This window comes from Algoriphagus litoralis, assembly GCF_003259255.1.
Lineage (GTDB): Bacteria > Bacteroidota > Bacteroidia > Cytophagales > Cyclobacteriaceae > Algoriphagus > Algoriphagus litoralis.
Genome location: NZ_QGOL01000002.1, coordinates 1 through 230,686 on the forward strand (window position 1 = coordinate 1; position 230,686 = coordinate 230,686).

178 protein-coding genes and 2 tRNA genes are annotated in these 230,686 nt (G+C 43.6%); 116 read left to right on the forward strand and 64 right to left on the reverse strand.

The features are described 5' to 3' along the window. From DK188_RS00010 to DK188_RS00020, 3 genes are all read right to left on the reverse strand, one after another. The coding region (locus DK188_RS00010; RefSeq protein WP_198672940.1) for a DUF7507 domain-containing protein at positions 1-15,478 on the reverse strand (15,478 nt) is incomplete at its 3' end. A 618-nt stretch (positions 15,479-16,096) separates the two neighbouring features. Next, positions 16,097-16,681 (reverse strand): hypothetical protein, encoded by a 585-nt coding sequence (locus DK188_RS00015; RefSeq protein ID WP_111668733.1) that lies wholly within the window; start codon positions 16,679-16,681, stop codon positions 16,097-16,099. A gap of 88 nt (positions 16,682-16,769) precedes the next feature. Next, positions 16,770-17,339 carry an outer membrane beta-barrel protein gene (locus tag DK188_RS00020; RefSeq protein WP_111668734.1) on the reverse strand — a complete coding sequence of 190 codons (570 nt, stop codon included), beginning with the start codon at positions 17,337-17,339 and terminating at the stop codon, positions 16,770-16,772. A 137-nt stretch (positions 17,340-17,476) separates the two neighbouring features. On the opposite strand from DK188_RS00020, the gene DK188_RS00025 reads away from it, so the two are divergent. After that, positions 17,477-19,090, forward strand: coding sequence for a helix-turn-helix domain-containing protein (locus DK188_RS00025; protein WP_111668735.1), 1,614 nt, complete (start codon positions 17,477-17,479; stop codon positions 19,088-19,090). Between the two features lie 9 nt (positions 19,091-19,099). On the opposite strand, the gene DK188_RS00030 is transcribed toward DK188_RS00025, so the two are convergent. Continuing rightward, on the reverse strand, positions 19,100-20,152 hold the full coding sequence (locus tag DK188_RS00030) for a DUF481 domain-containing protein (protein WP_111668736.1): 1,053 nt from the start codon (positions 20,150-20,152) through the stop codon (positions 19,100-19,102). A gap of 220 nt (positions 20,153-20,372) precedes the next feature. On the opposite strand from DK188_RS00030, the gene DK188_RS00035 reads away from it, so the two are divergent. Beyond that, the gene (locus tag DK188_RS00035) at positions 20,373-22,778 is read left to right on the forward strand and encodes a S9 family peptidase (protein ID WP_394335833.1); all 2,406 of its coding nucleotides are present in this window, start codon (positions 20,373-20,375) and stop codon (positions 22,776-22,778) included. Between the two features lie 51 nt (positions 22,779-22,829). On the opposite strand, the gene DK188_RS00040 is transcribed toward DK188_RS00035, so the two are convergent. Next, a complete protein-coding gene (locus tag DK188_RS00040) occupies positions 22,830-24,023 on the reverse strand; it encodes an ATP-binding protein (protein ID WP_111668738.1) in 1,194 nt (397 codons plus the stop codon). An 87-nt stretch (positions 24,024-24,110) separates the two neighbouring features. Beyond that, entirely contained in the window at positions 24,111-24,893 is a 783-nt protein-coding gene (locus DK188_RS00045; protein WP_111668739.1) for an undecaprenyl-diphosphate phosphatase, read from the reverse strand. Between the two features lie 139 nt (positions 24,894-25,032). On the opposite strand from DK188_RS00045, the gene DK188_RS00050 reads away from it, so the two are divergent. Beyond that, the gene (locus DK188_RS00050) at positions 25,033-26,907 is read left to right on the forward strand and encodes a mucoidy inhibitor MuiA family protein (RefSeq protein ID WP_157963129.1); all 1,875 of its coding nucleotides are present in this window, start codon (positions 25,033-25,035) and stop codon (positions 26,905-26,907) included. Positions 26,908-26,960: 53 nt separating this feature from the next. On the opposite strand, the gene DK188_RS00055 is transcribed toward DK188_RS00050, so the two are convergent. From DK188_RS00055 to DK188_RS00065, 3 genes are read right to left on the reverse strand one after another with little or no spacing between them, the layout of a single operon-like run. Beyond that, a complete protein-coding gene (locus tag DK188_RS00055) occupies positions 26,961-27,686 on the reverse strand; it encodes a tetratricopeptide repeat protein (protein WP_111668741.1) in 726 nt (241 codons plus the stop codon). Between the two features lie 43 nt (positions 27,687-27,729). Then, the gene (locus tag DK188_RS00060; protein ID WP_198672941.1) at positions 27,730-28,017 is read right to left on the reverse strand and encodes a winged helix-turn-helix domain-containing protein; all 288 of its coding nucleotides are present in this window, start codon (positions 28,015-28,017) and stop codon (positions 27,730-27,732) included. Next, on the reverse strand, positions 28,014-28,580 hold the full coding sequence (locus DK188_RS00065) for a hypothetical protein (protein WP_111668742.1): 567 nt from the start codon (positions 28,578-28,580) through the stop codon (positions 28,014-28,016). Before DK188_RS00065 ends, DK188_RS00060 begins: the two co-directional genes overlap by 4 nt. 128 nt (positions 28,581-28,708) lie before the next feature. On the opposite strand from DK188_RS00065, the gene DK188_RS00070 reads away from it, so the two are divergent. The 4 genes from DK188_RS00070 (at position 28,709) to DK188_RS00085 (ending at position 31,029) form a co-directional block, all read left to right on the forward strand. Beyond that, positions 28,709-29,161: a DUF1569 domain-containing protein gene (locus DK188_RS00070; protein WP_111668743.1), complete on the forward strand. Its 453-nt coding sequence runs from the start codon at positions 28,709-28,711 to the stop codon at positions 29,159-29,161. 82 nt (positions 29,162-29,243) lie between these two features. Then, positions 29,244-29,891: an energy transducer TonB gene (locus DK188_RS00075; RefSeq protein ID WP_157963130.1), complete on the forward strand. Its 648-nt coding sequence runs from the start codon at positions 29,244-29,246 to the stop codon at positions 29,889-29,891. Between the two features lie 48 nt (positions 29,892-29,939). Then, positions 29,940-30,407, forward strand: coding sequence for a copper resistance protein NlpE (locus DK188_RS00080; RefSeq protein WP_111668745.1), 468 nt, complete (start codon positions 29,940-29,942; stop codon positions 30,405-30,407). Continuing rightward, positions 30,376-31,029: an energy transducer TonB gene (locus DK188_RS00085; protein WP_198672942.1), complete on the forward strand. Its 654-nt coding sequence runs from the start codon at positions 30,376-30,378 to the stop codon at positions 31,027-31,029. Before DK188_RS00080 ends, DK188_RS00085 begins: the two co-directional genes overlap by 32 nt. Here DK188_RS00085 and DK188_RS00090 read toward each other — a convergent pair whose 3' ends face one another. Continuing rightward, entirely contained in the window at positions 31,030-31,962 is a 933-nt protein-coding gene (locus tag DK188_RS00090) for a hydrogen peroxide-inducible genes activator (RefSeq protein ID WP_111668747.1), read from the reverse strand. A 199-nt stretch (positions 31,963-32,161) separates the two neighbouring features. On the opposite strand from DK188_RS00090, the gene DK188_RS00095 reads away from it, so the two are divergent. The 16 genes from DK188_RS00095 (at position 32,162) to DK188_RS00170 (ending at position 56,874) form a co-directional block, all read left to right on the forward strand. Next, on the forward strand, positions 32,162-33,472 hold the full coding sequence (locus DK188_RS00095) for a Gfo/Idh/MocA family protein (protein WP_111668748.1): 1,311 nt from the start codon (positions 32,162-32,164) through the stop codon (positions 33,470-33,472). Positions 33,473-33,495: 23 nt separating this feature from the next. Further along, the gene (locus DK188_RS00100) at positions 33,496-34,707 is read left to right on the forward strand and encodes a redoxin domain-containing protein (protein ID WP_111668749.1); all 1,212 of its coding nucleotides are present in this window, start codon (positions 33,496-33,498) and stop codon (positions 34,705-34,707) included. 149 nt (positions 34,708-34,856) lie between these two features. Then, complete coding sequence (locus DK188_RS00105; protein WP_111668750.1) at positions 34,857-35,288, forward strand: MarR family winged helix-turn-helix transcriptional regulator; 432 nt, start codon at positions 34,857-34,859, stop codon at positions 35,286-35,288. A 7-nt stretch (positions 35,289-35,295) separates the two neighbouring features. Then, a complete protein-coding gene (locus DK188_RS00110) occupies positions 35,296-35,718 on the forward strand; it encodes an organic hydroperoxide resistance protein (RefSeq protein WP_111668751.1) in 423 nt (140 codons plus the stop codon). Between the two features lie 146 nt (positions 35,719-35,864). Beyond that, positions 35,865-36,473, forward strand: a complete 609-nt coding sequence (locus tag DK188_RS00115; RefSeq protein WP_157963132.1) for an inorganic diphosphatase — start codon at positions 35,865-35,867, stop codon at positions 36,471-36,473. Between the two features lie 80 nt (positions 36,474-36,553). Next, positions 36,554-39,088, forward strand: a complete 2,535-nt coding sequence (locus DK188_RS00120) for a M14 family metallopeptidase (RefSeq protein WP_111668753.1) — start codon at positions 36,554-36,556, stop codon at positions 39,086-39,088. A 195-nt stretch (positions 39,089-39,283) separates the two neighbouring features. Next, on the forward strand, positions 39,284-42,973 hold the full coding sequence (locus DK188_RS00125; protein WP_198672943.1) for a sensor histidine kinase: 3,690 nt from the start codon (positions 39,284-39,286) through the stop codon (positions 42,971-42,973). 309 nt (positions 42,974-43,282) lie between these two features. Continuing rightward, on the forward strand, positions 43,283-47,020 hold the full coding sequence (locus tag DK188_RS00130; RefSeq protein WP_198672944.1) for an ATP-binding protein: 3,738 nt from the start codon (positions 43,283-43,285) through the stop codon (positions 47,018-47,020). 253 nt (positions 47,021-47,273) lie between these two features. Then, positions 47,274-47,657, forward strand: a complete 384-nt coding sequence (locus DK188_RS00135) for a response regulator (protein WP_111668756.1) — start codon at positions 47,274-47,276, stop codon at positions 47,655-47,657. A 64-nt stretch (positions 47,658-47,721) separates the two neighbouring features. Beyond that, complete coding sequence (locus DK188_RS00140) at positions 47,722-49,095, forward strand: sensor histidine kinase (RefSeq protein ID WP_111668757.1); 1,374 nt, start codon at positions 47,722-47,724, stop codon at positions 49,093-49,095. 85 nt (positions 49,096-49,180) lie between these two features. Continuing rightward, the gene (locus DK188_RS00145; RefSeq protein ID WP_111668758.1) at positions 49,181-49,561 is read left to right on the forward strand and encodes a response regulator; all 381 of its coding nucleotides are present in this window, start codon (positions 49,181-49,183) and stop codon (positions 49,559-49,561) included. Between the two features lie 32 nt (positions 49,562-49,593). Further along, on the forward strand, positions 49,594-50,925 hold the full coding sequence (locus tag DK188_RS00150; protein ID WP_111668759.1) for a sensor histidine kinase: 1,332 nt from the start codon (positions 49,594-49,596) through the stop codon (positions 50,923-50,925). A 10-nt stretch (positions 50,926-50,935) separates the two neighbouring features. Continuing rightward, complete coding sequence (locus DK188_RS00155; protein WP_111668760.1) at positions 50,936-51,316, forward strand: response regulator; 381 nt, start codon at positions 50,936-50,938, stop codon at positions 51,314-51,316. A 1-nt stretch (position 51,317) separates the two neighbouring features. Beyond that, positions 51,318-52,358 (forward strand): adenylate/guanylate cyclase domain-containing protein, encoded by a 1,041-nt coding sequence (locus DK188_RS00160; protein WP_111668761.1) that lies wholly within the window; start codon positions 51,318-51,320, stop codon positions 52,356-52,358. A gap of 15 nt (positions 52,359-52,373) precedes the next feature. Further along, entirely contained in the window at positions 52,374-53,111 is a 738-nt protein-coding gene (locus DK188_RS00165; RefSeq protein ID WP_111668762.1) for a DUF6090 family protein, read from the forward strand. A 133-nt stretch (positions 53,112-53,244) separates the two neighbouring features. Next, entirely contained in the window at positions 53,245-56,874 is a 3,630-nt protein-coding gene (locus DK188_RS00170) for an amidohydrolase family protein (protein ID WP_111668763.1), read from the forward strand. Between the two features lie 55 nt (positions 56,875-56,929). Here the strand turns inward: DK188_RS00170 and DK188_RS00175 are convergent, their stop codons facing one another. Next, positions 56,930-57,394 (reverse strand): TspO/MBR family protein, encoded by a 465-nt coding sequence (locus DK188_RS00175; RefSeq protein ID WP_111668764.1) that lies wholly within the window; start codon positions 57,392-57,394, stop codon positions 56,930-56,932. Position 57,395: 1 nt separating this feature from the next. After that, positions 57,396-57,698 (reverse strand): DUF4286 family protein, encoded by a 303-nt coding sequence (locus DK188_RS00180; RefSeq protein WP_111668765.1) that lies wholly within the window; start codon positions 57,696-57,698, stop codon positions 57,396-57,398. 96 nt (positions 57,699-57,794) lie between these two features. On the opposite strand from DK188_RS00180, the gene DK188_RS00185 reads away from it, so the two are divergent. The 10 genes from DK188_RS00185 to DK188_RS00230 all read left to right on the forward strand — a co-directional run bounded on the left by DK188_RS00185 (position 57,795) and on the right by DK188_RS00230 (position 67,729). Then, a complete protein-coding gene (locus tag DK188_RS00185) occupies positions 57,795-58,460 on the forward strand; it encodes a carotenoid biosynthesis protein (RefSeq protein ID WP_111668766.1) in 666 nt (221 codons plus the stop codon). Between the two features lie 98 nt (positions 58,461-58,558). Next, on the forward strand, positions 58,559-59,005 hold the full coding sequence (locus DK188_RS00190; protein WP_111668767.1) for a sterol desaturase family protein: 447 nt from the start codon (positions 58,559-58,561) through the stop codon (positions 59,003-59,005). Continuing rightward, positions 59,002-59,898 carry a MerR family transcriptional regulator gene (locus tag DK188_RS00195; protein WP_111668768.1) on the forward strand — a complete coding sequence of 299 codons (897 nt, stop codon included), beginning with the start codon at positions 59,002-59,004 and terminating at the stop codon, positions 59,896-59,898. Before DK188_RS00190 ends, DK188_RS00195 begins: the two co-directional genes overlap by 4 nt. A 192-nt stretch (positions 59,899-60,090) precedes the next feature. After that, positions 60,091-60,603: an RNA polymerase sigma factor gene (locus DK188_RS00200; RefSeq protein ID WP_111668769.1), complete on the forward strand. Its 513-nt coding sequence runs from the start codon at positions 60,091-60,093 to the stop codon at positions 60,601-60,603. 4 nt (positions 60,604-60,607) lie between these two features. Next, positions 60,608-62,092 (forward strand): phytoene desaturase family protein, encoded by a 1,485-nt coding sequence (locus tag DK188_RS00205; protein ID WP_111668770.1) that lies wholly within the window; start codon positions 60,608-60,610, stop codon positions 62,090-62,092. 21 nt (positions 62,093-62,113) lie between these two features. Further along, positions 62,114-62,956 (forward strand): phytoene/squalene synthase family protein, encoded by an 843-nt coding sequence (locus DK188_RS00210; RefSeq protein ID WP_111668771.1) that lies wholly within the window; start codon positions 62,114-62,116, stop codon positions 62,954-62,956. Next, positions 62,956-63,675 carry a lycopene cyclase domain-containing protein gene (locus DK188_RS00215; RefSeq protein WP_111668772.1) on the forward strand — a complete coding sequence of 240 codons (720 nt, stop codon included), beginning with the start codon at positions 62,956-62,958 and terminating at the stop codon, positions 63,673-63,675. Before DK188_RS00210 ends, DK188_RS00215 begins: the two co-directional genes overlap by 1 nt. Continuing rightward, complete coding sequence (locus tag DK188_RS00220) at positions 63,672-64,517, forward strand: 4-hydroxy-3-methylbut-2-enyl diphosphate reductase (RefSeq protein ID WP_111668773.1); 846 nt, start codon at positions 63,672-63,674, stop codon at positions 64,515-64,517. The genes DK188_RS00215 and DK188_RS00220 overlap by 4 nt, the downstream gene beginning before the upstream one ends. Before the next feature lie 17 nt (positions 64,518-64,534). After that, positions 64,535-65,245, forward strand: a complete 711-nt coding sequence (locus DK188_RS00225) for a fatty acid desaturase (RefSeq protein WP_111668774.1) — start codon at positions 64,535-64,537, stop codon at positions 65,243-65,245. 81 nt (positions 65,246-65,326) lie between these two features. Further along, positions 65,327-67,729, forward strand: coding sequence for a TonB-dependent receptor (locus DK188_RS00230; protein WP_111668775.1), 2,403 nt, complete (start codon positions 65,327-65,329; stop codon positions 67,727-67,729). On the opposite strand, the gene DK188_RS00235 is transcribed toward DK188_RS00230, so the two are convergent. The 12 genes from DK188_RS00235 to polA all read right to left on the reverse strand — a co-directional run bounded on the left by DK188_RS00235 (position 67,726) and on the right by polA (position 81,842). Continuing rightward, on the reverse strand, positions 67,726-68,187 hold the full coding sequence (locus DK188_RS00235; protein WP_111668776.1) for a YdeI/OmpD-associated family protein: 462 nt from the start codon (positions 68,185-68,187) through the stop codon (positions 67,726-67,728). The genes DK188_RS00230 and DK188_RS00235 overlap by 4 nt on opposite strands. A gap of 42 nt (positions 68,188-68,229) precedes the next feature. Next, positions 68,230-68,676 carry an outer membrane insertion C- signal gene (locus DK188_RS00240; protein WP_111668777.1) on the reverse strand — a complete coding sequence of 149 codons (447 nt, stop codon included), beginning with the start codon at positions 68,674-68,676 and terminating at the stop codon, positions 68,230-68,232. Positions 68,677-68,731: 55 nt separating this feature from the next. Then, complete coding sequence (locus tag DK188_RS00245; RefSeq protein WP_111668778.1) at positions 68,732-69,721, reverse strand: TolB family protein; 990 nt, start codon at positions 69,719-69,721, stop codon at positions 68,732-68,734. 38 nt (positions 69,722-69,759) lie between these two features. Then, positions 69,760-71,223, reverse strand: a complete 1,464-nt coding sequence (locus DK188_RS00250) for a pyridoxal phosphate-dependent decarboxylase family protein (protein WP_111668779.1) — start codon at positions 71,221-71,223, stop codon at positions 69,760-69,762. 4 nt (positions 71,224-71,227) lie between these two features. Continuing rightward, a complete protein-coding gene (locus DK188_RS00255; RefSeq protein ID WP_111668780.1) occupies positions 71,228-72,994 on the reverse strand; it encodes an arylsulfatase in 1,767 nt (588 codons plus the stop codon). Positions 72,995-73,004: 10 nt separating this feature from the next. Further along, the gene (locus tag DK188_RS00260; RefSeq protein WP_111668781.1) at positions 73,005-73,373 is read right to left on the reverse strand and encodes a DMT family protein; all 369 of its coding nucleotides are present in this window, start codon (positions 73,371-73,373) and stop codon (positions 73,005-73,007) included. Between the two features lie 11 nt (positions 73,374-73,384). After that, positions 73,385-74,125: a TMEM175 family protein gene (locus tag DK188_RS00265; RefSeq protein ID WP_111668782.1), complete on the reverse strand. Its 741-nt coding sequence runs from the start codon at positions 74,123-74,125 to the stop codon at positions 73,385-73,387. A 108-nt stretch (positions 74,126-74,233) separates the two neighbouring features. Beyond that, positions 74,234-75,013, reverse strand: a complete 780-nt coding sequence (locus DK188_RS00270; RefSeq protein ID WP_111668783.1) for a hypothetical protein — start codon at positions 75,011-75,013, stop codon at positions 74,234-74,236. A gap of 136 nt (positions 75,014-75,149) precedes the next feature. Then, entirely contained in the window at positions 75,150-76,085 is a 936-nt protein-coding gene (locus tag DK188_RS00275) for a glycosyltransferase family 2 protein (protein ID WP_111668784.1), read from the reverse strand. Positions 76,086-76,092: 7 nt separating this feature from the next. Further along, positions 76,093-77,322 carry an FAD-dependent oxidoreductase gene (locus DK188_RS00280; protein ID WP_157963133.1) on the reverse strand — a complete coding sequence of 410 codons (1,230 nt, stop codon included), beginning with the start codon at positions 77,320-77,322 and terminating at the stop codon, positions 76,093-76,095. Positions 77,323-77,363: 41 nt separating this feature from the next. Beyond that, positions 77,364-78,737, reverse strand: a complete 1,374-nt coding sequence (gene radA, locus DK188_RS00285; protein ID WP_111668786.1) for a DNA repair protein RadA — start codon at positions 78,735-78,737, stop codon at positions 77,364-77,366. Between the two features lie 270 nt (positions 78,738-79,007). After that, positions 79,008-81,842: a DNA polymerase I gene (polA, locus tag DK188_RS00290; RefSeq protein WP_111668787.1), complete on the reverse strand. Its 2,835-nt coding sequence runs from the start codon at positions 81,840-81,842 to the stop codon at positions 79,008-79,010. Positions 81,843-82,005: 163 nt separating this feature from the next. On the opposite strand from polA, the gene DK188_RS00295 reads away from it, so the two are divergent. Continuing rightward, complete coding sequence (locus DK188_RS00295) at positions 82,006-82,305, forward strand: hypothetical protein (protein WP_111668788.1); 300 nt, start codon at positions 82,006-82,008, stop codon at positions 82,303-82,305. Positions 82,306-82,373: 68 nt separating this feature from the next. On the opposite strand, the gene DK188_RS00300 is transcribed toward DK188_RS00295, so the two are convergent. Continuing rightward, the gene (locus tag DK188_RS00300; RefSeq protein ID WP_232825625.1) at positions 82,374-82,793 is read right to left on the reverse strand and encodes a hypothetical protein; all 420 of its coding nucleotides are present in this window, start codon (positions 82,791-82,793) and stop codon (positions 82,374-82,376) included. Positions 82,794-82,900: 107 nt separating this feature from the next. Between DK188_RS00300 and DK188_RS00305 the strand changes: the two genes are divergently transcribed. Beyond that, positions 82,901-84,577 (forward strand): amidase, encoded by a 1,677-nt coding sequence (locus DK188_RS00305; protein ID WP_111668790.1) that lies wholly within the window; start codon positions 82,901-82,903, stop codon positions 84,575-84,577. An 80-nt stretch (positions 84,578-84,657) separates the two neighbouring features. Here the strand turns inward: DK188_RS00305 and DK188_RS00310 are convergent, their stop codons facing one another. Next, complete coding sequence (locus DK188_RS00310) at positions 84,658-85,215, reverse strand: hypothetical protein (RefSeq protein WP_111668791.1); 558 nt, start codon at positions 85,213-85,215, stop codon at positions 84,658-84,660. Beyond that, the gene (gene gpmI, locus DK188_RS00315; protein WP_111668792.1) at positions 85,215-86,738 is read right to left on the reverse strand and encodes a 2,3-bisphosphoglycerate-independent phosphoglycerate mutase; all 1,524 of its coding nucleotides are present in this window, start codon (positions 86,736-86,738) and stop codon (positions 85,215-85,217) included. Before gpmI ends, DK188_RS00310 begins: the two co-directional genes overlap by 1 nt. Before the next feature lie 136 nt (positions 86,739-86,874). Between gpmI and DK188_RS00320 the strand changes: the two genes are divergently transcribed. The 3 genes from DK188_RS00320 (at position 86,875) to DK188_RS00330 (ending at position 88,663) form a co-directional block, all read left to right on the forward strand. Continuing rightward, positions 86,875-87,270 (forward strand): DUF4783 domain-containing protein, encoded by a 396-nt coding sequence (locus DK188_RS00320; protein ID WP_111668793.1) that lies wholly within the window; start codon positions 86,875-86,877, stop codon positions 87,268-87,270. A 42-nt stretch (positions 87,271-87,312) separates the two neighbouring features. Then, positions 87,313-88,170 carry a carboxylating nicotinate-nucleotide diphosphorylase gene (nadC, locus tag DK188_RS00325; RefSeq protein WP_111668794.1) on the forward strand — a complete coding sequence of 286 codons (858 nt, stop codon included), beginning with the start codon at positions 87,313-87,315 and terminating at the stop codon, positions 88,168-88,170. Positions 88,171-88,249: 79 nt separating this feature from the next. Next, positions 88,250-88,663 carry an META domain-containing protein gene (locus DK188_RS00330; protein WP_111668795.1) on the forward strand — a complete coding sequence of 138 codons (414 nt, stop codon included), beginning with the start codon at positions 88,250-88,252 and terminating at the stop codon, positions 88,661-88,663. Positions 88,664-88,697: 34 nt separating this feature from the next. On the opposite strand, the gene queG is transcribed toward DK188_RS00330, so the two are convergent. Then, entirely contained in the window at positions 88,698-89,642 is a 945-nt protein-coding gene (queG, locus tag DK188_RS00335) for a tRNA epoxyqueuosine(34) reductase QueG (RefSeq protein WP_111668796.1), read from the reverse strand. A gap of 16 nt (positions 89,643-89,658) precedes the next feature. Further along, a complete protein-coding gene (locus tag DK188_RS00340; protein ID WP_111669355.1) occupies positions 89,659-89,886 on the reverse strand; it encodes a hypothetical protein in 228 nt (75 codons plus the stop codon). 150 nt (positions 89,887-90,036) lie between these two features. Here DK188_RS00340 and DK188_RS00345 point away from each other — a divergent pair, with 150 nt between their 5' ends. Both DK188_RS00345 and DK188_RS00350 read left to right on the forward strand, forming a co-directional pair. After that, on the forward strand, positions 90,037-91,137 hold the full coding sequence (locus tag DK188_RS00345) for a vWA domain-containing protein (protein WP_111668797.1): 1,101 nt from the start codon (positions 90,037-90,039) through the stop codon (positions 91,135-91,137). A 2-nt stretch (positions 91,138-91,139) separates the two neighbouring features. Continuing rightward, positions 91,140-92,660 carry a P-loop NTPase family protein gene (locus DK188_RS00350; RefSeq protein ID WP_111668798.1) on the forward strand — a complete coding sequence of 507 codons (1,521 nt, stop codon included), beginning with the start codon at positions 91,140-91,142 and terminating at the stop codon, positions 92,658-92,660. A 208-nt stretch (positions 92,661-92,868) separates the two neighbouring features. Here the strand turns inward: DK188_RS00350 and DK188_RS00355 are convergent, their stop codons facing one another. After that, positions 92,869-93,228 carry a DUF1304 domain-containing protein gene (locus DK188_RS00355; protein ID WP_111668799.1) on the reverse strand — a complete coding sequence of 120 codons (360 nt, stop codon included), beginning with the start codon at positions 93,226-93,228 and terminating at the stop codon, positions 92,869-92,871. 166 nt (positions 93,229-93,394) lie between these two features. On the opposite strand from DK188_RS00355, the gene DK188_RS00360 reads away from it, so the two are divergent. Then, on the forward strand, positions 93,395-94,771 hold the full coding sequence (locus DK188_RS00360; protein ID WP_111668800.1) for a methyltransferase RsmF C-terminal domain-like protein: 1,377 nt from the start codon (positions 93,395-93,397) through the stop codon (positions 94,769-94,771). A 6-nt stretch (positions 94,772-94,777) separates the two neighbouring features. Here DK188_RS00360 and DK188_RS00365 read toward each other — a convergent pair whose 3' ends face one another. Beyond that, positions 94,778-95,992, reverse strand: a complete 1,215-nt coding sequence (locus DK188_RS00365) for a hypothetical protein (protein WP_111668801.1) — start codon at positions 95,990-95,992, stop codon at positions 94,778-94,780. 112 nt (positions 95,993-96,104) lie between these two features. Here DK188_RS00365 and DK188_RS00370 point away from each other — a divergent pair, with 112 nt between their 5' ends. Then, positions 96,105-96,524 carry a YidH family protein gene (locus tag DK188_RS00370; protein WP_111668802.1) on the forward strand — a complete coding sequence of 140 codons (420 nt, stop codon included), beginning with the start codon at positions 96,105-96,107 and terminating at the stop codon, positions 96,522-96,524. A gap of 1 nt (position 96,525) precedes the next feature. Here the strand turns inward: DK188_RS00370 and DK188_RS00375 are convergent, their stop codons facing one another. Next, on the reverse strand, positions 96,526-97,644 hold the full coding sequence (locus tag DK188_RS00375) for a DmpA family aminopeptidase (protein WP_111668803.1): 1,119 nt from the start codon (positions 97,642-97,644) through the stop codon (positions 96,526-96,528). A gap of 107 nt (positions 97,645-97,751) precedes the next feature. Here DK188_RS00375 and nth point away from each other — a divergent pair, with 107 nt between their 5' ends. The 3 genes from nth to DK188_RS00390 are packed head-to-tail and all read left to right on the forward strand — an operon-like array spanning position 97,752 to position 101,415. Next, positions 97,752-98,420 carry an endonuclease III gene (gene nth / locus DK188_RS00380; protein ID WP_111668804.1) on the forward strand — a complete coding sequence of 223 codons (669 nt, stop codon included), beginning with the start codon at positions 97,752-97,754 and terminating at the stop codon, positions 98,418-98,420. Positions 98,421-98,422: 2 nt separating this feature from the next. Further along, the gene (gene asnB / locus DK188_RS00385; protein ID WP_111668805.1) at positions 98,423-100,198 is read left to right on the forward strand and encodes an asparagine synthase (glutamine-hydrolyzing); all 1,776 of its coding nucleotides are present in this window, start codon (positions 98,423-98,425) and stop codon (positions 100,196-100,198) included. Further along, positions 100,195-101,415 (forward strand): glycosyltransferase family 4 protein, encoded by a 1,221-nt coding sequence (locus tag DK188_RS00390; RefSeq protein WP_111668806.1) that lies wholly within the window; start codon positions 100,195-100,197, stop codon positions 101,413-101,415. Before asnB ends, DK188_RS00390 begins: the two co-directional genes overlap by 4 nt. On the opposite strand, the gene gldB is transcribed toward DK188_RS00390, so the two are convergent. Beyond that, positions 101,378-102,394 (reverse strand): gliding motility lipoprotein GldB, encoded by a 1,017-nt coding sequence (gldB, locus tag DK188_RS00395; protein ID WP_111669356.1) that lies wholly within the window; start codon positions 102,392-102,394, stop codon positions 101,378-101,380. The two genes, DK188_RS00390 and gldB, sit on opposite strands and share 38 nt — an antisense overlap. 317 nt (positions 102,395-102,711) lie before the next feature. Between gldB and DK188_RS00400 the strand changes: the two genes are divergently transcribed. The 12 genes from DK188_RS00400 (at position 102,712) to DK188_RS00455 (ending at position 117,494) form a co-directional block, all read left to right on the forward strand. Further along, a complete protein-coding gene (locus tag DK188_RS00400; RefSeq protein ID WP_111668807.1) occupies positions 102,712-103,671 on the forward strand; it encodes a fasciclin domain-containing protein in 960 nt (319 codons plus the stop codon). Positions 103,672-103,758: 87 nt separating this feature from the next. Further along, on the forward strand, positions 103,759-104,763 hold the full coding sequence (locus tag DK188_RS00405) for a radical SAM/SPASM domain-containing protein (protein ID WP_111668808.1): 1,005 nt from the start codon (positions 103,759-103,761) through the stop codon (positions 104,761-104,763). Between the two features lie 119 nt (positions 104,764-104,882). Next, entirely contained in the window at positions 104,883-107,468 is a 2,586-nt protein-coding gene (locus DK188_RS00410; protein WP_111668809.1) for an SLBB domain-containing protein, read from the forward strand. After that, on the forward strand, positions 107,468-108,535 hold the full coding sequence (locus DK188_RS00415) for a GumC domain-containing protein (RefSeq protein ID WP_111668810.1): 1,068 nt from the start codon (positions 107,468-107,470) through the stop codon (positions 108,533-108,535). The genes DK188_RS00410 and DK188_RS00415 overlap by 1 nt, the downstream gene beginning before the upstream one ends. A gap of 12 nt (positions 108,536-108,547) precedes the next feature. Further along, on the forward strand, positions 108,548-109,840 hold the full coding sequence (locus tag DK188_RS00420) for an oligosaccharide flippase family protein (protein ID WP_111668811.1): 1,293 nt from the start codon (positions 108,548-108,550) through the stop codon (positions 109,838-109,840). Further along, a complete protein-coding gene (locus DK188_RS00425) occupies positions 109,824-110,747 on the forward strand; it encodes a glycosyltransferase family 2 protein (protein WP_111668812.1) in 924 nt (307 codons plus the stop codon). Before DK188_RS00420 ends, DK188_RS00425 begins: the two co-directional genes overlap by 17 nt. Continuing rightward, entirely contained in the window at positions 110,738-112,147 is a 1,410-nt protein-coding gene (locus DK188_RS00430; protein WP_111668813.1) for an O-antigen ligase family protein, read from the forward strand. The genes DK188_RS00425 and DK188_RS00430 overlap by 10 nt, the downstream gene beginning before the upstream one ends. Positions 112,148-112,176: 29 nt before the next feature. Further along, positions 112,177-112,986 (forward strand): class I SAM-dependent methyltransferase, encoded by an 810-nt coding sequence (locus tag DK188_RS00435; RefSeq protein WP_111668814.1) that lies wholly within the window; start codon positions 112,177-112,179, stop codon positions 112,984-112,986. A gap of 234 nt (positions 112,987-113,220) precedes the next feature. Next, a complete protein-coding gene (locus DK188_RS00440) occupies positions 113,221-114,351 on the forward strand; it encodes a glycosyltransferase family 4 protein (RefSeq protein ID WP_111668815.1) in 1,131 nt (376 codons plus the stop codon). After that, positions 114,348-115,250, forward strand: a complete 903-nt coding sequence (locus tag DK188_RS00445; RefSeq protein WP_111668816.1) for a class I SAM-dependent methyltransferase — start codon at positions 114,348-114,350, stop codon at positions 115,248-115,250. The genes DK188_RS00440 and DK188_RS00445 overlap by 4 nt, the downstream gene beginning before the upstream one ends. A gap of 13 nt (positions 115,251-115,263) precedes the next feature. Further along, positions 115,264-116,397 carry a glycosyltransferase family 4 protein gene (locus DK188_RS00450; RefSeq protein WP_232825627.1) on the forward strand — a complete coding sequence of 378 codons (1,134 nt, stop codon included), beginning with the start codon at positions 115,264-115,266 and terminating at the stop codon, positions 116,395-116,397. Beyond that, positions 116,373-117,494, forward strand: coding sequence for a glycosyltransferase (locus DK188_RS00455; protein ID WP_111668818.1), 1,122 nt, complete (start codon positions 116,373-116,375; stop codon positions 117,492-117,494). The genes DK188_RS00450 and DK188_RS00455 overlap by 25 nt, the downstream gene beginning before the upstream one ends. A 325-nt stretch (positions 117,495-117,819) precedes the next feature. Here the strand turns inward: DK188_RS00455 and DK188_RS00460 are convergent, their stop codons facing one another. Beyond that, positions 117,820-118,200 (reverse strand): GxxExxY protein, encoded by a 381-nt coding sequence (locus DK188_RS00460; RefSeq protein ID WP_111668819.1) that lies wholly within the window; start codon positions 118,198-118,200, stop codon positions 117,820-117,822. A gap of 211 nt (positions 118,201-118,411) precedes the next feature. On the opposite strand from DK188_RS00460, the gene DK188_RS00465 reads away from it, so the two are divergent. Beyond that, positions 118,412-118,825 carry an OsmC family protein gene (locus DK188_RS00465; protein WP_111668820.1) on the forward strand — a complete coding sequence of 138 codons (414 nt, stop codon included), beginning with the start codon at positions 118,412-118,414 and terminating at the stop codon, positions 118,823-118,825. A gap of 113 nt (positions 118,826-118,938) precedes the next feature. On the opposite strand, the gene rlmF is transcribed toward DK188_RS00465, so the two are convergent. Beyond that, positions 118,939-119,883: a 23S rRNA (adenine(1618)-N(6))-methyltransferase RlmF gene (gene rlmF, locus DK188_RS00470; protein WP_111668821.1), complete on the reverse strand. Its 945-nt coding sequence runs from the start codon at positions 119,881-119,883 to the stop codon at positions 118,939-118,941. Positions 119,884-119,987: 104 nt separating this feature from the next. On the opposite strand from rlmF, the gene DK188_RS00475 reads away from it, so the two are divergent. Next, entirely contained in the window at positions 119,988-121,592 is a 1,605-nt protein-coding gene (locus DK188_RS00475; RefSeq protein WP_111668822.1) for a hypothetical protein, read from the forward strand. 156 nt (positions 121,593-121,748) lie between these two features. On the opposite strand, the gene DK188_RS00480 is transcribed toward DK188_RS00475, so the two are convergent. Then, positions 121,749-123,221: a M14 family zinc carboxypeptidase gene (locus DK188_RS00480; RefSeq protein ID WP_111668823.1), complete on the reverse strand. Its 1,473-nt coding sequence runs from the start codon at positions 123,219-123,221 to the stop codon at positions 121,749-121,751. 90 nt (positions 123,222-123,311) lie between these two features. On the opposite strand from DK188_RS00480, the gene DK188_RS00485 reads away from it, so the two are divergent. Next, positions 123,312-124,322 carry a dipeptide epimerase gene (locus DK188_RS00485; RefSeq protein WP_111668824.1) on the forward strand — a complete coding sequence of 337 codons (1,011 nt, stop codon included), beginning with the start codon at positions 123,312-123,314 and terminating at the stop codon, positions 124,320-124,322. 130 nt (positions 124,323-124,452) lie between these two features. On the opposite strand, the gene DK188_RS00490 is transcribed toward DK188_RS00485, so the two are convergent. Next, positions 124,453-125,148 (reverse strand): response regulator transcription factor, encoded by a 696-nt coding sequence (locus DK188_RS00490; protein ID WP_111668825.1) that lies wholly within the window; start codon positions 125,146-125,148, stop codon positions 124,453-124,455. Continuing rightward, complete coding sequence (locus tag DK188_RS00495; protein ID WP_198672945.1) at positions 125,145-126,851, reverse strand: sensor histidine kinase; 1,707 nt, start codon at positions 126,849-126,851, stop codon at positions 125,145-125,147. The genes DK188_RS00490 and DK188_RS00495 overlap by 4 nt, the downstream gene beginning before the upstream one ends. A 219-nt stretch (positions 126,852-127,070) precedes the next feature. Here DK188_RS00495 and lysA point away from each other — a divergent pair, with 219 nt between their 5' ends. The 6 genes from lysA to DK188_RS00525 all read left to right on the forward strand — a co-directional run bounded on the left by lysA (position 127,071) and on the right by DK188_RS00525 (position 142,409). After that, positions 127,071-128,294, forward strand: coding sequence for a diaminopimelate decarboxylase (gene lysA, locus DK188_RS00500; protein WP_111668826.1), 1,224 nt, complete (start codon positions 127,071-127,073; stop codon positions 128,292-128,294). A gap of 225 nt (positions 128,295-128,519) precedes the next feature. Beyond that, the gene (locus tag DK188_RS21800; protein WP_111668827.1) at positions 128,520-136,286 is read left to right on the forward strand and encodes a PKD domain-containing protein; all 7,767 of its coding nucleotides are present in this window, start codon (positions 128,520-128,522) and stop codon (positions 136,284-136,286) included. Continuing rightward, positions 136,287-137,321: a PorP/SprF family type IX secretion system membrane protein gene (locus DK188_RS00510; RefSeq protein ID WP_111668828.1), complete on the forward strand. Its 1,035-nt coding sequence runs from the start codon at positions 136,287-136,289 to the stop codon at positions 137,319-137,321. It abuts the gene before it with no gap. Positions 137,322-137,747: 426 nt separating this feature from the next. Continuing rightward, positions 137,748-139,778, forward strand: coding sequence for a T9SS type B sorting domain-containing protein (locus DK188_RS00515; RefSeq protein ID WP_198672946.1), 2,031 nt, complete (start codon positions 137,748-137,750; stop codon positions 139,776-139,778). A 3-nt stretch (positions 139,779-139,781) separates the two neighbouring features. Beyond that, positions 139,782-140,822 carry a PorP/SprF family type IX secretion system membrane protein gene (locus DK188_RS00520; protein ID WP_111668830.1) on the forward strand — a complete coding sequence of 347 codons (1,041 nt, stop codon included), beginning with the start codon at positions 139,782-139,784 and terminating at the stop codon, positions 140,820-140,822. Between the two features lie 57 nt (positions 140,823-140,879). Beyond that, a complete protein-coding gene (locus DK188_RS00525) occupies positions 140,880-142,409 on the forward strand; it encodes a cryptochrome/photolyase family protein (protein WP_111668831.1) in 1,530 nt (509 codons plus the stop codon). A gap of 62 nt (positions 142,410-142,471) precedes the next feature. On the opposite strand, the gene DK188_RS00530 is transcribed toward DK188_RS00525, so the two are convergent. The 3 genes from DK188_RS00530 to DK188_RS00540 all read right to left on the reverse strand — a co-directional run bounded on the left by DK188_RS00530 (position 142,472) and on the right by DK188_RS00540 (position 145,082). Continuing rightward, on the reverse strand, positions 142,472-142,870 hold the full coding sequence (locus DK188_RS00530; RefSeq protein WP_111668832.1) for a DUF5655 domain-containing protein: 399 nt from the start codon (positions 142,868-142,870) through the stop codon (positions 142,472-142,474). Positions 142,871-142,953: 83 nt separating this feature from the next. After that, entirely contained in the window at positions 142,954-143,874 is a 921-nt protein-coding gene (locus tag DK188_RS00535) for a mechanosensitive ion channel family protein (RefSeq protein ID WP_111668833.1), read from the reverse strand. A 104-nt stretch (positions 143,875-143,978) separates the two neighbouring features. Continuing rightward, entirely contained in the window at positions 143,979-145,082 is a 1,104-nt protein-coding gene (locus DK188_RS00540; protein ID WP_111668834.1) for a TolB family protein, read from the reverse strand. 75 nt (positions 145,083-145,157) lie between these two features. Between DK188_RS00540 and DK188_RS00545 the strand changes: the two genes are divergently transcribed. Both DK188_RS00545 and DK188_RS00550 read left to right on the forward strand, forming a co-directional pair. Then, a complete protein-coding gene (locus DK188_RS00545; RefSeq protein WP_111668835.1) occupies positions 145,158-146,402 on the forward strand; it encodes a M20/M25/M40 family metallo-hydrolase in 1,245 nt (414 codons plus the stop codon). A 111-nt stretch (positions 146,403-146,513) separates the two neighbouring features. Continuing rightward, entirely contained in the window at positions 146,514-147,026 is a 513-nt protein-coding gene (locus DK188_RS00550; protein WP_111668836.1) for a hypothetical protein, read from the forward strand. A gap of 65 nt (positions 147,027-147,091) precedes the next feature. On the opposite strand, the gene DK188_RS00555 is transcribed toward DK188_RS00550, so the two are convergent. Together DK188_RS00555 and DK188_RS00560 are read right to left on the reverse strand one after the other, a co-directional pair. Then, positions 147,092-147,433 (reverse strand): hypothetical protein, encoded by a 342-nt coding sequence (locus DK188_RS00555; protein ID WP_111668837.1) that lies wholly within the window; start codon positions 147,431-147,433, stop codon positions 147,092-147,094. A 74-nt stretch (positions 147,434-147,507) separates the two neighbouring features. Beyond that, on the reverse strand, positions 147,508-148,530 hold the full coding sequence (locus DK188_RS00560; protein WP_111668838.1) for a glycoside hydrolase family 43 protein: 1,023 nt from the start codon (positions 148,528-148,530) through the stop codon (positions 147,508-147,510). 201 nt (positions 148,531-148,731) lie between these two features. Here DK188_RS00560 and DK188_RS00565 point away from each other — a divergent pair, with 201 nt between their 5' ends. The 6 genes from DK188_RS00565 to DK188_RS00590 all read left to right on the forward strand — a co-directional run bounded on the left by DK188_RS00565 (position 148,732) and on the right by DK188_RS00590 (position 155,986). Then, positions 148,732-150,891 (forward strand): TonB-dependent receptor, encoded by a 2,160-nt coding sequence (locus tag DK188_RS00565; RefSeq protein ID WP_111668839.1) that lies wholly within the window; start codon positions 148,732-148,734, stop codon positions 150,889-150,891. 12 nt (positions 150,892-150,903) lie between these two features. Beyond that, complete coding sequence (locus tag DK188_RS00570; RefSeq protein WP_111668840.1) at positions 150,904-151,548, forward strand: hypothetical protein; 645 nt, start codon at positions 150,904-150,906, stop codon at positions 151,546-151,548. Between the two features lie 113 nt (positions 151,549-151,661). Then, complete coding sequence (locus DK188_RS00575; protein ID WP_111668841.1) at positions 151,662-152,744, forward strand: sensor histidine kinase; 1,083 nt, start codon at positions 151,662-151,664, stop codon at positions 152,742-152,744. After that, on the forward strand, positions 152,741-153,493 hold the full coding sequence (locus DK188_RS00580; protein WP_111668842.1) for a LytR/AlgR family response regulator transcription factor: 753 nt from the start codon (positions 152,741-152,743) through the stop codon (positions 153,491-153,493). Before DK188_RS00575 ends, DK188_RS00580 begins: the two co-directional genes overlap by 4 nt. Before the next feature lie 85 nt (positions 153,494-153,578). Continuing rightward, the gene (locus DK188_RS00585; protein WP_157963134.1) at positions 153,579-154,379 is read left to right on the forward strand and encodes a DUF4349 domain-containing protein; all 801 of its coding nucleotides are present in this window, start codon (positions 153,579-153,581) and stop codon (positions 154,377-154,379) included. Positions 154,380-154,459: 80 nt separating this feature from the next. Next, positions 154,460-155,986 (forward strand): amidase family protein, encoded by a 1,527-nt coding sequence (locus DK188_RS00590; RefSeq protein WP_111668844.1) that lies wholly within the window; start codon positions 154,460-154,462, stop codon positions 155,984-155,986. A 23-nt stretch (positions 155,987-156,009) separates the two neighbouring features. Here DK188_RS00590 and DK188_RS00595 read toward each other — a convergent pair whose 3' ends face one another. Beyond that, positions 156,010-156,294, reverse strand: coding sequence for a hypothetical protein (locus DK188_RS00595; protein WP_111668845.1), 285 nt, complete (start codon positions 156,292-156,294; stop codon positions 156,010-156,012). A gap of 114 nt (positions 156,295-156,408) precedes the next feature. Here DK188_RS00595 and DK188_RS00600 point away from each other — a divergent pair, with 114 nt between their 5' ends. Beyond that, positions 156,409-158,583, forward strand: coding sequence for a tetratricopeptide repeat protein (locus DK188_RS00600; RefSeq protein WP_198672947.1), 2,175 nt, complete (start codon positions 156,409-156,411; stop codon positions 158,581-158,583). Here the strand turns inward: DK188_RS00600 and DK188_RS00605 are convergent. Next, the gene (locus tag DK188_RS00605) at positions 158,580-159,044 is read right to left on the reverse strand and encodes a DUF4251 domain-containing protein (RefSeq protein WP_157963135.1); all 465 of its coding nucleotides are present in this window, start codon (positions 159,042-159,044) and stop codon (positions 158,580-158,582) included. The two genes, DK188_RS00600 and DK188_RS00605, sit on opposite strands and share 4 nt — an antisense overlap. Positions 159,045-159,335: 291 nt before the next feature. Here DK188_RS00605 and DK188_RS00610 point away from each other — a divergent pair, with 291 nt between their 5' ends. The 12 genes from DK188_RS00610 (at position 159,336) to DK188_RS00660 (ending at position 172,863) form a co-directional block, all read left to right on the forward strand. Further along, positions 159,336-160,406 carry a DUF3500 domain-containing protein gene (locus DK188_RS00610; RefSeq protein ID WP_111668848.1) on the forward strand — a complete coding sequence of 357 codons (1,071 nt, stop codon included), beginning with the start codon at positions 159,336-159,338 and terminating at the stop codon, positions 160,404-160,406. A gap of 1 nt (position 160,407) precedes the next feature. Further along, positions 160,408-161,463 (forward strand): sulfatase family protein, encoded by a 1,056-nt coding sequence (locus DK188_RS00615; RefSeq protein ID WP_232825629.1) that lies wholly within the window; start codon positions 160,408-160,410, stop codon positions 161,461-161,463. Between the two features lie 21 nt (positions 161,464-161,484). Then, positions 161,485-161,793, forward strand: coding sequence for a hypothetical protein (locus tag DK188_RS21665; RefSeq protein WP_232825630.1), 309 nt, complete (start codon positions 161,485-161,487; stop codon positions 161,791-161,793). A gap of 44 nt (positions 161,794-161,837) precedes the next feature. Continuing rightward, positions 161,838-163,013 carry a DmpA family aminopeptidase gene (locus DK188_RS00620; protein ID WP_111668849.1) on the forward strand — a complete coding sequence of 392 codons (1,176 nt, stop codon included), beginning with the start codon at positions 161,838-161,840 and terminating at the stop codon, positions 163,011-163,013. 116 nt (positions 163,014-163,129) lie between these two features. Then, complete coding sequence (gene ggt / locus DK188_RS00625; protein ID WP_111668850.1) at positions 163,130-164,827, forward strand: gamma-glutamyltransferase; 1,698 nt, start codon at positions 163,130-163,132, stop codon at positions 164,825-164,827. A 187-nt stretch (positions 164,828-165,014) separates the two neighbouring features. Then, positions 165,015-167,054: an alpha/beta hydrolase family protein gene (locus tag DK188_RS00630; RefSeq protein WP_111668851.1), complete on the forward strand. Its 2,040-nt coding sequence runs from the start codon at positions 165,015-165,017 to the stop codon at positions 167,052-167,054. Then, positions 167,051-167,509, forward strand: a complete 459-nt coding sequence (locus DK188_RS00635) for a nuclear transport factor 2 family protein (RefSeq protein WP_111668852.1) — start codon at positions 167,051-167,053, stop codon at positions 167,507-167,509. Before DK188_RS00630 ends, DK188_RS00635 begins: the two co-directional genes overlap by 4 nt. A 32-nt stretch (positions 167,510-167,541) precedes the next feature. Beyond that, a complete protein-coding gene (locus DK188_RS00640; RefSeq protein WP_111669358.1) occupies positions 167,542-168,960 on the forward strand; it encodes an amidohydrolase family protein in 1,419 nt (472 codons plus the stop codon). 3 nt (positions 168,961-168,963) lie between these two features. After that, complete coding sequence (locus DK188_RS00645) at positions 168,964-169,731, forward strand: hypothetical protein (protein ID WP_111668853.1); 768 nt, start codon at positions 168,964-168,966, stop codon at positions 169,729-169,731. 174 nt (positions 169,732-169,905) lie between these two features. Further along, positions 169,906-170,394, forward strand: a complete 489-nt coding sequence (locus DK188_RS00650; protein ID WP_111668854.1) for a (2Fe-2S)-binding protein — start codon at positions 169,906-169,908, stop codon at positions 170,392-170,394. Continuing rightward, positions 170,391-172,613 (forward strand): xanthine dehydrogenase family protein molybdopterin-binding subunit, encoded by a 2,223-nt coding sequence (locus tag DK188_RS00655; RefSeq protein ID WP_111668855.1) that lies wholly within the window; start codon positions 170,391-170,393, stop codon positions 172,611-172,613. The genes DK188_RS00650 and DK188_RS00655 overlap by 4 nt, the downstream gene beginning before the upstream one ends. A gap of 58 nt (positions 172,614-172,671) precedes the next feature. Then, positions 172,672-172,863, forward strand: a complete 192-nt coding sequence (locus DK188_RS00660; RefSeq protein ID WP_111668856.1) for a hypothetical protein — start codon at positions 172,672-172,674, stop codon at positions 172,861-172,863. 98 nt (positions 172,864-172,961) lie between these two features. On the opposite strand, the gene DK188_RS00665 is transcribed toward DK188_RS00660, so the two are convergent. After that, a complete protein-coding gene (locus DK188_RS00665; protein WP_111668857.1) occupies positions 172,962-176,249 on the reverse strand; it encodes a S41 family peptidase in 3,288 nt (1,095 codons plus the stop codon). Positions 176,250-176,376: 127 nt separating this feature from the next. Here DK188_RS00665 and DK188_RS00670 point away from each other — a divergent pair, with 127 nt between their 5' ends. The 3 genes from DK188_RS00670 to glgP all read left to right on the forward strand — a co-directional run bounded on the left by DK188_RS00670 (position 176,377) and on the right by glgP (position 180,236). Continuing rightward, complete coding sequence (locus DK188_RS00670; RefSeq protein ID WP_111668858.1) at positions 176,377-178,035, forward strand: carboxylesterase/lipase family protein; 1,659 nt, start codon at positions 176,377-176,379, stop codon at positions 178,033-178,035. Positions 178,036-178,133: 98 nt separating this feature from the next. Next, positions 178,134-178,508 carry a hypothetical protein gene (locus tag DK188_RS00675; protein ID WP_111668859.1) on the forward strand — a complete coding sequence of 125 codons (375 nt, stop codon included), beginning with the start codon at positions 178,134-178,136 and terminating at the stop codon, positions 178,506-178,508. Between the two features lie 69 nt (positions 178,509-178,577). Then, entirely contained in the window at positions 178,578-180,236 is a 1,659-nt protein-coding gene (gene glgP, locus DK188_RS00680) for an alpha-glucan family phosphorylase (protein WP_111669359.1), read from the forward strand. Positions 180,237-180,329: 93 nt separating this feature from the next. Here glgP and DK188_RS00685 read toward each other — a convergent pair whose 3' ends face one another. From DK188_RS00685 to DK188_RS00760, 15 genes are all read right to left on the reverse strand, one after another. Further along, positions 180,330-181,994 carry a PQQ-dependent sugar dehydrogenase gene (locus tag DK188_RS00685; protein WP_111668860.1) on the reverse strand — a complete coding sequence of 555 codons (1,665 nt, stop codon included), beginning with the start codon at positions 181,992-181,994 and terminating at the stop codon, positions 180,330-180,332. A gap of 157 nt (positions 181,995-182,151) precedes the next feature. Then, entirely contained in the window at positions 182,152-183,945 is a 1,794-nt protein-coding gene (locus DK188_RS00690; protein WP_111668861.1) for an acyl-CoA dehydrogenase family protein, read from the reverse strand. 96 nt (positions 183,946-184,041) lie between these two features. Further along, positions 184,042-185,217 carry a thiolase family protein gene (locus tag DK188_RS00695; protein WP_111668862.1) on the reverse strand — a complete coding sequence of 392 codons (1,176 nt, stop codon included), beginning with the start codon at positions 185,215-185,217 and terminating at the stop codon, positions 184,042-184,044. 61 nt (positions 185,218-185,278) lie between these two features. Beyond that, a complete protein-coding gene (locus DK188_RS00700) occupies positions 185,279-185,638 on the reverse strand; it encodes a four helix bundle protein (RefSeq protein ID WP_111668863.1) in 360 nt (119 codons plus the stop codon). Positions 185,639-185,690: 52 nt separating this feature from the next. Then, positions 185,691-188,096: a 3-hydroxyacyl-CoA dehydrogenase/enoyl-CoA hydratase family protein gene (locus DK188_RS00705; protein ID WP_111668864.1), complete on the reverse strand. Its 2,406-nt coding sequence runs from the start codon at positions 188,094-188,096 to the stop codon at positions 185,691-185,693. A gap of 45 nt (positions 188,097-188,141) precedes the next feature. Then, on the reverse strand, positions 188,142-188,603 hold the full coding sequence (locus DK188_RS00710; RefSeq protein WP_111668865.1) for a MarR family winged helix-turn-helix transcriptional regulator: 462 nt from the start codon (positions 188,601-188,603) through the stop codon (positions 188,142-188,144). 349 nt (positions 188,604-188,952) lie between these two features. Further along, positions 188,953-190,701 (reverse strand): AMP-dependent synthetase/ligase, encoded by a 1,749-nt coding sequence (locus DK188_RS00715; protein WP_111668866.1) that lies wholly within the window; start codon positions 190,699-190,701, stop codon positions 188,953-188,955. 438 nt (positions 190,702-191,139) lie between these two features. Next, positions 191,140-192,756: an Ig-like domain-containing domain gene (locus DK188_RS00725; RefSeq protein ID WP_111668868.1), complete on the reverse strand. Its 1,617-nt coding sequence runs from the start codon at positions 192,754-192,756 to the stop codon at positions 191,140-191,142. Positions 192,757-192,827: 71 nt separating this feature from the next. After that, a complete protein-coding gene (locus DK188_RS00730; protein WP_232825631.1) occupies positions 192,828-193,733 on the reverse strand; it encodes a class I SAM-dependent methyltransferase in 906 nt (301 codons plus the stop codon). Further along, on the reverse strand, positions 193,723-195,588 hold the full coding sequence (gene mnmG / locus DK188_RS00735) for a tRNA uridine-5-carboxymethylaminomethyl(34) synthesis enzyme MnmG (protein ID WP_111669360.1): 1,866 nt from the start codon (positions 195,586-195,588) through the stop codon (positions 193,723-193,725). Before mnmG ends, DK188_RS00730 begins: the two co-directional genes overlap by 11 nt. Before the next feature lie 70 nt (positions 195,589-195,658). Then, complete coding sequence (ybeY, locus tag DK188_RS00740) at positions 195,659-196,084, reverse strand: rRNA maturation RNase YbeY (RefSeq protein ID WP_111668870.1); 426 nt, start codon at positions 196,082-196,084, stop codon at positions 195,659-195,661. Between the two features lie 3 nt (positions 196,085-196,087). Beyond that, complete coding sequence (locus DK188_RS00745; RefSeq protein WP_111668871.1) at positions 196,088-196,489, reverse strand: ATP-binding protein; 402 nt, start codon at positions 196,487-196,489, stop codon at positions 196,088-196,090. A gap of 128 nt (positions 196,490-196,617) precedes the next feature. Further along, positions 196,618-197,379 carry an exodeoxyribonuclease III gene (locus tag DK188_RS00750; protein ID WP_111668872.1) on the reverse strand — a complete coding sequence of 254 codons (762 nt, stop codon included), beginning with the start codon at positions 197,377-197,379 and terminating at the stop codon, positions 196,618-196,620. Beyond that, positions 197,380-197,739, reverse strand: coding sequence for a hypothetical protein (locus tag DK188_RS00755; RefSeq protein WP_111668873.1), 360 nt, complete (start codon positions 197,737-197,739; stop codon positions 197,380-197,382). Between the two features lie 7 nt (positions 197,740-197,746). Then, positions 197,747-198,088, reverse strand: a complete 342-nt coding sequence (locus tag DK188_RS00760) for a carboxymuconolactone decarboxylase family protein (protein WP_111668874.1) — start codon at positions 198,086-198,088, stop codon at positions 197,747-197,749. 264 nt (positions 198,089-198,352) lie between these two features. On the opposite strand from DK188_RS00760, the gene DK188_RS00765 reads away from it, so the two are divergent. The 6 genes from DK188_RS00765 to DK188_RS00790 all read left to right on the forward strand — a co-directional run bounded on the left by DK188_RS00765 (position 198,353) and on the right by DK188_RS00790 (position 201,732). Further along, positions 198,353-198,865, forward strand: a complete 513-nt coding sequence (locus DK188_RS00765; RefSeq protein ID WP_317046858.1) for a ComF family protein — start codon at positions 198,353-198,355, stop codon at positions 198,863-198,865. A gap of 4 nt (positions 198,866-198,869) precedes the next feature. Further along, a complete protein-coding gene (locus DK188_RS00770) occupies positions 198,870-199,406 on the forward strand; it encodes a YfiT family bacillithiol transferase (RefSeq protein ID WP_111668876.1) in 537 nt (178 codons plus the stop codon). Between the two features lie 14 nt (positions 199,407-199,420). Further along, a complete protein-coding gene (locus DK188_RS00775) occupies positions 199,421-200,179 on the forward strand; it encodes an SDR family NAD(P)-dependent oxidoreductase (protein WP_111668877.1) in 759 nt (252 codons plus the stop codon). A gap of 72 nt (positions 200,180-200,251) precedes the next feature. After that, complete coding sequence (locus tag DK188_RS00780; RefSeq protein WP_111668878.1) at positions 200,252-200,836, forward strand: hypothetical protein; 585 nt, start codon at positions 200,252-200,254, stop codon at positions 200,834-200,836. Positions 200,837-200,838: 2 nt separating this feature from the next. Further along, complete coding sequence (locus DK188_RS00785; protein WP_111668879.1) at positions 200,839-201,297, forward strand: PaaI family thioesterase; 459 nt, start codon at positions 200,839-200,841, stop codon at positions 201,295-201,297. A 27-nt stretch (positions 201,298-201,324) separates the two neighbouring features. Beyond that, positions 201,325-201,732 (forward strand): hypothetical protein, encoded by a 408-nt coding sequence (locus tag DK188_RS00790; RefSeq protein WP_111668880.1) that lies wholly within the window; start codon positions 201,325-201,327, stop codon positions 201,730-201,732. Between the two features lie 54 nt (positions 201,733-201,786). On the opposite strand, the gene DK188_RS00795 is transcribed toward DK188_RS00790, so the two are convergent. Further along, positions 201,787-202,320, reverse strand: a complete 534-nt coding sequence (locus tag DK188_RS00795) for an RNA methyltransferase (protein ID WP_111668881.1) — start codon at positions 202,318-202,320, stop codon at positions 201,787-201,789. Positions 202,321-202,401: 81 nt separating this feature from the next. Here DK188_RS00795 and mutS point away from each other — a divergent pair, with 81 nt between their 5' ends. From mutS to DK188_RS00870, 15 genes are all read left to right on the forward strand, one after another. Continuing rightward, a complete protein-coding gene (gene mutS / locus DK188_RS00800) occupies positions 202,402-205,005 on the forward strand; it encodes a DNA mismatch repair protein MutS (protein WP_111668882.1) in 2,604 nt (867 codons plus the stop codon). Between the two features lie 52 nt (positions 205,006-205,057). Further along, positions 205,058-205,855, forward strand: a complete 798-nt coding sequence (locus tag DK188_RS00805) for a LuxR C-terminal-related transcriptional regulator (RefSeq protein ID WP_111668883.1) — start codon at positions 205,058-205,060, stop codon at positions 205,853-205,855. Between the two features lie 136 nt (positions 205,856-205,991). Further along, positions 205,992-206,067 (forward strand) — tRNA-Gly (locus DK188_RS00810). Positions 206,068-206,152: 85 nt separating this feature from the next. After that, positions 206,153-206,236: transfer RNA gene (locus tag DK188_RS00815), tRNA-Leu, on the forward strand. 48 nt (positions 206,237-206,284) lie between these two features. Then, positions 206,285-206,524, forward strand: a complete 240-nt coding sequence (locus tag DK188_RS00820; protein ID WP_111668884.1) for a GIY-YIG nuclease family protein — start codon at positions 206,285-206,287, stop codon at positions 206,522-206,524. Positions 206,525-206,652: 128 nt separating this feature from the next. Continuing rightward, positions 206,653-207,513: a mechanosensitive ion channel family protein gene (locus DK188_RS00825; protein ID WP_111668885.1), complete on the forward strand. Its 861-nt coding sequence runs from the start codon at positions 206,653-206,655 to the stop codon at positions 207,511-207,513. A gap of 329 nt (positions 207,514-207,842) precedes the next feature. After that, entirely contained in the window at positions 207,843-210,977 is a 3,135-nt protein-coding gene (locus DK188_RS00830; protein ID WP_198672948.1) for a CHAT domain-containing protein, read from the forward strand. A gap of 137 nt (positions 210,978-211,114) precedes the next feature. Further along, entirely contained in the window at positions 211,115-211,672 is a 558-nt protein-coding gene (locus DK188_RS00835; protein ID WP_111668887.1) for an RNA polymerase sigma factor, read from the forward strand. Further along, on the forward strand, positions 211,669-212,415 hold the full coding sequence (locus DK188_RS00840) for a tetratricopeptide repeat protein (RefSeq protein WP_111668888.1): 747 nt from the start codon (positions 211,669-211,671) through the stop codon (positions 212,413-212,415). Before DK188_RS00835 ends, DK188_RS00840 begins: the two co-directional genes overlap by 4 nt. A gap of 521 nt (positions 212,416-212,936) precedes the next feature. After that, entirely contained in the window at positions 212,937-216,023 is a 3,087-nt protein-coding gene (locus tag DK188_RS00845; RefSeq protein WP_198672949.1) for a CHAT domain-containing protein, read from the forward strand. A gap of 54 nt (positions 216,024-216,077) precedes the next feature. Continuing rightward, positions 216,078-217,259 (forward strand): serine hydrolase domain-containing protein, encoded by a 1,182-nt coding sequence (locus DK188_RS00850; RefSeq protein WP_111668890.1) that lies wholly within the window; start codon positions 216,078-216,080, stop codon positions 217,257-217,259. 67 nt (positions 217,260-217,326) lie between these two features. Then, a complete protein-coding gene (locus DK188_RS00855) occupies positions 217,327-217,884 on the forward strand; it encodes an RNA polymerase sigma factor (RefSeq protein ID WP_111668891.1) in 558 nt (185 codons plus the stop codon). Further along, positions 217,884-218,612: a tetratricopeptide repeat protein gene (locus DK188_RS00860; RefSeq protein ID WP_111668892.1), complete on the forward strand. Its 729-nt coding sequence runs from the start codon at positions 217,884-217,886 to the stop codon at positions 218,610-218,612. Before DK188_RS00855 ends, DK188_RS00860 begins: the two co-directional genes overlap by 1 nt. Before the next feature lie 64 nt (positions 218,613-218,676). Next, the gene (locus DK188_RS00865; RefSeq protein ID WP_111668893.1) at positions 218,677-219,855 is read left to right on the forward strand and encodes a PorV/PorQ family protein; all 1,179 of its coding nucleotides are present in this window, start codon (positions 218,677-218,679) and stop codon (positions 219,853-219,855) included. Positions 219,856-219,882: 27 nt separating this feature from the next. Further along, on the forward strand, positions 219,883-222,063 hold the full coding sequence (locus tag DK188_RS00870; RefSeq protein WP_157963136.1) for a hypothetical protein: 2,181 nt from the start codon (positions 219,883-219,885) through the stop codon (positions 222,061-222,063). A 130-nt stretch (positions 222,064-222,193) separates the two neighbouring features. Here DK188_RS00870 and DK188_RS00875 read toward each other — a convergent pair whose 3' ends face one another. Both DK188_RS00875 and DK188_RS00880 read right to left on the reverse strand, forming a co-directional pair. After that, positions 222,194-222,661, reverse strand: coding sequence for a pyrophosphohydrolase domain-containing protein (locus DK188_RS00875; protein ID WP_111668895.1), 468 nt, complete (start codon positions 222,659-222,661; stop codon positions 222,194-222,196). 86 nt (positions 222,662-222,747) lie between these two features. After that, positions 222,748-223,503: a superoxide dismutase gene (locus DK188_RS00880; protein ID WP_111668896.1), complete on the reverse strand. Its 756-nt coding sequence runs from the start codon at positions 223,501-223,503 to the stop codon at positions 222,748-222,750. A 368-nt stretch (positions 223,504-223,871) separates the two neighbouring features. On the opposite strand from DK188_RS00880, the gene dapF reads away from it, so the two are divergent. The 5 genes from dapF (at position 223,872) to DK188_RS00905 (ending at position 230,677) form a co-directional block, all read left to right on the forward strand. Further along, positions 223,872-224,645: a diaminopimelate epimerase gene (gene dapF, locus DK188_RS00885; RefSeq protein WP_111668897.1), complete on the forward strand. Its 774-nt coding sequence runs from the start codon at positions 223,872-223,874 to the stop codon at positions 224,643-224,645. Positions 224,646-224,743: 98 nt separating this feature from the next. Further along, the gene (gene secA / locus DK188_RS00890) at positions 224,744-228,124 is read left to right on the forward strand and encodes a preprotein translocase subunit SecA (protein WP_111668898.1); all 3,381 of its coding nucleotides are present in this window, start codon (positions 224,744-224,746) and stop codon (positions 228,122-228,124) included. A 6-nt stretch (positions 228,125-228,130) separates the two neighbouring features. Continuing rightward, positions 228,131-228,673, forward strand: a complete 543-nt coding sequence (locus DK188_RS00895; RefSeq protein WP_111668899.1) for a hypothetical protein — start codon at positions 228,131-228,133, stop codon at positions 228,671-228,673. Continuing rightward, on the forward strand, positions 228,654-229,844 hold the full coding sequence (locus tag DK188_RS00900; RefSeq protein WP_111668900.1) for a M20 metallopeptidase family protein: 1,191 nt from the start codon (positions 228,654-228,656) through the stop codon (positions 229,842-229,844). The genes DK188_RS00895 and DK188_RS00900 overlap by 20 nt, the downstream gene beginning before the upstream one ends. A gap of 59 nt (positions 229,845-229,903) precedes the next feature. Continuing rightward, positions 229,904-230,677 (forward strand): S1/P1 nuclease, encoded by a 774-nt coding sequence (locus DK188_RS00905; RefSeq protein ID WP_111668901.1) that lies wholly within the window; start codon positions 229,904-229,906, stop codon positions 230,675-230,677. Positions 230,678-230,686 lie beyond the last annotated feature (9 nt).

Below are 230,686 nucleotides of genomic sequence, written 5' to 3' on the forward strand. Positions count from 1 at the left end.
CTAACTGGATTACCGTGTAGACGGCTCCAACTGTTGCACTCTGGCCCGGTGCCAACGTGCCCACCTGCGGATTGCCCAACGTCGTGCCCGCATCGCTTACCGTCACATTGTCCAAGGTCACGTTGCCTGTATTGGTCACTACCAGACTGTAGCTGATCTGATCCCCTTCCTGTGAATAGGTAGCCGGATTAGCTGTTTTTGTCAAACTGATGCCTGGGGTCTGAATTGCAGTGACTGACTCAGAATCAAAATCTCTAACTGTTAATTGAGAAGGAGATGTTCCTGAAGCGGTAGCTGTATTGTTTATTATACCATTGTCCACATCGGACTGCTTCACAGTATAAACTGCAGTGATTGTTTGGACTGCTCCAGGAGCCAAGTTACCCACACTTTGTCCAGAATTAGCCAAAGGATCACTAAGTGAAACATTGGTCAAGGTGACATTGCCAGTATTGGTCACTACAAGTGTATAAGTGATAGGTTCACCAGCCACACTACAAGTAGCCTTATCTGCTGATTTACTTAGCTCTATATTTGGTCTTCTGACGCTGTTGAGCCTCACATCATCGTAATCTGTTACAGATATTGCATTTGGATCCAATCCCTGAACGGTCGCCGTATTCAAGAAGCTTCCTTGATCTACATTTGCCTGAGTTATGGTATAAGAAGTAGTTCGTACCGCAACTTGGCCCGGATTTAGGTCCCCTACATTCACGTTCAAAGACGTCAACGGATCAGTAATTGTAACCGCAGTTAATGTGACATTTCCAGTATTGGTCACTGTCAAAGTAAAGTTGGCTACCTGATTTGCAGCATTGTAGGTGGATATATCGGATTGTTTCTCAATTGTTAAATCCGGAGTCTGTACACTTGTCACTGTAACTGCATCAGTATCGCCCACTGCTCGAAGACTAGGATCTTGACCAACCACCGTGGCAGTATTCAGGATAGAGCCGGCATCGATATCTGCCTGGGAAACTTGGTAAGATTCAGTATTTGTCGCTACCTGCCCAGGAAGAAGAGTGCCTATAGCCACAGATAAATTGGTCAAAGGATCAGTCAATACGACATTGCTAAGAGTCACATTACCTGTGTTTTTAACAATTAAACTGTAATTGATAACATCTCCAGCCAAGTCAACCTGGTTGACATCAGCAGTTTTAAGCAATTGGATTCCGGATTGTTGATTTGCTCTAATCGTTACGGATGCCAAACCATTCACTGAAGTGCCTTGAGGGGAATTAGCCGTAACAGTTGCCGTGTTCGTCAAAGACCCTGCATCAATATCTGCTTGGGTAATGGTATGTGTTCCTGTCTGAGTCCAAACTTCACCCGGCACCATTCCAGTTTTCACCTGAAGAATAGGAATTTGTTTATCCACCAAATTGACACCAAGTAGGGATGTGTTTCCAGTGTTTGTAATTACCATGGTGTATTGCACTTGATCTCCAACATTTTGGTAGTTGGAGACATTCGCAGTCTTAGTAATACCTATACCAGGATTACTGGTAGCAGTGATTCTCTCAGTATCTGTATTTCTAAAATCCTTGCCTTTAGGTCCGGTACCGACTGCAGTCGCTTCATTGAAAATGTAACCTCGATTCAGATCCAGCAAGGTGACAGAATATGTCGCTGTACTAGTAACGGACTGGCCTGGAGCTAGACTTGCAAAATTTTGAGTTAAGGAAAGTGATGCATCTGATAGAACTACCGGAGCCAGGGTAACATTACCTGTGTTTTCAATTACAAATGAATATGTGATGACTTCGCCTGGCACCGCATAAGTTTGTGGATTGGCGGTTTTGGTAAGTGAAATGGATCCGTTTTGAACCACATTTACAACGGCATCATCTGTATCGACTCTGGATACTCCATAGTCAGTCACTCCCTCAGCTGTCGCTACATTTCGAATGCTTCCTGCGTCAATGTCAACTTGAGTCACAGTATAAGTAGTGCTGTACGTAATCGAAGCATTTGGAGCCAACTCAACTTCGTACTCACTTAATCCAGTCAAAGGATCATCCGTAGTCACATCGTTCAGCGTCAAATTACCGACATTGGTTACGATCAAGGTATAGTTTACAACTTCACCAGCAGTTGTAACTGTGGACAAATCAGCTGTTTTCTGAATAGCTATTGCACCATTTCTCTGAACAGTTACTAAAGCATTATCAATATCAGAAACGGAAGTTCCATTTGGATCCTCTGCTTTTGCTCTAGCAAAATTCAAAATGAATCCTCTATCAATATCCTCTTGGGTGCTTTGATACACATAGGAGAATGTCGCAGATTCTGATGGAATCAAATCAAATGGAGGAGGGCTGAATCCTGGCAACATGGTATCTACCAATTCAGCATTTGAAAGGCTCACATTACCTGTGTTGGTCACAACAAACGTGTAGGTTAAATCAACACCAGCGCTCGCAATTACAGTAGGATTTACACTCTTAGTCAAAACAATCATTGGATTCTGGGATGCATTGACCACTGCATCATCAGTATCTAATTGTGATTTATTATCAGAATCTGTGGCAGTCACAGTCGCAGAATTCAAAATAGAACCAGCATCCAAATCAGCTTGAGTCACAGAATAGCTAGCCGTAAATACTTCAGTCTGACCTGGACTCAGTGTAGCGATTGATTGCGAATAGGCAAGTCTTGAATCATCCAGCTGCACATTATCCAAGGTGAGCGTACCAATATTAGTGATGGTAAACTCATATTCAATGACTTCATTAACCTGAGTATAGGTATTTGCAAGTGCAGTTTTAGTCAGTTCAATACCGCCTTTTCCATTCGAAATTGCAATGGCATCATCCTGTCCAGTTACCTTAATTCCGTCAGGTTTATTAGCAACTGACTGAACAATATTTCTAAACAATCCATTGTCCACATCCTGCTGAGTCACGGTGTAAGTCGTGGTGTATGTCAAGGTTGCACCTGGTGCCAAAGTAGGTTCAGACGCCACAAATCCGGTTTTTGGATCTTCAGTCTTAACAAGACTCAATGTCACGTTCCCGTTGTTTACGACTTGAATATTATATGTCAGTACTTCACCGGCAGCATTAAATATTACCGGACTCACTGACTTATTAACCACTAAATTACTGAACTGAACAGCAGTAGCAGTCCATGAATCTGTTGCAGATAAAACAGGTCCAGATGGCTGGGTAGCTTTTACTGAGGCAGTATTGACGAATCTTCCTCTGTCCAAATCTGCCTGAGTGGTCGTATGAACTCCTGTATAGGTGAATGAGTCACCTGGGGCCAAGGTACCGGTTTCAGAAATTCCGAGTTGAGTATCTACTGTATTGACATCAGTCAAGGTAACATTACCCGTATTTTCTACTACAATGGTATAATTTATCGGAGTTCCAACGGCAGTGAAGAAGGATTTATCACCTGATTTTGTCAGTTCAATTCTTGCAGTTTGATCCACAGCTACTGTCACTTGATCAGTGTCAGAGGTTTTCTGTCCATTTGGAGCATCTCCAATCACAGTTACACTATTGTCAATAGATCCACTGTCAATATCCGCCTGAGTAACTGAGTAAACCGTAGAATAGGTTTCGGATTGACCTGGCAATAGTGTACCCACAACTTGGTTGTAAGGAATTCTTTGATCATCGATTTCTACATTGATCAGGGTCTGGTTACCGATGTTTTCCACTACAAAGGTGTAGGTGATCACTTCTCCAGCATTTCTTACCAAACTAACATCAGCAGATTTTTGAATGTCAATTTGTGGATCCTGAACTCCGATAGATTCTTCTCTATCGGTATCTGTAACTGTCATCGTGTTTGGATCCACTCCGGTAACCGTAGCAATGTTTGGAACCGATCCGGTATCCAGGTCACTTTGAGTGATGGTGTAGGAAGCCGTAGTTGTGTAAGTCTGTCCAGGAATTAATGTGCCGATGTTGTCATTTACCGAGGTGAGATTATCTATTAGATTCACCTGTTCCAAAGTTACATTTCCAGTATTTTCCACCACCAAGGTATAGTTGAGAACCTCATCAAGGAAATCATACGATAATGGATTGACAGTTTTAGTTACCTGAATTTCTGGGTCTTGTACAGCCGTGACTGTAACTGAATTGGTGATTGCTCCTATAGGATCAGCGTTTACATCCTCTCCATTGACAGAGGCTATATTAATGATTCTTCCTGCATCGATGTCTGCTTGAGTCACTTGATAGGAAGCAGAAACATTTAAGGTCTGACCAGGTTTTAAGCTTGCAATTGGGCTACCTCCATTGACTGTCGCCTTCGCATCTGTCGTTACCAAATTTGATAAAGTGACATTTCCAGTATTGGTCACAGCAATCAAATATTGAATTGTCTCTCCAACTTGACTATAGGTCTGAACAGAGGAGGATTTGACAGCTTGAAGTCCAGGTGATTGAACTGCCGTAATAGTCACCACATTGGAAATGGCAGAAGCTTGGGCATTTTTAGGGTCTTTTGCCTGAACTGTCGCTACATTGATAATCTGGCCAGCATCCAAGTCTGCCTGGGTGACTGTGTGAGTTGCGGTCACAGTTCTTACTGCCGCAGGACTGAGTACAAAAGCATTTCCTGCTACTACTGTATTGTTATCCACCACTTTGGTATCTGTGAGTGTCACATTACCTGTATTGGTGATTACAAATTGATAATTGATTACTTCATTCAAGGTTGAATAAGTAGACTGCGCAGAACTTTTCACGATGTCCAAACTTGGAGACTGGACAGCTGGAACAGTTACCTGGTTGGAATTTCGCTTGATGTCTTTATTATTTGTATCCTTCGCAGTACCCGAACCGGTATTTTGGTATTGGCCAGCATCCAAATCAGCTTGTGTTACTGTATGCACAGCAGTGATTGTGGCTGTAGCACTTGGTGCCAAAGTAGAAATAGGATTACCTGCTGTAATCTGTGCTTTCGAATCTGATAGGGTCAGATCTTTCAAGGTCACATTTCCAGTATTCTCAACTACAAAAGTATAATTGATCACATCTCCCACAGCATCATAATTGGCTGTAGAACTTGATTTCGTGATCTGATAATCCGGGCTCTGGATAGCTGGAACTCTTATCTGATTTGTCTGCTGGCTAATTACCGTGCCGTCTGGCTCAGTGGCAGAAACTGTGGCTGTGTTAGAATAGCTTCCAGCATCAATATCTGCCTGAGTAACCACATGTTGCGCATCTACCACAACAGTCTGACCCGGCGGAATGGATGCTATTGGCATTGGAGTGATGATATCCGCTTTAGGATCTGTCACGGTCACATCCAGCAAGGTCAAATTACCTGTATTTTCAACAGAAATATGATATTCTATTACATCTCCTTGTTGGGCATAATTTGATGTTGGGGTGGACTTTCGAACAACCATTTTTGGATCAGGAGTACCGATCAAGATTTTTGAATCGGTAGCCGTCAGGATATTTCCATTAAAATCCCTACCCAAAGCAGAAGCGACGTTTGTAATGGAGCCCAAATCAACATCCACTTGGGTAACTGTATAATCAACATCAAATCGGACAAGCTCGGAAGGTGCAAGTACCGCTAATGTGGTATCCAAGCCTACCTTATTGTCTACTACATTTAAACTGAAAATATTGATGTTTCCAGGATTTTGGACATAAATGCTATAGTTGATGATTTCGCCAGGTAGGTAATAGCCGCTTTGCTGAACGTCTTTGAATAGATTCAACCCTGGAGTTTGTGCACCATTGATTATCTCAGTCGCTGTGTCAGAAATAGTGCTAAGGTTAGGCAATGTTCCAGTAGCCGTAGCGATATTTTCGATTTTACCCCGGTCAATATCTGTCTGGGTCACTACATAGGTTTCCTGGTAAGTTTTACTATCGCCAGGATTCATGGTTGCAATGGTTTCAGAAAGCCCCGTATTAGGATCTTCTACCAGCACATTTGTTAATGTAACGTTACCGGTATTTCTGACTACCAGGGTATAATTCAAGACCTCACCGATCTGGTTGTATCCATTTTGGGCGACAGTCTTGGTGATATCGATAGTTGTCGTCTGAACGGCAGGTACAATCTCAGTATCTGTAGCATTTGGCAATGTGCCTCCAGCAGGAGTTCCTGTAGCTGTAGCGGTGTTTTCATACTGGCCAGCATCTATGTCAGATTGCTTGGTTGTGTAGCTTGCCGAATAAGTCCAAGACTCGGACACTTCGAGAATCTGGTTATTATTTAAGTCCCCTGATCTATAGGTAGGACCTGAAGTTGCTCCAGGATCGGCAACAGAGACAGAACTGATGCTGACATTTCCGGTGTTTTCCACAATAATATTGTAGGAAAGTCCCTGTCCAGGATTTCTGAATGAATTCGGCTGGGTGGTGCTGACCTTTGTCAATGTCCAGGATGGGTTCTGCTGACCAGTAACTGTTTCAGAATCTGTCACATTTGGAATCGTTCCACTAGTGAGTTTCCCAGAAGCAGTCGCAGTATTCGTGAAAGTCCCTAAATCCAAATCCGCTTGGGTGGCGGTATGCTCTGCTGTATAAGTCCAAGATTCTGTCAAATCCAGTTTAGAATCATTGTTTGTATCACCAGAAACATAAACAGGGCTACTATCTGCTTTAGGATCCGCCACAGAAACATTATTGATTCTTACGTTTCCTGTATTGGTAACAACAATCTGATATGCTAAAACTTCTCCTACCGCCTGATAAGTAGCTGGGTTGGTACTTATTGTTTTGGCAATAGTCCAACTTGGCTGCACATCAGATGGCACGTTCACATTGGTATTGTCAGTTACTGGTCCTGCAGTAGAGGTAGTACCTGAGGCATTTGCGTCATTTCTAAATCCTCCACTATCCACATCATCCTGAGTAACCGTATAGCTAGTGGTATAAACCCATATTTCACCTGGAGACATAAGTCCATCCACACCAGTATCTCCTGAAACGTAAGTTGGTGCATTGGTTTTTGGATCAGTTACCTGCAGATTTTCAACAGTAATATTTCCGGTGTTTTCAACCTCAATAGTATAATTGATGATATCACCTGCTGTATCAAATGAGCTTACATCAGCAACTTTGGAAATTGAGATATTCGCATTTTGATCTACATCAGTCACTGTAGATGAGTTTCTGTTGTAGTTGTTACCTAAGGCATCAGAGCCTACAAGAGTAGCCGCATTTGTGATACTTCCTGCATCCAGATCGGCCTGGGTCACGGTATAGGTGGTGGTATAGGCTTGAGTTTGATTTGGATCCAATCTTGCGATTGTTTCATCCAAAGAAACCAGAGGATCTTCCACCTTGATATTGAACAAGGAAATATTTCCTGTATTAGCTACTCTAATGATGTACGTAATTACCTCACCAACTGCATCTACCACTTTAGGTGTAGAGGTTTTCACAAATACCAACCCAGGATTTTGCGCTGCATTGACAAGTTCTTTATCGCTGGAAAATACCCGCTGACCTTTTGGTCCTGTTGCTTCTGCTTGTGCAGTATTTGTCACTGATCCAGAATTGATATCATCCTGTGTGACCGTATAAGCCACTATTCTTGATAGCGAGGCGCCAACTTGCAGATCCGGAATGATTAATGGAGATGAACTGATTAAGGGATCTGAAATTCGAACATTGCTTAGGGTAACATTTCCTGTATTTCTGATTGTAAATTCATATTCAATAATATCACCTGCGGTATCATATCCATTAGTTAAGGCCTCCTTTTTTAAGCTGATTTTTGGAGTTTGGCTTCCCAATAAATTCGCAGCATCTACATCTGATACAGTTATACCCAACCCTGTTTCTTCACCAGAAACAGATGCAATATTTAGGATTTCTCCTAAATCCAAATCTTGTTGCGTGACGACATAGATTGGGTTAAATGTTCGTTTTTCACCCGGCAACAAGGTTCCAATGGAATTTTGGAAACCTAATTTGGAATCCTCCACATTCACATTATCCAATGTAGTATTTCCATTATTGGTCACTACAAGGGTATATCCAATCACCTCGCCGGCAAATGAATACCCAAATGCATTTGAGCTTTTCTCAATTTCTATTCTAGGCGTAGGATTACTGTCAATCCAGTTTGTATCCTGATCAGTGACGTCTACTCCATTAGGATCTTGACCAGTCGCAATCGCCGTATTGGTGATTTGGCCACTATCTATATCATTTTGTGTGACAGTATAGTAAGCAGTGACTGTAGCCGACTCCCCTGGGTCCAGATCCCCAATTGTTATCGTTGAAGGCGTCGTGAGGCTATCTGTGATTTCAACATCAGAAATCGTGACATTACCCGTATTGGTGACTACAAATTGGTATTCTACCACTTCTCCCGCAGCAGCTACTGTATTGACATTTTGCTTATCCAATGTCAAAGCGGGATTTTGGGAACCATCCAAAATATCATCATCCGTATCAGTTACATCTCCACCTTTCGGATCAGTTCCATCCACAGTTACGGTGTTTGTAATCGAGCCATTATTCACATCAGCTTGAGTGACTGTATATTGGATGGTGTAAGACACTATCTGTCCAGGTGCCATTGCTCCAACAATAATATCATCTCCGGTCAAAGGATCTGTGATCTCAACTCCTGTCAAATCAACATTTCCAGTATTTTCTACCACGACTACATAATCCAAAATTTCACCTGCCTGATCAAATCCTGTATTGACCACCTGCTTCGAAATTTCTAAATCAGGAGTAAATGCTCCATTGATGGTAATATCATCTGTTCCTGAAATTGTAGAACCATTTGGATCCATTGCATCAATGGATGCCACATTGGTAATGGAGCCGTTATCCACATCAGCCTGAGTGACTGTATAGCTTGTATTGACTGTATAGGATTGCCCAGGAGCCAAAGTAGGTCTAGAAACATCAAGACCAGTCAATGGATCGGTGACATTTGGATCGGTGAGCGTTACATTTCCTGAATTGGAGATGATAATCGTAAAAGCAATGACATCACCAGCATTGGTATAGCCTGAAGCATTGGTGGTTTTTAGGATTACCAAATCAGGATTTTGAATGGCTGTTGCATCTACCTGAGTATTGTCAGTCACGGAATTGTTATCCGGGTCAGTGCCTGTTGCCGTCAAAGAATTGGAAAGTGTACCACGATCAATATCTGCTTGGGTCACCGTATAAGTACCAGTCAGAGACTTACTTTGACTTGGAGCAAGCGTTGGAATGGTCTGGGTCAAATTGATTTCAGGATCGGATACCTGAATACCAGAAAGAGTCACATTACCAGAATTGGTCACCTGCAAGGTATAAGTGATTACCTGACCAGGGGTATCGTAAGTGGATGGAGTTACTGTTTTATTGACAGAAATGTCTGGATTTTTAACAGCATTGATTGTTTCAGAATCTGTCACAGAACCTAAAGTGCCCTGAGATGGAGTGCCTGTTGCCGTTGCAGTATTGGTAAATGTCCCCCCATCAATGTCCGCCTGCGTAATTTGATAAGTGGCCGTGTAGGTCCATGTTTCAGATGGCTCTAGTTTGTTATTGCTATTCGTATCACCACTTTGCAAAGTAGGGCCCGAAGTCACATTTGGATCATCCAATACTACATTAGAGATCGTTACATTTCCCGTATTATCCAGGACAAAAGTATAGGTTATTGTCTGGTTGGCTTGATCATAAGTAGGTTGAGAGGCAGATTTGCTCAGTGTCCAATCCGGAGAACCTACAGCTGAAACAGTTTCATTATCAGTTTTTTCAGGTAAAGGTCCAATTACCGAGGCACCATCAATAGTTGCTGAATTAGAGAAAGACCCTGCATCAATATCAGCCTGAGTGACTGTATAAGAGGCTGAATAAGTCCAAGATTCACCTACATCCAATATACCCGTATTAGCTAGATCTCCTGAAACATAGGTAGGTCCTGTGCTTGCCTTTGGATCATAGACATTGATACTGGAAATGGAAATATTACCTGTATTGGACACAACAATATCATAGGTCAATACTTCACCTGCATTGGTAAACTCACTTGGGATGTTGGTGTTATTTTTCTCAACTGACCAATCCGGGCTTTGGTCTCCCGGAGTAGTGACCGTAGAAGTTTCCGGAGTTAATGTGCCAGCCACTGGAGTACCGCTTGCTGTGGCTGTGTTGGTAAAGGTACCCGCATCCATATCGGCTTGAGTCACGGTATGGGTTGCTTGATAGGTCCATACTTCCCCTACATCTAATACACCTGTATTTGCAAGATCACCAGAAACATACGTTGGTCCAGAATCAGCATTTGGATCAGTGACCACCGGATTATTGATGGTGATATTACCTGTATTTTCAACAACAATAGTGTAGGTGATTATTTCACCCGCCATGGTAAACTGTGTGGTCGTCGTAGACTTGCTTATATCCAGTCTTGGGGTTTGAGAAGCATTGATGGTAAGGTCATCTCCTCTTGCTAAAGGTGCTCCATTCGGGTCTGTTCCTGAAACGCTGGCCACATTATCAATGCTGCCTGAATCAATATCCGCTTGAGTCACCGTATAAGTGACGGTATAAGTCTGGGTTTGGCCAGGAGAAATACTTGCAACATTATAGGTATCTCCAGTATTGACATCTTCTACCGTAAATCCATTGAGGGTGACATTACCGGAGTTGTTGATATTGATATAGTAATCTATAGTTTCTCCTGCTTGGCTATAGCCCGTTTTATTAGCTGTCTTAATGATGTTAATGTTCGGATTGGTAACCGCATTGATGGTTGTGCTACCTGTAGCAGGAGTGAGTGTACCCTGAGCAGGTGTTCCAGTAGCTGTTGCAGTATTTACAATAGAACCCGCATCAAGATCAGCTTGTGTCACCTGATGGGTCAAAGTATAAACCCATGTCTCTCCAGGAGACATGACATCGTCAGCACCTGTGTCTCCGGACACATAGGTAGGACCTGTGGTGGCCAATGGATCGGTGATGACAATATTGGAAATTGAAACATTCCCTATATTCTCAACTTCAATTGTATAAGAAATTGAACTACCCACCTGGCTGTAATTCAGGGCAGAGGTAGATTTAGTTACTGTTAACTCAGGGTTGACTACCGCATTAACCGTCACGGTATTGGAAACTCCTGGAGTCAATGTTCCTCCCGCAGGAGAACCGCTTGCAGTGGCAGTGTTGGAGTAAGTTCCCGCATCAATATCTGCCTGAGTGACTGTATGAGTCGCAGTGTAAGTCCAAGTTTCACCGACATCAAGCGTACCTGAAGGAGCATTGTCTCCCTGGATAGTTGCAGAAATTGTCGTGTTCGGGTCAGATAGGCTTACATTGCTGATACTGACGTTCCCGGTGTTTTGAATTTGGATTTCATAATTTATGACATCCCCGACTTGGTCGTAATCTACTGTAGAATTGGATTTGGTAACTGTCCAAGATGGATTCTGGACTGCATTTACCGTTACGGTATTGGAAATTCCTGGAGTCAATGTCCCTCCCGCAGGAGAACCGCTTGCAGTGGCAGTGTTGGAATAATTTCCCGCATCGATATCCGCCTGGGTTACCGTGTGGGTAGCAGAATAAGTCCAAGTTTCACCGACATCAAGCGTACCTGAAGGAGCATTGTCTCCCTGGATAGTTGCAGAAATTGTCGTGTTCGGGTCAGATAGGCTTACATTGCTGATACTGACGTTCCCGGTGTTTTGAATTTGGATTTCATAATTTATGACATCCCCGACTTGGTCGTAATCTACTGTAGAATTGGATTTGGTAACTGTCCAAGATGGATTCTGGACTGCATTTACCGTTACGGTATTGGAAATTCCTGGAGTCAATGTCCCTCCCGCAGGAGAACCGCTTGCAGTGGCAGTGTTGGAATAATTTCCCGCATCGATATCCGCCTGGGTTACCGTGTGGGTAGCAGAATAAGTCCAAGTTTCACCGACATCAAGCGTACCTGAAGGAGCATTGTCTCCCTGGATAGTTGCAGAAATTGTCGTGTTCGGGTCAGATAGGCTTACATTGCTGATACTGACGTTCCCGGTGTTTTGAATTTGGATTTCATAATTTATTACATCCCCGACTTGGTCGTAATCTGCTGTGGAAGTGGATTTGGTAACTGTCCAAGATGGATTCTGGACTGCATTGACAGTTACGGTATTGGAAGTAGCATCTGCTAAGGTACCACCTGCTGGTGTCCCAGAAATCGTCGCAGTGTTTTCCACAAATCCCCGGTCTAAATCCGCCTGATTTGTCGTATAAGGTCCTATAAATCTCCACGTTTCTCCCGGACTCATGATGCCATCATTTCCAATGTCAGTCCCCTGAATTGGAGTTTGTAACAAGTTTGGAATCAGTGGGTCATTGATTGAAATTCCTGAAATACTGACATTTCCAGTATTAGTGGCAAAAAATTGGTACACCAATCCCGCACCAACGGCATCAAAAGATGATGAGGAACTTTGTTTGGTTAATGTCCAAGATAGATTCTGAAGACCCGTGGCAAAAGCCAAAACAGCCCCATTCGGTAAATTGACTCCATTAAAAATCAATTTTGGACTTCCGAAAGCATTAGGAGTTATCTGCTCTACAGTACCTGTGGTGAAATCTCCATCCCCGTCCGAATCTATTAGTAGACGATAATTGTTGACATCGGTGGTACCACCGGAAGTGGTTATTCCATTAAAATCAAATTCCAGATCCACCGTACCAGGATCCCCCGTTCGTTGTACTTTCCATTCTCTACCCAAACGGAACATATTGAGTCCAGGAGGAACATCGGTATCTTGCTCAGCTAGTGCCCCATTGTCATGCCCTATAATTAAAAACTCTCCATCTCCTAGTAAAGATGGATTCCTGAGCACAATATTTCCCTTACCGCTTTGCCCAGTTCCATCACCTGAACCGGTGTTGATGCTGTTGGATTGAGTCTGGTTCAATCCACTGGCATCGTCTTTACCGATTCCGAAAATATCATAATTATAGGTGGTACTGGCAGACCAAACTGTTGTCCCTGAAGATGACAAATAATCAACAGCAGCAATTGGAGCAACATTTTGCCCCAGACTTATGCCATATTTAATGGCTAGGTATGATTCTATTTTTTGTTTATCTGCTAGAGGAATTGATGCTGGAAAAACAACGAGCTCTGCCAAAAGCCCATCTCCTTTCATATGGCCAAAGTTATTGTTGTTACCGTTATTGGTTCCACCAATCATAGGCTTGAAAGTGATCTTACTAAAATCAGGTGTCGCTCCTAGAACTGGCTGATCAGTCCCATTTACCCTACCTGTACCGAATGGACTACTGCTCAGAGTAGCGTCTAGGTTGACTATATTCAGCTTCCTGTTATCAAAATTGGTACTTTGAATCCGGAATTCTTCCACTGTGGAACTCTCATTTCCGGGCCGCATCCAAGAATTGTTTGTCCCACTGCCTCCAAAAATAACCACCCCTCTCCTTGGAAAAGATGGAGGATCAACCCCACCTAAAAAATTGGCTTGACCAAAAGATCCATCTGAAAATTTATATACGGCAAATCCCTCAGTAAAATCAATAGCGGTATTTCCGGACAGGTAATTTGTGGGTAATGAACTGCTTAGACCATCATTATTAAAACTTACAGCCTGGTTGAAATTGACGGCATTGGTTGTAACGGTTGGAGAACCTGTTACTGTGAATGTATTTACACCTGTCTGATCCGCCCAACCTGTTAGAGTGGTACCTGTGTTGGTGATCCCCTGATTTCCTTTTAGCCAAAGGTTGGTACCAGATACTCCACCAGGATTTCCTACAGGACCCGAAGTTGGTAAGATAGTCAGAGATATTGCATAACTGCTGATACAAACTCCTGTACCAATGGAAATGACCCCAGAATAAGTTCCAGGAGGGATATTCGCAGGAATCACAATATCTACATTGCCTGGTCCCGAGTTAAAGGTCTCTGAAGGATTGGCTTGATCTATGAGCCCTGCGGCTGTAGCTTCTACATTCCAGTCAATTCGGTATCCAAGCGGGTTACCCGTTGAAGCTGAATATGGCAAAATAACTGTGGTGGTAGATAAGGAATTAAAGTTTGCCGGATCTATCACTCCAGAGGTTGTCAAAGTCGGCACCACACAGGAATCCGGAACTAAACTTCCCCTAAATTCAAAGGAATTGATACCGTACCGCCCATCAGACAAGGGCCCCCCCCAAGCGTATATCCTAAACCGAATTGCAGAAACATTCTGAAAAGAAGGATCGGTTAAAAGTATAGTATTGGAATCATCCTGTAGCGTCCCAATGTTGGACGAGAAATTATCAAGACTGGAACGTAAAGCAAAATTTGTTGGGGCATTTATTCCCGCCGTTTGACCGTCAAAAATGAAACTGTTCAAGTTTAACTTAAAGCCAACATCCGGTAACAAAACGAATTCAAAATAGTCATTTGGATCAAGAGAGGGACTGTTCCATCCTGTGGCATCAAAACGCATGGATGTTGTCCTTGGGAAAATCCCACTTCCTCTTGTAATGCCAGACACGGTGAGATTGGGAACGACTACATCCCCTAGGGTGAATGGATTTAGTGCACTGGGGTCAGACCCAATGATGGGATTGGACCAAAGTGAAGCATCTTCTTCAGTATCTACTTCAACAATTCCATTGAATGCAAATGAATTAATTCCATATCTACCACTCGAGGTGATTCCTCCCCATGCATAAATTCTGAATGTAATCGGACCAGTAATATTTTGGTAAATGGCATTACTAAGATCAATACTATTTAAGTCCTCGACGACCGTCAATTCACTGCTAAAATTATCAAGACTAGATCGGATGGAAAATGAACTGGGAGCATCGGCACTCGAAGTTTGCCCATCAAATACAAAACTTTCCAAGCTGAGCTTGTAGCTGGAGTTAGGTGTAAGTGTAAACTCAAAGTAATCATTTGGGTCAAAGCTGCCGCTGTTCCACCCGGTGGCATCATAGCGGTTTGCCACCGAAAATCCACTTACACCACTTGATCTCCTAATCCCCGACACAGTGATATTTGGATCGACCACCTGCCCATTGATAAATGGATTGGAAGCACTGGGATTTGGATCGGTTATGGCATTAGACCATATACTTTGGTTAGCGGTATTGTCCACTATAACGTCTCCGACAAAAGAAAAATCAGCGATTCCAAAAGTTCCTCCAAAGATAGGAGCTCCCCATGCATAGAGTCTGAAAGTGACAGTACCGGTAAGGTTCTGAAAATCCTTACCTGTTAAGGAAACCAAATTGGCGCCAGAGGTAACCGTTCCAATTACTGAACTGAAGCCATCTTGACTTGATTGCAAAGCAAAATTGACCGGGCCAGATCCACTTGTCACCCCAGTAAAAGAAAAACTAGCTAAATTAACCTGATATCCAGATTGAGGCGTTAGGGTAAATTCATAATACTTAGACCCATTAATATTAGTGCTATTCCATCCTGAAGCATCATATTGGTCCGGAACACTTACAGCGTCTACTCCTGGGCCTCTCCGAATTCCAGATACAGTTATATTCGGATTGACCACATCCCCGTTTATATAGGGATTGGATCCGCTTGGATTCGTTCCTGTGATCGAATTGCTCCAAATCTGTGAAGCAAAAAGAGGAGAAGTTGGAACGGAGTGGATTAAAGTAACCTCAGACTTAGTATTATACCCAGCAAATCTATTCGCGTTACTATTTGGTCTACTAATTTTATTTCCATCGCTTAGCGAGTTGGCAACTTTTGAGGGTTCCCTATCTTCACCATCCTTTTTTACTGTACCACTTTCAAATAGAATTTCAGAAGTTATTACATCGGAATCAAATTGATTTATAATAGATGATTCCGCATCATTTACCGAAAATTGATCTTGATATATTTTATATTCATTTTGAATTTCTTCAACCTGACTTGAATATAAGTGAGCATTCTCTTTACTTATACCTATGACTGGGGAAGACAAAAAAAACATCATAAGATGCACAATTGCAAAAGCTCCCCTTCTAAAAGGAAAAAGGATACTTAAACCTAATTTCCCAAGATAAAAGTCCACCATATAATTTCAGTCTAAAACAAAATGAAAATAAAATATTTTATTGATTTTCAAGTGAAAATCAATTGAATAATTTGTTAAGTTATTAAATCAAAGAAGATGGCTTGGTCAAAAGGAAAACATCTCCTGACTCTCCCAATCCAGTAATTTTTCCAAAAGACTTATATCCCCCGAATACGCCGCCAAGACCGAAGGATTTGATGGATAGGATTGCCCATCAAACTTTACCAATCGATTTTTATCTCCGCTGTATAAAATCAGATCTTGCCATCCATTGGAGGACTCTTTTGCGACATAGACCGGATAATCGACCACAGAAAACTGGGTAATCACATCTCCTTGGTGAGAAGTTAAAATCAGGGTACATCCTCCGGAACCGCAGAAATAGGGTCCTGTCAACCCAATAAGTATTTCCTTTTTGCCGTCCTGATTCAGGTCTACTTGGGAGTATTTAAACTGCCTGCTTAACGTATCGATCCAGTCCTTTTCTAGATCTTCCTTGTATATATCCCGAAGGGTCATCTGGATCAATCGAATGTTATTTTCTTGATCATCTTGAGTATAGGAACCCTCCGTTGATTGTGAGGTAGAGACTTCTTCTGCAAGCTCCCTTGACTCAGTAGTAGTCGTTGGCTGATTTTGGCAAGCGGCAGTTAGTAAAAGTAAGACTGCCCAAAGTGCTGGATTTTTCATAGCTGATTTGTTTTTCGTAAAAACACCCAAAGCCTGATAATTCAGGCTTTGGGATGGGGTTGGTGGATTATGTGAAATTTTAATAGCATTAAAATCTAATACCTGCCGTGAGGAAAAACCCTTTGGTTTTTCCCAGGTCTATTTGATTGATATCAGTCTGTATATTACTCAGTGACCATTGATAGGAAGCATCGAGGTAAAAAATCGCAATATCTAGCCCTGCCCCAGCATGTACGCCCCATTGAGGGGATTCTACATCGTCTTTGTCCAGAAAATCACTGTTGGTACCCGTCACAAAATAGCCAGAACCTCCTCCGAAAACCCGGAGTCCAAAAGCTGAATCGGCATTACCCAATATCACCAATCCCAAATTTAAGGGCACTCTTACGCCGCTGTAGGTAGCATCACTGGCAAGGGTTCCATTTGGACCTGTGAATTCGAATGAGTTGGTTTGATAGAATACGCCAGGTTCGAAGTAAAACTTCTCACCAAAAGCCACACTCCCTCCGACTTGCCATCCAATTTGCCCAGAGGCATCTGCTCCTTTTCCGGTGACATTGGTTGAGTTAATTCCGATACCCGGTTTGATTTGAGTTTGGGCTTGGAGCCCAAAAGTCGCCATTCCGAGTAACGCGATTAGAGCAAATATTTTTTTCATGATGAGTGAAGTTTTCTATTTCCCACTCAAAATTTCGTCAATCCGATTTCAACAAAATTATTTTTAAGTTTTTATTCATAACAAGGCCTGTTTTTTTTATAAAATCTGTAATTTCCAATTGTAATTTTTAAAAATATATGCGAATTCTGATCCTAATTTGCACTTTGTTATCCCTGTCTACTTCCATCTTTGGACAGGACACACTGTTTATCAACAAACATTCTTTCGGCAGTCCAGTACAGAATGTTTTCAAAGGAAATGAGCAGGTTTATGTAAAAACAAGTAAGGCTGTTTATCTTTTGGAGGATCAAGATTGGAAGATTTTAGAAATGAAATTTTCCAAGCCCTATGTTTTCTATGATGGAAATTTTTATGAATCAGATTTCATCCCTGATGCCAAACTTTTTGATGTCGGACCGATGTCTGATCTAGTTCCCCAGCGGGGAAAATTCATCGCAACCGCCGTAAGGCAGGGTTCACGATTCTTTCTGGCGAGTGGCAGTGATTTATTTGAATATGAGATTCGGGATCACTACTCCAGAACCTATCCCAATCATTCGATAAGAGATATTTACATCGAAGACGGACTAAAATTCATCGCTACCTATTCAGGTATATATGTTAACGATTCAATAAAATTAGAGCAGCCAAATTATTCCAATGGACCTCTGACCAAAATAGACTCTATATACTATCTACCTTGGGATGAGGTAAGTCAATTTTTTCCACCTGACTCCATGAGCTTGATTCCCAATCGGAGCAATTCATTTACCGGAAAAGCACGAAAAATAATCCAGTTTAAGGGAGAACCCTATGCCATCTACACCAAATCATTATGCAGGATACTACCGGGATTTGAACTTCAATCCCTACACCAAGGGCTAGAGTACCTCGATTTGGAAGTTTTTGGAAATGCATTGGTTTTTTCTACTGTGGAAGGCCTAGTCCTCTCCCTTACTGAAAAATCACTGGACACACTAGCTCAAATTCCCTCTAAGATCAAAGATGTATATCCTGCTGGAGACTTCCTCTATTTAGCATCAGATGTGGGAGTATATCGGCTGAAAGGGTTGGATCCTTCTAGTCTAACCTTAATTGCCGAAATCCCTAAAAGCGTGATGGTAGGCGTAGACGATTTTGACAATCTTTGGATCGCTTCAGAAAATGGCCTTTTTGTTTGTTCAGATAAAATAAAAGAGCCGCTGAGCATTATTCCCAATGTGGAATTCAATCGAGAGGCCCTGCTTTTTTACGGGGAAAATCTATATGTAGGTGGAGTAAACGGCCTCTACACGCTCAACACTTACGAAATTACCAAATCCTATATTCCTCAGTTGCTCAATCAACTAGAAGCTCCAAAGAAAAATTCCGCGTTTTGGGTTTGGACCGCAGGTGTGATACTTCTTCTAGTCCTTGGTTTGGGCTGGTATCTACGTGGCAAGCCAAATATTTCTGAAACCATTTCGCAATTTCCCTCCAATAAAAAAGTGTGGGATTTGGATCAACTACAAAAACAAATTTTGTCCAATAAAATCCTGACTGTGGAGGCTTTAGCAGAATACCTGGGGACAAATCCCGTCCAACTCAATCGGAACTTCAAAAAGTTGGGCTCAACTCCGGGAAAATTTCTCAAAAAAGCCAAACTTCAGCAAGCCAAAAACCTACTGAAAGAAGGACAATCCCTGGAGGAAGTGGCCAAGTCTATCGGGTATTCAAGTAAATTCCTGAAAGACGAATTGGGCATCGCCTAAATGCAGGTATTAATATTTTTTCAAAGACCAGCCAAACTTCACAGAAAACACATAGTCTGTCTTGGCAGCTTCCACCTGAGGCTGGTTGTCGGTATTTAGGGTATATCGCAGCCCTAGGTAAAAATGGTTCAGGAATTTATACTTGATATCAAGGCCAAGATTACTTCGGATCCTTCCTGTCTCGCTTAAGCTTGGAAATAGGTTGGCATCCAAAATTGACTCCCAGCGGTCGGAGAATTTCCCATTGTAATGAGCCGAAACAAAGGATTCCGAACTACTAAAAACACTGGATGAAGTAGTGTAGATCTCCCTATTGGTCACCACCCCCCCACTCAGGGAAAGCGACTCATCCGATCGGTGTATGAAAATCTTGCCTACACCCAGGAATACGTTTCTTCTGAGATCCAGACTCTGTTCTGTGGAGGTGTAAAGGTTAAGCTTACTGGTAACAAACCACTCTTTGGGAAAAACATAAGTGCCTGCCAAAATTCCATTTCTCCAATAGTTGGACACTGAATCTACCGCACTGGAAAACGCGGAATAATCCCCCTGAAATACCCAGCGTCTGGTTTTATAAATTGCATTCACTCCAAGATTGGCAGAGATGGAATTATCTGCCTTTATCCTGTTGATCCCAAAGTCCAGTCCTAGATTCAGATGGTCGGTGAGCTTGTTTTTCTTTATTTCTGATACTCCAAAGACTTCCTTCGTTTTGAAAAACAAAATCGTATCCGAAGTTTGAATACCATATTGGCCCCGATGCAGGGAATCAAAGACTAAGCTTCCTTTCCAATCCCGATTTTTTACATCATTGACCAAAAACTGCTTGGAAGATTTGATCTGCACAAGTTCTGCAATTTTGATTTCTATGGCATCTTTTCTATACCGCACCTTCAATTTAAGTGATTCCAGATCTAGCCTATCGATCTTTCCTATCAATACGTCACCATATTTGGTGATCAACGTGTCCCCTTGGGCAAAAGACTGAGCCTGAATAAACATGCCAAAAATCAGGAGAAAAAGTCCCACTCTGGATAAAATTCCCATCTTAAATAGTATCATAAGGAATGAAATCTTTCTTATTATCCGAATTGCTCAAAAGCCAAAATAATCTGCAAACAAAACCATCTTACTTTTCTGCTTTCAATCTGAGATTCAAAATAAATAGTTTTATCAACCGCTCATTAATTTTTTTTTTCAACAACCTATCAATTGGTCATACATTGACCTCGAATAAAAAACGTACACCAACATGAAAAAATTAGTTCTAATCCATGTCCTGATGTTAATTTGGATGGGATGGCTAAGAAGCGAATCCTATTCGCAGACTACCTACCAAACTCCCCCTGCTTCGATAGCAGACCTTTTCAATGCGCCTGCCACGCCTTCGGTCTCGTTTAGCAAAGACGGATCAACGATGCTGATCCTCGAGCGCTCAGATGCACCGTCCATTGAAGATCTCGCCCAGCCAGAACTCAGAATCGGAGGTATTCGGATCAATCCTGCGACTTCTGGCCCGAGCCGATCTGGGAGTTTTTTCAATGTGAAAATCAAAAACACCCGAAGTGGTGAAGAAAACCAAGTGACCGGACTTCCGGATAATCCCAAAATGAGTGGATTTTCACTTTCGCGGGATGAAAAATTCCTGGCCTTCACTCAAACTGAATCCACCGGTAGTAGTCTTTGGGTGGTGGACATGGAAACGCTTGAAGCCAAAAAAATCACAGAGCCCATTCTAAATCAGGTCTTTGGAAATGCCGTATCCTGGATGCCTGACAACAGCATCCTCATCAAAGCTGTCAACCCCAAAAGAGGACAGATGCCCAAAGCACCAGCTGCACCGGCTGGGCCGATCATTCAGGAAACTTCCGGCAATGCTGCCCCGAGCAGAACATATCAAGATCTTCTAAGCAATCCACATGATGAGGCTGTTTTTGCCTATTTCATGGATTCACAGTTGATGAAAATTTCGTTGGATGGCACCAAAACCCCTATTGGGGCACCTGCGATGATCAAGTCCATGGACCTCAGCCCGGATGGCAATTATATCCTAGTCGAGACGATTAAAAAGCCCTTTTCCTACCTAGTTCCTGCCTCTAGATTTCCATACGATGTGGAGATCTGGGACAAAAGCGGGAAGAAAGTTAAATCCCTTGCACAGATTCCTTTGGATGAAAACCGCCCGACTGGTTTTGATGCGACCGTGGCCGGTCCACGAAATATCAGTTGGAGAGCAGACCAACCTGCCACCTTATACTGGGTAGAAGCCCAGGACGGTGGCGACGCCAAAGTGGACATTGAAGTGCGAGAAATCGTCTACACGCTCAAAGCACCATTTAGCGGTGAAAAACAAAAGCTGGCGAGTACAGCCTACCGCTTTGGAGGAATTGCCTGGTCAGATGAGACCTTTGCGATATTTTCAGAAAGATGGTCAAGAACCCGAATGGATCGAAAATCGGTGATCAATCCATCCGATCCAGCTCAGGCACCAAGGGTATTTATTGACCGATCCTCAGATGACATCTACAATGATCCCGGAGATCATGTTTTCACAACAAACGAACTCGGACAGCGGGTTTTGCTTCGCAAAGGTGATGTGGTTTTTATGACCAGTGAAGGAGGCTCGCCTGAAGGAAGTATGCCTTATTTGTCCACTTTTGACACGAAAACCAAAGAAGAAACGATCCTTTGGAGATCCCAAGCCCCGTACTACGAGCGTGTGGTCAAAGTGCTCGATGGAGAGGCAACTGAATTTATCACCCTAAAGGAAAGCACGGATATTCAGCCAAACTATTGGCTAGTCAATACCCGCAAAAGGATTGCACCCTTACAAGTGACCGATTTTGCACATCCGTATGAATCGATCAAAGGCATTCAGAAGGAATTGGTCACCTACAAACGAAAAGACGGCCTTAACCTTTCGGCCGTAGTCTATACGCCGGCAGGATACGATCGCACCAAAGACGGAACTTTGCCTGTGCTGATGTGGGCCTATCCCCGGGAATACAAATCAGCAGAAATTGCCGCTCAGGTAAGAGGATCCAAATATTCCTTTACGCGGATCAGCTGGGGTTCACCGATCTATTGGGTCACACGAGGGTATGCTATCATGGACCAGACTGAGATGCCGATCGTTGGTGAGGGCGATGAAGAACCCAACGACTATTTTATCGAGCAATTGGTCGCCAATGCTGAAGCAGCTATCGATCAAATCGTGGGAATGGGCATCGGAGATCGCAACCGAATCGGAGTGGGAGGGCATTCCTATGGGGCATTTATGACAGCAAATTTGCTTTCGCACACCAACCTATTCGCCGCTGGAATCGCACGAAGTGGAGCCTATAACCGGACTTTGACTCCATTTGGCTTCCAATATGAGCAGCGCACCTATTGGGAAGCGCCAGAGGTTTACTTCAACATGTCTCCGTTCTCTTATGCACATAAAGTGAAAACCCCGATCCTTTTGATTCATGGAGAAGCGGATAACAATTCTGGCACATTTCCGATCCAATCTGAGCGGTACTACAATGCACTCAAAGGTCATGGAGCTACGACCAGACTCGTTTTCCTTCCTCACGAAAGCCATGGATATGCTGCGAAAGAATCCGTCCTCCATACCCTTTGGGAAATGGATACTTGGCTGGAAAAGTATGTGAAAAATGCCAACAAACTAGAGGAAAAGAAGTAACGAATAAATTTGAAAAGCCCTGTCTGAAAACCGAAATCAGGCAGGGCTTTTTTAATACAAAAAGCCAAATACCCAAAGAGGAATTATATTCTTCACACCTATTTCAATATCATCTTTGACCAAAAAAGAATCGGGTAGGTATTTGATCTGAGAAGTGGTTTTGTTTTTTCCTCCAACCTCAAAAATCCATTTTTCATCGACAAGGAAATCACCCTTTTCTGCCAAATTAACGGTTGAGATGACCTTCATCTGATTGGAAAAGAATGTCTCCCGAATTGTTCCAACACTGACGTTTTCCTCTCCTAAAACATACAATAAATTTGAATTACTTAGGTAAAGCTTTTCAGGCTTTGTAAGTGCTCCAACCCCAGTATTCGACTTGTGCAGGATCTGCAAAATTCTGGCACGATCAAGCAATTCCAAAGCCCGGATCAAACTTGGTCTGGAAATTCCCGTCTTTTGACTAAGCTCTGATACATTAGGAGTAAATGGAACCGAAGTCGCTATGAGACGAATCAACTTCTTCAATTTGAAAATCATCTCGTAGTCCATATTCTCAACCGCCATCAGATCAACTTCCAGAGTCAACTGAACTGTCTTTCTTAATTTTTCGGGATAGATTTCTTTTCCTTCTTTGAAGAAAGGGTACACTCCCCATTTGGCATATTTTTGAAAAAGCGCCACTGGTTGAATGATTGGCATCAATTGGGCGCATATTCCTACATGGTCTTTGAGGAGTAGATCAATGGAAATAGCTGGAAAAGATATTCCGGTCTCCAATTCGATAAACTCCCGAAATGAAAGTTCCGGTAAAAGATAGCTCACTGCCCGACGGCTGAGGTCTGACTCGCCTTTGTAGATTTCCAGAATGGAAGAGGAAGTAAATACCACTTTCAACTCAGGAAAATCATCATAAATCAACTTAATTTCTCTGGACCAATTGGGATACTTATGGATTTCGTCCAAGAGCAAAACTCTTCCCCCACTTAGATAAAACTCTTCTGCCAGATCAAGAATCGAATTGCTTGTGAAATAAAGGTCATCTAGAGAAATATAAAGACTTGTCCCGTCTGCGCTCAAATGCTTTTTTGCATACTGGAGCAGTAGGGTTGTCTTACCTGCACCGCGCGCACCATTGATCGCAATCAGTCGTTGTGTCCAATCGATCTTTGTCAACAAGAAGCGACTAAAATCGAGAGAAACAGCCTGAATCTTAGCTTGGGAATTGGTGAGAAGCTTTTCCATTATGTAAATTACATTTTACACAAAGCTAATCATTTTGTAAATTGCATTTTACATTTTGTAATTATTTTTGTAAAATCAATTTCACAATTACCCCAAATCAGTACCCCACATAAAGATCAGAAACAAAATTCCTAAAGCGATTCGATACCAGCCAAATGCCGTAAATCCATGATTGGAGACGTACTTTAGGAATAACTTCACCGCAATCCAGGCAGAAATAAAGGCTACAAAAAAACCAACACCCAGCATCGTAATTTGCGCATTGGTGAACACCAACTCTGACTTGAGCAAGTCATAACCGCCTGCCGCCATCATCGTCGGCACGGCCAAAAGAAAAGAAAACTCCGTCGCCTGCTTCTTATCCAAGCCATTGAATACTCCACCGATGATCGTCGCAGCAGCTCGGGATGTGCCAGGAACCATTGAAAGACACTGGAAAAGCCCTATGAAGAACGCACTCTTGTACGTCATATCCTCTACTTCGGCCAAGTCGGATTTTTGATTGATCACCTTCTTGTCGATCAAAATCAGGATAACTCCTCCCAAGATCAGAGACACCGAAACCACAATCGGATTAAACAGGTATCCCTTAATGTAATCATACGCCAAAAGTCCCACGATCGCAGTGGGCACAAATGCCGCTAAGAGTTTCAGGTAGATGTCGATACTTTTGAAAAAGCGCTTGATGTACATCAGCGCAATCGCCAAAATCGCCCCTAGCTGAATGAAAACCTCAAACGTTTTGACAAATTCATCTTCATGAATGCCCATCGCCGCAGAGGCCAATATCATATGACCAGTAGAAGAAATCGGTAAAAATTCGGTCAAGCCTTCAATAATGGCAATGATGATGCTTTGAAAAAGAGTCATGCTGTAGTTTTTTCTCCCGCAAAACTAGCAATCCAAATTGGATGGGCGACCATGAATTCAGTTTTTGGTTCGATTTTTTTAGAACCCCTGTTGCCTTTTGATGAAAAAATTCGTTCTTTCTTCAACTAAACTTACAACTATGAAAAATGCGCTCATCCCATTTCTGATGTTGTTTTTTGTAGCTCAGGCATTCGGCCAAGAGCTCAAAGAAACTGCCCTCACTAGCAAAATTCAGGACGTCACGCTTTTCTTATCCGGAGCTCAGGTATTTGAAAATGCTACGGGTCAAATCCCTTCCGGAGAATCTGTGATTCTGCTCAAAGGACTTTCGCCCTATCTGGATGAAAAAAGCATTCAAGTCAAAGGTCAAGGAAATTTCACGATTCAGGCGGTAAACAAGCGGCTGGATTACCTCAGTGAAAAAGAAGTCGGAGAAAAAGTGAAGGCTTTGGAAGACCAAATTGAAGGGATCAGCAAAAGCCAAACGTTGGCACAAAACAGACTTCAGGTTTTGGCGACCAAATCGAGTTTGCTGACTTCCAACAAAGATCTCGGCGGGAGCCAAAGTGGACCAACCATGGCGGAATTGCGGGCGGCACTGGATTTTTTCGATGCCGAACTCACCAAAATCACTGCTGAAGAGCTGAAAATTAAAGCAGAAATCGGCGAGGGAGAGCGAAAGATGCAGCAACTCCGAAATCAAATCAGCGCAATGCAGGAGAGCCAAAACAAGTCCACTGCCGAGATTCGGATTCGTGTAAAAGCGCCTGCAGCAGGCACCGCCACTTTTCAGGTCAATTACCTCGTGGCCAATGCCGGCTGGTATCCCAAATACGATGTCCGGGTAAAAAATATCAACGAACCGCTCCAACTCACCTATAAAGCCGAAGTCTACCAAAACACAGGCGTGGACTGGAAAAACGTCAAGCTGAGATTCTCCAATGCCAATCCCAATCAAAGCGGTCAATCCCCAAATCTGGATAAATGGGAGCTGAACTATGCCCGCTACACTACGGTCAATAAGTTTGCGGTTCCTCAGACACCGGGTACCGTAAGTGGAGTGGTCATGGATGAATTTGGAGATCCTTTATCTGGAACCACCGTCTTGGTCAAGGGAACTACATTGGGCACGGTCACTGATACGGAAGGACGATATTCATTGACGCTGCCTGCAAATGCTCAAAGTTTGTTGTTTTCTTTTATCGGATATGCTAGTCAGGAAGTTCAAATCCAAGGCAGATCAAATCTGAGTGTCAGTTTAATTGAAGATACTCAGATGCTTCAGGAAGTTGTTGTGACAGGTTATGCATCATCTCCAAAAAGAGAACTTACAGGTTCTGCTACTACAGTGAGAGGTAGAAATTCAATGGAAGCAGCGCCGCTGATCACATCATTTATTGAAAATCAAACCACCGTAGAAATCGAAGTAGCGGAACCCTACTCGATCAAAACCAACGGAGAGCGGACTTTGGTGGATCTGAAGGGGTACGACATTCCGGCGACCTACCGCTATACTGCCATTCCCAAACTGGACAAAGACGCCTTCCTGATCGCAGAAATCGCCGAATGGAATCAATACAGCCTGCTCGAGGGCGAAAGCAATTTGTATTTCGAAGATGGATTTGTAGGCCGATCAATCCTGAATGCTGCGGCACTTCAGGATACCCTCCAAGTATCCATGGGTCGCGATCGATCTATTGTAATGAATCGTGAAAAAGTGGACCAGTTCTCCAAAAAACGAACCATCGGCTCCAATATCACCGAAAGTCGAGGCTATGAAATCACACTGAAAAACAACAAATCCCAGGCGGTGACTTTGCTCGTCAAAGACCAAATCCCAGTCTCTGTCAACTCCAGCATCACCGTCACTTCTGGAGAATTGAGTGGGGGGAAGCTTGATCCACAGACAGGAATCTTGACATGGGAGATCACCCTAGCTCCCGGGGCACAGCAGAAGCTATCGCTTCAATATGAGGTCAAGTATCCGAAATCTGAGCGGATTATCCTCGACTAAAAAGAAAAGCAGCGGCCACAGACCGCTGCTTTTCACTTATACAACCTCTTAAATTAATTCAAATCGGCAAGAAGGCCCTTACTCACCCAATGGAAATTAGGCTCTAGCTCCAGTGCCTTTTCCCAAACTTCTCTGGCCTCAGCCTTCATTCCTTTTTCCTGATAAATGATGCCAGTCCAGGCCAGATTGTCGAGATACATCCAGTTATCGGTGTCCTGTTTTTGCTCGAATAGTTTATTGGATTGAAGGAAAGCGGCAAGAGCCTTATCCTGATCTCCTCCCCACATCTCAGGGGTGAAGTATTGGTTCCCGGCATACATCTTTTGGACAAGGGCTGAACTAGGGGCACCTTCCAAAGCCTCCTCCATCAAATCTGAGATTTTGCCACCAAGAAGCATTCCCCGCCAAGGACTGTATGCGATCTTGAATCCATAGACCGAAGCAAGCATCGCCTTGGCCTCAGCGCTGTATTTTCTGTCTTTGGCCAATTCCTCCAAGCGAGATTCCAAGTCATCGTAGTATGCGTCGAACAGCTTTTCATCCTGATCTTTCATCGTGGCATTGAGCAGACCATATTCCGTCAGGGCAAGCTCAAATAAGTTTTCTGCACTGGGATTGGCTTGGTAGGTTTTGGTAGCCAAGGCCACATTGGACTTCCAGCTGCTCTTGTTTTGTTCCAAATAGGCCTGATAACTGAGCCGCTTGAGATCCTGAGGAAATCTCATCGCGGTAAGGCTAAACATGATCAATAATGCAAAGATTTTTGAATTGGTTTTCATGACGTAAATTGGTTTATATTATAAACTAAATGGACAAAATTTTTTATGAAATGTAGTTTTTAAGATTTTCCACGTAATCTTCAAAGGCTTTCACGCCCAGCGAGGTAATACTACAAGTGGTCAGTGGACGCTTATCCCGAAAGGACTTCTCGATTTTGATATAGCCGGCCTTTTCCAGCTTATCCAACTGTACACTCAAATTCCCCGCAGTGGATTCGGTTTTTTCTTTGAGAAAGGTAAATTCAGCCTCATCCAATCCGATCAGCAATGACATGACTGCCAGTCTGAGCTGAGAGTGAAGTAGCGGATCGAGTGGTTTGAATGTGCTCACGACTTTTGATTTTTCAAGTAATAACCCGGGATTAAATATCCTAGAACCATGGAAATACCTGCAACCAAATATTGATCGTCAATAGGCAAAGTAAATCCAATGATAGCGCCGATTGCCAAAATAATTCCCCCAGCTTTGACGACTTTGACCCGAATAATCGACCCAGTTGCAAAAACTCCAATGGCACCCAAAAGGAGAATGATCGGATTATGGCGAAACTCCAAGACGGGCATAAAAGTAAGGACGATGCACATCGCTACAAAAATCCCGATCCACAATTGCGCAAGAAACTCATCCAGATGGGTTTTTATGCGTGATTTTCTCCTTTTTTTCCATTCATGCCCAAAACTCCAAATGATGGCAGGAATGATCAGCAACCAAACTATATGAGGCTGATCAAATCCCAGCTTTATCAGCACATAGTGACCAATATTACACAGCGCCACCACCCAGCCCCAAAGGAGCAACTGAAAGCTGCCATCCCCTGCAGCCTCTTTTTTGGCCTGCCGAATCATCGAAGTGATCAGGGCCAGGGATTCTTTACTGTTGAGTTCTTTTTCCATTGATTCGTATTTGTAACTGTTCAACGATACAAATATAAATAGGTTTATTTTATAAACTACTTTACATGAAAATTTTTCCAAAATTTTTTTCTTCTTTCTTACCTTACCTAATATAACCCCCACTTGCGATGAAAAACATATTTGATCCTCTCATCACTTCAGAGCTGATCTCTAGAATTAACCAACTACAGCCAGAGTCTCCTGCCCTTTGGGGAAAAATGGCAGTAGACCAAATGCTTGCTCACTGCTGTATAGCCTATGAAATGGCCTTTACCAATAAACATCCAAAGCCAAATACACTAATGCGTTTTTTGCTGAAAGCATTTGTGAAAAAAGGCGTAGTGAATGAAGTGCCATATCCCAAAAATTCCCGAACCGCCCCAGTATTTATCATAGCGGACCGAAGAAATTTTGAAGAGGAAAAGTCAAGACTGATTAAATACCTGGAACATACCCGGGATTTGGGTAGGGATCATTTCGAAGGAAAAGAGTCCCTTTCCTTTGGCCCGATGACTTCTCAGGAATGGAATAATCTATTTTACAAGCATTTGGATCATCATCTGACACAGTTTGGGGTTTAGCTCCGATCCCATTTCAACTAAGTACTTTGATTTTTGTGAAAATTTTCTTGTGGCGCATGGCTTTGAATACTTACTTTATTGGATGACTAAATTCAAATTTGCTCCACTACTTTTCATGTTATTGCTCGCTACTGCTGAGCCACTTTTTTCCCAAACCAAAAATCCTGAATTATTACATTGGGAAGCTTTGATTAGCCGACAGCTTAGCTATCCAAAAGAAGCAAGAATGGCTAAGAAGGAAGGACTGGTAGTAATCTCACTTGCAACCGATTCTGATTCTAACCTCATCGAAATCAAATTGGTGAAAAATGGCGGCAAACATTTCGATGACCAATCCCTTAAAGCGGTGGAAAATGTTCGGGATCTCTGGACGGATAACATGATTGCGGACCGAAAGCCAGGAGAAATCTACCTTTTAGTTTTCAATTACTTTTTTCTCCAAGAGGGAAGCACAAAACAAGATCAAATCAATTCGGCAATGAACTTAATTCAAAAAGGGAAACCTGAAAAAGCATTGAAAATTGCAGAAAGAATGGTAAGTGATAACCCCTATGATGCCACAGGGCTACAACTTCGCTCCCAGATCTACCGTCAGCTAGGCCAAGAGGAAGCCGCTACAACTGATTTAATTGCATATCAGGAGATACAATGCAAAGTCCTAACACAAATCGATATCAAAGTATATCAGATGGTCAGCACCCAATCGGTGTCAGGAACGATTCGATATTGACCTTCAAGAACCGTTTTTCTATCTTTAAACTTGACAAAATCCCAGGCTATGAAAAAGTCCCTATTTCTAATTTTAGCATTAGCCGCTTTTCAATTTGGCTGCAATAAGGCAACTGAGACTGGTACTGAAAGCGCTGAAATCAATTCGGATACTACAGAAACTGCACAAGCCCCACGGACAGGCGACAATTCCCAAACTTCGTTGGATTGGCCTGGAACCTATTTCAATACGCTTCCATGCGCCAGTTGTGAAGGCATCGAGACTTGGGTCACCCTGAATCAGGACGGCACATTTGAATTGAAAACCAATTACCTCGGCCTCAATGATGCTCGGGAGGAAACCTTCACCGGCAAGTTTACTTGGGACCCAACAGGCTCTATGGTGCAGTTGGAAGGCCTAATCGGTGATGCACCCGGCAAATACAAAGTCGGTGAAAACCAAATCTGGCATCTGGATCAAGAAGGAAATCGTATCGAAGGTTCGCTTGCAGAATTCTACATTCTCAAAAAACAATAGATTAACACCTAATTCTTTCCTTGATCAAATGAATTGTTCCCTACTCTCAAAAATTCTATTTATCCCTATTTTCTTAAACTTAGCCATTTTCACTTTGCCACAGAAGTTTGACGTGATGCTCTCTCAAACATTAAAATACCCAAGAGAAGCACGAGAGCAAAAGATTGAGGAAATAGTTTATGTATCCTTAGATATTGATGAAGTTGGGAAAATGAGGTCATTTGAAATCCTGCAATCCCCTAATCCAATTCTTTATAAGGAGGTAGTAAGATCCTTCGATTTGATTCAAAAAACTTGGAAAAAACAATTATTGGAAGAGAAAAAATTTAATCAGAAATACTTGGTTGTTTTAGAATTCAACCTTGCTAGGGACTATTCCTTGGTTCACAATTTGTTTAAGCAGGCAAATGATGCCATGTCCGTAAAAAACCAAGAATTAGCCCTCAGCCTACTTGATCAATGTATTTCCCTTAATCCTTATAACGAAATCTATTTCTCTACCAGGTCCAATCTTTTTAGAGAAATGGGAAATCTTGAAGCAAGTCAGCAGGATTTTTTAAGAGCCAGAAAACTCAAAAACGAGCTACTTTCACACATAATTATAACCGGATATTCTCTTTAATTACTTGAACCTGACAATTTTCCCATGCGCTTTCGAAGTCATCTCCTGAGGAATAGAGGCGGTGATCTCATTGTAGAGCAATTCGACGAGTTTTTGCTTCAGAAAGCTTCGGTTTAGAATAATGCTTACCTCACGGATCGGAGCTGATCCGGCAAATGGTCTCAACCGACTTCTCTCCTCCAGAGACAGCCCATGCGTGGCTAGTTCTGGCAAAAGCGTCACCCCTTGATAGCGATTGACCATATTTCGCAGTCCTTCCAACGAGCCACTTTCGTAGTGGAAATTTTTGTGTCCAGCCATGCTTTGATCACAGAAGCTGATCACCTGATCTCGAAAGCAATGGCCCTGTTGGAGAATCCAGAGTTCTTCAGATTTCAATTGCTCAGCTCGGATTTCTTTTTCTACAAGCAGGGGATGATGCTCTGACAGGTAGACATAAAACTTCTCGTAAAACATCGGTTTCTCCACTACCCCGGATTCGTCCAGCGGTGTGACAATGATCCCCAGATCCAACTCGTCATTTTTCAGCTTTTTGACAATCTCCTCGGTGATCATTTCCTGTACTTCCAACTTCACGTTTGGGTACTTTTCCAAAAACCTCCGGATAAAAAGATGCAATAAATATGGCGCCAAGGTTGGAATGATGGCCAACTTGATCGTGCCGGAAATATCCCCTTTCAGCTGCGCGACCAATTCCATAATCCCTTTACTTTCTGACACTACTTTCTTGGCCTGAGCAATGATTTGTACCCCGATTTCTGTAGGAATTACCGGCATTTTACTCCGATCAAATAGGATCACTCCAAGCTCCTTTTCCAGCTTGCTCAGCTGAGCACTCAGGGTCGGTTGAGTCACAAAACAAGATTCCGCTGCATGACCAAAGTGGCGTTGCTTGTCCACAGCGATCAGGTATTCGAGTTGTTGAATAGTCATTCATATAGAAAATATCTATGAAGATAGACAAAGTGCCAGAAAATTTCGATCACGAAAAGCCAAATTTCTCAGCAATTCGACCATTAGTATCTCTCGATACAGATTTGATCAAATAACAGATTAAATATTTCGCTCCCCTTCCAAAAAAGGCTAATTTCTCACCTTAGTTCACTGAAAATCAAGAACCCAAAAACCTATCATGAGTAAATCATCCATTTCAAGAAGAAAATTCCTCGGAGCTGGTCTCATGACCACCGCAGGACTTGGCTTAATTCCCAGCCTTGGTTTTGCCACATCTGCTACCCCGTTATTTAATGTTGCCAATGAACGAGTACGGCTTGGATTCATCGGCGTTGGCAGGCAAGCTATGGGATTGCTCAATAATTTTATGCGAATTCCAGGAGTGGAAGTAGTAGCAGGAGCTGATGTCTATGCGATCAAGCGGGAACGATTTGCACTGCGCGTACAAAAGAATATGACCGAAGCTGGCAAAACTTATGTAGCACCCAAACTCTATGAAGACTACCGCGAGCTTCTCGCAAATCCTGAGGTTGATGCAGTCGTGATTGCTTCTCCGGATCATTGGCATGCCATCATGGCTATCGATGCCTGCAAGGCCAAAAAAGATATTTATTTAGAAAAGCCCCTCACGTTTACTATCAAAGAAGGACAGGAATTGGTCAAAGCAGTCCGTGCCCATGGAATAGTCCTAGCAGTAGGTAGCATGCAGCGCGCCGCGGTCAATTTCCAAACCGCTGCGATGCATATACAAAAAGGTCGATTGGGGAAAATTTCGCAGGTACTAGTCCATGTCGGAGATAACCCGCACCCAAAGCCTTACGATCTTGCCGAGGAAACAATCCCAGGTGGATTAAATTGGGAAAAATGGCTCGGCCCAATTCCAAAATTGCATTTTAACGATCTACTGAATCCCGGCATTTCCCTAAATCCGGATAAAAATGAAGCAGCTTGGGGAGCTTGGAGATGGTACAAGGAAACCGGCGGAGGCTTGATGACAGACTGGGGTGCGCACATGATCGATGTGGCACAATGGGGACTCAGTATGGATCGAAATGGCCCAGTAGAAGTCATCCCTGGATCAGGAGATAAGCCGCTCACTTATCGCTATGCTGACGGAGTAGAAATGTTGATAACTAAGTTTGATGAAGGAAGACAGGGAGTCAAATACATTGGTGAAAACGGATGGATTAAAGTTTCCAGAGGAAATTATGACAGCTCCATCAAGGAACTTGAAATTGGCAAGGAACCTGAAAATTTCAGCTTTGGAGCGCATCATGTGGATTTTATTGATTCGATACGGAAAAGAAAAGACCCGATCGTCCCGGTCGAGATCGGACATAGCACCTGTTCAGTTTGCACGATCGGAAATATCGCCGCTGACCTAGGAAGAACACTGAAATGGGACCCCATCGCACAGGTATTTTCGGATGATTGGGAAGCTAACACGAAGCTTCACTATACCTATCAAAACGGTTATACCTTAACTTGAATCAAGACTTATCCACATTCACAATGACACACCCAATTCAAAGAATAGTTGCAGCGGCATTCTACTTATCCACAGCTATTCTCTTTTTCCAATGTGGAAAAAGTTCAGAATCAAGCGAGACTTCATTAGCAGTGAATGCTGAGTCCTTTGTACCTAATCCCCAAGTCGTATCCGAAAAACCAATCGGAAAACTGGCAATTGGGGATCAAGCTCCTCCTTTTAATCTCCCTGATTTGGAAGGAAAATTCCGAACATTGGATGACTATGCAGATGCAGATGTACTGGTCATCAACTTCACTTGCAACCATTGTCCCACTGCACAAGCCTATGAGGATCGATACATCAGCTTGGTCAATGAATACCAAGATAAATCAGTTGCCTTGATCGCCATCTCTACCAATAGCCCGATTGCCGTTTTACCAGAAGAATTGGGCTATACAGACTTGGGAGATTACTATGAGGAAATGAAAATCCGGGCCGAGGACAAAGGGTACAATTTCCCTTATCTCTATGACGGTGACACCCATGAGTTTTCACTTGCCTATGGTCCAACAGCCACACCACATGTGTTTGTTTTTGACAAAGATCGAAAGCTTACCTATTCCGGTAGAATTGATGCTTCAGAAAAGCCAGGGACAGGCAATTCTGAGGATCTTAGAGCGGCAATTGAAGCAACGCTGAAAGGTCAAGCCTTGCCTGCAGAGTCAGCTCAAACACCGGCATTCGGTTGCTCTATGAAATGGGCCTGGAAAAACGAATACACCATCAAAACCAATAAAGATTGGGCAGAAAAGAAAGTTACTATCGAGAAACTGGCTCCTGCTGGCTTAGCTGATTTGTTGAAAAATGATACTGACGAATTGTTGTTGGTCAATTTCTGGGCGACTTGGTGTGGGCCTTGCATCATTGAGTATCCTGAATTTGTAACTATACAGCGGATGTATGGAGAGCGGGATTTTCAGTTTGTGTCCATCAGTATGGACACTCCGGATCAGGCGGATAAAGCATTGAAATTCCTCAAAGGAAAAGCTTCAGCTCTGCCCAATTACATCATGGACACTGAAGATAAATACGAGGTGATCAAGGTAGTGGGTGAAGATTGGGATGGAAGTCTGCCGATTACATTACTTATCGAACCGGGTGGGAAGGTAGCCTATCGGGTCCCGGGAACGATAGATGCTTTAGCCTTAAAGAAAGCAATCGTGGATCATCCCATGATTGGGCGATACTATTAGGATTTTCGATTTTAAAATTACGACTGTAACCTAGAGCTTCCAGATTAAAAAAAACTCAAAGCTCTCCTCTGTTTACTGAAATCTGAGACTGCCAACTTGCAATTAGGATTGGAAACAAGTAGATTGTATTCAATCCTAATTTTGCATCTATGACCCATTCAGATTTCCCGATTATCGCCCTTTCCAGAAATTTGTATTCTAGCTCAAGGCTGTTGATTCAAAAGATTCAGCTGACTTTGAATGAATTTGGACTGACTTATCCACAGTTTTTGGTGCTCGCTATTCTTTGGGAAAAGGATGAGTTGAAAGTCCATGAGTTGGGTAAAGAGCTTAGTCTGGATTCAGGCACATTGACACCCCTCTTGAAAAAGCTCGAAAGCCAAAATCTACTCAAACGAAAGCGGGGAGAAGCAGACGAACGTACCGTAGCCATCCATCTGACCTATCCTGGAAAATCGCTTCAAGCCAAAACCTTGGACGCCATTAAAAAGTTAGAAAATGAGTTGGGGGACGAACTCGGTAAAGAAGTCCAAAAACTATTACCCTCAATGGAGGGACTTTTAACTAAACTATCCAAATAAAACCAAAATGGAAAAATTAACTGTTGACTACACCGCTGTAGCGGTAAATACTGGAGGAAGAAAAGGTCATGTGAAGACTGATGATGGTTTGCTGGACTTCGATGTAGCGATGCCAAAAGAAATCGGCGGAGAAGGAGGCAAAACCAATCCGGAGCAACTTTTTGCTGCTGGATATGCGGCTTGTTTTGGAGGAGCATTGGCCGCTGTGGCCGGTAAGACTAGTCTTCGGGATTCTAAGATCAAAGCCAAGGTCCACTTAGGACATTACGGCCCCGACAGCTTTGGTTTGGGAGTAGATATCGAAGTCAAAATCCCCCATGCAGATTCTTTGGAGCATGCCCAGCAACTTGCAGATGCTGCCCATCAAGTTTGTCCCTATTCTAAGGCAACAAGAGGAAACATTGAGGTGACGGTAAAGGCGGTTGAGTAGGTATTTCATTCAGATATTTTCTACGTTATTAAAAAAGGCAAGCAAAAACTTGCCTTTTTTGTGTTTAACTGGGCGATTACTATTCATTATTCTCGAAAGCGATTCTCAAAATGCCTTTTCGGTTTTCAATTCAAAGTCTTCGTATCATGAAAGAATCCCTTCATCTTTTTCTGTCTTTTTTTCTTCTTTCCGCATGCGTTGGTGGAAAAACCCATCTCGTGAATGATACCCCCATTTACTCCGAAGCAGGCTTTTTGCAAGCAGTCGTTGAAATTCCCGCAGGGACAACGGCAAAATATGAGGTCGATAAGTCAAGTGGCGCAATGACCTGGACTGAAGAAAATGGGAAACCAAGAGAAGTCAATTACCTAGGCTACCCGGGTAATTATGGTTTTATCCCTCAGACGCTTTCACCAAAAGACCAAGGTGGAGATGGAGATCCACTTGATGTAATTGTACTCGGAGCAGCTGTCGAGAGGGGAAGTTTAATCCAAATCAGAATTGTCGGCGTATTGAAGCTCAAGGATCGGGGGGAGCAAGACGACAAACTGCTTGCAGTTCCTTTGGGAGGCGCTTTTGAAAAGGTAGAAACCATCGAGCAGCTTCAGACAGATTTCCCTGGTGCTATGGAAATCATCACGATTTGGTTTGAAAACTACAAAGGCCCAGGAATGATGAGGCTAGAGGAAATCGGTGGTACAGATCTATCAAATCAAATCTTAGCTGAAGCAATTGAAGCTTTCAAGGAGAAGTAATCCTTTTCAAGAAATTTTTATTTGGTCGTATTCAGAAAAGTAAAAGACCTTAACTTCCCGCCTGAATCATCATTTTATATATGAACAAGATTTTACTCACCCTTGCATTTGCATGTACTATTTGCTTTGGAGCACTGGCTCAATTGCAGACTCCCGAACAGTTTCTAGGTTATAAACCCGGAGACAGGTTCACCCCGCATCATCGCATGGTCGACTATTTTGAATATGTCGCTTCGCAAAATCCAAACATCAAACTGATCCAATACGGAGAGACCAACGAAAAGCGTCCCTTGATTATGGCTATCTTATCCAGCCCGGAAAATATGGCCAAACTGGAGCAAATCCGTACAGACAACCTCAAGCGTGCCGGATTGATGGAAGGAACGCCAAGTACTGAAATCCCCATCAACTGGATGTCTTTCAATGTCCACGGAAATGAATCCGTCGGAATGGAAGCTGCGATCTCTTCTTTTTACACGCTGGCAAATCCAGCAAATGCCAAATCACAAGAGTGGCTGAAAAATCAGGTCATCATCATCGATCCCTGCATCAATCCTGATGGTCGGGATCGCTATTCCAACTGGTACAACCAGAAGATGAATACCACCCTTCAGCCAGATCTGCAGTCGATGGAGCACAATGAACCCTGGCCTGGAGGCCGCGCTAACCATTACCTGTTCGACTTGAACCGGGATTGGGCATGGCAAGTACAGGTAGAATCTCAGCAACGACTGAAAGTTTATCAACAATGGCTGCCACAGCTCCACTTGGATTTTCACGAGCAGGGTATTGATAATCCATTCTACATGGCTCCGGCAGCGGAGCCACTCCATGAGCAGCTGACACCTTTCCAACATGAGTTTCAGGATATCTTTGGCAGAAATACGGCAAAATACTTTGACCAAATGGGTCGCTTTTACTTTACCAAAGAGCGATTTGACCTTCTATACCCATCTTATGGTGATACCTATCCGATGTACAACGGGGCTATCGGCATGACCATCGAACAAGGTGGAGGCGGACGTGCAGGAATCGGCGGCTACAATTCCGTGGGCGATACCGTGACCTTGAGCAGTCGTATCGCCGGACATTACACTGCGGCAATGTCTGCTGTAGAAGTGACCAGCCAAAATGCAAAAAGACTGGTAGATGAGTTTGCAACCTACTTCAAAAACAATTCTACAGCGCCAAAAGGCAAATACAAGAGCTTTGTCATCAAAGGAGAAAGCAATCCAGCGCAAGTCGCCAAACTTTTGGAACTTTTGGATAAAAATGGAATCAAGTACCAAAAAGGCGGTGCAAAAGCCGGGTTGAAAGGATTCGAATACCAAACTGGTAAAAGCGGGGTGACTTTTTCTACCTCTGACAAAGACATCGTCATCAATGCCTATCAACCAAAATCAGTCCTTGCCCAGGTGCTTTTCGAGCCTAATCCTGTTCTGAATGACTCGATCACCTATGACATCACCAGTTGGGCAATGCCCTATGCATATGGACTTCAGGCCTATGCCTTGGAGACTAGGCTTGATGGATCAGGAACCTATGAGCAACCAAGCTTCATCCCAAATCAAGTTGGACCGACACCTGTAGCCTACTTAGTGCAGTGGCAAGGAACTCGCGATGCAGCATTTTTAGCAGCATTACTCAATCAAAAAATTAGGGTTAAATATGCAGAATATCCGTTTGAGGTCGAGGGTAAAAGTTTTCCGGCAGGATCGCTGATCATCACCAAAGGGGGCAATGAATACATCCATGAGTTTGACAAAAAAGTATCCGAAACCGCGAATCAATTCGGTATCACATTGGCTACGACACAAACAGGCTACATGGACAAAGGCAAGGACTTCGGTTCGCCTAACATCCGGGTGATTCAAGCCCCAAAAGTAGCTTTAGTGGGTGGTCAAGGTACCTCATCCCTGAGCTTCGGCGAGATCTGGCATTTCTTCGAGAAGGACCTGAACTATCCGCTGAGTAATCTGGATGCAGCCGGGATGGGAAGCTATGATCTCAGCAAATACGATGTGATCATTATGCCCTCCACGTTTGGCTCAGCGCTCAATGGAAATGCGCAGCAGAAAGTGACTGATTGGGTCAAAGCCGGTGGAAAACTCATCGCAATCGATGCGGCATTGAATCTGTTTGCAAATAAGGAAGGCTTCGGTTTGAAAACATTTGACAGCGAAGAGGAAAAGAAAGCCGCAACCAAAGCCGAGGATGAACTGACCAAAAAAGAACGTCTGGAGCCCTACACCGAATCCGAACGAATGGACATTTCCTCCGGCACTGCAGGAGCGATCTATGAAGTGAAAATGGATGTAACCCATCCTCTAGGATACGGCACAGGAGGTAAGTTTTATACTTTGAAAAACAATTCCAACCGATTCTCTTACCTCAGTGGTGGAGCTAATGCCGGAGTCATCCTATCTACCGATGCGTACCGTACAGGCTACATTGGCTACAAAATCAAATCCAAGATGGGTGAATCACTTGCGATCGGCACAGAACGCCAAGGTAGAGGACAGATCGTGTACTTTGTAGACAATCCGATTTTCAGAGGATTCTGGGAAAGTGGAAAACTCATTTTGAGCAATGCCATCTTTATGGTCGGCCAATAAACTTTGATTCGGCTGACATCAAAGCCGACTGCCTTTGGGTGGTCGGCTTTTTTTATTCAATGGGTTATACCGAGCTTGAAGGACTTTATTCTAATACCAAAAGCGTTTTTTTGCATGCATTTAATGGTTATCTTTTTCCAAATTTTTGGAAAGGTAAAAAATGCCTTCCTTCCTGATTTTATTTTGAAAAACAGAATGAAACATACCCTGTCTCTTTTGGGACTTGCATTTTTACTTTTTTCCTGCTCAAAGCAGGAGAATATCGATCCTTCTCAAGGCACAATTTCTTTTTCTCCACCTCAAATTATCGAGATTTCAGGACTTCCAGATTCGCTGAAACCCATCCGTACTGTGTTGGATCAAGTACCCTCACCACGAATGGTCCAAATCCCAAATCGTGACGGAGGCAGCTATTCCTTCATGGATGAAAACGGTGAACTACTGACTTTTCCCCTACTCGCGCCAGCCCGCCAAAAGTTAAAAATCCTGACCAACGAAATCGGCGAGGGAGTCCTTGGCAAAAGTGGCGATCCATTTATTCTGGGAGAGGGTGGTTTGTCTCAGTTTAAAACGTTCTCCTCAGATGATGGACTGGCATTGGATGGTATCAATTCGGCCATATTGGACAGCAGAGGGCATCTCTGGTTTGGTACAAATGGTGGGGGAATCAGCAAATACGATGGGACAGGATTTACGAATTACACCATCACGCAGGGTCTCATAGATCCTACCATCAGGAGTATGTTCGAGGATAGCAAAGGCAACATTTGGATTGGTACCAATGCGGGTGTAAGTCGCTTTGATGGGTTTTCTTTTACCAATTTCACCACAAGTAATGGCCTGGCAAATGATGTTGTGTTTGGAATCGGTGAGGATAATGAAGGAAATATCTGGTTTGGAACTGGAGGTGGAGGGGTAAGCAGATTTGATGGGAGTACGTTTACCAACTTTACTACAGAAAATGGTCTGGCAGATAATTTCATCATTGCGGTAATTAAGGACCCTAAAGGCAATCTCTATTTCGGTACCAACGGGGGAGGGATGAGTAAGTATGATGGGAAGACTTTTACCAATTACACCGAAGCAGATGGTTTGGCAGGAAACCGCGTCAGAAGCTTTGGTTTAAGCTCGGAGGGATTACTTTGGATCGGCACGATCGGCGGAGGAATAAGTTTTTTTGACGGCAAAGACTTTAAAAATTACACCCAAAAAGACGGACTTGTCGACAACATCGTCCGTGCTGTTTTTAAGGATCCAAATGGTCAGATGTGGTTTGGTACCGAACGAGGAATCAGCCGCTTTGATGGGGAAAAATTCACGAGTTATACCCGGGATCAGGGAATGCCCGCCAACAGTATCCTAGCAATTACAGCAGATCAGTCCGGTAAAATATGGATAGGCACTGATGGAGGGGGAATCACCAGATTTGATGGCAGTGCATTTACCAGCTTTACTGTAAATCAAGGTTTGGGTGCCAACATTGTGCTGAGCACACTGGAAGATCGAAATGGACACTTGTGGTTTGGCACAGCAGGTGGCGGAGTCAGCGTTTTTGATGGAACTGGATTTACAAACTATACACTTTCTCAGGGTCTCCCTTCTGATATCGTATATGCATTGACCGAAGACAGCACTGGCCACATTTGGTTGGGAACCTTAGGAGGAGGACTTTCCAGATTTGATGGAAAATCCTTTACTAACTACAGTACAGCCCAGGGTCTTCCCTCTACTGAAATCTACTCGATCGTCGAGGATTCAAAAGGAAATCTCTGGATGGGAACAGAAAATGGGATCAGCAAATTTGATGGATCAGCCTTTACCAACTATGGCCCCGAGCAAGGGCTTTCAGGCTATGTGGTACTCAGGGTTATGCCAGAGGAAAATGGTGGAATTTGGGCTACAGCCGAAGATGGGGGATTGAGTTATTTTGATGGTTCAAGCTTCATCAATTTCACAGCCAGTCAGGGTCTTGCAGATAATTCGGCTAAAACCTTAGCCAAGGATCAGAAAGGAAATCTCTGGGTAGGCACTGCGAATGGGCTGAGCATGATGTCAGACTCCTTGCGCCAAAACATCCTGAAAAAAATCTTACCTGATCAAAGTCCCTTCATGAATTTCGGTACGGAGCAGGGTCTTCCTGATAATTCAATTTTACAGATTGTCCCCCTAGCCAACGGAAAAATTGCAGTAGGAACCAATCTGGGAATTTCCATTTTTAACTTGCCCTATTCAGTTATTTCCGATTTTTCCATCGCAAATCTGGAAATTTTCAATTCCAATACCGGCTACCCTGTGAAGGACCTGACCGACGGGCATAATGGAATGGACCAGGACAGCAATGGAATCCTTTGGGCAGGTACTGGTTCAAATAAAACAGCCTTGGTGCGATTCGACTACGAATCACTTATCCGGAATAGTGAAAAACCTGAAGTTTTTATCAAGCAAATCCGAATCAACGAAGAAGAAATTGATTGGATTTCCCTTCAAAAATCTGACCCCTCGGATCCGGAAAACAAAAAGCTGAGAGGTCGCTCTGAACAAAAATCCGCAAGAATAGGCGGAGACCAGGTCCGTGATCGATTCAAAGGTGTGGAATTTGACAGCATCAGTCCGTTTTTTACCATTCCACAAAAACTGGTATTGCCTTATCGTCACAACCACATCAATATTGATTTTGGATCAAATGAAGTGGCCAAGCCCTATTTGATGGAGTACCAGTATTTTTTGGAAGGTTACGATGCAGAATGGAGTCCGATATTAAAACGAACCAGTGCCACTTTTGGCAATATCCAAGAAGGAGAATATACCTTTCTGGTGAAAGCGAGATTTACCGGTAGTGCTGAAGGCACCGCAGGAGAATGGTCCGAACCATTGGCCTATACATTCAAGGTGCTCCCTCCATTGTACCGCACTTGGTGGGCCTATGCATTTTACACGCTGGTATTTCTGTCATTTATTTATCCTGTCCATAGGTATCAACGAAATATCGCGATCAAGAAAGAGCAGGAAAAAGCCAAGGAGCGCGAACTCGAACAAGCCCGGGAAATCGAAAAAGCCTACACCAAACTGGAGGCAGCACATGAAAATCTCAAGTCAACCCAAGCCCAACTGATCCAACAAGAAAAGCTGGCCTCGCTTGGTCAGTTGACAGCGGGCATTGCTCATGAGATCAAGAATCCACTGAACTTTGTCAATAATTTCTCCGGTCTCAGCTTGGAGTTTTTGGATGAGGTAGAAGAAGAATTGGACAAGATGGAAGCGAGCGACGCATTGGAAAATGTCAGAGAGCTTCTCGCAGACATAAAAGTCAATCTCACCAAAATCAAACATCATGGTGGTCGGGCTGACGGCATAGTCAAATCCATGCTCATGCATTCGCGGGGTGGAAGCGGTACAATGGAGCCCGCAGATCTCAATGAAGTGATCAAAGAGTACGTCAATCTTTCTTTTCACGGGATGCGGGCAAATAAGAATCCGATCAATGTGGAAGTCGTCCTTGACTTGGATGATTCTTTGCCCAAAGTGCCTTTGAACACGGAGGATTTCAGCCGCGTGATTCTGAACTTGACCAAAAATGCCTTCGATGCCATGAAGGATAAAATTGCCATGTCAGGGGCAGAATATAAGGCTGTCCTGAAAGTGCAAACCAAAAATCTGGGAAACAAAATCATCCTTGAGGTGGAAGACAATGGGCCTGGAGTCCCAGCGGAAATTATGGATAAGCTGCTTATGCCATTCTTCACTACCAAAAAAGGAACAGAAGGCACCGGCCTTGGTCTTTCCATCACACATGATATTATCAAAGCGCACAATGGCACCTTGGATATCACCACCGAGGTAGGAAAGTGGACCAAGTTTACGATCACTCTACCTATGCCTAGTTGAGGCAGGATATTTTTGATTTGATGCTGAAAAAAGTGTGGGTTCAAAAACGAAATGGTCTCAAAACCCACTTGATTTCAAAAACTTAACCTAATTTGAAAGAGCCACTTTTATTTCTACCTTATTGCGAGTTCTGTCTCTACATCGCTGTCATTTTCTTGGACTCTAAAAACTAGCATATGGCCCTCTTTTTCTGAATTATAGGTGAACTACTGTGCTGAAATTTGATAAAACCCTGAATTAGATTTCCCCAACAATCTAAAAATGGGATTGGGATAAGCCCTACTGGATCGAATGTTAAACTTTAAATCAATGAAGCCCCTCAAATCCCCGGTTTTTACGGTTTATTCCCTGCTTTGTACCTTTTTAGGAATATGCTCTTGCACTCAGGAGTCTTCTGTGCCATTTCCTGAAAATCCCTCCGGATTCGAAGCTCCGGTAACAGTTCCCTTTGAGCTGCCGGATACAGAACCTGTCAATTGGAAAGTTTTTTCATCAGACAGCGTTCCAAAAGGGAACACGATCCAGTTGGACGTTGAAAGCTTGCCTTATACACCCTTTTCTGCAAATGAATTCAAACCGCTCAAAGCTCCTCTAAAAATCACATCCTTCGACTGGGAAAAGCTCGAATCGATTCAGTTCAATTTGGACACTATCCAGTCCAAGCCTATCCCGGTCAAAAAATTCCTGTTGCCCGCACCCTTGGTCACAGCAGCGTCAGTACCATCAGTTTGGCAGGGCAGTACTTCAGCAATGGTCCGCCTAGGACAACCCGAAGGCTTGCTTGGCAATAAAGTTTTCGCGATGGTCACCGATCCCCAAGGGAGTATCTGGATCACTACAGAGAGGGGATTGACTAAATACGACGGATCAGAGTTTCATACCTATAATTTCTTCGGAAGGTCCGAAACTGGGGCCATTGAAATCCTTCCGAAAATGCTCTTTGATTCTCAAGGTAGGCTGATTATTTCTGGGCTGGTATCCGGAGTCTATCGGCTGGACATTACATTGGGTCTGGTGGAGCATTTCCAACTAGACAAGGGGTTTATCCGAATGGATTATGATGCCCAGGGAAAACTTTGGGGCACCAATGGAGGCCTTTACTTTTTGAATTTGGAGGAAAAGCGAATTTCCCAGCTGGAAATAAAAACCAATGATACCACGATTAACACCCTTTTTGGAGTAAAAAATGATAAGGAGGGGAATCTGTGGATTGGCTTAGGTCAGGGGATCGGTATCATGGATCCAACACAAAAATACATACGGCTGATGGGAGATCCAATTGGTCTCAACCTCCGTACGGCCTATGAATTTAAGGAAGATTATAAAGGCAACATGTGGGTTTCGGCATTTTCCAGTGGCGCCTTTTCGATTAACCTTAGGGATAAAACGTATCAGCAAATGGGCCCGGAGCAGGGATATTTTGGGCGGACGGCAGATGTGCTCATGGATGAGAAAAAGCGCCTTTGGCTGATTTCAGAAGACACGGTCAGACTATTTGATCAAGAAAATAATCTGGTAAAAAAGATTGTCACCCGCGCCGTCACCCGGGATAATAATTTTCCCTCCTCGTCCATAGTCGGTAAAGACGGTACGATTTGGATCGGTACAGATAAAGTAGGTATCCTTCTTGTCAATCCCAACGGTCTACTTTCCGAGTACTTCATGGTAGAAAATGGGATCGCAAGCAATGATGTCTGGGGAATCAATGAAGATTCTAAAGGAAGAATATGGCTCGGCAATTATCGTGGACTAAATATCTATGATGCTGAAAAGGAAAGACTTTACCTGTTTCAATTTCCGGGGGGGCCATTGGTCAATGATTTCCGACAGATCAATGAAATCAGTGAGGGTGAATTTTTTGTGGGAATGGCGAGAGGATTCTCCATCCTTGATCTCAATTCAAACACTGCCACGATTTATGATTCCCGGAGTACCTTAGGGATCACCACCATTTTCACAGCTGAGCAAACGGCAGATGGAAAACTTTGGATGGGGTCTGGCTTCGGATTGTTGGTTTTTGACCCAAAAGAAAACAGCCTCAAGCAACTGGGAGAATCAAACGGGCTTTCTTCGGACATGGCGTTTGTGGTAAAGAAGGACAGCAAAGGTCAGATCTGGGTATGCACCGACACAGGAGTCCATTTATTTGATGCTGAGGGGAAAACCCAGCGAAAATTAAATCAGGAGACTGGCCTGATGACCGACTACAATTCCATGCTGTTTGAGACTGCTCAGGGTGAAATCATCTTTGGAGGAGATGAGGGGTTTTCCATTTTTGATCAGGACAAAAAGACCATCACACATGTCTCCGGAAAATCCGGTATCAGTCCCCCTTCCCTCTATGACATGAACGAAAGCAAAGGAAGAATTCATGTCGGTTCTGAAAACGGGATCATCGTCGTAGAGCGACCGAATGAAAACTCTCCAAATCAATTGTGGCGTTTTGTGAATTTCGGCAAATCATCCGGCCTGCCGTACAATGACCACAATCAGGCGACTTCATTCGTCTCCTCTACAGGTGCAGTGTGGTGGGGCGCGGCTCCTATTCTTGTGGTCAACCACCAGGATCCTTTGATAGACAGTCTGCCACCTCAGGTTCATATCAAAGGCATAAATATTATGGATCAAAACCCGGTTTTCCTGAAATCGGATTATTTCAGATATGCACTATCGGCTGGGGATACGCTTTGGTCTAGCGATCTGTCAGCAGGCTGGACCAAGGAAACCCTCCCGGCAGACAGCAGCTACCTAGCCCGAAACAAAATCAACTGGGACAGCATCAGTCCTGGATTCCGAGTGCCGGTTGGACTTCAGCTCCCCTACCACCAAAACTCTTTCAATTTCACTTTTGTCAATCAAGCAGCGCAGGGCAGAGATAAGATCGTCTATCGCTACATTTTGGAAGGTGAGGATGATGAATGGTCTGCCATTAGCCCTAAACCTGCCTCCCGAATCTACTATAATCTACTTCCGGGAGCGTACACCTTTCGAGTTGCCACCCGAGGCTTCAACGGAGTCTGGAGCCAACCCGAATCACTCAGCTTTACCATCCTGCCTCCTTGGTGGCAGACCTGGTGGGCCTATGTGCTTTTTGCTTCGGTCTTTGGAGGACTGACGTATGGCATAGTTTACATCCGCTCCCTATACCTCAAAAAGGAAAACAGAATCCTAGAAGAGAAGGTAAGCCATCGTACCGAGCAACTGAAAAAGTCAATAGAAGACCTCAAAGCCACTCAATCCCAGCTGATCCATGCAGAAAAAATGGCCTCCCTAGGGGAACTCACCGCTGGAATTGCACATGAAATCCAAAACCCGTTGAATTTTGTCAATAATTTCTCAGAAGTCAGTGAAGAGCTGGTAGATGATATGAACGAGGAACTCTTGAAAGGGGACTTTGAGGAGGCAAAATCCATCAGTAAAGATCTAAAGGAAAATCTTAAAAAAATAAAACACCATGGGAAGCGTGCTGACTCCATAGTCAAAGGAATGCTCGAACATAGCAGAGGTACGACCAGCGACAAGAAGCCCACTAATCTCAATGAGCTGTCGGACGAATTTCTCAGACTAAGCTACCATGGGTTACGTGCCAAGGACAAAAGTTTCACCTCAGATTTTGAAACGGATTTTGATCCAAATCTACCCTTGGTCAATGTGGTAGCGCAGGATATTGGGCGGGTGATTCTGAATCTGATCAACAATGCCTTCTACGCCTGTGCTGAGCGGAATCGGGGAGATGGCGGACAAAAGTCTACCACTACAACCCCCTCCTACAAACCAAAAGTAACCGTCCAGACCCGTCTCGTCAGCTTGACTGACGCATCGGGCGGAGTAGAAATCTCCATCAAAGACAATGGAAGCGGTATTCCCAAAGCGATCAAAGACAAAATTTTCCAGCCTTTCTTCACTACCAAACCTACCGGAAGTGGTACAGGACTAGGACTCAGTCTCAGCTATGATATCATCAAAGCACACGGAGGAGATCTTCGGGTGAAAAGTACTGAGGGCGAAGGAACCGAGATGATCATCTTTTTACCCATCGAGTCCTAATCCTTCCGTTTAGTGAAAGCTAATTTGGGGAATGGTCCGCTAGATTTAACAAAGGACTACAGAAGGTAGCAAAGACATTATCTCCCCTGCTTTTCGCTGCCAAAAACCGGACTATTAAACCTGTGCTGGCTGCAAGACCAATCTACCGCGTATGGACAGCCTTGTGTACGAAACTCACGGTAAATTCTGGCTTGGAAGAGTTTACTACTTTCGAAATTTCATTACCTCTTCAAAATCCATTAACTTTTAGCCTATGAAAATTTTAATTGTAGACGATGAGCGGGATGTAGAAGATCTCTTCAGACAAAAACTCCGAAAAGAAATCCGGAGTGGTGTACTGGAGCTTGAATTTGCCTTTTCAGCGAAAGAAGCCTTGGATATACTTGACAGTGAGAATCCACCAAAAGTGGTGTATGTCTTTTCGGACATCAATATGCCCGGAATGAGTGGATTGGAAATGTTAGAAATTATAAAAAGTAGATTTCCAAAGATTCAAGTCTCTATGATATCGGCATATGGTGACGAGGAGAATTATAAAAAAGCAATGGAATCCGGTGCTAAGGAATTTTATACCAAACCGGTAAATTTTGAAAACCTAAAAAAAGAAATCGCAGAAATCGCAAAATCAATTACCTAATTAGATCTTGCTTATTTTTACTTCCATTCACTTTTAACCTCCAAGAAGAAATCATCTATTTCCTATGATTCTGATCAACATCATTTCACTTTTCCTCCTTAATTACCTCAAAAAAAGCAGTGGGGCTGTAGAATATCCGGCGGTATTAAATAAGTATTTCAAATACGGAATGATAGCTGCCGGGATATTGATAGGTCTGGGAGCAAGTGATTTACCGCCACAGATCCTTTATGAGTTACTCTCCTTTGTGCTGGTTGGGGCAATCATTTACCTCATTCTCTACACCCCGGAACTTGAAAATCAGAAAACTCTAGCCATCACTCCGCTACCCATAGTCGGAGTCAAATTACTCGAGTATCTGATCGAGACGATCAGTCCCTCGATTTATGATACGCTGGAGAATTACCTGGATGCAGCCAGCATTTTTGCTTTGATTTGGGCAGTGACGATGTGGCTGAATCACCGCAAGCAGATGAAGGAAATCGAGATTGAGCGGATTTTTCTCAAAGAACAAGAACGTCAACTTAAAGCAACTGCACAGCAAAAATCAGAACTGGAAATGTTGGTAGCCGAGCGAACCTCAGAGATCCTCAAGCAAAAAGAAGAGCTGCAGGAAGCCTTAAACCATCTCCAGTCAACGCAGGAGCAACTCATTCAGCAGGAAAAACTGGCATCCCTTGGACAATTGACCGCTGGCATCGCCCATGAGATTAAAAATCCGCTAAATTTTGTCAACAATTTCTCCGAGTTGAGTGTGGATTTTCTTGAGGAAATAGGAGAGGAGGTGAGAAAAATGTCAGACTCTCCGGAGAAAGAAAATATCATCGAACTACTGCAGGATGTGAAGTCCAATCTGGTAAAGATCCGACATCACGGATCCAGAGCCGACAGCATTGTCCGCTCCATGCTCATGCATTCACGGGGAGGCACAGGCACTATGGATCCCACAGATCTCAATGCGCTCATACGTGAGTATGCTAACTTGGCCTTTCACGGCATGCGTGCCAATCCCAATCCGATCAATGTCGAAATTCAATTGGAACTGGCTGAGAATCTGCCGGAAATTAGACTCAACGCAGAGGACTTTAGCCGGGTAATCCTCAATCTGGTCAAGAATTCCTTTGATGCAATGAGGGATAAGATCAACGAGTTGGGAGATCAGTACAAAGCTGCGCTGAAAATCAAAACCAAGGAAAGCAAAAATCAAATTGTAATCGAGGTGGAAGACAACGGTCCCGGAGTCCCTGATGAAATAAAGGACAAGCTATTAATGCCATTCTTTACCACAAAAAGAGGAACTGAAGGTACGGGCTTGGGACTCAGCATCACGCACGATATTATCAAATCACATGAAGGTAAATTGGATATAGAGTCCAAGGTGGGAGAATTTACGCGGTTCAGAATCACCTTACCCAAAGTTAGGGTTGAGAAAAGCTAAGAACGGTCAATTGGACTTCTAACCTAGAAAATAACGTCCGCATCAAATAGTTTATACTTTTTTACCAAGCAAAACCTGACAACCTATGAAAATTTTATTTGTAGATGATGAGAGAGATGTAGAGGACCTTTTTCGACAAAAATTTCGAAAGGAAATCAAAAGCGGTGAAATAGAGCTGGCATTTGCATTCTCTGGCAAAGAGGCGCTGAATGTCCTAGGAGATGAAAATCCCCCCAAATTCGTCTACGTATTCTCTGACATCAATATGCCGGGAATGAGTGGACTGGAACTGCTGGATGAAATCAAAACCCGCTTTCCGGAGATTCAAGTAAGTATGATCTCTGCATACGGTGACAGTGAAAATTACGATCGGGCCATGAATTCCGGTGCAAGGGGCTTTTTTACTAAACCGGTGGACTTTGAACGTCTCAAAAGTGAAATTGCAGAAATGGTGAAAAAGCAATAACTGCAAAAAATCCAGACCCAAGAAAAAACATCATGGACGCCCAAAAAGAACAAGCGTTACTCGACACCCTCAGAAGAGTCTTTGACGCTACGATCAAGGATGATTTTCCACTGGAAACGCTGGAGGAATTTGTGTCGGAAGTGGTGATGGGGTTTGGGTCCACCGCTGACGAGAGGATATTGGATCTGGCCGGTTTTAGAAAACTCATGGAGATCCAGCGGGAACAATCGCTGGGTATGAACCTCAGGTTTGAGACCAAACCAATTTTCAAAAAGATCTTTGCTCAGGAAAATGCCGCAATTTTCACTCACGACTTCATCATCACACTCACGATCGGTGAGACGGAGAATGTTCTGCCTTTGCGCTTCAGTTCAGTATTTGAATTTAACGATGAGAGGTGGAAACTAATCCATTGGCACGGTTCGCAGGGCGTAGATTCCGAGGGAGACACCTGGCACAGAAACGAACTGATCAAAAAAAATGTAGCCCTTCAGAAGCTCGTAGATGAAAAAACCTCAGATCTGCACAGGAAAAATGCAGAATTGGAATCGGCTATTCAGACCCTCAAAGAAACACAACAACAGCTTATTCAACAGGAAAAATTAGCCTCCCTCGGCCAACTCACGGCTGGGATCGCGCATGAAATCAAAAACCCGCTGAATTTTGTAAACAACTTCTCTGAACTCAGCCAAGATTTTATTTCTGAGATCGAGGAGGAATTATCCAAGCCGGTGGACAAATTGGATGTTGGAAACATTCTAGAACTCCTGGAAGATGTCAAATCCAATCTGGGAAAAATCCGTCACCATGGTTCAAGAGCTGACAGCATCGTCAAATCGATGCTAATGCACTCCCGAGGTGGGACAGGTATCATGGAACCCACCGACCTTAACGCACTCATTGAGGAATATTCCAATTTGGCCTTTCATGGGATGCGGGCCAACAAAAACCCAATCAATGTGGAAATCAAGCTTGATCTTGACCCAACTATCGGACTGGTTTCATTGAACTCGGAGGATTTCAGCCGTGTCATACTTAATTTGACAAAAAACGCTTTTGATGCTATGCGCGACAAAATAAGTATGGTAGGATCAGATTATAAAGCTAAATTAGAGATCAGAACCAAGCACTTACCAAACAGGGTTCTGATAGAAGTGGAGGACAATGGACCGGGCATCCCGGAGGAGATACGTGACAAACTTTTATTGCCTTTTTTCACCACTAAGAAAGGTACCGAAGGGACAGGACTGGGATTGAGCATTACACATGACATTATCAAATCCCACCTAGGCACGTTGGAAATTGAATCATCGGTAGGAGAATTTACCCGATTCACATTAGTATTACCAAATACGAAAACTTAACTTTTTTCAAATGAAAATTTTAATTGTAGATGACGAGCAAGATGTAGAAATCATGTTTCTACAGAAATTCAGAAGAGAGATCAAAAGCAAATTACTGGAGGTGGAATTTGCTTTCTCTGGGCAACAAGCATTAGATTATTTAGGACAATCAGGCTCTCCTGATGTTGTGTATGTTTTTTCGGATATCAATATGCCAGGCATGAGTGGTCTGGAGCTTTTGGAAAACATAAAAACCAAATTTCCTCATATCCAAGTCAGCATGATTTCGGCGTATGGAGACAAGGAAAACTACAATAAGGCTATCAAATCCGGAGCCAAGGGTTTTTTTACCAAACCGGTGGATTTTGAATCCCTCAAAAATGAAATAGCAGAATTGCTTACCGACAAATAGTATGGCAAAAATCCTGGTAGTGGATGATGAGGAAGATTTGGAAATGCTCTTCCGCCAAAAATACAGACAGAAGATTCGTTCCGGTGAATACGAGTTGTTCTTTGCACTAAACGGACAGCTGGCACTTGACATCCTCCAAGAGCATCCCGATATCGACATGATTCTCAGCGATATCAATATGCCCGTGATGGACGGCTTGACACTGCTCTCCAACACCAAGGAACAGAATCCTCTTCTCAAAACCGTAATTATTTCAGCCTACGGAGATATGGAAAATATCCGAAAGGCGATGAATTTGGGTGCATTTGATTTTGTGACCAAACCAGTAGATTTCCAAGACTTGGAGATCACGGTAGAGAAAACTTTGAGCTATATCAATCAGATCAAATCCAACATCAAAGCAATCCGGGAAAATGACATCCTCAAAATGTATGTCGACGAAACTGTTTTGAATTTTATGGGTGGAAAAGAAATCGAGTCCGCTCTGATGGAAAATGAAACCATCGAAGGCACAGTTGCCTTCGTAGATCTTTGTGGATTTACCAGAATCTCTGAAAACGAGGACCCCAATACCGTAGTTGGCCTCCTGAATGAATACTTTGACCTGATGGTCAGGGAAATCATTGAAGTAAAAGGAAGCGTCGACAAGTTTATCGGCGATGCAGTGATGGCAGTCTTCCAAGGTCCAAATCATCTGGAAAGAGCAATCAAGGCCTGCTTGGCTATTCAGGAAAAGATGGAAAAAATCCCGGAATACTCCGAGGCGACCCACTTCAAGCCTCAGGTCTCCATAGGAATCAATTCCGGCGAGATGGTCTCAGGAAATATCGGTTCCAAATCACTCAAACGACTCGATTATACAGTAATCGGAGACACTGTTAACGTCGCCGCGAGACTTCAGTCCAAAGCCAATCCTGGCCAAATTCTGATCATGGAACATTGTCAGGCACAGATTCCAGACAAGTTCAACTTCAATCGAATAGGAGAAATGGCTCTAAAAAATAAAGCCAATCCGGTAACTGTCTACGAAGTGAGCAACTAAACCTCGGCATCGGTAATGATCTCGCTGTTTCGGAAAATCCGTCATTCCTTCCTGAAAGAACAAAAAATCACCCAGTACCTAGCCTATGCCATTGGCGAGATTTTTTTGGTAGTGATCGGGATCCTGATTGCCCTCCAAATCAATACCTGGAATGAAGAACGTAAAAACCGGGCTTATGAAATCAAGATGCTCAGGGAACTCAAAAGTACCCTCGACAAGGATATCCGATACTTCAGTTCGCAAATTCGGATGCTCCATGATAGAGAACGTTCTGCCAACAAGCTTCTGGAATATTATCAAACCCAGGAGGGGGATCTTGATTCCCTGAATTTCCACATGGAAAATTTGGAAACCGGGGCACTTTTCCAGTATAATGCCGGCACCTATGGATCCATCAAATCCGGAGGCATCGATAAAATTACCAACGATTCCCTCCGATCAAAAATGGCCGATCTCTATGAGTTTCTAATCCCTCGGACAGAAAAACTTCTTGAAAATATTAAGGAAAACGAAAAAAAAGAAGCAGAACTCATGGAAGGATTTACCTTACGCATGATCACAGAGGCCAAGGATGGAGACCAGATCATTTCCCAAAAAATAACCGATAAAGCATCGATCAAAAAAGAGGAGTTCTTAGAATTTGTCCAGATCAACAAATCTACCACCCACTATTCATTAGTCTTCTTAGATAGGCTTTTACCCAGACTCAATGAACTCGCAACTATTGTTGCGTTAGAATTGGACAAGAACTAGACCTCTTTACCCGCTAAATATTGGGCTAAACAGCCAAAAAACGTCCGCATTCGATCTATTTTTCCCTGGGCCACATTCCTCTGTATAAAATTTCAAAGAATCCCAGTAGATTCATTGCCCTAATTGACACCCTATGTTCAAATTCACCCAACCCGCTCTTCTCCTTGCACTAGGTGCTACTGTGAGCTTTGCTGCTTTGGTTCCTAATTCAAAAGGAGACATGGAACCTTTTGACCATGAGCCTAAATCCCTCGAAGACAGCCTAAAGAAAGATAGTCTGAACTATCCGAAATTTAAAGATCTGCCACTCAAGCCCGAGCGTGAAGTAAAATTCACTACCAAAGAAGGAACTTGGATGAGTGTAGACATCAGTCCTGATGGGAAGACCATCGCTTTTGACCTGATGGGCGACATTTACACCCTGCCTATCGAAGGAGGTAAAGCAACTCCGATTACTACAGGAATCGCGTACGAGACGCATCCGCGATTTTCCCCTGATGGAGAAAAAATCCTCTTCACCTCAGACCGTGCTGGGAATGACAACCTCTGGTATATCGATATGGTGAAAAAAGATACCGTTCAAGTCACAAAGGACAAAAATGGTGACGTTCCGGGAGCACACTGGACTCCGGATGGTCAATACATCGTCGTGGCTAAGGGACGTAGAATCACCAAACTCTGGATGTACCATAAGGATGGAGGAGGAGGAATCCAACTCAATGAAAATCCAAGTTCGATGAAAACCATTGATCCTTTTGTCAGTCCCGATGGTAAAAAAGTATACTTCTCTCACCGATCAGGATCGTGGAACTACAATGCGCTACTACCGCAATACCAAATCGGAACCTATGATCTGGACAAAGGAGATATTACGAGTATCACCTCGAGATATGGGTCTGCATTCACCCCGACCTTGAGCAAAGACGGTGCTTGGATGGTCTATGGTTCCCGCTGGGACGATAAGACGGGATTAGTACTTCGAAACTTGAAAACAGGTGAAGAAAACTGGCTAGCCTATCCAGTACAACGCGACGAACAAGAATCAATCGCACCTCAGGGTGTCCTACCGGCCATGGCTTTCACTCCGGACAGCAAGTTTGTCATTGCCTCCTATGGAGGAAAAATCTGGAAACTGGCCATCGATGGCAGTCCGGCAGTCGAGATTCCCTTCGAAGCAGATGTCAAACTGGCCATGGGCCCAAGACTCTATTTCAATTACGAAATCAAAGACACGACCGCAAAACTTGCCACCCAAATTCGCGATGCAGCGCCATCTCCAGATGGAAAAAAACTCGCTTTTACCGCTTTGAACAGACTCTATGTGATGGATTATCCAAATGGAAATCCAATCCGTGTGACCAAAAACGAATTTACCGAAGCCATGCCAAGCTGGAGTCCAGATGGTTCCCAGTTGGTATTCACTACCTGGGATGAAAAAACTGGAGGCCACCTTTACAAAGCATCATTTGGCTCTAGAGGAACAGTGACCAAATTGACAACAGAATCAGCGCTATACATGGCTCCAACCTGGGGTCCAAATAATAAGATCGTGGTATTCAAAGGGGCCAGCCGATTACTACAAGAAGCCGAAGGACCCGGTGTAAGCGGTGCCGAAGCGGAATTAGTTTGGATACCTACTTCAGGTGGCTCAGTTAGAAAAATCATGAACGCCGGAAACTATGGAAATGCGCACTTTACTCAAGACACAACAAGAATATATCTAAATGGTCCAGGAGGAGCACTGCTAAGTGTGAAATGGGATGGAACGGACGAAAAAGTCTATGCTCGAATCTCCGGAATCACACCTTTTGGTTCTGCAGCAGATCCACATTCTGATCATGAACATGCCAGTTTGGAAGAAATCTCAACCGTCAACTATGTGATGGGAGTGCCTGTCTCCACAGCTGACGCGGTGAATTATTGCATGCTGCCCGAAGGATCAAATTCCCGGGAACCACAAATGACTCCTGCCAGTGCTAGTACCATTCTGATGGCTCCTGTGGGTAATAAAGCCTTGGCAAAAGTCAACAATAATGTTTATGTAGTCACCATTCCGACCGTTGGAAAGGTTCCCTCCATCAACGTGGCAGATCCGGCTTCAAGCAATTTCCCTTCCCGTCAACTCACCGAAATCGGGGGAGAATTTCCAGCTTGGGAGGCTGACGGCAAAAAAATACACTGGTCTCTTGGAAACGGACACTGGGTCTATGACATCGAGCGGGCAGAGTTTATCGAAGATTCTGTCAAGTCTGTCAAAAAGACTAAAATGCTTGCAGATGCAGACAGTGTTTCTACGCTGAAAGCGAAAGGAGATGAGGCCGTTAAACTTGCCGATTCTTTGGCAAAAGCAGACAAAAAGCGAATCGATTCACTTTTCAAAGCCGACAAAACATTGGCAAAAGCGGACAGTATTCACAAGGCAGAACTGAAAGAAAAAGAAACCTATAAACCTGCAGAACACCAAGTGAAGGTGTACTTTGCCAAAGACACACCTAGCGGGAGCATTTTGTTGAAAAATGCCCGAATCGTGACAATGAAAGGTAATGAAGTGATCGAAAATGGGGATATTCTGATCGAAAATAACAGAATCAAGGCCGTAGGCGCGACAGGAACCTTAGATGCCGGCAAAGCACAGATCATTGACGCCACAGGCAAAACTATCACGCCTGGCTTCATCGATACCCATGCGCACATGTGGCCTTCCTGGAATCTACACAAAAACACCGTTTGGATCTATGCTGCAAATCTTGCCTATGGTGTAACTACAACGAGAGACCCTCAGACTGCAACCACAGACGTACTGACCTACGGAGACATGGTCGAGGCAGGAATGGTACCCGGCCCTAGGGTATATTCTACCGGTCCTGGAGTCGGCTATTGGATGTACAATCTCAAGTCACTCGATCAGGCTAAAAGTGTCCTGAAGCAGTACAGCAAATATTACAACACGCAATACATCAAGATGTACTTGGTCGGCAATCGTCAACATCGTCAGTGGGTGATCATGGCAGCGAATGAACAAAAATTGATGCCTACCACAGAAGGCGGATTGGATTACAAGCTGAACATGACGCAGCTATTTGATGGCTATCCGGGACACGAACATTCGATTCCGGTGTATCCACTCTACTCAGATGTGACTCGGACTATTGCCGAGAGCAAAATGGCCTACACACCAACATTGCTGGTTTCTTATGGTGGTCCATGGGCAGAAAACTTCTACTACACCACCGAAAGCCCACTTCATGATCCGAAGCTAAATCGATTCACTCCTTACAATGAGATGAATTCCAAAGCCAGAAGAAGAGTAGGTGGACTCGGTGGATGGTTTGCACCAGAAGATCATGTCTTCCAAAAACATGCAAAAGGGGTGAATTCCATTGTAACTCAAGGCGGACTTGCAGGGGTAGGATCTCATGGTCAACTTCAGGGTTTGGGCTATCACTGGGAGCTATGGTCTGTAGCCAGTGGAGGAATGAGCAATCTAGACGCAATCAAAGTCGCAACTATCCTAGGCGCTGAATCACTGGGTCTGGACAAAGAACTCGGAAGTATCGAAACCGGAAAATTAGCCGACTTGGTGATCATGGATAAGAATCCCCTTGAAAATATCCGCAATACAAACACCATCACGCATGTCGTGAAAAATGGAAGGGTCTACGATGGAAACACACTGGACGAAATCCTTCCAACTCCTAGAAAATTGGATGTAAGCTCCTGGACCAAAGCGGCGCCGAAAGTAACCACTGGCGTGCAGGATTAAGTTTATCTTTATCTGAAAAATCAAAAAACCAGCTGAATTCAGCTGGTTTTTTCGTTTAGTTCAAAATCAAAATAGCGGTATTCAATGAAGTCGCGAAGGTAACCCAAAGCAAGTAGGGAACCATCAACCCTGAAGATACAGGACTTACTCTTCTAAACTGTATAATACACAACAGAATAGCAATCCAAAGAGGAATAATGACCAGCAAACCCATCAGCGGAGATTCCATCCCGAAAAAAGCTGGCGACCAAAGTGCATTTAGAATTAATTGCACTCCATAGAGCTTCAACAAGGGTTTTTTCAGCGGGTGATCACTCTTCCAGATCAAGTAGCAGGCAACTCCCATTAGGATGTAAAGAACTGTCCAAGCCGGTCCAAATAACCAGTTTGGCGGATTCCAACTTGGTTTGTTCAATGTAGCGTACCAGCTTTCGATAGAGGTGATCGTAAAAAACGCCCCCAATCCTCCTGCGAGTTGGGGCAGAGCTAAGCTTATGATTAGTTTAAGGTAATTTGGCATATTAGATGGTTTCAAGTAAAGTACGAAATGCGATAGCCTTGTCCTGATATCGCTCCTGGGTTTTAGCCCGAAGTCCCGCGGCATGTTTACTTTCGTACTCCATCATCATTTTCAGATTCTCGGTGAAATATTGAATACAATAGTTCGTCGTGCCGTCTTCCGTGTTGTGAATCAGCCTAAAGAACTTATGATCATGGAAAATACCAGTTTCCATGACCTCGGGAATATGGGTCGATTTCATCCAAGAGATAAAGTCCTGTTCGATATCTGGTGATACGTTTATTGTAATATTGTAGAGGATCATAATCAGTGAATTGGGTTTTATTTACTTTTGTGCCTAACAAAGATCAGGCTGTAAAGTTAAAAATCACAAAACCTATCTCCGATTACACTGTCAAATATGCATAAAGTTGCCCCTTCGCCAGAGAAATCCAGGATCACAAAATTGACGGTTGCTAAGATTATAATTGTTGCCCTGCATCTGGTTGGGATCATCGGACTAAGCCTTCCGGAGTACCAGGATCTGTTTTTGATGCTGACTCCTGCCCAGCTCTTGTCCTCGCTACTAATTATTTTGGTTTTTCACAGAGGCTGGACTGATGCTTTTCCTGTCTTTGCGGCAGCGGCATTTTGGATTGGCTTTGGCTCAGAGATTATCGGAATACATACAGGCTATCTATACGGTGACTATGTCTATGGACCCACTTTGGGACCAAAGCTTTGGGAGGTGCCGATCATCATTGGTGTCAATTGGTTTATCCTGAGTTACCTTACTGGCACGATTTTCCACAAAGTCACCAATGATTTCTACGCGGCTCTTCTGGCAGCGATAGCCATGACCTCTTTGGATTACATCATGGAGCCGGTAGCCGTGGCATTAGATTTCTGGGCATGGAAGTTTGATATCATTCCTATGGAAAACTACGTAGGATGGCTTGGGGTGTCATTTCTGATTCAGCTGATCTACCGAAAGGCAAATTTTGAAAAGTCAAACCCGATTGCTGCCTTTCTTTTGACGACGATGATCCTATTCTTTGCAATTTTAAACTTCACTTTGGGAGTTTGACCAAATAGTATTTCAGTCCAAACAAAAGAAATCCCTCAATATATTGCAGATTTGAAATTTGTATCCAACAAAATTCCCCATTTCAGGTTATCCCGATAATGATTACAGCATTCATATTTATTGCTTTAGGTTTTGCGACGATGGAATTTTCAGGTTGGTTTATTCATAAATACCTGATGCATGGTCCGCTTTGGATGATTCATAAAACCCATCATCAACCTTCGAAGACGTTCTTCGAGCTGAATGATTTATTCTCATTGCTATTCGGAAGTGTTGCTGTGATTTTGATTATCAAAGGAATCGACACTTTGGATTATCGATTTTGGATGGGTATTGGTATCAGCGTATATGGACTATTATACTTTGTACTTCATGACGTACTGGTACACCGCAGGTTAAAATGGTTTGATCGACCAAAAACCACCTTCCTGAAGGGTATATTCAAAGCCCATCAGGCACATCACCGCACCAATCAAAAAGAAGATGCGGTTTCGTTTGGCCTTTTTGTAGTCCCCAAAAAATTCTTTAAAGACGAGGAAAATTGAGCACTTATTCAATTAAAGATCTGGAACACCTGTCGGGAATCAAAGCCCACACACTTCGTATTTGGGAGCAGCGCTATGATTTGATTCGCCCAAAACGGACAGATACCAACATTCGGTACTACGACGACGATAACCTTAAACTCATCCTAAATGTAGCCCTTCTTAATGATAACGGCTACAAAATCAGCAAGATAGCTTCCATGGATATGGAAGAAATGCGGGCTGAGGTGATGAAACTGACCGACAGGACACTGACCCACGACGATCAGATCCACGCTCTGACGATCTGCATGATCGAAATGGACGAGGAGCGATTTGACAAGGTCCTATCCACCAACATCCTGAAGCTTGGTTTCGAGCAGACCATGATGAACATTGTCTATCCCTTCATGTCCAAGATCGGTGTACTCTGGCAGACTGGTGCGATTAATCCGGCTCACGAACATTTTATTTCAAACCTAGTTCGCCAAAAACTCATCGTGGCCATCGATGGGCAGGTAGTCAGCGGAGACGGAAAAAAGTTTCTGCTGTTTTTACCAGAAGGAGAACTGCATGAGATTTCCCTATTGTTTGCATCCTTTCTGATCAAAAGCAAGGGCAACAAGGTCATTTATCTTGGACAAAATACGCCTTATGATGACTTGATGACAGTATACAACATTCATCAGCCAGAGTATATGATGACTGTGATCACCACGTCTCCGACTTCAGAATCTGCCCAGGAATACCTGAACTTATTGGCTGAAAATTTTTCAAAAACGCAAATCTTGGTCACCGGCTACCAAGTGATCGGTCAGGATCTCATGCTCCCTCCAAATGTGAAGCTGATGACCTATATCCGAGATATCAAGGTTTTGCTGGATGAAATGACCTTGGTGCCTCAGGAGAAATAGTTTAAATAAACGATTCATTAATTAAACAAAAGGCATCTTGTAAAAAAGGTGCCTTTTGTCGTTCATACTGCCATTTATCAATCAATTAAAGTATTTGAAATTATTTGTTGAATCTTTTTGAAAAAAAATTCCACATTATGTTTGCATTTTGTTTAATCATGATTAGATTTGATTCAACAAAAACAAACAGCCATGACGACTCTTGAATTTAGCTACTCACTCAACAAGCTTTCTAGCTCGTTAAAGCCATTTGCCATGAAACTGACTCGGGATGTAGATGATGCCAATGATCTACTCCAAGACACCATGGTGAAAGCCTTCACCAACAAAGACAAATTTGCCGAGGGTACTAACCTAAAAGCATGGCTGTACACCATCATGAAGAACACCTTCATCACCAATTACCAACGGATGGTGAGAAGAGGAACTTTCGTGGACACAACTGATAATCTTCATTACATCAACTCCAGTGACTCGCTGATTGAAAATGGAGTTTTCGGCAATTTTACCATGGACGACATCAATGAGGCGATTGACAAACTGGATGATGTCTACAAAACACCTTTCATGATGCACTTCAGAGGATTCAAGTACCATGAAATCGCCGAAAAGCTCCAAATTCCAATTGGAACTGTAAAAAATAGGATTCATATTGCCCGTAAACTTCTCAAGGAGGACTTGATGGTCTACAAGCATAAAAATTAATTCAATGCCTAAAAAACATGTCGTGGTAATCGGGTCCGGATTTGCAGGACTATCAGTAGCCACACATCTAGCGAATACCAAAAGTTTTTCAGTCACCCTTCTTGAAAAAAACGATTCCCCAGGCGGTCGAGCCCGAAAGTTCGAACACCAGGGGTTTGTTTTTGATATGGGGCCCAGTTGGTATTGGATGCCGGATGTTTTTGAAGATTACTTTGCCCAGTTTGGTAAAAAACCCTCAGACTATTACGAATTGCTGCGCTTGGATCCTTCCTACGCAGTCATTTATGGTGACAAAGATGTTTTGGATATTCCTGCGGATTTGGGTGAATTTAAACAGATGCTGGATAACATCGAGTCCGGTGCTGGTGCCCAGTTAGATAAATTTTTGGCACAGGCCAAATATAAATATCAGGTAGGGATTCATGATCTGGTAAAAAAACCAAGTAGATCTTTGATGGAATTTGCTTCGCCAAGTCTGCTTGTGGACATGATCCGAATGGACATCTTCCAGTCTATGTCTAAGCATGTGAGGAAGTATTTTTCCCACGATAAGATCATCCGGCTGATGGAGTTTCCGGTATTATTTCTCGGGGAAACTGCAGAAAATATCCCTGCACTCTACAGCTTAATGAACTATGCCGACATTGCTTTGGGTACCTGGTATCCAAAGAAAGGGATGCATGAAATCATCAAAGGGATGGTATCCCTGGCAGAAGAAAAAGGTGTCCACATCCAATATTCCGCCGAAGTAGAAAAAATCAATGTGGAAAATGGCTTGGCCAAAAGCCTGGTGCTAAAATCTGGAGAAATCATCAAAGCCGACATTATAATTGCCGGTGCGGATTACCATCATGTGGACAGACATTTGTTGGATCCTGAATACAGCAACTATTCAGAAAAATATTGGGATGAGCGTGTGATGGCGCCATCGAGTTTGCTTTTTTACCTTGGAATAAATAAGCGCCTTAAAAATCTTCGCCATCACAACTTGTTTTTTGATGAACCACTAGGACCTCATGCAGACGCTATCTACACCAATCCACGATGGCCCGAGAAGCCCTTATTCTATGCCTCTGTCCCTTCAATCACAGACCCGACTGTCGCGCCGGAAGGTATGGAAAACCTATTCCTTTTGATTCCTTTGGCTCCGGATTTGGAAGATTCGGAAGAGATGAGGGAGAAATACTTTGGGATCATCATGGATCGCCTTGAAAAAATTTCCGGACAGGAAATCCGCTCTCACATTGTCTACAAAAGATCCTACGCACACTCGGATTTCAAAGCTGACTACCATGCTTTCAAGGGTAATGCCTATGGACTGGCGAATACGCTATTCCAAACCGCGATTTTAAAGCCTGGACTGAAAAACAAAAAGGTGAAAAACCTGTATTATACAGGACAACTGACGGTGCCTGGACCAGGTGTCCCTCCGTCGTTGATATCAGGAGGGGTAGTGGCGAGAGAGGTGATGAAAGAAAACAAATTGTAGACAAAAAGGTATATTCAAGCAATGGATGCAATTGCGCTTTTTGACCAAACCACCTTGGAGTGCAGCCGGCTGATCACACAGCGGTATAGCACCAGCTTCACGCTCGGGATAAAAACCCTGGACAAAAAGCTACACCTACCGATTTATGCCATCTACGGATTCGTTCGTTATGCAGACGAGATTGTGGATACCTTTCATAATCAGGATAAGCAATCCCTCCTGAAACGATTCAAAAAGGACACCTATGAGGCTATTGAAGCGGGAATTTCATTGAACCCTGTTCTTCATGCGTTCCAACTGATTGTGAACAAATACAAGATCGACTTGGATCTGATAGAGGCATTTCTCCACAGCATGGAAATGGACCTTGACTTCAAGACCTACAACGACTCCAAATACCACGAATACATCTACGGATCTGCCGAAGTCGTTGGGCTCATGTGCCTCAAAGTGTTCTGTGATGGTGATCAGGAGATGTATCTCAAACTCAGAGAACCTGCCTGTAAATTGGGTGCTGCTTTCCAGAAAGTAAATTTTCTTCGGGACATCAAAAGTGATTTCGAGGAGCGGGGAAGGGTCTATTTTCCCGGAGTTGATTTCAACCACTTCGACAAATCAGTAAAAAACCTGATTGAACAGGACATCCAAAAGGATTTTGATGATTCCTTGATCGGTATCGAGCAACTTCCCAAATGCGCAAAGCTTGGTGTGAAAGTCGCCTACCTGTATTACCAAAAGCTTTTTGACAAAATCAAAGGCCTTCCAGCCGAAACGATCACACAGAAGCGGATCAGAATTCCTAATTCCCAAAAGATCTCACTCCTCCTAGGAACATATTTCGAATCCAAACTTGGAATCACCTGATGGAAAAATATGTATACATAGGTGTGATACTCTTTGCCTTGTCCTATCCGCTGGCACAATCTTTTGAACGTCGGATCCGGTATTCCACCAAATGGTATGCGCTGTTTCCTGCGATCCTGATTACTGCTTTTGTTTTCATCGTTTGGGATTATTGGTTTACCAAAATTGGAGTTTGGGAGTTTAATCCCCGATATGTGCTGGGACTATTTTACCTTGGGCTTCCGCTGGAAGAATGGTTGTTTTTCTTGGTAGTTCCTTTTGCATCGGTATTTATTTATGAAGTGCTGATCTATTTTTTCCCAAAAGACTACTTCCTGCCTTTCGGCAAACCGTTTGTTTACATTTTGGTTCCCTTTCTGATCGGCTTGGGATTACTTCATCTTGACAAATGGTATACCTCTGTCAATTTTCTGTTTGGAGCGGCAGTTCTATTGATCCATTTCTTGGTTTTCAATGATCGCTACCTCGGCCGATTCTTATTTGCCTACCTCGTTCACTTGATCCCTTTTATGCTATGCAATGGGGTCCTGACGGGGGGATTGACTGAAGAGCCAGTGGTCATTTATAACAATTCCGAAAATCTAGGTATCAGAATTTGGACTGTGCCCATTGAGGATTCAATCTATTCTATGTCGCTCCTTCTGATGAATATCAGTATCTTCGAAAGTATTCGAAGCCGAAGAAACAATTCCAGCTCCAAGATGTTTAAAAAGCTATGAAAAATCTCCAAGTTCAAATAGACGATCATTCAGGCTTTTGCTTTGGCGTAGTCTATGCCATCGAAATGGCAGAAGAAATTTTGGACGAGCAAGGCTATTTGTATTGTTTGGGAGATATCGTGCACAATGACGAAGAAGTAAACCGCCTGACCAGAAAGGGATTGAGAATCATCGACCATGAGGAACTGCATGCGCTTACCAATGAAAAGGTGCTCATCCGTGCTCATGGGGAACCACCCTCTACCTACGAATTGGCGATCAAAAATAACCTTACCCTGATAGACGCAAGCTGCCCGGTAGTTTTGAAGCTGCAGAATCGAATCAAAAACTCATTTGACAAGGACGAAACGATCTACATCTATGGAAAGCATGGACATGCTGAAGTGATCGGATTACTTGGCCAGACCAATAATAAAGCCGTGGTCTTCCAAGACATCTCTGAACTGGACATTCCGAGCTTGCCAAAAAGTATCACTCTTTACAGCCAGACGACCAAAAGCACCGACAAATTCTATGAAATCAATGAGATCCTGAGGCAAAATGGAATTGCAGTTAATACCAACGATACCATCTGCCGCCAAGTCTCAAACCGGGATAAGGAGCTCAGGGATTTTGCAGAAAAATTTGACAAAATCGTCTTTGTCAGCGGCACAAAATCCTCCAACGGAAAAGTGCTGTATAATGTCTGCAAAGACAAAAATCAAAATACGTACTTTGTCTCCAACCCCGATCAAATCGATTCGGACTGGTTCAATCCAAACGACTCTGTCGGCATCTGCGGAGCCACCTCCACTCCTATGTGGCTCATGGAGCAAGTGAAAGAACGAATTCTTAACCTTTGAACGAAACCGATTCAGCCATGAATCCGGCAAAGACTTCCTTTTCTACTACAATTGATCCCAAGGGATTAGTAATCGGATGGACCATAATTTTTCTTTGGGCAGGATCATTGGTATACCTCCTGCAAGTCGACCTCGATTGGACAAATCCAGTGGTATACTTGGGTATACTGATTCAAATGCATCTCTATACCGGCCTATTCATCACTGCGCACGATGCGATGCATGGAATAGTTTCTTCCAATAAAAGGTGGAATAACCTCACAGGATGGATTGCTGCACTACTTTTTTCCTATAATTTCTATTGGAAACTTTTTCCAAAACACCACGAACATCATCGCTTTGTAGCCACTGACAAGGATCCGGATTACCATCCTTCGGGAAAATTCTTCATTTGGTACCTGAGTTTTATCAAACAGTACGTCACCGTATGGCAGATCTTATTCATGGCGGTGACTTTTAATATCCTGAAACTTTTCTTGCCAACAGAAAACCTCATCGTCTTCTGGATGGTACCAGCAATACTCTCCACTTTTCAACTTTTCTACTTCGGAACTTACCTTCCGCACATGGGCGAAAGCGACAATAAACATCATTCGACCTCCCAATCCACCAATCATATTTGGGCATTTCTTAGCTGTTATTTTTTCGGATATCACTATGAGCACCATGACTCTCCAGGCACTCCTTGGTGGAGACTTTGGAGAGTGAAAGAGCAACAAACGGCTTAATTCCGCTGATTTTTTTCAATATTCTGTCATATCCGAAACTTTATGACTCTATTTTGATTTTAGTTTAAAACTCCTCACCAAATGAAAATCAGACTGACCCTTCTGGTCTTTTTTATCGTAACCCTTCAGGCTTTTTCGCAAGGTATAATCCGGGGAAAGGTCACCAATCCCGTCAATAACCAACCCGTCGGTTTTGCCAATATTTTGGTATTGAATACGGACTTTGGAGCCATCACTGATGAGGAAGGAAACTACGAGATCAGCGGAATTCCTCCCGGGCTGTACAATGTGCGAGCAAGTTTTGTGGGATATAAAAGCAACACAGCCTTTGAAGTTCAAGTCACGCTGGCCCGTGCGGTTCAGCTGGATTTTGATTTGGAAGAAGATGCCTCAGAACTCAATGAGGTGGTCGTGAGTAGTGAATTTACGCGATCTGAGGAAACACCGCTTTCCGTCCGAAAACTAAACACCAATGAAATCGAGCGGTATCCGGGGGGAAACCGGGACATTTCCAGAGTCATCCAAGCTCTCCCGGGAGTGGCAAGTACGCCCAGTTTTCGAAATGACATTTTGATCCGGGGAGGTGCACCAAATGAAAATAAGTTTTTTGTAGATGAGATAGAGGTGCCCGTGATCAATCACTTTGCCACCCAGGGATCATCCGGTGGACCTGTAGGTATTTTGAATGTCAATCTGATCAAGAACGTAGACCTTATTGCAGGAGGGTTCCCAGCCAATAGAATGGATGCCCTGAGCTCCTTCTTTGAAATTCAACTCAAAGAAGGACGTAGGGACAAAATGGCCACACAGCTGACAGTGGGTGCCTCTGAACTAACCCTATCCAATGAGGGGCCGATTTCTGAGAAAACCACCTACTTGCTTTCTGCCCGAAGATCCTACCTGCAGGGCTTGTTTCGATTATTGGGCTTGCCTTTCCTTCCTACTTTCAATGACTTCCAGCTGAAAACCACCACCAAGCTCAATGAAAAAACGGAGGTGACTTTCATCGGTGTGGGTGCGATTGATAATTTCGAGCTGAATCAGGATATCCCGGAGGACGAAACCGAGGAAGAACGGGAAAATAGACTTTACCTATTGGATGTACTGCCGATTCAGACTCAGTGGAATTACACTACTGGATTGAAGCTAAAGCGTTTTCGGGAAAATGGATTTTGGACTTTTGTCCTGAGTCGAAATATGCTGAACAATCAGTCCATCAAATACGCAGGCAATGATAACAGCACCGAGGCAAACTTGCTTTTTGACTATTCTTCTCAAGAATCAGAAAACAAATTCAGAGCAGAAAACAGCATTTTTGGAAATGGATATACAATCAAGTATGGACTAAACTACCAATATTCACGATACTTCATCAGCAATTTTGACCGGGCAACGTTGGCCTCTTCAGGTGAAGTCATCGACGTGGAATCCACTTCTTTCTTCAACCAATACGGAGCATTCATCTCGGGTTCCAAAAATTTCTCCAACAATCGCCTCCTTCTGACAGGAGGAATACGTATGGACGGTTCTGATTTTGGAGCAACTGCCTCCAACCCATTGAACCAAATCAGTCCAAGAATCTCTGCCTCCTACCAACTGAAACCAAATCTCTTTGCCACTGCCAATGCTGGAATCTATCACCAAAAACCTCCATACACCGTATTGGGATACCGAAATAACCAAGGAGAGCTTGAAAACCAAGACAATGATGTCCGTTTTATCAGAAATTCTCAATTGATCGCAGGAATTGAATTTCTTGTTCCGGAGAAAAATCGGCGATTTACAGCTGAAGCATTCTACAAAAAATACAGCAACTACCCTTCGTCGATCCGAAATGGTATCGCCTTAGCAAACTTGGGTGCTGACTTTGGGGTGATCGGCAATGAACCGGTAGCATCGAATGCAGAAGGAAGAGCCTATGGCTTGGAGATATTGGCACAGCAGCGGCTTTTCAATGACTTTTACGGAATTGCCGCATTGACTTTGGTCAGAAGTGAATTTACCAATCCCAATACCGAGGGATTTGTACCCTCATCATGGGATAATAGGTTCATAGTGAGCCTGACTGCCGGAAAACGATTTGGCAAAAACTGGGAAGTGGGCACAAGATGGAGATTTTTGGGAGGGACACCTTATACCCCATATGATTTGGAAGAATCCAGCTTGATCAGCAATTGGGACCTCAGAGGTGCAGGGATTTTAGATTATTCGCAAATCAATGCGATCCGTTTGGATCCATTCCATCAGTTGGATTTGCGCATAGATAAAAAGTATTTTTTCAAAAACTGGAACCTAAACTGGTATGTGGATATCCAGAATCTCTACAACTTCCAGGCAGAGCAACCTCCGATTTTAATCCCTGTCCGTGATGATTCCGGATCTATTCTAGTGGATCCAAATGATCCAAACAGGTATCAATTGAAACTAATTGAAAATCCAGCTGGAAACCTATTGCCTACGATTGGGATTATTGTTGAATTCTAAGCTTTCTGACCGAGATCTGACAGAAGTTTGACGATTCGGTTTGCTTTGGTCTCTTCCGAATTTGCGCTGTAGATATATTCAATCCATTGCTTTTGCTCTGCATCCGACAGCTTTTGAAACAGCACAAGTTTTCCAGGATCGTCTTCCAGACAATCGATTAATTCGGCGGGAATGGATGTGGGAATTTCGTCACGGTATAGTGTGAAGTGTACCCTGTCTCCTTCTTCTTTCCCGATGGCTTGCCTGATGGGTTTCGCTATCGGCATAAAAAGATGTCCGTCACCCATAGGCATGAGGTGCTTTCCTTCGAAGGTGAAATCATCAATTGTTCCACCTACTTTGAGCATTCCAAAAGCTTTGCCGGAAGGCAAAAGTGTACTAGGGATCTTGATAAAAGTCCAGCCCCCCTTTCCGGGAAATCTTTCCAAAAAAAATTCGCCTTCGATGATCAATTCCATAGCAAAAAAAGAGCAGGTTACCCTGCTCTTATCAATAGTTGTTTAATTAAATCTCCATCGGATATTTAAGCCAAATCCACCAGCATCAAAATCAGTGTTTTCGACAATGATAAAATAAGGTCTCCAGTCGAGTCCAATCGTGATGGGAATCTCTGAAAAAGGATATTCTGCACCAATCTCTCCAGCCACACCAAATCTGAAATTGTCCGCAAGAAACAATGAAGGACCGAAACCAGCGTACCATTTGAAATCTGAGTCTGCGATGTCATCGTAAACCGGGTTCCAAAGTGCATCAATACCTACTCCTCCGTTTCCAAAGCTGACATCGGCGTGGATTCTGCTGAAATCTCCCAAGGCGAAGACCCCATCAATGGCAACATTGTTCCCATTAACATTGCCGAAGCGGATACCGACTTCCTGAGCTTGTGATTCCAAGGCCGCAAAGATTGCAAGACCAAAAACGAGTACTAGTAGTTTTATTGTTTTCATATCTGGTATTAAAAGTTTGAGATCAATTAGCCAAAATTACGCCAACCACACTTTTTCAACTACCCAAATTGCGCTGTTTCTTAACAAAAACCGGAGCAAGCTGGGTTTTAAGCAATGTATCAGTCAAGATTCTCGACTCTTTACTCTCCCAATCCATCAGAACGATGTGATATTGCCTCGAGATTGTGTCCTGATATTGGTCAAAAATAAACCATTTCCCATCCGGACTCCAGTCATGGTAAACTTCATCTTTGCCTCCTGCGCTGATCTGCCACTGCTTAGATCCATCTGGACTGACGCCAAAGATGTAAGTTCCATTACCTCTAGAGCTCGCATAGGAAATGAAATTCTCCGTGGGGTGCCATTTAAGTGCTCCAGCTTTGTATCCAAAACCTTTTGCTGCAGGATCATCTGTCGGAAAATGGGTTAATTGTCTTTCCCCGCTACCATCCCTCTTGATGAGGAAAACCTCCGGAAATACTCCTTCAGCTTTTGCTTTTGGACTTTTTACAAAAGCAATCTGTAATCCATCCGGAGAAAAAACGGGATCTTGAAATCTAAACGAAGTATCATTAGTAAATGGCTTAAATTCGCCATTACTGAGATTGATCAGGAAAAGTTGATAGCGAATCCCCTCTTCAGGTCTTGCCGATACAATCATTTCATTGGTCTGCGAATCCAAATCCATCCAACTGTCTTCCAACCTAAGGTCAGACAGTTTTTTAATTTGCGAACCATCAGACTTCATTTCATACAGAAAGAAATTCCTGTAAGCAGTATCACGATCGCTGATGAAATAGATCTTGTCCGCCACTGCCAAATAAGTCCAAGCCACATCGGGATGATTACTTATATTCTTGGAGTGCTTGCTGCTATCCTCCGGATCCAAAACTCGGATTTCCCAATTATCTTTTGCCAAAGAATCTGGCTCAAAGGTATTGAATGCGACCAGGTATCGGTCTTCAACTGAGTTGGTGATTTGGGCTTTTTGTCCACAGGAATAAAGGAAGATCGCCGAAACGATCAAATAGAAGATTGATTTCATAGGGCTGGATGTTTATCGAATTTATGCTTTTTTGGAAGTTATATTTCAACTTCTCTTCCAATTCTCAAAACCTCTCTGATCAATAAATCCATATCCTCCATGCGAGTACGCTGATTGACATTAGCTACTCGAAGGGTGTATTTGCCATTCAAAATCGTAGAACTTGGCGAGGCAATCCCTTCCTCTTGGAGTCGAAGTAAAATCTCACGATTCAAGTCCAGAAGCTGATCCTCTGAATGGCCCGGTTTGATCATCCGAAAGCAGGTGATACTCATGGATACCGGCGCCATCAGCTCGAGATCAGGATGGGACTCGACCAATTCTGCCAAATATTCTGCCTGCCGGTTGTTTTGGGCGATCATTTGTGCATATTTCTCTCTGCCATGCTCTTTGAGCGACATCCAGATTTTGAGCGCTTTGAATCCTCGTGAAAGTTCAAATCCGTAATTATTGATCGAATCCAAACCTCCGGATAAGCCCCGCTTCTCCTGAAGTAGGTAATTGGGAGTAATGGCAAAGGACTCCCGATGCTTATCGGCATCTCGGATCAAGGTACACCCCACTTCATAAGGGACATACAGCCACTTATGGAGGTCAAAGGCGAGACTATCTGCTTGCTCGATAGCTTTTAGCCGGGAGGCATATTTTACATCAAGTTTTGCAAGGGCGCCATAGGCACCATCCACATGAAACCACATCCCGTATTTCTTCGATACGACCAACAGCTCATCCATGGGATCTATTGCTCCGGTATTCACTGTACCCGAAGTGCCCACTATGCAAAAGGGTAAAAGTCCTGCCGCCAGATCTGCCTGAATCTGAGAGTCCAATCTATCTATCAGCATTTCATATCGCTCATTTACCTCTATTTTGCGAACTGCTTCGGTCCCCAAACCGATGATTTCAGCCGCTTTTTGGACACAGGAATGGGTCTCCACAGAGCAATACAACACCAGCTGAGCTGAGGCAGCCTTCAGCCCTTTTTTCCGAATATTTTCATTCTGAAATGAATTCCTTGCCACAGTCAGTGCGGTGATATTCGCCATCGAGCCTCCACTTACTAGGATTCCAGAAGCATCCGCGGGGAAGTTCATCAGCTCCTTACACCAATTGACCACTTGCCGATCTACATACATGGCCGAATGCTCTCCGATAGCCACGTTAGGATTCATACCAGAGGCTAAAAGATCCGCCAAAACACCCAAGGGCGTTCCAGTCCCTTGAATCCAGGCAAAAAAGCGGGGATGAACATTCCCCTTGTTGTATGGAAAGATAAATTCTCTAAACTCCCGATACACCTCCTCCGGACTTTGGCCCACTTCGGGAATGGATTGTTCCAAGTGCTGTTTTACAGAGTCAGGAATAGGTTTCCAGATCTTTTCGTCGCGGATATTTTCCCAATAATCAAAAAGGTCATCGATCATCTGGTGGCCAAGTTGGCGTATAGCGGGCCAATTTTCAGGATCAAGCGTAAGGTTTTTGGTTGATTTGTTTTTTTCCATGAGTTTATTTTTCACCAGCCTCCACCGGACGAAGTCTAATGCTGTAGATATCACCAAGCCCTACCTGGGGAATATCACTTGCAGTCACTCGAAATTCTTGAAGGCCAGGACCTAATTGGATTTTTCCAATTGAGATTAGACCCCAAGTTTGTTCAGGCGCTTCTTTTCGTGGTACTCGATCAGGGCTTGAAATAGATTTGGGGTAAAAAGCTTCCGAAAGGATCCATTCCAAGTGAGATGCTCCATGAGTCAATTTCATCTTTGCCCCAACCTGGTCTTCACTGGCAGTGTATTCCAAAAACACCTCAAATTCTCCAGAATCGAGCACATTCACCTTCCAAAAAATGCTGTCACTTTCACCCTTCCAATTGGTCAGCCAATCTTGGGCCCATCCGTGCCCTTCAAAAAACCGGATTTCTCCGGTGAATTTCGCCTCGTAGGCTGGTAAAAAAATCTCGGGGCTTTGGCTCGTGACAGGAATTGGACGATCAGCCAGATTTGGAGGAGCCACTTTTTGAAACCAAGTGAGGTACTCTTTTGAGAGCTTATCTACTGTTTCTGGAGCTTGTGAAGCCAGATTCTCGGTTTGGTTTGGATCATCTTTTAAGTTATATAATTCAAATCCTGAATGAAGCAAAGCCAGCAGCAGCGAGTCTCTGCGGATGGCGCCAGGAAAGGGACCAAATTCACCTTGAGAGAAAGCCACATGGGAGTAGATAGCTCTGGATACGTTTTGGGGTTCACCTTTGAGCGAAGCGGCCAGACTGATCCCATCAAGACTCCGCTCTCCGTTTACCGTCAAGGAAAGTAGCTCTGCCAACGTGGGTAAAATATCAATATGCGCAGCAGGAGTATGAATTATGCTAGGAACAATGGTTCCCGGCCATTTCCAAAAAGAAGGAACACGTACGCCACCTTCATGTACAGAACCCTTGATGCCTTTCATTCCAGCATTGAATCTGTTTCCATTTGGGCCATTGTCAGTCAGGAAAATCACCACCGTGTTTTCATCTAGATCAAGGAGTTCAAGCTTTTCCAATATCCTACCGATGTTGTGGTCAATGTTACTCACCATTCCATATACAGCTGCCAGCTCATCCTCCAGCCCTGTCATTTTGTATGGGCTATAAAACTCATCCGGAACTTGGTGGGGACTATGAGGAGTATTGAAAGCGAGGTAGGCGAAAAAAGGCTGATCCCGATTTTTGTCGATAAATTCCAAGATTTCGTCTGTCAAAACATCAGGGAGATAGCCGGGAAAAGATTGACTTTCACCATCTTTCTCCAATTGAGTGTCAAAATAATTGGACCAGTGACCCGCCAAAAATCCGGTGAATTCATCAAAGCCTTGAGCTAATGGATGGTGCGGATAATGTTGCCCATTGTGCCATTTTCCAAAAATTCCTGTGTGATATCCATTATCCTGAAATAGCTCTCCCAGAGTATACTCTTCTGCATCCATGGTTTCCATACCATTGGAAACCGAAACGGTCCCAGTACTTAAGTGATACCTCCCAGTAAGCAAGCTAGCTCGCGTGGGTGCACAGAGCGGACTGACATAGAATCGGTCAAACTTGGCTGATTCCCTAGCCAACAGATCCAAAACCGGAGTTTTGATGTCGGGATTTTGGTGAATCCCTACATCCCCATATCCTTGATCATCAGTAAGGATGAGAATCACGTTTGGTTTATTTTTCGTCTCCTTTTTCTCACATGAAATCAGTGCAGTCAGCAGAATCAGAAATAGAGCCAAGCTTACTAATCGGGGCATTTTTGGGTTTTCATTTCTTGAAAATAAAGTAAACTGCCAGTATTAAAAAGATCGCTCCGATTAGATGGTTGAGTTTCAGGGTTTCATTTTTGAACGCAATCAAAGTAAAGATCATGAAAATCACCAAAGTAATGACTTCCTGCAGGACCTTCAGTTGGACTAGAGAAAAGGGTCCACCATTTCCTGAAAAGCCTATCTTATTTGCCGGCACTTGAAACAGGTATTCAAAAAGCGCGATCCCCCAACTAATCAGAATCACCGAAACCAGGCCCAGCTTGCTAAACCATTTCCACTCGGCAAATTTCAGATGGCCATACCAAGCGAGCGTCATAAAGGTGTTGGATAGGACAAGTAGTCCTATCGTGAAAAGAGCTTTCATTTGTATTTAAGTTAGTCTATCGAGTCGGTAAAAAAGTCCGAGTCTTCTTTCATCAAAGATTCATATTTTTTGATCCAAAAAAACATCAGTGGAGAGTATAGCATATACGCCATACCTCCCCAAAAAGAAGCCCATATAAAACTCCATTTTCTAAATAGTATAATAATGAGGATGGAGAAGATCGGTACACCACACATGATCACCATTCGCCACAGGTGCATCCTTGTATGAATTACTTCCTTTGAATTTAATCTGAGTTTGAGTCGGATTTTAAACACCCTGATGTAAAGGAGAAGCATCGTAAAATATATCCCAAATGCCACGAACCCGTAAAAGATCATCAAATCGGGAACTTGGTTTCCTTTTATTTGGAGTTGAAGGTCAGTTTGAAAGATTAAATTGGTCAAAAATAAAGTCCAAAACCTCAGGGGATAGACATAAAAAATGACCAGCGCGATGAAGAGAATATTAAGGGAAACAATGACGGAATCTGCCAATCCGTATAGCACTGAAAATTTCACGTGCTCTCTCCAAATCAGCGTAAGAAAAGCTATGCTGACTAAAAACGCTGGGAGAGTTTTGGTAAAAGTTACCATATCTCCAAAAGAATTGGGATTAGTCAGATTAAAGATGAGCAAGGTAATCGCAATGCCAAATACGGCATCTGTCAGTCCATCCAATCGATCGGGATTTTCACCTCTGTAGTGAAACCAAGGGTTTTTATTCGGCGCAGGAAAAATTCGACTAGCCATATTTTTTTGATTCAAAATACGGATTGCTCCCAGTAAAAAAAACCTTCTGACTTACTGATAATCAGAAAATTCTTGGAATTTATATTAATCCTACTGGTCAGAGAGGGTTCAGAGCCCCCACTGTTTTTCCAAGTCATGAAGTGGCTTTAAGGAAACTTCCGTACCTGCCTCACCATGATTTGCGTAATCAAAAGGATTATCCAAATCCTTGATCAGGAGAATCATGTAATAGATCAAAAAAGTAACCAATATGGTCAGAAATAAGGAGGCATAAAACGGGGTTATTTTTATCAAAATAAGCCCAATACCCGTCAAAAATCCCATTGCCTCCACAATCGCATAAGCAGATCCCACAAATGAGGTATCCCGGATTGTATCAATTCTCAACACCATCTTGCGGATAGCATTTTGCTCACTTTTCATTTTGATGAGGTAATTTGGCTGTACCCCTTCTTTTTCAAGGAGCACAAAAAAATCATTCATTCCACTGATTTTCTCCAGGAGGATCAGCGTTCGCTCCTTTTTATAAAACCAAGCACTCAAAGCTGCGAGAAGCATTCGATAATAGTCAAATAATTCCTTAGCAGAAGCTGAATCTTTGGCTTTCCAGATCGTGTACGTATCATCCCACATGGACCGCAAAGAAGCGGTAAGCTCACTGGGGAGTTTCTCAGACTCTTTAAAATCGGAAAGTACGCCACTGATCAAAAACCCAATCAAAAAAATCGTGCCTGCCACCAAACTGGTAAAGAGCGTATTGAGCTCCATGACTTCCAAATCTGCTAAATGAGCTGCAGTTTTTAGACCCGCAATTCCCAAAACAAGTGGGAGAACTTTGCCCACAAGGGACCATTTCTGAAACAGTTGCTTGAATCGATCTTTTGGCATGGAAATTTAAAGCAAGCGATTTACTTTAAATTCGACGAAATATTCTGCACGCAATATTATTTTTTCTTTAAGGTTTTGGCAATCATACTGATTACCCAAATAAAGTTCTTCTCAGCAGGTCTAACAGTTAAAAAAATCAGTCTAATCCAGTATCGTTTCGGACTTTTTGGATCAAGCTTCCTCTTTTTCCCCACGCTTTTCGCCATCGAACTGCCGAAGGGTGAATTTTCAGCTGCTTCAGTATCCAGTCGAAAGGCAAACCAATCACTCTTTTGAATAGGATTTTTGGTTGGAAAAAAAGCTGTGACTGCAAGTCCTTGTAGGCCCAAATTGAGGCTTTTTCCAGAAGTTGGGCTTTCATTTCATTGTCACGAAGCCTTTTGGAAAAATAGTCATGCTCATGACTGAACTTTTTTTTGTAGGAGTTTTTCCTTTCCCCGCTCAAGATAATCAAGCTCCCGACTCTACTCGGAAAATGAAACTGGATTCCAGCCAAAAACGCTCTAAAAATCCATTCTTGTGAAGGAGTGATGTACAAGTCTTTTTCCAACTTCCAAGGACCAAGCTTTGGAACTACTTCCTTTTTCAAAAACCAGGTGGAAGCCACGCTAAAAACATTGGTAGAAAACTTCCCGTCCGGGTGGACACTACACAATTGGACCGGATACCTGCCCGCATCAAAATCTGCCCGATTTGACATCAGGATTTTAATGCCAGGAACTATGAGAAATTCAGCTCCAGATTTTTCAATCTCCTCAATGGACTGCGAGAGATGATCGGGGAAAAACAAATCATCCTGATTGAGAAAGGCAATGTATTTCCCACTAGCCTTTTGCAAGCCAAAGTTGTTGGGAGTGGCTTGTTGACCGCTGTTTTTTTCCAGATTGTAAAAGTGAATTCTAGGATCAGAAAATCCCAAAACCACTGCCTCCGTATCATCAGTACAGCAATCACCTACCACGACAAGTTCCCAATCCTGAAAGTCAGAATCCAGGACAGACTGAATCGCATGTTTCAGCAAATGGCTGGAGTTGTAAGTAGCAGAGATGATGGAAACTAGTGGGAAATTCATAGTCGTCTCAGCCTTTTCCCTCTAGTCTGTCGGCGACCTTCATCGCCAAGTAGGGGATGATGGTATATTTCCCTGTATCGACAGTGTGATAGTTGCCAAAGGATCGAATCCCAACCTCAAATCGCTCATGCAGTCTACTCTCATTTTTATCCACATCCACAGTGCCCAAGGCCAGTATGTCTCCACCAACGGGGTCGACTGCTTCTAGTGGAAATTTCAAGTTGCCCAATGCTGGAACCCGTTCTTTTAGCGCCTCAAAACTTCGCTGAAAAACATCCATTCGCTCATCTTCTGAATATATAGTATCCCAATCTGGCGGCCGATAATCCTCCGACCAACCAGTCCGGCCTACTGGATACCAAGACATGAATACGCCTCTTTCGAGAAAATTGACTGTGTCACCAAATGCACCGAGCACTATCGTTGTGGAAGGCAAATCTTGTTTTTCGAGTGGCACCAAGATTTTGTTTGCAAACTTGTAGCGATGCGACCACTTTCCAAGGGGTTCGATGCCCATAGTCCTGTCTATTTCTAACAGCCCATTCCATGTGGCATTAATCACATCTGAATACTCTTCTTCTATTTGCAAACCTGCATTTCGAGAAATCACTTTCAAGCGCTCCTTGACTTTGGCTACAGCTTCGACTTTTGTATTTAAAATGAGGTTGATATTGGGATCAGATAAAATCGCCTCAGTTAATTTCTCTGCGATATACCTTGGGTCTACAGCGTACTCAGTCGTCTCAAAAATATCATCGATAAACTCGGGATTCCCAATATCCTGCATCTTGGACTTCGGCAATAATTTCGCCTCAAGCGAATCAAACAGCCCGAGATATTTTTTCTTTCCTCCGCCTGATAACTCAGCAAATACCTGACAGCATTTTTGGTAATGAGCATTCAGTTCGGTGGCGTTTAAGAGGGAACCTTTGTGAACTAGGTAGTAAAAAGGGGAAGAAATCATTTCCTCGGGTTTCACATCTACCCAGCGCTGGAGGTACTCCATAAAATGAACTGCTCCGATCAACATGCTATTTGCCGTATGAAAACTTTTATCCATAGCATAGATAAACCCTACGTGAACCTTTCCTTCATTGGCGTAGCTGGCTTTTTTAAGGGGGGCTGAATGCTCTTCGTAGAGATCTACCTTGTATCCCCTTTGGGACAGTTCTAAAGCGACACAGGCTCCTAGACCCCCTGCTCCTAGGATGGCAATTCTTTGATTCTTAGTGGACAAAATAGAATGAGTTTGGTGGTTAGGTTTTTGAAATTAGAAATTTAAAAAATCAACTGGTACATCTCTTCAAGCTTGCTGACCTGAATGACTTCGATTTTGAATTTCTTCAGATCAAGTCCTTTGACAGCATATTTGGACACCATTATTTTTTTGAAGCCGAGTTTTTCTGCTTCTGCGATCCGGTTTTCGATGCGGGAAACTGCACGAATCTCTCCTCCCAATCCCACTTCTCCTGCGAAAGAAATATTCTCAGAAACCGGCGTATCCTCATAGCTGGAAATCAGCGATGCACAGACCGCCAAGTCCAGACCCGGATCATCGACCCGAAGTCCTCCTGCCACATTCAAAAACACATCTTGCTGGCCCAAGCGCATTCCTCCACGTTTTTCCAAGACAGCCAAAAGCATATTTAGTCGCTTGGCATCGTGACCGGTACTGCTTCGCTGGGGTGTGCCGTAAGTCGCCGGACTGACCAAAGACTGAATCTCAATCAAAAGTGGGCGATTCCCTTCCATCATCGCTCCGATTGCGACTCCATTCAGGACTTCCTCCCGCTGAGTCAGCAAAATCTCCGAAGGGTTGGAAACCGAGCGAAGACCCTCCGCTCGCATCTCGTAGATGCCGAGTTCATGGGTCGAGCCAAATCGATTCTTTGAAGTCCTAAGGATCCGATAGGTCAAATGCCGATCTCCTTCGAATTGCAAAACCGTATCAACCATGTGTTCGAGGACTTTTGGTCCGGCGATGGACCCATCTTTGGTGATGTGCCCAATCAGGAAAACAGGTGTTCCGGTTTCTTTGGCGAATTTCATCAGCTCAGCGGTACATTCTCGCACTTGGGAAACAGATCCCGCTGCTGATTCGACGTATTGGCTATTCAATGTTTGAATGGAATCTATGACCAAAAAGTCAGGTTTGAGCACGTCGATCTGCTGGAAAATCTGCTGGGTGTTTGTTTCGGAAAGAACGTAGCAATCCGGATTTTTGGCTTCCATCCGATCCGCACGCATTTTGATTTGAGCTTCACTTTCCTCACCGGAGACGTATAGGATCGTTTTCCCCTTCAAAATCAAGGCAATCTGCAGCATCAAAGTCGACTTGCCGATTCCAGGTTCCCCGCCGATCAGCACCAAAGACCCAGGAACAATTCCTCCTCCAAGTACACGATCCAATTCAGGATCGCCAGTGATCCAGCGGGCTTGCTCCTCGTAGTTTACCTCGCTGATTTTTTGTGGGGAATTGGCCTTTTTTATTCCAGTACCTTGGGGTTTCCAGCTTCCCTTTCCTGTCTCTTCTTTTTGGACGATTTCCTCCACGTAGGTATTCCATTCTCCACAGGCAGGACATCGGCCGATCCATTTGGGACTTTGAGCACCGCAGTTTTGACAGAAAAAGGTGGTTTTTACTTTAGCCATTTGGAGGTACGAATTACGATTTTTGATTTACGAGGGTATGGAGAACTTCAAAGAAAAAGAATAGTAGTCACACTTTTCAGCTCCTTCTACTTACAAAATAGTGTTAATACCTTTTAATTTGGCTTCTCTGCCTTCCGGACAGGCTGGCGCTCAGCCTGACAGTAAAGCCTTACATCTTGATACTTATGGCTAAATTCCAGAAACACAAATCTTGCTTCTCGCTTCTTGTCTCTGTCTTGATACATGCGTCTTGATACTTGATACAATAAATCAATGTGCTTGAAGCCAATCTGTGCCTAAACCTACTTCTACTTCGATCGGTACGGCAAGTTTGATGGCATTGGACATGAGTCCCGGAATATTCTTTTTGAGCAAATCCACTTCATCTTTGTGTGCATCAAAAACCAATTCATCGTGCACTTGCAGGATCATTTTGGACTTTAGGTTTTCCTTTTTCATCCATTCGTAGACATGGATCATGGCTACTTTGATGAGATCCGCTGCTGAGCCCTGAAGCGGCGCGTTGATGGCATTTCGCTCAGCAAATCCCCGCATCGTCATGTTTCGACTGTTGATATCACGGAGATAGCGGCGGCGCCCAAGAATAGTTTCAACGTATTCATCTTTTCGTGCCTTCTCGATTGCGCCATCCATGTATTGTTTTACTGCTGGGAACTCCTGAAAATACGCGTCAATGATCTCCTTCGCCTCACCTCTGGGTATTGACAATCGCTGGGCCAAGCCAAACGCCGAAATGCCGTATATAATCCCAAAATTGGCTGTTTTGGCCTTTCTCCTCATATCCGAAGTCACTTCTTCCAAAGGAACTTTGAAGATCTTGGCCGCTGTGGTGGAGTGAATATCGCGACCGTTTTTGAACGCTTCCAGCATTGATTCGTCCTGCGAAAAAGCAGCCATCAGGCGAAGTTCAATCTGGGAATAATCGGCTGAAAGCAGCACATGATTCTCATCCCTAGGGACGAAAGCCTTTCGGATTTCACGGCCTCTAGCTGTTCGGATAGGGATATTTTGGAGGTTTGGATTGATGGAGGAAAGTCGACCTGTCGCAGCGACAAATTGATTGTAAGTGGTGTGAATTCTTCCTGTTTTTGGATTGATCATCGTCGGCAGAGCATCCACGTAGGTAGACTTCAATTTTACCATTTGTCGGTAGTCCAAGATCGCCTCTGCGATAGGGTGCTCGTTTGCCAATTTGCTGAGAATCTCTTCACCCGTGGCATATTGTCCTGTTTTGGTCTTTTTTGCTTTTGGATCCAGCTTCAATTTCTCAAAAAGAACATCACCCAATTGCTTTGGCGAAGCCAGATTAAACCGGACTCCTGCGAGCTCATAGACTTTCTTTTCGATCTCTTGACTTTCTGTTTCCAGTAGTGTAGATAGCTCAGCCAAGCTTTCCGTATCGATTCTGACTCCTTCAAACTCCATTGCGGTCAGGACTCGGATCAACGGATTTTCAACCTGATCAAAGAGCTCTACCAGACCATTTGTTTTCAAAATGGGGTCAAATTTTTCCTTGAGCCGAAGGGTAATATCTGCATCTTCGGAAGCATAAGCTGTGACTTCATCCTCGTCCACATCCCGCATATTTCCTTGATTTTTGCCTTTTTTCCCGATCAATTCTGTGATTGAGACCGGCATGTAATTCAAGTACTGTTGCGCAAGCCAGTCCATGCTATGCTTCCCCTCAGGCTCGATCAAGTAGTGTGCGAGCATGGTATCGTAAAGTACGCCTTTCACCTCGATGCCGTAATTTTTCAGCACGAGCATGTCGTATTTTATATTTTGTCCGATTTTGGTAATTGCCTCATTTTCAAAAACAGGTCTGAGAAGCTCTAAGATCTCTTGCGTATCATCTTGATTATCAGATACGGGGATGTAGTACGCCTCACCCGGAATGTAAGAAAAAGACAGCCCGACGAGTTCCGCTTGCATCGCATCGAGTGCGGTAGTTTCTGTATCGAAGCAGAGTTCCTTTTGTAATAAGAGGAATTCCACCAGTTCTGAGACTTCTGATTTGCCTTTGACCTTGTGGTAATGGTGCACGTTGGACCAAATCGTATCCAACACAGGTGGCGGGCCGACTTCTAGTTGCTCATCAGCGGAGGAATCCTCAGCTGGGTCTTCAACGGCAGCGACAGGAGCAGCAGCCCCAAACAAATCCATCTGCGCAGGAGCAATGAGGGTGGCTTTTTTGGCAGTAGGCTCTTTGAAGATCCGTGCAGCTAGTGTCCTGAACTCGAGTTCAGTAAAAATCGCCCGTAGCTTCTCCTCATCGATTCCGTCATATTTGAGATCTTCGTCCACAAAATCTATCGGGACGTCGATTTTGATGGTTGCGAGTTCTTTGGAAAGGATGCCCTGCTGCCCAAAATTCTCTACATTTTCACGCTGTTTACCTTTGAGTTTATCGACATTGGCGATCAGGCCTTCTACAGTGCCAAAGTCTTTGAGAAGTTTGACCGCAGTCTTTTGACCTATGCCCGGGATTCCCGGAATATTATCTACCGCGTCGCCCATGAGGCCTAGCATATCCCTTACTTTGTCCACGTGATCGATATCCCATTTTTCGCACACTTGTTTGGGGCCCATCACATCTACTCCGTTTCCCATAAATGCCGGTTTGTAAAGAAAAATATGGTCCTCCACGATCTGGCCATAGTCTTTGTCTGGAGTCATCATGTACACGGTGAAGTCTTCTCGCTTGGCTTTTTTGGCCAACGTTCCAATAATATCATCCGCTTCGAATCCATCCATTTCCAAAATCGGAATGCGAAAAGCTTTCACAATTTCTTTGACCCATGGGATAGAAACTGTGATATCTTCAGGCTGTTCTAGGCGGTTGGCTTTATAGGCTTCGTATTGTACGTGACGAAAAGTGGGGGCTTTAGTGTCGAAGGCTACCCCAATGTGGGTAGGTTTTTCCTTATCCAATACTTCCACCAATGTATTGGTAAATCCCAGCATAACGCCTGTATTCAATCCTTTGGAATTGATTCGGGGATTTTTGCTGAACGCAAAATGCGCCCTGTAGATCAGAGCCATGGCGTCTAATAAAAATAGCTTATGGGCTTGCATTTGGGACATTTCTAGAGAACTGGTTTTTTGAAAATTTTAAACAAATCAAGGCTTCTAAGTTACCAATTTTCAGGTAGGGAAGTCTACGGATTTGAAGTAAAGTCAGGAGTTGACAGACTTTGGAGCTATTTTTGAGCGCGTTAATTCGTGTAAATTTTAACTAAACGTAAATATGAAAAAGGTACTTACCATTCTTGCAATTTTTCTGAGTGTGCAATTTGTAGAAGCAACGCCAAAAAACGACCCGAAAAAAGAGCTCACTGAAGCCCAACAACTACGCCTCGCCGAGATGGAACAAAGGCTTGAAGAGATTAAAGCGATGGATTTCAAATCGATGAGCAAAGACGAAGTCAAATCCGTCCGTCTCGAGCTAAAGGAGATGAAAAAAGAAGCCAAACAAGCCGGAAATGGTGTTTACCTATCTGTTGGTGCGATTATCATCATTCTTTTGCTCTTGATTTTGATTCTATAATAAGTATAAAAAAAGCCTTCTCAACGAAGGCTTTTGTTTTTTTAAAAATAACCTCTAGCTGCTAGGGGTTAATTTTTTTCATCAGCTCGTTCAGTTTCATTGAGGTAATTTTTCACTTGAAGACTTCGGAGAAAAATCAGAATTAATGGAATCAGCCAAATCAGCTCATTAAAAATGAGGTGAAAAATACTCCGCTTGTTCCATCCCAAATCCGGTGCAAATCCCAAGGTAAACCAAATGGCAGAGATAATTTTGCCAGTAATGCCCGCCAAAATCAACCACACCCAGCTCACCGGATAAAAAGCAGAAACAAAAATCACCAATCCAACAACAATCCCAAACGTCCCAAAATAAGAAGCCGGAAGATCAGAGAGGTCAGCGCTGCCCATCGCCAACCATTGGATCAGCTGTGTCCCAAACCACTTGTAAAATGCCGACCAAGCAATGGTATACATCCCTGCTAAAAGTAGCAATCCTCTAAAGTGCATTGGGAAGAATGGGTTTGAAGGATTTTGATCCATGAGTGGTTTGAATATTTGGGTCGAATTAAACACCTTCCGGTGCTTTAAGTTTGGTATCAATACAAAACTATCCAATGGAACGAAAAAACCGCCCTCAATCCCGAGCTTTTCTTATCGTATTCGCCTCAGTATTTTTATTGGTGGGATTTACTTTAGGAAGAAAAGCCGGAGATATCACCCCAATCTCCATCGAATCAGCGGCTGAACTCATAGGCCTTTCTTTTTCCCCTGCAGAAAAAGACAGCATGATCAGCGCCTTGACTACCCAACGGGATAATTTTGAAATCCTGCGCAAAACAAAACTGGAAAATTCAGTTGCTCCTGCTTTGATTTTCAATCCGCTGCCACAAGGTTTTTATCCAAGTCAGGACCAACAAAATCAGGATTGGGGATTGCCTTCTACAGTGGACCTCCCAGACAAGGAAAGCGATATCGCCTACTTGCCGGTCAACCAGCTGGCCGTATTGATCAAAAACAAAAAAATCTCCTCAGCCCGACTCACTAAAATCTATCTTGACCGGATCAAAACCTACTCGGATACCCTTCAGTGTCTGATCACTCTACTGGAAGAATCCGCCTTAGAAAAAGCCCGGGCAATGGACCAAGAACTAGCAGTCGGCAAATACCGCGGGCCACTTCACGGCATACCCTATGGAATAAAGGATTTACTCTCAGTCAAAGGAACCAAAACTACTTGGGGAGCTAATCCATACAAGGATCAATCCTTCGATAAAACAGCCACGGTCGTGCAAAAACTGGATGATGCAGGGGGAGTTTTGGTTGGAAAGTTCACCTTGGGTGCTTTGGCAATGGGCGATATTTGGTACGGAGGAGTCACCAAAAATCCCTGGAACCTGACCCAAGGATCCAGTGGATCCTCTGCCGGATCAGCTTCTGCGGTAAGTGCAGGCTTGGTGCCTTTTGCGATTGGCACAGAGACCCTTGGATCCATCGTCTCTCCCTCCACTCGGAATGGTGTCACGGGTCTACGTCCTACCTACGGCCGAATCAGTAAGTACGGAGCAATGGCCCTCAGCTGGTCAATGGATAAAATAGGACCTATCTCCAGATCAGTACTGGACAATGCCATCGTGCTTGCGGTATTGAATGGTAAAGATGAAAAAGACCCATCCACCATCCCGGCTGCATTTAACTATTCGGCTAAAAAGGATGTGAAAAAGCTTAAAATAGGCTATTTCAAGGCTTACTTTGAAGGAGATCGTGCCAGTAAAAATGATCAGGAAGTACTCGAGGTGCTCAACGCTCAGGGGATCGAACTTCATCCTCTTGAACTCAAAACCAGCATGAATCCCGGACCCATTGTGAACATGCTTCTGGTGGAAGGTGCAGCAGCCTTTGACGAGCTCACCCGACTGGATCTCGATGATCAGCTCGTCGCCCAGCGCAAAAACTCCTGGCCAAACATCTTCCGTGCAGCACGATTCATTCCTGCCGTGGAATACGTGCAAATGAGCAGACAGCGCAGCCTGTTGATCGAGGAAATGCACGAATTGATGAAGGAATATGACGTCATCGTTACTCCTTCTTTTGCTGGTCAGCAGCTTCAAATTACCAACCTGACTGGTCATCCCGCACTTTGCATGCCCAATGGCTTCACGGCCAACGGCAGTCCCACTTCGATTACACTTTTAGCCAATCTTTTTGAAGAAGAAAAGCTGATTATGCTCGGTAGGCTGATTCAGGAGAATACCGACTGGCAAGCCAAGCGTCCCCCGATGTTTGACAAATAAACCTGAGGTAACTGCTGATAGAACACAAAAAAGGCCCTTGATTTTGAAATCAAAGGCCTTTTTGCTGGTATGGATCAAGATTACTTTATGACACCTGATATTTTAATGTTTGTAGGTTTCAAAAACCACACTTTTTGAGTGGTTTCTATCGAATAGTGATCCAATTTGTTGGTAGCCAAATTCAAATGAAACTCTCCAATAGTGGAGGAAAAAAAGAAAAGATTTTCCTCTCTGGAATGAAAAGTAATGGATGAGGGATAATCTTTAGCATACCTGACTTTTATTTCTTTCACCTTGCCTTTAGCCTCCGGCAATAGCTCATGGATCAAATATTCGTATTTGGTATCCGTGGAATACGCCTGAGCAAGTGAAGGTGAATTGATATCTGCATCATAGAAAGCTGCAAACTCTTCTTTCCAATTTTCCTCTGAATACACGAGCTCCACCGTTTTTTCTTCACCGTTGACTCGGGAGGTTTTGATGACGGTCGCTCCGGCAATTTTGGGAATTTCGACATCAAAAAATCCACTCAGATTGAAATAAGGGAGCTTTTCCAGCTTTTTTCTTTCTCCCTCTGGTGCACAAGACCAGGCCAACCAAACTAGAACACTTAGAATCAGGTAATTCTTAAATCTCATTACTTCAAGAGTATATTTCCAGTCATTTCTGCAGGAATTTCTATTCCCATCAGCTTCAATATAGTCGGTGCCAAATCTCCCAGTTTTCCATCCGATACGTGGATCTGTTCAGCCCCATCGACTAGAATAAAAGGAACAAGGTTAGTCGTATGTGCGGTATTTGGCGTACCGTCTTCATTGATCATCATGTCGGAGTTGCCATGGTCAGCGATGACAATGATCGTATATCCATTTTCCAATGCAGTAGAAACAACGCGCTCAGCACAGGTATCGACGGCTTCACAAGCCTTTACAGCGGCATCAAAATCTCCTGTATGTCCGACCATATCGGCATTTGCAAAATTAAGACAGATGAAATCTGCGCTCTTCTTTTTCAGCTCCGAACTGATTTTGGAAGCAATCTCAAAAGCACTCATTTCGGGCTTGAGATCATAGGTAGCTACCTTAGGTGAAGGACAGAGGATTCTGCTTTCCCCCGTGAATTCTGTTTCTCTTCCTCCGGAAAAAAAGAAGGTCACGTGTGGATATTTCTCGGTTTCGGCGATTCGGATCTGCTTTTTCCCTGCTCGCTCCAAAACCTCTCCGATTGTATTATTCAGGTTATCCTTTTCAAAGAGGACCTGAACTCCGGAAAAGGTAGTGTCATACTGCGTAAATGTGATGTAGTCCAGATTCAACTTTTTCATGTTGAAATCCTCAAAATCCCGCTGGGTCAGTACTTGGGTGATTTCTCTTCCCCGATCAGTTCGGAAATTGAAGCAGATCACCAGATCACCTTCTGCTATGGTTGCAAGAGGCTTGTTATTGGAGCCAACATGAATAATTGGTCGGATAAACTCATCGGTGACATTGTTGTCATAGGATTTTTTGATCGCAGCCAGGATATCTTTTGATTTTTCTCCTTCGCCATTGACCATCGCATCATAGGCAAGCTTGACCCTTTCCCAGCGATTGTCCCGATCCATGGCATAGTATCTCCCTACCACAGAAGCTATTTGGCCTACTGAGCCGGTCAGGAATTCCTGTAGATCGGCGAGATATTTTATTCCACCTTTTGGATCTGTATCTCTACCGTCTGTGAAGGCATGGATATAGACTTGGTCCATTCCATGAAATTTGGCAGCATTACAGAGTCCTTTTAAATGATCGATATGCGCATGGACACCACCATCAGAGACCAAGCCCATGAAATGGGCTTTTTTGCCTGCGGCTTTGGTTTTAGCAAAAGCGGCTGATAAAACCGGATGAGCATTGAGTTCCCCATTGATTACAGCCAGATTGATTTTTACCAAATCCTGATATACGACCCGTCCGGCACCGATATTCATGTGCCCGACTTCAGAGTTCCCCATTTGCCCCTCTGGCAAGCCAACTGCAAGTCCGGATGCCTCCAGCTTGGCATGGGGATATTTCGTATAAAGACTGTCTACAAAAGGTGTCTTCGCCTTGTCAATTGCAGAAACTGCAGGATTGGTGGCAATGCCCCAACCATCCAAAATCATCAATAAAACTTTCTTGTCCATGGGGCAAATATATTACTTTTCAGTCCAAACTTCCTGAGGTAATCATTTATGACATGACTTGTCTTGCAGGATTTGGTATTCTAAAAATTGAAGTTCTCCCTTCTTTTTTTGGCTTGGAATTTGCCAAACGAGGGTAATGCCAGTCCTTAGTCTTATCCTTTCTTTATTTTTATGGATTTATTCTCCTGTAATTGAGCTGAATCCTTCAGAGTCCATCGATCCGATTGTTTCGGCCATTGGAAGTGGTTCCAGTAGTGACTTAGCCCGTTATTTTGATTCGAGTATCTCCATGAATGTCAACGGCCAGCAAGGTGAATATTCCAAAAATCAAGCAGAGCTTGTCATCCGGGATTTTTTCAAAAAAAATCCATCTCAGGGATTTTCGCTGATCTTTCAAAATGAAAACCCAGGAAGCCTAAGCACTTACATCGGCGAGTATGCGAGCAATCAAGGCAGATTCAAGGTATTTATCAAAGTATCCCAGAATTCATCAGGATTTCGAATTTACAGTCTAGACTTTGTAAAAAGCTAATTTCAATCGTCTCAAGCCGCTCTTTTTGGCTATTTTTGAGGCATGAAGCCTGCCTACCTGACGCCTGAATCTCTCAATCACTTTATTCAATCCGCACTAGTAGAAGATATTGGGCCTGGAGATTACTCTTCGTTAGCTTCCATTCCTTCAGGGAAAATGGGAAAAGCGAAACTTCTCATCAAAGACTCAGGCATTCTAGCCGGGGTAGAGCTCGCCGGAGAAATATTCAAAGCTGTTGACGCTGGACTACACGTGGAATTTTTCAAAAAAGATGGTGACGAGGTACAAGCAGGAGACATTGGCTTGATCGTCTCAGGACCATCGGCCTCCATTTTATCCGCAGAGCGTCTGGTACTCAATTGCATGCAGCGGATGAGTGCCATTGCTACCAAAACCCATCGTCTAAATCAGCTGATTTCCCATACCAAAGCCAAGCTGATGGACACCCGAAAAACGACACCCAATTTCCGCCTGATGGAAAAGTGGGCCGTCCTCATCGGTGGCGGGGTAAATCATCGGTTTGCACTCTATGATATGGTGATGCTCAAAGACAACCATGTCGACTTTGCAGGGGGAATTCGGTCGGCCATTGAGCGAACCAGAACTTACCTATCCGATCATCAACTCAGTCTAAAAATCGAAATTGAAACTAGAAGTCTCGACGAAGTATCGCAAGTCCTGGAAGTAGGCGGGGTCGATTACATCATGCTTGACAATATGGACTATGCCACCATGCGCGAAGCTGTGCGAATGATTGACGGGAAATTTTCAACTGAAGCTTCTGGTGGAATTACCGAAGAAAAACTCTCCCAAGTCGCAGAATGTGGGGTTGACTACATCTCAATGGGGGCACTGACACATTCTGTAAGTAGTCTGGATATCAGTCTGAAAGCTTTTTAAATTCAAAAAAATCAGGCCAAAATGGCCCTTTGGCGCTGTTTCTGTTCGTATATGAGTAATAAACTAAATCCACTCTTATATGATGAAGACAAAACTTGTGATTGTAGCGCTGCTGTTGATTGGGACATTCTCTTCATGCAAATCCTCATTTCCTGATACCAAATGGGTGAATAAACAATGGACCGCTGTAGAAATGCTGGGGGTACCGGTACAGATCTCAAACTCACCTCAGGATGCACATCTTTTTTTTAATGCTGCAGAAAAAATGGTCACTGGCAATGGTAGTTGCAACAGGATCTATGGTCCGTATGAAATCGGAAAACGAAACTCATTGAAATTCGGCAATCTCGCTTCAACGATGATGGCCTGTCAGAATCAGGCTTTTGAAAATAAATACCTCGAAGCACTTCGTTCGGTAGAATACTATCAATTGTCGGGAGGAGAACTTTGGCTGAAAGACGGGAGAAAACGCGTTGTATTGAAACTGAGGTAGGTTTTTTAACCGATCAAAAGGAGCTTGGAGAAATTCAGCTCTTTTTTTCATTTTGCAAGAAATCGATATTTCTTTTCAGGCCTGAGAATTTAGCTCGTTTCACTGCTGATTTTGCAAAAACACGGGTAAAGGTCTCTTCGGTCATTTCAGTCCACTCTTTATTGGAAAAGCCCGCCAATGCTGCATTGGGTTGAAAAGCCGACTCAGAATTCGGTTTGGAAAAGCGATTCCAAGGACATACATCCTGACAGATATCACATCCGAAAGCCCAATTTTCCATTTTCCCTGCAAATTCGTTGGGTATTGCTTCTTTCAATTCAATCGTGAGGTAGGAAATGCACTTAGAGGCATCGATTACCTCAGGCTGTACAATGGCGTCGGTCGGACAGGCGTCAATACAAGCCGTACAAGTACCACAGTAATCTTTTGCCAAGGGAAGATCTGGAGTAGCATCAAGATCAATGATCAACTCAGCCAGAAAGAAGAAACTTCCCATCTCTCGATTAAGCAGCAGACTGTTTTTCCCGATCCATCCCAAGCCTGCTTTCTGAGCCCATTGTCGCTCCATCACCGGTGCTGAATCGACAAAAGATCTGCCGTTGATTTCACCGATTTCTTCACGAAGTACTTCCAAAAATTCCGTGAGCTTAGCCCGGATCACATCATGGTAATCGGCACCGTAGGCATATTTGGCGAGTTTGATATCACTGGGTTGATGCGGAAGCTGCCTTTCAGGGTAGTAATTATAAATGAGGGAAACGACAGTTTTTGCGCCTTCAACCAATTTGGTAGGATCGAGTCGCTTATCAAAATGATTGGCGAGGTAGGCCATTTTTCCCTGATAATTCCGGTTCAGCCATTCTTCGAGTCTTGGTGCTTCCTCCTCCAAAAATTCAGCTTTAGCAATCCCGCAAAAGTCAAACCCCAAGCGCTTAGCGGTGGATTTTAGGACTAGGGCGTTTTTTTCGGCTGGGGTCACAACCGAAATTTAGGCATTATTCTATTCTCTTGAGTTCCTCTCGATCCTGATACCATTGCTCTTCAAAAGTTTCCTTGATCTCCACCGGTGCGGCCAAGACTGCCCACACCATCCACAAAATCAATAATGGTCCAGCTAAAAATATTGCCCAAATCAATACCTGAGCGATATTAAACTGGATCAAGGTGACAAACAGGATCAAAACTCCCGTAACGATTCCGACTACATTGAGATAGTTTTTCATCTTTTTTCGAAAATAATTTGAAATGGTAAACTCCATTGCCTACCTATTTGTTAGACCTTGAGTGATAGCAAAATCACTCATCTAAACATCTTGACACCAGTTAATAGCTAATAAATCTTGTGTCTTGTATCTAATATCTAGCATCTATTTATGAAAGGCTTTCGCTTTACCCAATACATACCGCCACAGGATCCGGAAAAGAATACGTTTGAAAACCTGCTGAACATTTTTCTGCAGCTCGTCACCATGACCGGTGGCGATGTCGCAGAAGCTTTGAGTTGGCTGACCAACTTGGACAAGCGCTACAATATGACCAATCCCAACTACGGAATTGGCGACTTTATCGAGGATTTGAAATCGAAAGGTTACCTCACCGAGGAAAATCAAAAGGGCGAGTTTAAAATCACCGGAAAAGCAGAGCAAAACATCCGAAAAAATGCGCTGGAGGAGATTTTTGGCAAACTCAAGCGGGGCAAATCCGGTCAGCACAAAACCACCCATTCTGGCACGGGAGACGAGCGGGGAACCGACCGACGCGCTTTTGAATTTGGCGATAACCTCGACCAAATCGCTTTGACAGATTCACTCCGGAATGCTCAAGCCAACCATGGTTTTTCAGGCGATTACCTGCTTACCGAGGATGATCTGGAAGTCATGGAAAATGAAGTTCGGTCACAAACCTCCACGGTGCTGATGATCGATATTTCCCACTCGATGATTTTGTATGGAGAAGATCGGATCACTCCTGCCAAAAAAGTAGCGATGGCGCTCGCCGAACTCATAAAAACACGCTACCCAAAAGACACGCTTGACATCATTGTTTTTGGCAATGACGCTTGGCAGATCGAAATCAAAGATTTGCCTTACCTGCAAGTGGGACCCTATCACACCAACACCGTTGCTGGTCTCGAACTGGCCATGGATCTGCTTCGCCGGCGAAAAAATCCGAACAAGCAAATCTTCATGATCACCGACGGGAAGCCGACTTGTCTGAAAGTGGGGATCAAATACTACAAAAATGCTTTTGGGATAGACAGCAAAATCCTGGCAGAAACGCTGAAACTGGCGGCTCAATGCCGAAAGCTGAAAATTCCCGTGACTACTTTCATGATCGCTTCAGATCCTTATTTGAAGGAATTCGTCAAGGAATTCACCAAAGTCAACAATGGAAATGCCTATTACTCCAGCCTCAAAGGGCTCGGAGATTTAATTTTTGAAGATTACAGACGAAACCGAACCAAACGCTTCTAAGCATGGACTACCAAAAACTAACAGGTCACCAACTCTTGCAAATCAAAACCCTGGGCCAGCTCAAAGCTTCAGGATACTCTTCCAAATCCATCAAAGAAGAACTTCGCGATAATCTTATCTTGAAAATCAAGCGAAAAGAGGATGTCTTTGAAGGCATTTGGGGTTATGAAGACACCGTAATTCCAGACATCGAGCGAGCCATTCTTTCCCGTCACAACATCAACTTGCTGGGTCTTCGCGGTCAGGCTAAGACGCGAATTGCGCGTATGATGACTCATCTGCTGGACGAATATGTTCCTGTTGTTTTCGGTTCCGAACTCAACGATGATCCTTTGCAGCCGCTATCCACTTTTGCAAAAGATCTGATCGAAGAAAAAGGAGACGATACACCCATCATCTGGTGGCACCGGGAAGATCGCTACACGGAAAAGCTGGCAACTCCCGACGTTTCGGTGGCGGATCTGATCGGTGATGTGGACCCAATCAAGGCTGCGACCATGAAACTCAGCTATAACGATGAGCGGGTGATCCATTATGGATTGGTACCTAGATCTCACCGATCCATTTTTGTAATCAATGAATTGCCTGATTTGCAGGCAAGGATTCAGGTTGCCTTGTTCAATATTTTGCAGGAAGGTGACATTCAGATCAGAGGTTTCAAACTCAGATTGCCTCTGGATATTCAGTTCGTCTTTACTGCAAACCCGGAAGATTACACCAATCGAGGAAGTATCGTGACGCCTTTGAAAGATCGAATCGAGAGCCAAATCATTACTCACTACCCAAAATCGATAGAAATCGGTCGAAGGATCACTGCTCAGGAAGCCAATTTGAAAGGGAAACCAGTTGAAAATATCTATGTTCCGGAACTGATGAAAGACCTGATCGAGCAGATTGCGATCGAAGCGAGAGGTTCTGAGTTTGTGGATGAGAAAAGCGGTGTTTCGGCCCGATTGACTATTTCTGCTTATGAAAACCTGATTTCCGCAGCGGAAAGACGGCTCTATAAAAATGGTGAGTCCAACACGATGGTGCGAATTGCTGACTTGATTGGCGTGATTCCAGCGATCACAGGAAAAGTCGAATTGGTCTACGAAGGCGAACAGGAAGGCGCGGGTTTGGTTGCCTACAACTTGATTGGAAAAGCGATCCGAACCCAATTTATCAACTATTTTCCTTCACCGGAGCAAAGCAAAAAAGACAAAAAAGGCAATCCTTATGTACTGCCTTTGGCTTGGTTTGGGGAGGGAAATGTGCTGGATATCTTAGCATCTCAACCGGATAAGGAATACAAAAGCCTGCTTCACACCATACCGGGATTGGAAGACGTGGTCACCCAATTGGTGAAAAACTTACCTGAGAAAGAAAAGGAATTCTTTATGGAATTTGCGCTACACGGGCTGGCTGAATACTCTCAACTGAGCAAAAAACTACTGGACACCGGACTTCAGTTCAAGGACCTCTTCAGTTCGATGTTTGACATGAATGAAGAGGATGATTTCGAAGAAGACGATGATAACTAAGAAAGGGGCGAAAGCCTCTTTTTTTTGAGCTCACCGCAAAGGGTCAGCGTTTGCTAAGTTTTTATAAAGATAGATCTCGCCATTTTCCTTGAAAATCGAATTGACTAAGATCCTTTATTAAGTCTAGTTATATCGGAAATTCAGCTGTGTTGATCTGAGTAATCTGTGAGGAAAATTCTCTCCGCGTTCTCTGCGGCTCTGAGGAGGACTAAATCAAAACCAACAAAATCCCCAGCAGCGCTGGCAATCCCTGCACAAAGAAGATCTTTTTGCTCGCAGTGATTGCCCCATATATTCCAGCGATCAACACACAAGTCAGAAAAAACAAGGCTACTTTATCTGCCCAAACTGGATCAGAGATCACCAAGGACCAAACCAATCCTGCAACTAAAAATCCATTGTACAAGCCCTGATTTGCCGCCAAAGCTTTGGTCTTTGGAAACAATTCTGCAGGCATCTGTCGAAATATCTTCCGCCCTGTCGTCTCCCAAGCGAACATCTCAAACCATAAAAAATACAAGTGAAGTGCGGCTACCAGGCCAGTGACGATGTTTGTGAGAAGTTCCATTTGGTCTCGAGTTTTATTTTAAGTTACAGATTTTAGAGTAGGCGGTGGCAGTTTTCAGTAGGCAAAAATAGATTTTACACTCCAGAACAGCGCAAGTTTAGATTTCATACTTTAGCTTTCTGACTTCTCTTCCTGTCTACTGCGACTGAATACTTACCTTTGTCCTATGTCCGATATCCAGCTGCCGATTGCCTTCGAATCTCAGATGATTTCTATTTTGGGGAAAGAAGAATTCGACAAGTTCAAAGCCGCAGTCAATCAATCCCCTCGCACATCCATTCGCTTGAATCCTGGCAAGCGGTTTACTCCAAGCTGGCCAATTTCACCCATTCCTTGGACAGAAAATGGGTTTTTCCTCGAAGAGCGACCTAGCTTCACACTCGATCCGGCATTTCAGGCGGGAGCGTATTACGTGCAGGAAGCCTCCTCCATGTTTATAGAGCATGTCTTGAAAAGCCTACAGATTCCCAAAGGAATTTACCTCGATTTAGCCGCAGCACCTGGCGGAAAAAGCACCTTACTTTCTACCTATTTAGGTGATGAAGGCATCGTTATAGCAAATGAAGTCATCCAATCCCGAGCTCAAATCCTAAAAGAAAATGCCATCAAATGGGGCTTGGGCAATATCATTGTGACCAATAATGACCCAGACCATTTTGAGCCCTTGGAAGGTTTTTTTGACCTCGTTTTGGTAGATGCCCCATGCTCCGGTGAAGGAATGTTTCGAAAAGATCCCCAAGCACGGGAAGAATGGTCGCCAGATCATGTCCTGCTCTGCTCTTCCCGCCAAAAGCGAATCATGGACAAAGCCGGCGCTTTGGTCAAAGGGGGAGGATATTTGATTTACTCCACCTGCACGTTCAATGAGCAGGAAAATGAGGAAATGATCCAATTTCTTACCGAAGAATTCGCTTTCGAACCTGTTCAAATTCCCCTCGATCCAAGTTGGAACATCATAGAATCAAAAGTTGAAACACCTGACGGCACTTTCTTCGGTTATCGATTTTTTCCGCATAAGGTAGAAGGAGAAGGCTTTTTTATCACCATTCTTAAGCGTCCTGATTCTGCTTCCACCCAAGAACCTGGGAAGATTAAAGACTTCAAGCATCCCGTGCTAAAATCCATCAATGAACGCGAAGAAATTGCCTTTGATTCAGAATTAGGCTTTGAAGGGAAAGGAAAATACTACAGCCTCAATGACTCAATTTTTAGAATCGATCAGCAATTTTTCAGGCATTTTGAGCGGATTGCACTGCATTTGAGCTTGCGGTATTTTGGAGTGGAATTGGGTAAAAAACAGAAAAATGACTGGATTCCTTCGCACGAATGGGCCTTATCCACCTTGCCAAAAAATGGCTTCGCTTCTTTCGAAGTGGACCTAGCCCAAGCCTTGGATTTTCTCCGAAAAAACGATCAGGAAATCCCCGATCTGCCTATTGGTTGGGTGCTCATGACCTATCAAAACCTCCCACTTGGCTGGGTCAAAAATCTCGGAAACCGACTGAATAACTACTATCCTAAAGAGTGGAGGATCAGAATGTAGCTTTGGCTATTCCTTGATGAAATTAAATCTCGCCCAACGCTTTCTGTTTCGCAGTTCATTTCCTGTAAAAACAAAAGGTGGAATATAGACCAGTTTTTCAACACGGACCTCATGGATGCCTTTGGGAAGGTCGGCAATAGGAATAATTCCAAAAAAGGCTTTTTGACCAGTAATTCCTGAGGTAGTTAGCATCCACTTTTCGTTTGTTACCAAGGAGTCATTCAAAAAAATCAGATAAGTGTCTTCTACTTTTTCGAGTTTTTCCCAACCCAAGGTATCATTATCATTTGTGGACAAAAGCGTCTGTAAGCGAGGCAAATCTTGCTCATCTCTAGCATATTTTGCCAGATATAGATTCAGATTATCCCCACTCACTTTCATAGATTCAGTCCAAACTCTCGGAAACCGGACTTTCTCGGTATTGTATTCTTCGAAATAGCGGGATTGGTCGGGCCAATCATAAAATTCCTCATCTAGATTGGTCATCGGCTGAAAATAGGAAAATCCCTTCAAATCAGACAAAATAAACGGTATAGCAGCTACTACCAATCCCAATGAAACCCAAAGCATTGTCCATTTGCCTAAATGACTTGAGAAGACAGCCCCGATGGTTCCGTTCATACTGGTACCTATAAGGGACTTTAGCTTAAATTTTTTAAAAATCGAACCGATAATTAATACACCAAAAATGGAAAGGATAAAGAATAGGTAAACTATCTGAAAGTCTAAATTGAAAATCAAGTATATCCCGATAAGAAAAATAAGATAGGCAGTAATTGAAAAAATCGGAATCACTACGGACAGGGGATATCCATAGATCATACTGCACCATCGCTCCAAATTTAATAAATAGACTCGTGGGTGTGGGTATTCCAAGTCCTGAGAAAATTTGAACAGCTTACTTTTCAATACTCCTTCGGGAAATGCATAAGTAATTCCCAACATGCCTGCCCACATAAAACGAAGGAATAAATGAGTGATCAGAAATATCTTAAATACAGAAATGATCAAAGAAAAATAAATCAAGACCAAAAGCGCCGGGATATGCTCCAGCCCATAATCCTGGATCATAATAATGGAATAATCAAAAAGACTGGATGGAATGATGAATAAAACGGCTAAAGAAATACCTGATACAATCACCTCTGGCTCCCAGCTGTTTTTCTGGAGGTTTTCCAACCAGGTTAGGTCCTGTTGCTTTTTGATCTCTTCGTTTTCCATTGATATTTAATTCAACCCCCTAAAAATCAAGAGAAAATTTTAATATTATTTCAGAAATAGACAATAACTTTTACAAGACAGCAATCAGCAAGTATGAACCCTTCATCAATTCATGGAAATCATTCAAAAAGACAATTCTGAAAAAATTCCAGACTCCAAAAAAGGCAAAAAGGACCTTCAGATGGAGCGTATTCGGGCAGCATTTGAGCGGCTTCAACTAGCTTGGGTGAGAACCTCGCTCACCCTTCTGGCTATCGGAATCGGGGCCTATGAGTTTTTCTTCAATCGGCTCGAATCAGGCAAAAAACTCCTTTTCGAAGAGTTTACTGGAAGGGAAATGGCTTTGATTCTGTATGTTATTGCCATCCTAGTGATAATTCTTTCCCTGATACAACACTGGCAAAGCATGGCAAAACTTAAAAAAAGCTATGCTGGAAGCCGATATTCCATCGCCACTTTCCTTTCTGTTCTGATGCTTCTTTTAGGAATATTTCTTCTTGGAATGCTCCTTTGGAATTCATCCATTTCTTAATTCACTTCGAACCAATCCACTCCAAGACCTTTTCCTTTGGCAAAGCCTCCACTTTTCTTCCATCTTTTCCTTGCATAGTTTCTGCCGCAAAGAGTGAATTGACAATCGCCTCTTCTGTGGCTTCGATTACAGCAAGGAAAAGAGCAGTCATGTCGTCATTTCCAAGGTATTCAGCTTTTAAAAGTGATTGTGAAGGACTTGAATGTGGTACTCGCAAGTCTTCGGCAGTAGAGAAAGCAATCACATAATCTCCCGAGCCATTGGAGGCGATGCCTCCAGTTTTGGCCAAGCCCATCATGGCCCGCTGGGCCATTCGTTCGAGATTCCGCTCCAAAACTGGCGCATCGGTCGCAATCACAATCATGCAGCTTCCATCGGATTTTTCAAGTGCATCCTTGAAGGGATATTTTTCAAGTTTTTCACCTACTGGTACACCGGCGATTTGCAGATTTCCTCCAAAGTTGGTCTGAACCAACACGCCAACGGTATATCCTCTCAAACTTTCCGGGAGCTTTCGAGAGGAAGTTCCGATTCCTCCTTTCCAACCAAAGCACACCGTGCCCGTTCCGGCTCCTACATTTCCTTCTTCTACCTGACTTCCCTTGGCCTTTTCGATAGCTTGGATTACTTCATCAGAAGTGATATGCATTCCACGAATGTCATTGAGATACCCATCATTGGTTTCTCCTACGACCGCATTGACCGATTGGACTTGTTCATTGCCGGGCTGCGCCAAAGCGTATTTCACCACTCCCTCAATCCCCGCTGCTACACTCAAGGTATTGGTAAGAATGATAGGAGATTCCAGCGTGCCTAGGTCTTGGACTTGCGTGACACCAGCAAGCTTGCCAAAGCCATTGCCGACAAAAATCGCAGCAGGTACCTTCTCCTGAAAAAGATTTCCGCCATGCGGCAATATGGCAGTGACTCCTGTTCGGATGCTTTCTCCTTCGATCTTGGTGAAATGTCCAACCTTCAATCCTCCTACATCGGTGATCGCGTTGAGAGGCCCAGTAGGAAGGATTCCGAATGGAACCCCCAATTCTCGAGGTCGGGATTGTCCGTATATTTCTTGCGTCATAGAAGAGAGGATGAGATAGATGAAAATCAGGTAACGCATTAGGAGGAAAGTTTTGGACTAATTTCTCAATTTTCCATCCCGATGATTATCGGGACAATATTTCAATTATACCTATCTTAACGCCCCTTTCCAACTAGAACCTATTCATGCTCAAAAAACAGCGATACGAGGCATTCATCACTCATTTCTCTACCAATATGCCCATTGCGGAAACGGAACTACAGTATGAGAATCCATTTCAGCTATTGGTAGCGGTTGTACTGTCTGCACAGTGCACAGACAAGCGAGTGAATATTGTCACCCAGGAGCTTTTTAAGCATTTTCCCACAGCGGCACACCTAGCGGCCACACACTTTGATGAGCTTTTTCCCTACATCCGCTCCATTTCCTACCCAAACAATAAAACCAAACACCTGATCGGACTGGGCAAAATGCTGATCGAAGACTTTGGAGGAGAAGTACCCTCAACTGTAGAGGAACTTGTCAAGCTTCCTGGCGTGGGGCGTAAAACCGCAAATGTCATCACCTCAGTGGTCTGGAATCAGCCCAACATGGCTGTGGATACGCACGTTTTTCGGGTTTCCCGTAGACTTGGATTGGTCCCCTTGACTGCCAAGACTCCCTTGGAAGTCGAAAAACAACTGATCAAACACATTCCCAAACAGCACATTCACATCGCCCATCATTGGCTTATCCTACATGGTCGATACGTTTGCCTAGCAAGAAAACCAAAATGTGAGGAATGCACGCTCACGCATTTTTGCAAGTATTTTGAAAAAAATCAACTCAAACCAAGCAAGGAAGGGGAAAACTAACAATGTGTGGAATTCACCTCATCTGGGGAAAAGGAGCGAGTAAAGATTCTATCCAACGACTAGTGACCAGTTCGCAGCATCGGGGTCCGGATCAGGAGGCGATTTATTCGCCTTGGACGGGGCTTTGGGTGGGTGTCAATCGCCTTCAGATTTTACATCCGGGACCTGATGCAGACCAGCCTTTTTGGTCAGAGGATGGCAAAAGTCTGCTGCTATTCAACGGGGAAATTTACAACTTTCTGGAGTTGCGAAGCCTGCTCTCCAAAATGGGGATCGACTTTATTACCCAGTCCGATACCGAGGTTTTGCTTCATTACCTCCGCATTTTTGGAGCTAAGGGTCTGGAAAAGCTCAATGGCATGTTTGCCTTGATTTACATTGACCTGATCAATAAGTCCGTTCTCGTCGGTCGGGATAGAAACGGCGAAAAACCACTCTACTATGCCCAGAGTCCTGATAGTCTGATCATTTCTTCGGAGATCAGAGGGATAGCTGGGGCACGGGCACACTTGCCTGACTGGGCTCAGGTGGAGCATTACTTTTATTTTCGGGCACCATCTCCGGGCAAAACTTTCCATCGGGGCATCAGCGCTTGGAAACCCGGCCGATATAGCACCATTTTTCGGCACGATACCTTCAGATGGGATACCCTACCCGCTCCAGAACATCCCGAAGAAGCAATCTCGCAGGAGCTTTTTGGTAAAACACTGGAAAATGTGGTCCTTAATCAGTTTCATGCGGATGTACCCGTGGGGCTTTTGCTCAGTGGTGGTACAGACAGCAGCTTACTTTACAGTCTTTGGTACAAAAAGACGGGAACTCCCCTACCTACTTATACCATTCAGGTAGAAAAAAAGTACCGGTCAAAATACGCCGATGGAAATCATTCTATCCGCTTTGCGAAGCAAATCCCAACAGCACACCAGCTGATCGAAATCGACCAAAAAATCTTCCTGGAAAATTGGGATGAATACCTTCAAAGCGTCGACCTTCCCATTGGAGATTCAGCCGGCTTTTTGACATGGATGATTGGAAAAAAAGCCAAATCCGAAGTCAAAGTACTCATCTCCGGTGCAGGAGCAGATGAGCTTTGGGGTGGATACCAGCGCCACGCTGCATTTGAAAGATATTTGGACCAGCAGGCTTTTTGGAGCAAATGGGCTGAGTTTTTGGAGAAATTCCCCTTTGGATATCATTGGAAAAAATTCATGTCGGGAATTCGTCCAGACCCCAACCAAACCTTTCTGAACTTTTCTGCTCTGCAAAACCCACCCCTCGAACTCATCGGAGACTACGAACGGATATTCAATTCCAAGCTTCCCGAGTACAAGCGGATGCTTGATTTTGATCGGCAATGTTACCTAGTCCAGGATGTGCTCAAAGTTCACGACAACGCACTCATGGCGCATGGGATCGAAGGCCGGGCGCCCTATCTAGATTTGTCCATGGTAAAACTTTGGCAGCAAGTGAATGACCCTGAAATGCTGTCTGGGAAGCCTTGGATTAAACATATCCTGCGAGAAAATGACCTAGGCTGGGTAGCAGATCGACGAAAATTCGGTTTTGGCCTGCCTCTGAAAGAATGGCTGAGTGAAGGTGGCGAAGTTTCAAAAAGAATCTTTCATACGCTTAGGGTTTTTGACCAGAGTCATGGCCAAAACTTTTCTGCTCCAGTCAGACAACTCCTTCAAAATCCGGAATCGGGTGCAAAAACTCAATTCTTGACGGTATACAACCTGTTCCTTTTGGCAGAATGGGCGAAATTGCAGCGACTATGAGGTTGATCTATATCCATCAATATTTTCGAACACCCGATCAAGGCGGGGCAGTACGATCCTATCACTTGGCCAAAGGATTAGTTGATGCTGGGATTGGGGTGGAACTAATCACTGCACACGACGAAGCCCATTACGACCAACGCTGGATTGACGGGATTCGAGTCCACTATTTGCCGGTAAGCTACAATCAGAAATTCGGCTTTTTGAAGCGTATTTTGGCTTTTTGGCTCTTTGTAATCAAAGCAGAAAACTTGATCAAAAAGCTTCCCAGACCAGATTTGCTCTACATTACCTCCACTCCGCTCACCACTGGCTGGATTGGACTTTGGGCGAAGAAAAGGTTGGCTTTGCCCTATATTTTTGAAGTGCGGGACCTTTGGCCGGAAGCTCCCATTCAAGTAGGAGCAATTCGAAACCCTATGGCGAAGTCCTTGCTTTATAGATTTGAAAAGCGTGTGTATGACCAAGCTCTGAGTTTGGTGGCTCTTTCTCCTGGGATTGCAGCACATTTGAAAGCCACCAGTCCATTCCGGGAGGTCGCTTTGATCCCGAATTTCGCAGACTTGGACACTTTTTTTCCAAAAGAAAAAAATCTAAACCTGAGAAAATCACTACCCTTTTCCGATGGGTTGACCATTGCTTACACCGGTGCACTCGGCCAAGTCAATGCCGTAGAGGAGCTGCTGGATTTGGCTGAAATGGCCCAAAATCATAGAAAAAACTGGAATTTCTTGATCATGGGAGAGGGGAGCCGTAGTGAAAACTTGTGGGAAATCTCCCAGTCAAAGGGTCTTGCCAATGTCCGGTTCTTTCCCTTTGGTTCGAAAGAAAAAGTGAATGAAATCTTGAGTTTAGCCGATTTTGCCTGGATTTCTTTTGCTCATTTGCCCGTGTTGAAGACTAACAGCCCAAATAAGTTTTTTGATGCTTTGGCTGCTGGAAAGGCAATTTTGGTCAATCATAAAGGCTGGGTATATGACCTGATGAAAGCCCATCATCTTGGGATTTCTTGCCTTCCGGGCAAAATGAATTCTGCTTTTGCGAAGCTGGAAAAACTAGCCGAAAATCCAGCAGAAATGAATCGAATGGGCCGAAACGCCAGAAAATTGGCCGAGACCTATTTTTCAAAAGAGATTGCGATTGATCGGCTTCTCCACGTAATCAAGCCTCAACCACAATCTACTCAGGCCGACGAGGTCGGTATCCGGACTGCCTGAAAATCTTCTCAACATCAGACTCCATCATCAATACCGGCAAATCGAGATCCTGATTGAATCGGTAATCGTCCACAATATTCCATCCCAGCCAGCGACCCAATCTTCCGGGAGCTTTAGTGGAGATGGCATCTGTGAATGGAGCCTCCCCGATGTATTTTCGGATCTCAAAGGGGTTGGTTTCGTAGAGTAATTCATTTTCCACGAAATGCGCCCAGATGTACTCTTCATTGTCAAAGCACTCGGCAATTTCATCCGGAGTGTAGCCGATGATGTACTGATCCGAGGTGCATGGCATGATGGCCTTGACGAAATGATACGCTTTGCCGTAGTAGATCATCTCCGAAAGAAGCGTATTGTCCGCCGGATTGGTGATGTTGTATTTGGAAGATATCGCAAGGACAATCATCGGTACGAGGTACTCCTTTTCATAGCGGACTGCCATGTATCGGGCAATATCAGGCTGGAAGGTATGGTCTGCAGGTAGGAAGTAATCCAAACCTATCACGATCATTTCATCGGACACGATTAGGTCGGAGTTGAATCCTGAGACAAAGGTGTAGACTTTGGGGACCTGAAAGTCGGGGAAATAGTATTTGACTGCTTTGAAGGCAGTTTCGAGCTCCTTTTCAAGAGTGGTAATATCCGCAAATTCTAGGTTGACCGAATCATACAAAACCCGCAAGGCGGAATCCTGATGAACTTCAACAAGACTAGCGGCCAAGGATTCAGGGGATTCATAGAGTGATTCTTGCAAGAAATTTGATGCAAAATCAGGATACTTATCCAACAGAAACAGGTAATCCGCTGTAGTCTTAGCCCCAAAGAATTCATCTTCCAGACGGGTGATTTTTACCTCGAGATCCAGATCCAAAATGTCAGAATCGAGTGCACATGCATCTGGGTCCGATTTGCACGAGTAAAAGAATACCAGCACCGAAGTCAATGCCAAAAACAGGGATTTTTTAAGAAGTTGGTTCATGGGTTGAGCGCTATTCGATCCAAAGGTATAGAATTCCCGATAAAAGGGATTTTGATAGATTTTGTCCACACAATGTGGGGTTTTTAAACAGTCACCTGGAAATGAACGAACAAAAGCCTACTATTCATTCAAAAATAAGTTGAAAATCTAATCTACCATAACTGGTCGTTGATTGACTAATTGTGCCATTTTGTCCCTGAAAATTCTTTTCTTCCCAAATTTAATTTTGATCGTCTCGATTTTTTAAAAGTCACCAAATTCCCTTGCGCGGTTATTGATAAAATTTTTTCCAACAAATCAACTAACCCGTTTAACATATGAAAAACATGAAAAAATGGCATTCCGGCTATGTGGCCATGATTGCCGCATCAGTTTCTCTGATAGGATTCAGTGCGTGTCAGGATGACGAAGGCCCGATGATTCCCGAGCAAAATGTGGTCGAGCTTGCTGCTGAGGATCCCGACTTCAACACGCTTTCCACTGCAATTGAAGAGGCAGATTTGGTGACTACACTTTCCAGTGATGGTCCATTTACCGTTTTTGCTCCGACAGATGCTGCGTTCGGAAGCTTCCTGATCGACAATGACCTCACTGCTGAGGAGTTACTGGCAAGTTCCTCTTTAAGTGATATTCTCACCTATCATGTAGTCTCCGGTACTCGACTTTCCACAGACCTAGAGTCAGGTGCAGTGAGTTCTTTGGAAGGAACAAATTTTTACATCAGTGAGGATCCCACAGGTAACTTTTGGATCAATGGATCTGCACAAGTCACTGAAGCTGATATCCGTGCTAGCAATGGGGTGATCCATCAGCTTGACGGAGTAATTGTAAATCCAAGCCAAACTATAGCCGAAATCGCCGTAGAAGCTTCCGAGGCGACCAATCCAGAGTTTACTCAATTGGTCGCTGCGTTGAACAGAGTAGACTTGGTGGAAGAGGTAAATGGTGGTTCTTCAGATAATCTGACCGTTTTTGCACCTACAGATGCTGCCTTTGAGCAATTGTATGAGGATTTGGGAGTTTCAGGTTTGGAGGAGATTTCAGATGAGAATTTGACTTCCATACTGCTGTATCATGTCGTACCTGCCAGAGCTTTTTCACAAGATCTCAGACAGGATGCTAGCCTACCTACGCTGCTAGAGGGTGAAAATCTAACCGTGGACCTGGCAAATCTTCAGATCAACGAAAGTGGATTAATTTCAAATTCACTGAATATTCATGGGATAAATGGTGTGATTCATGCCATTGACCGCGTATTGATTCCTAGTGGATTGTAAGTAAATCCTGCATTAAAAAAGCCGCTTGCTACCAAAGACAAGCGGCTTTTTTGTGCTCAATTACTCAGGATTGGTTTACTTTAGGACGTGCAAAACAAGTGGATCACAGGACTGGCTTTTTTTAGATATCTGACTTTTCGGAAAGTTCTGAATTTACTTAAGCTCTGGTCCTCATTTCAAGTGAGTCAAATGCTTCAGAAACCCATCCTATGGGGATTGCCAACCACGCTCAGCATCGAGCCTACGACCAGTTGCAACCTTCGCTGTCCAGAGTGCCCATCTGGTTTGCGTTCTTTTTCCAGACCCACCGGCATGTTGCAGGAGAAACTTTTTGAGCAGGTCATTGATCAGGTCAAAGGCCACCTTTCCTGGCTTCATCTGTACTTTCAGGGCGAACCGTTTTTGAATCCTAGATTTTTGGAAATGGTACACTATGCGGATTCTAAGGGTATTTTCACCTCCACCTCCACCAACGCTCATTATCTTGGAGAAAAACAGGTGAAGGAAATTTTCAAGAGTGGCCTGAAGCAATTGATCGTCTCGATGGATGGAATCACGCAGGAAGTCTATGAAGCTTACAGAATAGGTGGGAATTTGGAAAAAGTACAGCAGGGACTTCAGCTCCTGATCGCTGAGCGGAAAAAAGCAGGACTACAGTTCCCCAGGATCGTACTTCAATTCTTGGTCACAGGACAAAATGAACATCAGATTCCGGCTCTGAAAACATGGGCAAAGGAACTGGAAGTAGATGAACTCCAGCTCAAGACCACTCAAATTTATGATTTCGAAAATGGATCGGATCTGATTCCAAAAGACTTGGGATACTCCAGATATGTACCTGTCGGAAATGGAAAATGGAAGCTGAAAAACCGGTTGGAAAACAAATGCTGGAGAATGTGGGAAGGCGCGGTAGTCACTTGGGATGGCAGAGTCGTTCCCTGCTGCTTTGATAAAGACGCCAAACATGTGATGGGTGAGCTAAAAAACGAATCCTTGAGCGGGATTTGGAATTCCCTTCCTTATTTGACTTTCAGAAAGCAGCTGCTCTCTGACCGAACCCAGATTGAGATTTGCAGGAATTGTACAGAGTAATCCTCTTCCTGTACAGCCTCAAGCCCAGTTTTTGGACCTATATTTGGTAGAATTAAGAAATTGATGGATTTTTAGATCCAATATTTCCACGATAGCCACCCGGAACAGTCTTTTACATCATGGTTTTAAACATAAAAATCTGGTATTTTTTTGCCTTCATCGCCCTAATGATCGGGATAAATCCGAATACTATTGCCCAACAAAATACCGACTTGACCACCATCAAAGTCGATGAACTCAGCGATGATCAAATAGAAGAATTAGTCAACCGAGCCAACGAAGCTGGACTTTCGGTGGATGATTTTTTACAAATGGCCCAACTCAGAGGTATGCCATCAAATGAGGTGGAAAAGCTTCGCAATAGAATCAGCGATCTCGATATCGGTGGCTCCAAAACTAGAAGTGCCAATGCCTCCAAAAGGGAACCCAGACAGCAAATGGACCTGAACGAAATCACCCGAGGGATCTACCAGCCTCAGGCAGAAACTTTTGCTGAATCCACGGGAAATGAAATCTTCGGAACTTCACTTTTCTACCAAAAAAACCGACGGCTCAGCTTTGAACCAAGTCTCAATCAAGCTACTCCTCAAAGCTACATTTTAGGCCCGGGAGACGTGGTATTTGTGGATATCTACGGGCAATCTGAGCAATATTACGAAGCTACCGTCAATCCGGACGGCTTTGTCATTTTGGACAATATTGGTCCTATATCAGTATCTGGAAAAACCATTACCGAGGCTACTGGGATCATCAAAAGTAGAGTTTCCAGGTTTTATCCGGGACTTTCAGGAGCTAATCCAAACACGTTTCTCCAAGTGACACTAGGTAATGTGCGGACGATTAAGGTACACATTTTAGGCGAAGTCCGACTGCCGGGTACTTTTACGCTCAGTGCCTTTTCTACTGTATTCAATGCGCTCTATTCTGCGGGTGGCCCAAATGAAAACGGCACAATGCGGGCCATTAAAGTCATTCGAAACAATCAGCCCATTGCGGAAATTGATGTCTACGATTTGCTGATCAATGGCACAGCCAACTTGGATCTTCAGCTTCAGGATCAGGATGTTATACTCGTTCCTCCTTTCCTCTCCCGAATCAAAATCAACGGAGAAGTGAAAAGACCGATGACGTTCGAAATCGGCGCTGAGGATACTTTCGAAGACCTCCTAAACTACGCCGGTGGGTTTACAGATTTGGCCTTCAAAGACCGGGTCGCTATTTCGAGAATCACCGGAAATCAACGCTCAGTATCAGATGTGTATCAAAACCAATTTGGAATGTTTATTCTAAAAGGTGGAGATGAAATCACTGTCAGTAGGATTTTGGATCGCTTCAGCAACCGAGTACAAATCAAAGGTGCCGTTTACCGGGAGGGTACTTTTGCCCTTACGGATGGACTGACCCTATATCAACTCGTGAAAAATGCCGAAGGACTGAGAGGCGATGCGTATACCGAGCGGGCCAGTATCCTGAGGACCAAAAGCGACCTGAGTACAGAAATGATCGAGGTCAATTTAAAAGCTGTTATGGACGGGACTGCTCCAGATGTGGTGCTAAAGCGGGAAGATGTAATCCGGATTTCCAGCATTTACGATGTCCAAAATGAGCGGTATGTACAGATTTTGGGTGAGGTAAAACGACCTGGGACCTATCCGTATTCGGAATCCATGAAAATTGAGGAGCTGATCATCCTTGCCGGTGGACTTCAGGAGTCAGCCAATTCACAGGACATCGAAATCGCCAGAAGGCTGGAAGACTCTGATCTGGGAACACTCTCTGATATAATCCCGGCACGTGTCAATCCTGACCTCTCGATTAGCTCAGATTCACCGAGTTTATTGCCATTTGATCAAGTCATTATTCGGAAACGGGCCAATTTCACCATGCAGCGACTCGTGGCTGTGGAAGGCCAAGTGAACTCACCCGGAATTTTTGCGATCCAAAACAGTGTGGAGCGGATATCCGATTTGGTAAAAAGAGCTGGAGGGCTTAACCAATTTGCCTATCTAAAGGGAGCTACCCTGATCCGTAGAACGGAATTTTTCAACACAGAATCGGAGCAGATCCGAAGACAGCGAAATCTAGAAGCTCTTCGTCTAAAACTGATCGAAGACCCCAACAACTCAGAAGCACAGGAGGAAATGCTCCAGCGGCTATTTAGGGATTTGCCTTCGGAAAAAGTAAATCCGGTGGATACTGTCCTAGCCAATGCTAAAAAGGAATCGTTGGATCAGATTGCAGCAGGCACCCCCGGTTTCGCCGTCAAATTAAAGGAATCTGAAGCTGTGGCCATCGATCTCCAAAAAATCATCGATAATCCAGGATCAGAAAACGACCTGATTCTTGAAGAAGGCGACATTTTATCGGTTCCAAAATTACTTCAAACCGTACGAATGCGTGGTGATGTGGTCTATCCGACCACACTGCGTCATGAAACAGGCCGAGGCCTGAAACATTACATCAATGGCGCTGGAGGTTTCGAGCGACGTGCTAATCGAAAACAAACGTATGTGGTCTATGCCAATGGCGCTGTGAAACGCACCAAAGGGTTTTTGGGAATCAGAAGTTTCCCGCCTATTGAGCCAGGAGCTGAAGTCATCGTGCCGACCAAGGGTCCACGGATCCCGCTTCGTTTGGGTGATGTGGTGGGTGTGACCACAGGTTTAGCCACCTTAGCTCTGGTTATTTCTCAAATTAACTGGTAATGGCAGACTCTAAGCATTTTTCAGAAAATCAGTTTACCATCAAAGAGGTCATTGGAAATCTCAGTGAGTGGCTGGCATTTTTTCTTTCGCAGTGGAAAATTCTGATTCTGGCAGGTATCGTCGGACTAGGCCTTGGAGCTTTGGTCTCGATCGTGAAAAAGCCAGTATTTCATGCTGAAACCTCATTTGTTTTGGAAGAAGGCGAGGGCGGCGGAATCGGCCAAATGTCCGGTTTGGCGTCGCTAGTGGGGGTGAATTTGGGATCGCTAGGCAGCACGAGCGGACTTTTCCAAGGAGATAATATCATGGAATTGTATCGCTCGGACCGAATGCTTGCAGAGACCTTGCTCAGTGAATTCAACGAAAGTCAGTTATTGATCGACCGGTTTGTGGAGTTTCAGGAACTGGATAAAAAATGGGCTGCAAAAGTGGATTTTGCAACTTTGGACTTTTCCATTCCCAGAGAAAATTTTACTGTAACTCAGGATTCTGTGGTCAAAGAAGTGGCCAAGTTGATTCGGGAAAATCAGCTGAGTGTTGCCAAGCCAGATCGCAAGCTCAGCATCATTCAGGTGAGTATTTCCTCCAAAGACGAACTCTTTGCAAAGGCCTTCAATGAAAGGTTGGTAGAAAAAGTGAATACTTTCTACCTCGAGACCAAAACCAAAAAAACCGGCGAAAATCTCTCCATTCTTCAAACTCAGGCAGACAGTGTCCGATCTATTTTGGATGAAAGCATTGGAGCTTATGCCAGTGCAACCGATCGGGTGCCAAATGCTAACCCACTATTGAGTTCAGCCACGGTCGAAAGCAGGAAACGTCAAATCGACGTGCAGGCCACAGGTGCGGTCTATCAGGAAATAGTCAAAAATCTGGAAATCGCGAAAGTCAATCATCGCAACAATTCGCCGCTGATCCAAATCATCGATTCGCCGAGACTTCCACTGAAGCGGTCAGAGATCCGCTTGGTCAAGGGGATGGTATTAGGTGCAATAATCACCGGAATCCTGGTGCTGTTTGGACTTTATTTTCGCAGGCTGTATCAGAAGCATGTGCAGGAAAGCTAAACTAAAGCTGCCATGTTTGAAAAACTCAACTTGCTCATACCCTTCGGAAATTACATCCGAAACAAGTCCTTCCAGAATTTCCTTTTTCTGGCAGTCATTCAATCCTCCAATGTGCTGATTTCAATTATTTCGATGCCGCTGCTGATCCAGAGTATCGGTGTGGATCAGTTTGGACTGATCAACCTTGCACTTTCTGTCATTATTTTGCTCAATATTCTGGTAGGATTTGGATACAATCTGAGCGCTCCCAGAGAGGTAGCCATCAATCTGGGTGACAAAAAAGCCCTTTCGCACATCGTTTCGAATGTTTTCTCCGGCAAAATTCTGTTGGCCTTCTTCGCGGTATTTTTGATTTTTGTAGGCGCTTTTGGCTTCAATCTTTTTCCTGAGTACCAGACTATCCTTATTTTTTCTGTGCTATTGTTGTTTTCGGAGGCTACACTTCCGCTGTGGTTTTTTCAGGGGTTGGAAAAAATGAAACTGGTCTCCATCGCCAATATTTTTTCCAAACTCCTCTTCCTGATGGGAATCGTCCTCTTTATTCATTCCCCTGAGCAGAGCAAATGGGTAAATTTCCTGATGGGCTTCTTTGGTCTGGGAATCAACCTGTTACTACTGGCCTACATCCATTGGTTTTTAGATATTCAGTTTTACAGACCTGAGTTTTCAGCGATCTGGAAAAGCCTAAAAGAAAATTCCTTACTCTTCTTCAGCAACTTGGCCAGTCATATTTCGATCAGCGGTGGACTGATTGTGTTGAGCTTTTTTGCCAATGCGGAAACCCTGGGAATGTATAGTTTGGCAGAGCGGGTCATTATGGTAGTCAGGCTATTTCCGCCCTTTATTTTTCAGGCCATCATTCCTAATGCCAGCAGGCTTTACACTGAAGATTTGCCCTCATTCTTTCTATTTTTGAAAAGAGTGTACAAAAAAGTATTAATCGTCGGATTCATCATTTCGGCCGGAGTTCATTTTGCTGCCCCGTTTATCGTGCAGATTCTTTCCCGTTCCGCGTTGGAGGATTCTATTTTGTATTTAAAAATATTGGCGTTGGTCCCATTTCTTGCTTGTCTCAATGTCGCAAATGTGACCATGATGATGGCGGCAGACCTGAGGCAATTACTCTTCAAGGCCAGCTGGTTGATGTGTGCATTTATGCTCATTTTATCTCCGATTTTGACAGGGTACTTTGGACCGATAGGATTGTGTTTGGCAATTATCTCTACCGAAGTCGCTGTTTTCTTCATTTGTCTGATGCTGCTGTATCGACATAACCGGACCCTGTTGTATGGCTTTTACTCCTGATCCCTTTGTAGCCATAATTTTGGTCAACTGGAACGGCTTTGACTACACCCAGGCCTGTTTGGCTTCACTGCGCAAAATTGATTTTCCAGATTTCAAGGTCATAGTGGTAGACAATGGGTCCCAAAATCAGGAAGGAAAAAGTCTCAAAAAGTTGTTTCCTGAAATCGAATTGATCGAAAACGCAGAGAACCTCGGCTTTTCCGAAGGGAATAATGTAGGAATTCGGTTTGCACTGGAGCAGGGCTTTTCGCATATCATGCTGCTGAATAATGACACCGAAGTGGAGTCCAATTTTCTGGGAGAAATGATGCGAAAATTCCATCAAAACAGTAGGTTGGGGGTAGTGCAACCCTTGATTCTATTCCTAAATGACCCCAAGAAAATCTGGAGCGCAGGTGGCAAATGGGCGTCATCGGTAGGTAGGGCTATCACGCTTGGCGATCGTGGACCTCTGGCCGATTATCGCTTTAAGGTAACAAATCTGGACTGGGCGACCGGGTGCTGCATGTTGCTATCAAGGGAAGCAATTCTGAAAACGGGGCTTCTCAATGCTCAATATTTCGCTTATTTTGAAGATGTGGAATGGTCTTTAAGGTTTAAAAAAGCTGGTTTTGAGATTTCTTTGGCAGAAAAAGCTGTAATCTACCATGAAGCTGGAGCCTCCTCCAAAAAGACCCACTCCGAAGGAACACTAAGTCCGAAAGTGTTTTACTACAATGTCAGAAATCAATTTTTTCTGCTCAGAAGTCAAAAGATCTATCTCGGAATAATTTATCATTTCTTTCGGTTTTTGGGTTGGGCAGGGTATTTTTTGATTCGGGGAAGATTTAGAAAAATGAACGCAGTCCTCAAGGGTATCCAGGATGGATTAGGTGCAGATTTACAAACCGCAAAGCGATGGCCCTGATATTTTTCATCTTGATCGCATTGGGAGTGGGTGCTGGATTTCTCTGGACAGTCCAAGAAATGATATTCAAAGCAAAGTGGGCCTACTTCATCTTTTTCCTTGCCGGATTTCTTCCGTTTTACATCACTTCACTTAGTGTCATTTTCCTTGCCACTCGCTCTCCTGAGATTCTGGGCATTTTCCAGATTATCAAAGAAGTGGTAGTGCTACTCGCCATGTTGGTATTTCTCTTTTACCAGAGACGTGTGTTTGACTACCCGTTTCGGCTGCAGTCCACAGACTGGATGATGTTGGGATTTCTTACGCTAGGATTTTTATATCTGCTTTTACCATTGGGACAAGCCTCTTTTTTGAACAAAGCCCTGTATTACAAAAGCATGGTTATTCCTGGGTTCGTCTATTTTCTTGGAAGAAATACCCGCTTTGACGAAGTCGAAATCGGCTGGATTTTCAAAATCATTTTTGCGGTAGCAATCGGTGCATTTGTGGTGAATCTAGTCGAAAACTACCTCCTTCAAGCGCATCTGCAGCAATTCACTGGCTATTCGCTTTACAATCAGGTGATCAATGACATCGAACCCTCTGGTAACTTTGGTCTGACTTGGACTTTTGAAACTCAAGCAGTCACCAAGCGATTGGCGAGTTTCTTCTCCGATCCTCTGGAGCTGGCTAGCTCCGTATTAATGGGTTTTGCTGCGGGTCTGATTTGGTTTTTGACTTCGAAAAAAGAATACAGCTGGCCTTATTTGTTGATCATGGTCTTCTCCTTGGGGAGCTTGGTGTTTTCAGCTTCACGAGCTGCTTTCGGGGCATTTTTCATCATGATTTTCTTTGTCGCGCTGGTTTTCAAGCTTTACAAACTAATCGGCGCCGGATTTCTGGTCTTGGTAGGGTTTGGGATCTATGTGCTTGCCTTTGCATCAGAAGATTTTTACTTCTTTGTCCTCGATACCCTTACATTTGAAAACACCTCCAGTATCGGCCATGTGGTAGAATGGCTCCTGGCTTTAGATTCTATGGTGGCTAATCCCTTTGGAATCGGGCTGGCTATGAGTGGGAATGCTGGAAGTGTAACCGATGAACTACGGGTAGGCGGCGAAAATCAATTCCTAATTTACGGGGTACAACTTGGCTGGATTGGGATGATGTTATACATTTTAGCCATGGCCAGTGGCGTAATCTTAAGCCTACGTGTATTTTACAGCACCGATAATACGATGATTGCCAGACTTGCTTTCGTTGGCGCAGTCACAAAAGTAGGTCTGCTCCTTCCCTTATTCACTGCGAATGCAGAAATGTACACCTATGTGGCTTGGTTGTCTTGGTGGATGATTGGTTTCAGCGTAAAGGAGTATAGCTTTATAAAAAATACCTCAAATCAGCTTGTTCCCCTACACTGAATTGGAATCAAGAAGCCTGTGAAATAAAAATGAGTCGCGTAAAAACAATAGAATCGGAGATTTTTGAGTTGAATCAACCCAGTGAAGTTGAATATTTTAGGTTTCACAAAAAGCGGTACGAGCGATTTGAGTCATTTTTGAAAACTCAATTTGCCGGAACTTCCCAAACCAAAAAAATGAAGGCATTGGATATTGGAAGTCACTACCTCCATTCTTCGATGATTTTGTCCAAAATGAATTTTGAAGTGGACGGCATGGATGTCTCTGTTTTTTGGGACATGGATTTTGTGAAAAAAAGGGGTGCTAAATTTGGAATAACACCGATCGTCGAAAATGACCTTGCCAAAATGCCGGAGTTCCAGAGCGTGCATGATCGGTACGATTTGGTTGTTTTCACCGAAATCTTCGAGCACATCACCTTCAATCCGATTCAACTTTGGAAAACCATCCATCAAATCCTAAAACCTGGAGGCAAAATCTACATCTCCACACCTAATTCACTGGCTTTGGCCAATTGGGTGAGAAATTTCAAAAACCTGATCACGCTCAAATCGGTGGGAATTACCGTGGATGACATCATTTCTAAGGTCACTTATGGACATCATTGGAAAGAATACTCGCCTCAGGAGATCAAAACTTATTTTGGGGCTTTATCCGAAGACTTTCATGTCACGATCAACCCCTATCACTACAAGGAATATGAGTTAAAGTCACCGTATTTGCCCTTCAAGTTGCTGGCAAAACTTGGCAACCTGACCAAGACCTTTGCTGAGGAGCTGGAGGTAATCGTTGAACTGAAAGAGAAAAAGGTTTGGAAGAAGGGATTGTCTGAGTATTAAGCCGTTCAAAAATCAAAAAAACACAAAGGATTATCCTCGCGTTAGATTTGGCAGTTTGATTTTACTGCTTGAAGTCACTTTGTTCCGAGGCCTGACTTCCTTACTTTTTGTAAATTACGATGAAACTCGATTTTACCTAAAATCATTTAACTTGTAGTCGTCAAATTTTGGCCATCCGATGAGTCTTGGATAAAAAATTGAGACGCCCATCCGATTTCAAACGTCAACCTCCTCTTGAAAGTCCTCCTCGATCTGCAATACCTCAACGTCGCCACCACCGGGATCAAAACCTACATGATGGAACTGGCCAAAGCTGCCAAAAATTACCCTCACCCGGACATCGAGTGGATATTTACCCATGACCCTGAGGAACAAGCCGCCGACAAAACTTACAAGACTGCCCACACCAAGGTCCAAAAGCTCAACTATCATTTAGACTATTTCCGATGGAAAGAATTTTTGCTTCCGGATCTGGTCAAAAAACACCAGCCGGATGTTTTGGTTTGTCTGGATTTCATTTCTCCTGCAGCATCACTTCCCTGCCGCAGATTGACGGTCATCCACGATGCTTTTTTTTGGCAAATGCCAAAAAATTACTCCAAGTGGTGGCGGAAATATTTCACCAGTCTGATCAAAAAGGGACTTAAAGAACAGACTGAAGTCATCACCACTTCCGAATATTCCAAAACTTCACTTATTGAGCATCTTGGAGATACCTACCCAATAGCGGTGGTATACCAAGCGCCAAAAGACTTGAAGGCAGCAGCAGATCCTGATTTTTTGGCAACAAATGAACTGGTTCACCAAAATTATTTTCTTCACATCGGCACCTTCGACAGACGAAAAAATCTACCCTTGCTTGTCAGAGCCTTTGCTGAATTTCTTCGCCAAACCAGATCAGAAAAAAAGCTTGTTTTGGCAGGGGGCCCTGGTGAAAGCAAGCAAATGAATGACCTCCCCGCAGTGGAAAGCTTGGTCAAAGAATTGGAATTGGAAGGGAAGGTGCTTCTGCCTGGCTACATCACTGATGGAGCAATCAAAGCACTGTATGAAGGTGCGTTTGGATATGTTTTTCCTTCGGAAAATGAGGGCTTTGGGATTCCTATTTTGGAGGCTTTTGGCTTCGAAATCCCGATAATTCATTCCGACCAGGAGGCCTTGCTCGAGGTAGCAGGAGGTGCAGCTTTAGCCTTTGAAACAGGAAATCAAGCCGATTTGACGGAAAAATTAATACTTTTGGATCGCGAAAATGAACTTAGAGAAAAGCTGATCCAACAGGGTAAAGCACGGGCTAAAGACTTTTCCGCACAAAAATTTATTGAAGCTTTTCATCAGATTATCTTGAGGCCGACTCTTGACCCATGAGGCAAATCACCTGTCCGGTTTGTAAAAATTCTCCATCAAATTCTCCACAGAATCAGTCGATCATTTCCTGCCGGATCTGCGGGACTCGTTGGACATTTCTTGGGAATGAAGTGGATAGCAATTCGCTCTATTCGGATGAAGTCTATTCGATTGTCGATAATCGAAAATCGGTTTTTGAGCGGATCATTTTTTCAGAGGCTAAAAAAGTCCTTAGGATCGCGCACAGAGTCAACCCTACAGCAAACTCACTTTTGGACTTTGGCTCCGGCAAAGGCCAGTTTTTGGCTGTTGCCAAAACACTGGGCTGGAAAGGTTTAGGAATCGAAACCGCCGAAGAAAGAGCCAATTTTGCAAAAGAAAAATATGGTGTTCATGTGATTTCTGAGTTTTACAATGGAGGAAAAGTAGAGGCTGGAAACTTTGATTTGATCGCCTTAAACCATGTACTGGAGCATTTACCAGCACCAATGGAATTGATTCAACCCCTTTTAAATGAAAATCTTTCAAAAAATGGTCTGGTCTATCTCGAAATTCCGCGTGCTGATTCTTGGCAAGCTAAGATCGCAGAAGAAAACTGGATTCATTGGGACATTCCCAGGCATTTGACCCACTGGACCGAGGATGGAATACGGAATCAGATGGAGAAAATCGGCTTTGAAATCGTGGAAAAACGCTCTTTTTCCATTCATCTTGGAGTCTTGGGAATGCTGCAGGCTTTACTTTCCAAATTTGGTTTTCGCGAAAATTTGATTCTAAGGTTGAAGCGGAAGAAATCAATGGGATTGCTGATTTCTATTGGGATTTTATTACCGTTTGCATGGATTTTGGAAGTGCTCTCGTTGGGATTTGGCAAATCAGGAATTCTTGGAATCTATCTGAAACGACGTGGGAAAGCCTAAAAACGTACTTTTTTTGCAAAGCTCATCCGAATGCTACGGATCGGGTAAAATCATCCTACAAGTATTGCAGGTATATAAAAAAGAAGGCCTAAACCCCATAGTCCTTCTGACTAACAGCGGTCCACTTCAGGCGATTTTGGAACAGGAAGGTTTCCCCGCCTACGTTCAAAATCTGGGAATTCTCCGTCGGAAATATGTCAACCCAAGCGGCTTACTCAATAGACTGAGTAAAAACCTGAAAGCCTACCGATTCCTCACCGAATTGCACCAGAAATATCAGTTTGAGCTGGTTTACTCCAATACACTTGCCGTCATAGTAGGTGCTTATTGGGCCAAAAGGCGCAAAATACCTCACATTTGGCATATTCACGAAATCCTCCCCGGCCCGGGACCTCTTGTGAAAATGCTCGCAGGTCTGCTGGATCAAAGCTCCCCAAATCCCATTGCCGTATCTCAGGCTGTCTCAAATCATTGGCAGCCAATTTTAAAAAAATCCACGATTGAGGTCATTCATAATGGAATCCCCTATGGATCATTTTTAGAAAATTATCCAAGTGCAAAAAATGACTTGGGCTTGCCGGAAAGCTGTTTTCTGATTGGAATGATCGGCAGGATCAATCCAGGAAAAGGACAATTGTTCTTTTTGGAACTTGCCGAACGGATTTCCAAGAAGTACCCCAACACCCACTTTATTTTGGTAGGTGATCCGTTTCCTGGTTATGAACCTATTTTGGAAGAAATCAGAAAAGAATTCAAAACGCGGAGTTTAGAGGCACGAGTCACTTATTTGGGTTTTCGGGATGATATCCCAAAAGTAATGGCAGCATTGGATGTGTTTGTTTTACCATCGATCCTTCCTGATTCATTTCCAACGGTCATTTTAGAGGCGATGGCTGCGGGGAAACCTGTAGTTGCCACTCGATCAGGTGGAGCTTCTGAAATGGTTTTGGATGGAGAAACGGGCTTTTTGGTTCCAATCGGAAATGTTGAAAAAGGAGTTGAGGCATTGGAACGCTTGATTCAAGATCCCGAATTCGGCCAAAAAATGGGAGCGTCTGGAAGGAAGCGCGTACTTAGGGAGTACAGCTTGGAAGCTTTCGAAGAAAAAATCAAAACCCACCTATGGCAGCACCTGAGAAGAAGCTAAAAGTCGCCATCATGGGTGCAAAAGGGTATCCCTATGTCTATGGCGGATATGACACGATGATCAAGGAGCTGGGAGAGCGCTTAGTTGCCAGAGGCGTGCACGTGAGGGTATATAATCATCGGGCCTTGTTCTCTGAGCGGCCTCGATTCGTGAACGGAATCGAGTGCATCTATACCCCTGCGATTGAGTCTAAGAGCCTGACCCAGCTGACTCACACGTTTTTCTCGATGATCCATGCCTGCATCTCAGATGTGGATGTGATTTTTGTGGTGAATAGCGGAAATGGACCTTTTGGCTTGATTTCGAAACTTTTTTGTAAACCGACTGCGATCAATGTAGATGGATTGGAATGGCTGCGGCCCAAATGGAAAGGCCTAGGCTCGAAGTACTTCTTTTGGGCATCTAAGCAGGCGACCAAGTTTTACGACCAGCTTATCAACGACTCTGATGAAATGCGGCGGGTGTATCTGGAGCTTTTCCAGGCCGACTCCAAAGTCATCGCTTACGGAGCAAATCCAAAGGAATCAGTGGCATCCACTCCCATTGAAAAGTGGAATTTGGAAAGCCAAAGTTACTTTTTGATCGTGGGAAGACTGGTTCCAGACAATAATGCGGACTTGATCATAGAAGGTTTTTTGAGGTCAAATTCACAACGTAAGCTCGTCATTGTCGGAGATGTTCCTTTTGCTGATGCCTGGGCAAATCGGTTGAAAAATCTGCAAGACGAGCGCTTGCTTTTCACTGGATATGTGACGGATCCAAATGAACTGGCGGCACTATATTCGCATTGCTATGCCTATTTTCACGGGCATGAGTTTGGCGGCACCAATCCGGCGATGCTCAAGGCCTTAGGATATGGTTGCGCAATTTTAGCCTTGGATACGCCTTTCAACCAAGAGATGCTCCAGAATGGGAAGCACGGTTGGTACTTTGACAAGAATGCTGGTTCAGTAAAGGAGATTGTGGAAAAAGCAGAACTCGAATCCGAGTCCATGAGCGAATTGAGAGATATTGCCCGGTCAGGACTGACTCAAAAATACAATTGGGATCATGTGACTGAGCAGTATTTGGAGGTATTTAAAAGCTTGGTGAAATGAATATTTCCCACAGATTAGCACAGAAAAGGACACGGATCTTCACAGATTTTTTTGGAAGTGGTGTTTTAACTTTCTGTGGAAATCTGTGATTTTAATCCGTGTTAATCTGTGGGAACCTAAGAAAATCAGAGATATCAAATTATCTTACTGAATGTTCTCCGCTAGGTCATATGTATTGAATTGGAGGTTTTTTTTAGCTTAAGGAAATAAATATCTCCCACAGATCGGCACAGAAAAGGACCCAGATTACCACTGATTTTTTTGATCAAGTAATATAACTTTCTGTGTCAATCTGTGATTTTAATCCGTGAAAATCTGTGGGAGATTAAAGATATCCATTGATTTTTCGAATTATGTTTTCCGTTAACTCATCTGTGTTGAAGTTGACCAAAAGCCCAACTTTTATACCTGACAACCTCAGATAAGTCATTATTTGCAAATGGTGGACATTTAGTAAATGCTCTACTGATTTGACTTCAATAATTACTTTTTTCTCTACCAAGAGATCAATTCTGTAACCTACATCAAGTTTTAATCCTTGATATACCAAAGGCATGGGGACTTGGTGCTCCACATTCAATCCAGATTGAGTTAATTCATAACCCATTGCAGCTTCATAGCTGGACTCTAATAGTCCCGGACCGAGGGTGTTGTACACTTTAAAAATTGCACCTCGGATCAAAAATGTAATTTCATTCTCGTGCATACCTTAAATTAAAAATAGTTCCCACAGATCAACACAGAAAAGGACACTGATTTGTACAGATTTTTTCAAAATTACCATTTCAGGTCAGATACACTGTTTAGTTTCTGTGTCAATCTGTGATTTTAATCCGTGAAAATCTGTGGGAAAAAGAAACTTAAACCCTCAAAAAAACCTTGTAATTGTATATTTTAACCTAAAACTATTTAATCCCATGATCAGAAAAGCAACAGCCGTATGGAACGGAAGCGGCAAAGAAGGTAAAGGCCACCTGACTACTGCGAGTACTGTCCTAGACAAAACACAATATTCTTTCAACACCCGTTTTGAGGATGGTGTAGGCACCAATCCCGAAGAACTCATCGCGGCGGCTCACGCAGGCTGTTTTGCGATGAAGTTGAGTTTCAACCTATCCGGTGTCAATTTTCCTCCAAAAGAATTGGATGTGACATCCAACATTACTTTTGAAGATGGCTCTTTGAAAAAATCACACTTAGTATTGAAGGCACAAGTAGATGGAATCTCCGAGGAGGAATTTGCGAAGCAAGTGAAAGATGCCGAAGAAAACTGTCCGATCTCCAAAGCACTCAATATGGAAATCAGCGTGGAATACACACTGAACGGCTAATAATTAGTGGTCTCTGTCTCCACACACCACGGCGAAAGGTCACACTGAGCGGAGTCGAAGTGTCCTCGACTCCGCTCGGACTGACACGGCAAGTGAATGGATACTATCTTATTTTAATACCAACGAAACTTCTTCCAGGCGTCCTGCTGCTTTTCATTCAAAAAAGTCCAAGCCACAAATCGGCTTTGCTTGTTCCCTTGAGCCATATTGATTGTTTTTTGAGAAAACGCACCAGCTCTCTCAAGCTGAAAATGAATGGATTTCAGGTTTTCAGATTTGGATACCAAAGTTGTAAACCAATACACCTGATTTTTAAATTGGGCACTTTCAAGAATCATTTTTCCGATAAACTCCTTTTCCCCACCCGCTGTCCAAAGTTCATCCGCTTGTCCACCAAAGTTTAATGGGGCGGATTTCACCGATTTGCCAGTTAGGTTTTTGATCTTCCTTTTGCTTCCCTCTTGAGCGGCTTGAGCGGACTCGTGAAAGGGAGGATTACAGATCGTCAGATCAAAAAATTCGTCAGGTTGGATGATGTTGGAGAATATTTTAGAGTCATCTGACTGATTTCGGACCTCAATTTTCCCATGCACATTCGGATTACTCGCGATGATTTTTTGAGCAGATTTGATCGCTTCCGGATTAAACTCAGACCCTACGAAACTCCAATTGTAGGATGCAACTCCCAAAAGTGGATAAATCAGATTTGCTCCAGTGCCGATATCTAAGACGCTGATTTTTGGTCCTATGGGGATTTTTCCAGAGTTACCATCAGCAAGTAAATCAGCCGAATAATGAACATAATCTGCCCGACCAGGAATCGGCGGACAGAGAAATCCGTCAGGAATCTCCCAAAATTCAACTTGATAAAAATGCTTCAAAAGCGCTTGATTAAGCGCTTTTACCGCTTTTGGATTGGCAAAGTCTAGAGTAAGGTTGCCATGCGGATTGGTGAAAATGAATTCCTTCAATCCAGGAGAACTTCCAGCAAGGGCTTCGAGGTCATATCGGCCTTGATGAAGATTGCGGGGGTGAAGATTTGAACTTTGATTTTTCAAAATTTAATTCAGCTGAAATTCAATCAATTAATAAACTTAACATTAAACGAAGCTTTTTATTATAAAAAGATTTAGTAGTTTTTCTCGACTAAAAATCTAAATCTATGAAAAAACTGTTTCCACTTTTTTTGCTCCTTTTCTTATTGAACATGACAGTTGCGCAATCACAAAGTGATCCTGCAAAATTCAAAGAACTGGACTCCAAAATGCTCGATTCTTACGTTTCAATTTTAAAAGCTGATGAGAATGGAATAATCGCCCTGAAAACCAAAACTAAAGGAGCCATGCTCGGTGCAATGGTATCTATGGGATTGAAAGCCGAGATTTATATCGACCAATTCGATAGTGATTTAAATCTAGCGAAATCAACATTTTTAGAAGACTTCTACTTTGAAATTTTTAATTCTGTTGACAATGGCGTAGAGTTTCTCTTGATGTCACCATCTGGTAAATTACTTCTAGCCTCGTCTAGCTATATAGATGACATATCAAAATTGATCCTGAATGAAATAGATATTAATTCTGGGGAGACAATTTCATCGAAGGTCATTCACGAAAGTAAGGGAATTGACAGAAGAGGAACCTACCGTCTTCTGTATTCAAGAAATGGGGAAAAAACCGGTATCTTTTCTTACGTAGGAACAGACAAAAAGAATTTTGAAACTTCTCTTTATTATGCCGAAATGAGCCCAGAATTCAATGTTTCTTGGTCGAACACTACTGTTTTACCTTTCTTTTCTAAGGTGAGTTCATCTAGCATTAAAAACCTAGGGGCAGGAGAAAACGAGGCATACAACTCCGAAGCGCTACTTTTACCTACTGGCCAATTCCTTTTTAATTTCAAAATCCAGGAAAAGGATTTTAAAAAGACTGGACGAAATGAATATTATCCCACGCTAATCTCCGTCGGAAAAGAATCCTCTTCCTTAAAAACCAAGGTAATCGGAAACGACAGAAAGGAATACATCAAGGGTTTGAGCATTGAGACCAATCTTGAAGGATCTATCTTTTTGCTTGGAACCTATGGGAATGAAAATAATGTGGTGAATAAAGGAAGGTATTTTGCCAAATTGGATCCTGAATCACTCTCAATTCAAACTGAAACTTTCACCCCTTTTGCTGGAACTGAGCGAAAGCAGTTAATCCTTTCGACGGCCAAACTATTTGAGTTCAATTTAGAAAAAGCTCAAAAAGATGCCTCAAAATTGGAAGATGTGAGCTATTTCACCCCAAAATCGCTTTCCTTGAACACAAGAGGAAATTTGGTCCTTTTTTCCGAGTTTGAACGGATTGTCTTGGTCCAAGAAAGAATGGGGACCATGGTAAGTACGAGAAAGGATGTTACTGGTGGAGATATTTACAAACAGGAATTTGGGACTAATGGAGAATTGATATCTACCGAAATATTAGCCAAAAATACGTATTCGCCTACTGGAGGATTCAATCGTTCCTTTCAACTAAGAAAAGTCGATGAAAATGACTTCCTTTTCTACGCCGATGAGAATAAAGGCCAATTTTTCGTAGGTAAAATCGACACATTCGGAAAAGTGTCTCAACGAAAACTGGCAGACATGAAAGAAGATAAACGGTATAAAGGTGTTTGGTTCACTTGCTATTCCAAAGAACTAGTGGATGGTAAACACCTATATGCCTTTGCACGAGATAAATATAAATTCGCTCTCGTAAAGTTTGATTTAGGAAACTTTTAAGTAGAAGCGCCCTTTTCAGGGCGCTTTTTAGATTCTTAATCGTAAATCTATATGGCTTTAACCTTGAAATCTTTCCCTGTATAATTCGTAGTCTTTCTACCTACCTTATGAAAAGCAAAGAGAGATTTATTTCCATTTTTTCAGCGAGAACTTTTTTCAAAAGACCCGATTTCTAATTTCCTGCTTTTTCGGGTTTTCCAGATCGATCAGGTACCCATTGACTACTGCATATTTCAGCACTCCTTCTTTTGATAAAAAGAAATTGGGACTCGAACCTGTCATCCAGCCTGAGGAGAATTTTTCGGTGGTTTTCAATACCAAAATCGGCAAATCATGAACTTGCCTCGCTTCAGCATTTTTGACTTTCACGGCCATAAAACCTTTTCGGAGTAACTCCAGCACTTTTTCCCCACTGATTTCGGCTATGCTTTCAAAGCTCTCGGGGTAAACTTTGCCTTCTATATAGTGCAAACCTGTCGCATCCAAGGTCTCAAAGCCAAAAAACACCTGCATATCTCCCAGATCCTCTACGGATCCACTCATGAAATAACCCTCGGCATTTTCAGTCTCCCTTCTGCGGATAGCAAGATCAACCGGATACCATGTGCCATCCACTTTGACCTGCATTTCGTTGATGATTAAATCCATGAGCTGAAATCCATTGTCAGGGATGGCAAAATATTGGTCCGTGGTGTATTGCTCATAGCCTTGGGTTGCGATTTGATGCAGGGCATTGAGAATGATCATGAAGTTGATTTTTCGGATTTCCTGCTTTTCTGGATCCCCTAGGTATCCACCTGATTCGATCAAAATGGTACTGGTTCCCCACTTTTGGATGTTGTCCCCAAAGGCTCTTGGCTCAAACGCATCATCGTATTTCCCCACCTGTCCGGGAATGAGTTCCTGGAGCAATTCATTCATCCCAGCGATAGTCTGCATGGCACGACCACGTACATCATTGATCTCAGTTTTGTAATTGTAGGCTGGCGCCAAAAGCGAAATTGTGGCTTGCTTCGGCGTATTGACCACATTGTAATAGATCTGTTGATCGTGAAGATTGAATCCAAACTCAGGCTCAAAGTCATCCCTGGCCTTTTTCAAAATCACCGCTTCAGGAGAAATCTGTGAAATGGCATCGCGGTTTAAGTCAATATCCAGATTGTTCCTACGTTTGAACGCATCCGCACCGTCTGGATTAAGCATGGGAATGAATTTCAGGCTGAGTTGATTTTTCAAAAGCTCCCGAAGCGCTTCATATCCGTCATCTTTTCCTTCCAAAAAGTTGAAAAGATCAAATAACGCCATGGTCGCCGTACTTTCATTGCCATGCATCTGTGACCAAAGCATGACCTTGGTTTTCCCATCGCCCCAATTCATACTCGAAATGCTTTTTCCAGCTACTGATTCACCGAGTTTTTCGATCTGAAAAGCTACCGAATGCTTCTGAATCAAAGGCTGGATATCTGCATGCTTAAATCTCCGGTGCGTAATTGCAGGTTCCTTAAATGCTTCATAAGCGGATTCCAATTGTTCAACAGTGATTTTTGAATAGGCAATCTGCGCAGCGAGATCAGGACTAAATGAAAGAATCGATACCAAGAATAAAGTAAAACGGACGGTAATTTTCATAGTAAAGCGGTTGGTTCAACGGATTTTAAAACTAGCCAATCGAAAGAAATAAAATGGCTTATTTTTGCCAAAGTCCCAAAAAATCATGCCATGCAATTAAGTTATCAGGTCTTCGATCTTCCCCTCAAGCACACCTTTACCATTGCTCACCAAAGTCGCGATATCCAAGATACCCTAATCGTAAAGTTGGAATCAGATGGGGTAGTTGGCTTAGGAGAGTCTACGACCAACCCATTTTATGGAATAACCATCGAAAATATGGTGGCTTGCCTGGAGAGGTTTCGTACTGAAGTGGAGTCCGGAGCTTGGAATACGCCTGAGGAGCTATGGGAATTAGGAAGGGAAATTTTTCAGCTCAATCCCTTTGCTCAGTGTGCTTTGGACATGGCTGCTTGGGATCTTTTTACCAAAAAGAAGGGCAAAAAACTCTACGAATATCTGGAGCTAAACCCAGGCAAAATTCCAACCACCAACTTTACCATAGGAATCGACTCCATCGAAAAGATGGTATCTAAAATGAAGGAGGTTGCTTGGCCGATCTACAAAATAAAACTCGGAACTGATAACGATCTGGAAATCGTCCGCGAACTCCGCAAGCACACCGGTGCCCTCTTCCGGATCGATGCCAACTGCGCCTGGACAGCCGAGCAAACCATCAGAAATTCTGAAGAATTGGCGAGACTAGGTGTGGAATTTATGGAGCAACCCCTAGGAAAAGATGATTTGGAAGGGATGAAGGAGGTATTCAAATACTCCAAGCTTCCGGTGATGGCTGACGAAAGCTGCATTGTGGAATCAGACGTCAAAAAATGCCATGGTCTTTTCCATGCCATCAATGTCAAACTCGTCAAAGCCGGGGGAATTACCCCTGGACTTCGTATGATTCAAGAGGCCAAATCTCTAGGAATGAAAACAATGGTAGGATGTATGACCGAGTCTTCGGTTGGGATTTCTGCTATTGCGCACATCGCCCCACTGTTGGATTATGTAGATATGGATGGGGCCATGCTTTTGGCCAAAGATCCAGCGAAGGGTGTGCACATATCGCCTAAAAAAGTAACCTTTTCCGATGGGTTAGGAATCGGAGCTGAGTTGGAGTGAAGGTATGGCTGTAGGGAGGTAAGGAAGTTTGGAAGTAATCCTACATCTATCCAAATAAACTAAAAGCCCTGAATTGAGTCAATTCAGGGCTTTTTTTGAAATCACAAAGTCTTGATACTTAATATACCAATCACCCTTCTCCCACAATCAACTTAAATCCTTCTCCATGGATGGTAATGATCTGTACTTTTGGATCATCCTTTAATATTTTACGGATTTTACTCAGATACACATCCATAGACCGGGCATTGAAGTAGCTGTCATCTCCCCAGATCTGTTTGAGAGCATGGCTTCTATTGACCAGTTTATTGATCTCAGATGCCAAGAGTCTGATCAGCTCATTTTCCTTAGAGGTCAGCTTATGCTTGCCCTCAGGACCTTCGATATACTGCTCATCGTAGTGCAGGGTAAAGTCTCCAAATGTGTACGTCTTCAAGGGGGAGACCTCAGTGGATTTTTGAGTACGGCGTAAGATAGCCGTGATCCGCAGCAGCAATTCCTCCATTGAAAACGGCTTGGTGAGGTAGTCATCGGCACCTATCCTGAGCCCTTCGATGATGTCGTCTTTTTGATTTTTCGCAGTCAAAAAGAGAATCGGGAGGTTTTCCTGTACCTTTTTGATTTCCTTAGCCAGGGTAAATCCATCCTTTTTAGGCATCATGATATCCAGCAGGCAGAGATCGTATTTGTCTTTTTTGAATTTGTTCCAGCCTTCTTCACCATCTCTACAGAGTGTCGGATCATAGCCTTTCATTTCGAGATATTCCTTCAAGATATCACCCAGATTTGGGTCATCTTCTACGACTAATAGTTTGGCTTTGCTCATTGTTTTTTGGGTAGGTTAATGGTGAATGTACTTCCTTTTCCGGGTTCTGACTGCACGTGGATTTCGCCCTTATGAGCTTCCAGCATGGTCTTGACATAGGAAAGTCCTAAGCCAAATCCCTTGACATCGTGAACGTTTCCAGTAGGAACTCGATAAAATTTATCGAATATCTTTTTCAATGCGTCTTTGCTCATCCCAATGCCCTGATCTTGGATACTTACCAAGATTTGATCTCCTTCCTCCCAAGCTTCTACACGGATAAGGGGAGATTCTCTGGAGTATTTATTCGCATTGTCTAGCAGATTATTGAATATATGGGTGAGGTGAAAAGCATCACCCTCGATTTGTCCATTTCGCAGTTTATTGACCAAGTTGATTTTCCCGCCGCGCTTTTCTACTTGAAGGCTAATATGATCTACGGTACTTTCGAGCAATTCGGTTAAATCAATTGTTTCAATTTTTAGTTGAAAGTCTTTTTTATCCAATGCAGCTGCCTGAAGTACTTTTTCTACCTGAGAGACCAGGCGCTTATTTTCATCCTTGATGATTCCCAGATACCGGATACGGAATTTATCGTGTGTGGATAGCTCAGGATCCTGCAGCGCTTCTACAGCAAGACTGACCGTTGCCAAGGGTGTCTTAAATTCATGGGTCATGTTGTTGATGAAGTCATTCTTGATTTTAGAAAGCTCCTTCTGCCGAATGATGACCTTAATGGCATAGATGAAACACGAAATGATCACCACGATGAATACGATCGAGCTGAATATAGGTAACCAGACTTGACGGATCACGTGACTATTTTTCTCCGGGAAAAAAATGAAAAGAAAGTTGTCTTTACCCAGAATATCATTGGGAAAGAGCTTGGCCTGAACTCCGTAATTTTTTAATCGCATCGGATCAGCTACGAGTCCTATGGGGACAATTTCGCCTTTGTCATTCTGCAATCCCATCTCAAAATCCTCAGAAATACCTTTCTCGATAAGACGTTTTTTGAGCATCTGCTTCACACTTCCTGTATCCAATCGATCCAAAATCGCTTGTTGTCCTTCAGCAAATTCTGCAAAAGCTTGGTTCATCAATTCAATCTTGATATTGGTTTTGCGGATTTTATCCCGAGCATCTTCTGACAGGTTGAACTCAGTCCTTACGCTGGTCTCCAACTGATACTGTTGGGTTCTTTGTTGCAAAAAACCCTGATTTTCACTCAAAAAGTCCAATCGACGCTGTTTCTCCTGAAGCAGAATTTCCATTTCATCCGGTGTAAACATCTTTGATGCAATCTCCGGTGTCATGTAGGCAAAGAAATTTTCCAATTCGGAATCGATGGAAATATCCAAACCTCTGGAAAGCAGCATTCTGCGGAAAGTAGCACTGACCTGCGGAACGGCAAGCATCGTATCCACCACAGAAGGGCGGCTATACTCAGGAGACGTATTGATCTGCAGGTCGATCGGATCAATTTTCTTAAAAATGGTCTCCTGCAGTGCGGAGTCTTGAATCAATTGGCTAAGCAGGACGTCGCTTGTTTCACCTTTTTCAAGTTCTGCTATGGTACTGGTGAGAACCTGAAGCACATTTTGGTCAAATCGCTCTTGATTGATCCGCACCGCATTTCTGACCCAGTAGTATTGAAATCCCATCAAGCCAAAGCTGGCCAAAGACATCAGGACTACAATCAGGGTGATACTTCCTTTACTCATGACGCAAATTTATTGTGATTCAGAGGCGGCGGTAAACTGTTAACATGATTTAACTGAGCCCTTTTCAGCAAAATCTTCATTTTTGAACAAGTCATTTGATGATCCCGTTAGCACAATACATTTCTTAATTACACTAAATCCAAAAAAAGGGAAGGTTCTAGCCTTCCTTTTTTTTTGAATAGGTAACTTGCCTGCTCAAATCTTAAAACCTATTTCAAAGTGCAAAATCCTACACACATCCAAGGTGTGTCGATCGCCGATCTGGCAGACGAGTTTGGAACCCCGATCTATATTTATGACGGGGAAAAAATCACACATCAGGTTAAAACACTTCAGGCCGCTTTCTCAGCCGTTCCTTTAAAAATAAAATACGCGACAAAGGCTTTATCCAATATCAGCATTCTCAAACTGATACGAAAAGCCGGGGCAGGTATAGATGCAGTATCCATCGAAGAGGTGAAAATCGGCATGATGGCCGGATATTCTGCTCAGGAAATTATGTACACCCCCAGCGGTGTGGCCTTTGAGGAAATCAAAGAAGCCGTGAAGTTAGGGGTCATGATCAACTTGGACAGCATTCCTCTGATGGAAGAATTCGGCCAGATGTATGGCGGTTCCGTAGCTGCTTGCATCCGGATCAATCCCCACATCATGGCTGGCGGAAATCTAAAAATATCTACTGGTCATAAGGAGAGTAAATTTGGCATTTCTATAGAGCAACTTGCTCAAATCCTGGAAACTGTAGCAACATACAAACTGCAGATTGTGGGTTTACATATTCATACCGGTTCGGATATCTTAGACGCCGAGGTTTTTCTGCAAGGAGGAAATGTGCTCTTTGAAGCGGCCATGCAATTCCCTGATTTGAAATTTCTAGACTTTGGCGGTGGCTTCAAAGTTGCCTACAAACCCAACGATATCGCCACAGATGTAATGGAAGTGGGAAAAAAGGTCGGAGAAGCCTTCCATGAATTTTGCAAGCAGTACGGAAGACAGCTGGAACTTTGGCTCGAGCCGGGCAAATTCCTCGTCAGCGAATCTGGGTATCTACTGGTGAAAGCCAACGTAGTGAAAGAATCGCCTTCTGTAACATTTGTAGGGGTGGATTCGGGTCTCAACCATCTGATCCGTCCGATGATGTATGATGCCTATCATAGTCTCTATAACCTAAGCAATCCTGAAGGGAAAAAATCGATATACAATGTAGTCGGTTACATCTGTGAGACAGATACGATCGCATCACGTCGAGAACTCGTTGAAGTGAGGGCAGGAGATTTATTGGTGATAAAAAATTCCGGGGCGTATGGTTACAGTATGGCCTCCAACTACAACTCAAGATTAAGACCGGCGGAAATATTGATTTGGGAGGGTAAAGCTCATCTAATCAGGCGGGGAGAAAATTTTGAAGATTTGATCCGAAATCAGGAAATTCTTGATATTTAATCCAAAGGCGTCTAAAATGACGCCTTTGGTATAATTATTGACAACGTGCTTAGGTCAGGAAGCGAATCGGAAAAATAATTCGTTCCACTGAAAGGTTTGAAACTCAGTGATTGCTCACCCCAGTCCTAAGCCCTAGTCGTTTCTAATCCTAATATTGAATTGAATCAAAATCTAATAGGCTAAAAATCATTATTTTTAGCTTGGAGAATTTGGCGGGGTAGTCGCATGACAACGAGAAATAAAGGAAAATCTTTTCTGCTATTTATTCTATTAATCTTAGGGTTTTTAGGATCGAATGTTGATGCCCAAGTAGTAATTCCAAGAGATGGTTTTCCCTATTGTGAACCATTCACAAACTCTACCACAAGAGCAAATACAGTTTTTGATGGAGACCCCACCTCCGCTTTTTTGACTTCGGGTTCTGTAGACCCATCGGGCGACGGTGTGTTACGATTAACAAACAATGATGCCGATCAAAGAGGGTATGTTTTTGTGGATCTGCCCTTTTCTTCAGCTTACGGAATCAAGACTTCCTTTGAATATTTTGCCTATGCACCATGGGACATGATTCAGGGACCCGGAGATGGTTTGAGTTTCTTCCTTTTTGATGGAAATATCAATGCAGCAACCTTCGAAATCGGGGGACTTGGTGGATCATTAGGATATTCTCCTTTGCGGTATAGCGGAGGTAATTTTGGAGGAGGTTATGGTCTTCGAGGTGCTTATATGGGCATTGGCTTAGACGAGGTTGGCAACTGGGGAAATCAATACGAAGGAAAATACGGTGGATTTGCCAATCCATTTCAGTATGGATCAGGCCTAAGCCCGGCATTTTTTCCAAGGTATCCGAATAGTATCGCAATTCGGGGCCCAGTTCGCGCTGCGGACACTGTGAGGGATAATGGAATGACTGGAAATTACACAGGTTTTCCTGCTACTTTCCCTGACCCACCTACCTATGATAGCTACCAATTTATCGATGGAAAAATACTAAACAACGACCCAAGTGACGGCTCACCCTTTGATGTTCTAAACCCACAATTCTTTTTGCCATCCAATCAGCGTTTTACGGTAGGTGCGCAAGGTAGGGTAGTGAATTGTGCTCAAGTAGGCTATCGAAAAGTATTCATTGACCTTAGACCCATCGGAAATGGGAATTATACTATTTCGATGGATATGTTGGTAAGGACTGCTACTGGATTGCAGCAAGTACAGATTTTCAATAATGTTCCTTATCCCTATACCGCACCGCAAAACCTTAAGGTAGGATTTGCTGCTGCGACAGGTGCAGCAAAGCGGAGCATCCATGAAATCCGAAATGTAACGGTGGAAGTGTCGAGTATCGACCCTATACTGGCTCCAAACCCACCAAATCTAGATGAGACTGTATGTATTGATCAGGACCTTACTTTTGACTTCAATGTCAGCCTTCCTGCCCAAAATCAGTTCATTCGTTGTTTGCAACTATACCAAACCAATCCCGGGCCACCAAATAACAACCCGAATCCAAACGGTGACCCATTTGTCAATGGAAATCCAAACTGTGGATTATCCGGGGTATGTGAAGAAAAATGTAAACCAGAGAATAAAACTATTACCGTTCCTGGAGTTGGAACATTTGAGTCAATCCTAGAAGATCTCACCGATGGAAACTTCAATCAGGAACGGAATGAAGCAAAAATAAAATTCACTCCAGTATCTGGATTTTTCGGTACTCACACAATTTTTTATAACGTAATCGACAATTATGGACTGACCTCTGAGCCAAGGACGCTCACTGTGACCGTCAATCCTTTTCCGAAAATTGATAGTAGCGGCGCTATTATTGGCCCTACCTGCGATGGACAAAGTGACGGCTCAATCTCGAATATCGTGATCAGCGATTTGATCCCTGGCTACACTTTTTCATGGAGAGACCAGGGGGGGAACTTGATACCGAGCAGCAATTATACCGTTACAGAAACAATAGTAGGTGGATATACCCAGGCAACCATCGGTGTCAACAATGTAAATCTTGGCGTGTATTCGCTTCAGGTAAACAATCCAGCAACAAATAGTGCCTGTGACGATACCTTCGTCTTTGACATTACCAATGAGCGGGGAACTCCCGTTGAGGTTGTTTTGGATGATCAGGAAGTATGCGAAGGAACCCCGGTAATTTTTGAGCCTCAGCTCGAGGACCCGACAGATGCCAATAATCCGACATTTCTTTGGTGGAAAAACATCAATAAATCTCCAGGCTCACAGATCACAAATGGTCTAACAGAAGGCGGAGTAACCTACAGCATAGCAGCTGGTGTTTTAACCATTACTGGACTACCCCAGAGTGCCACTCCCTATGAATACTTTGTAGAAGTTGCTGCTGACCCTTCGCAAAATCTCTGTGCCACTCCAGCGGGGCAACTCAAAAGAGTACAGGTGCTGGTTTTACCACCTTTGAACATTTCTCTGAATGTTTCCGATGACCTCTGCAGGCAAGCTGCAGGAAGCGTTACAGTCAATGCGACAGGTGGTTTCCCAACGAAAACTTATAGCTTAGACGGAATAAATTTCACTTCCTCGAATGTATTCAATGGACTTCTTCCCGGTAACTATTCTGTCTATGTAAATGCCGGCTCAAATTGTATAGGACAGCAAGATTTCACCATTCAAGGTCCAGCCTCTGAACTGACCATTGCACTTTTATCTCAAACCAACCCATCCTGTGGACTTGAAAACGGCATAGTTACCTTCTCTGTGGCAGGTGGTACGCCTGGATATACCTTTACACTAGATGGTGGACCTATTACTGCCAATTTATCTGGAAACATTTATACTATTACTGGATTAAGCGAAGCTCCTACTCATAGTATCGAGGTGATCGATGCCAATAACTGCAGTGCCGTAGTCACCACACCAGCATTTAATGCGATTCCAATACCAACATTTGATGCCTCTGATGAAATCATTTGTCCTGGCGAGACGGCTATTCTTTCAGCTCAGATTATCAACCAAAGCAATGCCTCCAATCTCCAATTCACCTGGACTGATGGGGCGGGCAATCCACTTGTAAATGGTAATGGAATCACTTATAGCGCCAATACCTCAACGGGTGAATTGCAGATCACAGGATTGGCAGAAAGTGCGACGCCTTATCAATTTAATCTCTTGGTCACTGGAACTAACCTGTGTAATTCTAATCCACTCCCTGCCACAGTAACTGTAAATCCTACACCCAAGATAAATCCTGCAACTGTAATTCCTGTTTCTTGCTTTGGTGAAAGCACGGGTACCATCACATTAAATCCTACAGATCCTGCACAAGCAACAAACTATGAATATAGCATCGATGGAGGTACAAGTTTCCAAGCTTCTCCTGTATTCAATAATTTGGGAGCCAATACATATGATTTTATCATCAGAAACTCAGTCACTGGATGTTTTTCAAATCTAAACGGGGTGGTCGTTTCCCAGCCTGCTGAGCTTATTTTAACCTTAGATCAATTTATACAGGCAGCCTGCGGAGTACCAAATGGCCAAATTGAAGTTTCATTTAGTGGGGGAAGCCCTGGATACTCCTTGGAGTTAGTGCTAAATGGTGCTGTGATCCAAACCAACACCAGTCCCAGCTCTCCCACTGTCTATACTGACCTAGCTCCAGGTGACTATCAAATACGAATCACAGATAATCAATCCTGCGTCAAAACTGTCAATCAAACACTTATCAACGATGTAGGAATACCGATCACCGTAGATCAAATGGTAGATGAGTTGTGTTTTGGGGACCAAGCCCAAATCACGCCTACCATCACAACTTCAGGCACACCTGTGTTGAAATGGTATAAAGATGCCGCCGGGACGGATGAAATCATCTCAAGTCCTACCCCCGATGCCAATGGCCATACCTTTACCATCAATCCATCTACTCAAGAACTCACAGTATCTGGACTGGATGCTGGGGATTATACATATTATTTGGTATCCACAGGCCCTGGATATTGTCCAAACCCACCTTTTGAAGCAAAAATCAAAGTTTTAGACCCTATTAATTCGACATTAACTATCACTAATGAGATATGCTTTGGTGCAGCGGATGGTTCAATTACCATTAATGCTACAGGCTCTGATGGAAATTATGAATATAGCCTAGACGGTGGACCATTTGTGTCCAGCAATGTGTTCATGAATTTGGCTCCTAAAACTTATACGATTGATATAAGAAGTACAGGAGGTAATAATTGTACTTATCAGACCACTGCGGTGGTAGCCGGCCCGAGCTCCCCCATCACGATCAATTCTCCGGACATTCTTCGTAGTTCTTGTGACCTGGCAAATGGATCAATTGAAAATTTAACTATTTCCGGAGGATGGGGAAACTACTCCGTGGAATGGAGAAGAGGATCTTTGACTGGACCTGTGATACAAGGTGATGCAAATGGTGCTGAAAATCTGCTGCCAGATACCTATTATATCCTGATTACCGATGACCTTGGCTGTGAGGTTAACTTCAATTTTACCTTGGAGGAAATGCCCGATCCAGTATATGTAGTTGCTCCAACAGAAGTATGCGCCGGAGAAACTGTAGTGCTCACTCCGGTAAATACCGTAGCAGGATCTGCAGCTTCTGATTTGAAATGGTACACAGACGCCTCCAAAACCACTGAAATAGTATCTGGTCCAGATCCTATAAATCCAGCAATCAATTATTCAATTGATAGTGATGGTGAGCTAATTATCACCGGATTGGCAGGTAATGTTTCGCCATACTCGTATTATCTGGAAGTAGTCTGCACCAATGCGCTAGTGGAAGTAGAAGCTCTGGTCAAAATTATTCCAAACTTGACCATAGAAACTTCGCCGGAGATTTGTTTTGGAGCAGGGGATGGAAAAATCCGAATAACATCGGGTGGGATCTCCACCTTTGAATATTCCGTAGATGGCGCAGGGGTGATTTCACAGGCCGACCTAGAGGCAATGTCGTTTGCTCCAAAGGTCTATTCCATAGACGTAAGCAATGCCGGACAGTGTCTTCAAACTTACCAAGTGGAAGTCCTTGGACCTCCCTCAGCGATATCCATAAATTCCCCTGATGTAGTTAGAAGTTCCTGTGGATTGTCCAATGGAAGCATTGAAAACCTGACTATTTCAGGAGGCTGGGGGAATTATTCTGTAGAGTGGAGAAAAGGCTCCATCTCAGGATCAATTGTTCCTGGGGATGCATCCGGAGCTCAAAACCTTTCGCCTGATACTTATTTTATCCTGATTTCTGATGGAGAAGGATGTGAGGAGAGCTTTAGTTTCCTAGTGGAAGAACAACCCAGACCAGAGTTTCAAATCGCTCCAGTCGAAGTTTGCGAAGGCGAGACTGTACTATTGATACCAACAAATATTATTTCGGGATCTTCTTCTTCCGAATTAAAGTGGTACAAAGACGCCAATAGAGCTCAGGAGATAACCTCAGGTGTAGACCCAACTAATTCTGCTATTTCCTACGGAATAGATTCAAATGGTCAATTGAGTATTACCGGGTTGCCTGGAGCTGTGAATCCGTATACCTATTACCTATATGTAGTCTGTACAGATGAATTAGAATCCGTAACTGCCCTCGTGAGGATTGTACCCAAACCAGTATTTGAATCTACACCTGTAAAATGTTTCGGAGCAAATGATGGAGAAATACGTGTGACTACAGGTGGTTTGGCCTCCTTTTCTTACGCCATTAATGGAGCAAATCCGATTACTGAAGCTCAGCTTGAATCATTACAATTTGCTCCGGGAACCTACTCGATTGAAGTTGATAACGGTGGATTCTGTACAACCACATTCTCAGTTGAGGTACTGGGACCTAATGCCCAACTTGCTGTAAGTCCACTTACACAAATTGATCCCGGATGTGGCGCAGATATCGGAATTATCCGGGCTCAAATTACAGGTGGATGGGCACCTTATACCGTCAACTTATTCCAGAATGGTTCCAGTATTAATTCCCAGACTGTATCAGGTCCAAACTATGAAATAGGAAACCTCGCTCCAGGAACCTATTACCTGGATATCACAGACAGTGAGGGATGTGCTATCACTTCAAATACTGTGACGCTCGTATATGGACCTAGCCAAATCTTGGTTGATGATTTGGAAATTTGCGAAGGTGAGCAGGCTGTCTTTGTACCAACGATAAATCCAGCCGCAGCTGGAGTTGTATTTGAATGGTTCAAAGACCCAGCTTTGACCATCCCAATTACTTCCAGTCCGACCCCTGATGCAAATGGCCATATCTTTGAAATTAGTGCAACTGGTACATTAACGGTCACAGGTCTAAACTCTACAAATTCTCCGGCCACTTATTATGCCAGCGCATCGGGAACAGATGTTTGCCCAGGTTTTGTGGCTTCTCCAAAAGTAGAAATCAACAGATTGCCAGCACTCACTGCCTCCGTACAAAATGAAATATGCTTTGGAGAACAAGGACAGATTACGCTGACAGGAAGTGCCGGCAACGGTGTTTTCGCTTACTCTCTAAATGGGACAGATTGGTCGTCTTCCAACGTTTTCAGCGTTTCTCCAGGTGTCTATACAGGATATGTTAGAAGTGGGGCAGACTGCATTGCAGAGCTACAAGGAATCACAGTAGTAGGCCCTTCAGGTCCAATTTCGACCTCAACTCCTCTCTCAGTGGATCCTGTTTGTAACCAGCCCAATGGTAGTATCGCTTTCGAGATTACCGGAGGATATGGAAGCTACACCGTAATTACAGAGCGAAATGGTCAGGTATTTGCCACAGAGGCTTTGTCTACGGGTACTTTTGAAATCCAAAACCTTCCGGAGGGAAATTACACCTTTACCGTTCAGGATCAGAATCCCGACGGGGTCAACTGTGAATTTGAAGTGGCAGGGGTCATCCAATTGATCAATCAGCCTACGCCGCTGGAAGCACAAGATGTGACCATCTGTGAAGGTGAAACTGCGACAGTGATCCCATCAACAAGTCAAACAGGCATAACTCCGATCTTCACATGGTATCAAAATGCGAATGGAACCGGCCAGATCAATTCTGGAACAGCATCGGGCATTACCTATCAGATTTCCGCTGCTGGAGAATTAAGCATTACCGGACTTCCCGGAAGAGCCCAGCCCTATACCTATTATGTCAAGATTTCGGGCGCTGGAGTTTGTGAACCTCCACTAGTACCAGTGGATGTACTAGTCTATGATATTCCAAATCTAAGAGTCTCCAATCCATCGATTGTATGTGATCCAAATGGCACGGTAGATTTGACAGAGTTTATTGAAGGATTTAATGCGCAGATATATGATTATCAAATCCTAAACCCTAGTGGTGGAGTTATGAGATTGGATGAAATAGACGCGGTAAGTCAGAATGGAAGCTATCAGGTAGCCAGCAGCTTAAAAGGATCCAATTGCTGGTCTCCTAATCAAAGAATCCAGGTTATCATTTCGGATACTGAGCTGATCCCTGAATTTAACTATGAAGTGGACCTCGGTGGTGGTACTGTTTTAGAAAATGCCGAAGTCCAGATTCAGGAGCCCGTTCAATTTTTGGATGTGTCTTCTGGCAAGATCATCATTTGGAATTGGGATTTTGGAGATGGCAGCAGCAGTTCGGAACAAAATCCAACCCATGAATATCAATCCAAGGGGATATATACAGTTACACTGACTACCATCGATGAATTTGGTTGTGTGGATACGTTTGAGCGGGTATTGCAGGTATTTGACGATTATGTAATTCTAGTTCCCAATGCATTTACACCTCAGGGAGTGAAGAACCAATTCTTCAAACCACAATACCGTGGTATCGCATCGATGGAATTCTTTGTATTCAATACTTGGGGAGAATTGATTTTCGAATCAAATACCCTCGAAACAATTGGATGGGACGGAACTTTGAAAGGAAAAAATGCTCCAAATGGAAATTATGTTTACAAAGCGATTTTCATGACAAGGTCTGGTATAAAAGTTGAGAAGTCTGGAGTATTCTTACTAATAAGATAAGTGCTAAATCGCCTAAGACATATTCTCTTTTTTTTCTTTTTGACAATAGGACTTGTTAAGGCCCAAGACGTTCAGTACTCCCAATTCTACGCTGCTCCGCTGTATTTAAACCCAGCCTTGACTGGCGCTTCGGAACTCACTCGTGTCGGAGTCAATTACCGAAATCAATGGCCTGGGCTAGACCATAGTTTCAATTCTTACTCAGCCTATATTGATCATTACATTTTTGACTACAATAGCGGCATCGGTCTCATTTTCAATGGCAATCAAGAAACCTTAGCCAATCTATCGACAAATGAAATCGGACTAAGCTATTCCTATCGCCTCAGACTTAGTGAAAAGTTTTTTTTCCGGATCGGGGCTCAAGCAAGCTACATGCAGCGGGACGCCTTCTTTTCTGACTTGGTCTTTGGCTCCATGATCGATATTGTCAATGGAACAGTCGGTGGGATCACGGATGAGCTCAATGGAGTTCCATTGGACAGCCGGTATTCTTTTGTGGATTATGCTGTCGGAGGGATGTTTTACAATGACAAATTTTGGCTGGGTGCTTCAGCCCATCACCTTACCGAGCCCAACATCTCCTTTGTAGATGATCAGACTAGTGTATTACCCATGAAGTTGTCCCTACAAGGAGGATACAAAATAAATCTCTCCCCTGGGGGAAGGGATTACTTTACCCATGACTATCAGGAGCGATCCGTTTCATTTGCATTTAATTACAAGGAACAGGAGCCATTCAGCCAACTAGACGTTGGGGCGCAATTGTTTCTCCAGCCTTTGGTTTTAGGACTGTGGTATCGTGGACTTCCAATTAAAAACAGCCTGCCTAACAATGAGGCTTTTATCGGACTGATCGGCGTGGCGCTGGATTCGGGACTGGATATCGGATATTCCTATGATGTTACTACCTCCAAACTGGGTCAGCGAAATAGTGGAGGGGCACATGAAATTTCTATTCGCTACACTTTTTTATGGGGAGATCCTCGATCTCGAAATCAGCGATCTCGAATAATTCCTTGCTTTAGATACTGATTTTCAGAAGAAAATCCACGGGAACGAAAAAAAATTAAAAATATTTCAAATTTTTTTTGGTCTGAATTTACAGGCCATTTTTCATTTCACATCCTTAAAAAAGCATCACCTTATCAGTTTTTTTGACTATATGAAATTATAAAGAAAACTTATATTATTCTAAGTCCACTTTTTCAAATTCATCGTATTTCGATCACTTGGAAAATAGAATTTTTACGCTCTATTTTCATTAAATCAGCTCGATTAAAGAATATCATTTTGCTGTATACGACATACAAAAAATATTATTCTTAAAAACGAACTGCACAAAAAGGTTTTTGTAAGACAAAAATCCAATGTTGAAAATGCTGATTTCTGTGATGAAGTACAAAAATGAAAGGGTTAAATAAAATATCAGGCGCAAAGATTCTCCTACTGATCTTCAGTATGACAATCCATTATACTGCCTGGTCCCAATTTTCCTTTTCTCTACCGAGCCACGAAAATGACCGAGTGCAGAGTTACAGCACAATCCAAGTAAATGTCAGTGGCAAATTAGCCCTGTGTTCGCATACCGAAAGAGGCAGCATCAATCTTGATGTCACCGGAGGAAAAGCTCCATATACCTTCAAGTGGAACACAAACGAAACAAGCCAAAACAGAACCAACCTTTATGCAGGTACCTATACCGTATGGATCACAGATGCAGAAGGTCTGCAGTATGTGGAGCGGATCGTAATCCAACCCCCATTTCCACTGATTCTGGATCCTGTAGAAAAAAAGGACGCTTCCTGTAGCTCCGGGAATGATGGTTCGGCAAAAATCAATGTAAAAATCGGCCGCAATGACTATGAGCAAAATAGTCCTCCATACAAAATCATCTGGAGCAATGGCCTTGAGGATGTTTGGGAAGCTGACAATTTAGCTCCTGGAACTTACACGGTGGTCGTCTCAGATAAGTATGCCTGTGAGGTAAGTGTTTCATTCGATATTAAAGCCGCAGCGGAAGGAATCCAAGTAACTTCCAACACACAGGATCCAACTTGCAATAATCCAAATTCAGGAACTATTCTCCTGAATGTAACCGGAGGTGAAGCACCATATACCTACCAATGGAGCAATGGCGCTAGTTCAAAAGATCTAACCAACCTACCTGCTGGTGAATATCAGGTACAGGTCAAGGACAGCAAAGGCTGCAGTTTCCAGGCTGCATACAAGCTAGCTGGCCCTATCGAGTTTACAGCTGAATCTCAAGTCAGTCAACCCACCTGTCAAGGATCTGCTACGGGTGAGATTGAAATCCTTCCGCAAGGAGGCAAAGCGCCCTTCACGTACCTATGGAGCAATGGTCAAACTGCTTCCAGTGTCAAAAATTTAGCGGAAGGAAGCTATAGCGTGAGGATTACCGACGCCTCCGGATGCTCAGTAGAACAACAATTCGCCTTGACCAATCAGTCTAGCTTGACCTTGGAAGTCTTGGAAAATACCCCAGTCTCCTGCTCAGGACAAGCAGATGGGGCGGTTTCAGTCAAAGTTGCAGGCACTTATGAACCGTACAAATTGACTTGGTCCGATGGAGTAGAAGATCAGACTGATAGAAATGATCTCCAAGCAGGGACGCATGCTGTTTCCGTGACGGATAACTCAGGATGTACGGCTACCATTTCTATATTGGTAGAAGAAACATCCAAAATACAGGCGAGAATTGAAACTGCCTTGGATGTGGACTGTGCAGCAGGCAAAGCTACAGGAGTAGCTTGGGTATCCATCCAAGGAGGAAAAGAACCCTATACTATCACCTGGAATACCAGCACCGCAAATTCAAGAGAAATCACCTTTACCAACGCTGGAATTCTGAAGGCAACTGTCACAGATGCCCTTGGCTGTACAGTGGAAACTGAAGCAAGAGTAGATTTTCCTAATCAAAATACGCAAGGTTCCCGATTGGACTTCCAGTACCGCAAGCTAGTTATCACCTCAGAACCTGAAGTAATGGTCGAGGAGGAGATTCTTTTCGAGAGCGAAATAGCCCCTGAATTTATCGCCTGGGAATGGGAATTCGGCGATGGAAATAAATCCACAGAAAAAGACCCAATTCACATCTTTTCAAAAGCAGGAGAATACGAAGTCAAACTGATTGGATATGACCTCTTTGGCTGCTCAATGATAGAAACCAATAGCGTACAAGTCACCTCACCCACAGATTTATTGGTCATCCCTAATGCCTTTACACCAAATGGGGACGGACTCAATGACACCTTTATCCCCAAAATCAGAGCTTTCTCCACCTTCCAAATGGAAATCTTCAACACCTGGGGAGAAAAGCTCTTCATCACCAACAGTCTTGAAAGCAAAGGTTGGGATGGAACCTACAAAGGTCAACTGGCTCCTGCCGGCAATTACATGTATCGAATTACCCTCACCACATCGGACGGACAAGTGGTCAATCGTACCGGTGGCATCACCCTAATTAGATAGGTTATGAGAAAGTCTTTTGCGCTTATCACCCTCACGTTTATCGCCTTGTGTTGCACATACCTGAGTCTCAGTGCTCAGGATGTTCAATACTCCCAGTTTTATGCCAATCCACTTTACCTCAATCCCGCAATGACAGGATCCAGTGAGATGACTCGGATAGGAGTAAATTACCGAAACCAATGGCCAGGTCTGGATCAGTCCTTCACATCTTATTCAGCGCATTTGGACCACTACCTGTTCAATGTCAATAGCGGAATCGGGGTGATCTTCAACCGCTCTGAGCACAGCATGGCTAACCTAAGCGTGACAGAAATCGGTGCAACTTACTCCTATCGGGCACGACTTGGTTTCCGGTCTTTTTTGAGATTTGGAGGTCAGGTAAGCTACATGGAGCGAGACGCTTACTTTGGCAACTTGGTCTTCGGTAGTCAGATCGATGATCAAACTGGCGTGATTGGGGATTTTTCCGGTGAAAACCTCGGTGCGGATGTCAATCACCAATTTGTAGATTACAGTCTCGGCATGATGTTCAATAATGAAAATGCGTGGTTTGGCATCTCTGCACATCACATCACCCAGCCCAACATGTCTTTTGTGGATGGGCAAATCAGCGAATTGCCGGTAAAACTCTCCGCACATGGTGGATACAGGATTGACCTTTCTGGAGGCTCTTCCCAAAATTTCATGAATAACAGAAGCGGCACCAAAGACCTGACTTTGGCATTCAACTACAAAAACCAAGGTCCTTTTTCCCAGTTGGATTTAGGTGCCCAGGTGAATATTCAGCCTTTGGTGCTCGGCATTTGGTACCGTGGAATCCCCGTATCCGAGGTTACGCAGACTAATCACGAGGCAGTCATAGCCCTTGTGGGTATTTCTCTTGGAAATGGCCTCGATGTAGGATATAGTCACGATTTCACCATTTCTTCTCTTGGAAATGGAAATACAGGAGGCGCCAATGAGATATCCATCCGCTATAGCTTCCTTGCAGGATCAGCCAAAGGGGCAGGCAGAAAATCGTCCATGCCTTGTTTTAAATATTGAGTATTTCATAAACAATGGGTTTCCAAAAGGGCTTTACACTAGTAAAGTCCTTTTTTTATGGCCAAAACCTTACGATTGATTCTCGGAGATCAGCTCAATACGCAGCATTCTTGGTTCCAAAAAGTCGATCCCACCGTTACATATCTTCTGATGGAAATGCGCCAAGAGACAGACTATGTCGCCCATCATATTCAGAAGGTCATTGGGTTTTTCCTAGCCATGCGCAATTTTTCTGAAGATCTGAAAACTGCCGGACACAGGGTACTTTTCTACACATTGGACCATTCGGAGAATTGCCAAAATCTGAGTGATCAGATAGATTTCTTGATTTCAAAAGAAAACTTCGAACGCTTCGAATACCTGCTTCCAGATGAATATCGTTTAGACAGATTGTTGAAGGATATTTGTGATAAACTTCCCATTCCATCTTCATCTTCAGATTCAGCGCATTTTTTGACTTCCCGGGAGTTTTTGAAAGATTTTTTCAAAGGAAAAAAAACCTACCTGATGGAGATCTTTTACCGTGAAATGCGGAAAAAATACAACATCCTCATGGATGGAAAAGAACCACTCACCGGACAATGGAACTATGATCATGACAATCGTGGAGCACTGAAGGATAAAAAAATTCTCAAAAAAGCGCACATCCATCCCAAAGAGGTAAGTGATCTGGTGAATCTACTCGAAAAATCAGGTGTAAAAACCATTGGGAGCATAGATGCTGAAAAATTTCCCTGGCCCACATCCCGGAAGGAGAGTTTGGAAATTCTGGACTATTTCTGCAAAAATCTGTTGACTCACTTTGGTACTTACCAAGATGCACTGACTACTTGGGACCCGTATCTTTTCCATTCCCGCCTGAGTTTTTCGATGAATACAAAAATGATCTCTCCTCTGGAAGTCGTCCAAACTGTGGAAAAATACTGGTATCAGCATCAGGATCAGATATCCATAGCACAAGTGGAAGGTTTCATCCGGCAGATCATCGGCTGGAGGGAATACATGCGAGGCATCTATTGGGCGCGGATGCCGGAGTTTGGTGAGCTCAACTTTTTTGGTCACAATCGATCGCTTCCGGATTGGTTTTGGACTGGGAAGACCAAAATGAACTGCCTTAGCCAAGCCATAGGACAATCACTAGGCCATGCCTATGCACATCACATTCAGCGCTTGATGGTTACCGGTAACTTTGCCCTCCTGGCAGGAATCCACCCCGACGAGGTCGATCAGTGGTACCTCGGGATTTATATCGATGCAATCGAATGGGTGGAAATCACCAACACACGAGGCATGAGCCAATTTGCTGATGGAGGCATCGTAGGCACCAAACCTTATGTTTCTTCAGCCAATTACATCAAGAAACAGGGAAATTATTGCGACAAATGTGCCTACGATTCCAATAAAAAAACCGGTCACGGTGCCTGTCCTTTCAACAGTCTGTATTGGCACTTTTACGACCGCCATCGTGACAAACTGGAGAAAAATCCTCGAATTGGAATGGCTTACCGAACTTGGGATAAAATGAAAAACAAGGAGGAACTCCTCAACCAAGCTGAATCATATTTGGAGCGAATAAACGACCTGTAAAACGCTATGCTTTGAATAATTCCATTTTAAAATTCTACAGGCAACCAAGGTTTAGTTAACCATTACAAAAAATCATAGGAGTTTTTGATATGTCTAAATAGAATAGGAGATACCTCCTCGAGACCACTAATTCTGATGTGGTTTTCATATTTCTTTGAAACCTTCGTTGATTTAAAAAATGGGGGACACTGCTGCTCTTCCTTGGAATAAAATTGCACATCCAAAAACTTGGACATTGGTCTGATCACCAAAAAAGTTTGTTTATGGACAAACATGACGCATTTTTTGGTGTTGCTTACGATCACACCATCCCATTCTACTACCTCCGCTAGGATTTTGTCAAACATAAATTCCAGCTCCTTGGGCTTACCTTCAAAAAGTGAATCCAAATCCGCTTTGACACAGATATGCCAGATGTTTTCGCGGAGCAGGTCTCTTTCACAGTTGGGGCAAGTCCACATGGTCAGTGCTGAACTATTGGTTACCGATTAAACAAAAAGGAAGTGATTGGCTGATTTGGGGACATAAAAACTGAAAAATACGATCAATCTTTTTGCTGATGATCCAGTACCACTCTCGATTTTGGCAAAGCATCCGGATAGTTTTTCTGGATAAACTCAATCATCTTTTCCCGCACATGAACTCTCAAATCCCATGCCGTCGGAGAGTTTTTGGCAGAAACCAAAATCCTGCTTTCGACTGTAAATTCCTTGGAATCTGTCACCTGAAGGACTTTCACCTTCTTATCCCAAAGTGGTGTCGCAGCGAGAATGCGATCCAGCTCCTCCCGAAGCGCATCGAATGAAATGGTGTAATCCGTATACAAGAACACCGAACCAATGATGTCTGCCGAAGTTCGGGTCCAGTTTTGAAAGGGTTTTTCCAAGAAATAGGTCGTAGGCAAAACGAGTCTTCGCTGATCCCAGATCCGCACCACGACATAAGTGAGGTTGATCTCCTCGATCCAGCCCCATTCACCCTCCACCACCACGGCATCATCCAAGCGGAAAGGTTGAGCAAAAGCGATCTGAATCCCCGCAATTAAAGTCCCAATAGCCTTCTGTGCAGAAAAACCGATTATAATCCCTGCCACTCCGGCAGATGCAAAAAGCCCAACTCCGATCTGCCTGATCGACTCAAATGAAATAAGAATCAATCCCAGTCCAAAAAAGATGATCACAAAATTCCCCACCTTCTGCAGGATGTTGATCTGTGTGTAGATTTTCCGGGCTTTCAGATTGTCCTCTTTGGCAATATCATAATGCCGCAGCATGCTTTTTTTCAAAATCCCTGACAATACGAGCAGGCACCAAGTCAGCCCCAGAATAATGAAGACGGTATTGACCTTGGGCAAATAGGCAAAAAGCCCCTCCCATTCCTTGGATCTTTCGTGAAGAAAAAATTTGGCCACCGCAAGACTGATGGTAATCAGAAGTGGGATAAAAAGTCGGGAATAACTATTCATAACTATGGAAAAATAGGTTTGAAGATTTTTTAAAGTAGTAAAGGATAACTGTAGAAACAAAAAAACCGCTCAAAAAGCGGTTTTTAATTGATGCCAAACTACGTTTAATCTCCTATCCATTCTGCGACAAAGAGATTTGTGTCCCGAGTACCACCATTGTTTCGATTGGAAGAGAACACCAGATATTTTCCATCATTTGAGAAAACTGGAAAGGCGTCAAATGTACCGTCGTGGGTAATTCGCGTCAGCCCGGTACCATCCAGATTGATCATGAAAAGGTTAAATGGATAGCCTCTTTCGGTCATATGATTGGAAGCGAAGATGAGTTTTTCACCAGAAGGATGGAAAAATGGCGCCCAATTGGCCTTACCCAAACTGGTGATCTTCTTGATGTCTGTACCATCTGCATTGGCTACGTACAGTTCCATTTCGGTGGGCTTCACCAAGCCCTCCTTGAGCAGGTCTTTGTATTCGGAGATTTCTTCTTCGGTCTGAGGACGGGATGCTCTCCAGACCAATTTGCTGCCATCAGGTGAGAAAAATGCTCCACCATCGTAGCCAAGTTCTGTCGTGATTTGCTTCACATCTGTGCCATCAATATTCATGGTGTACAATTCCAAATCGCCTGTACGCATGGAAGTAAATACAATCTTGTCGCCCTTGGGGGATACAGTCGCCTCAGCATCATACCCAGGTTCACTGGTCAATTGGGATATAATTGTCCCGCTCAAATCTGCCGAGAAAATATCAAAGCTATCGTAGATTGGCCAGACATACTTGCCGTCGGCTCTTCTTTCTGGGACAGGAGGGCAGGCTGGATCTACCAAGTGTGTCGAAGCATAGACAAAGGTCTGATCTCCCGGCAAAAAATAGGCACATGTCGTCCGTCCGAGTCCTGTACTGATTCGGCTGGGCGGTGTCGTGGCGAGATCATCTTCTCTCCAGTTGAGATAAAACATCTGATCGCATTCATTTCCCCACTCCGCATAATCCGACTGAAATACGAGCATCGAGTCGTCAAAAGACCAATACGCCTCCGCATTGTTTCCACCAAAAGTCAGTTGTTTGACGTTTTTGAGGTATTTCATTTCCTCAGGGTGAAGGAGAAGCGAATCTGAGGCTGAGTGAGGTTCGGGAGCAAGAACAGTTTCGGTTTTTGGATTGCATGCAAAAGCAACAATCAAAATTGGAACGAGTAGTTTTCTCATTTTTAGCGGTGATAATTAAAAGAATTGCGGGGCGAAGATACCAATTATTATCTTTGGACTAAATCTACACAAGACATGAAAAAACTCGTCTCGATCTCCAAAATTTTTGTCCCGATTCTGGCTGTTTCTATCTTTTCCTGTGGGGGTCCTCCCAGTGATGAAAAACTACTTTCCTCTCTTCAAGAAGATGTCAGCTATTTGGCAGCGGATGACCTGGGAGGCAGAGCTATCGGCACCGACGGAGAAGTGAAAGCTGCAGAATACCTAGCCAAAGAATTTGAAAAAGTGGGGCTTTCGCCAAAAGGAACCGAAGGTTTTTTTCAGCCATTTACAGTCTCCAAACCCTCAAATCCACACGAGGAAGCTGTAATTGGCACCGATGGTGAGGGAATTACCGGGCGGAATGTAGTAGGCTTTTTGGATAAAAGGTCCGACAAAACCATCGTCATCGGAGCGCACTTTGACCACTTGGGTATGGGTGGATCCGGTTCACTCCACCGAGGTGACTCGGCCATTCACAATGGTGCGGATGACAATGCTTCCGGGACTGCAGCTTTGTTGGCTTTGGCAGAGATCCTGAAACATACAGAGCTCAGCAGCAATGTGCTCTTTATCGCTTTTTCTGGTGAGGAAAATGGGCTTTGGGGTTCAAATTATTTTGCCAAAAACCCAACCATTGAGCTTTCCTCGGTGAATTACATGATCAATATGGATATGGTGGGCCGGTTGAATGAAGAAAAATCACTTGCTGTCTATGGCGTAGGGACTAGCCCAAGTTTTCCGGCCATTTTGGATCCCATCAATTCAGACAGTTTGAAAATAGTCACCACAGAATCCGGAGTAGGTCCTTCAGATCACACTTCATTTTACCTTCAGGATATACCCGTGCTTCACTTCTTCACCGGACAGCACGAGGACTATCACAAGCCATCGGATGATTCAGATAAGATCAATTATGAAGGATTGGTAAAAGTGGTCCGATACATCTCAAGAGTGATCGAACAGCTGGATGCTGAGCCAAAATTGGCTTTTACGAAAACGAAAGACTCCAGCGATTCGCCTCGATTTACCGTTTCGATGGGTGTAGTGCCCGATTACATGTATGATGGAAAAGGCATGCGGGTAGATGGAGTTTCAGAAGGAAAACCCGCCCAAGCCGCAGGATTGCTCAAGGGCGATGTGGTCGTGCAGCTCGGAGACTCCACAGTCTACGATATGATGAGCTACATGCGGGCTTTGAGTGCATTCCAAAAAGGAGATTCTACCAAAGTGGTAATCGAAAGAAGCGGTCAGCAGGTGGAAGCTTTGGTGAAGTTTTAAATATTCGATCATTCTAAAAGATAGCCTCGAATACTAATCGAGGCTATTTTTTTGGTTTTGTATCAGATGGGGAGAAACCCACGTCATGGTATTAAACTAAACTAACAAACCATGAAATTCTCCTACTTCTATTTCTTGCTGATTTCAGTTTTCTTCCTTTCCTGTACTAAAGATGACGAACAATTGCCTTTAAGTTTTCTCGAAGGAACATATGAGAAGGCAAGTGAAAATACCGATACCAATATCTGGTATGTGAATCAATATGTATTCAAGCTGGATGGAACTTATGAGACTTTTCAATTTTTGAGAAATTCAGAAGATGGACCAAACTTAGGGGTTGCCTATTATTCAAAAGGGACTTATACGCTCAGGGGTGAAGATTTTGTCCTAAATAGAACTGATGCAGCCGGTGTAAATTTTGAGGAATTCCCAGAAGGCTATGCCCCGAGTCTTGCTGAATTGGATCCAATTGATGTCTCCGGATCTGCACCAGCCAAAGGGACTTTGAGTCAGCTGGAGAACGGTGAAAAAATCTCCATCCTTTTTGAATGCAATGACATGCTTTCTGAAAATAATACCCTAAACTTCTGTATCGGAGCTCAGGAATTTGTCAAGGTAGATTGATCAACTTAGATCAGGATTAAACAAAAAGCCTTCGGATACTCGAAGGCTTTTTGTTTTTTGGGAGTCTAGTCTTTTTTCCAAAGCGCTTTATTCTCTTCATTTCGAATAGTTTGGCTATCGATGTACCGAAACTCAAGTTCGAGTCCAAACTGTTCATTTTTCTGAACTTTGATTTTTTCACCTTTGATTTTGAAAGTCGTGCGGGATATAACATCTCCACCCAGCAATACATCGGCAATTCCTCCTTCGGAAAAAATAATGAAACTACTGCAATTGTATCCTGGAGTTACAGTTGGATTGCAGTTTTCTGGCTGATAACGATAAGTGCCCAGAATTTGAGGCTCTTCAATGGATTCACAAGAAAACAATACCAAAGCAACAAGACTAATAATCAAAAATCTTTTCATGGGTAGGGACGTTTTCTTAAAGGGACGAGTGACCGAAGGATTTTGCTACACATCACACCTAGAATGTCTTTCGCCTAGTCGATTGGATTTGCCTCCACTCCCTCAAAAGTCATTTTGATCGGCTTGATTGTCCCGTCTTCATTGAATTCCATCACATCGATGCAAGTCACACGGTGATCTCTTCCTTCATTGGGAATGGGTCTGCGGTGATAGACCATGTACCATTCGTCTGTTCCAGGTTTTTGGATGACAGAATTATGACCTGCGCCGGTTGCGACGGTGGTATCCGATTCGAGGATGGTTCCGATTCTGCGATAAGGTCCGGTGGCTTTTTCCGCCATAGCGTACGCCACTTTATAGGTATCATTGGTCCAGCCACCTTCAGACCACATCAGGTAGTAAGTCCCATTTCGCAAAAACATAAAAGGCCCCTCCACATAGCCTTCCGGGGTGATTTCATGGAAAAGCTCCCCATCTTCCCACGGTTCAAACCCGGTAAAATCTGCATTGAGCTTGCCTATATTACAGTGACTCCAACCTCCGTAGAAAAAGTAATGCGTACCATCCGTATCCTTAAAAACAAATTGATCAATCGGCTGGGCATCATTGTAAAACTCGGAAAGCAGCGGCTCTCCCAATAGATCCTTGAATGGTCCAGCAGGCTGATCTGCCACTGCTACACCGATACCTCCGAAGTGGTTGATGTCATTATTGGGGTCCCAACCTGGGCGGCTTGGTCGCTGAATGTCATTGGCAGCAAAAAAGAGGTAATATTTCCCGTCTTTTTCGATAGCTGCTGGAGCCCACATGGCTTGTCTAGCCCACCTGATCGCTGCGGTGTCAAGGATTCGCTCATGCTTATTCCAAGTCACCAAATCCTTGGATGAAAACGCATCAAAATGCAGCTGATCGGTATAGCCTGCCGAAAAAGTCGGGTAGATCCAGTATTCATCCCCAAACACAATCCCTTCAGGATCGGCATACCAGCCTTCGAAAATGGGATTACCGGAAAGCTTGGGAGATTCTTGGGATTCGGTTTTTGGAGAGGTACAAGCAATAGCCAGTACCAAAAAAGGAAGAAAGGAATTCAGTTTCATTTTGATTGAAATTTAAGCTCACTAAGGTAAAAAGACACTGCATATTTTCAACCAGCCTTTATTTAGATGGTGTTGAATAGTCCTTCCGCAAAAAACCTGATAACTTCAGTTTACACTTCAGTCGCGCTTTTCGACACTTCAGTCAGTTTCAATTTTTGCTTGGGATTGTTCATCCCACATTTGATTCAAATCTGAATCGAAATGAACAGCAGAATTCTTCTTTTTACTTTCTTTCTACTTAATCAAACCTTGGCCTTCGGCCAAACTGTAATCTCAGGTAAGGTCTTTGACGAAAAAGGTATGCCGCTTCCTGGTGCAAATGTTTTTATTAAAGGAAGCTTCGACGGGACAAGCAGCGATGTTTTGGGAGCATTTGAATTCCAAAGTACAGAAACAGGGGACCAGCTTTTGGTAGTGCGTATGATGGGCTACAAGTCTCAGGATTTGCCCATTCACCTCTCGCAGTCCAAGCTGGAGATTCCCGACATCAACTTGGTTGAGGAATTCAATGAAATGAATACTGTGACCATCTCGGCCGGAGCTATGGAAGCTTCCGATGAAAAAAAATCCGTAATTCTCCGCCCACTGGACATTGTGACCACCCCCTCGGCTATGGGTGATATCGTGGGAGCTTTTCAGACTTTGCCTGGCACCAGTACCGTAGGAAATGACGGTCGTCTTTTCGTCCGGGGTGGGGATGCAAGTGAAGTAGGTATCTACATCGATGGCATGCGTGTGGGCAACGCCTATGGAACCACCGCAGGAAATGTTCCTACACGGACTCGATTTAACCCCAATTTGTTCAAGGGCACATTTTTCTCTACAGGAGGATATTCCGCAGAATACGGGCAGGCGCTTTCCTCAGCGTTGGCACTGAACACCAAAGATCTTGCTGTTCGCAGTCAGGGAGATTTGTCTATCATGTCAGTGGGTGGGGGCTATGCACACACCTTGGCAAACGAGAAACGAAGCATCAGTATCAGCGGAAACATTTTTGACCTGAAGCCTTACCAAAATCTAATCAAGCAAGATTTTGACTGGGAACGAGCTCCCTATGGCCTAGACTTGGAAGTTGCTGCACAGCACAAACTCAACAATGGAGGCCTGATCAAGGTCTTGGCACGCACCGAAACTGGGGGGATGAAACTCTGGCAGCCGCTGCCTGGAATCGAAGGAAAAGGAATCCTGGTAGACCTGACAAACAATTATTCTTATGCACAGACTAACTGGAGAAAAGCGTATGACAACGGCTGGACACTTTTCGGTGGGTACTCATTTTCGCACAACAAAGACTTCATCAGCTACGATGATTTGGATATCGAGCGGAAAAACAACCTAAGCCACATCAAGTTCAGCGCAATCAAGGATTTCAGCGATCGGATTTCATCTAAGACTGGTGTGGAATATTTTATCCATGACTATTCCGAGACACTGGTCGAAGAGGACCTGGACCGTTCCTTTGGTGAGCGGGAAGCTTACCTTTTCACGGAGTGGGATTGGTACCTGAGTAAAAAGTTCGTCCTCAGAGGGGGGCTTCGGGCAGGACATTCCCAACTCTCCGAGGAGCAGTGGCTGGACCCCAGAGCTTCTTTGGCTTATAAGCTATCGGATAGCGGAACGCTCTCCTTGGCTACAGGAAGATTTCATCAATTGCCTGTGGATAACTTCCGTGTCTTGAATCCCGAACTGAAAAATTCAGCATCCAATCACCTGATCCTAAACTACCTATACCAAAACGAAGGAATCACATTTCGTGCAGAGACGTTCTACAAATCCTATGACAATCTGGTGACATTTGAAGGGCTGCCGCAATTTCCTCAGAATCTAAGGAATGAGGGAAAGGGCTTCGCGAAAGGATTTGATGTCTTCTTCCGAGATCAAAAAACCTTTAAAAACACGGACTATTGGGTTACCTATAGCTATGTGGACAGCAAGCGGAGCTACAATCAATTTGAGACACAAGTGCAGCCGGACTTTGCTCCAAAGCATAATTTCTCCGTGGTAGTAAAGCACTTTATCGTCCCGCTCAAATCCCAACTTGGCGCCTCCTATTCCTTCAATGACGGGTACACATTCACCGATCCCAACTTGCCCGGAGAGATGAATTCCAAAACTACAGCCTATCAAAACCTGAGCATCAGCTGGAGTTATTTGCCCAAGCCAAACCTGATCATCCATGCAGCAGTGACCAATGTATTTGGGAATGAAAACATCTTCGGATACGCTTTTGCCCAAAATCCAAACGAGCAAGGGAAGTTTGAATCGCTCCCGATCGGACAGCCGGCTCCTCGATTCCTGTTTCTGGGCATATTTCTGACCCTGTCCAAAGACAAAAACGCAAATCAATTAAACAACCTCTAAATTTTATAAAACATGAAAAAGTCCCTTTTTACTTTCGCTCTTTCCCTGATGTGGATAACTCTTGCTTTTGCAGCTGATCCAGCTTATGAAAATGCAATGAAAAAGCAGATCTCAGCCATGAAAACCATCCAAACTGTAGAAGAATCCCAAGCGGTGACCAATGGATTTATTAGAATCGCAGAGGCCAAACCAGAAGAATGGCTGCCACTTTACTATGCTGCCTATTTGCAGACTGTTGCCGCTTTTCGATTTGAGGTGGACAAGGACCAGTATTTTGATCAAGCCATGGAACTGGTGACTAAAGCTGACAAAATCGCACCAAACAATTCTGAAATCACCGCGCTCAAAGGCTATGTCATCATGGGCAAACTGTCTGTGGATCCTATGAGCAGAGGTCAGGAGATGAGCCCACTGGCGATGCAGACTTTTGGAAAAGCAATTGCCTTGGATAAAGAAAATCCACGTGCAACTACCCTCATGGCGCAAATGGAGCTAGGAATGGCCCAGTTTTTTGGTAGCGGTCCAGAAAAGGCCTGCGGTCTCGCTAGAGTGGGGTTGGAGCTTTTTGCAAAAGAAGAAGCTGAAATCGACGAGAACTACCTATTGCCAACCTGGGGCAAAAGAGAGGCGGATCAAATTGCTGCTCAGTGCAAGTAATCAAAGAAATCTAAACCAACTCTACTCCACCGGAACAGGGTTTCGGTGGAGTCCTAATTTTGTTTTTGAATTAGAAAAAAACCGAAATCATCCACTTTTTCCTAAATTTCAAAATGAGCAAAGAATTGAGTTTTACCAGCGATCCCAACACGCATTCTTATGGAATTTGGTATGACTTGAAAAAATTTATCCTGCTCAATATTGCCATTGCCCTATCGATTCAGGTCTTTTTTTGTTTCTCCTGCTTTTTTTCTTGGGATGGGATCAAAGGGATGATACCCGATTTTCTGTTCTCATTTTGTGTTTCTCTTTTCCTGAGTTGGGGAGGCAGCCGAGTGGAACATTTACTCAATCCCCGTGTATCTTGGGTTTACACCCCCGTAAAGCGGCTAATTGCCACGGTCGTTTTATACATGATTTATGCCTTCGTGGGATGCTTCACCATTGTGTTTTTATATATCTGGATAGATGGAGAGTTCACACTGGATGAGATTCCTTGGGCTGGCATTTTAGATTTTACCTTAACACCGATGACCATCGCTTTGGTCTTTATGGCCATCTTCACCTCCAGATCCTGGCTGCTGGAATGGCGCAAATCCGCCATCGAAGCTGAACAACTCCGGTCCGAAAAATTCGCCAGCCAATACCAAAGCCTCAAAGACCAGCTCAATCCACATTTCCTTTTCAACTCGCTCAATGTGCTCTCCAATCTGGTCTATGAGGACCCGGATAAATCAGCGGCATTCATTCAGAAGCTCAGCAAAATCTACCGGTACGTCCTCGATGTACAACAGGAAGAATTGGTCAGTCTCAGCCAGGAACTTGAATTCGCAAAAAACTACCTCGAGCTGCAGAAAATACGTTTTGAGGAAAACCTGATCTTCTCGATCAAAATAGAAAACGAAAATGGATTTTTGCTTCCTCCACTTTCCCTTCAGCTCCTACTGGAAAATGCCATCAAACACAACGAAGCTTCTCAAGACCATCCGCTGTTTATCCACATTTTGCAAAAAGATCAAGAGCTGTGGATAAGTAATTCCTTTCAGCCCAAATCCACTGTTAAAGACGACTCCCCCGGCATCGGCCTCAGCAATATCCGGATGCGCTACATGCTTCTCAGTGATCGACAGATTGAAGTGGCGCAGAATGAAAATGAATTTTTGGTAAAGCTTCCACTTTTAAGATTAACTAAATGAACATCCTGATCATCGAAGATGAAAAACCAGCAGCAAATCGATTAATTAAGCTTTTGGAGCCCCATTTTCCAGATATTTCACCGATTGCAAATTTAGATACAGTAGCAAGGGCTGTGGCTTGGTTTGATCAAAATCCAGAACCTGACCTGATCTTTTGCGACATTCAATTGGCTGATGGGATCAGTTTTGAGATTTTCGAAAAAGTGAAGTTATCCACACCCATCATTTTCACCACAGCTTATGATCAGTATGCAATCAAGGCTTTTCAGGTAAACGCGATTGATTACTTGCTTAAGCCAATAGATCCTATCGAATTGGCAAAAGCCGTAGAAAAATTCAAAAGCCGACAGATAAAGCCGGCTTTGGATATGGACATCTTGAAATCCCTGCTACAGCCCGAAAAGAAATCCTACAAAAGCCGGTTTCTTGTACGTTTTGGAGAAAAAATCCAAAGCATTCCCATTGAAGAAACCGCCTTTTTTTTCAGTGAAGAGCGTGTCACATTTCTGCAAACCAAGGAGGGGAAAAAATTTGTTCTCGACTCTACCTTAGAGCAGGTAGAAGCAGCTGTGGATCCAGCAATTTTTTTTCGAATCAATCGAAAGTACTTCTGCCGAGTTGATGCTGTCGAGGAAGTGCTAAGCTACTCCAATAGCAGATTGAAAGTCAAACTCAAAAACTCAACGGATTCAGACATTCTAATCAGTCGGGAAAAAGTTACTGAATTCAAAAATTGGCTGGATCAGTGAGTGTTAATTTTTCTATCCTAGGTGACTAATTTAAATTCCATTCCGTTTGAAGTCACATATATCTCACCGAAATATGAAACTTTTCATGCTCAAATTCCCCATTTTGATGGGTTTTATAGTAGCTGCTTGCGGCACGCAAAATTCCGGTGATTTGGGAATAGATTCAACTGCCTCCTATGAGACCCTTGCCGATATTCCTACCACTGAACAGCCTGCTCCACCTACCGAATTCACCGACCGGAAAATCATCCGCGAAGGTGATCTCTACTTTGAGTGCCGGGATATCCTCGAGACGGAAACCTTTCTGAAGAGTGAAGTCAAAACTGCCAAAGGCTATATTTCCAATGAATCTTCCAATAGCTATGGCGAACGAAGCGAAAAAAGGCTGAGCATTCGAATTCCATCAGATCAGCTCGATAGTTTGCTGGAGAAAATTCAAGCTCACGCGGTTAGAATCGAAAACACAAACATCCGGAGCGAAGACGTGACCGAGCAGTACATCGATGTAGAAGCTCGTCTCAAAACGAAAAAAGAACTCGAAATCCGGTATCTGAGTCTCCTCCAGCAAGCCAAGAATGTAGACGAAATTCTACAAATCGAACGGGAATTGGCCAACATCAGAGGCGAAATCGAGTCCATGCAAGGTCGACTGAATTACCTCAAAGACCGAACAAGCATGAGTACGCTGAATGTGACTTTCTTTGTTGAAGGTGAAAAAGCTTTTGGTTTCACCTCTAAACTAGGTCAAGGTATCCAAAACGGCTGGACGAATCTACAATGGTTTATAGTATTTCTGGTAAATCTCTGGCCTTTCTTCCTGATTTTGGGAGTGGTTCTATTCATTGTTTTAAGGAGAAAAAAGAAAACTCCACCTCCGATGAAATAAGCCAATCCCGACCAAAAAGAATCTCCGCTCTGAAGGATTTTGGCATTAGCAAATAAAATTCCGGTTCATTATCTTCCAAGATGAACCGGATTTACACCCTACTTATTCTTGGCTTATTTTCTTTTTGCAAAAGTCCTGAACCGAAAGAAATCGAGCTGGAAGAACTGACAATTGCACAGATCCATCAGTCCTTTTCCAATGGATCATATACCGCCGAGGAATTGGTCAGGGCTTATCTCGACCGAATAGATTCACTTGATAATTCCCTAAACTCTATTTCGGTCATCAATGCCGAAGCTTTGGCAGTGGCGAGAAGTTTAGATGAAGAATTTCAAAAAACCGGAAAACTCCGACCACTGCATGGCATTCCCTTGATCGTGAAAGACAATATCAATACGAGGGGAATGCCCACTACAGCAGGGTCAATGGCTTTGGCGGATTTCTATCCGGACGAGGACGCATTTATCATCAAAAGACTGGTAGAAGCCGGTGCGATTATCCTCGCCAAATCCAATATGGCAGAGTGGGCGTTTAGCCCGATGCATTCAGAGAGCTCTACGGTGGGCACTACTCGCAATCCTTACAGCCTTGATCACGTCCCTGCAGGATCCAGCGGAGGCACCGGTGCTTCGCTGGCTGCAAATTTTGGAACGATAGGGCTCGGAACTGACACAGGCAATTCGATTCGAGGACCTTCTTCCCATAATGCGTTGGTTGGATTCAGGACAACGATCGGTTTGGTCAGCAGGGAGGGCATCGTACCATTATATCTGAGAAATGATGTGGTCGGCCCCATGTGCCGCAGCGTAGAAGATGCGACTAGGGTATTGGAAGTATTGGCGGGATTTGATCCACAAGACCCGATCACCGGGTATTCCAACGGAAAAATTCCGGAAAACTATTCGCAGTACCTGAAAAAAGATGGACTGAAAGGAGCCCGAATTGGTGTGTTCAGAACGCTGAGCGATGTGAACCCCGATCCTGAAATAACCTCACTTTTCAACCAATCTCTATTGGACATGGCGGCAATGGGAGCTGTGATTGTAGATTCAGTGGAAGTGGAAAGCTTTGATTCGCTACGAAGAAATCAATGGTGCCCTGTATTTCGTCGAGACCTCGAGCAGTTTTTGGCAGATTATGTCAAACGGGATACGCTGGCTGACCTAGAGGATATCATTCGAGTGGGCACCCAGTCAGAATATGCGAAGCGCGGATTGGAAAGCTTCAGCGATAGCCCACTTCCGAATAACTTAGCTCAGAATTGTGGGGATGCATTTACAGACCTCAAACGGATTGCCTTTCGCGAAGCAATCGAAAAAGTAATGGATTCGCTCCAACTGGACGCTATAGTCTATCCAAGTTGGAACAACAAGCCTGCTCGAATTGACCGCTTTCAGGAAGAGTATCTTGGGGATAATTCACAAATCATCGCCCCACATACGGGACAGCCTGCTTTCACAGTGCCTATGGGCTATACATCGGGAAATCTCCCTGCAGGGCTACAATTCTTAGGTAAAATGTGGTCAGAACCCACGTTAATTCAGTTGGTGTATGCTTATGAGCAGGGCACAAGACATCGGAAGCCACCGGTTTTTTCCGGTGACTGATTTTTAAACTGGGGAAAAAAGGATTACCTCCGAGTCCGGGCCGGGTCCACCACTCTGGTGCGAGCCGGATCAACTACCCTGGTTCGGGCAGGGTCTACCACTCGGGTACGGGCAGGATCGACAGTACCCCGGGTTGGACTTTCCTCTTCGAGATTGTCGGATTCTTGTACGGCATCATCTTCTGAAGGATTCTGATCTTCCAATTCGGCTTCCTGATCTTCAGATTCATTCGCTTGATATCGTACTATAGAACTTGCTACTAGAATCAAAGTCCAGTTTTTGACAAAATTCGGATGGAACCTTTTCATGATTAGTTATTTATGTTTCAACTAGTTTATACTAAATATAGGCTGTTTAGGATTTCTACCAAACTTTATTACCTTGGATTATGGCTTTTATTCCACCGATCAAATTTCCCGTTCATGCGTTATTCCGTGAAGACAAGTTTTGAATTGTTGAAACTGAATTTAATTATGCTTATAGCGGGGATCATTTTTTTGGCTCCTACTGTCGGAGTATGGGCTCAAAGTGTTCAAAGTTTGCAGGAAGAACTGGCCATACTTTCCAAGAACGCCAATTATGCCAAAGACACCATTTACCTGAATAAGGCCAATGAACTCGGATTTTTGTTGGCAGAAACGGATCCGGATAGCGCTTTTCCATTTCTTGAAAAGCAAATTGAACTTTGCCGCAAGGCTGATTTCAAAAAAGGAGAATCTGATGCCTTAAAAATCTACGGCAATGCACTTCAGAATAAGGGAGACTTCAAAGGCTCATTGAGCTACTATCAAGACGCACTCCAAATCGCAGAAAGCCTTCCCGAGCAACAGTTGGTCCCGGGAATCCTAAACAATATCGGTCTGGTAAATTACAACTTGGGAAACTATGCCGAAGCCCTTAGCAAATTTTATGAAGCGATCATTGGGGCCGAAAATTCAGGGAATCTCTATGTCAAAGCAGCCGCTCTGAACAATATCGCCTCGATTTATTTTGAGCAAGAAAAACTCGAAGAAGCCAAAACCAAATACCGGGAAATGTTGGAGATCTACCGTAAACTTGAAAATCAAGGCCGTATGATCCTCGCTTACAATAATATCGGTGATGTGGAATTAAAGCAAAATCGTCCGCTGGAGGCTCTTGAAAATTTGAAAATCGGCCATCGGTCAGCGCTGGATTTAGAAAGCCCCGAGTTCATTGAAATGACCGCCAGAACTTTGGCAGGAATATACGCAGCACTTGACAGCACGGATAAGGCAGAGTTGTTTTACAAAGAATCCATCGCAATAGCCGAAGAAAAAGGCTACGGAGTGCCCTATGCCCATTCCCTCATTGGCTTGGCTGAGTTATATTATAATTTGGGTAACTATGACCAGGCATTTGAATTGGCAAACAAAGGACTGATCGAAGCGCAACGAATGGGGCAACCCATGCAGCTCCGAAATGCCAATGAACTGTTGGCAAAAATCCATGAAAAAGAAGGAAACTTTCCCGCCGCTTTAGAAAAGTTCAAGCAATTCAAGCAATTCAGCGACAGCATCAACAATACCCAAGGGAGAAGGCTTGCCACTGCTCTGGAGTCGGAATACGAGTTCTCCAAAAAAACACTCGAACTCGAAAAATCATCCATCCGCCAGCGTTGGATAATTTTTTCTACCGGCATTGGACTGCTCACATTTGTAGTGATTCTGGTCTTAGTTTATCAAAACAGAAATAGACTCAACAAAGCCTACAACAGCCTCAAAGAAAAAAACAGTGAAATCGAGAATAAAAACGAGGTTTTGGAAAATACGCTGACCCAGTTGAAATCCGCTCAACAACTGCTCATTCAATCAGAAAAAATGGCCTCGCTTGGTGAGCTCACTGCCGGAATTGCCCATGAAATCCAAAACCCGCTCAACTTTGTCAACAATTTCTCTGAGCTCAGCATGGATATGCTTGAAGACATCAATCAGGAAATAGACAAAGGGGACCTCGAAGAAGCAAAACTCCTGACAGCCGAGCTCAAAGGCAATCTCTCCAGGATCAACAACCACGGCAAACGTGCTGGATCTATTGTCAAAGGTATGTTGGAGCACAGTCGTAAAACGGATGGCAAAAAAGAACTTACCGATCTCAATCGCTTGGCAGAGGAATGCCTCAAGATCAGCTTTCAGGTATTGCGTACCAAAGACAAGATTTTGAATGCAGAGTACTATCTGGATCTGGAATCTACTCTTCCCAAAGCACCGATCGTATCTCAGGACATTAGCAGAGTTTTACTCAATCTTATCAACAATGCCATATTCTTCTGCACCCAACAAAAGTCAGAAGCGGAAGCAAAACATGCCTCAGAGTTTAAGCCTCAGGTAAAAGTCTCCACCAAGAGATGTCTGGATCGTATTCTGATCTCAGTCCATGATAATGGGCCGGGCATCCCGGAGCAAAACAAAGACAAGATTTTTCAGCCTTTCTTCACTACCAAACCTGCGGGAAAGGGAACTGGCCTCGGGTTAAGTCTCAGTTACGACATTGTCAAAGCCCACGGAGGTGAATTGACGGTAGAAACCAAAGTGGGAGAAGGCTCTACATTTACCATTTCCTTGCCTTTGGACGCCTAATCCTGTATAATTCCTGTATAGGACATGCCTTCTTTACTGTTGCTGACAATCCTCAGCGAAGCATTTCCTGATTTTTGAATGGTGAGAAAAATAGAGCGAACGTCATTGTGCTCAGAAGGCTCAATGGTAATATCCCATCCTCCTTTTTTCCGGGCTTTGACCGAATAGTCAAATTCAGAGAACTCGAATTTCAGTCCACCGTCGGTGGTTGCTGGGGTACTTTGATAAGATCTGCCAAAAAAAGGCAAATCACCCTTCACCAGGTCACTGCTCACATTTAGCGTATATCCGGGATCTAGCTGGATCATCCTTCCTCTAATTCCTGAGGCCTGACTCGCTTCAAAAACGAAAGTTTTGGAATCGATTGCCTGTTGAATTTTCTCAGCATCTGACTGCTGTGCCTGAACAAATCCTGTCCCTACCAGACAGAATAAAAATATACTGAGGAGCTTTTTCATCATGCTGTGCATTAGTTGGATTACGACTAAATGATATTTGAATCAATCCAAATTTCATAAAAACCCGTCAAATTAGCAGAAATCTAAATCGTAATTTTGTTTGGTTTTTGGAAAAAAATAATGAAAAGGCTTCCCTGAAGTCCGTTCCCAGGAGGTGTTTTGGATTTTGCTTTGGATTGATATTCAGGATTTTTTAGAGAAAAATTAGATTTTTCCAGTAACTTTTATCTTTCTGCAGACGAATTCATTTGTCAGGTTGAAAAAACCCAAAACTTACCTTCCTCTAAGGCTTCTATGTTTAAAAAATTAATTTACACACTTACGCTTGCGCTAGTAACCATTTCGGCTTCGGCCCAAAATACGGAGAAGCTCAAATCATCCACACTTGCATTTATCCAAACCCTGGAAGGTAATCAACGGGATTCGGTTTTTATAGATTTTGAAGATAGCACTAGGACCAATTGGACCAATCTTCCCCTTGGGCTGGCTCCCAGAGTAGGACTCCGATATGGTGATTTGTCTGATACGAGCAAAATACAATTCCATCAGGTCCTCAGTTCGATTTTCAGCTCCCAAGGATATCTGAAAACCTTCGCGATCATGCAGGTAGATGATATCCTCCATGAACTTTTTGAAATTCAATTTCAGCAGGGAAAAGTAAATGAGCGAAGTATGGAATTCATCCGCAAGCTGAATTGGGACTATGGGAACTACTACATCGCTATCGGAGGCAATCCTCAATCAGATGATATCTGGAGCCTGAAGTTGGAAGGACATCATATATCGATCAATCTGACAGTAGCAGGGGATCAGTTTACGATGACTCCTCTGTTTTTTGGATCTGATCCTGCAGTAGTCGAGGCGACTCAATATGCAGGTTTGCGTCCATTGAGTAAAGAAGAAGACTATGGATTTTGGCTCATAAATGCACTCGATGAGCGTCAAAAAGCAAAAGCGACCTTGTCAGAAAAAGTACCTGGCGATATCATCACGAGCCCAGATCGACCTCAGTGGCTGGAAGAATTTCAAGGAATCAAAGGCTCTGAACTCAACGAAGGGCAACAAAAAATCCTTCACTACCTGATTGAAGAATACATTGGCAATCTGGATCACGAGAAAGCCGAGGAATATCTTGCCAAGCTTCATGCCCGGGGAATGGGTGAAGTATATTTTGCGTGGATTGGAAGCTATGAACCGATGAAAGCTCACTATTATGTCATCCACAGTCCTGACTTCCTGATCGAATACGACAATGTCGGATTCCTAGACAATGCAAATCACATCCATACGATCTGGCGGGAAAATGGAAATGACTTCGGGGAGGATATTTTGAAAAATCACCGGATGCAGCATAAACACGAATAAAATGAATGCAAAATTCCTCTTGGTATTGATCACTCTTTTACTTTTTTCCTGTGACTCTCAGGAGGAAAAAGCCATAAAATCTGAGCTTCCCAGTATCGTCTTCATTTTTGCGGATGATCTCGGTTATGGAGATTTAGGCTGTTTCGGTGCCACGGATATCGATACACCCAATATTGACCGTATAGCCGCAGAAGGAATAAAATTCAGCTCTTTTCTCTCAGCATCTCCGGTTTGCAGTCCTTCCCGTGCAGGCCTTTTGACCGGACGGATGCCGCAGCGCATGGGAATTAACGCTGTCTTTTTTCCCGAAAGCCTAACCGGTATGGATCCAGAAGAAATCACTATCGCCGAAATTCTAAAAGCAAAAGGTTACCGAACGGGAGTCGTGGGAAAATGGCACTTGGGACACCTAGAAAAATACCTTCCTCTGAATCAGGGTTTTGACGAATACTTTGGAATCCCTTATTCCAACGACATGACCTCGGTGGTCTACATGCGAGGAAATGAAGTAGAGGAATTCCATGTAGATCAACGTTTTACAACCAAAACCTACACTGAAGAATCCCTAAAATTCATCGATTCTATTAGAGATCAGCCCTTTTTCCTTTACCTGGCTCACAATATGCCTCATGTACCGATCTATGCTTCTCCTGAGTTTGAAGGGAAATCAAATCGGGGATTGTATGGAGATGTGATTCAGGAATTGGATTGGAGTGTGGGGGAGATTTTGAAAAAGCTGGAAGAAAAAGGTCTCCTTGAAAATACACTGATCGTATTTTCTTCGGACAATGGCCCCTGGCTGGTGATGGAAGATCATGGAGGATCGGCGGGGCCACTCCGGGAGGGAAAACAGTTTACATTCGAAGGTGGAGTACGAGTCCCTACCGTCGCGATGTGGAAGGGAAAAATCGATCCTGGTCAAGTGTACGAAGAGCTAGCCACTCAGATGGATTGGTTCCCTACATTTTGTAAACTGGTAGATGCTGAGATTCCCCAAGACCGCGAGATCGATGGCAAAGATTTGAGCGCTGTGCTTTTTGAAAATGGAAATCGGTAAGGCGATACATTCATCTATTACATGCTTGCCAGCCAAGAAGGATATCGTGAAGGGGATTGGAAAATCAAGCGACCTTTCCAAGGATTTGGAGGTTCAAGAGGAATGAAAAAAGTGGATGCACATGACACGTTGCTGTTCAACCTAAAAACAGACCCTGGAGAAACTACTAACCTGGCAAAAGAAAACCCGGAAAAGACCGCACAAATGATGCGCGCAATGGAGCTTGCTGTGAAGCAATTAGGTCCAATGCCGGAAAGTAAAGTAGTCAGAACCCCTCAGGACAACAGCCATTATAGGTATTTGGAAAAGAAACGGACCGGGGAAAACTGAAAATCCATAGTAGACTGAAATACCACATTTTTAAAAACTACAAAATGAAAAGAATAATTTTCCTCTTGATTTTTATCCTCTGCATTTCTTCTGCTTTCGCCCAAAAACCCCGCGCCAGAGATTTAGGTGTTCCTTTTAATGGCAGCACAGGCGAATTTAACGCCATCACCGATGTCAAAGGTGTAGAAGTAGGATACAGCACTATCATTTCAGGAAGCGGGCAAAATAAGGTGGGTAAAGGACCAGTCAGAACCGGAGTTACTGCAATTTTTCCTAGGGGCAGAGCCCAAAAATTCAGTCCTGTATTCGCCAATTGGTACAGTTTGAACGGAAATGGGGAAATGACGGGAACTACTTGGCTGACCGAATCCGGATTCCTTGAAACGCCTATCATGATTACCAATACCAACAGTGTGGGGGTGGTCCGAGATGCGGTATTGAAATGGTACGTGGATACTGATTGGTACAAAGGAGAAGAATGGTGGTACACATACCCCGTGGTGGCAGAAACCTACGACGGATTTTTAAATGACATATATGGCTTCCATGTCAAGGAAGAACATGTAATCGAAGCGATTGAAAACGCTTCAACTGGCAAAATTGAAGAAGGAAATGTAGGTGGAGGTACGGGAATGATGTGCTTAGGCTTCAAAGGAGGAACAGGAACCTCCTCCAGAATAGTGGCGATTAAAGATTCCACCTACACAGTTGGTGTTTTGGTACAGGCTAATTTTGGAAGAAAACTATCTCTCACGATTGCCGGCGTTCCTGTCGGAAAGGAGTTGATGGACACCTTGAATAACGAATTGAAATTGCCGCCACAGTCCTATCGTCAAGAAGGAGACGGATCGATCATTGTCGTGGTGGCAACAGATGCGCCTTTACTTCCGCATCAGCTAAAACGGATTGTTAATCGGGTTCCCCTAGGAATTGGGTTAACCGGCGGAATAGGGACCAATGGATCGGGGGATATTTTTATCGCATTTTCCACTGCTAATCCTGATGCCTTCCAGCGATCTGATTTCGCCCAATTGGTCATGCTGGCAAATGACGAAATCGATCCTTTGTTGCAGGCTACGGTCCAGTCTGTCGAAGAGGCCATCATCAATGCCATGATCGCCGCTGAAACGATGGAAGGAATTAATGGAAACAAGTCCTATGCATTGCCTCATGTATTGCTGGTCGAAGTGCTCAAAAAATACAATCGGCTGAAGGAATAACATCGAACGAAATGAAATACCCAAGATAGGTACTTCACAACCTGTAGCAAGTACTGATAGCCTTAGGGAAACCCTGCAAGACTCCAGCAGATTGCCAAAAAACAAAAACTATACAGATGAATCAAAGAAATCCAGTTCTCCTATATTTCCTTTTCGCTTTATACATTCTGCAGATTGGAAATCCGCTGAATGCTCAGACTTATGGAAAAAACGGTATGGTCGTTTCGGATCATTACCTCAGTTCCGAGGTGGGAATCTCAATTTTGAAAAAAGGTGGAAATGCAATTGATGCAGCAGTGGCTACTGCTTTGTCTTTGGCGGTGACACATCCTGAAGCAGGTAATATTGGCGGAGGAGGATTCATCGTGTTGATGAAATCAGACGGAGCGGTCACGACATTTGATTTCAGGGAAAAAGCCCCATTGGCAGCCAGCCCGACCATGTTTTTGGACGAAAATGGAAAGATCAGAAATGATTCGAATCATGAAGGATTGCTATCTGTCGGGGTTCCTGGCACCGTGGCGGGTCTTTACCAAGCACATCAAAAGTATGGCAAATTGCCATGGAAGGACTTAGTGCAACCGGCGATTGATCAGGCGAAAAATGGATTTCCAATGTCTTGGGGCTTGTATCAAGCGGCACTTCGGGTATCAGCTTTAGACCCTTCCTATGACTTGATGCAAAACTTCTTTCGAGGAGCAGATGGCCAGATAGTAGCTCCGGGTGAGCTCTGGAAGCAACCCGCGCTGGCCAAAACTTTGGAAGCCATTCGGGATCAGGGGAGAGACGGTTTTTACAAAGGTCCCGTAGCAGCAGAGATTGAACGCTACATGAAAGCCCACGGGGGAATCATTACTCAGGATGATTTGGCGAAATATGAAGCAGTGGAGCGATCGCCGGTCAAGACTACATTTAAGGATTTTGAGATTTTCTCCATGCCTCCACCAAGTTCGGGTGGTGTGGCTCTGATCGAGATGATAAATCTGATGGAAGTGGCAGATATTTCCAAAGTGGAATTTAATTCTACAGCCTATGTCCATTTGGTAGCAGAAGCCATGCGAAGGGCTTTTGCCGATCGGGCGGAACATTTGGGTGATCCTGATTTCAATCCTGACATGCCGATAGATAAGTTGACTTCAAAGGAATTTGCGAAAGAAAGGTTTGAAAATCTGGATTTGACCAAAGCCTCCAAAAGTGACTCATCCGAGTTTGGCCAACTCTACGGCGGCGATCACACCACGCATTTTTCAGTGATTGACAAGGATGGAAATGCTGTATCCCTTACCTACACTTTGGAAAATAGCTATGGCGTGGGCATGGGTTCGGAAAAGCTGGGCTTCATCTTCAACAATGAAATGGGAGACTTCAACCCTGTACCCGGAGTCACCACTTCTACCGGACAAATCGGTTCCGACCCCAACCTTATCGCACCGGAAAAGCGAATGCTATCCAGCATGACCCCTACCATCGTCGCAAAAGACGGCAAACCTTACCTCGTGATCGGCAGCCCTGGAGGAAGGACGATCATCAACACTGTTTTCCAAACCGTCTTGAATGTTCTTGCATACGACATGCGAATCGACCGAGCGATAGAAGCCATGAAAATCCACCATCAGTGGCTTCCCGATCAAATTATTTATGAGCGAAACCTGCTTTCTCCAGATACCAGAAAGGCCTTGGAAGAAATGGGACATACCCTTCGTCCGACAACCAATCTTGGAGTGCTGATGGGGATTACTTATGACGCCCAACTGGGATTCTATGTGGGTGCAGCTGATTCTTCAAGTGATGACGGAGCCGCAAGAGGATATTGAGATTGCGTTATCTATAGACAATTTTATTTCGGGTTACTCCTCGATTTCACTCAGTCTATGGAATACTTTGACTCTTTAATTTCGGTGACCGAATGAAGCTAAGTTCAAATACCAAATTGCCAAACACATCCATAAATGAGTCCAGTAAATTCCTATGCTACCAAAGCCAATTAAAACACCAATTCATATGAGACGATTAAAATTTTCTTCAATTCTGATTTTCCTGCTTTCAATTTCAAGTTTGGGAATCCAAGCCCAAGAAAAAACAAACCTGGAGCTGACAGATCTCTTCAGTATGGAATACGTCTCCGATCCACAAATCTCTCCAGATGGCTCGCAGATTATTTTTGTCCGAAACTTCAAAGACATCATGACTGACCGAGACTATTCCAATCTCTGGATCAGCAATATCGACGGGACCCGCATCCGCCAACTTACCCAAGGAAACCAACGGGACTATGCTCCACGCTGGTCCAATGACGGTAAAAAACTGGCTTTTCTCTCTAATCAGGATGATGAAAAGGTCAAACTCTATGTCATGTACCTCGACACACGCGAAACGATATCTCTTACCAATACCGCTACTCCTCCCGGTGCTGTGGCATGGAGCCCAGACGACAGTCAGTTGGCATTCACCCAGTTTGTACCAGAAGCTAAAAAATCCATGCTGAATATCCCCGCCAAACCCGAAGGTGCGGAATGGAATGCTCCACCGATCTATATCGATGAGCTAAATTACCGGGGCGATGGAGCTGGGTATCTAAAACCCGGAAATTCCCAAATCTTTACTTTGGGAATCGATGGAGGTACCCCAAGACAGCGAACGTTTACTTCTCATAATCATGGAGGTCCGATCTGGGCCAAAGACGGTAAATCACTTTTCTTTTCAGCAAATCTTCATGATAATCACGAATTGGAGCCAGCCAATTCTGAAATCTATAGCTTAAATCTGAGCTCGGGAGATATCAAACCGCTGACTTCCCGTTTCGGTCCTGATTCCGAACCAGCACTTTCTCCGGATGGAAAATTAATCGCATTTACCGGAAATGATGACACCTTCCAAGGTTACCAAGTCACCAATCTCTATGTCATGAATGTGGATGGTACCAGCGTCAAAAATATGACAGGTGACCTAGACCGGGATGCCGGCAATCCTCAGTGGGAGGCAAATAGCCAAGGAATCTACTTTCAGTACGATGAATTTGGGGATTCCAAAATCGGTCATGTGGCCCTGACCGGAAAAATCCGAACCGTAGTCGAAGGACTTGGAGGTTTGGACTTGGGAAGGCCTTACAATGCCGGGACATATACCGTCTCGTCAAACAACCGATTTGCTTTTACCCAAGGTGGACCAGAGCATCCCGCTGATTTGGCAGTTTGGAATGGAGGAGAAACCAAACGACTGACTGCTGTCAATGACGATCTTTTTTCCTTCCGAAAAATCGGAAAAACTGAGGAAATCTGGTGGGAGTCTTCTTTTGACAAAAAGCGTGTACAAGGATGGATCGTGACTCCGCCGGACTTTGATCCTGCCAAAAAGTACCCCTTTATCCTAGAAATTCATGGTGGACCATTTGCGATGTACGGCCCCTCTTTCGCCTATGAAATTCAAGCCTATGCTGCTGCTGGCTATGTTGTCCTTTACACTAACCCCAGAGGAAGCACGGGTTACGGGCAAGAGTTTGGCAACTCGATTCACCACGATTATCCCAATCATGACTTCGAGGATCTGATGTCCGGCGTAGATGCGGTCATTGCAAAAGGGTATGTGGATACAGAAAACTTATTCGTGACGGGTGGTTCGGGAGGAGGGGTTTTGACTGCTTGGATTGTAGGGAAAACCAAGAGATTCAAGGCTGCTGTCGTGGCCAAGCCGGTGATTAACTGGACGAGTTTCGTGCTTCATGCGGATTCTCCAGCCTTTTTTGCCAAGTATTGGTTTGGGAAAATGCCTTGGGAAGATCAGGAGAATTACTGGAGGCGATCACCCCTCTCGCTGGTGGGAAATGTGAAAACACCAACCATGCTCTTAACAGGAGAGCAGGATTTTCGCACACCGATTTCAGAGTCTGAGCAGTATTATACAGCATTGAAGCTCAATGGAGTAGAATCAGCGATGGTTCGGATTCCCAATGCTTCCCATGGCTTGGTCAATCGACCAAGCATGCTGATGAGCAAGTCTGCTGCGATTTTGAGTTGGTTTAATCAGTATCGGGATAAGCCATGAGTTGGATCAGAAAAACACTTTTTTCTCTGATCGTACTCTTGGTCGTAACCGTCTCCTTTGCACAGGAGGCAGAGGTGTCTCAGATCCTAGCCCAACGTCAAGCATCGAATCAGGCCCTCCGTGCTTTTGACGAGGAGTTGAATGCGAGCTTTTCCACAGAAGACGCATTGATTACGACCGGTGCCGGAACTTTGCTTTCGGGAAAAGCCGAATTGATGGAATACCTCAAAAATGCCAAAGGGCCTAAAATGTATTGGATCCGGACACCCGATGAAATCATGGTCAATCCTGAAACTCAGTTGGCATGGGAAACGGGAACCTGGAAAGGATATGTTGAAGGTTCGGATAAGGCAGTAGTCGGAGGGAAATACTCCGCCCAGTGGACCAAAAAATCAGGGACTTGGTTGATTCAATCGCAGCTGTTTGTCTCTTTACCCTTCTCCGATAAGCCATGATCACTATTTTCCGAAAAATCCGTCAAAAACTTATGAAAAAACTTTCGCTACTACCCATGCTTGGAATCCTGATTCTGGCGGCTTGTACACAGAGCCCTTCTCAAGATTCCAAAATCACCGTATTGCATGGTGCAACGCTTTTTGATGGCACAGGGAATTCCATTTCCAACGGTGTCATTATTCTTCAGGATGGAAAAATTGCCGCTATTGGAGGTTCGGAAGTCGAAATCCCCGAAAATGCCAACCAGATTGATGTCACAGGAAAGTTTATCACACCAGGGCTAGTCGATGCTCATGTTCACTTTTCCCAAACCGGCTTTTTCGACGGTCGTCCAGATGCGCTGGATATCCGGGACACACTTCGATTTGATAGCCTTCAGGCTAGGTTAAAAAGAAATCCCAACCCGTATCTGGAAAGCTACCTCCGCTCAGGGGTGACCGCAGTGTATGATGTGGGAGGATTTGAATGGATCGTGGATTTGTCCAAATCTGCCGAAACCAACCTCAATGCGCCCCATGTAGCCGCTGCGGGACCATTACTTACACCATTTCCACAAGACCGACTGGACATCTTCAATGTCCCTCCTGCCAGACAGATGCTGGCCCTGACTTCTCCTGAATTTGGAAAAGAATTCGTCCAAAAGAATTCCAACCTCGGCTCCACCGGAATCAAAATCTGGAGCTTAAACTTAAAGGACTCCACGTTCATGCAAAGCCTTCGGGCAGTGGCTACAGAAATCCCGCTTCAGGGCAATCAACTGATCGTCCATGCCACAGATCTGGATCAAGCCAAAGAGGCAATTCGGCTTGGTGCAAAGGTCTTGGTGCATAGTGTGGATGATCAGCTGGTCGATGAAGAATTTATCCGGCTGGCCAAGGAATCAGGGGTCATCTTATGCCCCACTTTGGTCGTTGTGCCGGGCTATTCCATAGCCTTCAAATCGCTCCTAGGAGAATTTCCCTTAAATGACCCTAATCAAGTGGTAGATCCTGAAACTAGAAATTTGCTTCAGGCTTCCCAATCATTTTTTAAGTACTATCAAGGCCCGGAAAAATTTGAGGATATGATCAAGTCAACAGAAGAAACTGACGAAAAGCTAAAATCCATCATGTACGCCAACCTTAAGCTGCTCTATGAAGCAGGAATTACTATCGCGCTATCCACCGATGCAGGGAATCCAGGAACCCTCCATGGAATTTCGGTATATGATGAGCTGGAAGCCATGCAGAAAGCAGGGATCCCTGCCAAAGATTTGATCACTATAGCCACCCAAAACGGAGCTAAGGCCATGAGAAGAATAGACGATTTTGGCACCTTGGAAGTCGGCAAAATGGCTGATCTGATCATCTTGGAAAAAGATCCCTCGACGGATGCAAGCAATTTCCGATCAATTACCCATGTGATGCGTGGAGGGCTGTTGAGACCTGTAAATGTTCCTTTTGAGAAATAGCCTATGATTTCCCTCTTCCGCAAAATCCGACAAAAACTCCTTTCTCAGAATCAAGTAACCCGATATCTGGCCTATGCGGTGGGAGAGATCGCCTTAGTCATGGTTGGAATCCTTTTGGCACTTCAAGTAAATAACTGGAACGAGCAACGCAAAATCCGAATCGCTGAACAAACCATTCTCCAAAACCTTCGTACGGAACTGGTTTTGAACATTCAAAATCTTGAAACAGATATTTCTTATCATGAACTCGCACATCAGTGTTGCTTCGAACTCTTACGCCTTTTCGGAACAGACATATCAACAATTCCTTCCACAACACTGGATACTTTGCTTTTCAATGCCGAAACGGTGTACACCTTTGAAGTCAGAAACGGTTATATCAAATCAATTATCTCCTCTGGTAATTTGGATTACCTGCGAAATGAAGAATTAAAATCCATGTTGACTTCCTTTGAAGGCGAAGTAGTCGATGGATTGGAGGAATTTGATGTGGTAAAAAGCCTTATCATCAACCGGCTTTGGCCAGCCATTGATGGTAAAATCAGTTCCTCGAATCGAATCCTAGCAGATGGTGAGTACAAAGATTTTCCTAAAGGATCTTACACTTCCGATTACGATTGGTTGTTTCAGAATAGACTAGTGGAAGATATCCTAAGCAATGTAGATTCCTGGAGGATTGATGCAATAAATGATGAAAAAGCCTTGTTAGTTTTCTTCAATAAACTCCTTCAAATCATCGATCAGGAAATTGATTCTAGTACAAATTCTTAGCTATTGAAATGATCTCTTTCTCCCACAAAATCCGCCAATCGCTTCTTTCCCAAAATCGGGTCACCTATTACCTAGCATCGCTATCTTCAGATTTTTGTTTTGACTAAATTGACTCAATTGAAACCCTTTGATCCCCCATTTTACCTTAGTATTGACCAATAATTTGCCTGAATCATGACCAGATTGACGATTAACGGAAAGGAATTCGAAGTAAATGCCCCAGCAGGAATGCCCTTGCTTTGGGTCATTCGCGAGCAGTGCAAACTCACCGGTACCAAATTTGGCTGCGGGATATCTCAGTGTGGTGCCTGCACAGTTCATCTCGACGGTCAACCGATTCGCTCCTGCATCACTCCGGCTCTGAGTACGGAAGGAAAAAACATCACGACCATCGAAGGTATTGCCCCTAACCCTGATACGCTTCACGTCGTGCAACAAGCCTGGATTGCTGAACAAACCCCTCAATGCGGGTATTGCCAATCCGGACAAATCATGTCGGCTGTGGCTCTTTTGGATGCTAACCCAAATCCCTCAGATGAAGAAATTGACCTGGCTATGTCTGGAAATATCTGCCGCTGCGGCATGTATGGTCGAATTAAATCCGCTATCAAACGAGCCTCTGAAGCACTCCAATCCTCCACCCCTAACCCAATTATCCCATGAAAAAGTGGACTAGAAGAGCATTTATTGGAGCCGGAGTATTGGCTGGTGGCACACTAGTTTTGGGCATCGCGATTCGGCCCGGAAACCGAGCCTCTAAAGTAGCCGGATACATGGCCAATGAAGGAGAAGCGATGATGAATATTTGGCTGAAAATCGCACCAGATGATACCGTAACTGCCATCATCCCGCATGCTGAGATGGGTCAAGGAGTGCATACTGCTTTGGCGATGATGCTGGCTGAAGAGATGGACGCAGATTGGTCCAAAGTAAAATTTGAAGAGGCTCCTGCGGTAAAAGAATATGCCAATTATGCGGTAGCTAAAGGCTTCATCGCCGGAAATGCAGAATTTCCAAAATTCTTGGACCAGACGATAGATGGTGTTTTTCTCACTGCCGTGAAATCGATGAATTTCCAAATTACAGGTGGCAGTGCTTCGGTGAGATTTACAGGCCAGCAGGCAATGCGAGTAGCGGGTGCAGCGGCAAAAGCCATGCTGGTGCAAGCTACAGCAGAAAAATGGGGAGTTCCAACCGGAGAGCTTTCGGTCAAAAATAGCCTAATCACTCATTCAGCATCGAAAAAATCCATCACGTTTGGTGAAATAGCACCAGAAGCAGCCAAGTTCAAAGTCCCAAGCAAGCCTAAACTCAAGTCGGCTGAAGAGTTTACACTAATCGGCACATCCAAACCTAGATTCGATATTCCCGCCAAGGTAACTGGAGCCGCCATCTTTGGAATCGATGTGGATATTCCAGGAATGAAATATGCCACCGTGGCTGCTTCACCGGTTTTTGGGAGTAAGGTCCTTTCAGTGGATACCTCCATTGAGAGCAAAGAAGGTGTGATCAAAATTGTAAACCTAGGTAACGCCGTGGCTGTCATCGCAGATGGCTATTGGCAAGCAAAAACAGCTTTGAATTCCTTGGAAGTCAGCTTCGAAATCAACGAAAAAAATGGCTCAAGCCAAGCAGATATTGTCGCTGGATACAAGGCAGAAATGGATCAGGCGCTAAAAGAGGATAATTTGGAGACCCATCTAAAATCCGGGGATGTCCATCCCGTGTTTGGTAAGGCCTCGCAAGTTGTGGAAGCAGAATATCAGGTCCCTTTTTTGGCGCACGCCACCATGGAGCCCATGAATTGTACAGTCTGGGTAAAAGGTGGAGAAGCTGAAGTATGGTGTGGAAGTCAAAACCCACTTGGGGTAGCAGCCGCAGTCGCCGAAGAGCTACAAATCGACCAGGAAAAAGTGATCGTCCACAATCAATTACTGGGAGGCGGGTTTGGCAGAAGATCGGAAACAGATGTGATCCTGCAAGCCACCCGGATTGCCAAGGAAGTGGATTTCCCTGTAAAACTCATTTGGTCCCGGGAGGAAGATATCCAGCATGATGTATATCGTGAACTGGGAATCAGCCGGATGAAGGCAGTCTTGGATGACTCTGGGTATCCCTTGGCTTATCAAAGCCAGTTCATCTTCAGACACCATCCTCCTGAGGCTGCAGATATCCCCTACGAAGTACCCAACCAACTCATCCGTTACTCTAGTCCTTCCTCTCTGGTACCTTGGGGAAACTGGAGAAGCGTGGATCACTCTACCCACGGATTTTATTCTGAATCTTTCATCGACGAATTGGCACATACTGCCAAAATGGATCCTTTGGCCTATCGGAAAAAACTCACCGCCTCCAATCCAAGGTTCCAGAGAGTTTTGGATGCGGTTGCTGAAAAGTCCAATTGGACCTCACCACTTCCACCTAATTGGGGTCGAGGTGTGGCTATCCACCATTCCTTTGGCTCCATCGTGGCTGAGGTAGCCGAAGTAGAAGTGGATCAGTCAGGCAAATTGAAAGTTCATCGAGTCGTGTGCGTAGCAGATCCTGGGATTGTAGTAAATCCGGATGGATTTATCGCTCAAATGGAAAGCGGCATTATCTATGGACTGTCGGCTGCCATGTCCGGTGAAATCACGATAGAAAATGGGGCAGTTGTTCAAGGCAATTTCCATGATTACCCAGTCACTCGTATGGCTGATGCTCCCAAGATTGAGACCCATATCCTTGCTAGCGACAATCCTCCCGGTGGAGCCGGAGAGCCCAGTACTCCCGTGATTGCCCCTGCAGTGACTAATGCTATTTTTGCTGCCACAGGGATACGAATAAGAGCATTACCTATTTCAAAAACCGACCTCAACATTTCTATTCAACCATCGACCTAATCTTGTCCGATAGCGCAACAAAAAACTTTATCAAAAAAAAACCAAACGAAAAAATCAAATGGGACTATTCTGGAACCTCATCCAACAAAGCCAAATCTCTAACCATGACTCCCGAGCCTCATCTTTGGAGGCCCGAGTTGCTTATTTGGAAAATGAGCTTCGCAAAACTCAGGAAGTATTGATCAAAACACTCAAAGTACTCGAAGAGCAAAGCGGAAAAGACATCAACGGAGATGGAATAATTGGTTAAAGCAAAAGAGGAAAGCCAGATTGACTTTCCTCTTTTGCTTGCCTGTTTGGTAGGCCTACTTAGCCTAGCTCGGTGTGTACACTGAACTCTTTCTAAAATCAGTTCTTCCCATTCTTAAAACGCTTATCCGGATACTCCGGCACTTGGGGAACTGGTCTCGGGTCGGCTTTGATCAATCCCTTCAAATGCTCTATCGCAGCTTCCAGCTGTGCATCCTTTCCATCAAAAGTCGCCTTTGGCATATTGATCACTTCGATGTCTGGGATAAATCCGACGCCTTCGATCAGCCACTCTGTACTTTGGTTGGTATCTTCATCTACCACACCATATACCCCATTCATCGGAGCACGAGCCACTCCATTGTCGGTGAGGGTATTCACTCCCGATAGCCATACTTCTCCACCCCAAGTTCGAGCACCGATTGCTTGACCTAAGTCGAGTCTGCGGAAGCCTTCGGCAAACGCTTCTCCATCAGAAGCGGTAAACTCATCCACCAGCAGGACCAAATGCCCACGGAAAGCATACGGCATGTTCCAATAGGGTTCACCTGTTCTGCCCTTCCAATAGAAGAAAACCTCCCGCATCAGCTTTTCCAAAATAAAGGAATCGATATTTCCACCTCTGTTTTGACGCACATCGATCACTAAGCCGGACTTCTTAAACTGTGGATAGAAATCCCGGTACCACTGTCCGATATCCGGTGCAGTCATCGCTCGCAAGTGTACATAGCCAATTTCCCCATTTGATTTTTCTTCTGCCATCAAGCGACGGGTATATTCCCATTCGTTGTAGCGAAGATTGGATTCTTGTTGAGAGGTCATCGGAATGATGATCCGGTCACCTTTGTCTACGCCTGCACCGCTTAGGACTTTGATTCGGACTTGCTTATTGGCTTTGTCTCGGAGCAAATACAAGAGATCAGGAGCGTCCAGTACCGCTACTCCGTCAATATGAGTAATCACGTCACCCACGGAAATATTCAGATCCGGGTGGGAGAGAGGAGACATCTCATCCGGATAGTCCGGGTCGCTTTTGAAAATATGATCGATCGTGTAGCCCTTCAGCTTTTCATTTTTGGAAAATCTCCCTCCTAGCATCCCAAATTGAATCTGATCGTTTCCGTTTCGCAGATCTCCACCACCCACAGAAGTGTGAAGTACACTCAACTCGCCGATCAGCTCACCCATCACGTCTGAAAGCTCCCGACGGGTGGTCACTCGATCGACTAGCGGGAGATACTTCTCATACATCGCATCCCAGTCCACCCCGTGCATATTCCGGTCGTAGAAGTAGTCCCGCTCCATTCGCCAAGCATCTGTATAGATCTGCTTCCAATCTTCCCGTGGATCAACTGAAAACTTCCATCCACTTAAAGTAAGCTGATTTTTGGACAGGTCGGAAAGGGGCGATGTGCCTAATTCAACAACGTAATGATTGGCTCCTATGCGGAGGACTGCATACTTGTTGTTCAGCGAAGTGATAAAGCTATTGACCTTATCCACAAAAACCTTTTGCTCGGCTTTCTCATCGATGGGGGTCATCATCAGAGCCGGATTATCGTCATTTGATGCTCCACCGCCAAAGTAGATTCCCATTCCGGGCCCGACGCGATGGTAGTACAGGGCTTTGTCAGTTACCACCAGGTTTTTGTAGTTTCCTGCAGGGATAGGGACTTCACGTACCCGTTCCATCAATCCTGACTCCTCCACAGTGACCACCACTGGGCCCTCAGATTTCTTCTCTTCGGCTGGCTTCAGTTCATTTTTAGGTTGAAATGGAGAAACCAAGCCAGATTTCAGACCCACCTGATAGATTTTTATCTGCTTTTCCCAGAAAGGCTCAGGCTGTCGAGTACCCCATGGCGATCCGATTCTCGACTCAAAATTCCGGTCAGACATAAAGTAAATCCACTTTCCGTCAGGACTCCATTGCGGATTCATGCTGTTGGTACGATCAGAAGTGAGCGGGATTCGCTTACCGGATTCCGGATTGAAAATGAACAGCTGCATAAAGGTATTGGAAGCTGCTTGGCCATAAGCCAACCATTTGCCATCAGGAGACCAAGCCATCGCGCCACTGAGGTCTTCATCCCCCACATTGGCTTTGGTTTTTTTGCCAGAGGCCAAATCCTGAATCCAGAGCGCATTGTTTAGGTCGTAGTAAGCTAATTTCTTCCCATCTGGAGAGGGTAAAAGTCCAAATCTCAGGGTATTCCCATCGGATGTTAACTTTTTCCCTTGATCCAGACCCAAACCTGAATATTGATGGACTTCAAATTCCCCGCTCTCGTCCGAAAAGGTCATGATGTCTTTTCCGTCAGGAGAAAAAACAGCGTCCCGGTAGCGTACCCCATCTTTTTGGCTAAGACGAAGGGATCTTCCCTGCTTCACTGGAAAGACAAATACGCGTCCACGTGCTGTCAATGCCACTTTTTCACCGTCATTACTGAGGGAGATATTGCTGATGTAATTAGCTGGATTGTCAATCCAATACTCGCGTAGCTGCTCAAAGTCAGAGGTGAGTGAGATCGTTAGTTTTTTATCTTGACCCGATTGCAAATCATACTGAAAAAGATCCGCTCCAGCCCGATAAATTAGATTATTCCCGTGGATGGAGGCTTCCCGGACATCAAAGTTAGGCTGCTTGGTATGCTGCTTCAGGTCAGATCCGTTTTCATTCATGGACCAGACATTTTGGATTCCATCTCGGGAGGAGAGGAAGTAAACCCGACCTTGGTGGTAAATCGGATGATGATCCTCTCCCTTGTAGTCGTTGGTGAGTTTTACGGCTTCAGCTTGTCCCGAGGTAAATTTCCAAAGTTGACGGGCGGTGCCTCCTTGGTAGCGCTTGGTGACATTGTTGTGAAAAGTCGGGCGGACAAAAAAGTAGGTGTCCCCAGAAGCATTGAAGCTTCCCTCGGCTGCCATTTCCAGCGGAATGATCGATTTTGCTCCATTTTCAATGTTTACCACCACGGTATTCAAGCGAGGCAAGGTGGAATATTGATTGGTCACATAGGCAAGTTCAGTGGGAGATTTCCAGTCAGTCGGGATCGAAGTGGCGGGTTCATAAGTCAGCCTGCGGGGCAAACCGCCCATAACCGGAATCAAGTATACTTCAGTAGGACCCTCGTATGTGGCGGCATAGGCAACCCATTTCCCATCGGGGGAAATCTTGGGAGAACTTTCGTCTCCTGCATGTGTCGTCAGACGGATAGCTTCGCCACCGCTCAGGGAAGTTTTCCACAGATCCCCTTCCGCCACAAAAACGACGGTATTTTCATGTACATCGGGATGCATGAAGTAGCCTGGTTTTTCTTGAGAAAAGGCTATCGATGAACTTATCAACCAAACCAAGCCAAAAAAGAACCTTTTGTAAAATTTCATAAATCCTTACAGTTAACCGTTTATAACCCAATTGAATGATCAAAATAAAAAGAATCCCCGGATTAGGATTAAAAATTCCATTTACACAAATTGAGACAATAGAATTAACCCTAAACCTAAGACCTTTATGAAAAATAATCGACGTGACTTTTTGCAGAAAATCGGGCTGGGGACTGCCGGCATTGCAGCGGCTCCATTTGCGGTGAATGCTACTTCACTTTCTCAACCCGCCCCTGAGGCAGATGATGAACAATACCTGAAAATCGGAGATGACATCGCTATCGCAGATACCAGTTTCGGAAAAATCCGAGGCTATCAACTGAATGGGGTTTATACATTTCTTGGGGTGCCTTATGGTGCAAATACTGCTGGGAAAAATAGATTTATGCCTCCACAGAAGCCTGAAAAATGGGAAGGAATCAAGGATACGATCTGGTGGGGAAATACTGCCCCACAGATCATGGACAATCGCTATGCTGCTGTCCATTATTCTTTTGCGGATCATTGGAACTATGACGATGTCTCCGAAGATTGCCTCAAGCTGAATGTCTGGACCAATGCACTGGCAGACGGCAAAAAGCGTCCAGTTTTGGTGTGGCTTCATGGCGGAGGATTTACCAATGGCAACGGAATCGAACAAGACGGCTACCATGGAGAAAACTTTGCCAAAAAAGGCGACGCAGTTTTCGTTTCCATCAATCACAGATTGGGGCCAATCGGATTTACGGATTTATCCGGAGTAGGAGGGGAAAAATACGCTTCTTCAGGCAATGTCAGTCAGCTAGACATTATCGCTTCGCTTCACTGGGTGAGGGATAATATTGCCAACTTCGGTGGTGACCCGGGCAATGTCACCATCATGGGTCAATCCGGAGGAGGAGCAAAAGTCACCTGCACGATGGCTATGCCAGCTTCTAAGGGACTAGTCCACAAGGGAGTCGCACTCAGCGGAAGCATGCTTCGGGCCAATGATCAAGAATACAGCCGCAAACTTGGGCAATATGTCATGGAAGAAGCCGGACTAAGCCCAGCAACTCTGGACAAGCTTCAGGAGATTTCTTGGCGCGAATACATTGACCTTGCAAACAAAGCTCTGGAGCGCATGCGGAAAGAAAATCCTCAACCTGGGTTCAGAGGAGGATTTGGACCCGTGGCAGATGGTGTACATGTACCAAAAGGAGAGTTTTTCTCCGATCCAAATGACCACACGGCAGAAATGCCACTGATGATCTGTACAACTTTCCACGAATGGAGTGCTACCCGCACCAATGCAAAGCTTGAAGCAGCCGGAGAAGCTGAGATTATCGAAGCCATGAAGCAGCGGTTTGGAGACAAATCAGGAGAAGTTTACAAAGCGTATGCGGCTAATTTTCCCGGAAAAAAACCAGCGGAAATCATGACCCTAGCTGCCTCAAACCGAGCAAATGCTGTCGCTTGCGGCAATGCCAAAGTAAAACAGAATGCGCCCGTATACATGGCTTGGTTTGGCTGGGAGCCTAATCTTTACAATGGAAGAATGCGTGCATTCCACTGTATTGACATCTGTTTTTGGTTTGATAATACGGACCGAATGTACACGCACACCGGAGGAGGCAAGAGACCCAGAGTTCTTTCTGAGAAGATGTCAGCATCGCTTCTGGCTTTTATGAAAACTGGAAATCCAAACGCCGGAGCACTTCCGAACTGGCCTAAATTCACCGCGCAAGGAGGTGAAGTGATGGTACTCAACGACAGTTCAGAAGTAAAAAATGACCCGGATCGAGCTGCACGACTATCTTTGGCTTAGGACAAATAAGTATAACCCACAGCCAATCGCAAACGTTGGGAATTTGAATGTCAAAAGCTTAAGAGTAAAGACTATTCCAAATTCCCAACAGTTTGCTTATGATCCAAAAGAAACACCTCCCTACTATAGCACTTGGATTAGTGATTGGAGCCATAGGATATTGGATGGCTGACTTTTCCGAAAAAGGGGAGTTTTCCCGAGTGATATACTTCTTTTTAGCTCCAGGAGCTTTTGTCGGCGCTGCAATTTCTTTCTCTCTTCGAAAAAAATCCCCCGGGTTTATAGCCCTGCTGATCAGCTTTGGAGTGGTTTTGGGCATGCTTTCCAAGATACTTTATGATCTGGCTCGTGATATCAATTCCCATGACATGTTGCCCTTCGAGCTGCTGTTAGGGCTGGTTATTGTACTTCCTGCAGCATTTATCGGTTCCTATTTGGTGTGGGGAATATTCCAGATAGCTGGGAAAAATTAAGCTCAATAATTATTTAATGAGACTTTTTTGAGCAATTGATTTAACTTATCGCTCTCAAAATTGAATATCATGACTGACTTTAGAAACTATAAAGTTCCTTACGAGCTTGCCCCGGAATTCTCAAAATCAGTGGCTTATTTCTCCATGGAATTTGCCATTCACCAACCCTTGAAGATCTACAGTGGCGGACTTGGATTTCTTTCTGGATCCCATTTGCGAAGCGCCTATGAACTCAAGCAAAACCTGATTGGAATCGGCATTCTTTGGAAATACGGCTACTATGACCAAGGCAGAAATCAGGATCAAACCTTAAAGCCTGAGTGGTACGAAAAAACATACAGCTTCTTACAAGATACCGGGATAAAATTCACCGTGCCGGTACATGATCAGCCTGTATGGGTGAAAGCTTGGTACTTACCTCCAACGACATTTAAGAGTGCTCCACTTTTTCTCCTGAGTACTGACCTTCCTGAAAACGACTACCTCAGTCAGACCATTACCCACCGCCTGTATGATGCAGATACTGCTGCCAAGATCGCGCAGTCTATGATTTTGGGTATTGGTGGAGCCAAATTGATCGATGAACTGAATTTTAACCCCGAGGTATATCACCTCAATGAAGCACATGGGGTGAGCAGTGTATTCTACCTTCTGAAGAAATTCGGAAGTAAAGCTGAAGTACAAAAGCGGCTTGTCTTCACTACCCACACCCCTGAGGAAGCAGGGAATGAGAAACATGATTACTTCCTACTCAACAAAATGAGCTTTTTCTCCGGGTACTCGGTTCAAGAGGTTCAAAAACTGACCGAAATGGATGGTACCATTTTCAATCACAGTTTGGCTGCCTTACGTTTTGCCCGAAAAGCAAACGGGGTCAGCAAACTTCACGGAGAAGTCAGCCGCAGAATGTGGGGGGACTATCCCAATATTCCCGAAATTCAATCCATTACCAATGCGCAAAACTGGAATTATTGGGCAGATAAGCAACTCTTCAGATTCATGGAGGAAGGAGATAATCCAGGATTCGATGATCGTAAGCGCTATTTGAAAAAGCGGGCATTTGAGATCGTAGCTGACCAAACCGGGAAAATGCTGGATCCTGATGTATTGACTATCGTATGGGCCAGGAGATTTGCAGCTTACAAAAGACCCGACTTGATCACTCGGGACATCCGGCGATTTGATGCCTTGATGCGAAATACGGATCGGCCAATTCAGATCATCTGGGCTGGTAAACCCTATCCGATGGACTATGGCGCAATCAGTGTCTTCAACCAACTGGTTCACCTGAGCAAAAACTATTCAAACGTCGCAGTCTGCGTGGATTATGAATTGACCCTCAGCAAGCGACTGAAGCAGGCTTCGGATGTATGGTTAAACAACCCTCGTGTACCGCGTGAAGCCTCCGGCACCAGCGGAATGACAGCTTCTATGAATGGTGCAGTCAACTTCAGCACCTTTGACGGGTGGATTTGTGAGTTTGCCAGACATCAGGAGAATTGCTTTATCATTCCTCAAGTAGACTATCAGAATCTTAGTGTACAAGACCAAGACGAAGAAGATCTGGAACACCTGTATGATATTCTTGAAAATCAGATCATCCCGATGTATTACGACAATAAGCGCAAGTGGAGAGACATGGTCCAAGCAGGAATGCACGATGTTCGATATGAATTCGAAAGCAACCGAATGGCCAAGGAATACTATGAGTTGATGTACTCTGAGTGAAAGAATCGATTTTTAAAGCGAAAAAGTCCAGATGATAATTCTGGACTTTTTTGTTTTTGGCTTTTAGAAAATGGAACCTTCCTCATCATTTTTTCACTTGATTCGAAAAATTTTCCCCTCCGTTTTACTCATGATGTAGACATTTTTTTCAGCGTCTATCCCAAACTTCAAATCTACTCGATCGTGATTGACTAGGGTCTGCATGGATACTTCTTTCCCTTCAAAAGTAACTCCCCAAGTCTTCACGACTGGTTCCGCTTCACTCAAATCCGCAAAAAACAACCTTCCTGAGGGAATGTCTCCAAAGACAAATTTACCTTTCAGCGGTCCGCTGGGCATAGTATAGCCACCAATAACGGCTACGGTTTCGTCATGCTCCAACTGAATCAGGGGGTAAGTTACGCCGAATTTCGCATCGTCTCCAGGAAGAGGATACAGCGCACGGAAGCTTCCAAAGGGATTGATGGCAAAAGCCCCCTCGCGAATCGGCCACCCGTAGAATTTACCTTCTTGGATCCGATTGATCTCCTCAATGCTATGCTGACCGATGTCTGTGGCATGAATTTGTCCTTTTACATCCCAAAAGATCCGATTGGGGTTTCGGAAACCATAGGCTACAATCTCACCTGCTTTTCCAGCTACTGCAGCGAATGGATTGATTTTGGGAATCCCATACTCGCCATTGACTCCGTCTTTTCCCGCAGGGTCAATTCTCAAAATACTGCTGTAGATTCCTGCGCCCTTGTGATTGGATATTGCAGCAAAGCGCTTCTCGGCCGTACCCCCATCTCCATAGCCGATGTAAAGCAAACCGAAGTCTGATTCGGCTTTTTTGGAATTAGGATTAAAAGTCAACTCCTGCATTCCGTGGGCTTGCGAAGCATTGTCAATGCGGAGGATTTCACGATCAGTTCCTTTGAAGGTGGGGGCACCTGGATCTTCGGCTTTCCATTCTGTCAACACCCACTGCATGAAAACACCCAAACTATCGGTGTATCCAAAGTCTGATGGCTGGGTACCACCCGGTTCGGTATGAGAAGTGTAGAATAGTCCATTTTTCTGAAAGTCCGGGTGAAAAGCAAAACTTCCCACTCCAGTCGCCCAACCCGGTTTACTGACCATATCCGGTCTAGAGGCTTTGAGGTCAAGGTATAAAACTGGCTTTTGATCCACCAGCTCATAAATCCCAACACGTTGGTCATTGATCATCAGGCGATCTGTGCCGGGAATTGGCTCCATTTTGGTCATTTTTGCCAATGCCGGTACCGAGTCACTAGCGGGCAACTGAGCAAAAAACTCCAACTCCAGCCTGATCCCTGAATCCTGAATTTTATCTGGAATCAGATTGGAAGTCGTATCTCCGCTGATCGGAATGGGTAGCGTCTCAAACGTATGCATGTAACTCACTATTGCATCGATATCCTGATCAGCAAAGTCTGGAAAGCCGGGCATTTGGCTTTTGTACTTGGCGAGAAGTTCAACAGCACGAGGATCTTTTGCTTCGATGGCTGCTGCGGGATTTTTGATAAAGTTGCTGATCCATTCGGTCTCAATCTGCCGGGTCAATCCACTGAGATTTGGCCCTATGGCATCTTCGTTGAAATTATGACAGGTGGAGCAATGCTTTTCGAAAAGCGTCCTACCCTTTAAAATTTGACTAGCATCGGTAGAAATCTCCACGCCGAACTCTTTTTTTTCCGGAGTACAGGAAAGAATAAAAAGCAGAGAAAGAGCGGAGGTTATGTGGGCATTTTTCATCCCTACTAAATTGGGCTTTTTGTTGATTGTAAAAAACTTACAGCAAGTGAAAGGGGCTTAAACCTGATGTTTTTTTCGGAATGGATTTCGTAATGCGCAAAAAAAACCTCCGGTCGCATTCAAAACCGGAGGCTTGGGTACTCAATCTATCTCTAAATTAAAATGGGTATTTCCCCTGGGCAATCATGTAATCCGCTATCTGTCTTCTGAGTACTTTGGTATTGACCAATTCAGCTTTGGTATAGCGCTTCAAGCCCATCAACATTACTTTCTGCTCATCTGCTTTGGTAAATGCTGCAATGGCTTCTTTGGCAGCTGCGTTGATTTTTTCGATCGCTTCAGCGAGGTAAACCTGAGACATGGCGATTTGATTGGTGCAGGCTTCTTCACCTTTGATGCTTACCAGTTTTTCAGTCCGGAGAATAGCGGATTCGACAGCATAGATTTCGATCATCAGGTCTGCCAGATTCATCATGACTTCCTGTTCGTCTTCGATACGATCTTGAAGTGCCATGGCAGCTTTACCGCCGACCATGAGGAATATTTTTTTCAGGTTTTTTAGGACTACTTTTTCAGCTGCGAAAAGCTCAGAAGTATCGATCGTCTCGAAGGATGGTACAGAAGTCAATTCAGCAGAGACTGCCATCGCTGGCTCAAATAGGTTGACTTCTCCCTTCATCGCTCGCTTCAAGAGCATGCCGACCATCAGCATTCTGTTGATTTCATTGGTGCCTTCGTAGATTCTGGCTATTCGAGCGTCGCGGTAGGCACGCTCCATCGGTGCTTCCGCGGAGTAGCCCATACCTCCGTATACCTGTACTCCCTGATCCACTACATAATCAAGAACCTCAGAGCCGTGGATTTTTGCAATGGCACACTCCATGGCAAAAGCTTCAACGCCTTTCAATTTTGCTTCGGTTTCGTTCATCCCTTCTGCAATCAGGGCATTAATCCGATCCTCAATATCTTGCCCTACACGATAACAAAGTGATTCCGAAACATAGGTTCGAATAGCCATTTCAGCCAGTTTGGACTTGATCGCTCCAAATGAATTGATGCTCACTCCAAATTGCTTTCGCTCAGAAGAATATCTGATGGAATGAGTAGTCACGGTCCGCACACCCCCCAAAACGCCTGCTCCAAGCTTGACACGACCGATATTGAGAATGTTCACGGCGATTTTGAATCCATTCTGTCGATCAGAAAGCATGTTTTCCACAGGAACAGGGCAGTCGTTGAAGAAAACCTGACGAGTGGATGAACCTTTGATTCCCATCTTTTTCTCTTCTTCATTCATGGTAATGCCACCGAAGGTTTTTTCCACGATGAATGCAGTCAGATTTTTATCGTCTTCAATTTTGGCAAAAACGATAAAGAGGTCTGCAAATCCAGCATTGGAGATCCACATTTTCTGCCCGGAGATAAGGTAGTGTTTGCCATCGGGAGAGAGCACCGCTTTGGTTTTTCCACTATTTGCATCCGATCCAGCATCCGGTTCGGTGAGGCAATAGCAGGCAGCCCATTCACCTGTAGCAAGTAAGGGCAGATATTTTTGCTTTTGCTCTTCAGAACCATAATACAGGATTGGTAAAGTGCCTATGCCTGTATGTGCTCCATAGGTGGTAGAAAAAGAGCCAGCAGCGCCGATGATATCTGCGATTAGCATGGAGGTATTGAAGCTCATGCCCATTCCTCCATATTCTTCTGGAACAGAAATTCCCAACAGACCCAATTCTCCTGCTTTTTTGAAAATCGAGGGGACCAAATCTGGATCCTTCATGCCATCAATCGCCTCAATGTTGGGAGTGATTTCGGTATCGATAAAGTCCTGACAAGCCTGAGCCATCATCTTTTGCTCTTCTGTAAATTGCTCCGGGATAAAAATATCCTTTGCTGGAGTCTCTCTCACGAGGAATTCACCTCCTTGGATTGCTTTTGAAAGTGTGTTCATATTTTTTGCTTTTCGTTTTCTTCATTAGTCAGCATTCAGTCTTCGCCATTTTTAAAAATGACTATCTAAGGATGAATATCTAAGGCCGAAGTAGTGCTATTTCAACAACTCATACACTCCTGCTACTCCTTGACCACCGCCTACACAGGCTGTGACCAGACCATACTTCTTATTTTGCCGTCTCAATTCATTGAAAATCTGAATAGAAAGCTTGGCTCCAGTACATCCCAATGGGTGACCCAAAGCAACCGCACCTCCATTGACGTTGACTATATCCGGATTCATATCCAATGACTTCATCACTGCCAAGCCTTGTGCTGCAAATGCTTCATTCAATTCAACCAAATCAATGTCATTCAAGGTCAATCCTGCCTGCTTGAGCGCCTTTGGAACAGCTTCTTTGGGACCAATTCCCATGATTCTGGGATCTACACCTGCCACAGCATAAGACATCATGCGAGCTACAGGCTCCAGCCCTAGGGACTTCATCAGTCGCTCTGACATCACAACGACAAATGCTGCTCCGTCCGAGGTTTGAGAGGAATTACCAGCAGTCACTTGGCCACCGTTCTTGAAAGCCGGCTTCAAGGCTGCTAGCGCTTCCATGGTGGTTCCTGCCCGGGGTCCTTCATCTGTGTCGACTGTGTATTTTCGAGTCTTCTTTTTACCCTTTTCATCCAGGTAGGTTTCTTCTACCTCTACCGGAACGATTTCATCCTTAAATTTCCCATTGGCAATGGCTGCCAAGGCTTTGTCATGAGATCCAACTGAAAATGCATCTGCTTCCTCCCGAGTGATGCTGTATTCCTTTGCTAGCTCTTCGGCAGTTAAGCCCATGCTGATGTAATACGAAGGATGCTGAGTAGCTATTTTGTAATTGAGCGCGGTTTTATAGCCCATCATCGGGACCAAAGACATAGATTCAGTGCCTCCGGCAATAATACAATCGGCCATTCCGGCTTTGATCTTGCCAACAGCAAGAGCAATCGCTTCCAATCCAGAGCCACAATACCTGTTGATGATAAAGCCGGGGTTTTCGATTCCTAAGGCTAAAAGGGAAATCATCCGACCCATCTGCATTCCCTGTTCTGCTTCGGGAACCGCATTGCCTACGATCAGATCGTCCACCATTTTTGTTTCCAGACCAGGCGTATTTGCGACCAAATGCTTGATCACATCCGCTGCCAAATCATCGGGACGATAGAATCGGAATCCCCCTCTTTTTGACTTACCTACTGCTGATCTATATCCGTTAATTATATATGCTTCCATTTGTTTGTCGTTATTTGTTTTGGATTATTGAAGGTGAGTATCAAGTAGCTGGTATGAAGTATCAAGATTTTGACTCAATGGAGGACTTTAATCCCATAATCATGAGCTGCAATTCTGAAAGATTTAATTCCATTTTCTTTGCAATTTCAGGATCAAGAATTCTTACTCGTTCAGAGATTATCAGTTGAGTTTCCAATTCAAAGCTTTCACCTAAACTCACCTCGAGTGAATTAACAAATGACTTTGAGGATGTTTTTGCACATCCTTCAGCTATGTTTGAAGGAATCGAAACACCCGCTCTTCTCATCTGTGAGACGAGCCCAAATTTTTCATCATTTGGATAAGCCTTGGTGATTGAATTAATTTTTACTGCAAAATCAACAGCTTTCTGCCATACTTTTAAATCTTTGAAATTGTGCATAACCTGTAGGTTTAAAATCTTGATACTTGTGTCTTGATCCTTGATACTCTATCTAATTCCTCAGCGGTTTTCCTTTGAACAAAATACTGTGAATACGTTCCAGAGTCTTTTTTTCTCCCGTTAAGCTCAAGAAGGCTTCCCGCTCCAAGTCCAGTAGATATTGTTCACTCACCTCTGTTGGTGAAGACAAGTCACCACCAGACATGACCCAAGCCAATTTTCTCGCGATTTTAGCATCGTGCTCAGATATGTATGCCCCATACTGCATTCCGGTAATTCCCGCTTCGAAAAGTGCCAAAGAAGTTTTACCCAATACTTTGACATTGGTCTGCTGAACTTTTTGCGTATATCCCATATCACTCATTCGTAACACATGAGATTTGGCATCGGCCAATTGACGCTTTCTGTTCAGCGAAATTCCGTCACTTGTTCTCAGATATCCCAAACCTCGAGCTTCTTCCGCAGAGGTGGAAACTTTTGCCGTAGCGATATTCATGAAATACTCCTGCAGCTGATTCAGCTCCACGTCTCCATTGATCACCCCATTTGAAAATCTCAAAGTCATTTCCTTGGTACCTCCACCTGCTGGAATCAACCCTACACCTACTTCCACCAAGCCCATGTACAATTCGGCATGAGCCTGAATGTGATCCGAATGAAGCGAAAGCTCACATCCGCCACCTAATGCCATATTGTGTGGAGCCACAACTACTGGTATCGAGGAATATCGGGCACGCATCATTGTATTCTGAAACTGCGCGATCATCATATTGATCTCGTCAAAATCCTGATCTCCAGCAAACATAAAGAGCATTCCAAGATTAGCTCCTGCGGAGAAATTTCCGCCTTCGTTGCCTATAACCAGCCCTTTGTAGGACTTTTCAGCCATTCCGATGGCGGTATTGATTCCTTCGATGACTTCAGCACCCATGGAGTTCATTTTGGTATGAAACTCCAGACCGATCACCTCGTCACCCATGTCGTAGACAGTAGTACCGGTATTACCCCAAATTTTCTTTCCGGCAGATTTCAGTGTATCCAATAGGATGAAATCCTCGATTCCCGGAATTTCAAGATAGGATTTGCTAGGAATGTCGTAGTAGAGTTTTTTTCCTCCATCGACTTTGTAAAAGTTTTCATGGCCTGCGGAAAGCATTTCATGAACCCATGCTGCTGGTTTTTCACCAGCAGCCTCCATTTTCTCAACAGTTTCCTTCACTCCCAAGATATCCCAAGTCTCGAATGGACCCAATTCCCATCCAAAACCTGCCGAGACCGCTTGGTCGATTCGATAGAGTTCGTCGGAAATCTCAGGAATACGATTGGAACAATATTTAAACAAGTCGTAGAATGAAGTCCGGTAAAACTCTCCGGCGCGGTCATCGAAATTGACCAGAAACTTGATTCGCTTTTTGAGATCCTCTATTTCTTTGGATGCTTCCAGAGCTTTGAACTTTGGCTTTTCAACATCTTTGTATTCGAAAGTCTTCAGGTCAAGCTCCTTCAACTCTTTCGTTCCGTCTTTGTGACGGATCATTTTGAAGTATCCTTGGCCGGTTTTGTCTCCAAACCACTTGTTGTTGTATAACACTTCGACAATCTGAGGCAATTTGAATTTGTCGCGAGATTCATCATGCGGAAGGGCTTTGAAGAGGTTATTTGCCACGTTTACCGTAGTGTCTAATCCGACTACATCCATGGTTCGGAATGTGGCTGACTTGGCACGGCCAATGATTGGGCCGGTAAGTTTATCCACTTCAGAGACTGACAAGCCCATCTTTTCGATGGCGTGCATTCCTGAGATGATGGCATACACACCTATTCTGTTTGCGATAAAAGCCGGGGTATCCTTGCACAGTACGGTTTCTTTGCCTAGGAATTTATCCCCGTAATTCATGAGAAAATCGATGATTTCGGGATTGGTTTTAGGACCGGGTATTATTTCCAAAAGTCTCAAATACCGCGGCGGATTGAAAAAGTGCGTTCCGGCAAAATTGATCTGGAAATCTTCACTTCGCCCTTCGCACATCATGTGCATAGGAATACCTGAAGTATTGGAAGTGATCAATGTACCAGGTTTGCGGTATTTTTCTACTTTTTCAAAAAGAGACTGCTTGATATCCAATCGCTCCACAACTACTTCCATGACCCAGTCGTAGTCTTTGATTTTTGGAAGATCATCATCGAAGTTTCCGGTTGTGATCCGACTTGCAAATGATTTGTCGTAGATCGCTGATGGGTTTGACTTTAATGTACTTTGCAAAGCTGCATTTACGATCCGGTTTCTAACCGCGGGATGCTCTTTGGTCATTCCTTTTTTCTGCTCTTCTTCGGTGAGTTCAAAAGGAACAATGTCCAGCAAAAGTACCTGCACGCCGATATTGGCGAAATGACAGGCGATGCGCGATCCCATCACTCCTGAACCTAAAATGGCTACTTTCTTAATGGTTCTGTTCATTTTTTTGGGTTTTTGGTAGTCTATTCCGCCAGGCGGAAAATCGATTTATAATTCAAATATTGGTTTACTTATTTCACTTTCATTCACTTGCTCAATGACCTGCTGGATCTTGGCAAATACGCCGAAAAATGTCTCCAGCTCCTCCTCACTCACTACATCACGGACTTGCTGATTGAAGTCCATTATCGTATTGATGGACCTTTCTTTCTTGTCTTTTCCATCCTCGGTGAGGAAGATGCGGACTGACCTTTTGTCCAGAGGATCTGCTTTTTTATAAATCAGCCCCTTTTCTTCCATGGTCTTTAGCATTCGAGTCAAGCTGCGTGTCTCCAGACCGATTAGCGGGGCGATCTTTGTGGCTGGAGTTCCTTCTTTGGAATTGATGTTAATCAGAACAAATCCGATAGCCGTGGTAAATCCCTCCTCCGCTGCCTGCTGATTGTACATGCGTGAAATGGCATGCCAAGCGCTTTTGATATGATAGTCTACGGTTTCTTCTCTTTTCATCTTTTTGAAATTTCTTTTGGGTCTGACCTGACTGTTTTGGTACTAGCACACCCCAATTCCTCAAACCTAACTTCCACAGGAACGCTTTATTTGTTCAGACACACTCGCAGAATTTGAAGTCTTCTAAGTTAAAGAAATTTTGTATGCATGCATACTATCTGGTAAAAAAAGTTATGCATGCATCACAAATAATTCATAGGTTTTTTAATAAATATCAAAATATAATATTTATTAAACTTTAAAAAACTGAATTAATCAGAATAAAAAGCGTGAATAATCATGTTGAACAAAAAATATTTTGGTATGATCAAATTGTGATTTTTTGATTAAAAACAAAAAAACCAGGCTTTTATGCCTGGTAGATGGATTCGATTTCCTTTTCAAATTTCTGATGGATGACTTTTCGCTTCAGTTTCATCGTAGGAGTGAGCTCTCCAGAATCAATTCCCCAAGGTTTATCCAGTAGTTTAAAACGTTTGATCTGCTCCCACTTTCCGAAATACTTATTCAGCCCATCGATTTCTTGCTGGAATTTTTCAAGGATTTTGGAATTAGCAACCATTTCTGAATCAGATAAGTAAGGAATATCCTTGCGCTTACAATATTCCTTCAATCCCTCAAAACTCGGAACGATTAAGGCTGCAGGGTAATTTTTGCCATCCCCTACTACCATGAGCTGTTCGATGAGAGGAGATTCTTTGAATTTATTCTCAATAACCTGTGGCGCGATGTATTTACCACCGGAGGTTTTGAACATTTCTTTTTTGCGATCAGTGATTTTTAGGTAATCTCCATCCAGTTCACCAATATCTCCGGTATGAAACCAGCCGTTTTGGAGTACCGCTGCGGTCATTTCAGGCTCTTTGTAGTATCCTTGCATCACATTGGGTCCTTTGACTAGAATTTCGCCATCTTCTGCAATTTTTACCTCAACATTCTGAATGAGTTTACCTACATATCCGATTCGGATTCCTTCTTTGGTAACCAGTGAGGCAGAGACTACGGGCGAGGTCTCTGTGAGGCCATATCCTTCGCATACGCGTATACCTGCCGCCCAAAAAACACGCGCAAGGCGGGGCTGCAAGGCAGATGCTCCAGAATTGATCTGCATCACATTTCCGCCCAATGCTTCTCTCCATTTTGAAAAAATCAGTTTGTTGGCAAGTTTAAGTTGAAAATCATACCAGCCTCCCATGTCAGCTGCAGGATCATATCGAAGCCCCAAATTCAAGGCCCAAAAAAAGAGTGTTTTCTTTATTCCGGTGAGTTCATAACCTTTGGCAACGATCTTATCATACACTTTTTCCAAAAGTCTCGGGACAGTATTGAACACATGGGGTTGTACTTCCTTTAGGTTCTCGCCGATTTTCTCCAAACTTTCGGCATAGTAGGAGGAATAACCCAAGTAAATGTAAAAAAATGAGGCAGTACGCTCGTAGATATGACAGAGTGGGAGAAAACTCAAGACCTTGGAAGTACCGGCCGGGGGAGCGATTCTCTGAGATACTGCCAAGACATTCGACAAGACATTGTTGTGGGATAACATAACCCCCTTCGGTTTGCCAGTGGTGCCTGAGGTATAGATAATGGTAAAGAGATCTTCCGCTGCGATTCGATTTTTCGATTCCTCCAATTTTGCCAAATCCCCCGATTCACCGCTCTGCTCTAAAGTGGACCAATGGTCTACATCGGCCAAGCGATCGAATGAATAGATTTTACGATCTCCGGCTGCTTTTACTGCTTTGGAATAGATCTCCTGATCACCTACGAAAATCAACTTCACTTCTGCATGATCAAAGATGTATTCAAAATCCCCTGAACTTATTGTTGGATACATGGGGACTGATATTGCCCCGATTTGTTGGGTAGCAAAATCGACAAAATTCCATTCCGGACGATTTTCTGAAATGAGGGCAATCTTGTCTCCGGCCTGAATGCCTATGGAAAGTAAGGCCAAGCTAAGATTATCAACTGTTCGCTTCAGATCCTTGGAGGAATAGGTTTTCCAGCTTCCTTCTTCCTTTCTCGCAAATGCAACTTCCTTATCGTAGGTGGCGATCTGATAAGGGATCAAATCAAAGAGGCGGGTGAGATTCATGTTTTTGGGTTTATCAATCTAATATTACCCAATTGGAAATTGAATCACAAAAGCTTTCCACACAATTCACCCTCTAATATTTATAGTATATTATTTAAATAAATAAACTATTAAGGTTATTAAGGGTGTGGATTTGTTGATAAGCTTTGTTTAAAAAGTTTGGCACACGTTATCTGTTCAATCTTTTTCTTTCTTGACATCTTTTCCACCGATTATCAACTTGTAAGAGGTTGATTTGGTACAACTTATTTGTTTTTTGCCAATTTGGTGGATTTCTCATCCCAGGCTACTTGTGGTTAAATGATCTGTGGACAATTGATCTGGTAACTGTTGACAAATTTCAGGTTATCCCCAGTTCAATTTGGTATTGGGTAATTTTTTGGATTTTTTGTCAAAAGGTTGAAGTTATCCTTTACTTGAGCGGCAGTTTTCCACAGGTTAATTCTCATTTTCCACAGCGGTATTTGTTGATTTTATAGTACCTGTTGGAGTATTTGCTTTGATGTCTTGCTCTGGTCTGGTCCATCCACTTCGGATGATTAGTTCTTGCGTATTCTCTTCATTGATGAAATAGAATACTCGTTCGGCATTTCTTTTTTGTAAAAAATTAGAAGGATCCCAGCGCTTATTTCCATTTAGATCTTCGATTACGCGTATTTTAAAAGTGCCTGGTTCGAGTAATTTAAACGAATAGGCATCCGTATTTTCTAAAAATTCTTCTCGTATCAATTCGTTTTTGGAATTCAATAACTGAACGATAAAAGGTGGTTTGGCATCCAGGATCCTTCCTGAAATTTCATCTGCTAGGTTTTCCCGCTTCAGTTTCCTGTAATTTGCCGAAAGGAGGGTTTCATTGACCTGATTTTCGATATCGAGGAAAGTGGAATCACTTGCTTTGATCGTAAATACATCTCTGCTTACGGTATCTGGGATGCTTAGGGTTACTTTGAGCAGGTCTCGTTTAACAGAGTCGGCAAATTGTAACATCGATGGTACTATCGGTATTATTGATGCTGTATCGTAAGTGATATACAGCGAATCAAAGTTTATAGATTGAATAGGTTTGGTGAATTTTAATTCAATTTCGAGTGTATTGTAAAAGCTTTTTCCCGAGTTTGCTGTGACTTGGAGTTTATCTGGCTTCCGTTCTGATTCTGGGAATTTAGCCCAGATTAAGGAGTCTTTTTGGAATCCAACAGAATCTTGCAAGGTGATATTGAATGGAATACTGTCGTTTGTTGGGTTTTTAGGATAAATTCTAATTCGATTATCTGATAAAGTATAGAAGTATTCCTTTCCCAATTCTTCATTCTTAATGGTGGTTTCAATTGGCATCCTATTTAATACGACATCGAAGTTATTTCCATATTGACCTGTCCTCATGATTCTAATGGGGGTTAGATCAGCCTTTGAGAGATTGAACTGTATGTTTTCGAGATTTTTGTTGATCGTTAGTGTATCCAAAAGAAAGTCGTATTCCTCTGATTTAAATTCAGCTTTTAAGGTACCATTACTGTCTTTCCAAGCATAGGCTAAATAGTCTCCAGCTTTGATATTTGTGATGGAGAATTTACCTGTTGAATCTGTTTGGCTTAAGTAGTAAGGTGAAGCGGTGAAGACGTCGGTTGTATCATTCACAGGGTAAATACCCACTATGACATTTGAAAAGTCAGGTTTACTGGGGGGAAAAAGGTAAGAAATACTCCCTGTGACACTTAAGCTATCAATTGAATTGCCTGTAGAAAACACCAATTTGAGATTTTCGGCAGGATTTTCCTCAGAAATATCCACTACCGATTTCTGAAAATTGAAAACGTAAGTTGTGCTGTCTTCCAATTCTTGATTCAGCTTGATGCTTACTTGATTTTTTAAGGCTGTAAAAACTATTTCGTCCTTATTTAAGCGCGGTGTGATGATAATTCCCTTTGATGCATTTTCAAGTTTGATATATTCATCAAAAGTCAATGTAATAATCTCTGGTTTGATGTTTAGAGATTGGTTTAAGGGGTTAGCTTCTACAAGCTTCGGGGGATCTTCATCTCTTGGACCTCCCATTGGAGTACTTTGCTTGGCACAAGAAGCAAATAGAGTAAAAACTATAAGGAGAATATATGGATTTAGTTTGTTCACTTTCTTTTAAATACGAAAATATTGCTTGAGTATTCCCCTGGTTTCGAAGCCATTTTATTTGATTTAAGTCCCGCAAAAAAAGCATTCCAATATTTTTTGAGTAAGGGAGCTTCTTTATCTAGGTATCCTTCAGATAACAGTGAAACGTAGAAACTATCGAACTTCATCGGTTTTGTTTCGATTAATTCCAATCCAAATTCATCCTTGAATGCTGTTATTGAGTTTGAATTGAAATGGTATAGGTGTCTCGGAATATCCCACCCAGCCCAGAATTTTCCATATTTTTTCCCATCCCAGCTATCGTGGTTTGGAACGGCAATTAGTATATAACCACTTGATTTTAAGTGATTTAGAACTCTTTTTGTTGTTTTTCTTAAGTCATGAATATGTTCTAAAACATGGAATAAGGTGATGATATCGTATCGGGTGTTTTGATCAGTTTCTTCGATAGATTCCTTTATTCGATCTTTGAGTTTTAAATTGGCCTGATGTCTTGCTTTATCATTAGGTTCTATTCCCGCTACTTTCCAACCTTTGCTTTTTGCTGCTCTTAAAAACTCCCCAGTGCCGCAGCCGTAATCCAATAATTTTCCCTTCTTTTTATACTGTTCTATGAAATCCACCTTTTTTGAAATATTGTAATTCCTTACTTTTTGGTAGATCCATTGTGTTATACTTTTAGCTTTATCCTCGTGTGAAAAATATTCCGGGAAGTTATAGTATGGTCCTATTTCTGTTTGGCCAGGTCTTGGATTTGTGAAGAGGAGTTGGCAATCTGAGCATTTACACAGGATAAATTTTTCCCCTGTTACTGCAAAATCAGTAATCTCGGAATAGTTAAGGAAGCGAGCGCTTTTGCATAGCGGGCATTTACTTAGCCGTTCTGACATTTTATCTTCCAAGGTATACGGTTAAGATAGATAAGTCTGCAGGAGATACACCGCTGATTCGAGAAGCTTGTCCGAGTGTTTGTGGACGAATCTTATTTAGTTTTTGCTTTCCTTCATTGGATAATGCTGTGATGGATAAATAGTCAAATTGGTTTGGAATCTGGTAGTTTTCCATGTTTGATAATTTATCCACGAGTTGCTGCTCCTTATCTATATAGCTATCGTATTTGATTTGAATTTCTGCCTGTTCGAGGACTTCTTTAGAATATTTGCTAAGGTAAGCGTTCAATTCTTCGTCGATTGATTTTAATTCTTCCATTCCCATTTGGGGACGTTTAAGAAGTTTTTCAGCGCTTACTTTTTCTAGAATTGTAGCAGTGCCTATTTTCTCCAGTACCTCGTTGATGGAGTCTGGGATTAGTTTCTTTTGTCTTAGATCGTTGATCAATGCTGCTGTTTTGGACTTTTTATCCAGCATGTTCTTCAATCGTTCTTCTGAGGCAAGACCAATATCATATCCGTGTTGTGTCAGTCTAAGGTCTGCATTATCCTGTCGGAGTAGCAATCTGAATTCTGCCCTAGATGTGAACATTCGGTAAGGCTCCTCTGTGCCTTTATTTATAAGATCATCAATTAGGACTCCGATATAAGCTTCAGATCGTTTTAGAATAAAAGGTTCCTCTTCCTGAACCTTAAGGCTAGCATTAATTCCAGCCACGAGACCTTGAGATGCTGCTTCTTCATATCCTGTGGTTCCGTTGATTTGTCCTGCAAAAAACAAATTTTCTAAGATTTTGGTCTCTAGGGTAGCATTGAGCTGTGTAGGTGGAAAGAAATCATATTCAATAGCATATCCAGGCCTGAACATTTTGGCATTTTCGAATCCGGGAATTAACCGTAAGGCTTTATACTGGACATCTTCAGGGAGTGAAGTGGAGAATCCATTGACGTAGATCTCTACGGTATTCCAGCCTTCCGGCTCTACAAATATCTGGTGTCTTTCCCGCTCAGCAAAACGATTGATTTTATCCTCAATACTGGGACAATATCTTGGGCCTAGTCCTTGGATTCTTCCATTGAACATTGGAGATCTGTCAAAACCAGTCTCTAAAGACTGATGTACCTCTTTGTTTGTATAAGTGATCCAACAGGATTTCTGTTTTTTTAAGGGTTCTGTCGAATTCGAGTAGGAAAATTTTTCTGGATTTTCATCGCCGAATTGTTCTTCCATTTTGGAATAATCTAAACTTCTTCCATCTACTCTGGGTGGAGTGCCAGTTTTCATTCTTCCTGCTTCAAACCCAAGTTGTACCAGTTGCTCAGTTATTCCTTTTGCAGCTGATTCACCTGTTCTCCCCCCTCCAAATTGTTTTTCTCCAATGTGAATTATTCCATTGAGGAAAGTTCCATTGGTCAGAACGACAGATTTTGAATTAATTTCGATACCTATGGCTGTTCTAACACCTATTACTCTCCCGTCTTTTACAAGAAGTCCTGAGATCATTTCTTGCCAAAAATCCACATTTGGTGTTTGTTCTAGCGCAAGTCTCCACTCCTCTGCGAATCTCATTCGGTCATTTTGTGATCTTGGGGACCACATGGCTGGACCTTTTGAGCGGTTTAGCATGCGGAACTGGATCATCGATTTGTCCGAAATTATCCCTGATAATCCCCCTAGTGCATCTATTTCTCGTACTATTTGCCCTTTTGCCACCCCTCCCATTGCTGGGTTGCAAGACATTTGAGCGATGGTGTTCATGTTCATTGTGCAAAGAAGAACTTTGGATCCCATAGCTGCTGCTGCATGCGCTGCCTCACAGCCCGCATGACCCGCCCCTACTACAATGACATCGTATAATGGAAACATAATTTTATTTTGGTGTTTCACGTGGAACATGACATTATTCCTTTTGTCACATTTGTTTCACGTGAAACAGTTAATTGGTTTTGAATAGTTCTATCGCAAATTCTTCTTTTGCCCGCATTGTTTCAGCTTGCTCTTTTGATTTGTCTTTGTAGCCCATCAAATGGAAAAGCCCATGACTGATGACTCTACTGAGTTCGCTTTCTTCAGTGACGTCAAGTTTTTGAGCGTTTTCTTTGACCCTATCAATACTGATGAATATATCACCTTCGATTTTTTTTGATTCCTCAGAATTGTCAAAGGTTATAATGTCTGTGTAAGTATGGTGTGATAAGTAATCCACATTGATCTGATACAAATAGTCATCTGAGCAAAAGATGTAATTCAATTCAGTGATTTGAAACCCTTCAGAATTGGCAATCTTTTTAAGCCAGTCTTTCCGCTTTAATTTTTGTGGAAGTTGAAATTTGATTTCTTCTGAAAAAAAATTAATTGCCATCGCTCAATCTAAGTAGAAAGATAAAATGGTCTTCTTTCCCCCTTCTTCAAATTTCACATCGTCACTCAAGTGTCTGATAAGGAAAATCCCCCGTCCACCTGGCTTCTGAATGTTTTCAGGCGCGGTGGGATCTTCTAGTTCTTCAAGGTCAAATCCCTGACCTTCATCTTCGATGATGAAATTCAACTGATCTCCCTCCGTGTTTAATTCCAGATGCACTAGTTTGTTCTTGTCATTTTGATTTCCATGGATGATCGCATTACTAATGCATTCAGTCACTGATATCATAATATTCCCATAGATGTCATCATTGATTTCGAAGTTATCTTTAGCATTGTCGATAAAACTTTCGATAATCTTAATGTTCTCTATTAGAGATGGGATAGAAATTTTAATAGACTTCATGTGTGTTAGTTAAATTTTTGTTCACATGGAATCTCGCACGCCAAATCTTCAAGTCTGCTAGAGACACGTTTTTTATGCTCGATTTCATCTTGGAAATATTCTATAATTCAGATCTTATTGTCCTTCGCTTATTCTATTTCAAGTACAATCGGACAATGGTCCGAATGTTTTATTTCCTGCAAAATTACGGCACTTTTCAATCTGTTTTGCAATTCTTTGGTAGCCATGTGGTAATCAATTCTCCATCCCAGATTTTTTGCTCTTGCATTGGCTCTAAAACTCCACCAAGAATACTGATGAGGACTGGAATTGAAATATCTAAAGGTATCGATAAAGCCACTTTCTGTGAATTTATCCATCCAGGCACGTTCTTCTGGGAGAAACCCAGATGAATTTTTATTAGAAACAGGATTGTGAATATCAATAGGCTTATGACATATGTTATAATCCCCACTTAATATTAAGGTTGGGTTTGTTTTTTTTAGATCTTTGATATACCCATATAGGTCATCAAGAAACTCGTATTTGAATTGTTGTCGTATGTCTCCGGTTGTTCCTGATGGGAAATAAGAGGATATAAATGAAAACCCATCAAAATCAGCCTGAAGTACTCTTCCCTCATCATCATATTTTGATAATCCCATTCCATATTTGAGCGATTTTGGTTTGATTTTGGTAAGAATAGCCACCCCACTGTAGCCTTTTTTCACTGCAGGATTCCAGTAGAGTTCATAGCCAAGGTCTTTGAAAATAGCACTGTCGATGTCTTTTTGTTCCGCCTTAACTTCCTGTAAACCAATGATATCTGGATTTTCTTCCTTTAACCAATCTATAAATCCTTTGGTTATGGCAGACCGGATTCCGTTGACGTTGTATGAGATTAGCTTCATTTATAACTCTATTTGATATTCCCTTTCGAAATATTCCATCACTTGAATTTTGAGTAATTTCTCTTGATCCAAAAGATCAAAGTGAGGTAATTCTTTTATTAACTTCCAATGTGGCCATCCCTCTTGATCTATAAAATCCAATTCATAAAAGCCTGCGTAACTTAAGACTTTGCATATCGCGATATGCATAAGGTCTTGCTTTTGTTCCTTTGAAAAGGTACGGGTTCCCTTTCCGAGTTCCTGCACCCCTATCAGAAAGAGTACGCCATTAAGGTCATTGGGTTTTTTCCCGATCGTTTCCTTCAGTCCTTCGAGAAGTTTTGCCCATCTTTTTTCAAGATCAAGATCCCGTTTAAACATAGCTAAATTAGTGATTTGTAAGCTCTTCCCAATATTCCACCGCTCTTCTGAGGTGGGGGATGACTATTGATCCACCTATGACCAAGGCTATCGAAAACACTTCAAAAATTTCCTCTTTTTTCAGTCCTGCTTCATGGCTTTTACCTAAGTGATATTTTATGCAGTCATCACAACGAAGTACCATTGAGCATGCTAATCCTATCATTTCTTTCGTTTTTACGTCAAGTTCGCCTGCTGCATAAGTATTCGTATCAAGGTTAAAAAAACGCTTGATCACCAAGTTATCTTCGCCCAAAATCTTGTCGTTCATTTTGGCGCGATAAGCATTGAATTCTTCTATTAGATTCATTAACTTAAGGATTAATATAAGTCCAAAGGGTAAATATACGGCATATTAAACCCGATGAAGCAACAACAGAACTTTTTACCGATGCGTTTTGATTTTTTAAAAGAATTTTTGGATCTCATTTTCCCCAGAAACTGTCCACAATGTGGTCGGTCACTTTTTGACTTCGAACCCTGTCTTTGTACGATTTGCCAAGGAAGTCTGCCGGTTGCTAATTTTCATTTGAGGCCATTTGACAATGAATTAACTGATAAAATCCGTGGCTTAATGCAAGTAAATCGTGCGATGGCTTTTTTGAGGTTTTCTAAAAAAGGGAAAAGTCAGAAGCTTTTACACCAACTCAAATACCGCAACAAACCCGAAATAGGTGAGGAAATGGGTCGCTTGTATGGCTTGACTTTGGCTAATAGTGGCTTTTCAAGCGAATGGGACGTGATAGTACCTGTTCCACTTCACCCTATGAAACAAAAAAGAAGGGGTTATAATCAAAGTGAAAAATTCGCGGAAGGTCTATCCAAACCATTAGAAACCACAGTATCTAACCTCTTGGAGCGAAAGAAATTTACCGAAACTCAAACCAAAAAATCAAGGCTTCAGCGTCTGGAGAATGTGGATGAAGTTTTTGAACTCAGACAAGGAGAAAATATCACCGGGCTTAGGATATTGCTCGTAGATGATGTGGTCACTACTGGTGCGACGCTCAGCGCTTGCGCAAATGTGCTTTTGGCCAATGGTGCAAAACATGTAGATTTGGTTACTATCGCGGCTGGAGGCCAATAAACATATGAGCACAGACATCGAATTTCTCAAATTCCCAATCGGTAAGTTCAAACTTCCCGAATATATTTCTGAAACCCAGATGGCAGAGGCCATCAATCAGATCAAATCATTCCCTTCCAGCCTGTTCAAAGCTGTAAGTCCTCTATCTGTCGAGCAGCTGAATACCCCCTATCGTCCTGGTGGGTGGACAGTGAGACAGCTTGTCCATCATTGCTCTGATAGTCATATGAATGCATTTGTGCGTTTTAAATTGGCATTGACTGAGCAAAATCCGACCATTAAGCCCTACTTGGAAGGCGATTGGGCAAATTTACCTGATTACTCTCTCCCAATTGAATCTTCTTTGCTGACCATACAGGCTATTCATTTGAAATGGGGGGTTTTACTCGATTCCATGAAACCGGAGGATTTCAAAAAGACCTATTTTCATCCGGAAAAAGAACGGAGCCAAGAATTGGCTGAGGTTACGCTGATGTATGCCTGGCACTCGCAGCATCATTTGTCGCATGTACTGCATTTGATCATGCGGGAAAACTGGTAAGGCCTTCATTATTCATGAAAATTTCTCTCAAAAATCAGCGAATACTAGTCACAGGAGCATCTAGGGGAATCGGAAGGGCTATCGCAAGGCAACTATCCGAATCAGGTGCTGAAGTGATAATTCATTACAATGCCAACCAAGCAGAGGCAGAAAGTCTCCGAAATCAACTTAAAAACCCTGCACACATCGAAGCCTGTGACCTTGCTCAGTCAGATGAGGTGGTTGGATTTATTCCTAGATTGGTGGAGAAATATGGACCCCTTACGGCTTTGGTAAATAATGCTGGGATTTCTCCAGCTGCACCGGATTCTTTACCTACTCCGGATTGGCTGGAGATTTGGAACAAAGTAATGGCAGTCAACGCCACAGCGGTAGGAATTTTGACCAAGGAATTTGTCGATCAAGCAAAAGTCCAAGAAAACGGTCGAATCATAATGATCTCTAGCCGAGCAGCATTTAGAGGTGATACGCCGGACTATTTAGGCTATGCTGCCTCCAAGGGTGCTTTGGTTAGTCTGACCCGATCCATTGCCAGACATTATGGGAAATTGGGAATTAAAGCTTTTCTGATTGCTCCTGGTTTTACCCGGACAGAAATGGCAAATGGAATATTGGCTGAATATGGAGAAGATTTCGCCCTAAATGACATTGCCTTAAAGGAACTAACCTTGCCCGAGGACATTGCCCCCATGGTCACACTTCTTTGTTCTGGCTTGGCAGATCATGCCACCGGCACCTCCATCGACATGAATGCCGGATCTTACGTGAGATAATTTTGGAAATGACACACAGAAACCTTCACACCTTTTTAAGGGTTTTGTAAGGTAACTTGCGCGAGTAGATCCATGTCGAAAAGAGACCCTGTACTTACACCAGAACTGATAAAAATTCTCAAAATTTTTATTTTTTCATCCTTAGGTCTGGTGCTGGTTTTCTCTTTTTTTAATGAGTATCGGGCCAACAACACTGGTCAAGATGGCACTTTTCGGATAAATGATTCCAATCGACTCTATTTTCTCAATGTTAAGGCTATTCAGTATGACCGTGAGATTCGCAGGGATGCGGGAATGACGCTGTACCGCCATGCAAAGCGAAAACAATCTGATTCAATACCAACCTTGGATATGGTAATCCTTCTGAATGCCAGTAAAGAAGAAGCCTATATTTATCTTGAATTGAAAAATGCAGATTGGCCGATCGAGCTTTCCGTCAAATCTTCCGGCACATCCCGGATCCTGGAATTTACCAATGGCAATAACCTTGATCATTTTGCCATCGTCAAAAAACTAAAAGCTTTTATCGATGCGGATGCAGAATTTGAACTTTTAGTTCATAAAAAACCTATCCCGCTTTGGTCTACTGAATTAGAGAAAAAAGCTATAAAATCAGTCTTAGAGGACTATTTTAGGCTTCTGGATCTAATCAATTAAGAATGGAAAGCACCACAAACTCTAGATTGGAATTTTTCAAAACACAAATAGGCAGCGTACTCGATAAAACTCCTTCAGCAGCAGGGAATTGGTTAAAAGGGACATTGCTTGAAATTGACCTGCACCATATTAAGGTAAAGTATACCGTCCGGCCTGACATGTGCAATCCGGGCCGAATTCTTCATGGAGGAATATCTTCCCTGATGCTGGATGATGTCATCGGTATGGGAAATTTTGTGGCAGGATCAGAATACCTAATGACAAGTATTAACCTGAGTGTGGACTTTCTTTCCGCAGCGCAAGTCGGAGAAACAGTGGAAGTAACCGCAAAACTAATTCGATCCGGATCAAACCTAAATCATTGGGAATCCGTAATCAGAAAAGAATCTGGAAAAGTAGTGGCCAAAGCAAGCTCCAACTTAATCAAAACGCATGTAAAGCTCAGTGAGCTTGGTTTTTAATAGCTGAATACAACTAAATTTTATAAAATGAAAAAAACCCTTCTTTTGGCCATTTTTGGCTTGTTTTCTACTGTTTCATATGCACAATGGACAGTTTCGTATCATCAAAGTAATTTGCCCTTCATAGGAGTGAATAAGCAGATCGGCGAAAAATGGCTACCGGAATTTAGAGTAGGTACAGATAACTTTATAGATAATGTTTCCTTTGAGTTAGTGGTCAATCGTATTTTTTACAAAAACGACCGCATAGATTTCTATGGGGGTATAGGTGGCCGAGTCCAAAATTTTGCCGGTTTGGTTATTCCAATTGGCTTGAATATCTATCCCTTTGAGCGAAAAGATTTTGGATTTCACATCGAAGCTGCCCAGTTTATAGGTGACGGAGATATATTCAGAGGCTCTTTTGGGATCAGGTATCGGTTTTTAAAAGAGTAAATTAAGACACACAAATGATGCATGGCTAAGTCCGGCCATGCATTTTTTTATTCGTTAAAATTGACCTAGCTTTACCATCAAGTCCCATACCGCGATGCCTAAAGTCACCGAGATATTCAGCGAATGCTTGGTTCCTAATTGCGGGATTTCCAGTACTTGATCACAGGCTTTTAATACTTCTTCTTCCACTCCAAATACCTCATTTCCGAAGATTAAGGCATACTTTTGCCCGATTTCGGGAGAATATGAATTAAGCATGACAGCGCTTTCTACCTGCTCCAGGGCGCAAAGTTGATACTTGAGTGCCCTGAGTTTTTCGATGGCTTGCATCGTATTTTGACAATATTCCCATTCCACGGATTCGGTAGCGCCAAGTGCTGTCTTTTGAATGTCTCGATGCGGTGGAGTACCGGTGATTCCACATAGAAAAATCTTCTCGATTCTGAAGGCATCAGCAGTACGAAAGGCAGAGCCGACGTTGTTAAGGCTACGTACATTATCCAATACCAAGACGATTGGAGACTTCTCTGTTTGCTTAAATTCCTGGATCGAAAGCCGATCCAACTCTTCCATGCTTAATTTCTTCATCTTTTTTGATCTCCTTAGCTAATCGGCTATTTTCAGCCTTTATTATCAATTCAAAAGTACCACAATTCCCTTTTTATCCTCATGAGTAGATCCAAGGACGGGCAGGAAACTCCCCTGATGAAGCAATACAATGCAATCAAAGCAAAGCATCCGGGAGCTTTGCTTCTTTTCCGAGTGGGGGATTTCTATGAGACCTTTGGCGAGGATGCGATTGTGGCGAGCAAGGTCTTGGACATCGTATTGACCAGGCGGGCCAACGGCGCTGCTTCCCATATTGAGTTAGCCGGATTTCCTCACCACTCCTTGGACAATTACTTGCCAAAGTTGGTAAGAGCAGGCAATAGAGTGGCTATCTGTGATCAATTAGAAGACCCCAAATCTGTCAAAGGAATCGTAAAGCGGGGAGTTACAGAATTGGTTACCCCTGGATTGTCCTACAATGATCAGGTCCTTGATACCCGGAAGAACAACTACCTGGCTTCCATTTATTTTGGAAAAGAGATTCATGGAATTGCATTCTTGGATGTCTCTACCGGTGAATTTATGTGTGCTCAGGGCAATGCTTCCTATCTGGAAAAGCTGCTTCAGAGTTTTGCACCTTCTGAGATTATATATTCAAAAGCTGCGAAAAAAACCGCTGCCGAAATCATCAAAAACGAATACATCACTTTTTACTGCGAAGACTGGGTTTACCAATATGATTTCACCTACGAAAAGCTAAAAACCCACTTCGGAACAGCCAATTTGAAAGGATTCGGTATCGAGGATTTGGAGTCTGGGATAGTGGCCGCAGGTGGTATTCTGTATTATTTGGAGGAGACAGAGCATCGGGAGGTACAGCACATTTCCTCCATTTCGAGAATCGCGGAAGAGAGATATGTCTGGTTGGATAAGTTCACGATTCGGAATCTGGAGTTGGTTTTTCCACAGCATGAGGGAGGTGTGCCCTTGATTCAAATTCTGGATCAGACTGTGACCCCAATGGGCTCTAGGATGATGAAAAAGTGGATGGTGCTTCCACTGAAGGAAAAACAGCCCATCGAAGAGCGCTTGAATGTGGTTGATTTCTTTTATCAAAATTCAACGTTGATTGAAGAAATCCTTGCGCCACTTCGATTGATCGGAGACTTGGAACGGCTTATATCCAAGGTAGTGGTAGGAAGAGCGAATCCACGTGAAATGAACCAAATCAAGCGGGCACTGAAGTCAACGCTTCCCATCAAGGAAATGCTCAAAGTGCAAAAAAATCCAACGCTGAAGCGCTTATCGGATCAGATTCACCCTTGTGAGTATTTATTGGACAAAATCGAGCGGGAGCTCAAAGAAGATGCACCCATGCTGGTCCACCAGGGTGGCGTGATCAAAGATGGAGTAGATCCTGAATTGGATGAATACCGTGGTCTGGCGAATACCGGAAAGGATTTTTTGGTTAAAATCCAGCAGCGGGAAGTGCAGAACACCGGAATTTCCTCATTAAAAATCAGTTACAACAAAGTTTTTGGCTATTATCTGGAGGTGACGCATGCCCATCGGGACAAAGTGCCCCAGGAATGGATTCGAAAGCAGACACTGGTCAACGCAGAGCGATACATCACGCCGGAGCTTAAGGAATACGAGGAAAAAATCCTTCATGCAGAGGACCGAATGCAGGGAATAGAACAAAAATATTTTACCGCCCTCGTCTTGGAAGCAGCTCAGTTCGTTACCCAAATCCAACAGAATGCCCGGGTTTTGGGGACTCTCGATTCGCTGTTGTCATTTGCACAGGTAGCTTTGACCAATGGGTATTCCAGACCAAAGATTTCTGATACAGAGACCCTGGAAATCAAAGATGGAAGGCACCCTGTGATCGAAAAACAACTTCCTCCAGGTGAAAATTACGTTCCAAATGACATTTATCTCGATCATGACAGCCAACAAATCATGATCATCACCGGGCCAAACATGGCAGGTAAATCCGCTTTGCTCCGACAGACTGCCCTAATCGTACTGATGGCACAGATGGGTAGTTTTGTACCAGCATCCTTTGCCAGAATTGGAATTATTGACAAGGTTTTCACGCGTGTGGGGGCCTCGGATAACCTTTCCAAAGGTGAATCTACCTTTATGGTAGAGATGACGGAGACAGCAAGCATCCTGAATAATCTGTCCGATCGCAGTCTGGTCTTGATGGATGAAATCGGTAGGGGAACTTCCACGTATGACGGGATCTCCATCGCTTGGTCCATTGTAGAGTTCTTACATAATCACCCAACCTTTAAAGCAAAGACTCTTTTTGCCACGCATTACCACGAATTGAATCAGCTTTCTTCTGATTTTCCCAGAATCAAGAACTTCAATGTATCTGTTAAAGAAGTTGGTAACAAAGTGATATTTATGCGAAAACTGAAAGAAGGAGGAAGTGAGCATAGCTTTGGGATCCATGTGGCACAGATGGCAGGCATGCCAAATCCGGTTGTGTTAAGAGCTGCCGAGATCATGGGACATTTGGAAAAAGACAAAGCGCTTACCGACAAAAAAGAGCATTTCAAATCCATTCCAAAGAATAATTTCCAGCTGAGCTTATTCGAAATGGACCCTAAATTCACTGAAGCTAAACAGCTTCTGGACCAGATCGATATCAACGCAATTTCACCTATAGAAGCACTTTTGAAGTTGCATGAGCTAAAAAAGAAATTGGATTGAGTTTCTCAAAACCGTATATTTTATTCGATTTAAACTAACACACTTTTATAAAATGGATAAGGTATTACTCAAAGACCTGAAGAAACAGGATAAGTATACCAAATTCTTTAAGGATTGGAAGGAACAGGAGTTTCAGGGAGAAATAGATGAGCAAAAGCTCAAAGACGAACTAGCTACACTCAGCAAAACAATCGGTATGCAGGAGAGTCTAGTCATAGCCTGTTTTGACTATCGTAATTTGAATTTGGCGTTTTTTACCGGAAATGTGGAAAAACTGACTGGATATCCTGAATCTATGTTTCGAAATAAGGGAATGGAGACGTCGTTTACCATGATCCATCCTGAAGATCGTCCAGAGCTTTTCAGATTTCAGAAAATTGTATTCGATGTATTTCATGGTCTTTCGATTCCTGAGCGCCATACCTTTGAATTTTCATATACTACCCGTTGGGTGCATCGGACGACGGGCGAGGTGATCTGGATGACCTCCAAGGTTCGACCCTATGTGATAGATGAGGCTGGTAATTTCATTATGGACTTACACATCATCGTGCAGCTGCTTACAGCACCGAAAATCAAAAGTTACGATTGGAGTTACTCCTATTCCAAAGATGATGGATCAAAGATCATTGTGACCAAAAATTCTCCCATGGATAAGTCCGTAAAACTGACTTCCAAGGAGCGTGAAATAGTTAACCTGGTCCTAGAAGGAAAGGAATCCAAAGAGATCGGAGAAAAATTGAACATATCAATTTTTACTGTGGCCACACATAGAAAAAACATTCTAAGGAAGCTTGGAGCCAAAAATGTAGGAGAAATGGTAAAGATTTTAGCCTCCTATGATTTTTGAAATACCTGTAAATCAGCGGAAATTGGTGATTTTATCGATTGAATTAAAAAAATTATCTCTTTCAGCCTTGTAAAATTATTTTGTGGGCTTACCTTTGCATCCACAATCGCCCAAGAACGTTTGGGTAATGACAAAAGCGAGAGTAGCTCAGCTGGTAGAGCACGACCTTGCCAAGGTCGGGGTCGCGAGTTCGAATCTCGTCTCCCGCTCCAAAAAGCCCTTGCAAAAGGGCTTTGTCATTTCAGGACATTGGGTTTTTATCAGATGTCGCTGAAGCGCTACTTCCGGGTAGCGTAAGCCGGGATGGTGGAATAGGTAGACACGCAAGACTTAAAATCTTGTGGGAGCAATCCCGTGCGGGTTCGATTCCCGCTCCTGGTACGATCAAAAAAGCCTCACAACCCTGTGAGGCTTTTTGTATTTTAAAGCATGTTTACAGTTTATGCTATAAAGAGTCAGGTTAAAAACTACATCTATGTAGGAATGACGAGTGATTTGAGTGACCGACTGAACAGGCACAATTCTGGATATGAAAAGACCACAAAGCCATATGCACCATTTGAGTTAATTTTTAAGATTGAAAAATTGACAAGAGCTGAGGCTAGAGCAGAAGAGAAAAAACTCAAAACTACGTCAGGAAAAAGGTATTTGAGGTCTTTGATAAAATAAAATCTTGTGGGAGCCAATCCCGTGCGGGCCTGCCTGCTGCAGGCAGGTTCGATTCCCGCTCCTGGTACGATCAAAAAAGCCTCACAACCCTGTGAGGCTTTTTGTATTTTTAACCAAACCTTTTTGATATGAATGATTTTAAGCTCCTTGGTTACGACAGCTGGTATTGGTTGGATGTACTAAAGGTCACCGGTATTTCTCTTGCCATTTTAGTTGGATTTTACCTTCTGGCTAATTACCTACAGGGCCTGCTCAAAATTAGGCTCATCAAAAAGATGGACGATCCCCTGCTGGCAAATTTCCTGTCGGTATTCTTCCGATTCGTCATTCTGTTGATTGGTCTGATGGTCATCTTCAGAGTCGTAGGATTGACAGGAGTAGTATCTGGACTTCTTGCTGGTGCCGGTATTTCAGCATTTGTGATAGGATTTGCCTTGAAGGATATCGGGGAAAATTTCCTTGCCGGAATTCTTTTAGCTTTCAAAAGACCTTTTCGTCTCGGCGATGTAGTGGATATTGGAAACCTTCGGGGGACTGTCATTTCTTTAAATCTCCGGGATACGCAGATTAAAACTGCGGATGGCAAAGATGTCTTCATACCAAATGCGCAAATCATCAAAAACGCGCTCGTCAATTTTACCATTGACGGATTTCTTCGCTATGATTTTATCATTGGATTGGACTATGAATCGGATTATCAGCGGGCAATAGATGTAATCAGAGAAGTGGTCCCCACTGTAGAGGGAGTACTCAAAACCAGAAAAAAAGCTGATGTGTGGATTTCTGATTTGGCAGAAAGTACATTGAATCTACAGGTTACCTTCTGGGTAGATACACTGGATAAAGTTGCGCCTGGAGACATGGAAGTAAAGACACAGGTAATTATTCAAACCCTAAAAGCCTTGAAAAGAGAAGGCTTCAATCTTCCCTCCCGAATTGTAGAGTTGAAAAATCATCAGGGATCAACCTTGAATACTGGGGGTTTGTAGTTTTCAGTTTTTCTCTAGTGCTGCGGAGGGGAGATTCTTTAGTCTCGATTTGGAGGCCTGGGTTCAACTTTACCGAAAAACTGACTGTGGATTTTTGTTGATGACCATTTTTCTTTTTTGCGATGAAGAGTATTATCCTCTTGAGCTAAAACTATGGCACTTTTTTTTGAAAATAATTTCCCGGTGTTTTTCAAACACTTTCCTGAAAAAATTCAGGTAAATTCCCAAACGTGTATTTGGACTTTTACTCCCGATTTAAAATGAGGTCTTTTTTAACCGCCCTGGGATTTCTTCTGAGTTCAGTTTGTTTTGGACAATCGATTCAAACATTGGATAGTCTGATTGAGGCTGGCAGCCCTGTCAAATCGCTGGAAATCATCTCTGATAGAATTTCAGCGATTGAAAATTCCCAAGACCAGGCTCTCCTACCAGAGTATCTTGGAGTTTTTGGAAGGGCTCATTTGGCGCTTTCTGATGAAAGCCAAGCGAACCGGCAGGTGGAGAGTAAACTTTCCAGTTGGGGAAAACTGCTGAATAAGCCTAAAGATCTAAAGAACCTTTGGCTGGCGGCTGCAATTTGGTATGAATACATCGGCCAATTGGAAAATGCGTATCAGGCAGGATTTAAGTCTGTCGAATTTGCCCGAAATGAGCCTGGGATAACATCCAAGGAGCTTGGGAAATTGCTCTTGTATCTGGGCGCTTATGCGGTCAATCGATTGGATTTGACAGCAGCTAAAATTCACCTGAAAGAGGCCCAAACGTTGCTTGAAAAAGATCCCGATCCAGAATCTATTTACCAGCTCAATAGCTTTTTGGGAGATATAGCCTACTACGCCTCTCAGATGGATTCCGCTGAATATTTTTTGAAGAAGTGCCTTCAGGCATTCGAAACCATGGAACCCTCTCTCCGAAACAGCCACTATCGACCCGCAATTGTACTTAACAGTCTTTCTGGCGTTCAGTCTGCACTGGGCAAAACTACAGATGCCATCCAATCCATGAATGAGACTGTCGCTCACCTCAAGATTTTTAAAGACAATGAAAAAGAGCCCATCGAGCAGAAGAAAGGAAAGGTTTTTTATTTTCAGGCAATTGACAATTTGGGAGGAATCTACATGGGACTAGGGAATTTTCGAAAAGCCCAAGACCTCCTTGAGTATTCCTATGCCAAGAAACAGGAGTTCTTTGGACCTAACAGCAAAGATGTTTGGCTCTCTCAAATCCTGCTCGGGCAACTTTATTTCGAACAGGAGGAATCCGAAAAAGCCCGTAAAATTCTTGCTCAAGGCCTAAATGGATTCAAGCAAACGGCTGGTAGCCATATATTGTATGAGGCCGATGGCTGGTACACACTGGGGATGATCGAAGATGCCGCCCAAAATGAGGCACTTGCTCTTGAAAATTACCAACGCGCTGATTCTCTATTTCAGCAAGGATTGCAAGGAGAATTTGATGTGATTTACTTGGAGTTTTTGAAAAACTATGGCCTGTTTTTGGCGGAAATCGGAATGGACACCCAGGCAATCCGTCAAGTTCAACAGGCCTACGAGTATGTCTTGGAAAATCAGGGAGAAAAAAGCCTGATGGCTTTCCAACAGGAGTTAAGTGTTGGGGAAGTTTTTTTTGAATTGAGGCGTTATACAGATGCACAAATTTGGAGTGAAAAAGCCCTTGAGACACTGAAAACTCAGTTTTCGGGAAGTCAATCCCTGTTGGATTCGCTGAAGATCGAGCGGAATAAACCTCAGGCGATTCTACTTCGTGCCAAATCCCGCTATGAAAACAGGCAGGATAAGGATCCCAATTTTCTCAAATCGCTTTTGGCAGAAATGGAATCAGGCTTGGATGCTTTGGATCGAAGAAAGTTTTTCCTTGAAAGTGATGAAGATATTTCGCTCATGATTCAGGACAATCAAGCTTTTTTTCAATTTGTAGAGGAACTCAATCTCCAACTCTACCAAAAAACCAAGGATAAGCAATATCTCGCCAAGCTTCTTAGTATGCATGAATCGGCCCTTTATCAGCGGATTCGAGCGCGATTGGAGCAAGCAGACCCTACAAGGTTTGGAAGCATTCCTGCTGACTTTTTCAAAAAGGAACAAGAAATAAAATCTCAACTCCGCGCTTCCATCCAAGATTCAGAAAACGGTGTGGAGCAATACATCAAAGCCTCCAAGGCTTGGGAGGATTTTCTTGCTCAGGCCCGAAGGGATTATCCCGAATATGTTGAATTTCGCTACGCTTCCATTCAGCGCGATTTTGACTTGATCACCCGTCAACTTCCGGAAGCTACAGCTGTTGTTCGCTATCTGATCGTCGGCAAAGACCTGTTTGGAGTCGTTTTAGGAAAATCTGATCCTCAATTGGTTCAATTGGATTTTCCAACAGCTGAGAAAATTCTAAAAACATTTCAATCCGATTGGGACGATGAGGAAAAAACCAGGACCAATCTTCACCAGCTTTACCTAGCGCTTTGGGCTCCTTTAGAAGGAGCGATACAAACCGAGCGTGTCTTGGTCGTACCGGATGGAATTCTTTTCAATTTAAATTTTGAAATTCTTACGCCCAAGAAACTTTCCTCTTACTCTGACTTGGCTTCAGGTAGTTTGCTTACCAAGCACAGTTTCTCGTATCACTACAGTACCTTGCTCTTTTCATATCCTATTCAGAAACAGGCCTACCGATCAAATTTTGCAGCTTTTGCTCCGGGTTTTTCTGATGAGATGAAAAAATCCTATCTCAACGAGATCTCCGATAGCTTAAAAATCGATCAATCCTACCTCACCTTGATTCCACAGCCTTTTACAGACCGATTGGTAAGCACGTTGAAAGGGCTTTTTGGAGGAAAAGTGTATACCAAAGAGGCTTCGACGTTGAATCAGTTTAACAAAGAAGCTGGAAATCACCGGATCCTTCACATTGGTACCCATGCGGAGTCAAACAACACCAGCCCGGATTTTTCGAGACTGATCTTTGCCAAAGTCAATGGCCGGCCCGAGGAGGAAAACTCCCTTTATGCCAAGGACATTTATCAACTCGATATGCGATCAGAACTGGCGGTACTTATGGCCTGCGAGACTGGTAAACCGACCTTTGCACCCGGTGAGGGGATGATTTCCCTTGCGCATGCTTTCAATTATGCTGGCAGCAAAAGCTTGCTGACCGGCATCTGGAAGATCGACGAGAAGGCCAGCACCCAGATTGCAGAATCATTCTATCAATACCTTTCCGAAGGAAAAACCAAAGACAAAGCGCTTCAACTGGCCAAGCTCGACTACCTCAAGACTGCGGAAGGTCGAGCTCTGTCACCGGAATTTTGGGCCGGATTGATCGTGATGGGTGATTCATCTGCCGTTGAATTTGATCCGGATTTTGGTCTTTGGGGTTGGATTGCATTGGGTATGCTCGTCTTAGTGATTTGTCTAGTTTTTCTTTTCAGAAAAAAAGCAAGCAGGGTATAATGATGACTTTTTGAGTTGCTTTCGATGATCGAATAGAAAGTTTCTTTCCATCAATAGTACTAAAGTTGAAAAATGAGCAGAATCGATATTGGGGTAAAAAGCATTTAATAGTATCTTATCGGAGACTTCTCTGATTCATGCAAAAAGATATTTTTGAAACTTTCACCCAAGAAAAACTAACGGAAGGAATCCGCCAAAACGATGAAAGGATCATTAAGTGGATCTACCAAAAGAATTTTCTAAAAGTGCAGCAAATGGTGCTGGCGAACAGTGGAACTATGGAACAAGCCAAAGATCTCTATCAGGAAGCTTTTCTTTCCTTTTGGACCGGGATCAAAACTGGAAAATTTCACCCAGAGAATAATTCTGCGCTTGGAGGTTATCTCTACCAAATTGCGAAAAACAAGTGGCTGGATGTAGTGAGGTCGTCTGGTTTCAAAATGACCGTTTTCCCGGAAGTCATGCCGGAGAAAGTCCAAGAGGAGCAGGAAGACAAGGAAGGCTACTACCTTCAGATCGAAGGAGCCTTTGCAAAGTTGGGCGAAACCTGCAAGGAATTGCTGACTCGCTTTTATTACCAAAAAGAAAGTCTGAGTGCCCTTTCAACCCATTTTGGATGGACCGAGGCCTCTACCAAAAACAACAAATACCGCTGTATGGAAAAGCTCCGAAGCAGCTTAAAATCAGAATCATGAACCCAACTATAAATTCCCCACTTTCACAGGATGACTTTGAGTTGATCGAGGGCTTTCTCAATGGAACGCTTCCTTCAGATCAATTGGAAGAAGTTCAAACCAGAATTGCTTCCGATCCGGCCTTTGCTTTCCAAGTCGAGCAAATCCGAGAATTGCAGGTAGGGATTCAGCGTGCTTCGCTTGCAGCAAAGTTGGATTCATTTCATACCGAACTAAGCTATCCCGAAAAAGAAACCCCAATCAAATCCATCCGCCCTCTTTGGTTTTGGGGAGTGGCTGCTTCCGTATTTTTAGTGATGTCTGCTGGTGTTTGGTGGATTATGGGACAAAAGAGCCCGGAAGAGCAATTGTATCAGGCATATTTCCGACCTGATCCAGGATTAGTCACGACCATGTCTGGGGATGCCAATTACGAGTTTGATCGCGCGATGGTAGCCTACAAAGAAGGTGATTATGCAGATGCAATTGCTAGATGGGAAAATTTACTTTCTGCCAAGCCTGAAAGCGATACACTGAATTATTTCCTGGGATCGGCCTACCTATCCTCCCAGCAGGAGTCAAGATCTCTGAGCTACCTCGAGGCAGTGGCTGAGGATTTGGAGTCTGCCTTTTATTCCGAAGCCAACTGGTACGCAGGACTTGCGGCAATGAAGTTAGGGCAAAACGAAAAAGCCCTCATCTTCCTGAATGCTTCTTCTCGGCCTCAGGCCCAGCAGCTGATTTCCGAATTGGAATCAAACTAAGCGTCATTTTTCCAAAATCGGGTCAATTTAACCTGAGAGCCACCCATCACCTTCAGGAATTGGAGTAAAGAAGCCAAAATAAAACCCAATCCTCAAGCTGAAAAGTGATCGAATGGTAGCATTTTTCTTGTTTTGACTGTGGGACACCGATCTTGGGCTTTAGGTGGCCAAATGAATAAAGCAGTAGAGATTGTCAATCAAGCAGACGGCAGGTCTAAAAGTCTTTTGGAGCTTTAGTTAATCCACTCCTAGGATAAAGCAAGGAATTCCATGCTACAGATGATCCATTTTCTAGCCCTAATCTGGGACCCTGAATTTCTTTTTACCGAATTGATGTCATTAAATTTCGATGACTTTTTTTAACTTATTCGATATCTGAATGACTACCCTATTTTCAATTCGATATGTTTAGATGCTTTTTTCTGTCTTTCTTTTTTTTAGGATCAGCAGCTTTGGGTCAATCATTAGACAAAAAAGCGAAGTGGGAGGAAATGCTTGAATCCGGCACAAACTCCCAGGCTTTGAAGGAAATCAATCAATTCACTGATGAATTGATCCGCCAAAGGCAATTTGATAGCTTGCCTGACTATTTTGATCTATATAGTCGCATTCTTCAGGCGAATTTCGAAAAAAAGGAATCAGAACAAAGAGTTCTAAAAACCTATCAGCGTTGGGAAGATTTATCCCCCACTCCAAAATTCAGACGAAATTTAGCTAGGAGTCTTGCCAATTGGTATGAATACATTGGAAATGCCTCCGCAGCATACCTTCAGACCAAAGTAGCACTAGACTGGGCTGAAAAAGAATCTCCCAAACCCGAAAAAATCATCAATGATCTTTACCTGAATCTGGGAGCTTTGGCGATTAGGAATATGGATCTGCCAGCGGCCAAAAAACACCTGGATCAAGTCCTGAGTCTTAATCTTTCAGTAGCTGATCCCGAAAATGTATATTTCGCAAATAGCTACTTGGGAAATATCGCCTATTTCAATTCCAATTTGGATTCGGCCTCATTTTATTACAAAAAGGCAATCGAGGCAATCGATCAACTTGAACCTACACCCAAAAATCGATTTTTCCGTAAGAGCATCATTGCAAACAACTTGGCAGGGGTTCAGATGGCTCAGAGTGATTTTGAAGCTGCAGAACAATCGATGAATTTGACTATTGAATACCAGGAGAAATACCTGGCAACTGAATTGGAGCCAATAGAACATCAAAAAGTTTTACTTGGGTATTTCAAATCCTTAGACAACCTGGCAGGGCTATACAAGCAGCTGGGGTCCTTTCATCGGGCCAAACAATTATTGGAATATTCCTTCCAAAGAAAATATGAGGAGTTTGGTAGTCAGGATTTGGAAACTGCAAAATCAAGGATTCTCTTAGGCCAAATCTACTTTAGTCTCCTGCAGGTCGATCAGGCTCGAAATTTTTTACATGAAGGGCTGCGGATAATGCAGAGCCTGGATGAGGAGAGTAGGTATTGGCAAGGAGATGCGACCCACACATTGGCGCTGATGGAGGATTACCTGCAGAATGAAGAAAAGGCTGACTCACTCTATCGCCAAGCCAAATCGATTTTTGACCAAGAGCTTGAAGGGTCATATGATGTGATTTACCTCGGCTTTTTGAAAAACTTCAGCAAGTTTTTAGCGGAAAATAAAAATATCGAAGAGGCCATTCAGTTGTCACAGCTTGCCCGAAATTACCTGGCTGACTTGGACTCAGACAATCTTCAGCTAGACTTCAATCAAACCATCAACCAGGCTTCGATTTACGAATTGGGGGAACAGTATGGCCGGGCGTTGAAGTTTACCGATGAAGCATTCAGCCAGTTGAATCAATTGGTGGCTCGCAGCAAAAGCCCCAAAGATTCATTACAAGCGATATTTCAGAAACCCCAGACGATATTGATCCGAAATAGAAGCAGATATCAGCTGGGCAAAGCGGATAAAACGCTTCTCCAATCGATCGAGCAGGAGCTTCGCGAAGGGCTGAAAATTATCGATTCACAGTCTGATTTTCTTTATGAACCTTCCGATGTCAGTATTCAGCTTGATTTGAACAAAGAATATTTTGATTTCCTTGAGCAAATAGAGTTGGAACTGTACCAATTGAGTGGCGAAGACATCTATTTGGATCGGATGCTTGCTTACCATGAGCATGCCCGCTACAGGCAAATCAGGTCCCGCCTTCAAAAGAGTCAACAAGTCCGATTCGGAGGATTACCTGCTGGCATAATAAAACGTGAAGAACAACTCAAAGCGCAGTTAAGGGAGTCTTTGGGACCATCCGCGACAGATCTTTCTGCGTATGCCAAAGCAAATGATGAGTGGGCAGATTTCTTGGATACACTGAAGCGTCACTATCCTAAATACTTTCAACTTCATTTTGAAACCAGTGAAAATGTCCTCGCCAGGGTTTTTTTAAAATTGGATCCTGATATTACCTATCTCCGATACCTGAATGTCGGTAAGGAGTGGTTACTGCTGCTGATCCGACAGGGTGAAAAGAACTTGATTTCGCTGGATTCTCCCGCCCTAGACGAGGCTCTTGAAAGTTTGGCCACCCAGTCCTCCCGTAACAAATTTGAGCCAGTCTTGCTGCATGAACTGTACAATCTGCTTTGGAAACCCGCTGACCCGATGATTCGCACCCAGCGAATAGCCATTATCCCAGATGGCATGCTGTTCAACCTGAGCTTTGAAACTCTTACGGAGGTTCAGATTAAGAATTGGAAGGAATTGGCAGATCATTTTTTACTCAAGGACCATAGTTTTTCTTATCAGTATAGTTTACTCTTCTTGGACGAACAAGCGAATGGGGCCTATCAAGATCAGCTGATTGCTTTTGCGCCGGGATTTTTTGATGGAATGAAGCAAACCTACAGAGCGGCATTTTTGCATCAACAATACCTTGATTTGGACTACTTAAAGCTTATTCCCCAGCCATTTACTCAAAGACTGGTTCAGGAAATCTCGGCTAAGTTTGAATCAAGGACCTTCTTGGAAAATGGCTCCACATTGAAAAATTTCAGAAATGAGGCCGGCCAATCCAAGATCATACACATCGGCACCCACGCTATTTCAAGCAATGTAAACCCAGAAGATTCAAGGTTGGTATTTGCAAAGTCTTTGGAAAATCCCCTGGAGTCCAATGAACTCTTTGCAAGTGAAATCTACGAGTTAGACTTGAGCTCAGAGTTGGCTGTACTACTCGCCTGCGAGTCTGGTAAGCCTTCCTACTCACCCGGTGAAGGAATGATTTCACTTGCTCATGCCTTCAACTATTCCGGTACCAAATCCTTACTGATGGGGCTCTGGAAAATCGATGAAAAAGCAAGCGTTTCCATAGCAATTGATTTCTATGATTTTTTGGAAAAGGGGATCCCCAAAGACGAAGCGCTACGAATGGCCAAGTTGCGCTACATCGCACAGGCCAAAGGGAGAGAGCTTGATCCAGCGTTTTGGTCAGGGTTAATCCTATTGGGAAATCCTGAACCAGTGGCACTGCAGCCCAAGCGATCCCTGTGGCCGTTTTTAATAGGTTTTGGGATTTTTATTTCTGCGTTAGTTTGGCTTTATCAAAAAAAAATCCGCAAAAACTGATGACTAGGTGAGTGATTTTTCGATGTGAGAGTAAGGACCAAAAACTTTCCTATCATGAAAAATACATTCTTAAAAGTATACAGATTCGCTATACTCTCCCTTTTAGTCTTGCACGGTGCCTGTTCAAAGGATTCAGATTCGACGCCACAGCCTCCTGCTCAGCAAGAAGATATTACTGCGATAGACAGTCAGATCGAAAGCTTTATATCCCAATATAACATTCCCGGTGCCAGTCTTGCCATTTCAAAAAACGGAAAGTTAGTCTATCAAAAAGCCTATGGCGTGGCGGATGAGGCTCAGGGAAAAGCTATGGAAACAAAAACCCAGATGCGGGTGGCAAGCATTTCTAAAACATTCACAGGAGTAGCAGTAATGATGCTTGTCCAGGATGGAAAAATCAGTTTGGATGACAAAGTTTTTGGTCAGGATGGAATCCTTGGAACCGACTATGGGTCCAAACCTTATTCCAATCGGGTGCAGCAGGTTACCGTGAAAAATTTGCTCCAAATGACTACTGGAGGTTGGGTAGTAGCAGGAAATCGGGATGCTATTGACTATGAGCAACAAAGAACCAATGCAGGTTTTTTTGACTGGATGATGGACAATGCCACCCTTAACTTTGATCCTGGAACACAATATTGGTACATCAATACCAATTACTTTGTGGCAGCAAGAGTGATAGAAAAAGTATCCGGAAAAAGCTATGCTCAATTTATAAAAGAGCGCATCTCCGACCCACTAGAGATGAATTCAACAGTTCTGGGGAAAAATGGCGTCCAGGGAAGACACCCCAATGAAGCGATATACTATGGGCAAGGAGGCTTAAAAGGGTTTGAATATACCTTCAATCTCGAAAGAAGAGATGGGGATGGAGGAATAGTGACTTCGGCACCGGATTTATTGCGATTTGTAGCCGCGATCGATGGAAATCCTTCCCGCCCGGATCTCCTTCAGCCAGCTTTCTACACTCAATTTATCCAAGGATCATCAGCCAACGCCAATTTTGCCAATGGAATTGCAGTTTCCAACCAGTTCAAATATTTCTATGGAGCGCTTCCAGGTACGAGATCGGGATATATGTTTCACTCCAATGGTATAGCAGTAGCCTTGATATTCAATGGAAATGCCGACTACACCCAATCCAATTACACTGCCTTTGCCAATGCGCACGATGCCCTGATGGTCAATCTAATAACTAAGAATACCGAGGTATATCAGGATATAGATCAATTCTGAGTAGTTCCTCACTTTGCTTCTTTGGTATAAAATGAATTCCTAGTATCTTTTTGGCAAGTAGCCAACCATGCCAAAAGATCCTATCAGTCAGTTATCACAGGAAGACCTCATCAGGGGAATCAAGGATAATGAACGGAAGGTCATGACCGCACTATACGTTGAGGTCTTTCCCAAAGTCAAGCACTACATCCTCAAAAACAACGGAGATGAAGATGAGGCCAAGGATATATTTCAGGAGGCATTCTTGGTAGCGTGGAAAAAAGTAAAAAAAGGAGAATTTATTCCCCAGAACAGTTCAGCGATGAAGGGATTTCTGTTTCAGATCTCTAAAAACAAATGGCTGGACTGGTTGAGATCCAGCAAGTTCAAGAGAGAACAATCCCTCAATGCTTACCCCTTGGATGTATCAGATGACAGCTATTCAGGCGATCTTGAGGATAAAATGCTAAAGCTGGAGGCAGGTTTCTTAAAACTTGGGGAAAACTGCAAAGAATTGCTCAAGCGATTTTATTTTCAAAAAATGTCTGTCGAGGATCTTGCACAAAGTTTTGGTTGGACAGCCCAGACTGCCAAAAACAACAAATATCGCTGTATGGAGACCCTCCGTAAACTGATGAAATCATAATGTCAAAAGACCTCTCGATATCTACTTTTGAATTTGAGCTCATTGAAGCTTGGCTGGAAGGAAAACTGACTGATGAACAGGCTCAGGCATTTCAGGAATTTGAAAAAAATGACCCCAATTGGAACCTGAAAGTGCAGGAAGTACAATCTCTCCAAGAAAATCTGGAGACTTATCTGATCCGATCCGAACTGAATGAAATCCATCAGGAGAACATTTCTAACCATTCATCTCGGCTTCGACTTATTCCCGCCTGGATGTGGGCAGTGGCCGCTTCGCTTGCCTTGGTGATGGTGAGTTGGTGGGGATTTCAAGAGCTATTTCAAGGATCTCATGAAAGACTTTTTCAGTCCTACTATGAGGCTGATCCAGGTTTAATTACAGCCATGTCAGGAACAGATTCCTATGAATTTGAGCGAGGGATGGTAGATTACAAGGAGAGAAAATACCAAGAGGCTTTGGGCTTTTGGGAGCCGCTCCTTGACCAAAATCCTGAAAAAGACTCCTTACTTTATTTCCTAGGTATGGCAAATCTAGAATTGGGAAAATATGCCATGTCTGAAGATTTTTTGATCAAAGTGGCATCAGCAGACCAATCTGAATTTCAGGATGATGCCCATTGGTACCTTGGCTTGATTTACCTGAAAACCGGGGAAATCGAAAAAGCCAAACAACAATTGACCTCTACTACCCGGCCAGAGGCAAAGTCAATTCTGGAAAAACTGGAATAATTTTTCTAAAAATACTGATGACTTTTTGGGGGGATTTCGATGTGTAATAAAAACCACTTTCGGAATGAAACAGCTCCTCTTTTTAGTTTTGATCGTCAGCATCAGCTTTCCTGCCTTTTCTCAGACCAGTTATTATTATCCTCCAGGATACTTTGGCCTGTTCAATAATCAATCCACCAGTGCCCGTGCGCAAGGAATGGGATTCACCACGCTTACCAAGTCGGGCATCGAAAACTCTTTCTACAATCCAGCGGCGATCGGAAGCTCCAAAGCTCCGGTTCAGGCTTATGCCAACTATGCCAATGGCCACAGCTACCGTCCGGATTCCCGGTATTATTTTGTAGGGGGAGCGTTCAAGTTGAAAGAAAAAATCTCAGTAGGACTTTCCTATTTCAGCTATCAAAACCCAGATCCTGTCTGGACGACCATCATCGCTGAACAAACTTTCCAGACGGATTTTTTTGCCCAGCGGGCCATATCCGTTCTTGCTGCCTATGAAATAGTAGACGGTTTGCAAGTGGGCTTGAGTGCCAATATGATGCAGGAAAATGCCATCAATGAAGAAAAAACCAATGCTGATTTTGTACCAAGCCTTGGACTTCAATATGAAAAATCCATGGACCTATTTAAGTCTGAAAAACTACAGAATCAACGGTTGTATGGAGCTTTTTCCTTCTACAATTTCCTTTTTCAGGGAGAGACTAATCAGATGTATCAGGATGCTAGGGATTTTGGGTACTTGCCTATCATCCTTAGACTGGGTGGAGGGTATTCGTTTCAGCTCCCGTTAAAGAGCGGTCTCACAGCAGGAAAGGCCTATTTCGATGGAGGGCCGCAGGCTGTAGATTTACGTCTGGATTTGCAGTTTCAGGATTACCTGCCAGGAGGTCCCGAAACTATCACAGATCACGAGTATAGCACTGCTTTTGGAGTGGGGGCTGAGGCTTGGTTTTTTGACAGAATTGCTGTCCGCATGGGATATTTTACAGAAAAAGGTCCCACAGGTATTGATGATGACGGAGACATTTGGGTGACAGGCAACCGAGCAGGGTTTTCCTGGGGGTACGGAACTTTGATTCCGGCTAACCAACTCACTGATGGTAAAATGCCTTTTGATATTGAGGTGAACTTTGTCACTGGAAAGAAAATCACCTCGCTTAACGAGAAAATATATTCTCATCCTGGAATTTTTGCCGATGATACCTTTCAGTTTGCCTTCGGACTCAACCTTTTGTGGAAATAATAATTTTTTTTTCAATCACCAATGATCATGAAAAAACGAATCCTTACTACCTTATTTCTTGGGCTTTTTTTGAGTTTTTCCTGTAGTACAGAAGAGGAAATCCTTCCAAAAACGCCAGATAACACAGATCCATTGGCTGGGTTTGATACCTATTCCGTTTCTGTGGAATTTCCTCAGGGAAACCAGCCAGACCTCACAGGATCTACACTTTGGTCTTGGGATAAGTCTAGTTTGCTAGATGCTCAGAATAGTGGCAAAGTGGTAAAATTTCCCTCCGAACCGGCATTTGCATATTTGTTGGATAAGCAGGACCGTTTGCTTTTGGTAGGGTTGATCGAGCCGGATCAGCTAAAGCTGGACTTAACCTCAACCGCCAAGACGCTTTTGTATTGGGGCTTGGGAGGGAATTTTTTTGAAGCAGAGCTTGGTCCCAAGTTTTTTGCGGAGGTAGAAACTTTCCCGATTTGGCCGGAGTGGAAATCCCTAGTGGAGGAGGCTTTTCAAAAAGACCCTTATTTCCTCGCTGATCCCAATTTAGGAGAACTTTTGGGGGAATTGATCAGCGAAATAGAGCCTAATTTTCCGCAGGCCCGGATCAGCGAAGAGACGAAAGCATCCGACTTGCTAGTAGACGGGGCGATCAAAAGTGGCTTGCAGGTATATCAGACCGGACTCAGTCAATTTGAAGTAGCCAACACGTTTAGAAGACGAGTCACAGGATTTCTCTACAAAACCAAGAAAATAGATGAATCGGGTAAAGAGGAAGCCATCAATGAATTTCCGGGATTAAGTAATCAAAAAAGTGCAGACAAAATCGTGGAAATACCCGTAGTCACAGGGATCACCAGTTTCTCCGGTACGGTATATGAGTACCTCCTGGGAAATACGGAAAAATCTTTCCGGGTAAACACGGACCCGATTGAGATTCCACTTCAGGTGAATGAAAAGGGAGCTACTTGGCAGTTGCGGGCCATAGGCATGGGAAAAGAAGGGCAAAATCTCAATCAAGAAGAAATAGCCGAACGGACCAAACTCATGCTGTTGACTTTTACTTTGGATTTTGTGGTGCCTTTGGTTGCCGATGGACTTACTGCAAAGGCTACCGCCTCCAAAAATACAGGAGCACCTAAAACTCAACAGGACTTTTGGGAGGCTATGATTATAGCTACGGCAGGATACCTAGACCAGATGCCTAGTGTCAATCAAAAAGTCCAAAATGGAGAGCTTTCGGAGGCAGTGGTTGATTTCTTCCAAATCGGCCTTAATCAGTTTGGGTCAATCTTTCTCGAAGATCTGGCAAGGGTTGCAGCGGAGACAATATGGGAGAATGCCCCTGCGAATCTGCCCAAGCCTGGGTTAGATGATTTCAAACAAAGTGCAATCCGAAAAGCTAAAATACTGACTACGATTGATTTGATGCTGAAGGGATCAGACTACGCCCGCAAAGTTCATGACATCAAAAATTCCCGAAGTCTTGAGGTTTTCGAAATCAAAGCACAGGAGATCGAAATTAATCTGGAACCTAGAGAATCTAAAGTTTCACCGGAAAACAGTAAAGAGCTTACGGCCTTCATCAAATCTTCGGTAGCAGATGGGCAAGTGATAGAATATGAATGGTCCACTACTGGGAAGCATGGGTACTTATTTGATGCTATTCATGAAGGCAAGAACTTCTCTAGTTCCAAAAACAAAGTCAACTATTTCGCTTCGGTCAAAGCAGGAAGTGTTCCCGACAATGCCGTAGATACAGTCAAAGTTAGTACCTACATCAAACAAGGTCCCAACCGAACCAAAATCGGGCAGGATATTGCGGTCATAGTGATAGAGGACAAAATTCAGTTTACCACAGGATGGGAAATTTGGGTTCCAGTCTCAGAAAGGGAGACGACCCTGTCACCCACCGGCGTAGAGTACACTATTTCCAATGGAGGATTTGAGGCCAAATTCTCGACGGAAGTCGAACCAGCTGGATTTCAATTCCAAGTGATTCGGCAGGATGGCTCCAGAGGAAGTATAGTAAATAAGAATGTGGAAGATGTCCCGATTGAAGGAGGGGCCTATGTCTATCGGGTAGGAGTAGGAAGTATAAGGATCGTCAAGACTTACAGTGAGGCGGTGAAGGACGATTGGGTCAAAAAATTCACCGAGGAACTCGAGGCGCGACGGAATGTCTACCATGCTCTCGAAGTGACGGTCATACCTAAATAAATGCTATGTAAAAAGAAGGGCCGAATTTACTCGGCCTTTCTTTTTCTACTTCTTCTCAGTTGGCTAGAATTAAATCGTTGAGGTTAAGTATCAATATAATTCCCCTCTGGAGGCTAGGAATCCTTCTGAATTACTTTTCCAAAATCCCTTTCAAATCCGCAGGAGAATATCCCACAGACTTAAGGGTTTTGTGGTCTCCCTCTCTGAATACTAAATACAAATCCCCTTCTTTTTCATAGAAGCAGGGGGTTCCTTTGTCTTCGTAATGTTTGACAGTAGCTTTTGCTTCTTCTTCCGAGGTGCATGCTTTGCTCATGTTAGAGCGCTGAACTTCGTCAAAGAGCGCTTTGAATTTTTCGCCCAGACCAAATTCCAAAATTGCTCCAGAAAGCACGTATTGAAGGTCACAGAGGGCATCGGCGATTTCGACGAGATCTTTGTTTTCAATTGCTTCTTCCAATTCTCTTAGCTCTTCTGCCAAAAGCGATACTCTCAGATTACATCGGGTTTCGGAGGGAATAGTTGGCTCTGCCAATACAGGATGCTTGAAGGTCTCGTGAAAAAGGGCCACGGAAGTGAGTGATTTGGGATCTTGCATGAGGTTTATTTTCCTGATTTTGGCTCGAAATAAATGAAAAAAGACCGGAATTCCGGCCTTTCGCGATTCTATTTTGGCGGGTGAGGTTATACCGCTGCAGCGAAGCGTTCACTCACCGCTTTCCAATCCACCACATTCCAAAATGCCCCAACATAATCTGGTCTTCGGTTTTGGTAATTCAGGTAATAAGCGTGTTCCCACACATCAAGTCCCAGGATTGGAGTTCCTTTGACCTCAGCTAAATCCATGAGTGGGTTGTCTTGATTGGGGGTGGAGGATACGATTAGTTTTTTGTCCGAACCTACACTCAACCAAGCCCAACCTGAGCCAAATCTGGTTTTGGCGGCTGTTTCAAATTGAGAAACAAATTCCTCATAACTTCCAAACGAAGCTACAATTGCTTCCATGAGTTTTCCTTCAGGCTTTCCCCCACCGTTGGGACTCATGACGCTCCAGAATAGCTCGTGATTGTAATGTCCACCCGCGTTGTTTCGCATTTTTACGGAATACTTCGAAATGTTCCCCAGTACATTTTCAAGAGGTTTGGAGGTGTCTACATTTTCTTCCTTGGCTGCTGCTGACAGATTGGACGCATATCCTGCGGCATGCTTGCCGTAGTGGATTTCCATCGTTTTGGCATCTATATGCGGTGCCAAAGCTGAAAATGGATACGCAAGTGGAGTCTGTCCAAATCCCGTAGCAAATGGAAATTGAGATGGGATGGTTATCCCTTTGGCGAGAAGATCAGTCAATGAAGTCCCAATAAGTCCAACGGAAAGGCCTGCTTTGGCTGTATTCGAAAGGAATGATCTTCTGCTCGCGGATAATTTATCGTTTTTCATAGGAGAATGATTTTAGTGGTCATGTGAAATTATGCAATCCTACTTACAGCACTTATTGTGCTGCAATTGGTCGTGCCTGACTTCACTGGATTAAAATTTGATTTTTACAAGTTAAAATAGCCAGTTTAGACCTATAATTTAAAAGATTGACTTCGGTCAATAGGGCTTGTCTGGCTGAAAATATTTTTTGATTGACAAAAGAGATACATGAATTTAACCCCTCAATCTGCAATTTAGTTGCGAAATTTAGTCATTATCTGACGAAATTGGAATTTGAGCATCAGACAATTCGTCTGATTTTCTGACAACTTGGTTAAGTTTGTGGCCTTGGAGAAGTTTTTGAAACGAATCCTAGCTTAACTGATTTCATGGAACTTTCATTTTATAAATATCAGGGTACCGGAAATGATTTTGTCATGATCGATGATCGTGCAGCGACATTTGATCTGTACAACTTAGATTTAGTCAGGAAGCTTTGTGACCGGAAGTTTGGAATTGGGGCCGATGGTTTGATTGCCATTCGTAATCACCCCGATTTTGATTTTGAAATGGTCTATTTCAATGCTGACGGAAGCCAAAGCATGTGTGGAAATGGAGCACGATGCGCGGTTGCCTTTTCTTCCTTTTTAGGGATTGTAAATGGAAAAACTAGATTCCTTGCCATCGATGGCCCACATGAAGCAGTACTCAATGCGGAACAGGTAGAGCTTTTGATGGGCGATGTCAACGAAATTGCCTCCAAATCAGAAGATTTCTTTGTGAATACAGGATCTCCACACCACATTCGATTTGTTGAGAAAGCTGATGGATATCCTGTTTTCGAAGAAGGTAAGGCCATCAGAAATGATTCCACCTACGCTCCGGCCGGCACAAACGTTAATTTTGTTCAACCGCTATCTGAGAATGAAGTCTTTGTCAGGACTTTTGAGCGTGGAGTGGAGGATGAGACACTATCCTGTGGCACGGGAGTGACAGCTGCAGCCATTGTCTTTGGCACCAGGCAGCACCAAAACCACATTAAAATTAACACCCTCGGAGGTAGATTGTCCGTTAAATTTCATTCCAATCCTGATGGCTCATTCAGTGATATCTGGCTTATTGGGCCAGCTGAAAAGGTTTTTACAGGAAAAATAACCCTTTAAAGTCCAGTTTTAGGAAGTTATTCTGAATAGGGCTAATTATCAATTCTAACAAAAACGGCTTATTTTTAAGCCCCCGTATCGGGAATTCATACAGAGACATGCTAGATTTTATTGCAAAAGGAATAGCCAAAGTTTTTGGCACCAAATCAGACCGGGATATCAAGGAACTTCTTCCGAAAGTGGCAGCCATCAATCAGGTTTTTGGCACCTTGAAGAATCTGACTGACGATCAGCTAAGAGGCAAGACTCAAGAAATCAAAGGGATAATCAATGATCGCCTAAAGCCAATTGATGATAAAATTCTGGACATCAGATCTCAAATTGACGCCCTGCCCGCTCAGGCGATTCATCAAAAAGATCAGCTCTTTAATGAAATAGACAAGCTGGAAAAAGAGCGAGATGAAGAGCTGGAGAAAGTACTGGAGGAAGTATTGCCACAGGCATTTGCTGTGGTAAAAGAGACCGCACGTCGATTTAAAGAAAATGGAAAACTAGTCGTCACGGCTTCTATGCATGACCGTGAGCTGGCTGTAGTTAAGAAAAATGTAGAAATACAGGGTGAAGAGGCCATCTGGCATAACAAATGGCTTGCTGCAGGGACCGAGGTTGTCTGGGATATGCTTCACTACGATGTGCAGCTCATCGGTGGGATGGTACTACACAAAGGGAAAATAGCTGAAATGGCCACTGGTGAAGGTAAAACTTTGGTTTCCACTCTTCCAGCATTTCTCAATGCGCTTGCAGGACGTGGAGTTCACATCGTCACAGTCAATGATTACCTAGCTAAGCGTGACTCCGAATGGAACGCGCCGCTTTTCGAATTTCATGGCTTAAGTGTCGATTGCATCGACAAGTATCAGCCTAACTCCCCAGGGAGAAAAAAAGCCTACGCTTCTGATATCGTCTATGGTACCAACAATGAGTTTGGCTTTGATTACTTGAGAGACAACATGGCCCGTGAAGCGGGAGATTTGGTTCAGGGCAAGCACCATTTTGCTATGGTCGATGAAGTGGACTCGGTGTTGATTGATGATGCGAGGACTCCATTGATTATATCCGGTCCTGTGCCTAGAGGTGATGTGCATGAATTTGATGGCATGAAGCCGCGAGTTTCTGCCTTGGTGGACGAGCAACGTAAGTTGGTTCAGGGATTTCTATCCACCGCAAAGAAGCTGATTGCTGAAGGAAATGAGAAAGAGGGTGGATTGGCACTTTTCAGAGCTTTCCGTGGAATGCCCAAATACAAGCCTACGATTAAGTACCTTTCCGAGCCTGGAATCCGAGTGATTCTTCAGAAAACAGAAAATTTTTACCTTCAGGACAACAAGAAAAATATGCCTGAAGCGGACGAGCCGCTGCTTTTTACCATTGATGAAAAAACCAATGTCGTAGATCTCACTGACCGTGGAATCGAGACCATGACGACCAAAAATGAAGATCCTACCTTCTTCATTTTACCGGATATCGGAGTGGCTATTGCAGAGTTGGAAAAATCAACTGAGCTGGATGACAAAGAAAAGCTGATCCGAAAGGAAGAGGTGATCAAGGATTATGGGGTAAAAGCTCAGCGAATCCATACAGTCAACCAACTACTCAAAGCATATTGTATGTTTGAGAGGGATACGGAATACATCCTGGTGGACGGCAAAGTAAAGATCGTCGATGAGCAGACAGGCCGTGTCATGGAAGGACGTCGTTATTCAGACGGTCTGCATCAGGCTATCGAAGCGAAAGAAAATGTGAAAGTGGAGGACGCCACCCAAACCTACGCCACGATCACTTTGCAGAATTACTTTAGAATGTACCACAAGCTGGCCGGTATGACTGGTACAGCCGAAACCGAAGCGGGAGAATTCTGGGAAATATACAAACTGGATGTGGTGGTCATCCCGACCAATAAACCTATCGTCAGAAAAGACAGCGAGGACATGGTGTATAAGACCGTCCGAGAAAAATTCAATGCCGTCACTGATGAGATCAATAATTTGGTCGCTGCTGGTAGACCGGTACTGGTTGGTACCACATCGGTAGAAATTTCCGAAGTATTGAGTAGAATGCTGACCTTGAAGAAGATTCCTCACCAAGTCTTGAATGCCAAGCAGCACGCCAGAGAAGCGGATATTGTGGCGGAAGCAGGTAAGGCCGGAACGGTTACGATCGCCACCAACATGGCTGGTCGAGGTACGGATATCAAGCTGACTCCTGAATCGCGTGCAGCTGGCGGTTTGGCCATTATTGGTACAGAGCGTCACGAGTCTCGTCGAGTCGACAGACAGCTTAGGGGTCGTTCTGGTCGTCAGGGTGATGTGGGTTCTTCTCAGTTCTTTGTGTCTCTCGAGGATAGCTTAATGCGTCTTTTCGGCTCGGAGCGAATCGCCAAACTGATGGATCGAATGGGACTGGAAGAGGGAGAGGTCATCCAACACAGCATGATTACCAAGTCCATCGAACGTGCACAGCGTAAGGTGGAAGAAAATAACTTTGGCACTCGTAAGCGTCTCCTCGAATACGATGACGTGATGAACTCCCAGCGTGAAGTTGTCTACAAACGAAGAAGAAATGCGCTGAAGGGCGATCGTCTCGAGCTGGATATATTGAACATTCTGTTCGATGTCTGCGAAAGTCTGGTGGACATGGGCAAGTCAACCGACGATGCTGAAAGCCTCAGAATGAACATTTTTACCACACTTGGGGTAGATTATCAGATTTCTGCAACTGACCTTAAATCTAAGGATGCAGCGAAATTGACTCAGGACTTGTACGCGGTCGCTTTTGAAAACTACACCAAGAAAAATAGCAAAATCGCAGATACGGCCCTGCCAATTCTGAAAAGGGTACATGAAGAAAGAGGCGGTACGGTGAAGGATATCATGGTGCCCATTTCTGATGGAATCAAACAAATCGGTGTGGTTTGTAACTTGGAAAACACAATTCAATCTGAGGGAAGGGAATTGGTTCGTTCCATTGAGAAAAATGTGACCTTGGCCATTATTGACCAGAATTGGAAGGAACACCTTCGGGACATGGATGATTTGAAGCAATCCGTACAAAATGCGGTTTATGAACAGAAAGATCCGCTTTTGATCTACAAGTTTGAAGCATTTGAGATGTTCAAACGATTCATCGGTAAGTTGAATGAGGACATGGTTTCATTCCTTACCCGTGCAGACCTTCCAAAGCAGGATCCTGCCCAAGTGCAGCAAGCTCAAACACAACGGGCACCGGAAGCAAAAATCCAAACCTCCAAGGCCGAAGTGGCAAGCTCTTTGAACCCAGGAGCAAATCGCGCAGCAACAGCTGCTGCTCAGGCAGGCAGATCCGCTCCTCAGGTAGTCGCCCCAAGGAAAGTTGAAAAAGCCATTGGAAGAAATGACAAAGTCACCGTGCAGTATACAGATGGTACCAAGAAAAGTGACGTCAAATACAAAAGTGTTGAGCAGGACATTGCCGATGGAAAATGCGTCCTGATTGAAAATTAAGATACGATGCGAAAAATTTTGGTAGTTGGTTTTTTGGTTCTCATCAGCAGTTGCAAAAGTATGCGGACTGGATCAGGTGATAATGCCACAGCTTTTTCCACGTATCAGGAGGACCTGACGCCTTCACTTCCTCAATACCCAAATTTTAGAGAAACCAGCACCAATGAAAATTCAAGCGATACGCCTTCTTCAGTTCAGTCAATAGATGCAGAACTCAAGAATGTTCAGAAAAAATTTGCTGAAAAGAATAAATCAGAGCCGTATTTAAGTGGGTACACCGTACTGGTTTTCTCAGGAATTGATCGAAATGCGGCCTTTAAAACGCAGGATGATCTGAAATTGTATTTCCCCGATCTGGAAGCCGAAATGCAATATCAGCAGCCACGATACTTGGTTAAACTAGGACAGTACACCTATAAAATCGAAGCCCAAAAGGTTTTTTCTCAGATAAAGGAGCAATTTCCTACCGCTAGAATCATACAGGACAGGTTTCAGCGAAAAGAATACGTAGCTCCATCAATCGATCAAAATGCTCCAATCCAAAATTAAATCTCTGGCCAAAGCCTACAAGGAGGAAGTCATTGCCAATCGTCGTCACCTTCACGCTAATCCAGAGCTTTCTTTCAAAGAATTTAAAACAGCGGAATTCGTAGCCGAAAAACTCCGGGAAATCGGAATCACCACAATTGAGCAAAAGGCAACCACAGGATGGTCTGCCCTGATCCAAGGGATCAATCCGGATAAAAAAACCATCGCACTTCGGGCAGATATGGACGCTCTGCCGATCATTGAGGCAAATGATGTTCCGTACAAATCTAAAGTCCCCGGCGTGATGCATGCCTGCGGTCATGATGCCCACACTGCCTCACTTTTAGGCGCAGCCAAAATACTACATCAAGTCCGTGATCAGTTTGAAGGGACAATCAAGCTTATTTTCCAACCGGGAGAAGAGTTGGTACCGGGTGGAGCTTCTCTCATGATCAAAGACGGAATCCTTGAGAATCCACGTCCTAATGGAATTCTCGGGCAGCATGTGATGCCTTTGATTCCTGCTGGTAAAGTTGGTTTCCGACCGGGACTCTATATGGCTAGCACAGATGAATTGTATGTGACGGTCAAAGGAAAAGGAGGCCACGGGGCGATGCCTGAGACTTTTATTGATCCGGTTTTGATCGCTTCCCACATGATAGTAGCCCTGCAGCAGATTGTCAGCCGAGTGGCCAATCCAAAGATTCCCTCGGTTCTATCCTTTGGTAGAGTGGAGGCACTTGGTGCTACCAATGTGATCCCAAATGAGGTGAAAATTCAAGGAACTTTCCGAACTCTGGATGAGGCTTGGAGAGCAAAAGCCCACGAGAAAATGCTTAAAATCGCCCATGGAATTGTCGAAGGCATGGGTGGAGAACTCGACTTTGAAATACGAAAAGGGTATCCGTTTTTGAAAAATGATCCGGAATTGACCGCTAGATCGATGGATTCGGCCCGGGAATATCTAGGAGAAGAAAATGTTTTGGACTTGGATATCTGGATGGCTGCGGAGGATTTTGCTTTTTATTCTCAAGAAATCGACGGATGCTTTTACCGGTTGGGTACCCGAAATGAAGCTCGAGGAATCACTTCAGGAGTGCATACGCCCACATTTGACATCGAAGAAGATGCTTTGGAAATTGGCGCTGGTCTAATGGCCTGGCTCGCTGTGTCAGAACTTTCTAAAGGATAACCCCTACGTAACTTACTTTGGCTGGCGAAGACTTATCTTCGCCTTTTTACTGATCAATCATGAAAATAGTCAAATCGCTTTCCCTTACCCTGCTCTTCAGTTTAATGATTTCTCAAGCGTTCGCTTGGGGCCAAATCGGACATTACCTCATTGGATTCATGGCCGAGCGGCAGATGAAGAAGTCCACCAAGAAAAAAGTCGAAGCAGTACTATACCCGATGTCTTTGGGCAGAAGCGGTACTTGGATGGATGAAATCAGATCAGATCGCAGCTACGATTATGCGACTACCTGGCACTATTTGAATTCAAAAAACGGAGAATATGATCCGACTACCCAGGAAAAAGGTGGTGATGCGTATGAAGCAATTCAGCGGATCAAAGCGGAATTAAAAGCAGGAGGATTGGATCCTAAATCTGAGGCTGAAAAGCTCAAAATGCTGATTCACATGGTGGAGGACATTCACCAACCCCTACATGTGGGCACAGGTGAGGATAGAGGTGGAAACGACGTGAAAATTGAATTTTTCAATCAGCCGACCAATCTCCATGCGCTTTGGGATAGTGGAATGATTGATCGCCAGGGAATGAGTTATACCGAAATCGGCAATGAACTCTACCGAAGGTTAACCCCTGAAATGAAAGCCAAATATCGATCGGCTACCATGCAAGACTGGCTTAAAGAGGCAGTGGCCTATCGACCAATGGTCTATAATCTGCCGGAAAATAAGCGGATCAGCTATCAATACATGTATGAAAACTACAGCATTGCTGAAGAGAGATTGATCGCAGCAAGTGTGAGACTAGCGCAAATTCTTGAGGAGATTTATCCTTAACGATTAGAT

Excerpts from the sequence above, each read along its gene's own strand:
- DK188_RS00015 (WP_111668733.1), bottom strand. The coding sequence starts at position 16,681 with ATGAAAAATCCAGCACTTTGGGCAGTCTTACTTTTACTAACTGCCGCT.
- DK188_RS00020 (WP_111668734.1), bottom strand. The coding sequence starts at position 17,339 with ATGAAAAAAATATTTGCTCTAATCGCGTTACTCGGAATGGCGACTTTT.
- DK188_RS00025 (WP_111668735.1), top strand. The coding sequence starts at position 17,477 with ATGCGAATTCTGATCCTAATTTGCACTTTGTTATCCCTGTCTACTTCC.
- DK188_RS00030 (WP_111668736.1), bottom strand. The coding sequence starts at position 20,152 with ATGATACTATTTAAGATGGGAATTTTATCCAGAGTGGGACTTTTTCTC.
- DK188_RS00035 (WP_394335833.1), top strand. The coding sequence starts at position 20,373 with ATGTTAATTTGGATGGGATGGCTAAGAAGCGAATCCTATTCGCAGACT.
- DK188_RS00040 (WP_111668738.1), bottom strand. The coding sequence starts at position 24,023 with ATGGAAAAGCTTCTCACCAATTCCCAAGCTAAGATTCAGGCTGTTTCT.
- DK188_RS00045 (WP_111668739.1), bottom strand. The coding sequence starts at position 24,893 with ATGACTCTTTTTCAAAGCATCATCATTGCCATTATTGAAGGCTTGACC.
- DK188_RS00050 (WP_157963129.1), top strand. The coding sequence starts at position 25,033 with ATGAAAAATGCGCTCATCCCATTTCTGATGTTGTTTTTTGTAGCTCAG.
- DK188_RS00055 (WP_111668741.1), bottom strand. The coding sequence starts at position 27,686 with ATGAAAACCAATTCAAAAATCTTTGCATTATTGATCATGTTTAGCCTT.
- DK188_RS00065 (WP_111668742.1), bottom strand. The coding sequence starts at position 28,580 with ATGGAAAAAGAACTCAACAGTAAAGAATCCCTGGCCCTGATCACTTCG.
- DK188_RS00070 (WP_111668743.1), top strand. The coding sequence starts at position 28,709 with ATGAAAAACATATTTGATCCTCTCATCACTTCAGAGCTGATCTCTAGA.
- DK188_RS00075 (WP_157963130.1), top strand. The coding sequence starts at position 29,244 with ATGACTAAATTCAAATTTGCTCCACTACTTTTCATGTTATTGCTCGCT.
- DK188_RS00080 (WP_111668745.1), top strand. The coding sequence starts at position 29,940 with ATGAAAAAGTCCCTATTTCTAATTTTAGCATTAGCCGCTTTTCAATTT.
- DK188_RS00090 (WP_111668747.1), bottom strand. The coding sequence starts at position 31,962 with ATGACTATTCAACAACTCGAATACCTGATCGCTGTGGACAAGCAACGC.
- DK188_RS00095 (WP_111668748.1), top strand. The coding sequence starts at position 32,162 with ATGAGTAAATCATCCATTTCAAGAAGAAAATTCCTCGGAGCTGGTCTC.
- DK188_RS00100 (WP_111668749.1), top strand. The coding sequence starts at position 33,496 with ATGACACACCCAATTCAAAGAATAGTTGCAGCGGCATTCTACTTATCC.
- DK188_RS00105 (WP_111668750.1), top strand. The coding sequence starts at position 34,857 with ATGACCCATTCAGATTTCCCGATTATCGCCCTTTCCAGAAATTTGTAT.
- DK188_RS00110 (WP_111668751.1), top strand. The coding sequence starts at position 35,296 with ATGGAAAAATTAACTGTTGACTACACCGCTGTAGCGGTAAATACTGGA.
- DK188_RS00115 (WP_157963132.1), top strand. The coding sequence starts at position 35,865 with ATGAAAGAATCCCTTCATCTTTTTCTGTCTTTTTTTCTTCTTTCCGCA.
- DK188_RS00120 (WP_111668753.1), top strand. The coding sequence starts at position 36,554 with ATGAACAAGATTTTACTCACCCTTGCATTTGCATGTACTATTTGCTTT.
- DK188_RS00125 (WP_198672943.1), top strand. The coding sequence starts at position 39,284 with ATGAAACATACCCTGTCTCTTTTGGGACTTGCATTTTTACTTTTTTCC.
- DK188_RS00130 (WP_198672944.1), top strand. The coding sequence starts at position 43,283 with ATGAAGCCCCTCAAATCCCCGGTTTTTACGGTTTATTCCCTGCTTTGT.
- DK188_RS00135 (WP_111668756.1), top strand. The coding sequence starts at position 47,274 with ATGAAAATTTTAATTGTAGACGATGAGCGGGATGTAGAAGATCTCTTC.
- DK188_RS00140 (WP_111668757.1), top strand. The coding sequence starts at position 47,722 with ATGATTCTGATCAACATCATTTCACTTTTCCTCCTTAATTACCTCAAA.
- DK188_RS00145 (WP_111668758.1), top strand. The coding sequence starts at position 49,181 with ATGAAAATTTTATTTGTAGATGATGAGAGAGATGTAGAGGACCTTTTT.
- DK188_RS00150 (WP_111668759.1), top strand. The coding sequence starts at position 49,594 with ATGGACGCCCAAAAAGAACAAGCGTTACTCGACACCCTCAGAAGAGTC.
- DK188_RS00155 (WP_111668760.1), top strand. The coding sequence starts at position 50,936 with ATGAAAATTTTAATTGTAGATGACGAGCAAGATGTAGAAATCATGTTT.
- DK188_RS00160 (WP_111668761.1), top strand. The coding sequence starts at position 51,318 with ATGGCAAAAATCCTGGTAGTGGATGATGAGGAAGATTTGGAAATGCTC.
- DK188_RS00165 (WP_111668762.1), top strand. The coding sequence starts at position 52,374 with ATGATCTCGCTGTTTCGGAAAATCCGTCATTCCTTCCTGAAAGAACAA.
- DK188_RS00170 (WP_111668763.1), top strand. The coding sequence starts at position 53,245 with ATGTTCAAATTCACCCAACCCGCTCTTCTCCTTGCACTAGGTGCTACT.
- DK188_RS00175 (WP_111668764.1), bottom strand. The coding sequence starts at position 57,394 with ATGCCAAATTACCTTAAACTAATCATAAGCTTAGCTCTGCCCCAACTC.
- DK188_RS00180 (WP_111668765.1), bottom strand. The coding sequence starts at position 57,698 with ATGATCCTCTACAATATTACAATAAACGTATCACCAGATATCGAACAG.
- DK188_RS00185 (WP_111668766.1), top strand. The coding sequence starts at position 57,795 with ATGCATAAAGTTGCCCCTTCGCCAGAGAAATCCAGGATCACAAAATTG.
- DK188_RS00190 (WP_111668767.1), top strand. The coding sequence starts at position 58,559 with ATGATTACAGCATTCATATTTATTGCTTTAGGTTTTGCGACGATGGAA.
- DK188_RS00200 (WP_111668769.1), top strand. The coding sequence starts at position 60,091 with ATGACGACTCTTGAATTTAGCTACTCACTCAACAAGCTTTCTAGCTCG.
- DK188_RS00205 (WP_111668770.1), top strand. The coding sequence starts at position 60,608 with ATGCCTAAAAAACATGTCGTGGTAATCGGGTCCGGATTTGCAGGACTA.
- DK188_RS00210 (WP_111668771.1), top strand. The coding sequence starts at position 62,114 with ATGGATGCAATTGCGCTTTTTGACCAAACCACCTTGGAGTGCAGCCGG.
- DK188_RS00215 (WP_111668772.1), top strand. The coding sequence starts at position 62,956 with ATGGAAAAATATGTATACATAGGTGTGATACTCTTTGCCTTGTCCTAT.
- DK188_RS00220 (WP_111668773.1), top strand. The coding sequence starts at position 63,672 with ATGAAAAATCTCCAAGTTCAAATAGACGATCATTCAGGCTTTTGCTTT.
- DK188_RS00225 (WP_111668774.1), top strand. The coding sequence starts at position 64,535 with ATGAATCCGGCAAAGACTTCCTTTTCTACTACAATTGATCCCAAGGGA.
- DK188_RS00230 (WP_111668775.1), top strand. The coding sequence starts at position 65,327 with ATGAAAATCAGACTGACCCTTCTGGTCTTTTTTATCGTAACCCTTCAG.
- DK188_RS00235 (WP_111668776.1), bottom strand. The coding sequence starts at position 68,187 with ATGGAATTGATCATCGAAGGCGAATTTTTTTTGGAAAGATTTCCCGGA.
- DK188_RS00240 (WP_111668777.1), bottom strand. The coding sequence starts at position 68,676 with ATGAAAACAATAAAACTACTAGTACTCGTTTTTGGTCTTGCAATCTTT.
- DK188_RS00245 (WP_111668778.1), bottom strand. The coding sequence starts at position 69,721 with ATGAAATCAATCTTCTATTTGATCGTTTCGGCGATCTTCCTTTATTCC.
- DK188_RS00250 (WP_111668779.1), bottom strand. The coding sequence starts at position 71,223 with ATGGAAAAAAACAAATCAACCAAAAACCTTACGCTTGATCCTGAAAAT.
- DK188_RS00255 (WP_111668780.1), bottom strand. The coding sequence starts at position 72,994 with ATGCCCCGATTAGTAAGCTTGGCTCTATTTCTGATTCTGCTGACTGCA.
- DK188_RS00260 (WP_111668781.1), bottom strand. The coding sequence starts at position 73,373 with ATGAAAGCTCTTTTCACGATAGGACTACTTGTCCTATCCAACACCTTT.
- DK188_RS00265 (WP_111668782.1), bottom strand. The coding sequence starts at position 74,125 with ATGGCTAGTCGAATTTTTCCTGCGCCGAATAAAAACCCTTGGTTTCAC.
- DK188_RS00270 (WP_111668783.1), bottom strand. The coding sequence starts at position 75,013 with ATGCCAAAAGATCGATTCAAGCAACTGTTTCAGAAATGGTCCCTTGTG.
- DK188_RS00275 (WP_111668784.1), bottom strand. The coding sequence starts at position 76,085 with ATGAATTTCCCACTAGTTTCCATCATCTCTGCTACTTACAACTCCAGC.
- radA (WP_111668786.1), bottom strand. The coding sequence starts at position 78,737 with ATGGCTAAAGTAAAAACCACCTTTTTCTGTCAAAACTGCGGTGCTCAA.
- polA (WP_111668787.1), bottom strand. The coding sequence starts at position 81,842 with ATGTCCCAAATGCAAGCCCATAAGCTATTTTTATTAGACGCCATGGCT.
- DK188_RS00295 (WP_111668788.1), top strand. The coding sequence starts at position 82,006 with ATGAAAAAGGTACTTACCATTCTTGCAATTTTTCTGAGTGTGCAATTT.
- DK188_RS00300 (WP_232825625.1), bottom strand. The coding sequence starts at position 82,793 with ATGCACTTTAGAGGATTGCTACTTTTAGCAGGGATGTATACCATTGCT.
- DK188_RS00305 (WP_111668790.1), top strand. The coding sequence starts at position 82,901 with ATGGAACGAAAAAACCGCCCTCAATCCCGAGCTTTTCTTATCGTATTC.
- DK188_RS00310 (WP_111668791.1), bottom strand. The coding sequence starts at position 85,215 with ATGAGATTTAAGAATTACCTGATTCTAAGTGTTCTAGTTTGGTTGGCC.
- gpmI (WP_111668792.1), bottom strand. The coding sequence starts at position 86,738 with ATGGACAAGAAAGTTTTATTGATGATTTTGGATGGTTGGGGCATTGCC.
- DK188_RS00320 (WP_111668793.1), top strand. The coding sequence starts at position 86,875 with ATGCCAGTCCTTAGTCTTATCCTTTCTTTATTTTTATGGATTTATTCT.
- nadC (WP_111668794.1), top strand. The coding sequence starts at position 87,313 with ATGAAGCCTGCCTACCTGACGCCTGAATCTCTCAATCACTTTATTCAA.
- DK188_RS00330 (WP_111668795.1), top strand. The coding sequence starts at position 88,250 with ATGATGAAGACAAAACTTGTGATTGTAGCGCTGCTGTTGATTGGGACA.
- DK188_RS00340 (WP_111669355.1), bottom strand. The coding sequence starts at position 89,886 with ATGAAAAACTATCTCAATGTAGTCGGAATCGTTACGGGAGTTTTGATC.
- DK188_RS00345 (WP_111668797.1), top strand. The coding sequence starts at position 90,037 with ATGAAAGGCTTTCGCTTTACCCAATACATACCGCCACAGGATCCGGAA.
- DK188_RS00350 (WP_111668798.1), top strand. The coding sequence starts at position 91,140 with ATGGACTACCAAAAACTAACAGGTCACCAACTCTTGCAAATCAAAACC.
- DK188_RS00355 (WP_111668799.1), bottom strand. The coding sequence starts at position 93,228 with ATGGAACTTCTCACAAACATCGTCACTGGCCTGGTAGCCGCACTTCAC.
- DK188_RS00360 (WP_111668800.1), top strand. The coding sequence starts at position 93,395 with ATGTCCGATATCCAGCTGCCGATTGCCTTCGAATCTCAGATGATTTCT.
- DK188_RS00365 (WP_111668801.1), bottom strand. The coding sequence starts at position 95,992 with ATGGAAAACGAAGAGATCAAAAAGCAACAGGACCTAACCTGGTTGGAA.
- DK188_RS00370 (WP_111668802.1), top strand. The coding sequence starts at position 96,105 with ATGGAAATCATTCAAAAAGACAATTCTGAAAAAATTCCAGACTCCAAA.
- DK188_RS00375 (WP_111668803.1), bottom strand. The coding sequence starts at position 97,644 with ATGCGTTACCTGATTTTCATCTATCTCATCCTCTCTTCTATGACGCAA.
- nth (WP_111668804.1), top strand. The coding sequence starts at position 97,752 with ATGCTCAAAAAACAGCGATACGAGGCATTCATCACTCATTTCTCTACC.
- asnB (WP_111668805.1), top strand. The coding sequence starts at position 98,423 with ATGTGTGGAATTCACCTCATCTGGGGAAAAGGAGCGAGTAAAGATTCT.
- DK188_RS00390 (WP_111668806.1), top strand. The coding sequence starts at position 100,195 with ATGAGGTTGATCTATATCCATCAATATTTTCGAACACCCGATCAAGGC.
- gldB (WP_111669356.1), bottom strand. The coding sequence starts at position 102,394 with ATGAACCAACTTCTTAAAAAATCCCTGTTTTTGGCATTGACTTCGGTG.
- DK188_RS00400 (WP_111668807.1), top strand. The coding sequence starts at position 102,712 with ATGAAAAACATGAAAAAATGGCATTCCGGCTATGTGGCCATGATTGCC.
- DK188_RS00410 (WP_111668809.1), top strand. The coding sequence starts at position 104,883 with ATGGTTTTAAACATAAAAATCTGGTATTTTTTTGCCTTCATCGCCCTA.
- DK188_RS00415 (WP_111668810.1), top strand. The coding sequence starts at position 107,468 with ATGGCAGACTCTAAGCATTTTTCAGAAAATCAGTTTACCATCAAAGAG.
- DK188_RS00420 (WP_111668811.1), top strand. The coding sequence starts at position 108,548 with ATGTTTGAAAAACTCAACTTGCTCATACCCTTCGGAAATTACATCCGA.
- DK188_RS00425 (WP_111668812.1), top strand. The coding sequence starts at position 109,824 with ATGGCTTTTACTCCTGATCCCTTTGTAGCCATAATTTTGGTCAACTGG.
- DK188_RS00430 (WP_111668813.1), top strand. The coding sequence starts at position 110,738 with ATGGCCCTGATATTTTTCATCTTGATCGCATTGGGAGTGGGTGCTGGA.
- DK188_RS00435 (WP_111668814.1), top strand. The coding sequence starts at position 112,177 with ATGAGTCGCGTAAAAACAATAGAATCGGAGATTTTTGAGTTGAATCAA.
- DK188_RS00445 (WP_111668816.1), top strand. The coding sequence starts at position 114,348 with ATGAGGCAAATCACCTGTCCGGTTTGTAAAAATTCTCCATCAAATTCT.
- DK188_RS00455 (WP_111668818.1), top strand. The coding sequence starts at position 116,373 with ATGGCAGCACCTGAGAAGAAGCTAAAAGTCGCCATCATGGGTGCAAAA.
- DK188_RS00460 (WP_111668819.1), bottom strand. The coding sequence starts at position 118,200 with ATGCACGAGAATGAAATTACATTTTTGATCCGAGGTGCAATTTTTAAA.
- DK188_RS00465 (WP_111668820.1), top strand. The coding sequence starts at position 118,412 with ATGATCAGAAAAGCAACAGCCGTATGGAACGGAAGCGGCAAAGAAGGT.
- DK188_RS00475 (WP_111668822.1), top strand. The coding sequence starts at position 119,988 with ATGAAAAAACTGTTTCCACTTTTTTTGCTCCTTTTCTTATTGAACATG.
- DK188_RS00480 (WP_111668823.1), bottom strand. The coding sequence starts at position 123,221 with ATGAAAATTACCGTCCGTTTTACTTTATTCTTGGTATCGATTCTTTCA.
- DK188_RS00485 (WP_111668824.1), top strand. The coding sequence starts at position 123,312 with ATGCAATTAAGTTATCAGGTCTTCGATCTTCCCCTCAAGCACACCTTT.
- DK188_RS00490 (WP_111668825.1), bottom strand. The coding sequence starts at position 125,148 with ATGAGCAAAGCCAAACTATTAGTCGTAGAAGATGACCCAAATCTGGGT.
- DK188_RS00495 (WP_198672945.1), bottom strand. The coding sequence starts at position 126,851 with ATGAGTAAAGGAAGTATCACCCTGATTGTAGTCCTGATGTCTTTGGCC.
- DK188_RS21800 (WP_111668827.1), top strand. The coding sequence starts at position 128,520 with ATGACAACGAGAAATAAAGGAAAATCTTTTCTGCTATTTATTCTATTA.
- DK188_RS00515 (WP_198672946.1), top strand. The coding sequence starts at position 137,748 with ATGACAATCCATTATACTGCCTGGTCCCAATTTTCCTTTTCTCTACCG.
- DK188_RS00520 (WP_111668830.1), top strand. The coding sequence starts at position 139,782 with ATGAGAAAGTCTTTTGCGCTTATCACCCTCACGTTTATCGCCTTGTGT.
- DK188_RS00525 (WP_111668831.1), top strand. The coding sequence starts at position 140,880 with ATGGCCAAAACCTTACGATTGATTCTCGGAGATCAGCTCAATACGCAG.
- DK188_RS00530 (WP_111668832.1), bottom strand. The coding sequence starts at position 142,870 with ATGTGGACTTGCCCCAACTGTGAAAGAGACCTGCTCCGCGAAAACATC.
- DK188_RS00535 (WP_111668833.1), bottom strand. The coding sequence starts at position 143,874 with ATGAATAGTTATTCCCGACTTTTTATCCCACTTCTGATTACCATCAGT.
- DK188_RS00540 (WP_111668834.1), bottom strand. The coding sequence starts at position 145,082 with ATGAGAAAACTACTCGTTCCAATTTTGATTGTTGCTTTTGCATGCAAT.
- DK188_RS00545 (WP_111668835.1), top strand. The coding sequence starts at position 145,158 with ATGAAAAAACTCGTCTCGATCTCCAAAATTTTTGTCCCGATTCTGGCT.
- DK188_RS00550 (WP_111668836.1), top strand. The coding sequence starts at position 146,514 with ATGAAATTCTCCTACTTCTATTTCTTGCTGATTTCAGTTTTCTTCCTT.
- DK188_RS00555 (WP_111668837.1), bottom strand. The coding sequence starts at position 147,433 with ATGAAAAGATTTTTGATTATTAGTCTTGTTGCTTTGGTATTGTTTTCT.
- DK188_RS00560 (WP_111668838.1), bottom strand. The coding sequence starts at position 148,530 with ATGAAACTGAATTCCTTTCTTCCTTTTTTGGTACTGGCTATTGCTTGT.
- DK188_RS00565 (WP_111668839.1), top strand. The coding sequence starts at position 148,732 with ATGAACAGCAGAATTCTTCTTTTTACTTTCTTTCTACTTAATCAAACC.
- DK188_RS00570 (WP_111668840.1), top strand. The coding sequence starts at position 150,904 with ATGAAAAAGTCCCTTTTTACTTTCGCTCTTTCCCTGATGTGGATAACT.
- DK188_RS00575 (WP_111668841.1), top strand. The coding sequence starts at position 151,662 with ATGAGCAAAGAATTGAGTTTTACCAGCGATCCCAACACGCATTCTTAT.
- DK188_RS00580 (WP_111668842.1), top strand. The coding sequence starts at position 152,741 with ATGAACATCCTGATCATCGAAGATGAAAAACCAGCAGCAAATCGATTA.
- DK188_RS00585 (WP_157963134.1), top strand. The coding sequence starts at position 153,579 with ATGCTCAAATTCCCCATTTTGATGGGTTTTATAGTAGCTGCTTGCGGC.
- DK188_RS00590 (WP_111668844.1), top strand. The coding sequence starts at position 154,460 with ATGAACCGGATTTACACCCTACTTATTCTTGGCTTATTTTCTTTTTGC.
- DK188_RS00595 (WP_111668845.1), bottom strand. The coding sequence starts at position 156,294 with ATGAAAAGGTTCCATCCGAATTTTGTCAAAAACTGGACTTTGATTCTA.
- DK188_RS00600 (WP_198672947.1), top strand. The coding sequence starts at position 156,409 with ATGCGTTATTCCGTGAAGACAAGTTTTGAATTGTTGAAACTGAATTTA.
- DK188_RS00605 (WP_157963135.1), bottom strand. The coding sequence starts at position 159,044 with ATGATGAAAAAGCTCCTCAGTATATTTTTATTCTGTCTGGTAGGGACA.
- DK188_RS00610 (WP_111668848.1), top strand. The coding sequence starts at position 159,336 with ATGTTTAAAAAATTAATTTACACACTTACGCTTGCGCTAGTAACCATT.
- DK188_RS00615 (WP_232825629.1), top strand. The coding sequence starts at position 160,408 with ATGAATGCAAAATTCCTCTTGGTATTGATCACTCTTTTACTTTTTTCC.
- DK188_RS21665 (WP_232825630.1), top strand. The coding sequence starts at position 161,485 with ATGCTTGCCAGCCAAGAAGGATATCGTGAAGGGGATTGGAAAATCAAG.
- DK188_RS00620 (WP_111668849.1), top strand. The coding sequence starts at position 161,838 with ATGAAAAGAATAATTTTCCTCTTGATTTTTATCCTCTGCATTTCTTCT.
- ggt (WP_111668850.1), top strand. The coding sequence starts at position 163,130 with ATGAATCAAAGAAATCCAGTTCTCCTATATTTCCTTTTCGCTTTATAC.
- DK188_RS00630 (WP_111668851.1), top strand. The coding sequence starts at position 165,015 with ATGAGACGATTAAAATTTTCTTCAATTCTGATTTTCCTGCTTTCAATT.
- DK188_RS00635 (WP_111668852.1), top strand. The coding sequence starts at position 167,051 with ATGAGTTGGATCAGAAAAACACTTTTTTCTCTGATCGTACTCTTGGTC.
- DK188_RS00640 (WP_111669358.1), top strand. The coding sequence starts at position 167,542 with ATGAAAAAACTTTCGCTACTACCCATGCTTGGAATCCTGATTCTGGCG.
- DK188_RS00645 (WP_111668853.1), top strand. The coding sequence starts at position 168,964 with ATGATTTCCCTCTTCCGCAAAATCCGACAAAAACTCCTTTCTCAGAAT.
- DK188_RS00650 (WP_111668854.1), top strand. The coding sequence starts at position 169,906 with ATGACCAGATTGACGATTAACGGAAAGGAATTCGAAGTAAATGCCCCA.
- DK188_RS00655 (WP_111668855.1), top strand. The coding sequence starts at position 170,391 with ATGAAAAAGTGGACTAGAAGAGCATTTATTGGAGCCGGAGTATTGGCT.
- DK188_RS00660 (WP_111668856.1), top strand. The coding sequence starts at position 172,672 with ATGGGACTATTCTGGAACCTCATCCAACAAAGCCAAATCTCTAACCAT.
- DK188_RS00665 (WP_111668857.1), bottom strand. The coding sequence starts at position 176,249 with ATGAAATTTTACAAAAGGTTCTTTTTTGGCTTGGTTTGGTTGATAAGT.
- DK188_RS00670 (WP_111668858.1), top strand. The coding sequence starts at position 176,377 with ATGAAAAATAATCGACGTGACTTTTTGCAGAAAATCGGGCTGGGGACT.
- DK188_RS00675 (WP_111668859.1), top strand. The coding sequence starts at position 178,134 with ATGATCCAAAAGAAACACCTCCCTACTATAGCACTTGGATTAGTGATT.
- glgP (WP_111669359.1), top strand. The coding sequence starts at position 178,578 with ATGACTGACTTTAGAAACTATAAAGTTCCTTACGAGCTTGCCCCGGAA.
- DK188_RS00685 (WP_111668860.1), bottom strand. The coding sequence starts at position 181,994 with ATGAAAAATGCCCACATAACCTCCGCTCTTTCTCTGCTTTTTATTCTT.
- DK188_RS00690 (WP_111668861.1), bottom strand. The coding sequence starts at position 183,945 with ATGAACACACTTTCAAAAGCAATCCAAGGAGGTGAATTCCTCGTGAGA.
- DK188_RS00695 (WP_111668862.1), bottom strand. The coding sequence starts at position 185,217 with ATGGAAGCATATATAATTAACGGATATAGATCAGCAGTAGGTAAGTCA.
- DK188_RS00700 (WP_111668863.1), bottom strand. The coding sequence starts at position 185,638 with ATGCACAATTTCAAAGATTTAAAAGTATGGCAGAAAGCTGTTGATTTT.
- DK188_RS00705 (WP_111668864.1), bottom strand. The coding sequence starts at position 188,096 with ATGAACAGAACCATTAAGAAAGTAGCCATTTTAGGTTCAGGAGTGATG.
- DK188_RS00710 (WP_111668865.1), bottom strand. The coding sequence starts at position 188,603 with ATGAAAAGAGAAGAAACCGTAGACTATCATATCAAAAGCGCTTGGCAT.
- DK188_RS00715 (WP_111668866.1), bottom strand. The coding sequence starts at position 190,701 with ATGAATCTCACCCGCCTCTTTGATTTGATCCCTTATCAGATCGCCACC.
- DK188_RS00725 (WP_111668868.1), bottom strand. The coding sequence starts at position 192,756 with ATGGGAGGTCCAAGAGATGAAGATCCCCCGAAGCTTGTAGAAGCTAAC.
- mnmG (WP_111669360.1), bottom strand. The coding sequence starts at position 195,588 with ATGTTTCCATTATACGATGTCATTGTAGTAGGGGCGGGTCATGCGGGC.
- ybeY (WP_111668870.1), bottom strand. The coding sequence starts at position 196,084 with ATGGCAATTAATTTTTTTTCAGAAGAAATCAAATTTCAACTTCCACAA.
- DK188_RS00745 (WP_111668871.1), bottom strand. The coding sequence starts at position 196,489 with ATGAAGTCTATTAAAATTTCTATCCCATCTCTAATAGAGAACATTAAG.
- DK188_RS00750 (WP_111668872.1), bottom strand. The coding sequence starts at position 197,379 with ATGAAGCTAATCTCATACAACGTCAACGGAATCCGGTCTGCCATAACC.
- DK188_RS00755 (WP_111668873.1), bottom strand. The coding sequence starts at position 197,739 with ATGTTTAAACGGGATCTTGATCTTGAAAAAAGATGGGCAAAACTTCTC.
- DK188_RS00760 (WP_111668874.1), bottom strand. The coding sequence starts at position 198,088 with ATGAATCTAATAGAAGAATTCAATGCTTATCGCGCCAAAATGAACGAC.
- DK188_RS00765 (WP_317046858.1), top strand. The coding sequence starts at position 198,353 with ATGCAAGTAAATCGTGCGATGGCTTTTTTGAGGTTTTCTAAAAAAGGG.
- DK188_RS00770 (WP_111668876.1), top strand. The coding sequence starts at position 198,870 with ATGAGCACAGACATCGAATTTCTCAAATTCCCAATCGGTAAGTTCAAA.
- DK188_RS00775 (WP_111668877.1), top strand. The coding sequence starts at position 199,421 with ATGAAAATTTCTCTCAAAAATCAGCGAATACTAGTCACAGGAGCATCT.
- DK188_RS00780 (WP_111668878.1), top strand. The coding sequence starts at position 200,252 with ATGTCGAAAAGAGACCCTGTACTTACACCAGAACTGATAAAAATTCTC.
- DK188_RS00785 (WP_111668879.1), top strand. The coding sequence starts at position 200,839 with ATGGAAAGCACCACAAACTCTAGATTGGAATTTTTCAAAACACAAATA.
- DK188_RS00790 (WP_111668880.1), top strand. The coding sequence starts at position 201,325 with ATGAAAAAAACCCTTCTTTTGGCCATTTTTGGCTTGTTTTCTACTGTT.
- DK188_RS00795 (WP_111668881.1), bottom strand. The coding sequence starts at position 202,320 with ATGAAGAAATTAAGCATGGAAGAGTTGGATCGGCTTTCGATCCAGGAA.
- mutS (WP_111668882.1), top strand. The coding sequence starts at position 202,402 with ATGAGTAGATCCAAGGACGGGCAGGAAACTCCCCTGATGAAGCAATAC.
- DK188_RS00805 (WP_111668883.1), top strand. The coding sequence starts at position 205,058 with ATGGATAAGGTATTACTCAAAGACCTGAAGAAACAGGATAAGTATACC.
- DK188_RS00820 (WP_111668884.1), top strand. The coding sequence starts at position 206,285 with ATGTTTACAGTTTATGCTATAAAGAGTCAGGTTAAAAACTACATCTAT.
- DK188_RS00825 (WP_111668885.1), top strand. The coding sequence starts at position 206,653 with ATGAATGATTTTAAGCTCCTTGGTTACGACAGCTGGTATTGGTTGGAT.
- DK188_RS00835 (WP_111668887.1), top strand. The coding sequence starts at position 211,115 with ATGCAAAAAGATATTTTTGAAACTTTCACCCAAGAAAAACTAACGGAA.
- DK188_RS00840 (WP_111668888.1), top strand. The coding sequence starts at position 211,669 with ATGAACCCAACTATAAATTCCCCACTTTCACAGGATGACTTTGAGTTG.
- DK188_RS00850 (WP_111668890.1), top strand. The coding sequence starts at position 216,078 with ATGAAAAATACATTCTTAAAAGTATACAGATTCGCTATACTCTCCCTT.
- DK188_RS00855 (WP_111668891.1), top strand. The coding sequence starts at position 217,327 with ATGCCAAAAGATCCTATCAGTCAGTTATCACAGGAAGACCTCATCAGG.
- DK188_RS00860 (WP_111668892.1), top strand. The coding sequence starts at position 217,884 with ATGTCAAAAGACCTCTCGATATCTACTTTTGAATTTGAGCTCATTGAA.
- DK188_RS00865 (WP_111668893.1), top strand. The coding sequence starts at position 218,677 with ATGAAACAGCTCCTCTTTTTAGTTTTGATCGTCAGCATCAGCTTTCCT.
- DK188_RS00870 (WP_157963136.1), top strand. The coding sequence starts at position 219,883 with ATGAAAAAACGAATCCTTACTACCTTATTTCTTGGGCTTTTTTTGAGT.
- DK188_RS00875 (WP_111668895.1), bottom strand. The coding sequence starts at position 222,661 with ATGCAAGATCCCAAATCACTCACTTCCGTGGCCCTTTTTCACGAGACC.
- DK188_RS00880 (WP_111668896.1), bottom strand. The coding sequence starts at position 223,503 with ATGAAAAACGATAAATTATCCGCGAGCAGAAGATCATTCCTTTCGAAT.
- dapF (WP_111668897.1), top strand. The coding sequence starts at position 223,872 with ATGGAACTTTCATTTTATAAATATCAGGGTACCGGAAATGATTTTGTC.
- secA (WP_111668898.1), top strand. The coding sequence starts at position 224,744 with ATGCTAGATTTTATTGCAAAAGGAATAGCCAAAGTTTTTGGCACCAAA.
- DK188_RS00895 (WP_111668899.1), top strand. The coding sequence starts at position 228,131 with ATGCGAAAAATTTTGGTAGTTGGTTTTTTGGTTCTCATCAGCAGTTGC.
- DK188_RS00900 (WP_111668900.1), top strand. The coding sequence starts at position 228,654 with ATGCTCCAATCCAAAATTAAATCTCTGGCCAAAGCCTACAAGGAGGAA.
- DK188_RS00905 (WP_111668901.1), top strand. The coding sequence starts at position 229,904 with ATGAAAATAGTCAAATCGCTTTCCCTTACCCTGCTCTTCAGTTTAATG.